This is a genomic window from Bacillus sp. RC51 (assembly GCF_044908115.1).
Classification (GTDB): domain Bacteria; phylum Bacillota; class Bacilli; order Bacillales; family Bacillaceae_G; genus Bacillus_A; species Bacillus_A mycoides.
In genome coordinates this window covers 1-201,600 of the sequence record NZ_JBIYCW010000011.1, presented here as the reverse complement: position 1 = coordinate 201,600, position 201,600 = coordinate 1, and the positions used below count along the sequence as shown (strand labels likewise).

Here is a 201,600-nt window from a genome sequence, read left to right as displayed (position 1 = left end):
CCAGGATCAAACTCTCCAATAAAGTTAGTTTGTCTAGCATCTAAAAATAAAAATTGACGTTCACGTTGTTTGTTTCGTTCAGTTTTCAAAGAACTTGTCTGCCGCTTCAAAAGCGACTTCATCATATTAACATCTTCATTTTTCGATGTCAACTATGTTTTTAATTTTCTTTTTTGTCGTTTTCTGCGTTTCCGCATCAGCGACGTTTATTAATATACCATCATGGTTTTTAAATAACAAGTATTTTTTATAAAAAAATACAAAAAGTTATCTATCCTACTTTCTTCTATAGAAAGAACCCTTATCCTTTCTACTAAAAACATTCATTTTGATTGTATACAAGTTACTATACACTATCATCAACCAGGCAGTATTTCACAATAACTTCCTAACCTTTAGTCTTCTCTTTTTTAAATTTTATAATTACCATAGTTCTACTTAAGAAGGACAAATAATTATTTAAATGTAGAGTAACAAAAAACGAGGCCACTATACTAGAGCAAAACTTTAATTCCTGATTTTTCTCTCCAATCAGGAATTTCGCTTCCACAAATAACAAACTTCCCCTCGAAATATTAACTTAAGGTTATTGTTAGAATTTTTTTACATTTAATTAATGAAAGATATCCAATTTTTGTTATATAGTAAGAAAGTGCCCACAAAACTATAAATAAACTAATGGAGGAATTATTTTATGGATAGGTTAACAAAATTTTCATTAAAAAACCGAGCCGCTATTATTATCATGGTTTTTCTCATTTCCATACTCGGTGTTTATTCCGGCTCTAAATTGCCTATGGAATTTTTACCAAGCATCGATAACCCTGCAATAACTGTTACGACATTATCTCAAGGGCTCGATGCTGAAACGATGACCAAGGACGTAACTGATCCCCTTGAAAAACAATTTCGTAATTTAGAACATATCGATGGCATCACTTCTTCCACACATGAGGGATTATCACGCATCGACATTGCATATACATCCAAGGCAAATATGAAAGACGCGGCACGCGAAGTCGAAAAAACAATTAATACGATTAAATTACCTAAAGATGTAACTAAACCTGTTGTTAGCCAATTAAACACTTCTATGATTCCACTCGCTCAAATTACCATCCAGAAGCAAAACGGATTTTCAAAAGCTGACGAAAAACAAATTGAGAAAGAAATCGTACCACAACTCGAAAGCATTGATGGTGTTGCCAATGTTATGTTTTTCGGAAAATCAACTTCCGAATTATCCATCGTACTTGATCCTAACCAACTAAAAGATAAAAACGTAACATCACAGCAAGTATTAACAGTTTTACAAGGAAAAGAAACTTCCACTCCAGCCGGAGCAATTACCGTTAATAAGGCAGAATACAATCTTCGTGTCATCGGGGATATAAAAAATGTAAATGACATAAAAAACATCACCGTTACACCTCAAGTAAAATTACAAGATGTTGCTCAAATTGAATTAAAACAACATTACGATACAATCTCGCACATAAACGGGGAAGAAGGAACAGGATTAATCATCATGAAAGAGCCGAGTAAAAATGCGGTTGCAATCGGAAAAGAGATTGATAAAAAGATTAAAGATATAAGCAAGCAATATAAAGATCAATTCTCTATTAAACTTTTAGCTTCAACTCATGAGCAAGTTGAAAATGCTGTTACTAGTATGGGAAAAGAAGTAATCCTTGGGGCAATTGCTGCAACTCTCATTATCTTAATCTTTTTACGCAGCTTCCGAACAACACTCATCGCTGTCGTTAGTATTCCATTATCTATTTTATTAACACTATTTTTACTCCATCAATCTAACATCACACTTAACATTCTAACTCTTGGTGGCTTAGCCGTTGCAGTCGGACGTCTCGTCGATGATAGTATCGTTGTCATCGAGAATATTTTCCGTCGTTTACAAAAAGAATCTTTCTCTAAAGATATTATTCTCGATGCAACAAAAGAGGTCGCCGTCGCAATTACCTCTTCTACTTTAACGACAGTCGCCGTTTTTTTACCTATCGGTCTCGTATCGGGAGTAATCGGAAAACTAATGTTACCTATGGTGTTAGCAGTTGTGTATTCTATACTTTCTTCCTTAATTGTGGCATTAACAGTCGTTCCACTTATGGCTTTTTTACTGCTCAAAAAAACAAAACGTCGCAATTCACATTCTTCACCGCGATATGTCGCTACATTAAAGTGGGCTCTTTCTCATAAGTTTATCATTCTACTCACTTCTTTTTTATTATTTGCAGGATCAATTGCAGCCTACATACTACTTCCGAAAGCGAACATAAAGTCTGAGGACGATACAATGCTTTCCGTTAACATGACATTTCCAGGTGATTATGATTCTGAAGCTAAAAAACAAAAAGCCTTTGATTTCGAAAAGAAACTCCTCTCTAATTCTGATGTAACAGATGTTATTTTGCGAATGGGATCTAGCGCAGAAGATGCACAATGGGGACAGACAACTCAAAACAATCTTGCAACTATATTTGTAGTCTTTAAAAAAGGATCTAATATCGACCAATATATTAAAGAATTAAAAAAGGATCATAATACTTTTGAACCAGCTGAACTTGATTATATAAAAACGAGTTACTCTGACTCTGGAGGCGGAAACAACTTACAATTTAACGTAACCGCTACTAACGAAGCAAATTTAAAAAAGGCCGCTAACATCGTCGAAACAAAACTAAAAGGTATGGACGATCTCTCTAAAGTAAAAACAAATATGGAAGACTCTAAAAAAGAATGGCAAATTCATATCGATCAAACAAAAGCGGAACAACTCGGTTTAACACCGGAATTAGTAGCACAACAAGTATCATTCCTTATGAAGAAATCTCCTATTGGGGAAATTTCAATCAATAATGAAAAAACAACTATTATGATAGAACATAAAAAGGCATCCATTAACAAACAAGAAGATATTTTAAACACAAACATACTATCACCTATTCACGGACCTATTCCTTTAAAAGACATTGCAACTATTTCAGAAAAGCAACTTCAAACAGAAATCTTCCATAAAGATGGGAAAGAAACGATACAAATTACTGCAGAAGCTTCAAGTGAAGATTTAAGTAAAGTAAGCGCAGAAGTAAATAAGGCTATAACCGACTTAGATTTACCTAACGGAGCAAAAGTAAATATCGCAGGCGCTACCGAGTCTATGCAAGAGAACTTCACAGATTTATTCAAAATTATGGGAATTGCAATTGGGATTGTATATTTAATTATGGTTATCACCTTCGGGCAAGCACGTGCTCCTTTCGCGATTTTATTCTCTTTACCATTAGCTGCTGTCGGCGGTATTTTAGGATTAATCATTTCAAAAACACCTGTTGACGTAAATTCATTAATCGGCGCATTAATGCTAATCGGGATTGTCGTTACAAATGCTATTGTATTAATAGAAAGAGTGCAACAAAATCGGGAAAACGGTATGGAAACAAGAGAAGCCTTACTAGAAGCAGGATCTACTAGATTACGCCCAATTATTATGACAGCTATAACAACAATCGTCGCTATGCTACCGCTCCTCTTCGGGCAATCTCAAGCAGGAAGTATGGTATCGAAAAGTCTGGCCGTCGTTGTAATCGGTGGTTTGGCAGTCTCAACCGTTCTTACATTAGTAGTCGTTCCCGTTATGTATGAACTATTAGATAAAATCGGGAGAAAAAGACGCTCCCGCAGAAAAATAAGCACTTCTACAGAAACACCTGATATTTAAACTAAAAGGCGTTATCTTCAATTATGAAGATAACGCCTTTTTTATCCCTCTATCTATCCATAATATAATCCATCACTTTTTTACCATACTTCTCTAGCGGCTCTCCAGAATCCACAATAAGATATTCACCATGTAAAGGCCTTTTACTGCCAGCCAGACATTTTTTAAATGCTACCTCTGATTCTACTTTTGTAATTTGACTTATCTTACGTTCACGCGTTTGTAACCTACGATTAATTTCTTCTATATTATTAAGATAACATTCAATATATTTATATGTAGCACCATGTTTCTGACATAAATCTATTCCTTTTTTAACCATCCCTTCATAGAGACATGGACTATCTAATATCACACTGCGCTCTTGTTCCAACAAAAAAACTATCAGTTTCCACTCAATATCATAGGAGATTCCCCCAACCACTTTTGGTTCAACACCTTTTTCCTTTAATGATTTTAATAAAGCTGATTTCACGACGTCATGATCTACAATAACAGCACCTGTTAATTTAGCGATATACTTAGAAAGTGTCGATTTCCCAGATCCAGGAAACCCCGACATTTGCAGAAAAAACACTTCCAAACCCCTCCCTATTTTCAGCCGAATTTCTATATATTAAGTTACCTATTCGGTCACTCTTCTTCTTTTCCTGCCAACAACAAAATGTCCGTAAAAAAACTCCCTGTTTATAAACAGAGAGCTCTTACCTTCAATTTATGCCGCTTTTACCTTCTTCGTCGTTTTACTTTTTCTTTTCGCTCCTGTAAAACGTTTGTGTAATACAGATGCTACAAAGCGTGAAATGATATTGAATAATAAAACCATAATAATTAATACAGCTGCAGATTTTGTTGCAATTAACTTCGCATCCGGGATAATCCCTTCAGAGTTTAATTTCCAAATGTGAACAGCTAACGTTTCAGCTGGTCTAAATGGATTTAAAGGATGCGAGGGGCTCGAGAAGTCCGCTGCTGAATTTAAAATAGGTGATGTTAAACCCGCTGTATAAATTAACGCCGCAGCTTCACCGAATATACGGCCTGCCGCTAAAATAATACCTGTAATGATTTGTGGTAACGAAGACGGGATAATGATGCGGGCAATTGTTTGCCATTTCGTTGCACCTAGTCCAAGACTCGCCTCTTTTACATTATGAGGAACTTCAGAAATCGCATTTTCACAAACACGTGTTAAACCAGGCAAATTCAAAATAGTTAAAGCAAGAGCTCCACCCATTACTGTATATCCCCAGCCTGTCATGGTAACAAATACTAATAAGCCAAATAATCCAACAACAATAGAAGGTAAAGACGCCATTGTTTCAATACATAAACGAACAAAACTTAAAAAACGACCTTGTTTTGCATACTCCGCTAAATATATTCCAGCCCCTAGTCCAAGAGGAATAGATATAATAAGTGTTATAACAAGCATGTAGAAAGAATTGAATAACTGTGGACCAATTCCCCCACCAGCTCTTGTATTGCTTGGTTCTCCGAATAAGAAACTAGGATCCCAAAATCCCCATCCCTTTTGCAGAATTTCGTACATTAAAAAAGCCAGCAAAGCTACAACTAAAGCTGCAACCCCATAAAAGATACCTGTCCAAACTTTATTTACCGTTCTTGCATTCATTATTATCGCTCACCTCTTTGACCAATCGCTCGAATTACTAAAATAAACAGGAATGAAATAACAAGTAAAATCATTGCTAATGTCCATAGCGCATTGTTCCAAGCTGTTCCGTTCAATGTATTCGTCATATCCATTGTCAGAATACCTGTTAACGTTGCTGTTGGACTATATATTCCTTCCGGTAATTTAATCGTGTTCCCGATTACCATTTGAACCGCTAACGCTTCACCAAAAGCACGCGCTAACCCTAAAACTATACCTGTTAAAATTCCTTGTTTTGCAGCAGGAACAATAACTCGGCTAATCGCTTGCCATTTCGTCGATCCTAGACCGTAAGAAGCTTCCAAGTAATCAAACGGAACAGAGCGTATTGCATCAGAGGCAATACTAGCAATAGTAGGTAAAATCATAATACTCAGGACAATAATACCCGCAATTAAACTAAATCCCACTCCACCGAACGAATCCCGTAATAGAGGAACCAAGATCGTAACCCCTAATAATCCGTATACAACTGATGGAATACCAACTAATAATTCTAAAACAGGCTTTAATACTTTATTCCCAAACTTCGGCGAAATTAAATTCATGAATATAGCAAGAGCTATAGCAATTGGTGCACTAATGACAACAGCACCTAACGACACAAGCGTCGAACCGACAATAAAGATGACAGCACCATACGTACCTTGATCAGCATTTGGATTCCATTTTGTCGAAGTTAACACCTCAGAAAACGAGATACCACTTTGCGTGAAAGATTGAATTCCTTTGCCGCAAATAAACGCAATAATAGCTAATGTAATAAAAACAATAAAGATACCGCAAAACGTAACAAGTGATCTACCTATATATTCACTCTTTACGTAATTAATTTGTTTTTTCCCCTTCATCACAGGACAGACCCCACTTCATAGATTGAAATGAACAGGACTGGCCTTGCAGCCAGCCCCATAAAATTTTATTACTTATTTAATTTAGACATTGGGATGTAACCCATATCTTCTACTTGTTTTTCGAAATCTTTACCTTTTACATAGTCAATGTAAGCTTTTGTCGCTTCTTTCGCCTCACCTTTAGTTACCATGTACTCATAAGACCAGAATGGATATTTACCAGCAGAGATGTTTTCAACTTTCGGTTCAGCACCATCAATTTTCACAGTTTGCAATGCACCTTTTTTATCGCCAACCATGTAAGACATTGCTAAATAGCTGATTGAACCTGGAGTAGAGTTAATCGCTTGCTCTACTGCACCGTTAGAATCTTGTGTTGTACCAGTTCCATCATTAATTTTAGCTTCTTTCATAACTGTTTTTTCAAATGTAGCACGTGTACCAGATGAAGCTGGACGATTAATTACATTGATTTTTTCATCTTTTCCGCCTAACTCTTTCCAGTTTGTCACTTTTCCAGTGAAGATATCTTGTACTTGTTTTGCTGTTAAGTTATCAACTTTTACATCTTTATTTACGACAAGTGCGAATGCGATACCCGCTACCTTGTTATCTACTAATTCTTTCGCTTTTTCAGCATCTTTTATTTTATCTGAAGCCGGAACATCCGAATTACCAATTTGTACTGCACCAGATGCTACTTGGTTAATCCCAGTTCCACTACCGCCACCTTGAACTTGAATAGAAACTTTTGAATTTCCCTCCATGAATTTCTTTCCAGCTTCTTCCGCAAGAGGTTGAAGAGCTGTAGAGCCAGCCGCTGCAATCGTACCTGATAATTCTTGTTTTGCATCGCTACCTTTAGCAGCTTCCTTATTATCCGTACTTTCTGTTTTTCCACATCCAACTAATGCACCTGCAACAACTAAAGCCGCTAAAGAAAATTTAATACCCTTTTTCATAATCATGTCTTGTACCCCCATTTGGATTATCACTTTTCGAATTCATCTTCTTTCGAACACAAATTCATTGTAGGACAACAATATTATGTGAGTGTTAAGCAATTTTTAAGTTTAAGTAAATGGAGGTAACATCCCATAAAAGCTAGACATTCCAACATTTACAGTTAAAAAAGCCAACAAAACCCACACTAAACACGCAGTATTGTAAATTTAATCTTAACAATGTAAATTCAATGTAAATATTTTTCTTTATTTTGCCCTTTAGATTAAAACTATATTTACAATTCCTTTATATTTTTTAACTTTCACACTCTTACTTCATTTACATTAAGAAGAATTCCAGTAATATTTTTCGGTACAACTAAATAAATTGGAACAATTCTAAAAATATTTGAATATTTTTAAAGTACTAATTGACAGCATCATTAAATGTAGTCTACTATATTAGTATCAAAAAGTTTACCTAAGGAAACTTTTTAAACTAAAACTAAAAATATAGAGATGAGGTAACTTTTATGGTATCGGCTAATACTAAACCCCTTTCCGAATTCAGAACAGGGGAATTTGTACAAATTGAGAAGATACAATTAGAAGGAACTATGAAACGACGCTTATTAGATTTAGGCTTTTTTCCTGGAGCGACAATTAAAGTATTACAACGCAGCCCACTTGGAGACCCAGTCGCTTATCAAGTAAGCAACACAACTATTGCACTGCGTAGTGAAGAAAGCTCCCTTATTTTCGGGGTATTAATAGGAGATGATTTCAGATGAGTAACCATCGCATTGCGTTAGCTGGTAACCCGAATACCGGGAAAAGTACATTATTTAATACTTTAACAGGCTTAAAACAACATACTGGAAACTGGACGGGGAAAACTGTTTTAAAGGCTGAAGGGGAATATAAGCATGGCGGAAATATATATACAATAATAGATTTACCTGGAACTTACTCACTGTATTCAAATTCGGCAGATGAAGAAGTAGCACGAGATTATATTATATTTGAAAAACCAGAAGTAACTGTAGTTGTTATAGATGCAACTGCAATGGAGAGAAATTTAAATTTAGCACTCCAAGTGATGGAAATGACAAACGATGTGGTCATTTGTATTAACTTAATTGATGAAGCGGAGAAAAAAGGAATCATTATTGACGAAAAGAAATTAGCAAAATCACTCGGTGTACCTGTAGTGAAGATTTCTGCTCGCAACCGAGTAGGCATTGGTCATTTGCTAAATGTCATCGCTAAAGTAGCAAATAAAAAACTAATTCCAACACCAATTAAAATTACTTATAACGATAAAATCGAAAATATGATTCAGGAATTAGAACCACAAATTTATAAAGTATTCGGTGATACGTATCCAGCACGTTGGATTGCATTACGTATATTAGATGGAGATAAAAATTTCTTAACTACACTTCAAAAACACCATAACGAACCACTTGTAAGGGAGGTTATAATCAATGGAATCTCACTCAGCCAGTAAAGCTCTTCCACTGGACTATATTGTTCAACATGCACAAACACTTTCAAAAGAAGATATACGAGATGATATTGTCGGAGATATTTATCGAACCTCCGCAAGTATATGTAAAGAAGCTGTTCAATATACAAATACCGATAAATTGTATCGTTCTGAAAAACTAGATAAAATTTTCACATCTCCAATCTGGGGATTCCCAATTATGCTCGGTATTTTATCTATTATTTTTTATCTTACAATTGCAGGCGCTAACGTACCTTCTGATATGATCGCTAAGTTCTTTGGCTGGGTAGAAGGATATTTAACATCTTGGTTCCAAGCAATGCATGCACCAGAATGGCTACATGGCATTTTAATACTTGGTTTATTCCGCGGTATCGGTGCTGTTATTAGCGTTATGTTACCACCTATGGCAATCTTTTTCCCTATGTTCGCGCTATTAGAAAACTACGGATATTTACCACGTGTCGCATTTAACATGGACCGCTTATTCAAACGATCTGGTGCACATGGCAAGCAATCTTTAACAATGGCAATGGGATTCGGTTGTAATGCAGCTGCCATCATGTCAACACGTATTATTGAATCACCACGTGAACGTATGCTTGCAATCTTAACAAACAACTTCGTTCCTTGTAACGGTCGCTGGCCTATGTTAATTTTAATGGCTTCATTATTTATGGCTGCTGGTTATACAGGTAGTATGCAAACACTTGTTACTGCTGGCGTTGTAGTTGGAATGGTTGTAATTGGTGTCATTATGACATTAACCGTTTCTTGGGTACTATCAAAAACAGCTTTAAAAGGTGTTCCGACTCACTACACACTTGAGTTACCACCGTACCGTAAGCCAAAAGTTTGGAATACAATTGTACGTGCAACACTCGATAAATCAATATATGTTTTAAAACGAGCTGTAGTTGTAGCTGCCCCTGCAGCTGCATTAACTTGGTTACTTGCTAATATTTTCATCGGTGACACAAGCTTACTTATGTATTTTGTAAACTTCCTAGATCCATTTGCTAAAATGTTAGGACTTGACGGATTTATTCTAGCAGCGTTTATTCTTGGACTACCAGCTAATGAAATTGTTATTCCGATTTTATTAATGTCTTACTTATCAACTGGTGCTTTAACTGAAATAGATGATTTTAATCAAATTAAAAATCTATTCTTAGAACACGGTTGGACTTGGTTAACCGCGTTAAACACAATGTTGTTCTCTCTTCTTCATTTCCCATGTGGAACAACACTAGTTAACATATATAAAGAAACAAAAAGTGCAAAATGGACATTCTTATCGTTCGCAATCCCTACTGTCATTGCCATTGTTGTTACATTCCTCTCTACACAATTGGTACATTGGTTAGGACTTGTATAAAAAACAAAGCATACATAGAAGGTATCCCCCTTCACATATGCTTTGCGCAAAAGAAACCTGAAATTATTCAGGTTTCTTTTTTTCTTTCCACGGCTGCGCTCCATACGTTGTAATTTTTTTATGAATGAAGTATATGGCTCCCGGAAGAACCGCCATTAATATCGTGCAACTAATTCCCAATCCAGTAAACAACTTACATCACCTTATTTCACTCTCTTCGGTAAAGCTGAACCTGAATGTGCAATCGTTGGATGAACATGAACAGTAATTTCAGCATTACTAAAGTATTTTTCACCTTGATCCCAATTCTTATCTATCTTCTTCCACTCTTTATAATTATGTCGCTTATATACTTCCCCTAATGCTAATACATCTACCTTATATTTTTTTTGAACAAGCTTAATCGATTTTTGGATGCGTTTCTCCATTTCCTCCGAAATATCCTTCTCTAAACGCTTTTCATTCAAAACCTTTTTATGATCACTGAAGTGCAACTCGGCCAATGTACCTTCCAGAGATAAGTGAATATTAAACTTTGGTTTTGTAGCATCCGTTGTAGATACTTTAATTTTTCGATGCAGCTTATGAATTTCATATGTAATAAGTTGATTCTTTTTACGGATAGTAAAAAAACCTCCAATTTTTTTACCTATTATATAATTCATTCCTAACGTTTCTTCCCCATTCAAAATGCCTACACACTTATTATCCTTCCCGCGAAACAACGCCGCTCCGTTCATTTGTACCCCTTGTTTTGTTAGTTCGAGAATAGGTAATACGAAACTCTGGTTAGAAATCATCTTTTCCTGTACTTCACCAATTCTTGCAGCCTCAATCATTTGGGCATTTTTCGGAGGATGTTCAGCTAACATATCGATATACTGCGCTGGCAAATTTTCAGGCTTGGCACTCTGCTTTAAAATAGCTTCTGCATTTTTCTTAGAAACGAACAAACGAATATTTCTTCTCATTTCATGATCGCGAATATATACATCTAACGTATTTTGTAAAACATATGGATTCGCTAGTAAATCTTTAGAAAAAATTATCACTTGTATATGCGGAAAGAATAATGAGCGACTAATTTTTTTAGCGATAATTCGTATTTGCTCAAAGACACTATCTGCTTTCGCACTAACATTAATATAATTTTCGCTATCTCCATCCCCTTGTCCACCTTGTTGCGACAATTTACTTGGGAGCACCATCTGATACGTCCCTTTCATAATTGGATTCGATTGTTTTTCCTTCACGATATCGTAAGCCGCCCCTACTACAAATCCCCTTTCTTCTATCTCCTCCAGCTCAGAGCACCCACTAATAGATCCAGCTAAAAACATAATTATTATAATTTTAAGAAGGTGTTTCATTGCCACCATTCCTTCTTTTTATTTTATATACAATAAAAACTAGCAAAGGTGCTGACACAACAAACCCCATATCTATCCAAGCTAAATAAGTCCCATAACTTGATAAATCATTCGAATTGCCAGGTATCATATTCACCATAAAAATAATAGGAGCACTCACAAAAATAAATACGTGTTTCTTCACTTTTGGAAACATAGCACAAAACAATAAAGATGCGACGTCATAATACATTGCTGTAGTGTTATAAATAGTAATAATCCAAGTGGTAAAAAAAATCGCATCAAATCTCTCTAAAAATCCTCCACCAATTTCAATTTCTTTCCCTAGTTCAATTGTTGGAAATGTCAATCCACGTGTTGTCATATACGAAAAAACACTAATACAAGTTACATAAATTAAAATGTATGACAAAACGTTTACTATCACCGCTTTTGCAACTGCCATTGGCGCTTTTTTCGCTGTCTTATCGTTCAACATCACGGCATAAAACAGAGCTACCTCAAATCCGATAAATGTGAAAATAGAATTTTTAACTCCTACAGCATATTGACTGACGTCCGTTTGAAAAGCCGGTAGTAAATTATCTATTTCCATTAAGTTCACATTCAATAAAGAAAGCAGTACGATTGCAATTAAAACGATAGGTAAGAATAAAACGTTTAACCTTAATAGAGCCGCTCTCGACCCCGCTATTCCATAAATAACAACTAATAGGAAAAAGAACGACAATAGTTGTACTGGTGTATCACTAAACAAATACGTTTGTGAAATAATTGCAATCATTCGCGATTCATATGCTGTCAAAGCAGCAAACGTTAATACTAAAATGCTACTAATTGTGTATGCAACAGGCTTCGTCAAATGTGCACTCGTATATTGAACAAAGTTTTGTTTTGGGAATAAAATAGCTACCCTCGTTACAAACCAACCTAAAATTGCACATATTAATCCACCCAAAAGCAAAATAATCCAACCGTCCGAAAATAAAGTTTGCGTAGCAATATCTCGCGGCATAGATAATGCACCTATACCGATAATTGTTGACGATACCGCAAAACCAAGTTCCCGAGATCCAATTTCTTCATCCCCATATTCAAATGGCTTCAATTACTCTCGCTCCTTTGGACGTAGTGTAGAGTCTTTCGTTTGTAAATATTCTGGTCTCTCTTTTAACATTGATTTTGGTAGACGAACCAATTCTTCTTCCCAATCTTTATAAAAAGCAGGAGCAATAGGTGTTGTATACGGTACCCCAACACTCTTTAAATTTGTAATATGGATTGCAAGTGCAATAAGAGCTAAAATGATTCCGTATAACCCAAAAGCAGTTGCAGCTAACACGAAGACGAAAAGTAAAATTCGAAATGTAATCGTAATGCTATATACAGGAAGTGAAAATGTAGCAATTGCGGTAACCGCAATAATAATTACTAAAAACGGATTTACAATCCCCGCATTTACTGCCGCTTCTCCAATTACAAGACCGCCTACGATGCCAATTGTTTGTCCCATCGGTTTCGGAAGCCTAATCCCGGCTTCTCGTATTAATTCCATCGTTAATGCCATCATTAACGTTTCTATATAAGCAGGAAACGGTACCCCTTCTCTCGCTCCCGCAATGGAATAAGCTAGTTTAGATGGAATAAGCCCTTGATGATACGATACAAGCGCTACGTACATGGCAGGTAATAAAACAGCAGCAATACCTGATCCCATACGTAACATTCTTAATAACGTTCCAATTATCCAACGCTCATAATGATCTTCTACAGATTGAAAAATATCAACAAATACTAGTGGAGCTATAAGAGCAAATGGTGACCCATCTACTAAAATGGCCGCTTTCCCTTTCGCCAATGCAGCCACTATATTATCTGGTCTTTCTGTATTTAAAAACTGCGGAAACGGCGATAAATTATTATCTTGAATTAATTGCTCAATCGTTCCTGTCTCAAAAATGACATCTGTCACTATTGATTGAAGACGCCGATCTAGCTCGTTTACGATGTAAGGGTTAATAATATCCTCTATATATACTAGGGTTACTTCTTTCTGCGATCGCTTCCCCATAATATAAGATTGAAACCGTAACTTCGGATCACGTAAACCACGGCGAATTAACATTTTATTCACATTAATATCTTCATTTAACCCAACCCTCGGTCCACGAATTAAATCTTCTGTCACTGGCGGTTCTAGACTTCTTTTCTCCCAAGCCCTACTGTTAACAACAATAGCCGTTTGAATATTATCAATTAATATGACTGTATCTCCTGCTAAAACCGCATTTATAATATCTGGAAAAGTCGTCTTCATACCGACTTCTGCAATAGAAATAAAACGATCCAATAATGTCTGAACCACAGCTGCTTCATTTGGTATTTCTTCATATTGAAGTGTACGAACTACATATTTATAAACATTATCCTTATCTGTCAATCCACATAAGAAAACAACCGCACAACGTGTAAAACTACCAGCAAGAGCAACTTCTCTAATTGTTAAATCATTAGGTGAACCTAACTCATCTCTAATTTCCTTCATAACTTCAAACAAGTTACCTTTTAGCTCTAACAATTTCCCCACCTAACTTCCTTTTCAACAAGTTTTTAGTTAGATTCCGCTAATAGAAGAAAATATATACAAAAAAGAGCTATCTCTTTTCGAAGATAGCTCTAACATACGAATTACTTTTCTACTATTATATTATCGGTCTTTACAGATACATTTCTTGTGAATCCACTAACTACAAGCATCACAATAATGTTAACTAACAACGCGACTATACCTACATTCAAATCTTTCATATACTGCGGGACACCCGGGAACATCGTAGCTATAGTAGAACCAGATAAGGTGATATATGCGACAATTAACAACCCAATTCCCATCCCCGCAATCGCACCTTGTTTCGTAATAATTTGACGAGGAAACAAACTACATACAAGCGCAGGGAAAAGTTGCGTAACTATACTGTATCCCATTAAAAGAAGAGCACCTATCGTCTCTCCACCTTTAAAGGTAAATAATACGGCAATAAGCGTCACGACAGGTACAAATAGCTTAGCTGCTTTTGCAACTTGTTTATCAGAGGCGGATGGTACCATCGTTCCATAAATATTTTTTGCTAATAATGTAGAAGCGGCCATAACAAGCATGGAACCGGGAACTAATGCCGTTAACACCCCCGCACTACCAATAATCCCAATAAACCAAGGATCAAACGTTTGAAGAGCCAGACGGAATAATGAAAGATCTACATCCGCTCCCTTTAACCCTGGAACTTGCAAGATAGCAGCAAAACCTGCAAAGAACACAAAAAGCAAAACTAAAGAATAGAGAGGCATAATTGCTGCATTTTTCCTAAATACTTTTTCACTTTTCGCTGAGAAAGCTGAGGCAAATGTATGAGGCCACATATAAAAACCGAGAGCCGTTAATATAATAGTAGAAACAAACCAAGAAATACTCATTCCCTTTTCAGGTAAAGATAAAAAACCTGGTTTTGCAGCTTCTACAGCTTCAAACATCGGTTGAAATCCTCCGTAATAGTGATACGGTAAATATATACCTAAAAACATAACGATGAATAGTATCATAATGTCCTTCAAAGCAGCTGTCCAAGCCGATCCATGTATACCTGAAACCATTACATAAATAGTTATAACAATAGCACCAATCCATACCGCAATAACAGGTGTCACTCTTCCATAGGAAGCTTCCGAAACGATAATTCCTAATCCCTTTAATTGCAAAACAAGATACGGGATAATCGAAATAACACCAATAATTGAAACAATTACCCCAAGCGTCTTACTCCTGTATTTCTTCGCAAAGAAATCTGATTGTGAAATGAGGTTATGTTCTTTTGCATACTTCCAAATTGGAGGCAATAAGAAATACGATAAAATATAAGCTAATGCACCATACCCTAAAATATAAAATGTAGGAGCTCCTTTACTATAAGCCCAGCCACTTCCTCCTAAAAATGTGAACGTCGTATAAATTTCCCCTGCCATAAGGAGAAAAACGAAAATAGTTCCAAATCCTCTTCCTCCAACTGACCATTGTTCTAAATTCATATCTTTTCCATGTTGTGCCCGAATTCCTAAAAATAGTGCGAGAAACAAAAATATAATAATGATAAATAATGCAGTCATTTTACGTCCCCCTTATTAGCAGGATCGAATACGTACACAAGACCCATACAAAGAGACGTAATGAGCACTGATAATAGTACCCAAAATAATAAAAATGGCATCCCCCATACGTAAGGAGTGACCGAATTTGCAAATACTGGTCCAACTACTAAACAAAGAACTGGAATAAGTGCTAGCACGTGTATTTTCTTCATCTTATTCTCCTTTACTTATAAAATTCATAATGGATGATACAAAGACTTCCACTCCAATTGGTAATGCGTCTTCGTCAATTGTAAAACGAGGGTGATGATGCGGATATACAATTCCCTTCTCTTCATTTCCTGCCCCTATAAAAAAGAACGTCCCTGGTGCCTTTTGTAAAAATGCTGAAAAATCTTCTCCTGCCATCGTTGGTTGTAAACGAACAACCCTTTCTCTTCCATAAAGCTGTAATGCTGTATGTTCAATAAGCTCTGTAACTTCATAATCGTTCACAACTGGGCGATATCCATATTCATAAGAAAATGTATACTTAGCACCGTAGGATTCTGTAATATGTTTTACAATCCTTTCAAGCTTCTTCTTTGTTTCTTCTCTTAATTCATGCCTTAAACTTCTCACTGTCCCTTCAATCTCCGCTTGTTCCGGGATAACATTATGAGTTGTCCCAGAATGAAATTGTGTAACAGATACTACGAGAGAATCTAACGGATTCGTGAGGCGAGATACAATTTGCTGAATTTGCGAAACTACTTGCGCACCAATGGCGATACTATCAACTGTTTCATGCGGAATTCCAGCATGCCCACCTTTTCCCTCTATCGTAATTTTAAAAACGTCCGGCGCCGCCATCGCAGGACCATAAATTACACCTACTTTTCCAACCTCTAATGACGCCCAAAGATGAGCACCAATAATGTAATCCACACCTGTCATCACTCCCGCTGCGACCATTTCCTCTGCACCGCCCGGAAAGTTTTCTTCTGCATGTTGAAATAAAAAGCGAATCTCTCCTTTAACTTTCTCTCTTTCCTCTACCAACTTATGTACTACACCAAGCAATATTGCCATGTGACCATCGTGACCACACGCATGCATCACACCTGGATATATAGAAATAAAATCAAACTTATTTTCTTCATGAATAGGAAGAGCATCCATATCAGCACGAACCGCGATAGTTTTACCAGGCTGCCTACCAATTAACCTTGCCATTACACTATATTTAGTAGGCCTTGAGACTTCTAAATACGGGATTTCCCGAAGTATGTCGAATACAAATTGAGATGTTTTTTCCTCTTGAAAAGATAACTCTGGATACTTATGAAAATGCCTTCTCCACTCAATCAACTGATTCTTTGATAAAACAAGTTCCTTTGCGACATCCATTTCTCTTCTCCCCTTCTTTACCAAGTTAAATGTTATTATAGCGTGAATTGTTAACTTCTAAAAGAATTTTCAGAATTTTCTATAATAAATATTCAAAAAGAAAAAGCCATCGCAAGATGACTTTTCATTTTATAAAATAGTAATTGCTTGTTTCCCCATTTGCTCCCATGCCTTTTCAAATTCAGCACGAGGAACAGCGAAACGTGGATTGTTTTTTAGAGGATCATTTACATATACAAAGTTTTGATCGTATCCAACCACTACTACACTATGCTCAAAATATGTAATTTTCACTTCACCAGAACTTGTATTCCATGTTTCAAAACTACTTTCAGCTAGCGGCTTAAACGTTGTATTAATAATAACCCATACTGGAGAGCCAGAACTAATTACTTTATATAGATCTTGCACGTCTCTACCCGTTAAATTAATTACTTTTTCAGGAACATACTTTTCTGCTAAATTAAAAATCGGTTGATTATATACACCGTATCCCGGCTCAGCTTTCGTGTAAATATTTCCAACGAATCCCTCATAAGGATTTCCACGCAAACCATTTTGTTCAAATGGAACACGATGAATTTCGCTAGCGAGTTGCATCTTATCTACTTGTACACCTTTATGTTGTAGTAGCATAGCTAAACCTGTCACTTCACATCCACGAGGTAATTCTGGTAATTGTTTTATAAATGGAACATCTTCAATCATAGCCGCTTCTTTCATTTCAGATAGAAAATCTAAGCGTAGCACTTGCGCCTTTTGTATAATTTTATCTTTCCCTATAAAAAACGCGGCAGCTAGTATAATTCCAAAAACAAAAAGATATTTTAGCTTTTTCATTATAAACAAAACTCCATTAATTATTATTTTACAGACACAACTCTTATCATTGTACCTTTCTTCTTACTAGTTTGCTAGAAAGATTCTGTGAATTATTATTCACACTTATATCGTTGTAAAATTCTAATTATTTTTAATAAAAAGAAAAAACGATATACTTTTTCAGAATTTTTTGCTAAAATAAAAATCATTAACCTAGTGAAGTAATTGATTTTATTTCACTAGGTTAATAAACATTCTAAGGTATTTAGTCATAGTTATCTTTTACATACTCAGTTCACAACAAAATAAGCCGAGTATGTTTTTCATCCCCCACTAATGATTAAAAACCCAGAATGAAATCAAGTTAACACATACAAGAAAATATGGGGTGAGGGGCATATGAATCAACAAGTAGAACAAACAGATCTAAAACGAACAATGAAAAGTAGACACCTATTCATGATCGCACTTGGCGGAGTCATTGGAACGGGATTATTTATGGGTTCTGGACAAATCGTCCATAATGCAGGACCAGGCGGAGCTATTCTCGCATTTTTAGTCGGTGGTTTCGTTATGTATTTAACGATGTTATGTCTTGGTGAATTGTCAGTGGCTATGCCAGAAGCAGGTTCATTCCAAAGCTATGCAAGCAAATTTATTTCACCTGGTTTTGGATTTGTTGTCGGTTGGATGTATTGGTTAAATTGGGCTGTTACAGTTGGAGTAGAGTTAACGACTGTTAGCATTTTAATGAAACGCTGGTTTCCAGACGTTTCTTCTTGGATTTGGTGTGTTACATTTGCAGCAGCACTCTTCCTTGTGAACGCTTTATCAGCAAAAGCATATGCAGAAACGGAATTTTGGTTCGCAAGTGTAAAAGTCGCAACAATTGTTATTTTCATCGTACTCGGTGGTGCAGTTATGTTCGGTCTACTCGACTTTAACGGAAAACCAGCTCCGATGCTTCACAATTTCACTGAAAATGGCGGGCTATTTCCAAACGGTGCATTAGCTGTTCTTCTTACGATGATTACAGTCAATTACTCCTTCCAAGGAACAGAACTAATCGGAATCGCTTCAGGAGAAAGTGAAAATCCTGAAAAAACAATTCCAAAAGCAATCAAAAATACAATTTGGCGAACTCTATTCTTCTTCGTCCTAGCAATTTCAGTTGTTGTCGGTTTACTCCCGTGGCAAGAGGCTAATCTAGTTGAAAGTCCATTTGTACTTGTATTTGATGTGGCTGGTATCCCTTATGCAGCGGACATTATGAACTTTGTTATTATTACAGCTGTATTATCCGTAGCTAACTCTGGCCTATACGCAAATTCTCGTATGCTTTGGGCAATGGCAAAACAAGGAATGGCTAGTCCAGCTTTTACGAAGTTAACTAAAAGAGGTGTACCACTAAATGCGTTAATTTTCAGTCTAATTTTCGCAAGCCTTTCTTTATTAACAAGTATATTTGCAGCAGATACTGTCTTTTTAATTTTAACTTCTATTGCAGCAATGGCTGCTGTTGTTGTTTGGATGTCGATTGCAGCTTCACAGTTTTTCTTCCGTAGAAATTTCGTGAAAAATGGCGGCGACATAAATGATTTAAAATACCGCACACCACTTTATCCAATAGTTCCAATCGTAGCTTTCTCACTCAATTTCCTTACATTTGTTAGTTTAGCTTTCATTCCAGATCAGAGAATTGCTCTTTATTGCGGGATTCCATTTATGATCATTTGTTACATTTTATACCAAGTAAAATATAAAAAAGTTGTCACATTTGAACAGAAAAAAAATATAACTCAGGAAATAAACTAAATATACAAAACATTCAGCTATCTTCCTTATAATAAGATAGCTTTTTTCTATTTCTTGGATATCTTGGTATAACTTTATTTATCTTAAAATTTCCACAATCATGTTTTTATCTGGAAAATAGTTTACAATGTTATCAAGTTACAAATGATATTCACCTTAAAAAGTGTGCATTTGTGTCTATTTTTTAACAATATGACAAAAACTATTGCCTTCTATAAATTAATAGGTTTATATTGTTTTATTGGCATAGTTTCAATCCAAGGAGAAAGGAGATTTTCAATCGTGCAACTAAAGAAAACGTTTTGGAAGTTGGCTTCGCTTCTTCCGTTATCATTACTTCTGTTCCTCGGTGGCTGTGATAAAAAACTCGCAGTATTAAATCCGCAAGGACCTGTTGCAAAAGCACAGTATGATTTAATTGTTTGGTCATTCTTGCTTATGTCATTAATTATCGCAATTGTATTCATCTTGTTTACAGTCATCTTGATTCGTTATCGTGAAAAACCAGAGAATATGGACTATGAGCCACCTGATCAACATGGTAACACATTATTAGAAATCATTTGGACAATTATTCCTGTTATTATCGTTATCGCATTATCGATTCCAACAGTTAAAGCAACTTATGCTTCGGAAGAGGTTCCGCAAGAGTCCAAACATATTAAACCAGTTGAAATTTATGTTACATCTGCAAACTGGAAATGGTTATTTAGTTACCCGGAGGAAAAAATTGAAACCGTTAACTATTTAAACATCCCAGCTGGTGTACCAATTCAATTTAAGCTGACTTCTGTCGGTCCAATGAATGCTTTCTGGGTACCAGAACTTGGTGGTATGAAGTATACAATGGATGGCATGATCATGGACTTATATTTACAAGCTGACAAGCCAGGTTCTTACCTAGGTCGTAGTTCGAACTTCTCTGGTGAAGGATTCACTCACATGGAGTTCGAAGTTGAAGCAAAAACTAAAGAGAAATATGATAAGTGGGTAAAAGAAGTACAAGAAACTGCCCCTAAATTATCAGAAAAGAAATACAACGAAATTATTAAACCTGGTGTAGTGGGGCGTATGACGTTCTCTAGTCACCACTTAAGTTATGTAGATCCAAAATCACTTGAATATTGTGATTACAACTACTACAAAAACAAAAAATAATAGCTATTATTCCAACAGATTGGAGTGAACACAGTGAAGCTTGATGAATTTTTTGTCACAGGTGACCCAATTATTTACGGAGCTGACGCTTCTATCGTTCTTGTGACATTAGCGATTCTTTTCGTACTAACAAAGTACAAAAAATGGAGATGGCTTTGGGATGAATGGTTGACAACTGTTGACCATAAAAAAATAGGGACCATGTATATTATCTCTGCCGTTATAATGTTATTCCGTGGTGGTATGGATGGTTTAATGATCCGTGCACAGTTAACATTCCCAGAAACAACTTATTTAAACGCTGAACACTATAACGGAATCTTTACAACACATGGTACAGTAATGATTCTTTTCATGGCAATGCCATTCGTTATGGGATTAATGAACCTTGTAGTACCATTACAAATTGGTGCTCGTGACGTTGCATATCCGTTCTTAAATGCTTTAAGTTTCTGGTTATTCTTTGTCGGAGCAATGTTATTCAACATCGCTTTCGTAATCGGTGGTTCTCCAGACGCTGGGTGGACTTCTTACTTCCCAATGGCAGGTACAGAGTTTACTTCTGGTGTAGGAAATAACTACTACGCAATTGCATTACAGATTTCAGGTCTCGGTACGTTAATGACAGGTATTAACTTCCTAGTTACTATTTTAAAAATGCGTACACCTGGCATGAAATTAATGAGAATGCCAATGTTTACTTGGTCAATCTTAATTACAACAATTATCATTATTTTCGCTTTCCCAGTATTAACAGTTGCTCTTGCATTAATGACATTTGACCGTCTATTCGATGCTCACTTCTTTACGATGGCGAGCGGCGGTATGCCGATGTTATGGGCCAACCTATTCTGGGTATGGGGTCACCCTGAAGTATATATCGTTATTTTACCGGCATTCGGTATTTTCTCTGAAATCATTAGTACATTCTCACGTAAACGTCTATTCGGTTACAGTGCGATGGTGTACTCGATGGTTGCAATTTCTTTACTAAGTTTCGTCGTATGGCTTCACCATTTCTTCACTATGGGTGCAGGTCCAGCGGTTAACTCATTCTTCTCGATTTCGACAATGGCGATTTCGATTCCAACCGGTGTTAAGATCTTTAACTGGTTGTTTACACTGTATAAAGGACGTATTCGTTTTACAGTTCCAATGCTTTGGTCATTGGCATTTATTCCAAACTTCGTAGTTGGTGGAGTTACAGGGGTTATGCTTGGAATGGCAGCAGCTGATTATCAATACCATAACAGCTACTTCCTAATTGCTCACTTCCACTACGTATTAATCGCAGGTACAGTATTCGCTATGCTTGCTGGATTCACATACTGGTATCCAAAAATGACAGGTCATATGTTAAATGAACGCCTAGGTAAATGGACATTCTGGATCTTTATGAGCGGATTTAACATCTGTTTCTTCCCAATGTACTTCTTAGGTTTAGACGGTATGACTCGTCGTATGTACACTTACTCTGAAAGTCTTGGATGGGGCTGGCTAAACCAAATCGCATCTGTTGGTGCTGTAATGATGGCTATTGGCTTCCTAATCCTTTGCTATAACGTAATTTGGAGTGCACGTCACGGTGAGCGTGACACAACTGGAGATCCATGGGACGGCCGTACACTTGAATGGGCAACTCAATCTCCTGTACAACATTACAACTTCGCGAAACTTCCTGAAATTAAAGAAGCTGATGCTTTCTGGTTCATGAAAAAACGTGGAGAAACAATTACACCAACAGCAGATGAATTAAAACCAATTCACATGCCAAGTAATTCTGGTGTGCCTATTATTGCGTCTTTATTCTTCGGTCTTGCAGGTTTTGCATTAGTATTTAGCTGGTTCTGGATTGCAGCAATCGGTGGTATTGGTATTTTAGGTTGCTTAATCTATCGTTCATTCGATTATGATGATGGCTACTACGTAAGCGTTGATGAAATTAAAGAAACAGAACATATAGCATGAGAGGTGAAATGACATGGCGGCTTTAGATAAAAGCTTACCTTTGGAATATCAATCCGAGCAAAGCAGGTTGAATATCCTAGGATTCTGGATTTTTCTTGGGGCTGAAATTATGCTGTTCGCAACACTTTTCGCCTCTTATCTAGTCCTTGCTGGTCGTACGGCAGATGGCCCAACACCAGCGCAACTGTTTGAACTTAAAACGCTTTTAATTCAAACACTACTACTTTTAACAAGTAGTTTCACATGTGGTATCGCAATTCATGAAATGCGTAAACACAATCAAAAAGGAATGTTAGCCTGGTTTATACTAACTTTACTTTTAGGTGCAGGTTTCCTATTCTTCGAGATCGAAGAGTTCATTATGTACATTGGTGAAGGTGCAACGATTCAAACAAGTGCTTTCTTATCGGCATTCTTCGTTCTTCTTGGAACGCATGGTGCCCACGTAACAGGTGGTATCATCTGGGCAACTTGTGTTATTATCCAAATTTTAAAACGAGGTTTAACACCAGTTACAGCTCGTAAAGTATTTATTATCAGCTTATACTGGCATTTCCTTGATCTTGTTTGGGTCTTTATTTACACACTAGTTTACTTGAACGGGATGGTGGCGTAAATGGGTCAAAATAACAACCAAGCAAACGGACATGGGCATAGCGGATTCCCATGGTCACACGTTTTCGGATTTATTTTATCGCTTGCACTAACGTTTCTAGCTTTATACGTGGCACTTTATACAACCCTGCCACTTTCAACGATATTAACAACTATTATCATAATGGCTGTTGCGCAAGCTTTATTACAATTAATTATGTTCATGCATTTAAAAGAAGGAGAAGGAAGAATTCAAATTCTTACAATGATATACAGTTTCTTCGTTGCAGCTGCAACAGTTGGTCTTACTGTATGGATCTTCTTCTCAATGTAATTTGCATGAAAAGACTGCTGGGATTCCTCAGCAGTCTTTTTTTATCCCGCATTAACGAGCAGTAAGACCCCCACTGATTAAAGTTTCACTTTATCCCCTCCCCCTATTACATCCACATTACGGAATTAACAACAAAATCATGAAAGATATACTTATTATGACAAATGTTAAGAAAACTCTTTCTTTATGAAATCGAAACCATATCCGTTGCTTTTCTTCCTATTATATGGCTAAATAGTTACTATATTTATTTGAAGGGAGAGAACGCAATGGAACATCATTCTTCTGTTCTATCACTTATGGTTGTCGTCGCAATCGCGTTTTTCGTTCCCCTTTTGTTACAGCGCTTTAAATTAAAAGCACTTCCTGTCGTTGTTGCAGAAATTATCGCAGGAATCTTTGTAGGTAAAAGTGGATTTAACATCATTGAGCCCGATATGTGGCTTCAAGTCTTATCAACACTAGGGTTTATCTTCCTAATGTTTTTAAGTGGTTTAGAAATTGACTTTTCGATCTTTAAACAAAAAGGGAAAAAGAATACGACAAACGAACCGAACACATTCCAAGCAGCAAGCATTATCTTCTTGTTTATTTTCATTTTATCTTATGCCCTATCATTAATATTCGTATGGCTAGGATTCGTAGACAATGCAATGTTCATGACTTTAATTATTTCAACTATTTCTTTAGGTGTTGTCGTACCAACATTGAAAGAAAATAACTTAGGAAAAACCGCAATCGGGCAAATCATTTTATTAGTCGCTGTTATTGCAGACTTAGTTACAATGATTTTACTCGCTATATTCGTCGGATTAAATTCCGAAAGTGGCCAAAGCATGTGGCTTCTACTTCTTCTATTCGGTGCTGGTATTGTAATTTACTTTGTCGCAAGACGGTTTAAAAATATTCCATACCTAGAAAGCTTAAAAGCCGGTAGTGTACAAATTGATACACGAGCTGTTTTTGCACTCATCTTAATATTAGTTGGATTATCTGAATCTGTTGGGGCAGAAAATATTTTGGGAGCCTTTTTAGCAGGTGTACTCGTATCTTTATTATCACCAAATGAAGATATGGTTGAAAAACTTGATTCCATCGGATATGGCTTCTTCATTCCTATTTTCTTCGTAATGGTTGGTGTAAATCTAGAAGTATGGTCTATTTTTAACGAGCCTTCTAGTATGCTAATGATCCCAATTCTAATTGTGGGACTCTTTATTTCAAAACTGTTGCCATCACTCGTCTTACGAAAATGGTACCCACGCAATATCGTACTCGGAAGTGCTATTTTGTTAACATCAACACTTTCTTTAGTTATTGCGGCTGCACAAATCGGTGAAAAGCTAGGCATCATTAGCCCAAGTTTATCAGCATCTCTTATTTTAAGTGCAGTTATTACTTGTATTTTTGCACCTATATTATTTAAAAAGATGTTTCCAAAAGTGGAAACACCAAAACCGAAAGTATCTATTATTGGTGCAAGCAGAATTACCCTTCCGTTATCACTTGATTTAAAACGTGAAGATTATGACGTAACACTATATATGATACGTCAAAATAAAATAAATGATGAGGAAGCGAAATCTCATGACTTCCCTATTGTAAAATTAGATGATATTACTATTCAATCTTTAATGGAGCAACAAGCTTTCGAAGCAGACCGTGTTGTTGTTGCGACAAGTGATGATGAACAAAACTTATTATTAGCAGAACACGCAAAAGAATTAGGTGTTGAACACGTCATCGCAAGTGTAGAAGATCCCCTTCTACAAGAAAAAGCGACTCAAGAACATATCGCTGTATTCTCGACTATTAACTCTACACGTATTTTATTACGTGCACTTATTGATAAACCGAGTCTCGTTCGCTTGATTACAACAGCAAATGAAACGGTGCGTGAGGTTGAACTACGGAGTAATAAATATAACGGCTTAGCACTTCGTCGCCTTCCGTTTCTAGGTGATGTACTTGTCATTCAAATTTACCGTGGTAATAAAGCATTAATACCACATGGTGATACGAAGTTACAGCATGGCGATACTTTACTTGTAACGGGTTCAAAAGAACATATTGATACAATGAAAAACATATTAGAATAGAAAATGCCCCTCACATAAATGAGGGGCATTTTTTCAATTTTATATGGTAAAATGTTACTATCACATATTATGGGGATGAATCACATTATGTCTATTTCAACTTTAGCTCTCTTATTATTAGCAGAAGTACTCGTCGCCATTATTCTCATCGGTATTAGCATTGAAATTTGTAGTTATGGATGGAAAAAACCGAATGGAATTAAGTACTTTTGTCTCTTAATTTCACTCCTTCTCGGAACAGCTAGCATACTAGGACTTCTCGTTGCACCCGCATATTTCTTCTTACAACTTATAGAAAAAGGCTTATAAGAAAGGGTGATATTATGATTACAGTGAAACATATTGATGCATCTGAAACATACTTATTACGCCAAAAGGTTTTGCGTCCCAATCAATCATTAGAAGATTGTAAATACGATTCAGATTACGAAACAGACGCCTTTCATTTAGGTGCATTTCTACATGATGAACTTGTTAGCATCGCCTCTTTCTCTAAAGAAATACATCCTGATTTAAAAGCTGGTAACCACTATCGTCTACGAGGAATGGCAACATTACCTAATTTCCGAAACCAGCATGCTGGCAGCTCCTTAATCCGTAAAGCTGAACAAGTCCTCCAAGAACGCGAAGCAAATATTCTATGGTGTAATGCCCGAATTACCGTAGCGGATTATTACAAACGATTAGACTTCCATGAGCATGGTGAAATCTTCGAGATTGATCCAATAGGACTACATAAAGTAATGTATAAAGAAATATAAGAAAAGCTTTCTGCATATTGCAGAAAGCTTTTCTTATATTTCTTTTTCACTTTTTATTTTTTTCATATATATGTATATAAACAAACTAGGAATTAAAAAGCAAACAAACATAATAAGTCCTGTTATACTAATTTCCTTTATCGAAATATCCGGTGTTACAATGATACAAATAGCTAAAATCCCAATAACAATCCCTACTGGAATTAATAATAGTTTCATGAAATAACTACGAGATACTCCCCCTGTATGCTCATACACTTCCACCGAATTTTTTAAGTTTAAAAAGTTAATAACTATTATCCCGCCCATAAATACCATTAATAAATCCGAAACACTTTCATACCCTGCCCCTTGCAAGACGTAACGGTAAAAAACAATGCCTAGTATGACGACATTTTGTAAGATGAAAGCCAATCTAATATGTTTTAATCCCTCAATCATTAAACGTTCATCTTTCACGATTTTCACCCTATCACTCCTTTTCCTCCCAAAACAAATCATTCAATGTTTTATCTACTGCATAACAAATTTTCAAACATAAATCTAAAGATGGATTGTATTTCCCCTTCTCAATTAAACTAATTGTTTGCCTTGTGACGCCTACGTTTTCTGCTAATTGTTGTTGTGTTAAATCTAACTGAACACGTGCGACTTTTATTTTACTTACAGCCATTCATGTTCCTCCTCTGCCTTTATTGTAACATATATATTCCATTAAGTAATTTATATTTTACGTAATTGATTTGTTTTTTTCACTTTATTATACACAAAAAAGGAGCCTCTCATAAGAAGACCCCTTTCCTATCTCTATACTATAAGAATAAATGACATCCAAATAAAATTGTAAATAAATATAGTAACGGATGTACTTCCATCCCTTTCCCCTTCACAATTTTTAATACTGGATACACTAAAAATCCAATTGCAATTCCATTTGCAATACTAGACGTTAACGGAATACCAACGAAAATCAAAAATGCTGGTAATGCATCTTCAAATTCATTCCAATTAATATCACGAATGCTTTGTGCCATTAAACTACCTACAATAATTAATGAAGGAGCTGTAATAGCAGCTACACTTGATAAAGACGCGATAACAGGGCTGAAAAATGCCGTTATAATCGTTAGACCAACAACTACAATACCTGTTAATCCAGTTTTACCACCTGCAGCAATACCAGCTGACGATTCAATCGTTGCTGCTGTTGGGCTTGTTCCGAAGATAGAACCTGTCGTTCCGCCAATCGCATCTGCAATAAACGCTTTGCCAAAACGTTTCTCTGTATTATCTGTAATTAAACCAGCTTGTTTAATTAAACCGAGTAATGCACCTGTCGTATCAAATAAAAGTACAAGTAAAAATGAAAATACAACACCATATAATCCATACTGAATTACATCTGAAAAAGCATTGATTGGATTTGAAACGATAATACCCTCTGGTAAATGAGGCATCGCTACAATTTTATCCTCAAACTTCAGTTGCCCCGTAAAGAAGGCGATAATTCCTGTCACAATCATACTAATAAATAATGCACCACTCACACGTAATACCATTAATACTGCCGCTAAAATTAAACCAATTAAAGTTAAAATAACGGCTGGAGAATGAAAATCACCAATCGTAACTAAGTTAGATGGATGATCCACGATAATTCCAGATAGACGTAATCCAATAAAAGCAATAAATAGTCCAATTCCACCTGCAATTGCATGTTTTAAACTGTCAGGAATTGCGATAATTAGCTTTTGCCTAAATGAAGTGAAAGATAATAAAAGAAAAATGATACCTGTTACAAATACTGCCGAAAACGCAATGACATACGTAATCCCCTCTGCCTGTTGAACGACAGAATAAGCAAAATATGCATTCATCCCCATAGCTGGAGCAATAACAATTGGATAATTAGCTAAAAACGCCATACATAGCGTCCCAATAACTGTCGCAATAATAGTTGCCGTAAACGCTTGATCAAATGGTACACCTGCATCAGATAATATTTTCGGATTGATGACAAGAATATACGCAAATGTAAAAAAAGTTGTGATGCCCGCTAAAAGCTCTTGCTTCACAGAAGTGTTATATTTTTGTAATTGAAACATGGCTATGTACCCTTCCTACACCTGAATTATTATCACACATTCTTTTCTTACTAGTATGTGAGAAAATATAATACTTAATCTTAACAATCAATAAAAAGAAGAGTCAATATATTCTCTAATAGTGAGAATTTTAAGTTTAAGTCTGACAAGTTCAGATGTAGTACAGTTCATTTTGATTATTTTTGTAGCATAACAGATATAAATGTTTTATAATTTGAAATAGTTAAATATTTAGGCAACTCATTCTACAAGGGGGATTCTTCTTATGCAGCACACAAACAAATCTGGAACTTTAAATCGAGGTTTAAAAGAACGACATATTACTTTAATGTCACTCGGTTCGGCTATTGGCGTTGGGCTATTTTTAGGATCTGCTTCTGCTATTAAACTAGCTGGTCCTTCCATCTTACTAGGTTATATGATCGCTGGACTCGTTATTTTTTTCATTATGCGAGCGCTCGGAGAAATGGCAATTGAACAACCGGTTGCCGGCTCTTTTAGTAAATATGCTAATGATTATATCGGCCCACTTGCTGGCTATATTACTGGTTGGAACTACTGGTTCTTATGGGTTGTTACTTGTATGGCTGAAATTACGGCGGCTGGAATTTACATGCAGTACTGGTTCCCAGATATCCCGCGCTGGACTTGGGCACTACTCGCTCTATTATTAATGAGCGCTTTCAACTTCTTATCAGTAAAAGTATTTGGAGAACTTGAGTTTTGGTTTGCTCTCATTAAAATTGTCACAATTATCTGTATGATAGTGATTGGCTTTGGTATTATTCTATTCGGATTTGGAAATGGCGGCGTTGCAACTGGTATTTCAAATCTTTGGGAACATGGGGGCTGGTTCCCAAATGGCTTCTCTGGATTATTGCTTTCCTTACAAATGGTATTATTCGCTTATCTAGGCGTTGAACTAATTGGTGTTACAGCTGGTGAAGCTCAAAACCCGAAGAAAACACTCGCAAAAGCTATCGATAACGTATTTTGGAGAATCCTAATCTTTTACGTCGGGGCATTATTCGTTATGATGGCAATTTATCCATGGAACGAACTTGGCGAGAAAGGAAGTCCATTCGTATTAACATTCCAACAAATCGGCATTGCAAAAGCAGCAGGTATTATTAACTTTGTTGTATTAACAGCTGCACTTTCTTCTTGTAACGGTGGTTTATTTAGTACAGGGCGTATGCTATTTACACTAGCACAACAAAAGAAAGCACCTGAACGATTTGGACGTTTAAATAAAAATGGCATTCCAAGTCAAGGTATTATAGCAACTGCGATTGTTTTACTCGTTGGCGTTATATTAAACTATCTTGTTCCTGCAAAAGTGTTTACATGGCTAACTAGTATTTCAACTTTCGGGGCAATTTGGACTTGGGGTATAATATTAGTCGCTCAAATTAAATTCCGTAAAGGATTACCAACTGAGAAAAAAGACAAGCTAACGTATAAAATGCCTTTACATCCATTAAGCTCTTACTTCTCACTTGGCTTCCTCGCACTTGTACTAGGTATTATGGCGTATTCAGAAGATACACGAATTGCATTAATCATTGGCCCAATTTGGCTTATCGGCTTAGCTATCGTGTATTACATGAAAGGGTTTCATAAGATCGATGAAACACCTAATTCAAAAATTAGTTAAACAAGCTATCCCTTCCTTATTAATTGGAAGGGATTTTTTATTGCCTATATAAATATTTCTCAACAAAATTCACGTTATTTTTACAATTTTTTAATATTTTTTACGTTTTCTGTCTTTATTTTTTCAGAAAAATAAATTACATTATTAAAGCACATATATTTATTATTAGGGGGATTCTTCTATGAAGAATAAAAAATGGATTACATTTTCTTTAGCAACAGCAATTACACTTAGTATGGGGAGTTCGTTCATACCGTCTACTTATGCCGAAAGCTCTGTAGACCCAGCTCCTGAAATTGCTGCAAAGGTTGTAAATCAAAACAATGGGAAGAAAGTATTATTCGATAATACGCACGGTCAAACTGCCGGGACAGCTGACTGGGTTATTGATGGCGGCTTTTCTGATTTCGGAAACGGCATTGCCCAAAACGGATATCATGTAAAAGAACTTCGTAAATCAACACCTATTACATACGACGACTTAAAAAATCACAACGTGTTTATCGTTCCAGAGGCAAATATTCCTTACAAAAAATCTGAACAAGACGCAATGTTACAATACGTGAAAAATGGCGGCAGTATTTTCTTCATTGCCGATCATTATAATGCAGATCGTAATAAAAACCGCTGGGACTCCTCAGAAGTGTTCAATGGATATAGACGCGGGGCATGGGATAATCCAGCAAAGGGAATGTCTAATGAAGAAACAACTTCACAAGCTATGCAAGGAGTAGAAAGCTCTGATTGGCTATCCGATAATTTCGGTATTCGCTTCCGTTACAATGCACTTGGTGATGTTTCAGCTAAAAATATTGTCTCACCTGTGCAATCATTCGGAATTACAACTGGCGTTTCATCTGTAGCAATGCATGCCGGCTCTACCCTTGCGATTACAAATCCAAAACTAGCGAAAGGCCTTGTATATCTTCCAGAAAATCCATCAAAATGGAATAACGCTGTTGATAGCGGCGTTTATAACGGTGGTGGCGTTGCAGAGGGGCCTTATGCTGCTATTTCGAAAGTTGGCCTTGGAAAAGCAGCCTTTATTGGTGATTCTTCTCCTGTTGAAGATGCTACGCCAAAATATGTTCGCGAAGATTCAGGTCAATCAAAGAAAACTTATGATGGTTATAAAGAAGAAAACGATGCTGTTCTATTAGAAAACATCGTGAATTGGTTAGCGAAGCAAGAAACATTTACAAGCTTAGATCAAGTGAGTGGTTTACAGCTTGATGCCCCTACAGCTCTACAAACATTTGAACAACCAAGTTTATCAACAGAACCACAACCAGAACCTTGGAGTGCACCAAGTCAAGGTTACCAGTGGTTCAATACAAATACTTTCAAACCAGGTTCATACGGCTATAACGGTGCAGTGACAACGAGTGATTACGTAATTACTCACCCTAGCATTCTACCAAACAATGAAGTGTTCCAAATGACGATTCAAGTAAATAACTTATTACCAAATACAACGTACAATAATTATTCTTTAGGTATTTTCACAACTGGCGGAACACAGGTAGCAAAAGTTCAAAATACAAATGGCACTTGGCCGTCTTCTTTCGGATATAGCAGTACATTCTCTTTCATAACAAATAACCAAGGATCTGCTGAAAAAATTGTGAACGTACAACTTGCCCCAAATACAACTGGACAAGCAACACTTCGCCTAAGACAAAACACAACAGCTAAATATAATGAGGCTGTAACGATTGGTAAGAATTAAAGTAAAGTAAAAGAAAAGGCAATCCGTAAAGGGATTGCCTTCTTCTCACTTCTCTTCTTTTGAGAAAAACATTCTTGAAATAACGATACCTATACTACCTACGATTAAGAATAACACCGCCCTAATCATCATCGACACCTCTGGTAGGTCGAGAAGGAATAACTTCCCTACTGTTACTACTAATACGACTAATCCAGCATATAATATTTCGTTCATCTGTCTATAACGGCCAAACCAAACTGCAAATAAAGCATATACCATCCATAATAATGATACAGATACGCTAATTATACTTCCATCTGTAGAAAGAACTTCACCGATCCTAGTAATTGTAATAAACACAATAACCATTAACGAGTAGAGCGCTATAGAGTACACATATTTACCAAAACTCGCTAACACTTCTTTCGCTTGTCTCATGCAATAATAGAACGTTCCTATCAAAATAATATGAGCGACAAATCCTGCCGAAATGAAATGATCAAACGGGCTAAAAATCGTCTGCACCATTCCAATCGCATAAATCGTTGCACTTACATACAATTTAATATTTTGCTTTACTTTAATAGCAGTAACCATACCGAGGAAACCTTGTAACAATAATACGATTGCTGCATTCACCAAACTGTACTCGTATAAAATTGCTAAACTAAATGACCCCATTGCAAATCCAAATATTAGATTTGAAAATACAGAATGTTTATTCTTCCTATATTCAAGTACAAACATAGCAGCATGCACAAATGCACTTATAACTAATCCCCACGTTGTAAATTCAGGAATTTGGGAGATAGCTAAAATAAAGAAAACTGCATTCGCACTAAATATCGCCAATCGTGCTTCTTGTATAAAACTTCTCTCCGAAAACATATGCCAAAATAATAGTAAATGAATTGCACCGTATACAACTGTTAACTGTACTTGCACATTCTCTACTAATATTGACATAACAACAAAGAAGACAAATAGGACAATTGCCGCAACAACATAAGAAATCATATACAAGTACTTATAACGGTTTCTCAATGCATACCATAATAGGCTAATTGTTAATATCGTCTCATAACTAAAGAAAATATACGTATTAGGAGTCGTACTATTTAACAAGAAAGGAACAAAAAATGCTCCCACCGCCACGAAAATAGCGAGATATTCCGATCTATATCTTTTCGCTAAATAAATCCCTAAAATAACCCATACAATATTACAGATAAACGCAATACTTGCAGGAATAAACTCATATAAATAATGTGCCGCAAACGTTGTTAAAACAATACCTGTAATACTTCCTCCAGCTAATACTAATCCTAACGATTGCCGCTCTCGTTTAATTTGAATATCCCCTATATAATACAAACCGATAGATAAGGCGATACCAAACACAATTCGTATCGCTGGTGTTAATAAACCAGCATCTACCCCTGCTTTAAATAACCAAATAACGCCAAGTAGCATAATACCGACAAATATACGCGGCAACCATGTTTGGCAAAACTTAATAATATTGAATGGTTCCGGTTTAAAAACAGATATATTTACTTGTTTTTCCTCAACTTTTTGAACAGGCTCTTTGATTTTCACTACATCTTCTTGTAACTTTTCATTACTTACCGCTTCAATATATTCTTTCTTTTCCTTATTAACATTTTGTTGAACTTTATCTACTTCTATTTTTCTTTGTTTCGCTTTCAATTCATAAAGTGTCTCTTGCATCGTTTCAATTGCCGTTTCGAGTGCTTCTATTTTCTTATTCAAATCCTCCTTCATACGCTCCCCCCTCATCACTCATGTAAAAGCTATATATTACCAATTACCCTTATCATACTATTAGTCTATTCATGTTCGATACTATTTTTCAAAAAAAAGAAAGGTGTTTTCCGAAATAGGAAAACACCTCTTACTTATTTATTCTTATTTATAGCAATACTAGCAATCATACCGAGGCAGGCACCTACAAATGCCGGAACAATCCAACCTACACCTTCTGTATAAAACGGAAGAACTTTTAGTAGTGGTGTCCATTTATTCATCAGTACACTTTTGTTTAAAATATCAATCGCACTAAATAACGCTACGATTCCAATCGTGACCGAATATACGTATACATACTTTCCAATATACTTATGGAATAACCCTAAAATAATAAGCGTTAGTGCAACTGGATAAATAAATCCCAGAATCGGTACCGATACTTTTAAAATTTGCGTTAATCCTAAATTAGCTAAAACCATACTAACAAAACTTAATATAAATGCCCAAACTTTATAAGATACTTTCGGAAATACACTTGCAAAAAACTGACTACAAGACGTAACCAGCCCAATTGAAACACATAAACATGCGATAGTAAAAATAAGGCCTAATAATACTACTCCGCCTTGTCCAAATAATGTCGTCATAACTTGTGCTAACACTTTCGCACCGTTATCAAATGTACCCAATGAACCACTAATTGAACCAACATATCCAAGAATGACATAAATAATAGTTAGTAATAGTCCTGCTCCAATACCAGCAATACTCATATATTTCGCTAAACCTTTATCATCCGCTACACCTTTTGCACGCAGAGCATTTGCAATAACAATCCCAAATATTAAAGCTGCTAACGCATCCATCGTTAAATATCCATCTAAAAATCCTTGGAACATAGGAGCTTGTCCATAATTTCCTGCAGGCTCTTTCACACTGCCTACTGATGTAAACATACTTTTTATAAATATAATAGCAATCATACATAATAATAAAGGCGTTAACACCTTTCCAAACAAGCCCATTAATTTAGACGGTGATAAACTTAACCAGTAAACAATACTAAAGAAAATAGCCGTGTACAATAACAAAACTACGCTACCCGCTTCTGGGAACAACTGACCTGGCCCCATTTCAAAAGCTAAACTTCCTGCACGTGGTATACCAAGACCTGGTCCAATAAATAAGTACACAATACACGGAAAAATAATTGCAAATGAAGAATGAACCCTGCCCGCTAACGTTTGAAAACTCCCTGCTTTCGCAATAGCGATAACACCTAATATAGGAAGCCCTGTTGCTGATATAATAAAACCTAACAATGCAATCCATACATGTTCTCCTGCTTCATATCCAAGGAAAGGTGGAAATATAAGATTTCCGGCCCCAAAGAACATAGAGAATAACATAAGACTAATAAGCAAAATTTCTTTTTTCTGTAACAATTTCATTTCTTTCTCCTTCTTCAATTTCACCTTACATGAAATCAATTCCACAAATAAAAAAATGCGGTAATCCGCTTCCTTACAAAGAAAACATAGTCCATAGTCTATCACAAAAGAAACACCCATTCTATAGCTATTTCCCTTTTCAAATTTCTTCTGAAAAATCAACCTTTATTGACTTATAATAGTTAATAAGGTAAAATATTAATCATGCAATACTATTAACTTTGTTTTTTGCTTGTGTCAGGAGGAAAATATTATGGAATCAGCGATACAACTAGAAAGAGAACAACAAAGAAAAAAGAAACATCCTCCAGGTTTATACTTACTCTTCTTTACAGAAATGTGGGAAAGATTTAGTTACTATGGATTACGAGGATTATTAACATTATATTTAACAACAGCTTTAGTAAGTGGTGGTCTTGGGTTTAGTCCCGCTTGGGCACTCTCTATTTACGGATTTTATACTGGTGCTTGTTATTTCACACCATTGATCGGTGGATACTTAACGGACCGTTTTCTAGGCAAACGAAAAGCCATCACAATTGGTGGTATAACAATGGCAATCGGTAACCTTACACTATTTGCCTTGCAAAACCAAGTCGGTCTATACCTCGGATTAGCGCTTATTATTATCGGTAATGGATTCTTCAAACCGAATATCTCTACACTTGTTGGAGAATTATACGAAGAAAATGATCCAAAACGTGATAGTGCATTTACAATATTCTACATGGGTATTAACGTCGGTTCATTTTTAGCTCCACTCGTTTGCGGGTTTTTATCAGAAAATTTATTCAAAACAACAGTAGATGGCGTTGCTCATTTCGGATTCCGTTACGGTTTCTTAGCCGCTTCAATCGGAATGATCATTGGACAAATTTTATTTACAACACTATCAAATCGCTTCCTTGGTGATATCGGTAAAAAACCAACTCGCGATTTGCAAACGGATGCTGGACAACAAACAATAGGAAATACACCGTTAACAAAAAAAGAAAAACAACGTACAACAGTTATCGTCATTTTAACATGCTTTGTTGTCTTCTTCTGGGCTGGATTTGAACAAGCTGGTAGTTCGTTAACATTATATACAAACAAATTTGTAGACCGCTCTGTATTCGGATGGGAAGTTCCAACATCTTGGTTCCAATCGGTCAATCCGTTATTTATTATTTTACTTGCACCAGCTATTTCAGCATTATGGGCGAAACTGGCAACTAGAAAAAATGGTGACATGAAAATCCCAACAAAAATGGGACTTGGTATGATCTTACTCGGTATCGGTTATATTGTTCTTGTTATCGCTACGTTAAAAACAGGCAGTGACGAACATAACATTACAGAAAAAGCAAACTTACTATTTATCGTCTTTACGTATCTTTTCCATACGTTAGGTGAGCTATTCTTATCACCTGTCGGGCTATCAATGGTTAGTGCTCTTGCTCCAGTAAAACTTGCTTCTTTATTAATGGGAGTATGGTTAGCAAGCTCAGGTATTGCTAATATTTTAGGCGGACAGCTTGCAAGCTTCACAACTTCACTTGGATATGCTGAAGTATTCACAGTTATTGGCGCTGTGGCGATCGTTTTAGGTTGTGTTTTATTATCAATTTCTAAGAAATTAGTGAAATGGATGGATTAAAAAAAGATGAGGAATTTTCCTCATCTTTTTTTACGCTTTCTTTCCCTTTTCTATTGCTTGTTCATACAAGCCTTTATGTTCTTTATATTCACTTGGCACGAAACTCTTATAGAAGAACGAAAGCCAGCTGTCTCCTTTTTTATATCCTTCTTCTCGAATTTCCGCTGCCTTTTTATTTGATTTAAATCCTTCAGTAAACCATTTCTTTAATGTTTCATTCTTTTCATACTTAGCAGGAACTTTTAAGTCGTAGTTTTCAAATGCATATGTATATCCAGCTTTTTCCGCTGCCTTTTTAGCAGCCTTATATCCCTTTTCATACGCGGTTTCATATACTTTCACATATGTATCCTTTTCAGTATTTCCAGGTTTCTTTTCAGCTAATTCTTTACCAGCCTTTTCACCAAGTTCCGCTTGTTCTTTTTCAATCTTTTCGGTTCTCTCTTTATTACCTACTTGGAAACCTTCTGTAAAGTTCACCTTAAACTCAGGAGTAATTTGACTATCGTCCATTGCTTCTTGTGTTAACCCTTGCTCTTTTCCTTTTTCAAAATGCGTTTTCTTCTGCTCTTCTAAAGACCAAGATGCAGCATAAACGGTTTTGAATGCTTCTTTATATGTATCTGATTTTCCAGCTAAATGTGCTTCCGTATCATTTTTCCCTGCTTTAAAATCAGTCTCTCCACTTTTTTGTCCCTCAAGCTGCCCTTTTTCCATATCAGCTTGACGCTGTGCTTCCTCTCGCTTACGTGCCTCTTCAGCTTTTCTTTGTTCTTCAGCTACACGTTGTCTCTCTTCCTCTGCTTTTCTTTGTTCCTCCGCTACACGTTGTCGCTCTTCTTCTGCTTTACGCTGTGCCTCTGCGGCACGTTGTTTTTCAGCCTCAGCATTGCGCTGCGCTTCTGCTTGTCTTTCAGCTTCTACAGCACCATTGTTATTAGAGCTTGGAGCTGGACTCGTTGCACCGCTACTAGAAGCTGGTTTATTGTGATAATGATATTCCCCGTACTGTAATCCCCATTTCTCACAATTTGTACGACACGTATGTCCCCCATTAGCATCTGTACGCCCTGGATGCGCATAGGTTGAAATTGGAGCTACCAATAACGCTACACTTGTTGTTAAAAGAAGTTTCTTCACCTGTTGTTTCACTCTTGTTCCTCCCAAAATCTTAAATTCTAACTTTATTATACATAAATAGAAAAATACTTAAATACCAACTAAAATATTCTATTATTTCTCAACATTAGTAAAAAAGAAGGTCAACTCTTTAAAGAGTTGACCTTCTTTTTTACTTCTTCGCCTTCGTTCCTACTAAATCACCAGCAACAACGTAACGCTTAGAATTATCTTTCACAGATACACATGTAATAAGCGTTATCTCATCTTTCCCATGATCCTCTACAACTTCCCATTTATCAGGAGTTACTTCAGATACACCAGTAACCGCATATTCATATTCGTTTTCATTATCATACAAATACATTTTATCGCCTTTTTTCAAAGTTGCTACATCACTAAATAAAACACCTTTTTTAGACATGTTATGTCCTGCTAATGCATAATTTCCTTTTCCCATTACTTGATTTTCTTTTACTGTTGCTGCACCTGATAATAGGTTTTTCTCAGTAGAAGATTTTAAAACAGGAAGTTCTAATGAAACACTCGGGATCGAAATACGACCAATTACTTGTTTCTTATCTAATGATGCATTCGCTACTTCTGCCAAGTCTGGTTGATCAATTTTCGAAGCATCTACAAATTCCGTCTCATGTTTTTCATAATCCATCTTTTGAACAGCCTGTACATTTTTAGTCTGTTTTTTTTCAGCCTGATATCCATCATAAAATGGCTTTCCGATTAACACACCACCTACAACAAATAGAAGGATTGCTACTATACTATAAATTCTTTGCTTATTCATATACAATTCCTTTCCCTTACAAAATCTTACTCTATATAAAATGATAAGATAATATTGCTATATGTACAAGTGTAAGCTGAAAAGAAACCTTCTTGCCGATGCAAGAAGGTTTCTTTTTAAGCGATTTTATTTCGATATAAGGATACGTGAAAAATCGTCATTTGAATAAAGAAAATACTAAATGCAATATATATCGGATATGCAGGAACATATAGATTAGCAATTGGAGAAAGAGTTAAAAAACCAACCGCACAAGGCAACACGTACCATAGTGACATAAATGTAGTACGACAAGCCTTTTCTGTAATTGCCTTTTCTCTCTCATCCTCTTGAGGAAATAATAGTGGAAACATCCAATACGAGAGCTCTTTATATTTTTTCTTTTGAATTTTATAAAGAACAGTCGATACAATACCAAATATTAAAAGTAATCCTAGCGGCATTAAACTCAGTGAAATTTCAGATGGTACTCTCTCCGTTTGAATAAAATTAGCGACTTCAATAGTAAAATAATACAACTCAATAAACGCCCAACCTGCTAATACCATTAAAAGTACATTTAGCATATAAGAAAATACGAGTCTATTCATCCTCTTCCCCCTCCTTATTTAAAACAAACACATCTTCCATCTTTAACTCGAATACATCACAAATCGTCAATGCTAGTAACAATGAAGGAACGTAATCCCCCTTTTCAATTGCTGCGATCGTTTGTCTCGTCACTCCGACTTTTTCCGCTAATACACTTTGTGTAAAATTAAAACGCGCTCTTAATTCCTTCACTCTATTTAAAATGGTCAAATTTACCACCTCTCACCATTATTGTATGATACTCTTAACAAAATGTAAACTCAACTTAACATTATTTTTACAAAAAAAATCCAACTTTACGTTTTGTAAAGTTGGATTACGTTTTAGTTTAAAATTGTAACTTTAACATTTTTTCTGCCCCAATTACTAGACGAAGCTTTATCTGGCATTAAAACATCGATTTTGTGACCTTTAATCGCGCCACCAGTATCTGCTGCAATTGCAATTCCATAGCCTTCAACATTTACAGTAGATCCTAATGGAATAACAGATGGATCCACCGCAATTAATTTCATTCCTGGGTTTGCAGTTAGATTATAATGGCCCCATGCAGAATACACTTGTTGACCTGCTGCATAACCATTTTCAGATGGATCTGCTGTATAAGCTGTTGCGTGTACATACATTTCTTTTCCGCCAGCAGTTACTTTAGGCTGTTCAGGCTCTACTTTCGAACTATTATTAGCAACTGGTTCAGCTGGTTTATTAGCTTTTTCTTGCTTTTGCTTTTCAGCAACTTCCGCTTGCGCTTTCGCTAAAGCTTCTTGCTCAGCCTTTGCAGCTGCTTCCGCTTTTGCACGCTCTTCCGCTGCAATTCTTGCTGCTTCTTGTTCACGAGCGATTGTTTCTTGTACTGCCTTCATATTTGATTCAATTTTAGCCTTTTCTTCTGCTGCTAAATTAAGTTGGCTTGCAACCTGATTATATTTAGCTTGAACTGTTTGTAAGTTATCTTGACGTTTTTTCAAGTTATCTTGCAAATCAGCTTGTGCTTTTGCTAATTTTTGTTTATCTACTACTAAAGATGCTTCTTTTTCATCAATCTCTTTTTTATCTTCTTCAATTTGACGAAGATCTTGTTCTTGTAGACGTAAAATTTCTTTATCTGCTTCTAGAATAGTCGTAACTGCGTTCATACGTTGTATGAAATCTGCAAAGTTTTTTGATTCTACAACAACTTCTACTACTAAACTCGTATTTGAGCTATTTTGAACAGAAACCATACGTTTTTTCATAATATCCTTACGAGCAAGGACTTTATCTTCTAAAACGACAATTTCGTTCTTTTTTTGTTCAATCTGCTTATGTGTTTCATCGATTTTACGTTGAATAGCAGCTTGATCCTCTTTATTTTTTGCAATTGTATTATTTAAATTATGTAGTTCATTTTCGATACCTTGAATTTCTTTACTAACAGCTTGCTTCTCTTGCTCTTTCTTCTGCATATCTGCATCGTTTTGCTGCAATTGCTGTTGCATGTTGTTAAGTTTCTCGTCGTTTGACTCTGCTTTTACAGCGACTGTACTAGAAAGAACGATAATTCCTGCTAATACTAGACTACTGATTCGCTTAAAATAGTTCATAATCCGACTCCCTTCTTATACAGTTATACATGATTTATTTTACAGTTTGTTTACAGGACCATTAAATACAGTTTATTTTTCATGACAAAAAAAGAGAATTGTGAACAAAATGTAATAGATTCTTAAATATTTAACAATTCCTATATTTAAAAATTATAAAAAATGCTAAAATCCAAATATAGAGAAATTAAAAATCCCAAAGGCGGTTGAATTAAATAAAATGTTTACTCAAAAGAAATCACTCCAACATAAAATTGATCAACTAGAAACTCATATACATGAACTAGAAGCAGAATTAAAACAAAAAGATGTGGAAAAACAAGAAATTATATCTTCTATCCATAATCGTGTAAAAAGCGTTATGCAAGAGCACGAACTTGTAAATAGCCAACATCATACACTCCAAAACTTAATTCAACAATTGAACGCATGCTTTGAAAATGTTTCTATGCGTACTACACATTCCAACGAATTAAATAACGAAATGCTACAAAAAGAGCAAAACTTAATTCAATCTATTGAAGAAATTATCGATTGCTCTAATGAAGGAAAAGAATCCGTTCATCGCTTACTCATTGTAATTAATAGATTAGGTGAACAATCTCAACGTACTTCTAATAGTATGAATCATTTAAGCGAACGCTCTAAAGAAATTGAACAAATTGTAGAAGTGATTCAAAACATTGCAGCACAAACAAATTTACTAGCGTTAAATGCAAGTATTGAAGCTGCACGTGCTGGAGAACACGGTAAAGGATTTGCTGTTGTTGCTAATGAAGTAAGAAAACTAGCTGAAAGTACAGCTGAAAGTACAAAAAACATCGGTAACTTAACGAAAAAAATTCAAGAAGAAATTGAAAAAGCATATGAAAATACAAAAGATAATTTACATTTAGTTGATGAAGGTGTAGAAATGAGCGCTGATACTAACGCTAGAATTGAAAATATTTTAATGATGATTCAAACATTACAAAGTGGCGCTACAAATGTTATTAAAGCTATCGAAAACCAAAAATCTTGTAATGATGATATATTAAGAGAATTTGCAAACACTCAACAAATGTTCCAAAAATTAAATACTACTATTATGAGCCATATTCATGATGCTGAAAAAGTCGATGTTCAATTGACTAAAGGTCTTCAAGAAACAGTATCTTCTCATTAACAATAAAAACCCCTTATATCGCTATAAGGGGTTTTTATTATATTTCGAATATTTATTCCTTCTCAATATTCATCTATATCTTTGTTATAATGGAAAAGTTATTTCTTTCGACTAATACACAAGGAGGATGTTATGGAACAATTTTATTACATTTTAAAATATTTAATTCTTGGTCTATTCCAAGGACTAACAGAACCAATTCCGATTTCTTCAAGCGGTCACCTCGTTTTAGCACAGCATTTGCTAGGACTAAAAATAGAAGGATTTAGCTTTGAGCTACTTGTTAATTCAGCTTCATTATTAGCTGTATTACTTATTTATAGAAATGACTTAATTCGTCTAACAAAGAATGGTCTATCTTATATATTCACAAGAGCAGAAGATGCAAAATCAGATTTTTTCTTTATTATTTACCTTGTTATTGCAACCATTCCAGCAGGTGTAATTGGAGTTTTATTTAAAGATTATATCGACCACTATTTAAAAGGTGTTAAAATGGTTGGGGTTTCCCTTCTTATTACTGCTATCGGCCTTTGGATTATTCGAAACTTGCGTGGACGTAAAAGTGATGGCGACCTTTCTATGAAAGATGCAATCATTATTGGTCTAGCACAAGCTTGCGCACTAATTCCTGGTATAAGCAGGTCAGGTGCTACAATCGTAGCAGCAATGTTACTTGGTATGAAGCAAGAAACCGCTCTTCGTTTCTCATTCTTACTATACATCCCTGTTAGCTTAGGTGGTTTATTGTTAAGTATTACAGACATTGCAAACGATCCAAATTTAGATACATTATTTGTACCTTATATTGTTGCTTTCATCGCAACATTTGTCATGACATATATTTCATTAAAATGGTTTATGAACATTATGGCGAAAGGAAATTTAAAATATTTCTCTTTCTACTGTATTATCGTAGGTGTGCTAACTATCATTTTCTTATAAAGTGAAACTTTAATCAGTGGGGGTTTTGTTCATCCCCCCTGATTATTAGCCCTCACCAATCGGGATTTTACGGGCAGCAGGGCTCCCACCTAACTTCTTTGCTCCGGCCGAATTTTGAGGTGGAAGTTTTACTGCCCACAAATAGCGGGATAAAAAAAGCCTCTTACTGCCCTCATACAGTAAGAGGTTTTTCCTTATGCATAAACTTTCTTTTCCTGACAATACAAGCGAATAACATGTGTATTTTTTTGAAACAAATCATGTGTTAAGCGAATAATAATAAAATTTCGTTTTGTATTATCATCATGAACAAAAATCTGTTCTCCCTCTTGAAAACGCCACGCGCTTTCAAAAGTTGTAATATGATCCCCACTTACAGAAAAAAGCTCATATCGCATGTCTTGTACCCTCTCTCAACTTATAATAATCATAATATCCTTATATTAAATTTAGTATAACTTAATTTCGATAAAATTTGTAATTCTTTCTATTTCGAAATATTTTAACTTTGTTTTAAACTCCTTTTAGCGCTATAATGATAAACGAATTTTCATTGAAAGGAGTTTCATTTTGACTGCATATTTATTTCCAGTAAAAACAGCATTTATTTTATTTCCTATTTTAGCAATGTTTCTCTTAATCCCTTTTTTAATATTTAATTATCGAAAATACGGTTATTTAAATAAATGGCGTTCATTTATTTTGTATTCATTACTACTCTATTTATTAAATGCCTATTTTCTTGTTATTTTGCCGTTACCACAAACGTATGATACTTGTAGCCTACAACCCGCTAATACACAGCATATGCAACTCTCACCATTTTATTTCATACAAGAGATTAGTAATCATACATCGGCAATTTTAACGAAACCTACTACTTATTTCTTGTTATTAAAAGAATCTGCATTTTTACAAGTTGCTTTTAACGTTCTATTAACCGTTCCATTCGGTATTTACTTACGTTATTATTTCCGACGTAGTTTCTTCCAAACAGTGTGCATTTCTTTTTTCCTTTCACTGTTCTTTGAATTAACACAAGTAACTGGATTATATGGTATTTATAATTGTGCATATCGCTTATTCGATATCGACGATCTGTTTTTAAACACACTAGGCGGCGTAATCGGTTTTATCATTGCACCAATATTTACGCACTTCCTGCCAAAAACAAGCGAATTAGATAGTCATATTGATTTGGAAACGAAACCAGTCGGATTCGTTCGTCGTCTCCTCGCTATGCAAATTGATTGGATTTTCTTATCTATCGTTGTACCTTTCATTAAAAACAAAGGAAACTCACTATTTATTTCTAACATCCAATCTTATACAAATGTATACGAACTCCTTTTCATTACATGTTCAATCTTAATTTACTTTATTATCATCCCATATTTTACAAATGGAAGAACAATAGGGAAAGCGTTGCTTCGTATTTACATTAAAGGACAAGCAGAGCGTATTACACTAAAAGAATTATTCATTCGTTACGGTATATTCTATTTCATTTTAGGTGGAATCAATTACATTCTTTCTAGTAGCTCTATTTTAAATCATACAGAGCCTTTAGTATTACTAGTTATACTGTTATTCCAATTTGTAATTAACGGGCTATTTATTATTCATGTTTTATTACATGTATTTAGCAGTGATAAATTACTATTTTATGAGCGTATTAGTCATACAAGAAATGCAATTACACTTAAAAAAGCTGACAAATACTAATTTGTCAGCTTTTTTTCATAATCGTAAATAACTTTTCTGTATAAGGGCTTAAAAATATTCCTGTTTCATCTAGTGACTTCCTCACTTTTAGAAACGAATGCAATTCTGGATATATATTTTGCAATTTTCCGTACGTTAACGTATGCATTTTCCCCCAATGTGGGCGCCCTTCATACTTTAGAAAAATTTTCTCCACTTCACCAAAATAAGCGGCATACTTCATACCTTTATACATATGAACAGCTATATACGCTGAATCTCTTCCATATGCTGGACTGAGCCATATATCATCACCTCTCACGTAGCGGCATTCAATCGGGAAGTGCACCTTATACTTTTTCTTTTCAATAAGATTTGAAATTTCTTCTACAACAGCCCTCATATACTTTGAAGGGACACTGTACTCCATTTCATAAAATGGAACTGTACGTGATGTAGCGAACACTTCATAGCTTGGTCCAATTATTTTCATGTTCGGTACAGCCTTAGCTGATAATCGGCTTACTCCTTTACTTATAGAAGGAAACCATTTACACCCTTTAGATAATAAAGAGAACATCTTATTTTCAAGTAACTCCACCTTTAGTTTATGCCATTTCAAATCACTTTCTTTACTCGTTGTTTCGTTTGTAAATTTCACTTGCACTTCATCTGAATAAGGAAAAACGAAAAATTCAAAATGACGATTCTTCTTATATTCTTCTATTTTGTTCATTACAGTAGACAATGATTGTTTTTCACTTTCATAAACGAGAGAATACGCTGGGATAACCTTCAATTTTATCTTTACAATGATACCTAGCATTCCAAGTGACAACTGAAATGCTTTCCAATATTCGGCGTTCTCGGTTTCTGAACAAACTATACTCTCACCTGTTGATAAAACTGCCGTGATCTCTATAACTTGTGTTGATAAACTCCCAAATGTAACACCCGTCCCATGAGTCCCCGTACTAATCGCTCCTGCAATAGATTGTGAATCAATATCCCCTAAATTTTCTTGCGCATAACCTTTTTCCTGAAGTAACTTCCCTAAATCATGTAGCTTTGTTCCCGCCCATACTTCGACAACCATCTTCTCTGCATCAATATTCCCAATGCCCTTCAATTCATCTAAAGAAACTAAAATTTCTTCCGTTTGCACAAGAGGTGTAAACGAATGCCCTGAACCGACAACACGAATTTTCTTTCCTTTTTTTCGTGCAAGCCCTACAACTTCTACTACATCTTGTATACTTTTTGGATACATCGTATAATGTGGCGTTCCTTCTACATTCCCTGTCCAATTTCTCCATTTTTGTCCCTTTATAGAAAGCATCGTCCATCCCCCCGATATGTTGAATACTCTCCAACAATTTCCCCTTGTTTAATGCGATACAAAATAGGAAAGCGTTCACATAACTCTCCAGCTTTACTATGGCGAAACAAGATAGAATCTCCTATATCCACTCGTTCCTCACCGTTATAAAAAATTGGCGTTTGCACTTCACCAGCACCTTCTAAAGCTAATAGTTTTGCACCATGCGGCATCCAAACCTCAGGCTCTTTATCTTTACCAACTGCACCTGAGGCAATATATCCGCCACCGAGGCAAGTATAAATAAAAGGATCCGGTTTACGTACAACTGGTAAAGCAAATCCGACAGCTGGCTGAAATTTTACTTCTTTATAATAATCAAATAGTTTCGGGGAATAAAAAGCAGAACCTATTGTAATCTCTGAAACTGAGTTATCTTGCTCAGTTGTTTTTATACTTCCTGTTCCTCCCCCATTTACAAATCTTAGTTTAATACCAAGGTTTTGTATTTCTTTTACGATACGTCCCCTTCTTTCTTTAACCTCTAATACTGATTTCTTCTTTAAATACGAAACCACTTTACTTTTCATCCATTGATTCGGTATATGATCCCCCACCCCGGCAATTTGAGCTTCATATCCCATTACACCATCTAGTATTAAATATGATGAGCCCTTCACCTTTTCTACTATTTTCAAAGCGCTCTGCACATCTTTTACCGGGGATCTTTTTACACCAAAATGAATTTTTAAAAAACGACTACTCATATCAATATCCAAACAAACGCGAAAACACCCTTTAGACTTCTCAGCAATCTTTTCTAAATAAGTAATATGGTCTTCACAATCCACCATACAAGTTATAATGTGCCCTTGCTTTGTTAGCAAACTAATTTCATGTAAAGCTCTTTCATCATAAACAGGATATCCGAGCAATAAATCATTAAATCCTTGTTCAATTAAAAACAAAGCTTCTCTAGGAGAAAAACACATAATACCTTGAAACCGATTATTTGCAGCTAAAATCTTTTTCATAACTGGAACAGAGCGTAATGATTTACTCGCTATACGAATTTTCTTATCTCCACTTAACTCTATAATCGATTGAATATTCCTCTCTAAAGCCACTTCATCTAAAAATGCACACGGTAATGGAACTTCCTTAAAAATTCCTCTATCCACATTTTTCTCTCCTCTTCTATATATGTCTTATACATATTGGAAAGAAAAAATGATTTTCCTGTTTTCAAATAAAAAAAGTTTCTTCTTCACGAAGAAACTTTTTTAAGACTACTCTATTTCATAGAAATAGTCGCCTCTACTGGATAATGATCAGAGTAATCATTATATGTATATTCTTTGAGCCATGACGTAACAGTCCATTGTGGCGATTTCGACTGTAACACCTTATTCTCTATATACGATGGATTAGCATGGTCCTTACTTGTAATAATATAATCTAAATACTCGGCAGGGCTATCGGGGAAGTTATATTTCGCAATACTGTTTGTCGTCGCATCCCAAGTTGCAGTATATCCAGTATAAGATGGAATAGAGGCGTGCAATGTTTTGAACATGGATGCGTACTCTGAGTCACTATTATTCTCAGCATTTATTTTATTTACATTCATATCACCACCAATTAACACATACTCGTTATTTGGTATATTTTTATTTTTAATAAACTCTTGAATTTCTTGTAGCTGTTTTGTACGTACAGATGCTGGCGAAGTATTTCCACACATACTATCTTCAGCTTGTAAATGAGTCCCAATCACATGTACAAAACGATCATTTTTCTTAACTTTTGTGTATACAAATCCTTTATTTGATAAGTTATCTGGTCCACAGCCTTTTTCAAATACATATTGAATCTTTTCAACAATTGGCCATTTACTCACAATCGCTACACCTCCATCTTCAGGAGTCGAAGATGAATAGTTTCCTAACGTCTTATCCCACTCGCTTCCACTACTACGACCTAATACTGCCGTTTGATTTGGATATTCTTTCTTCAAATTTCCTAATAAGCGATTTGAAGCACTATTATCAAACACTTCATTTAATATAACAACATCTTGATTCTTTATATAATCTGCTGCTCCAATTAAATCAGCACGCTCATTTTGTCCCCAGTTGGGATATAGGTTTGTTGATAGCATGTATACATTATGCGTCATAACTTTTAACGTATCATTTTGATTTGTGGACATTTCTGCTTGAACGGAAGATCCGCTATATAAAGCTGCTAGACCAATCCCAAAGCTTAGTACACCTTTTAGCAATTCACTTTTCACAATTCATATCCTCCGTTTACTGTATAGTGATAAAAAGGCCAAATACTCTATTCTGAGATTTGACCTTTCTCCAATACTTAACGATTTCCGTACGTATCAAACCAAAGCTGAATGTATCCAGCAGTTACACGTTGCGCTTCCATTAATCGCTTACCAGTCATTGGTGTAACTTCAGCGCGCCATTTGTCGGCATAACTTTGTGATACAGCAGCTTGCACGAACCAACTTTTCGTATTACTATTTACGATACCAGGGAAATCTTGTTTCGCAGCTACCGCAGCACCATGAATCCAATCTTCAGGGTTTATACCTTTCCAATTCCAATATCCATTTCCGTCCGTTACTTTGTAATTATCTTTAATCGTATCTACAAAGTTTTCATATTTAGAATGGAATCCTTGTGGATAAGAAATATTCGTAAAGTTTGCTGCATGCATCGGTTGATTTACATCACCTAAATAATGAAGAGATAACCCTAAATAGAAGAATGCTTGTTTCATATCTTTATTTTTATAAGATTCACCAGCTAATTTAAAATACTTAGCTCCAGTTTCCTTCGCTTGCTTTGCAAGTGGAATGTATGTACTTCCATCGTCTGGATCATAGAAATGTGACGCAAATGTACTATTGTCATAATAAGGATTTTCATAATCAGCAGAATAAATGCCATTTTCTAAATCTGTGCGCCATTCATTTAATAGTGCAACTTGATCTTGTTTTACAATTGTCGTATTACGGGACATAATATCAATAGCACGGTTTACAATCCATAAATGAGAATTTACACCTTCTGAGTGTTTATCTTCCGCAGACCAATACTGAGTAATAATCGCTCTACTTTCTTCATTCTTTTCATGTGCAAAAGCTACATTTTGTAATGGCGCTACTAACGTAATAGCTGCTGCTAAAGCAAGTACTTTCTTTTTCATCTGAAATCCTCCATTTTATAATAGAATTATTGTAAAGATTTTTGTTAGGATCCTACGATGTCTTACGGTTAACCTATGACTAGAATATCCCACCTTTCGTGAAAATTCTATCAATAAATTAAAATATGCAAATGTTCATATCACTATAACTTTATACATAGCGAACGTAATGAATGAATGCACTTACATTGTAATACAGTATTGTTAAGCTACTGCAAATACTTGTCTAAACTAATGTAAAAAAAGAGTAAAGCGATTAACCGCTTTACTCTTTTTTTCTTTTCGATAATACACTTGGCAGTTGCACATTAACTGCCAATTTATGAATAAATCCAAACACTAATCCAATCCCGATAAATATGTATAAGATCGTAAATACCTTTCCGAAATCAGTTTGCGGACTAAAATTCCCATCACCGACAGTCGTCAACGTAACCACACTAAAATATAGGGCGTCAAGAGGACGTAATCCTTCAACTGTACTATAAAAAATCGTACCAGATGTTAATGTTAAAAATGTTAATACGAATAATACTTGAAATTCTTTATCTTTCCACGCTCGTAAACAAGCTTTTAGCATCCGTTTCAATGTCAACATAAATGAAAGCATTAGACTTCCCCTTCCAAACAAAATACCTGTAGTTAAAGGAAAGTCTATCACCTTTCTGTATAGAAAAAAAGTAGCCCTCTTCTATTTCTAGAAAAGGGCTACTTTTTACTATTCTCTATTATTTAGGTGAAACAAGAATTTTCACTTGTGTTTTATCTTTTACAAGTGCTTCAAATCCTTCTTCAACAACTTGATCCACTGTGATTTTTTTCGTAATTAATTTCTCTGCTTGAATTTGGCCAGAGCTAATTAATTTAATAACAGCTGGGAAGATATGACGGTATCCAAGAATACCGATAACTTCTTTTTCTTTTAGTACAAGGTTGTTTGGCGTAATTGTCGCATCTTTTTCCCACACACTAACAATTACAGTTTGTCCTTCAAAACTTGTACTTTCAATCGCTTGACGAAGTACTACTTCGACACCTGTTACTTCAAAGCTCACATTTACACCTAAACCATTTGTTAAGTTACGAATTTCTGCTAGTACATCTTGAGTTGCTGGATTTAATACGTAATCAGCACCTGCTAATTTAGCTAGCTCTTGACGTTCTTTAGAAAGTTCCACTGCGATAACAGGAGTTGCTCCTGCTGCTTTTGCTGCTTGGATTACAAGAAGCCCAATCGGACCACAACCAAATACCGCTACAGCTTCTCCCTCTTTTAATTTACTTTGACGTACTGCATGAACTGCTACTGCTGCTGGTTCTACAAGCGCACCTTGCTCATACGTCATTTCGTCTGGAATATGATGAACCATATCTTCTGGTACTACTGTATATTCAGAGAAACCGCCGCCTTCTCCGCCAAGACCGTGGAAAACAAGTTGTTCACAAACATTGTAATGTCCGTGTTTACAAGCTTCACATTTACCACAAGAATAAATTGGTTCTACAACGACGCGATCTCCCACTTTATGAGAAGTAACGCCTTCACCGATTTCAACTACCTCACCACTAAACTCATGACCTAAAATAACCGGTGCTTTTACGTGTGTTAATGGGTGCTCTTCTGTTGGAATAAAAATAGGTCCTGCTAAATATTCATGCAAGTCTGTTCCGCAGATACCACACCATTTAACTTTAATCTTAACTGCTCCTGGTCTTACAGTTGGTTCTGGTACTTCTTCTACTCGTACATCACGTTGATTATGCCAAAGTAGTGCTTTCATTTTATACATCCCTCTCTACGTATATACTTAACCTGGTGAAGTTTGCAAATCTATTATAATACTTCCATCCATATATTTCAAAAAAACAATCTCATTTTCACTAATTTTTAACAAATAACGTTCAATATTTTGTCACTTTGTACTTTTTTCCACATCTGTTAATGCTAATTTCATTGCGGTTGAAATTAGCATTATGCCATAATAGCATAGGAGAGGTGAATATCGCTTGAAATATTTTATTTACTTTATTGTTATCGTAGCGTTTTTAGATACATTTTCACAATTACCTATTATGAGTACTTTCGCTCAAAGTCTTGGAGGAACCCCTCTTGTTATCGGGCTAGTTATCGGTATGTACTCATTCGCTAATATGATCGGTAATATTATCGCTGGAGCCGCTGTCGATAAATTTGGTGCAAAAAAAATCCTTTATATAAGCATGGGAATTACGAGTTTCATAGTCTTGTTATACACCGTTGTTCAAAGTGGTGAACAACTATTAGTTGTGCGCTTTATACACGGTTTTAGTGACGGATTTTTAATTCCTGCTGCCTTTACGTTTTTATCAAAGCAAACGAATTCAGCAAGGCAAGGTAAAGCAATGGCTCTATCTGGTGCCGCTGTTGGAACAGCTGCAATCGTAGGACCTGCTTTCAGCGGCATTATGAAAGCAACAGCTGGTATAGAGTGGGTGTTCATTACTATTTCTATTTTAATGGTCCTTGGTACAATCGTATCTCTATTCTTCTTACCAAATAACGTATCAAGAAAAGATACATCAAGAACACAAATGATGAACAAAGAAGATATGATTGAACTATTGAAATCAGAACCGTTATTACAAGCATATATTGGTGCTTTCACACTAATGTTTTCACAAGGGATTGTCACTTATATGTTACCAGTAAAAGTTGAGGCATTAGCACTTAAAGCATCTACAACAGGCATGATGTTAAGTGTATTCGGAATTACCGCTATCCTCTTCTTCTTACTGCCAACAAATCGCATTTACGATCGATTTAATCGTTCCAAACTAATGCTAATCGGGATTGCAGTAATGGCACTAGCGTTATCTTTACTCGGATTATTTGCAACAAAAGGCATGCTCTTTATCGTTATGATAATTTATGGAATTGGATTCGCTATCCTCTTCCCAGCAATTAATGCTTTACTTGTTGAAAATACAACAGATAGTAACCGAGGGAAAGCATTCGGATTGTTTTATGCATTCTTCTCGTTAGGAGTTGTTGCTGGCTCCTTTACAGTCGGAGCAATCGGGGCATCGCCTAGCGTCAGCTTCGTTATCGGAACTGCATTCTTGTTAACATTTGCTGGAATGATTTTTGTAAGAAGCAAAGTAAAAAAGACAATGATGGGTTAATTCCATCATTGTCTTTTTTTAAAATGCATATTGATATAATCCGTAATATAACGGAAAAGTTGGGATAATGCCAATTAATTTAAATACAAAAGGTAATGGCTCATCTTTCTCTTCATATAATCGTAAAACAAAAACTGCAGTTAAAGTCCAAATGATGCTAAATACGAAGATGCATTGCCAAACGATCGGCTTCAATATTTGTACATCAAAAACAAATCCAAATAGTCCTATCCATGTAATAATAGACACTACAAAATCAAACTTTTGAATCGGTGTTTGAAACATCCCTCTCACTAGCGAAGTAATAGCTAATATCGCTACAATTACCAAATAAATTTTCCACAACATAATGATAATCTCCTATTCAATTCAACTTTTAACTTTTAACTTTCAATAAACCATATTTAATGAATAATATGGCATTATATTTTTCATAGAAATAATACAACGGATAACAAAATAAGAAGAAAATAAGTACGGTTGGTACATTGTCTATAATAGAAAAATGTTTTACTAGCAATTCTTTAATACTCTCTCCAATAATAATAAACAGTGGGATAACACAGATTGCCGCTAATATTAAACATGGTGTTATCCTCATTTCTTTCAGCTTCACCTTACAATGCGGACACCTTAATGAAAAAGGATGTGGGATGTCGATAATATGTTGTGCAGTAATATTCTCTTCACATTGTGGACATGCAATTGTTTCTTTCATTTGTCCCCCCTCCTTTCTACTCATCAAAAAAGAGTTCTATTAAATAGAACTCTTTTTATTGCCTAATATATATTACTTTTGTATATAACCAAATATCAATGTAAATAAACTTACATATAAATGCAATACTACTTGCTCCTTTTAAAAAAGAAAATGAATAAATATCGACGATACTTCGACAATTTCCTCGGAAATATTTCTTTTCCACACATAATTTGATACACTACATATGGATAAACACTTGTATTACATAAGCTAAAATAATAACTTAATGTACAAATAAAAGAGCACACTCTTCATATGAAGAATGTGCTTTTATTTTATCCCGCATTAACGTCTAATCCAAACAGCACCTGCAGACTTATCATCTGCTTGTCCAACAACTTGGAATTTAAGGCCAAGGTTTGGAACTTTGCGTCCTGCGTCAGCAATTTGCTTATTACTGTATACCTTTGAATCATCAAACGTTGTAACACCTTGTAATCCAGTATAATTAAACTGTCCTCGTGTAAATGAATTTACACTCCATGAAGGTGTTTGATCAAATGAAAATGCAGCATCTGCAATTTGAATTCCAGTATTACCGTATGCTGGTTTCCCACCTAAATTTCCAACAATCGCTTCTGGATGAGAATCTACAACACCAAGGAAGCCTTCACCTGGATGTAACCCAACCCAGTTATCTTTGAAACTATCATCTGCATACCAAACGACAAGACCTGTATTATATACCGGACCTTTTCCCGCTTTTAATCCATTATCTGATCCAGCATAGTTTCTCCACTCTAGATAATAATAATGGGGTTTCTGTTCTGTCCCATCAGAAACAACGAATCCATTTAACTTCATTTTAGACTGTCCTTCTGCGTCATCTGAAAATACTACTTGTCCATCAACTGTTACATTTACATTATCCATTGCGAAACCTTTATATGTTAAAGCTGGATCTGTAATATAGTCGAATTGTAGTTTAACTTTCTTCCCTTTAAATTGACTTAAATCGTATGATTTATCAATCCATTTTCCATCTGTTGTATCTTTATCTTCTTGGACTATGTTTTCTCCCAATCTATCAATTAATGTTTTCGTTCCATCTTCAGTTACAGCATGTACTTCGATGAAATCACACTCTGCTTCTAGTTCATAATTCGCTTTATAATCAAATTTTGCATTTGTTCCTTTTGTTAAATCGAAGAATGGTGTTTCTAATGTCGTATGAATATCATCGCCTCTTGTACTATAGTATGCACGCTTTCCAAATCCAGGCTTAATTGTTTCAATACTCTTACCTGGTAAGTTGACACGTACGACACCTGGACGATTTGATTTTGTAACACTTTGATCAATATATGTAGGAACGCCTACACCACTCTTAATTTTATCGTAATCTACTTCTAAAATTTTCGCCCAGTTTCCACCCATATTCTTTTGTAAGAAATCTTTATTTTGTGGTGAAAAACTAGTTGGCTCTGTTCCTGCGATTTTTCCTGTCCAGCTACCTCCACTCATTAATGACCAAGCTTCGACAGGTGATCCCATTCCAGTATAATTCGTATCATACTCATCTGGTAAACCAAGGTCATGTCCAAATTCATGTGCAAACACACCTACTGCACCGTCTTCTGGTTCAATTGTGTAATCATGAGCCGCTACTTTTCCATCCCAATAAGGTACTTTAGCTGTTGTTCCTTCAATCGCTACTGGATCCCTTGCTAATTTAGATCGATGTGACCAAATTGCATCATCTCCTAATTTACCACCGCCAGCTTCTTGACCAACACCGGCATGAATTACCATTAAATGATCAATTACACCGTCCGGTTCATTAAGATTGCCATCGCCATTTGTATCATAACGGTCGAACTGATCGAATTGTGATAAATCTAATCCTTTATCCGCTGCAGCTTTTAATGCTTCTTTCACTAAATCACGCGCACCTTTTGGTCCTTTATTATCGTGACCGCTACTACCATCAGCACCGTAATCAGCAGCTTTTCCTGGCACAGTTAGCCACTCCGTTACATATCCGTCTGTCGTATAACTACCACCAGACTGCTCTTCATAATATTGTTTAAACGTTTTTACTTTCGAACCATCAAATAATGTGTACGGTTCATTACCAAATAACATTTTTTGATAATGCTCTCTACTAAAGTCATTCGAATACATATATCCTGGTGTTTGATCAATATTATTATGTTTATAATCACTAAATTCAACGAGTAATACTAATACTTTATCAGTTCGAACAGACCCTTTATACGGCGCTTGCTTTGCTTTAGAAGTTGGGACTTGTCCATTCAGTTGTTTTTTATTTGGTTCTGGCTTTTGCTCAGGACTCACATTTTTTTCAGGTTTCTTTACTTTCTCCTTTTCCTCCATTTTCTTCTCTTTTACTTTTTTCACGAAATCAGATGCCTCTTTAGCAGTATCCGCTGGAAGAATTTCTTTATTTGCCTGACCCCCTTGCTTCTTTTCAATATATTGCTCTACGGCCTTTTTTGTCTCTTCTTTAGACGATGCTGGATTAATTGTTCCTCTTTCTTTCAGCGCTTCCGCTAAACGATCTTCTTGAATTAAGTTATGATCAATTGGCGTTGTAGACACACTTTCTTTTGCTGGCGTTTCTGCATATGCTAACGGAGCACTCATTACAGCTGAGCATCCGATGAGTGTTGCGATCGTTAATGATGACAACACTTTAAATGGCGCTTTTTTTCTCATTTTAATCATCCCCTTGTATCAATCTTAAACTTCAGATAAAAATATGTAATCTATCCTCCCTTGTATAATAAAAGACATGATTCTATAAGAAATAAGCTTTCTGTTATAGAATCATGCCCTCCAGTTTTCTGGTCAGACCCTCTATCTTTTTATGTCGAAATGTGAAAAATAAAGAGTGATTTGTATATATTAAATAGCTTATATTAAAAATTTAAAAGACAATATGCACAATTGCATGAAAATTCTTTCAAACAAAAAAAGAACCCAAGTTAATTAAACTTGGGTTCTCCATTTCGTATTATTTCTCTTGTGTTTTTTCCCAATCAGCTAAGAATTTCTCAATTCCTTGATCTGTTAATGGATGCTTCACTAATGAAGCGATTACGTTTGCTGGGATTGTTGCAATATGTGAACCGTTTAATGCTGCTTCTGTTACATGAACACTGTGACGGACAGATGCTGCAATGATTTCTGTTTCAATGCCGTGAATTGCAAAGATTTCTGCGATTTGGCGAATTAAGTCCATACCGTTATGACCGATATCATCTAGGCGACCTAAGAACGGTGAAACGTATGTCGCACCAGCGCGAGCTGCAAGTAATGCTTGCACTGCTGAGAATACTAATGTAACGTTTGTACGAATTCCTAAATCTGAGAATGCTTTTACTGCTTTTAAGCCTTCTGTTGTCATTGGAACTTTTACAACAACGTTTGGAGCGATTTTTGCTAACTCTTTTCCTTCTTCAATCATTTTATCAGCTTCTAAGCTAATTACTTCTGCGCTTACAGGTCCTTCAATAAAGCTGCAAATTTCACGAATACGCTCATGGAAATCTACGCCTTCTTTTGCTACAAGTGATGGATTTGTCGTTACTCCAGCTACTACACCTAATGCATTTGCCTCTTTAATTTCGTTAATGTTTGCTGTATCAATAAAAAATTTCATTTGTTATTCTTCCTTCCTAATTTTCATTTTATATTTATTTATTTTTTCTTAATAAGCTCTAATTCAATCGGAATAAATTTGTCCACTTTTTTACCTTGTGTTATCTCTTTCGCTGTTTCCATCGCCTTCTCTCCGATTAATTCTGGTTTTTGAGCGACTGTTGCTGCCATACGCCCATCTTTAACCGCTTTTACAGCATCATCTGTTGCATCAAATCCAACAACAACCACATCTGTTTTACCAGCAGATTTCAATGCCTCAATTGCGCCTAATGCCATTTCATCGTTATGAGCAAACACTGCTTTTATATCGCTATTTGCTTGCAAAATATTTTCCATAACGGATAATCCTTTTGCACGATCGAAATCAGCTGCTTGTTTTGCTACTACTTTTAAAGACTTATCAGCTACGTTATGGAATCCTTTCCCACGCTCACGAGCAGCAGACGATCCAGGGATTCCTTCTAACTCAGCAACATTTGTTCCTTCACCAACTAACTCCCGAATGTAATCACTAGCCATTTGACCACCTTCTATATTGTTGGAAGCAATATGAGAAACAACTTTACCTGAATTCGCAACCCGGTCTACTGTAATAACAGGAACATTGGCTGCATTAGCTGCACTTACCGCTGAAGCAACAGCATCTGAATCGGTTGGATTAATAACAATTACATCGACACCTTTTTGAATTAAATCTTCAACATCATTTGTTTGCTTCGCCGCATCATTTTGTGCATCAACAGCAATTAATTCAATGCCGCTATCTTTTGCCTTCTTTTCTGCACCTTTTTTCAACGTGACGAAAAATGGATTATTTAAAGTTGAAACAGAAAATCCAACTTTAATAGTTTTATTTCGACCTTTATCGCTAGAATCCTTTGCCCATTCTGGTGGTTCCATTGAACAACCAGCAGTAACTACCATGATGCATGCAACGAGTATCAGTAACCATTTTTTCATGAATTGCCCCTCCATTACGCTTCTTTTCGACGATCAATTAGTACAGCTAGTAAGATTACAAGTCCTTTTACAACTTGTTGGAAGAAAGAAGATACACCTAATAAATTTAAACCGTTATTTAGTACACCAATAATAAGCACACCGATGAATGTACCAACAATCCATCCTCTTCCACCTGAAAGACTCGTTCCTCCTAACACAACTGCAGCAATTGCATCCAATTCGTAAGAAGTACCAGCAGTCGGCTGTGCAGAATCTAACCTTGATGTTAAGACAATACCTGCAAGCGCTGCCAAAATTCCGGAAAGACCGTAAATCATTACTTTAATTCTCGTAACATTAATACCTGATAAAGCTGCCGCTTCTTCATTTCCACCAATCGCAAACGTACGGCGACCAAACGTTGTTTTCTTTAAAATAAAGTACAGTACTGCAAAAGCGATCATCATTGTAACGGCTGGCACAGGAATACCAAGGAAATAACCACGGCCAAACATTTGGAACATTAAATGATCACCAAGACCGGTGATCGGACGTCCGTCCATATAAACAAGCGTCAACCCGCGAAAAATAGTCATTGTTGCTAAAGTTGCAATAAACGGAGCTACTTTTCCCTTCGCAATAATAATACCGTTTACAATCCCCATTGCAAGACCTGCTAATAATCCAACTACCATTGCAAGGAACGGATCCATGCCACTTGCCATCATTCCGGCAACAAGTGCACTTGATAATGCTAAAATAGAACCTACCGATAAGTCAATACCCCCTGTTAAAATAACGAAGGTCATTCCAAATGCAATGAGTGCATTAATCGATACTTGGCGCAGTATATTAAATAAATTTGGAATTTCAATAAATGCTGGATTTAAAGCTGTAATTACCACGATAATTAATACTAACCCAATTAAAGAACCAAGTTGTTGTAATACATTCCCCTTCTTAGCCATATCTTACTCTCCCCCTGTAGCTAGTGCCATAATAGACTCTTGCGATGCCTGATCTTTCTCTAAAATACCACCGATTTTCCCTTCATGAATAACGAGAACACGATCACTCATTCCTAAAACTTCTGGAAGCTCAGACGATACCATAATAACGGCATCACCCTGCTCAGTAAGCTTATTCATAATAGAGTAAATTTCCTTTTTAGCCCCAACATCTACACCTCTCGTTGGCTCATCTAAAATGAGTAACTGCGGATGAATCCCTAGCCATTTTGCAATTACAATCTTTTGCTGATTTCCACCAGAAAGAGATTTTACAGCTTGCTCTCCGTTTGCTGCTTTCACATTAAGAAGCTTCATCATATCCTCTGTAAATTGCTGTTCTAAAGCTTTATTAACAACGCTTCCCTTTGAAAGACTTTCTAAATTTGGTAAAGCTAAATTTTCACGAATCGAAAAATCTAACACAAGCCCTTCAGATTTTCTATCCTCTGTAATAAAGGCAATTTGTTGTCTAATCGCATCAATTGGACTATCAATTTTTACTTCTTGTCCATTCATGAAAATTTTTCCTGAATCGAGCGGTTCATATCCAAATATTGCTTTCATAATATCCGTGCGACCAGCTCCCATCAAGCCCGCAACACCAAGGATTTCACCTTTTCTAACTTGAAACGAAACATTTTCAAATTTCCCCTTTTTCGTTCCGTTACGCATTTCAAAAATCACTTCGCCAATTTGACTATTTCGCTCTGGATAACGTTGACCAATACTGCGCCCCACCATCATGCTAACTACTTCATCAAATGATGTTTCTGGAATTAATCTCTTCCCTACATATTCTCCATCACGCAAAATCGTAATGGCATCACATATTGAAAAAATTTCTTCCATCCGGTGTGAAATATAAACGAATGAAACGCCCTCTTTACGTAATTTATTAATAACAATAAACAGCGTTTCAATTTCGCGATCTGTTAATGCTGCTGTAGGTTCATCCATAATAATAACGCTCGCCTTTGTCATTAATGCTTTAGCAATTTCAATAATTTGCTGTTGTCCAACTGATAATTCACCTGCTAGCATAGCACCTCTCACATGTAGACCAAGATCTGCTAATTGTTGCTGGGCAATCGCATTCATTTGACGCGTACGTAAAATGCCCGTTTTCCCATACATTAACTCTTTTCCAAGAAACATATTTTCAGCTACCGTTAAATTCGGTAATATGTTCAACTCTTGATGGATAAATGCAATACCATACTCTTCAGCTTCTTTCGCATTTTTAAAAGTTCGTTCTTTCCCATCAATCATGACTGTTCCACTGTCTTTTTTATATACACCTGTTAAAATCTTCATGAGCGTCGATTTCCCCGCTCCATTTTCCCCCATCAATGCATGGACTTCTCCTGTTTCAATCATAAACTGTGCGTTTTTTAGAACAGGATTACCACTGAACGCTTTTGAAATGTTCTTCATTTCAATATGCATTCTCATCACATCCCTCTATTAAAAAATCACGCCTGCATGTAAAATAACATTCGCATAAGGCGTTGCTTCTCCTGTACGAATAATCGCCTTCGCTCTCTTTGTATGCTCTTTAAATTCCTTATGAGACACATATTCAAATGCTGGCTCTATTAAACGCATCTCAACTTCTTTATTTACCACGTCATTATTCATAATGACTTCTTCTGCCAGCGTCACTTTTTCAATTGCCATATCATCAGCAACTACTTGTAATACGTCTAAAAAGCTAGGCTTTCCAATTTCAACTGCTAAATCAATTCGTTTTACTCCATCAGGAATCGGCAACCCGCAGTCTGCGATTACAATCGTATCTGTATGCCCAAGTGAAGCAAGGACTGCCGCGATTTCACTATTTAATACACCGTGTTTTTTCATCCAACAATCACCTGCACTTCACGTACTCTATCTCTCGTCGGCATACCGCCCTGTGCCCCAAGTTTCGTTACAGAAAGACCACCAGCAATATTAGCAAAACGAATAGCCTTTTGAAGTGTTTCTCCTTCAGAAAGCGCAACTGCTAACGCGCCGTTAAATGTATCACCAGCTCCAGTCGTATCTACTACATCTACAGCAATACTTGGAACTTGAACAACTTCCGTTCCATTATGGAAACGAACACCATTAGACCCTTCTGTCATCAATAGCTTATTTGGATATTTAGCCAGTAACTCTTCAATTGGTGATGTGAAATCATTTAATACGATGCGACATTCATGTTCATTCGGCGTAATATAAGTCGCTTTTTCTAAAATATCTTCTGATAAAAATTGTGCTGGAGCTGGATTCAACATAACTGGAATTTTATGCTCCTCACAAATAGCTAGAACGTATTTTACTGTTTCAAGCGGAATCTCTAGTTGAAGAACAACCATATCTGCTTTTACAAGAAGGTCTTTTGAACGATCTACAATCGACTCATTTACAAGAGCATTTGCTCCTTGTACGACAACAATACTGTTATCCTCTTCTGCTAAAACGATATGAGCGATTCCTGTCGTCCTATCTGTAACCGGTACCACATAGTCGATAAAAATGCGTTCGTTCTCCAAATTTTTTCTAACTACTGTTCCGTAATCATCATTTCCTACTGCACCAACCATCGCTACATTTGCTCCTAATCTAGCTGCAGCAACTGCTTGGTTGGCCCCTTTTCCTCCTGGTATCGTATGAAACGCTTCACCAATTACTGTTTCTCCTGCTTTCGGCCGTATTTTTGAAACAGCCACTAAGTCCATTGAAATGCTACCTACTACTGCAATATTTGGCATCTGTCTCATCTCCTTACTTCGTTGTATTTCGTTCTATAATTTCAATCGGTAAACGATAATGTTTCTCTTCTAATGGATTTCCTTCCATCTGCTCTAACAACAATTCTGTTGCAATTTTCCCCATTTCATAAATTGGCTGTGCAACAGTCGTAATAGATGGATACATCATTTCAGTTAAAGAAATCCCATCGAATCCAATAATTTGTAAATCGTCTGGAATAGAAATTCCCTTTTGAAGTGCAGCCTTTACAACGCCGATTGCAATTAAATCATTCCCAGCAACAATTCCATCAATATGCGGATATTCTTCTAATAATTCCACCGCGACCTGTTCACTATTAGCTGGATCGAATGTACTCTCTGCAATCATATAAGAAAGATTATTTTGCGTAATAACGTCTACAAAACCTTCAAAACGTTCATTAGCTGTGCTCACATCACGCGGTCCGCGAATATGTGCAATATGTTTACACCCTTTGTCTATTAATAACTTTGTCGCCGCCTGGCTCCCTGCATAGTTATCTGCATATACAGTAGGAATGCGCTCATTAAACATACGGTCAATCGCAACAACTGGAATAGACAAATTCATGTAATTAACACTATTTTGTGGATTCGTTGCTACAATAAATCCGTCCACATTATTTTGTCTAAGCACATCAATGTATTGCTTCTCTTTTTCTAAATTTTCATCAGAGTTACAAAGTACAACTGTGTAACCTTGCTTATGTGCTACATCTTCTACAGCACGTGCAACTTCCGGAAAGAATGGATTCACGATATTTGGAACAACTAAGCCAATTAAACGAGACTTTTTATTATATAAAGAACGCGCTACTGTACTAGGTTTATAATCTAGCATTTCAATTGCTCGCTCTACTTTTTTTAATGTATCCTCATGAACATATCCATTTTTATTTAACACTCTGGAAACGGTCGCAACAGATACCCCTGCTAATTTTGCAACGTCTTTAATCGTACTCATTCTCTTTTCTCCTCACTTCATGTAACCGTTTACAGAAAATAATATAACGCATTTATAAAAATACGTCAATCATTTCTAACTAAAAAGCTTTTAAGGTTATACTCAAAAAAAGCATCGCCTTATGGCGATGCTTTTTTATTACGAATATGATACAGTTTTTTCCTTTTCTTCTACAGCAGGCTCTTCAGCACCTTTTTTACGATCAGACAGTTTAATTTTCTGTAAGAAAATCGTAAAGATAGCACCTACTACGATAAATACCAATCCTGTTAAGAATACAGTATGAAGTGAGTCCACTAAAGAGCTTTTCAAAATTGGTACGATGCTATTAGAAAATGCTTCTGGCATTTGTTTTAATGCCTCTGGACTAAATAGCATAGAATATAAACTTTGTGGATCTGTATGAATCATATCTTTAAATTTTGTTACCATTTGTCCCGCTTCTTTTGGGAATGTGTCTAATACAGGTACTAATTTATTTGTTAACGTTGTGCCTGAAGTGTTATTCATAATTGATCCTAAAATTGTAATCCCAAACGTTCCACCGATTTGACGGAAGAATTGACTTGATGATGTTACAACGCCAAGATCTTTTTTCGGGAAGCTTTCTTGTAATGCTAATGTTAATATCGGCATAACAAGACCCATTCCTAAACCGATAACCATCATATAAGAAGTAGCGGTAAGCTTAGTTGTGTGCATATCCATCGTTGTTAATAACCAGAAACCACTAGCCATAATAAGCATCCCTGTAATAATTTGTGGTTTCACACCAATTTTTAATACAAGCTGACCACCAATAATACTCATAACGATCATTGTAATCATCATCGGTGTCATAATCGTTCCTGATTCAGCAGCACTTACGCCTACAATTCCTTGCATAAAGAACGGTACGAACATAATTGCTCCAAACATTCCGATACTCATAAAGAAACCGATCGCATTCAGTAGTGTAAATGTGCGGTTTTTAAAGAAGTGCATCGGTAAAATTGGTTCTTCAGCCTTCGTTTCAACGATAATAAAGCTAACAATACCAATGGCAGCTAGTGCAAATAACCCGATAATTTGCCAAGAACCCCATGCATAATCTTTCCCGCCAAACGTTAACGCAAGTAATAAACTTACAACACCGAGAATCATCGTGAAGATTCCAGCGATATCAATTTTAATTGGTCCTGTTTGTTTATGTGCTTTTAATCCCATTGCAATAAAGATTGTCGCTAAAATACCAACTGGTAAGTTAATATAGAATACCCATCTCCAGTTCACTGCGTCTACAATCCAACCACCAACTTGTGGTCCAATTACAGAAGCAAGACCGTATAAAGCACCAAAAATCCCTTGCCATTTAGCACGTTCTTTTCCCGTGAACATATCTCCGATAATAATCATAGCCATTGGCATCATAATACCGCCACCAAGACCTTGAATACCACGGAAAATAATTAATTCTGTCATACCGTTGGCCATACCACATAACGCTGAACCAACCATAAAGATAATTAATCCTGCTATATATACGTTACGACGCCCAAGTAAATCCGCTAATTTACCTGCAATCGGTACAACCGTTGTTGATGTTAACATGTAAGCTGTTGTTAACCATGTCATTAAACTTAATCCACCTAGTTCACCGACGATACGCGGCATTGCTGTACCAACGATTGTTCCGTCCAATGCAGCAAATAGCATTGCGATTACTAAACCGATTAACAACAACTTTCTATTCTGATTTTCTTGTTGCTCCATGTAATCTCCTCAATTCCTCTTAGTTTTTCTCTTTTTTCTCTTTTTTCTCTTTTTTCTCTGGTTTCCCGCAAATAATTGTTTCTAGCTTTTCAAAGAGGCGCAACAAATCTTCCCTCTCTTGTAATTCTAAGTGTGAGAAGTATTTTGCAATATGCTCATTACGAGCCGCCATCGCTTCTTCTACTGTAGCTTTCCCCTTCTTCGTTAGCTCAATGACAACAACGCGGCGATCATTATCGTCGTGATAGCGCTCTACTAACCCATGATCAATTAAACGATCAGTCATTACTGTAATCGCGCTCGGTTTCACGTACATTTTCTCCGCCAATTGTGTCGCTCTTGAAGCTCCGTAATGATCTAAAATCTTTAAAATATAAAACTGCGGTGGTGTAAGTCCTGATGCTTGCATTTGTTCTAATAGCTCTGTTTGCATTTTCTTTCCTATAGCGAATGTAAGAGCTTGAATCTTATCAATATGAGTCATATCATTTGGCATGTTATCCACCTCTTATTTAAGCAATAAAATATTTAACGTATTTAAATATTAATCCCACAAACAAAATACGTCAACAACTTTCTTTATAAAAACGTTTACATTCTTGTCACAAAGTTGTATAATTTTCGTCGAAGTTAATATTGACAGTCACGGAGAATCGGAGTATATGGCTATGAATCATAAAGAAGGGAACTTTTTTATATTTCATAGCCTTTTTGTATTCTCTCTGTCTTAAAACGCTTCCAATTAATTAGGGGAGGATTTTCATTTTATGTTTTTCACACAATTATTTAAACCTGCGCCCCACGCAGAACGCTTACCAGCTGATCGCACTGATAGCGAATACCGCAAATTGCGTTTGCAAGTATTCTTAGGCATCTTCATCGGTTATGCGGGTTACTACTTTGTTCGAAAAAACTTTTCACTCGCAATGCCATACTTAATCGAACAAGGCTTTAGTAAAGGGGAACTTGGGGTTATCCTTTCAGCAGTATCTATCGCTTACGGATTAAGTAAATTTCTTATGGGTATCGTATCCGATCGTTGTAATCCTCGCTACTTTTTAGCAGCTGGGCTATTTTTATCCGGTATCATTAATATTATTTTCGGCTCATTTTCTTTCATTACAACGAGCATTATACTTATGTTTGTACTTCAGTTTTTAAATGGATGGGTACAAGGTATGGGATGGCCTCCTTGTGGTCGTACGATGGTTCACTGGTTCTCCATTAGTGAACGTGGTACAAAAATGTCTATTTGGAACGTCGCTCATAATGTCGGCGGCGCGCTTATGCCTTCTCTCGTTACATTAGGCTTATATTTCTTTGCAAATGACTGGAAAAGTATATTTTACTTCCCAGGTATTCTTTCAATTTTGGTGGGGATTTATGTATTAATTACGATGAGAGATACACCTCAATCTTGCGGATTACCTTCTATTGAAGAACATACTGGGGAATATCCATCAGATGAAAAAGTAGCGGACCGTGAACGCGAACTTTCGGTAAAGGAAATTTTATTTACATACATATTAAACAATAAGTTTTTATGGTACATCGCTATCGCTAATGTCTTTGTTTATTTCGTTCGTTACGGCGTTGTAGACTGGGCTCCTACTTATTTAGTAGAAGAAAAAAGCTTTACTCACAGTAGCTCACGTACAGCTTATGCTCTATACGAATGGGCTGGTATTCCAGGTACACTTCTTTGCGGATGGATGAGTGATAAACTATTTAAAGGGCGCCGCGCACCTGCTGGCATTCTATTTATGGTCGGTGTATTCATTGCCGTTCTTGTTTACTGGCTAAATCCTGCTGGGCATCCAATCATTGATAGTATCGCACTTGTTTCCATTGGATTTTTAATTTACGGACCTGTTATGCTAATTGGTCTTCACGCGCTTGACTTAGCACCCAAAAAAGCTGCTGGAACTGCCGCTGGGTTAACTGGGTTCTTCGGTTACCTAGGGGGAGCTACTTTTGCTAGCGCAGCTATGGGCTTTATTGTAGATGGATTCGGATGGAACGGCGGATTCATTTTGCTCCTTGCTTCTTGTGTGCTTGCAATGTTCTTCCTTGCTCTTACTTTAAATACAGGATCTGCTAAATCAAAAGAAGTTTAAACAAAATATAATGTGTAGAAAAATAAACATAAAAATAGCTCTTAGCATGTAAGTAAATGCTAAGAGCTATTTTTTATTTATCGTTCTTCTCTTGCTATTTATATTAATCATTTCCCTTCTATTCATGCGATTAAAACATTTGCTGAAACATCTTTATTAAAACAGCTAACATAACAGATCCAGCAAATCCACCTAAACAAATTAAACTTACCCCTTGGCTATAAGACAAATTTTGAAATGATTTCATACCTTCCATCCTCCCTATATCCCCATTGATATTCTTATTGTATCAATGGGAAAAATTTCATAACATCGATTTCGCTGACAGGTAACTTACAAATTTGTAAGTTAACATTTTTTTAAACTTATATATATTCTGTCCACATTCTCCCTCTTAATACATCAAAAAAGACCTCGAATTATATCAAGGTCCTGCTTACACTACAGAATATCTCACTTTATTTTATAATCATAACCGGGCATTTCACACGCTTTGCTATTTTATGACTTACACTACCAAGCACCATCTCTTGCAGTGTATTTAGCCCTCTACTCCCAGCAATAATAAGATCTATATCTCCTGTATTTACATATTGAACAATCGTATCTCCTGGATCGCCATGTAGAATCGTAATTTTGTAGGAAATGTTCTCTTTCTTTAATAAACCCTCAATCTCTTTTAATTTATCTTTTCGACTAGCTGATATTGTTTCTAAATCCGTTTGTCCTTGTATAATATCTGACTTTGCCGTTCTATTATCTACTACGTACACAACTTCAACATGTGTTTCTTCGTTAAATTTCGCAATATATGTTGCATGCTCGGCTGCTCGAAGTGCATGTTCAGAACCATCGCATGCTAATAAAATTTGTTTGTACATATGCTGAATCCCCTTTTCGTTATCCTACCCGTATTATATAATAAAGCCCCCTAAAAAGGAGGCTTCTAACTAGCAATTCTCTTATTATAAGTAGCTAAATTCGCAACGAGCTTCGAGCTACGTTCATTTAACCCTGTGATCCTTACTTTCACACCGTTCTGTTCATACTTCATTATAACTTTATCAATTGCCGCTACTGCTGAATCATCCCATACGTGTGCGTTAGTAAAGTTCATCTCAATTTCTTTCACATCTTCATTGTATGAAAAAGCATTTATATACTCTGCCGTAGATGCGAAGAATAGTTGGCCGTGAATTTCGTATATTTTCTTATTTTCAATATACAAATGTTTCACGTGAATCTTTGCCATATTGAATGCAAATAAAACTGCACTAATTATCGTTCCGATAATTACACCTAATCCTAAATTATGTGTAATTAGGACAATCACAACTGTTACGATCATAACAAATGCGTTTCCTTTTGGTACTTTATGAATCGTCGCTACAGAGTTCCAATCAAACGTCCCAATCGAAACCATAATCATAACTGCAACTAAAGCTGCCATCGGAATATGAACAACGTAATCACCTAAAACAAATAGCAATACGATTAAAAAACCACCGGCTACAAACGTCGATAATCTCCCGCGACCACCTGATTTAATGTTAATAACAGATTGTCCAATCATTGCACATCCTGCCATTCCTCCGAAGAAACCAGCAACAACGTTCGCAATCCCTTGTCCACGTGCCTCTTTATGCTTATTACTTTCCGTATGTGTCATATCGTCTAAAACCGACGCCGTTAATAATGACTCTAGTAAACCTATAACCGCTAGCATAACTGAATACGGTAAAATAATTGCTAATGTCTCAAGTGTAAATGGAACATCAGGAATACTAAAGAACGGTAATTCTTTCGGTAAGCTTCCCATATCCCCTACTGTTTTTAACTGTAATCCGCTCATAAGTGCAATGCTTGTCACAATAATAATTGAAATAAGTGTAGACGGAACAGCCGTCGTAATAAGTGGAAATAAATATATAATTGCAAGTCCTAATGCGACAAGTGCATACATTTGCCAAGTTACATTTTTAAAATGTGGCAGTTGTGCTGTAAAAACTAAAATTCCAAGTGCGTTTAAAAAACCACTCATAACAGATTTAGGAACAAACTTCATAAATGAGCTAAGTTTGAACACTCCGAAAATAATTTGAACAATACCTGTTAATATTGTCGTAGCAAATAAATATTGCAAACCATGATCCTTTACAAGAGTGACCATTAATAACGCCATCGCACCCGTTGCCGCCGAGATCATCCCTGGTCTTCCGCCGACAAACGAAATTGTAACCGCAATACAAAAAGCGGCGTATAACCCAACGGTCGGATCTACACCTGCAATAACAGAAAAAGCTATCGCTTCAGGAATTAATGCTAAAGCAACAACAACCCCCGATAGCACGTCCCCTCTCATATTTGAGAACCATTCATTTTTTATAGTTTGAAACAAAGTAACACTCCTCTACTCTTTTATCATTTGATTTTCTCCATAAGAAAATCAGGGCCGACTGCACGAAGGCTATTATATAACGAGCAAAGGATGTTGTGCTATGTAAAAGTTTCCTAAAGAAAAGACGCTACCTTAGCAGCGTCTTTTCTCATTTCATTAATGTCCACCGTGACCTTGACCACTTTCCTGAACAATTTCTAACCTCTCATCCAATATACCTTGTGTTTCAAATGAAATATCACTACTACTTCCTAATAGGAAACCATGGTTATATGGTCCAAGTGTTGGATCATCTTTAAACTTCGGCTGAATAGTAGCAAGGAAGTCATAAACTGGTTGTGAAGCTTTTCCTTCCTCAAGCAAAACAACAGGGGCATGTTTACCCATATGTGAAAACGGTGCTCCCGCAATTGCTAAGTCTGGTGTTTTGCTTGAAACAAATGACAAACCGTGACCTGGTTTTGTGAATCCCCAGCCAAATTTCGTTTTTTCATCTTTAAATTTCGCAAATGCAACCGAATTTTCTGTTGGAGTCTCCCCACTAATACGGGTCACTTTTCCGTATTTATTTAACTCTTTTTCTACTTCTTTCGAAACGATTTTTTCTGGTCCTAACACATATATATTTGCTTTATCTTTTCTCATCTTTAATGCCTCTATTGTCGCTTCTGGCACTTTATTTTTTTCAGTATATAGAAGAGGTTCTGGCATATGAGAAATCCAATTTACAGCTGGTGTTGTATATAAACGTCCTTCTTCTTCAGACGAACCGATAATAACGCTATTTGGATAATTCCCTGTTATATCGGCATATTCTTTATCAACATCTTTAGCAAATTTAGCTGGGTCCGTTTCTTTTATTTGCTTTACTTTATATTCTTTTAATTGCTCTAGGCTAGATGCCCCTATATCCCCCATCACCATAATTTGCGTTCCATCTTTCGTTCCGAGCGGATTTAATCGTTTTATTTCTTTTAACGTCATTTCGGGTACCTTTTCTTTTTCTATAAATAAAATCGGTCCGTTATTCGGGTGATGAATAAGATCCGCACTTGCAATACCTAATTGCCACTCGTTCACTGGCACTAAAATAATAGCGCCTGGCTGATTCTCTTTATGCGTTGCTGGCCATATCGTTTGCGAAGTTAATACTGCCATTTGCAGAGGATCATTTGTATTTAATCTCGTTACATTTTTTAAACTTGTCGTTAATAAATCATTCGATGCACCTTGATTCATTTCTTTCGGCGCAGTTACCTCCTGATTCATTTTCATTTCCTTTTGCTCTGTTTTCTTCTCTTCTGTAGATTCATGATTTTTATGATCTGTACTCGTTTGTCCGCATGCCGCAAGACCGACTGCTGCAATTATTGTTATCCCCAAAATTCGGATCATCTTTTTCACTATATCGCCTCCGTATTATTCGTTTTCGAGCCAATATTATTACCTAAAATGGAATTTCAACTTTACAATAACAAGCAATTCTGAAGAAATTATGCAGATGCATTATAATCTGCACCATTTCTTCATGATTTTGACTTACAATTTAAGTAATAACTACAAATGCGGAGGTACTCTATGATCGATATACTACTCGTAGATGATGAACCGAGAATGCTTGAATTATTAACGCTTTATCTTACTCCAATCGGATATAACTGCGTATGTGCAGTATCCGGAGAAGAAGCTATTTCACATATAGAAAATCGAAACTTCAAATTTGTTTTACTCGATATTATGATGCCAAAGATGGATGGGTGGGAAACTTGCAAAAGAATTCGATCATTTAGTAACGTTCCTATCATTATGGTAACTGCTCGTGATCAAACGGTAGATGTCGTTCAAGGGTTAAAACTTGGAGCAGATGATTACGTGACGAAACCATTCCACGAAGAGGAGCTCTTCGCAAGAATTGAAGCTGTTTTACGCCGAACCAATCAACATGCACAAATCCAATATCACGGCATTTTATGGGATGAGGCCAAGCATTTCATTTCTGTCCATAATGAAGAACTTCTTCTCACCCCAATCGAATTCTCTTTACTCGGATTATTTTTACGTCATGTGAACTACGTATTAAGCCGTGATCAGCTCATTGAACGAATTTGGGGATTAAATACAAATACAGAAGATAGAACAGTCGATTCACATATTCGTAATTTACGTGATAAATTACGAAAAGTAAATTTCCCCATTGATCACCATTTAAAAACTGTTTACGGAGTAGGATATCGATGGATTGATATTGAAAACTAAGGAGCAAAACGATGAAGCGAATTTCTATTCAACTCGGATTTTATTTTCTAATTGTTACACTTTTAATCGAAAGTGTTCTATTTGTCTTGCTCTATTATAGCCTTGTAAACAATAGAGTGAATGAAGAAATGACTGCTTTATTAAAGCGTGGAAATAGTCACCGAGATGTCCTTGAAAAATATTTTGACAGGCAAACAATCTCCCATGTTGCTTTAATGGAATCCGAAGCTGAAACAACTGTTATTATTACAAATGCAAATAAGGAAATACTAGCTAAATCCAATGAAATAAATACTACTATAAAAAAACATATTGAAGGAATGCAAACACGAACAGATCATGATGGAGCAATTATAGAGAATCATTGGAAAACATCTAATTATATATGTACAGTTAGCCCAATTGTAGTGGCAGGAAAAACGGAAGGCTATGTATATATGTTTCTCGGGACGGAATCAATCGAAGAAATGGTTAACGGGCTCACACGGCAATTCATTATCGCTGGAGTCATTACTTTCCTATTAACAGCCATCACCATTTTTCTATTATCACGTTTGTTAACAAAACCATTGTTACACATGAAACAAGCGACTGAAAAAATGAGTAAGGGCGATTTATCCGTTTCATTAACAACTACTCGAAATGACGAAATTGGTGAACTAGCACAATCTATCCAAACTCTCGCAAATGATTTACATTATATGAAAACGGAGCGAAGTGAATTTCTAGCAAGTGTTGCTCACGAATTACGAACACCATTAACGTACGTAAGAGGTTATGCTGACATTGCATTAAAAGAAAACACACCCCCAGAGCAACGTTTACGATACTTATCCATTATAAAAGACGAGTCTGATTATATTACAAACTTAGTCCAAGATTTATTTTCACTCGCTCAAATGGAAAAGCATAACTTTTTCATTCAAGTACAGGAAGTGCATTTACACACCTTCCTTACTCGCATCACTGAAAAAATAAATGTGATGTACGGAGAAAAACAAATTAAAGTTGTTTTCACATGTCCTTCCTCACTCTTAGTAAAGCTAGATGAGCAACGCTTTGAACAAGTTATGGCTAACATTTTAAATAACGCGTATAGACATTCAAAAGAACATTCTCATATAAATATTTCTGTTACAGAAGAACATAAACGTATTTCCATTACAATTGAAGATGAAGGCGAAGGTATTCCGCCTGAAGACCTCCCTCACATTTTCGATCGCTTTTACCGTGTTGATAAGGCGCGCTCTAGAGCTACAGGAGGCACTGGTTTAGGGCTCTCCATCGTAAAAGAAATCGTAGAACTACACGGCGGGAATATTACTGTCACAAGTGAAATTGATCACGGATCTTGCTTTACAATTTCATTGCCATCTATATAGAAACACGACTATCATCAATAGTCGTGTTTTCTTATCCTTTAGGACTTTACTTTATAATATAAATTTACGAATTGGCCAAAACGTTTCGTATCCGTTAAAGTTAAATTAATTTCTGGATTCATTTCTTTAAATAACGGAACTCCAGAACCTAATATGTGAGGTGTAATCGTAACAACATATTCATCAATTAAATTATTCTTAAAGAACTCTCTCAGTAGACTCCCTCCACCGACCATCCATATTTTAGATCCTTCCTGCTCTTTCAACCTTTTTGTAAACTCTAATACATCTTCATTTACAAACTCTACATGTTCGTTTGAACCTTTTTCTGAATTAGAAAAAACATAACATTTTTTATCTAGGTACGGGAATGTTTCCGTATGCTCTACCACATAATCGTACGTTCTCTTTCCCATAATTATCGTATCAATTGTTTCGTACATTTCTGTATAACCGTTGTCTCCCTCACCTGCTGTTTCCATTAACCACTCTAAATCATCATCTTCTTTCGCGATAAATCCATCTAAGCTCGCTGCAATAAATAAAACAATTTCACGTGACATATCTTTTCCTCCTTACAGCTTCTATTGATAAAATCATCTTATAAGCACTATACTAACCATAAAACATGACAACTTATGTCATGTTAAAAAAGAAAAAGGTGATATCCTTGTCAAAAGCAAAACGTTTACTAGACATTCTTATATTTGCTTCTACGAAAAAAACATTTACAGCTCAAGAAATAGCTGATGAATTTAATATTTCCGTTCGTACGGTCCATAGATATATTTTAGATTTAAGTGATATGGGATTACCCATTTACGCTGAACAAGGTCGTAATGGAGGATATAAAGTATTAACAAGCAGCATGCTTCCCCCCATTTTATTTACCGAAGAAGAAGCGGTCTCCATCTTTTTTGCTTTCCAATCTTTAAGCTACTATCGTAACTTGCCTTTTAATACAGAAATCAATTCTGTTACTCATAAACTGTATAGCTCTCTACAAAATGATGCGAAAGCTAAAGTTGATAAAATACGTTCTTATATCGCTTTTTGGAATCCGAAGAGAACAATTGAGACAACTTTTTTAAACGAAGTATTAACAGCGGCTATTGAAAATAAAAACTTACACTTTCAATACGAGTCTAAATCGGGGATTAAAACAAAACATGTTCATCCTATCGGTGTATATGCTCACGACGGTTTATGGTATTTGCCATCCTATGACTTTAGTAGAAAAAAGGTATTACTGTATCGCGTCGATCGTATTCTTTCTATATTATCAACGGAAGAAAATGAAGATACATTCATAAATTTAGAAGAATGGTTTGCCTCTAACTCTGACGTAATAAACATTCCTACTCCGTTACATGTTTTATTAACGACAGAAGGCGTGCGCCAATGTAAAAGCGTTCCCTACCTTGAAGAGTTCGTTATAGTAAACGAAGATGGGACAGGATATATAAATACAACAATTGATAAAGGAGAAATCAACTTTATTACGCCTTTATTTTATAGACTTGGAAAAGATGCACAAGTTTTAGAACCGAAAGAATTAATAGATGGTTTACGTATACGTGCGAAAGAAGTTTTACATATGTATGAAGACTGAAAAAGCTGCTAAATATAAGCAGCTTTTTTCGTCGATTTGTTTCTATTATTTTGACTGTTGACGAATATCGAACCACCAACGATTTTTCTCATTCATATTCTCAGTGCCACTAGACCCACTGTAACGGAAAGCATCAAGGAAGATTGAATCTAACTTATCCTCATCTACAAAATAACCTAAGTTAACTTTTACCGTTTGTCCCGGTCGGATACTACCAATATTGTAAAAACTTTTCCCGTCTCCGTGAGGTTCTAAATAATCAACTTCGCCCGTCATAATATTTTTTTCCGCAATTCCAGCTCTTTCAGCGTAATTCCATACATTCCCCTTACTTTTAAGCACTTGTATGGATGGATGCATATAGATTTCTTTTGTCGCCTGTTTGCCTATATTCTTCACTGTTGTTGTCAAGTAGACAAATTTAGGCTGAATTAATTTTGACTCTACTAATTGATCAATTGAATCTTTACCATTTCCAAATTTATATTCATCCCGTCTGTATGGTATCAATTGTCCTACTTGATCCAAAGCTTGATTCTCGCTTAGTCTCTCTAATCCCGTTTCATTAAAGTTTTCTTGCTTAAAATCTTTGATTGAATCAAAAACTTCAACTTTTTCTATCACATATTCAATTTGGCTGTTATCCATAGATATCGTTACTGGGACCTTTTGCCCTATATGAAATAGTCGTTTACTATCTTTTTTCAAAGGAATCACTTTATTTTTTTTAGGCTTACTTTCTTCGCTAAAATACTTTTTATCATAATCTGTTATATGTGATGCCTTTTCTTTTGACGTAGGCTCAAGGGAAATGTTCCCTAACACATCCACCATTTGTTCTTCGTTTATATCGTTTCCAATATAACTTTGTAACATGATCCCCTCTTTCTCAAAAAAGAGAAAGACCTCTCTGTTAAATGCTAAATTGTTATTTCCATTTTCTTTATTGACGATCACTGCTTTCTTGCCATTTATCTCTTTCTCTTCGTAGCTTTTTGAGTACAGTGTTTTAAAATTCGAATCTTTTCCTACTCTCCAAAGAATGAATGAAAATCCACCCTTTGCGTAGTTATCTTTAAATGAATATTTCATAGCAGAGTCATCAATTGCTTCCATATTTTCTGGCAATTTACCAACCTTCAACTTATACCACTGATCACTCTTTTTCGAATCCTTATTTGTTAAGGAAACATTTACTTCATAATTTTGTTTTTGGACAATCATATTATAGACTTTCACTGCACCAAAAACAGTTGTCGGCATACCAATTAATAAACAGGCAGCAGCAATTAACATACGATGTCTTTTACGCTTTTTCTGTGGTCGCTCGCCCTTCAGCTTCATTTCTTCCATAAACAATTTCTTTTTGCGCGTATATGTATGTGAAAATTCATGTTGTTCTTCGAGTTTATCAAAATCATCTAAAGCAATTTTTTCAGCAAGTTCATATATTTCTTTGGAGTTCTTTGAATTCGTCATGTTGTATACCTCCTATCATATTTTGGACTCGTTTTCGAGCGCGTTCAAATTGCTTGCGGACATTTGCCTCCGTTATCCCCATTACACTTGAAATTTCTTGATACGTTAAGTTATAGAAGACTTTGTACTTAAACACCTGTCTATTAGACTCATTTAACTCTTTTAGCAATGCATCAATTTGAACCTCGGACATTACACGTTTTTCCCACTCTTCAATATTTTCATCTACTGCTTCTGTTGATTCTCTTTCATATTCTTCTAAAAATGTTTCATGTCGTTTATTTTTCCGGTAGCTATCAATCGCCTTGTTTTTCGCGACCCTCAAAATGTAGCGTTTAAGCTCTTCGGTGCTCAAGCTATCGAGCTTTTCCAAGTTCTTATAAAGAGTAATAAACGTCTCTTGAACCGCATCTTCAGCCTGCTGAATATTATTTAAAATAGAATAAGCTACATAATAAATTTTTTGTTCGTACAACTCATATAGCTCTTCCATCTTTTCATAATCGTTGTTTGTAACTTTCATATAATTCCTCCTCTCATTCTATATAACGAATGAGCGATATACTTTGTGACACTGCAGAATTCTTTAATAGATAAAATTAAAAAATAGAATAAAGAAAAGCCCAATTTCTCTATTTTAACTGAGAAATTGGGCTTTTCTTTATTAATATTTTCCTAACTGTCCCCCTAAGAAAACTCCTCTTACGCCTTTTCGCTATGTATTATTTTCTCTATTGCTTCTTTTAATAAATTCTTTGTCTCTTCAAAGTTATGATTCTGCTGTTCTCCTGGCTGCACCGTATAAAACTCAGCAAATGAGCGCTCTTTATATCTCGGTACGACATGCATATGGTAATGTGTTAACTCGTTAAAAATTCCACCATTTTGGCAAATTGTAATTCCGTCTGGTTTATATAATGCCTTAATCGCTTTTGCAATAAGCTTAGAAGCATCCATAATCGATTTCGCTACAACATCATCTAATTCGTCCACTTCTAAAACATGCTTCTTTGGCACAATTAAAGTATGTCCTGGGTAGAAAGGCGCATGGTCTAAAAAACAAGTTACATAATCATCTTCATACACTTTATATATAATTTCTTCTTCATTTGCTAATTTACAACCTAAACATTCCATCATGCTTCCCCCTCTGCCAAAAACATAAAAACGTGAGCGCCCTATTCTCACGTTTTTATGTTTCACTTTACTAATTCAATTGTTTCTGTAACTTTTATACTATCCTTTACCGATTGAACAATCGTGCAATTTTTCACTGCAAGTTGTAGCGCCTTGTCCAATTGTTCTTCTGTAATGTTTTGCGCTTTAATTTTATAGTGCAAATGAACACTTTCAACTGGTTTTGATAAAGCTTCACTTCTACCAATTTCAGTTTCAATTGTAAACGTATCGTATGTAATACGTTTCTTTTCTAAAATTGTTCGGAAGACAATTGCACTACATCCTGCGATAGAAGACACGAGTAATTGTAACGGTGAATATCCGTTTTCTTTTCCAATCGCTAATTGACCATACGATAAATCCACCTGTATATCATCGTGTTTGATTGTTAGTTTCATTTGGTGTCTCCATCTCCACTTTCATCGGTTTCTGCCGTTTCTTATTTATATAATAATATATGTAGCAGAAAATGATAAATGGAATACCACAATATAACGCCATTCGTTGTTCTGGAATAAACGCTAAACTAATAACAACGATGCTATTTGTAATTAAAGCTAAAATTGGAACAAGCGGGTATAGTGGTGTTCTATACTTTAAGTCCTCTAATTTTCCTCCGCCTTTTAAATACTGACTTCTAAAGCGAAGTTGTGATAAAGCAATAATGATCCAACTTGAAACAGCCGATAAACCAGCTATAGATAATAAATACATATATACTGTATCTTCTGCAAGGAAACTTGTTAATAAAGATAACGCCGCTACAGCAATCGTTACGACTAACGCTGTAATCGGAATACCACGTTTATTTACTTTCTTGAAAGAAGCTGGTGCCATTCCTTCATTTGCAAGTGACCATAGTATACGCGTTGCTGCATATAACCCTGAGTTCGCTACAGATAGAAGAGCTGTAATAATAACGAAGTTCATAATATCAGCTGCATATGGAATACCGATTTTATCAAATACAACTACGAATGGGCTTTCAATTATCCCTGCTTCTTTCCAAGAAATTAACCCTACTAAAATTGTCATTGTTAAAATGAAGAATAACATAATGCGCCATACTGTATTACGAATCGCACGTGGAATTGTTTTTTCAGGATTCTGACTCTCTCCTGCTGCAATCCCGATTAACTCTGTTCCTTGGAAGGAAAAGTTAACTGTAATCATCGTAAGAAGCACTGCAGCTAGTCCATTTGGGAATAGCCCACCATCACTTACAAAGTTAGAGAAAAGAGGCGCTGCTTCTTTTCCATCGTATGGTAAGAATCCTAGTAATGCGCTACCACCAAGTAAAATGAATGCAATAATTGTAACTACTTTAATACTAGAGAACCAAAACTCTAATTCAGCATAACTCTTCGCTGATATTGCATTTGAAGCATATAAAATAACTCCGAATACGAGACACCATACCCAAACATCAACATTCGGAAACCATCTTTTCATCATTAAACCGATCGATGTTAATTCTAATCCTACTGTTACTGCCCATCCAATCCAGTATAGCCAACCGATCATAAATCCAGTTCCTGGTCCAATAAACTTCGTCGCATACTTTTGGAAAGATCCTGAAACTGGCATTGCTACCGTTAGCTCTCCAAGACAAAGCATTGTTAAATACATAATAAATCCGCCCACTAAATATGAAAGGATGGCTCCCCCTGGTCCAGCCTGATTAATGGTGTAACCTGAACCTAGAAAAAAACCAGTTCCGATTACACCACCTAGTGCGATCATAAATAAATGTCTACTCTTCATCGTACGATGTAATTGCTCATTCGTTGTTTGCTGCATCTTAATCCTCCCCCTACAAGTACCCCTATCTCTTTTTAAAATTTTCTGATAATAAAAATATACACGAAAGCGATTACAATTTCTATATAAAATTAAAACTTTTCTGATAAAACAATATAAAAATTCAAATATTAAGAGCTCGCAATACTAATTTGAGGAAAAAAAGGATTTATAAGGAAAAAACTCTTACATTTTTTTGTAAGAGTTAACGTATTTCTAATCTTCTAGATAAAATTGATAAACCGTAGTTTACAACAAAATACATACAGGCTGCTAGTATAAATGTCGGAATCATATAATTTACATTCTGCCCGCTAATAATTTGAGCATTATGCATAAGCTCTGGCAATGATATAACAACCGCTAATGACGTATCTTTTAACAATGAAATAAATTGACTAACAAGCGGGGGGACCATTCTTCTTAATGCTTGCGGCAAAATAATATGCCAAAGCGCTTGCACATACGTTAATCCAGAAGACCTTGCAGCCTCAATCTGCCCTTTTTCGATAGATAATAGACCGCTTCGAACAATTTCAGATATCATTGCCGCTTCAAATATTGTTAAAGCAACAATTGCAGCTGTTATAATTTCTAACTTCAATCCCGCTTCCGGAAGTGCAAAATACGTAAAAAATATAATTAAAAGTAGCGGTAAATTTCGAATGACTTCCACGATAAAGCCTAATGTTTGTGAGACGACAGGTATTTTCGTATAGCGCAATATTCCTATTACACTACCAATAATAAAGCTAAGTACAATTGCTATGAGCGCTACCTCTAACGTTATGAGTAATCCTTTTAATAAAAAGAGGATATGATCACCTGTTATCGCTCCTTTAAAATCCATTTATACCGCCTCCTTTGCCAAGCGTTTTTCTAAATAACGCACTAGCATACTTAGCGGAATTGTTAATACTAAATAAAACATCCCGACAAATATATATACATCAAACGTAACGAACGTCTTCGTTGAAATTAAGTCTCCTTGATACATTAAATCCGTTCCAGCAATAATTCCGAGTATTGAAGAGTTTTTTACTAAATTGAGAAATTGATTTCCTAGAGGAGGAATGACGATTTTCATCGCTTGAGGTAAGACGACATGATACATCGCTTGCGTATAAGTTAATCCTGAAGAACGTGCTGCTTCCATTTGACCTTTCGCGACTGATAAAATACCAGCACGAATTACTTCCGCAATAAAGGCCGCTGTATAAACTGTAAGCGCAACTGTCCCTGCTACAAAACCGTTGAAAGTAATTCCTATTACAGGCAAAGCAAAATAGAAAATGAATGCAATTAATACGAGTGGAATATTTCTAACAAACTCTACATAGGCAGAGCCAATCCAATTCAAAATACGAATAGGTGAAATTCGCATCACTGCCATAACAATTCCTAAAACAAAACTTCCTATTAGTGCAACTACACTGGACATAACCGTATATTTAAATCCTTCTAAATACATATCAATGTTATTCGTTAATATAGAAAAATCAGGCACATATTCTCCCCTCTTTCTTTACAAGAAGAGGATGAGTACTCTCATCCTCTCACTCTTACTATTTATCATGAGAAATAAAGTTTCATTTTACTTCTCTTGTTTTTGACCAATCCATTTTTCATACAATTTATCGTATTCTCCATTCGCTTTCATATCTTTTAATAAACTATTAATCTCTTTCGTTAAATCGTCTGCACCTTTTTGTACTGCAATTCCATACGGTTCATCCGTGAAAATTTTCCCTACAACTTCATAATTAGAATCTTGTTTTGCCATTCCGTAAAGAATCGCATTATCTGTAGTTAAAACATCGCCTTTACCTGCTTTTAACGCTGTAAATGCCTCACTATAATTCTCAAACTCTAATACTGTTGCTTCTGGTGATTTTTGGCGAATGTTATTTGTAGATGTTGATCCTTTTACAGCTAATACTTTAACGCCTTGTTTTATATCATCAATGCTCTTAATATTGCTTCCTTTTTTCACAAGTAACGATTGTCCTGCTTTAAAATATACATCTGAGAAATCTACTTCTTTTTTGCGTTCTTCCGTAATTGTCATTGTCGCAATAATTGCATCAATATCACCATTTTTCAGCATCGGAATACGTGTTTTAGACGTTACTTCTTTCAGCTCTAGTTTCTTTTCATCACCAAGAATTTTTTTCGCAAGTGCCTTCGCGATATCAATATCGAATCCCTCTACTTGCCCTGTTGAAGGGTTTTTCAATCCAAATAAATTCGTATCATTCTTCACTCCAACTACTAACTTCCCGCGCTTCTTAATTTGCTCAACAGCTCCGCCTTGCTTCGTATTCGTTTCTTTCGCCTCGTCTTTTTTCCCCCCGCACCCAGCAACAATAAACACGAATAAACATGAGAATACGATTAGGGTAAACAACTTTTTCATCTTAAGCATGAAATTCCTCCTTTAATGATTTAATACCCGGCTTAAAAATAGACGTGCTCTTTCTTGTTCAGGATTTGCAAAAAATTGTGATGGTGTTGTATCTTCGATAATTTGACCGTCATCCATAAATAAAATTCTATCTGCTACCTCATGTGCAAATCCCATCTCATGTGTGACGACGACCATCGTCATTCCTTCTTTAGCCAGCGCTTTCATAACATCAAGCACCTCTCCGATCATCTCTGGATCAAGAGCGGACGTAGGCTCATCAAATAGCATAATTTTCGGTTGCATCGCGAGCCCTCTAGCAATAGCTACCCTTTGCTGTTGACCTCCGGATAATTGATGAGGGTATACACCTGCCTTCTCCGAGATTCCTACTTTCTCTAAATAAACCATCGCTGTTTTTTCTGCTTCTTCTTTTGAAGTTTTATTTACTTTAATTGGTGCTAGTGTAATATTTTGCAGAACTGTTTTATGTGGGTATAAGTAAAAATGCTGGAAGACCATACCAATATTTCGGCGTAATTCATTCATATCTGCTTTTTTATTGTGTACATCTGTATTTTGTACGATTAACTCTCCATCAGTAATCGCCTCTAACTGATTTATACACCGAAGCAATGTACTTTTTCCTGATCCTGAAGGACCAACAACTACTACCACTTCACCTTTTTTCACTTGCACATTAATATTTTTCAAAACTTGGAAGTTACCATAATATTTATTTACATTACGAAACTCTATCACCATACTCCCCCCTCTCCTAAACAAAGCATGTACATTCTTTTTATATTCAAAAATAGGCAAAAAAATAACTTTCATCTTCATTTTGTCCATAAAAAAGAGCAAAGGGATTTCCCTTTGCTCCTTCATTTCTATTCTCTTAAGATACTTCTTCTTTCTTGTCTTTCCCGTATTCATGCTCCCAGAAATCAGCATTTTTAATTCCTAATTTCTGCGGATCGAATACTGGATCTTTTCCTTCTTTTTTCTGCTTTTCATAATCCTTTAATGCGATCAATGCCGGTTTTTGTAATAATAGAATCGCAATAATGTTAACCCATGCCATAATTCCTACACCAATATCTCCTAAAGCCCATGCTGTTTCTGCTGTTTTTACACAACCGTAGAATACAACTCCTAAGAATACAAACTTTAGTACGATAGACATCCAAGGACGGTCTTTATCACGATTTAAGTAAGCTATATTCGTTTCTGCAATGTAGTAATAAGCCATAATTGTTGTAAATGCGAAGAATAGTAAAGAGATTGCTACGAAACCGTTTCCAAATCCAGGGAAAACAGATTCTACTGCTGCCTGTGTATAACCAGGACCTGGCTGTGCACCATTTAATTTATTGACGATAAAGTTTTTTCCGCTTGCATCAAATACGTTATACATGCCTGTAATAATCATCATAAATGCTGTTGCTGAACAAACAAATAATGTATCAATGTAAACGGAAAATGCTTGTACTAACCCTTGTTTAGCTGGATGCGATACTTCAGCTGCTGCTGCTGCATGGGCCCCAGTTCCTTGCCCTGCTTCGTTTGAATAAATACCACGTTTTACACCCCAAGAAATTGCTAAACCAATAATCCCGCCAAAAGCTGCTTCTAATGCAAATGCACTTTTTAAAATTAACATGAAAGCGTCTGGTAATTTTTCAATATTCATAGCTACAATTACACAAGCTACTAAAATATAGCCAAGTGCCATAAACGGTACTACAACTTGCGCTACGTTAACAATTCGCTTAACTCCACCAAAAATAATAAGTGCTAATGCCGCTACTAATACCGCCCCGGATACAGAAGTATTAATACCAAAAGCTGTTTCTAGACTTACAGCAATACTATTCGCTTGAACACCTGGAAGCAGCATTCCTGTTGCAAGAATTGTCGCTGCAACGAATACTAAAGCGTACCATTTAACACCTAGTCCTTTTTCAATGTAATAAGCAGGTCCACCGCGGAATTGTCCTTGATGTTTCGTCTTATATATTTGTGCTAATGTAGATTCTACATAAGCCGATCCTGCTCCTAAAAAGGCCACCGCCCACATCCAAAAGACAGCTCCTGGACCACCAAAGGCAACAGCCGTTGCAACACCTGCAATATTTCCTGTTCCAACGCGCCCTGATAATGAAAGTGCTAAAGCTTGGAACGAAGAAACACCCGCATCCGATTTTTCCCCTTGAAATGTAAGTTTCACCATTTCTCCTACATGTCTTACTTGTAAAAATCTTGTTCGAATGGAGAAATATAGACCTACTCCTAAACATAAATAGACAAGTGCTGGACTCCAAACAATATTATTTATCCAACTTACGATAGCTTCCAACTTTCCCCCTCCTTCTTTATAAAGAATATTCAGAATATATATAAAATTATAAGTGTATACCGAATCTATAACAATATTATTTTAATAAAATAAACATATTTTTGTATAAAAAAACAAAGTATATATTTATTTTATATACTTTGTTCCCTTATCTCTGTATTATATATTCACTATTGCCTCTTGCTTTATAATTCTTTCATACAACTCATCTGATAACTTTTGAAAATCCTCTGGCATATCTTTCCCCTTAAATTTCTTTTGAATCGTACCGTATAGGCCTATATCACGTAACCGTAAAAATAACGGTAACGATTCATACCAACTATCCGCCAGCCTGTGCTCATATTCGTACCCCTTTCTTAACACTTGTAACTGTTTACGAGCAAATTTCGTCTTTTTCTCCAATGTCCACGGTGTAAAAAGAACAGAGTAATAAAGAACCATTGCCAAATCATGAATGAAGTAATTATAGGCAGCGTCATCAAAATCAAAGATTGTTAGCCCTTTTCCATCATAATGAAAGTTACCTGGATGAATATCACCATGCATAAGCCCGAATGTTTCTCTTTTAACCGGAAGAGCCTTTATTTCCTCCATTAATACAGTGGCAATCCCTTTCACCTTCTCATCTTCTAATCTATTAACAATGCTACTTTCATCCTCTTCCCACGTATCACGGTAGTCTGTTTTAGGATAATCCATTGTAAGGCGGTGCAGCTGTCCAATCGCTTTTCCCCACGCTTCAAAGTAAGCATCTCCCCAATAAGGCGATTCTTCTCCTTTTACTTGCTCACCTTGTGCATATGTAAATAAAGACGCAAAAAAGAAAGTGCCATCTTCCGCTCCAATTTCTTCTACAAGGTTTTGAGATATTGAATTACGAGGTCCCGCCACTTTTGCCCCATGCTCCGCAACATACCGTAAAAAATCTAGTTCGGCCTCTACCTCTTTTTTAGAACGATGAGAAGAATGGGTTAAGCGTAATACGTAACCTTCATTATTTTTACCCTTCGCCTTAAAAATATAATTTTCAAAATCACCAAGTGGCTTTTCTTCCACCGTTACATGATATACCTTTGCTGCTCTTGTTAAAATCTCTTTTGTAAAAACACGTTCTACCGCTATTTCCATTTGTATCCCTCCTATATATCTTCTTAATTCGACATAAATGTAAGAAGTACTGCTATGAAATTAAATAGTGCGTGTGCAATCATAGCCGATAAAATAGAATTTGTTTTTTCATATAACCACGCGAATACTACACCGCTTAAAAAATTCACCGGTAATGTGTTATATGTTGGAATATGAACAACGGTAAATATTATTGAACTTATAATCACCCCGCCCAATATGCCATATCTATCACGAAAAAACGTATAAAAAACACCTCGATATAAAATTTCTTCATAGATTGGTGATATAACTGCTGCTCCAATTACCGCGATACAGAACGCATATATTGATTTATCATTTTGGATCGTCTCCGTTTTACTATTTTCGAAAGAAATCCCCAGTTTCTCCATTATCATTAATACTCCAACACTCACTACAATCAAACAAATAACCGCTACAAATGTCCACCATAAATCTTTCCATGAAAGCTTCCGAATTCCAATATCTTTCCACGACAGTTTATATCTTTTTATGCAAAAAAGATAAACTACAAATGTAAATATCACTGCCATTATAAGTCCCATTAATACTCCAGCATATAATGAGTTCCCTAGTATTTTTAAAGCATAATCGTAAAAAAGAGATTCAATCATTACTGGTACAATCAGAAATACGAAAACAAATAAATATAAAATTTCTTTCCATCCCCACATACATTTTAAAGTCATCTACACCATCCCCCTATATCCTATTTTCTTTAGTATAAAAGATGACGTAACGTAACTTTCAAGCTACTTTTTTTAAAAGAATATAAGCATAATTTTTTCATAAAAAGCAAAAATTAACAGTGATAATTCAATTCTAAAAGGGTGGGCCTTATGACAGAGCAAAGCAATAACCAACAAAAAAATAAAACGAAGCATATGTTTCCATCACTTCCGGAAAATATTAATTACATTGAAAATAAGCTCTGTCATTCAGATGATATAAAAAAATTAGATGTCCCTTTCCAAAATGGAAAAGGAACAATTATATATATCGAATCTTTAGCAGACCCAAATTTAATTCATCAATTAGCTCTTGAACCATTATTAACTCGATCGGATCTGTCTTTAGATAAAGCTTTTGCCACATTAAATATGAAAAAAGAAACAAATTTAAATTATGGTGTGCAGCTTTTATTACAAGGTAAATCTTTATATTTTCATGAACACGTCGACAGTTTTTGTATTTTCGAAACAGCTCTATCTTTAAAGAGAGATATAACAGAACCTGATAATGAAGGGATTGTCCGTGGACCGCATACTGGTTTAGTAGAAGATTTAGCAACCAATTTAGCTTCTATTCGTAAACTCATAAAAAGTCCACATGTCGTCGTTAAATATTTCACACTCGGTGAAGAAATGCATACGAAAGTGGCAATTGCTTATATGCAAAACATAGCTAATGACGATCTAGTTACAGAAGTAAAAAGAAGGTTAGAAACGATTAAGACAGATGCACTTATGCCTCCAGGATATATACAAGAATTTATAGAGGATACGTCTTTCTCACCCTTTCCGCAACAATTAAATACAGAGCGCCCAGATAGAGTCGCAGCAAATTTAATGGAAGGACGAGTTGCTATTTTATCTGATGGAGATCCAACTGCACTTATCGTTCCTGTTACGTTATTTGCTTTCTATCAATCACCAGATGATTATAATAACCGCTGGATTGTCGGTTCTTTCATCCGAATGATTCGCTTAGTCAGTTTCTTGATTGCCTTTCTCTTGCCCGCTATATATATCGCAACAGTTGCTTTTCATCCTGATGTGTTGCCGCTCGAACTTGTTTATACGATTAAAGCTTCATTAGAAAAAGTGCCACTTCCTCCTATTTTTGAAGCTCTCTTAATGGAATTAATCTTTGAATTATTACGGGAAGCTGGTATTCGCTTGCCAAGCCGAGTTGGACAAACAATCGGTATTGTAGGTGGTTTAGTAATTGGTGATGCAATTGTAAAAGCCGGTCTCGTTTCTTATACAATGATTATCGTTGTAGCTTTAACTGCAATCTCATCTTTTCTTGTTCCATCAAATGATATGAGTTCCGCAGTTCGGATTCTTCGTTTTCCGTTAATGCTCCTTGCTGCCATATTCGGCTATGTAGGAATATCATTCGGTCTCATTATAACTTTCGTTCATTTATGCCAGTTACATTCATTTCATACCCCCTATCTTTCTCCTGTTGCTCCGATGCGGATAAAAGATATGAAAGACTCTTTTGTACGACTACCAATTTGGTCATTTTGGGAACGACCACATGATTCAAAACCGAAAAAAATGCAACGACAACATGTAACGAGAGAGGATGAGAACGGTGACAAACACGCAAAGTAAAATTTCACTTGTTCAATTTACCTTTTTCGTTATTCAATGCCAAATCGGAGTTGGTATACTTTCTCTACCAAACCGTCTTCACCCAATAGCGAAAGGTGGCGGATGGATTTCTGCTCTCATCGCTGGTCTTGCAATTCAACTTATTATTTTACTTATGTGGCTTTTCTTAAAACGATTTCCTGATGCAGATATGTATGAAAGTGTTTGTATGCTATTTGGGAATAAGTTTGGAAAACTATTAGGTTTTGCTTATGTTTTTTATTTTACCCTTATCGGTATGACGGTTATGTTAAATGCTTGTAATGTCATTAAAGTTTGGATATTACAAGCAACTCCTTGGTATGCCACCCTCATGCTATTTACAATAGCTTGTTGTTACATAGCTTATAATACGTTCAAAGTCATCGTACGGTTTTACGTCATGGCTTCTATTCTCATTTTACCAATGGCTCTTTTAATTGCCCTAGGGCTTACACGAGCTGATTTTTCTTACATTTTTCCAATTACAGAAGCCGGATGGTGGAATATTATTCAAGCATCAAAAGAAACCATTACAGCTATGTATGGTTTTGAGATTATTCTTATCGCTTTCCCAAAAGTAAACGGGAGTTCTGTGGCAAAACTGAAAGCAATTTCTATCGCTAATGGATTTGTAACTCTTTTTTATACTTTTACTGTTTGGATTTGCTTTATCGTATTTAGTCCAAAACAAGTTGAACTTATTCCAGAGCCAGTTGCTTACTTATTGCGTTCTCTGCATATTGGGATTATAGACCGAACCGATTTACTATTCATCCCAATATGGATGATAACTGTTGTAGCTTCTATTGCTAGTTATTACTGTGCCGCTTCTATAGGAATTGGACATATCTTCAATCTGGCTAATCATAAAAAGGCTGTTCCAATCGTTGGTATTATTGCTTTTAGTGTAGCCCTATTTATAGATACACCTGAAGAATTAAAAGTAATTGCAACTTTTACTGATAAGTTCACGTATATTTTCATAGTTGTCCTCCCTCTTTTATTTCTACTTTATTCAGTAATAAGGAATAAGAAAGGAGAACAGTATGTTCCAAAAAAGAGTTAAATTACTTTTTATATTATGTACTAGTGCATTCCTTTCTGGCTGTTGGGATCAAGAACCATTAAGAGAAGCGAGATTAGCTTATAGCATTGGATATGATATTACGGAAGAAAATAAACTTCAGCAAACGCTTGAACTCGTAAAAAGTTCAAGCGGAGAGCAATCTTCATTCGAGAATGAAATACATTCAGCAAACGGGCATAACATAAGGGATACAAGCGATGCCCTAAAAAAAAATGTGACTGGGAATATTCGCTATTTTAAATATGGTGTTCAATTACTAGGAACCAAAATTCTAAAAAAAGGTATACTCCCCTATTTAGATGTCAGCTTTCGGGACCCAACAAACCCAACTGCTTTAGTAAAACTTATTGCAGTAGATGGTGAAACATCCGAGGTACTAGAAAAAAAGAAGGTAGGAAATTTACTAATTGGAGATTTTCTAAAGAAAAAAGTGAAAAGCTTAGAAGATATGAGTGTATTTCCAAAAGAAACTTTAGAAACAGCTGCTACAAAAATGTTAGATCCCGGTAAAGACTTTACCCTCCCTTCTATAAAAATAAAAGGAAAAGAAGTAATTACAAACGGGTTAGCTTTATTTAACAACGATAAATTAACTGGGCATTTACCTTTGAAACAATCTGTTCTATTCGTGTTATTAACCGGAAAAATGGGAACAAGTGCCCGTATAACCCAAAAACTTACTAGCGATGAATCAGAGAAGACATCTGATTATTTAACAATGGAAGTGAGCAATCGGAAACTAAAAAGAGACTTGAATATAACGACTGACAAAAAAGGAAATGTTTACGCTCATCTAAAACTAAAGCTACAAGTAATCGCTCTTGAAGCACCGAGAGATAATCTTTATAAAATGGGAGAAAGAAAAAAACTAAACAAAGAATTATCTAAGCAGCTCACAAAAGAAGCAAAACAAATAACGAAAAAGCTACAAAAAGCAAATTGTGACGCTTTCGGTATAGGTAGAAATCTTATCGCTTATCATCCAGAGTTATGGAAGAAAAAGAATTGGAATAAAGATTATGCAAAGGTAAAATTTAAACCGGAAGTAGAAGTAAAGATTTTATATAGTGGCGTCTTAAAATAAAAAGGTTGGACGCCCGCCGGCATCCAACCTTTTATTTCATATAACGATATACAATTGACTCATACGGTCTTAAGTTAAGATTGGTAATATCTTTACTTGAATCTTTGTAATTTGATAATAATACTTCTTGTTTCATACCATCTAATTGAACATGAACTGGTACAGAATACGTTATTTCTTCTCCATAGAAGTTATTTATAACAAGTAATACTTCATTATTTACAGTACGTGTATACGCCCAAATGCTAGGATGATTTCCATCTAAAATAGCATATTTCCCTTCTGTAAGGACATCGTATTTTTTTCTAAGTTCAATTAGCTTTTTATAATGATAAAATACAGATTCTCTATCTTCTAATGCCTTCTCTACGTTTATTTCTTTAAAATTTTCAGCCACAGAAATCCAAGGTGTACTTGTTGTAAAACCACTGTTCACCTCTTCATTCCACTGCATCGGAGTACGGGAATTGTCACGAGATTTTTGTTTTAAAATCCCGATAATCTCTTTTTTTGATAATCCTTCTTCTAGCTTTATATCATATATATTTAACGACTCTACATCACGATATTGCTCGATGGACTCGAATTTAGGATTCGTCATACCGATTTCTTCACCTTGGTAAATGTAAGGCGTTCCTTGCAACATATGCATAGCTGTCGCTAACATTTTCGCAGATTCATTTCGGTACTTCTCATCATCACCAAACCGTGAAACGATACGAGGCTGGTCATGATTACACCAGAATAACGCATTCCATCCTCCGCCCTTTTGCATTTCAATTTGCCAATTAGACATAATTTCTTTTAATTTAATGAAATCAAAATCAGCTTTCGTCCACTTATCACCATTCGGATAATCTACTTTTAAATGATGGAAACTAAACGTCATGCTTAGTTCATTGCGCTCAGGATTCGAATATTTAATACAATTATCAATTGTCGTAGATGACATTTCTCCAACTGTAATTACATCTTTCCCTTCAAAAACATTTTGGCTCATCTCTTGTAAATATTCATGGACGCGTGGACCATCTGTGTAATATTTACGCCCATCACTTGTAGCAGTGGTGCCTTCATCACTTAAAAATCTTTGATCTTTTGAAATTAAGTTAATAACATCAAGGCGGAATCCTTTTACACCTTTATCGAGCCAAAAGCGCATCATATCGTACACTTCTTCACGAAGCTTTTCATTTTCCCAGTTTAAATCAGCTTGCGTCTCATCAAATAGATGTAAAAAATATTGCCCTGTTTTCTCATCATATTTCCAAGCAGATCCTCCAAATTTAGACTGCCAATTATTCTTTTCATCACGCCAAATATAATAATTTCGATACGGACTATTCTTATCTTCTTTTGCTTCTTTAAACCACTTATGCTCCGTTGAACTATGATTTACAACGATATCAAGCATGATTTCAATGTCACGTACTTTCGCTTCTTTTAAAAGCTCTTCAAACTCTTCCATCGTCCCGTAAGATGGATCAATGCTGTAATAATCACTTACATCGTATCCATTGTCATTTTGTGGTGATCGGTATATCGGTGTTAACCAAATATAATCCACTCCAAGTTCCTTTAAATAATCTAATTTCTCTGTAACTCCCTTTATATCACCGGTTTCTTTATTATAGTAACTATTAAAGCTCTTCGGATAAATTTGATAGACTACACTTTTATGCCAATCTTTCATGCTTAATTTCCTCCTACTTCTGTTTTACTCGTTTCGCAAATAACCATGTTAATGTAAATGGAATTACTACTGCGATTATCATCCCTACAATAAACATTGGAATCGATTTCGGAATGATAGAAATAAATGCTGGCAATCCGCCAATTCCGATTGCTGGTGCTAATACACCATTTAATGTAATAAATATCGCTGCTATAGCAGACCCAATAATCGCTGCATAGAACGGGAATTTATTTCTTAAATTCACACCGAACATCGCTGGCTCTGTAATACCGAAGTACGCTGAGATTGCTGATGTTGATGCCATACTTTTATCATTTTGATTTTTAGAAATCCAGAACATCGCTAGTGCCGCACTACCTTGTGCAATGTTAGAAAGAGCAATCATCGGCCAAATAAATGTACCGCCGTGCTGTGCAATTAGCTGCAAATCAATTGCAATAAACATATGATGCATTCCTGTAATTACGAGCGGTGCATATAATGCTCCAAATAATACTGCTCCAAGTACTGGTACCGTTTCATATACGCCAACTAATCCAGCCGTTAATAAATCGCCAATATGACGTGTAACTGGACCGATAATTCCTAACGCTAATACACCTGTTACAACGATTGTTGTAATTGGTACAACTAATAATTGAATTGCGTTTGGCACATGTTTCTTTAAGAAGATTTCAACTTTACTTAATACGAATGCTGCTACTAAAATGGGTAAAATTTGACCTTGATACCCTACCTTTTCAATTTGGAATAGCCCTAAAATATCGAAGTACTCAATCTTTTGTCCCTCTAAACCAGTCGCTGCTTTTCCATAATCCCACGCGTTTAATAAGGCCGGATGCACAAGCATTAATCCCATAACAATCCCTAGTATTGGACTACCACCAAAGCGCTTCGTTGCTGACCAACCAACAAGTGCCGGTAAGAATACGAATGCTGTATTGGCCATCATATTAATTAAATCCCAAAGCCCACCTAAGTTCGGATATACTTCTAATAAATTTTTCCCATCAAAAAATAAGTCCTTTGCCCCTAACAGATTATTAATCCCCATTAGTAAACCTGCCGTAATAATTGCTGGCAAAATCGGCATAAATACATCTGAAAATACTTTTACAAACTTTTGAACTGGATTTAATTTTTTATCCCCTGAACCTTTTACGTCAGCTACTGTCGATTCTTCCATACCTGCAAGCGTTATCAATTCAGCGTATACTCGATCGACATCACCTGGACCAATTACAATTTGAAATACCCCAGCGTTATGAAACGCTCCCTTTACTAATGAAACAGACTGTAATTTATCATTATCTATTTTATTTTCATCTTTTAAAGCGATACGTAGCCTCGTTACACAGTGCGCAGCTTGTTCAATATTGTCTTTCCCACCAATATACTGCAACACTTCTTCTGCTGTTTTACGATAGTCTTTCCCCATATTCCCGTCCCTCTTTTCTTTTTTTGATACCGTTTACACTTACATATTAACTCGTATATATAAGTTAGTCAACACTCATATATATAAGTTGATGATTTTTTTATAAATAAAGAGATGGAACGATTATTTCGCTCCATCTCTTTATTTTCTTCGCGCCACATCCGAAAAGTGAAAAATATCTAAGCGGTGACGTGATTCCGTATATTCGAACTGACTCCCATCGTATAAATGAGTAAAGTTTTTTACAACGACAACATAGTCTGTTCCATTTAAATCTAAATACTTTCGGTCATCATCTGTACATGGCTGTACTTCAATTACCCTCTGTGAATAGCTAATATGTAGTCCTAATTCTTTTTCGATGTATTTATAAATCGATGCAGTTGCAATTTCTCTCGTTAATCCTGGAATATATTCCGATACAAAATGGTTTATATCTAAAATTACTTTTTCTCCATCAATATTTCGTACGCGTTTAATATGATCTATTTCCGTTTTTTCTTTCACATTTAATAACTTTGCTACATCTTTCGTCGCTTTCATTTTCTCTATTTCCACGACTTCTGTAATACAGTAACGTCCTAAACGTTCATTTTCTTCTTGAAAACTTACAATACCACCAAAGTTAAATTCAATGTTTTTGCGCTTTAATACAAAAACACCTTTTCCGTGTATTTTTTGAACATATCCACGCTCTTGCAATAAATCTACAGCTTTTCTTACAGTACCCCGGCTTGCCTCGTACTGCTTCATTAATTCCGTTTCTGATGGAATTTTGCATCCTTCTTTTAATTGTTTATTATCAATAGACTTGCTGATTTCTGTATAAATTTGTTCATACTTACTCATCATCTACAATAGCCCCTTGTCACCTTCTAATTCTATATGTATTATACCACGCTATACTCTTCTGCCAATCTCTCACTTATTTTCCAGTACAAGAAAACTATAGGTAAATATTTAGTCCCTAAAACGTATTTTTATAAATTTTTTAATATTTTTCTTTTCATTCAAAAAAACATATAGTATACTAACTTCAAAATCAGAGGAGAAAGGGAGCAAAGAACTATGCTTACTTATACAACTGTAGTTACATTTGCACAAAAACATCATCATCATACTTAACCCTTGAAACCTAGCGGAAAAATTACGCGTAGGTACAAGGGTTATTCCCGTTGTACCTACGCTTTGGCAAAGAGCCATGTAGGTATTTTTTATCTACATGGCTCTTTTTTTATTGCCAAAAATGCTAGTAAAAAATGATGTTTAAGCAAAACTTACTACAAAGGAGTTAACAAAAATGGAAACGAAAAAATGGGGATTATGGATTTTAATAGCTTTTGTTATCGGGAATATGGTTGGTGGCGGTGTATTTATGCTTCCAGCAAACTTAGCGCAAGTATCAGGTCCAATGGGATCTACACTTGCATGGAGCATTACAGGACTGGGTGTATTTATGATCGCTCTCGTATTTGGTAATTTAGCAATTCGTAAACCAGAATTAACAGCAGGACCACAAAGTTACGCCCAAGCAATGTTTACTTCCCAAAAAGCAGGTAAAGTTGCAGGATATAGTATGGCTTGGGGGTACTGGGCTGCTAATTGGGCTGCTACAGCATCTGTAATTATTTCCTTTGCAGGATATTTATCAACCTTCTTTCCTGTTTTACAAAGTAAGCAAATTCTCTTTTCAATAAATGGATTTTCACTAGAGCTCGGAAAAGGATTAACTTTCATGGTATGTAGCCTTATGTTATGGGGGATTCAATATATTCTGTCTCAAAATATTGATAGAGCCGGAAATATGAACCTTCTTGCTACCATTGCAAAGATTATCGGATTTACAATGTTTATTGTTATTACATTATTTATTTTTAATGCCTCTAATTTCGGGGACGGTCAAACATTTATGAATGAAGCTGGACAACCTATTTCGTTGGGGGGACAAATAAATTCAGCAGCTATCGCAACACTTTGGGCATTTATCGGTATTGAGTCAGCAGTTATGCTCTCTAACCGCGCAAAATCTCAGCGCGATGTTAAGAAAGCTACGATTTTCGGATTAATTATCGCTCTTCTTATTTACATGGCAATTACTCTACTCACAATGGGCGCTCTCTCGCAAGATGCTTTAAAAGAGTCTCAAAAGCCATTAGTAGATGCTTTAAATTTAGCAATTGGTACTAAAGGTGCTTATATAATGGCACTACTTGCGCTCGTATCTTTATTTGGATCTACTGTAGGCTGGATCGTTGTTAGCTCAGAAGTACCTTACCAAGCAGCAAAAAAAGGACTTTTCCCTAAGGTTTTCGGAAAAACGAATAAAAAAGGAAGTCCTTCAAAATCATTATTTATTACAAATGTGATGACACAAATTTTCTTATTTTCGACGATTTCTGGTACTGTTTCAGAAGCATATAATTTCGCTATTGTTGTAGCAACATTAGCATTTTTAATCCCGTACCTTGTTTCTACCTTGTACCAGTTAAAATTAGTTATTACGGGGGAAACGTATGATATAATGCCTGGATCTCGAGTAAAAGATGGGATCATTACTGCATTAGCATTTTTATATTCCTTATGGGTTATTAAAACGGGAACTGCTGATTTAAAAACATTCTTCTTAGGCATTGGTTTGTTTGTATTAGGTCTTCTTCTTTATCCAGTTTTAATGAAAGATTCACAAAGAAAACAATAAAAAAGAGAAGCTTTTCGCTTCTCTTTTTTTATTAAAAATCAGTTAATAATTTTTCTTTTAGTTCCCCTATATCTAACGGTTTCGCATAATAAAAACCTTGTACAAAGTCGCAACTCATTGATTTTAATAAACTTTCTTGTTCTACCGTTTCTACCCCTTCAGCTACCACTAATAAATTTAAACTATGGGCGATTTCAATAACCGATTTTACAATCGTTCGCTCTGGTTGTGCATGATCATAATGAAACTCACGAATAAAATTACGATCAATTTTCACAATATCAAGTGGTAGTTGTTTTAAATAATATAATGAGGAATACCCTGTTCCGAAATCGTCTAAAGCGATTAAAATTCCCATACTTCTTAATTCTTGTAATGTAGCAATAATATAATCAAAATGACGTACAGCTATACTTTCTGTTATTTCTAATATTAAACGATTTGGCGGAAACCCTGTTCGCTTCAATATACTACGAACAGATAAAATAAATCGCTTTTGCATCAATTGTTGTATTGATAAATTAACAGATAACTTCAGTCCCTCTTGATAATCTGGTAAAGTTTTAAACAGTCGACATGACTTTTCTAGTACCCAGTCTCCTAGTTTTATAATAAGTCCACACTCTTCAGCTACAGGGATAAATTCACTTGGCGAAATAGGACCTTCTTCTGTCTTACAGCGTACTAAAGCCTCAATACCAGTACATTTCTTTGTTTTCAAATCAATAATGGGTTGTAATGCCACTTTTAATTCTTCGTCACGAATCGCTTTTTGCAAAGCAAATTCTATTTTCATTCTACGGTTTATTTTCGCACGTAATTCATCTGTAAAGAAGCACGCCACATTTCTTCCTTGCTCTTTCGCACTATACATGGCTAAATCCGAATTTTTTAATAACGTTTCAACGTCTTTTCCATCTTGCGGATAGGAACAAAGTCCTAGACTAGCTGAAATATATACTTCATGACCTTCAAGCATAAATGGCGCTTGAAAGCATGACAACACGGATGTCGCTAACTGCCTCATCTCATCATGTGTATGAGTTTTTGTTAACAGTACAAATTCGTCGCCACCAAGCCTAGCTAGAACATCTTTCTCTCCTAGCACATAATGCAACCGTGAAGCAACTTCGCTTAAAAGTAAATCTCCTATCATATGACCTAACGTATCATTCACTAATTTAAAACGATCTAAATCAAAGTAAATCATGCCAAACTCTATTTTCTCTGCAATCATCTTATTTACAGTCGTAATTAACTGTAAACGGTTCGGTAAACTTGTTAACGCATCATGATAAGCAAGTTCCCTATAACGACTTTCGCTTAATCGTAATCTTTGTTCTGCTTCTTTCCTACTACTTATATCATTTCGAATTGCAATAAATTGATAAGGTTCTCCCTTTTCATTTAAAAATGGAACAATTGTTGTTTTAACCCAATAATACGAACCATCTTTTGCTTGATTTCGAATTTCCCCCGTCCAAACTTTTCCACTCAAAATACGCTTCCATAGGATTTGAAAAAATGCTTTCGGATGATATCCGGAATTTAAAATACGGTGATCTTTTCCTATTAACTCTTCTCTTTTATATTTTGAGATTTTACAAAATTTATCATTCACATATGTAATAAGACCATTTCGGTCTGTAATAGCAACAATTGAAGACTCATCTAATGCTAATTTTAAATCTTGCAATGAAGAGTCATATAATGCATGACCTCTTTGTTCTAGCATGCGCACCTCTCCTTGCTTCCTATCTGACTAAAACACAACTCGTTTCTCTTCATAGAAATAGAGATATTTCATTTTCTAACAATACGCCTTTACATAAAATGAAACTTTAATCAGTGGGGGGGTGTTCATCCCCCACTGATTATTAGCCTTCACCAATTGGGCTTTTATCTCCCACCTAACTTCCTCACATTCACCGAATTTTGAGGTGGGAGTCTTACTGCCCGTTAATGCGGGATAAATCACAATTTTTTTCTAAATAGGCCGATTAAAATAACATAATATTATTTATAAAAAAAAGCAATATGGTGCTGTTTTAATTATAGTAGAAGCTTCTCATCTCTCTACTTATCTAAGCTTATTATACAGTATTCTCTTACATTCTTTGAATTTGTAAAGTGACAATTTCATCACTATTAGCCTCTGCTCCCTACTAATACGACCTCACACCTAACCTCTTTTATTTCATTAAATGTTAAGATGTAAATCTAACTGCCGATACATAATGAAATAGAGATTAATATACAAAATGCAACGATTCACGAATACTAATATAAAGTGAAACTTTAATCAGTGGGGGTTTTACTACCCACAAATAGCGGGATAAAGCCAAAATTTGCATTTAACATATTGAATTATAATAACAAAATATTAACATATTTTCACCTTGTTTTTGGAAATATTTTATAAATAAAATATTAAACTAAAAAAGAGGATATCCTCTTTTTTAGTTTAATACTGATATGGTATTTGCTGATAACCCGGGTATGGCATTGGATATGGTGCTGGATATGTTACTGGGTACGGTGCTGGATAGTAGCCTCCACCTGCTGCACCCGTTAATGCGCCAGCTGTAAGCCCACCTAACATGCCTCCAGCAAAACTTCCTGGGAAAAATCCTCCGCCCCACGAGCCGCCACCCCAGCCCCATCCACCACCGTGATGATGATGATGATCATAATGATTGTGCCCACCATGGTGATTATGTCCGCCATTATGATGGTGCCCTCCATGATTATGACGATAATACAATCCGTTATTTTCTATATAATTCATTATTTCCCTCTCCTTTCCATTTCCTCACCTTAATAAGAAGAATTCGCGTAATATGGATAACCATATCCTGGGCTTCATAATGCACCTGCTACAAATCCAGGAAAGAAACCTCATTCCCTTTCCTATATAAGAGGCAAGGGTTTTGTCCCTCCTACACTGATCATTAACCAGCAAATAGCGGGATAACAACGTAACAATATACTGTATGTAGGACAAATGCGGAAAGTATAGGACAAATGTCTATATTTTGTAAAAAAAACAAAACACTTTATAATAAGGATGTCAGATTATATCTTCTATTTAAGAAGTCTATATTTAAGAAAGATTAGAGGAATTATATAGAAATGAAGAAACCTATCGTTCAATTATTATTAATATTTACAATCGTATCTATCGTTCTTTTCCTATTAAATACATCGGTTATTTCGTTATATACGTTTGTTGGTGCTCTATGGTCCATCACAATCGTAGGAATTTCATTCGTTATTTTTATCGAAAATAGATCACCCCAAAGCACCTTAGCGTGGTTTTTAGTATTAGCACTTCTTCCTGTTGTAGGTGTACTTTTATACTCTATTTTCGGGCGTAGCCGTTGGAGAAGAAAAAAACATCTTCATCGTTCAGAAGAACAAAGAAAATTATTCCGCGAAATATTAGAAGGAAGACGACTAGAATTATCACTCACAGTCCCATTACATGAACGTTCTATACATTTAACAGAAGTCGTACAAAAATTCGGAGGCGGGCCTGCCGCGGATAGAACGACAACAAAACTTTTAACAAACGGTGATCAAACCTTTTCAGAAATTTTGAACGCAATCGAGAATGCAAAACATCACATACATATTCAATACTATATTTATAAATCTGATGAGATTGGTAAAAAAGTACGCGATGCTTTAATACAAAAAGCAAAAGATGGTGTTATTGTACGCTTCCTTTATGATGGACTCGGAAGTAATACGTTAAGACGACGATTTTTACAACCTATGAAAAAAGTTGGAATTGAAATTGTCGAATTTGACCCTATTTTTTCAGCTTGGTTACTCGAGACAGTTAATTATCGTAATCACCGTAAAATCGTCATTGTAGATGGAGAAATTGGTTTTACCGGAGGGCTCAACGTCGGTGATGAATATCTTGGTCGCTCAAAAAAATTCCCTGTTTGGCGTGATAGTCATTTAAAAATAGAAGGAAAAGCATTGTATAAATTACAAGCCATCTTTCTAGAAGATTGGCTTTATGCGTCTAGTGGATTGAATACTTATTCTTGGGATCAATTTATGAATAGACAATACTTCCCAGGAAAAGAAATTCCGGATGCAGAAGGTGCGGTGCAAATTGTAGCAAGTGGACCAAGCTCAGATGATAAAAGTATTCGTAATACATTACTAGCTATTATGGGCTCAGCCAAAAAATCTATTTGGATCGCTACACCATACTTTATTCCGGATCAAGAAACTTTAACATTATTACGCCTAAGTGCAATATCTGGCATAGATGTACGTATTTTATATCCTGGTAAGAGTGATAGTATTATTAGCGATCAAGCATCTCAATCCTATTTCACTCCACTTTTAAAAGCTGGTGCTTCTATTTACAGTTATAAAGATGGATTTATGCATGCAAAAATTGTACTCGTTGATGATACAATCGCAACAATTGGAACAGCAAATATGGATGTACGTAGCTTTGAATTGAATTATGAAATTATTAGCGTACTATATGAATCAGAAACCGTTCATGATATTAAACATGATTTTGAAGAAGACTTTAAACACTCCAATGAAATTAAATGGAACTCGTTCCAAAAAAGAAGTATCAAAAAAAGAATATTAGAGTCCTTTATGCGACTCATTTCTCCTTTACTATAAGCAATCAATGTGATATTGATTGCTTTTTCTTTTATATTTCCCCCTTCTCCTTTTCTTTGCATACCATATTAAAACAAGTTATCATAAGATGTATTACTTTATGAAAATAATGTTAGGTGGGAAATACATGTTAGAACAATTTCATATACATTCTGATTTAAAACAGCAGCTTTCTACAATTCATGAAAAGAATAAACAAGAAGCTGGTGAAAATGCACATTTAATTGGCAAGAAAATATATAAAGCATCTGATAACAGCATTATTGAAGATGCCATTACAGCACTTTTACTTGGTAAAAACATTCTATTAAAAGGGCCAACTGGTAGTGGTAAAACCGTACTAGCAGAAACTCTTTCTTCTTTATTCCAAAAACCAATGCATAGCATTAACTGTTCTGTCGATTTAGATGTGGAAGGTATTTTAGGATACAACACATTACAAACGAAAGACGGAGCATCTGAAGTTACGTTCGTTAACGGTCCTCTTATGAAAGCAATGAAGAACGGTCATTTCTTATATATTGATGAAATCAATATGGCAAAACCTGAAACGTTACCACTTCTTCACGGCGCATTAGATTACCGTAAAATGATTACAAACCCATTTACACAAGAAGTTGTATACGGTGATGACGAATATCGCGTAATTGCTGCGATTAACGAAGGTTATGTTGGGACAAGTGAACTAAACGAAGCGTTAAAAAACCGTTTCGTTATTATTGAAGTTCCTTACATTCAAGGTGATACATTAAAAGAGCTATTACTATCTGAATCAAAATTAAATGATGTTGCAACAATTGAAAAGTTCGTTGCATTCGCAAGCGATCTTATGCCTTTAGCTCGTGATGGGCGCGTAAGTGAAGAAGCCGCTAGTATTCGTGGCATTATCGATGCATGTGATTTAGGTGTATATATTCCTGTTATGCGTGCAATTGAACGTAGTATTATCGCAAAATTAAACGATGAAACAGAACAAATGACTGTCCGTGAATTAGCAGAAAGTTATTTCTTTGAGGGATAATTCATGAGACAAATTTTTAGTGACAAAAAAATTGATGCGTCGCTGTTTCTACAAATGGAAAACTTAATGTATGCTCTTCTAAAAGAAGACGATGCCTATCTTGAGTATGGCTATAAAGCATACTACGACGAAATTGAAAAAAAGGTTGTCATTAGTCACTTTTGGGATGATCGAAAAGAAGAGGATACAGTAATCGGATTAAAAAGCGAAGTGTTCTTAAAGGCACTTGGTAATAAACATTACTCGGACATGACTTTAATTCGTTCTTATGCGATTGAGTTACAAGAATCGCCTCTAAAAAAGTTTTTAACACAATTATTTGTTCTATTAGAAGATTTACGTGTTGAGGAAATCGTCAAAAATTTACGTCCTGGCACAAAGCATATTTTTAAACGCCGAAAAGAAATGTATCGCAATTACTTTGGCTCACAAAATGAAATAAATCGTGTTCGTAATTATCACGGTGATCGTCTATTTTGTCTATGCTATCTTTCATTAACGAGTGATAAATATGAAATGTTTAATAATGAATATTTCGAGCAAATTGAATCAATTTTGCATGAAACATTCCAAGCTCGTAATACGGAAGATATTATGTATATTGTTGAGAAAATTCGCTATCGTTTAGAAGGACTTCTTGAAAGTGATATGCTTAATAATTATTTCGGACATGCACCGCTTTATTTATCTGTTATTACAGATGAGAAAGACAGTCGCGCTGAAAAATTAGCAAATGATGATACGCAGCTCCTAGATGACGATGATAACAAAAACAAAATGGATGAAAGCTTCTCGACATGGCACCGTGAAAATAAAAACAATGAAAACGAGAACTTTTTACGCTTTGATTTAGAAAGCGGAACAAAAACAAATATGATGGGTGATACTGCTCGTGAATCAGAAGATGGTGACCAAGCACTTGGTTCTGTACAAGGTACTTCCCAAAAAAGTACACAATCTAACTTTGATGGTGCTGATACAGAGGAAGCAAGAGCGTCTCATACTTCTAGCCAAAACGACGGTGCATACGGCAAGTATAATGTGGGAGCTTCTCATACATTTAAAGAAGCTCGCAAATCGAATACTGATGAGAAAAAAGATTACCAAGCTATCAAATCAGTCGTTAATAAAGATGTAAAAGAATTAAAGAAAATTATCGAAAAAACAATTGAAAACAAAACGAATGCAAACAGTGATAAATATTACGGAAGGCTTCGTAAGAAATTCCTTCGTATTTATACTGAAAAGCAGCCGCGTATGTTTTATAAAAAAGGACAAGAATCACAAGAGCTCGACGTTGCATTCCAACTATTAGTGGACTGCTCTGGTTCTATGTATAACAAAATGGAAGAAACGAAGAAGAGTGTGGTCCTATTCCATGAAGCTTTAAAATCTTTAAAAATTCCGCACGCTATTAGTGGATTTTGGGAAGATGCTTCTAGTGCTAAGCCTGAAGATAAACCGAACGTTATCCATGAAGTTGTTACGTATAAAAACTCAACGTTACCAAACGTCGGTCCAGAAATTATGCAACTTCGCGAAGAAGAAGATAACCGCGACGGGTATATTATTCGTATCGTTTCCGAAAAGCTTGCGAAAAGACCAGAAAAACATAAATTCTTACTTGTCTTTACAGACGGTGAGCCTTCTGCGCTAGACTATCAACAAGACGGTATTTTAGATACGCATGAAGCTGTCAAACTTGCTCGTAAAAGTGGTATGGAAGTAATCGGAATCTTCATCGAAGAAGGCGAAGCGAAAGAAGCAACTTATCAATTAATGAAGAACATTTATAACCATCACTTCTTAGTTGCAAATCATGCTGAAGATTTACGCCTGAAGATTAAACCATTGTTGAAGAAACTATTACTGAAGACGATTGAATAGAAAACAGGAGCCTTGTGGCTCCTGTTTTTTCGTTCACTCACTTTGTTTCTGGTTGAAACTTGTATGGAATGGAAACTTCTAATAATAATTCGAACCCTCCATCATAGTATGGGAATCGCTCATTCGCGATTTTTCTATCTACCCACTCGATTGCGGAAATTTCTCCTTCATCTTCTGCACGAAGTTCACCTGTTACTACATTTGCTCGGAATGTAAAAAATAATGCATGATGTCCTTTCTCTTCAAAAAACTTCTCATTTATTGCAACAAGCCCACCTGCTGTAGCAGTTAAACCTGTCTCTTCTTTCACTTCTCTTACTAGTGCTTGCTCTAACGTTTCTCCTTTTTCAACAGCCCCGCCTGGCAATGACCAAACGTTTTGTTCTATATTATGTACCATTAATATTTTATCTTTTTCGCTATCGTGTATTAGTGCATATACGACATCAACTCTTTGCATGTTGCTTTTCTCCCTTCCTAAAATAATTAAGAGCCAATTCCTAAGAATCGGCTCTTCCTATTAATTCATTACTAACTCAGATGCGAGCTTTTTTTTTAACTTAGCCAGCATATCAGTTGTCATTCTGTCTAAATCATATTCTGCCTTAAAGCCCCACTCTTTCATTGCTGCTGTTGCATCAATAGAGTTCGGCCAGCTATCAGCGATTGTTTGACGAGCTGGATCTACTGCGTAATCCATTGTAAAGTTCGGAATGTGTTTACGGATTGATGCTGCAATTTTCTCTGGTTCAAAGCTCATTGCTGTAATGTTAAACGCATTTCTATGAACTAGTTTATTTGGATCAGCTTCCATTAATGAGATGATTGCTTGTAAAGCATCTGGCATATACATCATGTCCATGTATGTTCCTTCTGCAATGTATGAGGTGTATGTACCTTTTTTAATCGCCTCATAATAAATTTCAACTGCATAGTCAGTTGTTCCGCCTCCTGGAGGAGCTACGTAAGAAATTAAGCCTGGGAAACGTACACCGCGCGTATCAACGCCAAACTTTTGATGATAATAATCACATAATAATTCTCCTGCTACTTTGTTTACCCCATACATCGTAGTAGGACGCTGAATTGTATCTTGTGGTGTATTATCTTTTGGCGTTGATGGACCAAATGCACCGATAGAACTTGGCGTGAAAAACTTACAGTTTAATTCACGTGCTGCTTCTAATGCATTTACAAGTCCGCCCATATTTAAATTCCAAGCAAATAATGGATTTTTTTCTGCAGTTGCTGAAAGTAAAGCCGCTAAATGAATAATTGTATCTACTTCATTACGCTTTGCAATATCATGTAATTTTTGTCCATCTGTTACATCTAACGTTTCAAATGGACCAGACGTTACTACTTCACTATCTGTTTCACGAATATCAGTTGCAATAACGTTCGATGCGCCGTATACATCACGAAGTTTCATTACTAGTTCAGAACCAATTTGCCCTAAAGAACCGGTTACTAGAATTTTTTTCATTTTCCCCACTCCTCATTTGCAAGCTATTCAAAAGATGTCGTTACTTAAATGATACCCATTTCTTTCCCTACTTTTTCATACTTACGAATTGCTTCATCTAACAGTTCTTTCGTATGAGCTGCTGTAGGCATATTACGAACGCGTCCCATTCCTTTTGCTACAGTTGGGAATACGATAGATTTTGCGTATACGCCTTCTTCATTTAGACGTTTACTAAATTCTTGTGTTAATACTTCATCACCAATAATACAAGGCGTAATTGGTGTCTCACTTTCTCCAATGTTAAAGCCAAGTTCTTTTAACCCTTGTTTTAAATAGCGACCATTTTCCCATAAACGATCGTGTAACTCTGTGCTTTCCATTAGAATTTCAATTGATCTCATACAAGCAGCTGCATCAGCTGGTGTTAAAGCTGTTGAGAATAAGAATGGACGTGAACGCACTTTTAACCAATCGATTAAGTTTTGTTTCCCAGCTACATATCCACCAATTACCCCAATTGCTTTTGATAATGTACCGATTTGGAAATCAACTTTATCAGAAAGACCGAAATGTTTTACAGTGCCTGCACCTTTGCCAAGTACACCTGAACCGTGTGCATCATCTACATATGTCATTAAATCCAGCTCTTCTGCAATTTCAACAATCTCTGGTAATTTTGCAATATCTCCATCCATTGAGAAAACACCGTCTGTAATAACCATTAATTTATTATAAAGACCTGATTCTTTTGCCTCGATTGCTTTTTTGCGTAAATCTTCCATATCAGAATGCTTATAAACGATGATTTTCGCTCTTGATAGACGACTACCATCAATAATAGATGCATGGTTTAATTCATCTGAAAGAATCGCATCATTTTTATCCATAACAGCTGAAATCGCTGCCATATTACAGTTAAATCCTGATTGATAAGCAATTGCTGCTTCTGTATGTTTAAACTTTGCAATTGTTTCTTCTAATTTAATATGCAAATCTAAAGTACCGTTAATTGTACGAACAGCTCCTGCTCCAACGCCGTACTTATGAATTGCACCAATTGCTGCTTCTTGTAAGCGATTATCAGTCGCTAATCCAAGATAGTTGTTTGAAGATAAGTTAATATATTCTTTTCCGCCAATTGTAATAATCGGTCCATTTGGACTTTCAAGCGGATCAATTACGTTATAAAGCCCCTTTGATTTTAAATCCTCTAAATTTTCTTCTAAAAAGTTTGCAAGTGTTTTACTAGACATCGTGAAGCCTCCCATCGTTCATGTAAGCGGATTATTATCTTAATAGTTCTAATAATCCCTCTACTAGCTTAACACGTTTTCAGAATTTATTATAGAAAAATAGCTTAGAGAAACCGCTTACAATTTTAGATTATATATGATTCATTACGAGAAATCTATCATTTACTTTTCATATTTGATAGAATTAAAAAAATATTTAGGGGGCTTTTAAAATGGCATTTACTGAATCTGATGTATATAATAACGAATCATTTTTAGAGCAATATATGCAGCGAAGATATCGAGAAAATAGTCCAAACGAATCCCTTGAAAAACCAGCATTCTTTCAGCTCATTGGCAATGTAACAGGAAAACAAATCCTCGATTTAGGTTGTGGTGATGCTAAATTCGGCGAAGAATTATTAGAACATGGATGCCACTCTTACACTGGTATTGAAGGCTCCGAGCTTATGTATGAAAAAGCTAAAAAACAACTAGAAAATAAAAATGGCACCGTTCATTTTTTAAACCTCAAAGACTACACATACCCTCCTTCTACTTTTGATTTAGTAACATCTAGACTTGCCTTACATTATATTGAACACCTTGATATCATTTTTCAAAATGTGTTTCAAACTTTAAAAACAAACGGAACCTTCACCTTTAGCGTTCAACATCCCGTTATTACCTCTTCATTTGAAAGCTTGCAAACGAGTGGTAAAAGAACTAGTTGGCTCGTCGATGATTATTTCAAAACAGGAAAACGAGTTGAGCCATGGATTGATCAAGAAGTTATTAAATATCACCGGACTACGGAAGAATATTTTACATTATTACAACAAGCCGGATTTACGATTACAAACTTAAACGAAGCTACACCAAATCGAAACTGTTTTCAAGATGAAGAAGAATATGAACGACGTTTACGTATTCCCCTTTTTCTATTATTTTCTTGCCGAAAATAAAGTGAAACTTTAATCAGTGGGGGATGTTCATCCCCCACTGATTATTAGCCCTCACCAATCGGGCTTTTACAGGCAGTTGATCCCCCAACCAGCTTCTTTGCTTTCGCTGAATTTTGAGATGGGGATCTTACTGTCCTCAAATAGCGGGGTAAAAAAGACGATGAATCCTCATCGTCTTTTTTCGTTATCTCATCGCTTGAACAGCCTCTTTAAATACACGTCTTCCTCTTCCATGTGGGATACAGAGCGGTGTCCCGAATAACGGATCAGCGCTTATTTGACACTCCATACGGAATACATCCCGAACTAACTTCTGGTCAATAACTTCTTCTGGTTTACCTTGCGCATATATTTGTTTATCTTGAATAGCTACAATATTGTCTGCATAACGACATGCCAAATTTAAATCGTGCAATACCATAACAATCGTTCTTTGCTCTGTTTCATTTAATTCGAATAATAAATCTAACACTTCAATTTGGTGCGTCATATCTAAATATGTAGTCGGCTCATCAAGCAAAATAATATCTGTATCTTGTGCAAGGGTCATTGCAATCCAAGCACGTTGACGTTGTCCACCTGAAAGGGCATGAACATCACGCTCAGCAAATTCTGTCATACCCGTTGCAGCAAGCGCTTTTTGTACCATTTCCTCATCTTTTTCGGACCATTGCTTCAGCCATGTTTGATATGGATAACGTCCTTGCTTTACAAGTTGCAATACTGTAAGTCCTTCTGGAGCTTGTGGCCCTTGCGGTAAAATTGCCATTTGGCGAGCAATTTGCTTCGTTTGCATACTTTGAATTGCTTGATTATCTAACAAAATGTCACCGGTTGTTGGCTTTAATAATCTAGCTAGTGAACGTAATAAAGTTGATTTCCCACAACCGTTAGAACCGATGAAGATTGTAATTTTCCCTTTTGGAATTTCTAAATTCAGCTCATCAATAATAATCGTTTCACCATACGACAGCGTCAAGCGTTTCGTCTCCAATGCTTTTTGCATATTAATCTCCCTTTATGAATTCCGACTTTTATAAAGTAAATAAATAAAATAAGGTGCACCAATTGCTGATGTAAATACCCCTGCTGGAATTTCAAGTGGTGTGAAAACTGTACGCCCAATTAAATCTGCAGCGAGTACTAGAATTGCACCGATAATCGCCGCAACTGGGAGCAATGCACCGTAGAAAGAGCCAACTAATCTTCGCGAAATATGAGGTGCCATTAAACCAACAAATCCAATTCCTCCTGCAAAGGCAACTGCCCCGCCAATTAAAGCTGTACTAAGTAACAACATAAATACACGCGACTTCGTTAAAGGAACACCAAGTCCCACTGCTATATCATCCCCTAGCTCTTGTGCATTTAAATGTCTCGCAGCGATAAATGATATTGTCGTTAAAATGAGAACCCACGGCGCAAGTACCATAACATTTTGCCATGAAGAACCGTAAACAGTACCTGTGATCCATACATTCGCTTGACTTGCTTGATAAATTGGTGCTAACAACATAAATAAAGTTGTTGCTGCTTTCGTTAATGCCCAAAATCCAACACCAATTAAAACAAGACTAATCGGTGATAACCCGTCATTTCTCCATGCAAATAAATATACAAACAACGCTACAATCGTTGCACCAGCAAAAGCTGCTAATGGCATATAATGAATGCTTACTGTTAGCGCATTATTTTTATCACTAAATATAGCTAAAAATAGTACAACTGCAACACTTGCCCCGCCCGTAATCCCAATGATATCAGGAGAAGCCAGTGGATTTCGAACGAGCCCTTGTAAAATACAGCCCGCTACAGCAAGTGCGATTCCTACAAGGATGGCAATTAAAATACGCGGCATACGAAATTTATTTACAACCATATTTGACATCGCATCGCCATTTCCCGTAATCGCTTGCCATACATCATAAGGAGCAATTTTCATATCTCCCATACCTGCACTCGCAAAAAATAATCCTATTAAAACAACTAGTAAACTAAACAAGACTAGAACAGCTCGTTTATACATTAAAAACGAGAGCCCACCTTTTCCTATACGAAACGGAATATACTTCTTCATTTGCTAAGCCCTCTCTTACGTGCAATATAAATAAAGAATGGGGCCCCGATAAATGCTGTCATAACCCCTACTGGTACTTCTTGTGGCATAATGACATATCTAGCTGCTATATCAGCTAAGAGTAATAGTATTGCACCTAACAAGCCGCTATACGGTACTCTCCACCTGTGATCTACTCCAACAAGGAATCTGGCAAAATACGGAGTAACAATACCAATAAATCCAATTGGACCAGCGACCGCAACTGAACCACCAGACAGCAATACAATAATAAGTAGTACGAATGATTTCATTAAAATTGTTCGTTGTCCAAGTCCTTTTGCAACGTCTTCCCCCATCATTAATGTGTTTACTTTCCCTGCCATCATAAGAGATGCGATCCAGCCTATTAATAAATATGGGAATACAGATTGTAAAATTTCTAACTTTCTTCCTTGCACAGATCCGGCAAGCCAAAATAACACTTCTTCAAATGCTTTTTCATTTAAAACAAGTAACCCTTGTGTTAATGATGAAAATAACGCACTGATTGCAACACCTGCTAACGTTAACTTAAGAGGTGTTGTCCCTTCTTTTCCTAAAGAACTAGAGGCGAATACAAGTACTGCTGCAACTGCCGCTCCTAAAAAGGCAATCCAAGTGAAAGCCGATAAAGACGTAACGGAAAAAAGTACAATTGCTACAACTATAAAGAACGCAGCGCCTGAATTTAATCCAATAAAATCTGGAGAAGCAAGCGGATTCTTTGTTAAAGTTTGCATTAAACAACCCGCAATGGCTAAACTAGCACCAACACTAGCTGCAATTAATGCCCTTGGTAGACGCACATTTTGAATAATAATATGTTCATTGGAACCATTAAAATGAAAAAAAGCATCTATCGCTAATTTCCAACTCGTATTTGTATACCCGAAAATAATACTTCCCCAAATACAAATAACGACTGCAATGATTCCAACAAATAATCCAATCCATTTTGCTTGATTTGTTTTTAATAACATGCAGCGTTTCCCCTTCAATGTATAATGATACGTTGTAAGTGTATTTCAACTTAATTCTCATTGTCAATGATAATGAGAATTATTTTCATTGACAAATGGACCATGAAGTATTACTATCATGCTTGCTATTGAAAAAACTTCTCAGTATGTAGGGGGTACATAATGAAATTTATGCGAAAGAACTCGTTTACAGTATTTGTATTTTTACTAGCCTTTTCATTACTTTTAAGTGCTTGTGGAAAATCAAATACTAAAGAGGAAACAAAAGAAGATACGAAAAAAGAAATGATTAAGGTTGAACATGCAATGGGTAAAACAGAAGTTCCTGCTAATCCAAAACGTGTAGTTATTTTAACAAATGAAGGAACTGAAGCTTTACTTGAGTTAGGGGTAAAACCAGTTGGTGCTGTAAAATCTTGGACTGGTGATCCGTGGTATCCACATATTAAAGACAAAATGAAAGATGTAAAAGTTGTTGGTGATGAAGGACAAGTTAACGTTGAAACAATTGCTTCTTTAAAACCTGACTTAATTATCGGTAACAAAATGCGCCACGAAAAAGTGTACGAGCAACTAAAAGCAATCGCACCTACTGTGTTCTCTGAAACATTACGCGGTGAATGGAAAGATAACTTCACATTTTATGCAAAGGCTTTAAATAAAGAAAAAGAAGGTCAAAAGGTTTTAGCTGATTACGAAAAACGTATGAAAGATTTGAAAGGCCAACTTGGCGATAAAGTAAATCAAGAAATTTCTATGGTACGTTTTATGCCTGGTGATGTTCGTATTTATCATGGCGATACATTCTCTGGTGTTATTTTAAAAGAACTTGGATTTAAACGTCCTGGAGATCAAAACAAAGATGATTTCGCCGAACGTAACGTATCTAAAGAGCGTATTTCGGCAATGGATGGCGATGTATTATTCTACTTCACATTCGATAAAGGCAATGAGAAAAAAGGTTCTGAACTAGAAAAAGAATATATAAACGATCCTCTCTTTAAAAACTTAAATGTAGTAAAGAGCGGAAAAGCATACAAAGTTGACGACGTTATTTGGAATACAGCTGGTGGTGTAATGGCCGCTAACTTACTACTAGATGATATTGAAAAACGCTTTGTTAAATAATTTTATTCTAACCAGCTCCCTCTTTTATGGAGCTGGTTTTTTCATTTCACTGAAGTGTCACATTATTTCATTTTGTATTTTTATTACCGATATGTTATATTATAAAAGTAAATATAGTTTTTTTTCTCTATATCAGAATAAATATTCTAATCTAAATTTTCTGATTTATCACTATTTTACTTTCTTTTAGAATTCAATTACTACATTTGAAAACGCTTATTATCTTGTTTTCAGGGAAAAATACAATAACGGTTGAAGAAAAATAGATTTTTTCAGAAATTTTCTTGCTATTTCCATATAATTCTATTGACTTCTAAATATTTTGTGAATTAAAATAATTACATAAATATCCGTTATACAGGATTAGGGGGAAACAAACATGGATGCAGCTTTAAAATTAGACAAAGCTGGAGAGCAACAATCACCAAAAAAACATCCACCAGGATTATATTTGTTGTTCTTTACAGAAGCATGGGAAAGATTTAGTTATTACGGAATGCGTGGCTTATTAGTTCTTTATTTAACAACGAGCTTAGTAAGTGGCGGTTTAGGATTTGATAAAGCAGTTGCAGTTCAAATTTACGGTATTTTCACAATGCTTGTATATTTCACACCGATTATTGGTGGCTGGTTAACTGACCATTTCATTACGAAACGACATGCCATTACCATCGGCGGTATCATTATGGCGATTGGTAACTTCGTACTATTTTCAATGAACACGAAAACTGGACTATTTTTAGGATTAGGATTATTAGTTATCGGTAACGGATTCTTCAAACCAAATATCTCGACTTTACTAGGTCAATTATATAGCGACAACGATTCTCGTCGTGATAGTGCCTTCACTATCTTCTACATGGGAATTAACTTAGGAGCTCTTATCGCTCCATTCATTTGTGGTTACTTCACAGATTATAGATACGGTTTCTTAACAGCTTGTATCGGTATGATTATTGGACAGATTGCCTTTAATTTCTTAGCACCTCGTTACTTAGGGTCTATCGGAACAACTGTTGTCGGTAAAAAATCTAAAGAACAAAATGCAAAACCTATTGAGAAAAAACCTTTAACAACACAAGAGAAAAAGCGTACAACTGCAATTTTAATTTTAACTTGTTTCGTTGTATTCTTCTGGGCAGGATTTGAACAAGCTGGTAGTTCTTTAACACTTTACACAGATAAGTTCGTGGATCGTACAATTGGTGGATTTACAATTCCAACACCTTGGTTCCAATCTGTAAACCCACTATTCATTATCTTACTAGCATTACCAGTTTCTGCATTATGGATTAAACTTTCAAAAACAAAAAATGGTGATTTAAAAATCCCTACAAAAATGGCTTTTGGTATGATTTTACTAGGAATCGGGTACTTAGTTTTAACTTTAGCTGTTCTAAAAACTGGTAGCGATGAAGGTAACATTACAATGAAAGCAAACTTACTATTCATTGTATTCACTTACATGTTCCACACAATCGGTGAATTATTCTTATCACCAATCGGATTATCTATGGTAAGTGCAATCGCACCTCTTAAATTAGCATCTTTATTAATGGGTGTATGGTTAGCTGGTACTGGCTTTGCAAACTTATTAGCAGGACAATTAGCTGCTTTCACTCAATCTTTAGGATATTTAGAAGTATTCGCAAGCATCGGTGTTATCGTAATCGTGCTAGGATTAGTACTTCTTATGTTCTCTAAGAAAATTGCACATATGATGGAATAGTGAATAAAAAAGACGCTTCTACAATTAGAAGCGTCTTTTCTATTACATCTCTTCTAAAGCCGTCACATCCACGTGAACGCTCTCTCCTGGGTTGGATACGTCATACACTTGAGCACTACCCTTCTGCTCATCACAGCTCTCAATCCATACGGGGACTCCCTCGTATGTAACATCAATTCTACTTGAAGAAGATAATATCTGTTTCACACGTTTTACATCCATTATATTATTCCTCCTTTGGCTTACAACACTCCTTTCTATCTTTTCATATCCCTTCAGAATATATTCCGTCAATTTAGTACTTCAACCGATAGTTTGTTTCTTTCTAACGCGCTAATATATACGCTCTCAAATCTTCCTATTATTAGATCCTTTCCAAATAAAAAAAGACGTATATTTCACACGTCTTCTTTCCGTAATATTCAAAAATTAAGAAAATAATGTTTTTACTACTTCACTTACTTTATCGTTATGAATTTGATAGTACACTTCTAACCCGCGTCTCTCAAAGCGTACTACTTTATTTTGTTTTAATTTCGTTAAATGCTGCGAAACAGTTGATTGCGGAATTTCTAATACCTCTTGTAATTGTGTTACATTACATGTTCCACGCTGCATCAGTTCCATTACTAAACGTAGACGAAGTGGATGAGCTAATGCTCTTAACATCTGTACGTCTTCTTCTGAAATACGACAGTCAAATTGGTTTTGGTTCATAAAATTCCCCTCATTTTCATTTTTTATTTTCTTTTTATTTATTTATATATCTGTTCTTATATTTCCTGTTACGACATAACTTTATCAACCTATAATGCTGAGAAAATTTTCCGACTTTTATCAGCACACAGTTCAAGAAAAAATCCCACCTGATTTTGAATATTATACTATATGATACAATAAAAAAGCAAAACAAAGGGCTAGCAATACTTTGCTTACAAACGTTGTTTTATCAGGCTTTTTGTTATATTTTCACCTTACTGAAATGTACAGTAATGATATTGTAAAATATCGTCCATAATTGATAACCTATCGTAAAGTAATTTGACCATATTTAACCACTTTGTTACGATAAAAAGGAAATTTAAGTAAGGAGGATGATGTAATATTAAAAAATGGTTTATTATTGCGTTAATTAGCATTGCGGTTGGCTGGACTATTATCGATCACTTCCTATTAGACAACAAAGAAGATATAGCTTCAAAATCAAACACCCCCATTGGAACTGAAGTTGGCAATGTTGCCCGCAATTTCCTTCTAGAAACAACCACTGGTCAAGAAGTTCGTCTTACAGACTATAAAGGAAAAAAAGTAATATTGAATTTTTGGGCAAGCTGGTGTGGTCCATGCAAAATAGAAATGCCTGATATGGAGAAGTTTTATCACGATACTAAAGATATGGGGATTGAAATTGTCGCTGTAAATGCGACAGCTACTGAAAAAGACCCGAACAATGTAAAACAATTTCTTGAAGAAAACAAATATACCTTTCCCGTCCTATTAGATCAGAAAGGACAGGCAAGTGCCGCATATCAAATTATCAGTATTCCAACATCTTTTGTCATCGATTCAAACGGTGTCATTCAATATAAGCATGTAGGACCAATGACATATGAAAAAATGAAAGAATATGTAAATAATTTATAAAAGCGTAATCAAATCAATTTGATTACGCTTTTTGTCTACTTTATGAACAAAATGTTACTTTTAATACTATTATGGAATAATTATACTTTTTCACGTTGACAATAGTGTTGAAGGAGAATATACTAAGCATGTAAGTTGATTGTGAATAGTTTCACAAATAATGTGAATTTCTTCACATATAATAGATAGGAGTTGTCATTATTATGAGTACTTGGACACAAATTTATGACCCATTAAACAATATTTGGTTATCTGCACTAATCGCAGCACTCCCAATTTTTTGCTTCATTATTTGTTTAGTGGGATTCAAAATGAAAGGTTACATGGCTGGGCTTTATAGTGTGATCGTCGCTATTATTCTTGCTATATTTGTTTATAAAATGCCCGCAACTGTAGCTGTAGCATCTGCCGGATTCGGTGTTTTATCTGGATTTTATCCAATTTGTACTATCGTTATCGCAGCTATCTTCCTTTACAAATTAACTGTTAAAACAGAACAATTCAATGTCATTCGTGATAGCATTTCAAGTATTACAAATGATCAGCGTTTACAAGTATTATTAATCGCTTATTCTTTCGGTGCTTTCTTAGAAGGCGCAGCTGGTTTCGGTGTTCCAGTTGCTATTACAGCTGCATTACTTGTAGGTATGGGCTTTAATCCATTAAAAGCAGCAGGTATTTGCTTAGTAGCTAATATCGCTGGTGGCGCTATGGGTGCTATGGGTATTCCAGTTACAGTACCTGCACAATTAACTGGGCTAGATGCATTAACTGTCGGTCGTCAAGCTGTTTACATTTTGCCATTCATTAGCATTGTTTTACCGTTCTTACTTGTTTCAATGGTAGATGGATTTAAAGGCATTAAAGAAACTTGGCAAGGTATTCTTGTAAGTGGTGTTTCTTTCGCAATTACTCAGTTCCTTGTGACTTATTTCTTAGGCGCTGAACTTACTAATATTTTCGCAGCAGTCGTAAGTATGGTCGCTCTTACATTATTCTTACGTGTTTGGCAACCAAAATCTTCTGCTAAAGAAGAAAAACAAGAAGAAAAAGAATCTCATACATTCAATCAAATTTTATATGCTTGGTCCCCATTCGTATTCTTAACTGCATTTGTAACAATCTTTAATTTAAAACCAATTAAAGCTTTATTTGCTCCGGATGGTCCATTGGCAAACTTAGTATTTAACATTCAATTCCCTGGTCTTCATAATGCGGTTATGAAAACTGCACCAATTACAAAGGCTGATACACCTTTCGCAGCGATTTTCAAACTAGATGTATTCTCTTCTACAACTACTGCGATTGTATTAGCAATCATCGTTTCACTTATCGTCTACCGTGTAAACGGCAAAATGATTAAAGAATTAATGATCGAAACAATAAAAGAACTAAAAGTTCCAGTATATACAATTTGTAGCGTTATCGCTTTAGCTTACGTAGAAAACTACTCTGGTATGTCATCTACACTTGGACTTGCATTCTCTTCTACAGGAAATGCATTCCCAGTTCTTTCTCCAATCTTAGGATGGATTGGCGTATTCATTACAGGTTCAGTCGTATCAAGTGGTTCATTATTCGCACCACTTCAAGCAGTAACTGCCGATCAGTTAAACATCGTACCATCTACTCTCGTTTCATTAAACGTAGTTGGTGGTACAATCGCAAAAATGGTTTCACCACAATCTGTAGCAGTTGCTTGTGCAGCAGTTGGACTAGTTGGTCAAGAATCTGCTCTATTTAAAATAGTAATGAAATATAGTTTAATCTTCTTAGCTATTATTAGCTTACTTCAATTAAACGCTGTATTTAATATCTTCTAAAAAAAAGCACCGATCCAAATGGATCGGTGCTTTTTACATTACATTTTTTTAGTCTTTAATAAAGAAGCACCAGCAATTTCAGGATGCGTCATTTCGTATGGATCCAAAATAATATCAAGCTCTTCTGCTGTAAGTACACCATGTTCTAAACATAGCTCCCTAACAGATTTTCCTGTCGCAATTGCTTCACGTGCAATGCGAGAAGCTGCTTCATAACCAATATGAGGATTCACTGCTGTAATAACTCCAACACTTTTTTCAACATATTGCTTAAGCAACTCTTCATTCGCTGTAATTCCCTTTATACAGTATTCACGGAATACACGGAAACCGTTATTCATAATACTGATGGATTGAATTAAATTAAATACTAATACCGGCTCCATTACATTTAACTCTAATTGTCCAGCTTCTGACGCTAAGCAAATTGTATGGTCATTTCCAATTACTTGGAAAGCAACTTGGTTAATTACTTCTGCCATAACTGGATTTACTTTCCCCGGCATAATAGATGAACCTGGTTGACGAGCTGGTAATTGAATTTCCGCCAACCCAACACGTGGACCAGACGCCATAATACGAAGGTCATTTGCAATTTTAGACATATTCATCATACATACTTTTAGTGCTGCAGATACTTCTGTATATGCATCTGTGTTTTGCGTCGCATCAACTAAGTGCTCTGCACCAACAAGAGGGAAACCACTAAAAGTTCGTAAATGCTTCACAACTTGTTCTATATAAGTAGGGTTTGCATTTAATCCCGTACCGACAGCTGTCGCACCCATATTAACTTCGTATAAATGTTGACGAGACTGTTTAATTCTTTTTATATCACGCTCTAGCACTCTGCTATATGCTTCAAATTCTTGTCCAAGGCGAATTGGAACTGCATCTTGCAAATGCGTACGCCCCATTTTAATAACGTGATCAAATTCTTTTGCTTTATCATGAAAAGCAGAGTGAAGTTCTTCCATTGTAACAAGAAGTTCTTCCAGCATCATAAGAGTTGCTATATGAATCCCAGTTGGGAACGCATCATTTGTTGATTGGGCCATGTTCACATGAGTGTTTGGACTAATTTTCGCATATTCACCTTTTTCGTATCCCATACGTTCTAGCGCTCTATTAGCAATTACTTCATTAGTATTCATATTAATTGAAGTCCCTGCTCCGCCTTGAATCGGGTCTACGATAAATTGATCATGGAACTTTCCATCAACAATCTCTTGTGCCGCTTCTGCAATTTCTTGTCCGATATCTTTAGCTAAGTAACCTGTATCTATATTCGCAAGCGCTGCCGCTTTTTTTACAATTGCCATTGCCGTAATGAGTGACGGATGAATGCGGTATCCTGTAATAGGAAAGTTTTCTACGGCACGTAATGTTTGTACACCATAATAAGCTACACTCGGTACTTCCTTTTCACCTAAAAAATCTTTTTCTATACGTATATCCTTCGTTGCTATCATTTTTCATCACCTATACTTTTCATTCTAAATCCTTATCTAAAGAATTCGCCCTATAAAATACGAGTATCATTAAATGAATTCTTCAGTATCCACTTTCACTATATAGCACCTTTTTTGAAAGCGCAAACATTTATTTTTCTATATATACTTTTTATTAAAGTTTATATAATAGAAAATCCATTCATTCTTCTACTTTCTTTATTTCAACTCGCTTAATTTGATGCATATCCTTTTCAAGAACTTTAAAAGAAAAGCCGTGTTTTTCAATAATATCTCCTTCAGCAACGATTTGCTTTTGTACCATAATCCAACCACCAATTGTATCAACATCATCAGCGACCAAATGTATGCCAAATAAATCATTTACTTCGCTAATAAGCACTTTCCCCTCTACAATTTTACACACTTCACTTATATGTTCTATAGGTGGATGCTCATCTTCATCGTATTCATCTCGGATTTCTCCAACAATTTCTTCTAAAATATCTTCCAATGTAACAATCCCTGCTGTGCCACCATATTCATCATATAATACAGCTAATGGAATGTGCCTTCTCTGCATTTGCAATAGTAAATCATGGATTGGGATATTTTCTAACACTTCAATAACTGGACGTGTATATGGTGTAATCGAACACTCTTCATCTCGATTACCATCCATATAACGAATAAATAAGTCCTTTACATTAACCATCCCAATAATTTCATCTTTATCTTCACCAAATACTGGATATCTCGTATATTTTTCTTGTGCGATTACTTTAATATGTGTCTCAAACGGCTCATCTTCATATAAGCCAACAACTTCAGTACGAGGTACCATAATTTCCTTTGCTACCCTGTTATCAAATTCAAAGATGTTATTCACATATTTAAATTCAGTTTGATTAATCTCGCCACTCTCATAACTCTCAGACAAGATTAATCTTAGTTCCTCCTCAGAATGCGCAACTTCATGTTCAGAAGCAGGATGTAAACCAAATAAGCCTGTCACAAATCGTGCAGAGCCATTTAAAGCCCAAATAAATGGATACATAACTCGGTAAAAATAAATAAGGGGCTTTGATAATAATAAGCTAACTTGCTCTGCTTTTTGGATTGCAAAAGTCTTTGGAGCGAGTTCACCAATTACAACATGTAAAAACGTAATAACTGCAAATGCAATAATAAATGAAACTGTACTTGTAATTGCAGGAGATAAATCCAATTTTAAAAACAGCGGTTCGAGTAAATGTTTAATCGTCGGTTCTCCTAACCACCCGAGCCCTAAAGCAGTAATCGTAATTCCTAACTGACATGCCGATAAATACTCATCTAAATTTGAAGTTACTTTTTTAGCTGCCAATGCGCCTCGTCTTTTTTCACTAACGAGTTGATCGATACGACTGCTACGCACCTTTATGATTGCAAACTCTACAGCTACAAAGAAACCTGTTAGCGCAATAAGAACAGCTACCATCAATAATTTTAAAATATCCACATATGTCCTTTAGCTTTTCTTAGCTAAAGTTACACCTCCTTTAAATAAAGAAGTTTCACTTTAGTTTCTTCATTTGCTTGAAAGCAACCCTATATAAAATTCACCAATTTTTAGCCCTCATACAATTCTAATGGCAAACCGTCAGGATCTTGGAAAAAGACGAATTTTTTTCCCGTTATCTCATCAACACGTATCAATTCCGTCTCAACATCGCATTGGTTTAAATGTTTAACAGCATCTTCTATATCAGTAACCGCAAAAGCTAAATGTCTAAGTCCAGCAGCCTCAGGAAAGCTTGCGCGGTCAGGCGGACTTGGAAATGAAAATAATTCAATTTGATACTCTCCTCCTACACATAAATCTAACTTATACGAATTTCGTTCCTTTCTATATACTTCATTCTTCACTTTGAAACCTAATATTCGTGTATAAAAATCCTTTGACACTTCATAATTTGAACAAATAATTGCAACGTGATGTACTCTACATATATTCATGATTCCTCTATTCCTCTCTTTACCAAACATGCATATTCTCACTTTAAATGAAAAACATATATATCAGAATATCTCTTTTAGGGGGCTTATTATGAAATTTATCACTTTTTTCGTTGGACTTATCGTTGTTTTTCTCCTTGCCTACATCGCTAGTAACAATAAAAAACATATTAAATTCAAGCCAATTTTCATCATGCTTATTATACAGTTAATTTTAACCTATTTATTATTAAATACAGAAATTGGCCTCATCCTTATTACGATAATTTCCAACTTGTTTACAAAGTTACTCGACTATGCTGCATCTGGTATAAATTTTGTATTTGGAGGTCTTGCAAACAAAGGTGAAATGCCATTTTTCCTTAATGTATTATTACCGATTGTGTTTATTTCCGTCTTAATTGGTATATTACAACATTTCAAAATACTACCATTATTTATTCATTGGATTGGTTTCTTTCTTAGCAAAATAAATGGTCTTGGGAAATTAGAATCTTACAATGCCATCGCTTCCGCTATTGTCGGCCAATCAGAAGTTTTTATTACGGTAAAAAAACAATTAGCTCAAATCCCAAAACATCGCCTTTATACACTTTGCGCCTCTGCTATGTCTACCGTATCTATGTCCATTGTTGGTGCCTATATGACGATGATCGAACCAAAATATGTAGTAACCGCACTCGTTCTGAACTTATTTAGCGGTTTTATTATCGTACTCATTATTAATCCTTACGACGTTAACGACGACGAAGATATTTTAGAAATAAAAGGTGAAAAGCAAAGTTTTTTTGAAATGCTCGGAGAATACATCCTTGATGGTTTTCGCGTAGCAATTGTCGTCGGCGCTATGCTCATTGGATTCGTCGCATTAATGAGTTGTATTAATGACCTATTCCTCATTATATTCGGCATTACTTTCCAACAACTAATAGGCTATGTATTCGCCCCTATTGCATTTCTTATCGGCGTACCAAGTTCTGAGATTGTCACAGCTGGTAGCATTATGGCAACAAAGCTTGTAACAAATGAATTTGTAGCAATGATGGATCTTAGTAAAATTTCCAGCACTCTCTCTATCCGTACAGTTGGTATTATTTCTGTCTTCCTCGTTTCTTTTGCCAACTTTTCTTCCATTGGAATTATTTCCGGTGCTGTAAAAGGGTTAAACGAAGAACAAGGAAATGTTGTTGCCCGGTTCGGCTTAAAATTACTATACGGAGCTACTCTCGTTAGTATTCTATCTGCAATTATTGTAAGTATTATGTTGTAATTAGGTAAAATTTTATCATTTTCTTATCCTTATCTTTTGTATACAATAACGAATAGATGTCTCATAAATAATCGAGACATCTATTTTTTATACATGTACAATCCATTTTATTTAGCGTAAAATATTTTTTATGTGTTTTAATACGCTTCTAGATATATACACTTTGATAGTTTTAAAGGAGAACAAATGATGAAATCCGACGTTAACAAAAATAATCGAACCACAAAAAAACAATTAAAGAAAAAACGCCTACTTTGGTTCATTCTCATTCCATTACTTATTGTAGCAATGGGAGCAGGAGGCTATTCCTTCCATATATACAGTAAAGCAAAATCTGTCTTAAGCAATGCCTATTCTGAACTCGGCCGGGGAGATAAATCCAGCAAACGTGAAAAAGCTGTTAAACCTATGACTGACAACATTTCTGTCCTTATTATGGGTGTTGATGAAAGTGATATCAGGGAAAAAGGTTACGGAAAAGCAACTCGTACGGATGCATTATTACTTGCAACAATTAATAAAAATGATAAATCAGTTAAACTTGTCAGCATTCCACGTGACTCACGCGTCTACATTAAATCACGTGATAAATATGATAAAATCACACACGCACACGTATTTGGTGGTGTAGACAGCACAATTGATACAGTAGAAAACTTTTTAGATGTCCCAGTTGATTACTATGTAAAATTTAATTTCAAATCCTTTATCAAGATCGTTGATTCTCTAGGTGGTATAACTGTCGACGTTCCCGTTGAGTTCACAGAACAAAATAGTAGCGACGAAGCAGATGCAATTCACCTCAAAAAAGGACGTCAACATTTAAATGGAGAAGAAGCACTTGCACTAGCTAGAACTCGCCATATTGACAGTGATTATATGCGCGGTCAACGACAACAACTTGTTTTAGAAGCTATTGCTGAGAAAGCACTATCTCTCAATTCCATTAATAAAATCGGAAGCCTATTAGATGCTGTCGATACAGACTTAAAAACAAATTTAACTTTTGATGATATGATGACTATTGCAAAAAATTCAATGGATTCAAATTTAAAAATGGATAAATTGCAAGTGGAAGGTACTGATAAATATATAGGTGGTATTTATTATTACGTTCCAAACGAAAAGAGTGTTAATGATATATCGACAACACTTCAAGAACATCTCGGTGTTACGAATAAAAATGAGCATAAAAAATTATAATAAAAAGGCTGCTAGATTTTTCTAAGCAGCCTTTTTATTATAATTTTCAACATATTTCTCATTCATATTGTGACAAAAAGAGACAATTATTACAGCAGTGTAACATTTTTTATGAAAACATTACACACGTAGTGAAAATAATAGTATACTAGGACGTACATAATGTTATTTTCATCATTTTTATACAAAAAATGTAATACATATATTTATACAAATTTTTCTGGGGGGAAATAAATGAAGCTAAGCAAAATCCTGATCGGTTCCGCTATCGCTGGTGGCATATTACTTTGCGTTGGTGGTGTTGGTGGATATCAATATGTATCCAAATTAAATAATCAACTAAATACAACTGCACTACCAAACACTACATTTGAAGGTATTTCTCTTGATGGAAAAAATAAAGCAGCTATTCAAGCCCTTGTTAATCAAAAGGTGAATGAATTAAATCAAAAACCTCTTAACTACGTATTCCAAAATGATAAGCAAAATTACACGTGGAAAGATTTAGGAGTAGATTATAAAGAGAAGGATATTGTCGACAATATCTTTAAAGAACAAGAAGGGAACGTAATGAATCGTTACAACATGCGTAAGCAAGCTGAAAACGGTGAAGTAAAACGTGACTATAAATTAACACCACAATTAAATACAACAACTTATGAAACCTTTATAAAGGATAAATATAATGAAACATTAAAAAATCCTGTCAACGCCGAATTAAGTGTTGAAGGCTCTACAGTAAATATTAGCCAAAGTCAAACTGGGGAAAAAATTGATAAAGGAAAATTAACCGATTTAACAAGCGCAGCTATTACTTCTGGCACATCCGATGTTGTATTACCAGTTACACTAATAAAACCTGAACGTTCTACAGAAGATATACAACAAATGGGGATTAAAGAAGTGATTGCTGAATACTCTACCCCAATGGCTGGCCGTAATGGAAATCAGTCCTATAATGTAAATAAGTCAGCTAATACTTTAAGTGGAGTTATTGTAGCACCTGATGAAACGTTTAGTTTTAATGGCCGTGTTGGCGTAACTGATGCTGCACATGGTTATAAATCCGCAGCAGTATATTCACAAGGTAAAGTTATACAAAGTGCAGGCGGAGGTGTTTGCCAAGTAAGTAGTACTTTATACAGCGCAGCTTTAAGGGCAGATTTAGGAATTGTTTCTCGAAGCAATCATTCTATGCCCGTAAATTATTTACCACTTGGGCAAGATGCAGCAGTAGCAGATTATGGTCCGGATTTAAAATTTAAAAACAATACAGGTAAGCATATTTACATTCAAGCATTTTCAAATGGCGGTAGTATTACTACACGTATTTTCGGTACAAATACTGGTAAAAATGTTGAAGTTTCTTCTCAAGTAGTTAGTAATACTGGTGATAAAATAACAGCGGTTACGTATAAAAAAGTAACACAAAACGGTGAAGTACTCTCAAATGGACAAATTTCAAAAAGCGTATATAAAAGTGCCCCAAAACAATGAGATAATATCAAACGGACAAATTTCAAAAAGCGTATACAAAAAGGCGTGATCTACTCACGCCTTTTTCTTTTGCAATAATAGTAAAAAATTTTCCAGATGATCTTTCGTTTCTTCTAAAGACCACACACGATTGCCTTGCTTCGCAGCTAATACGCACGCTTCTTCCCACGCGTTCTTTTTCTTCATATTTACTAATTCATCGCGTAATTTCAAAACAATCTCTTCGTCCTCTTGCTCTATAAACTCTTCCATCACGCTTACTATTTCATCCTCATGAATACTTAACGTACAGTACGATTTAAGAAAGTATTGTAATGTTGGATACATATATACTCCCCCCCTTTATTTATCTGATGGATAAGAAGTAATAATCTTAAATCCTAGATTTCCTGATTTATCTCTCGCTAAAACAGTAACAGTCTTTACTAGCTTGTCTTTTACATTCATATTTTTCTTTATTACTGTTTTTCCAACTGGGAATGAATGAGTTGTATTCAATACAAGACGAGCCTCTTTAGAGTTTTTCAACCAATCCTGAATTTCTTTATCATGTTGTTTTAAACTATCTTTCACAGCCTTTGTCGCTGTTTCCTTATCATAGTATGTACTTGCCGCTGAAACTTTATCTGTCTTCAAACGATTCTTCAAATCCTCTTCCGATTTGCCTACATGCCTTTCAATCGTATGACCATTTTTAGGTGGCCCTTCCATTTCATCTAAAATATTATCACTAATTTTTTCTACTGATGTAGAATGATCCTCTTTTGGTTTTTCTGTTTTTTGTTCTTTTCCTGCACATCCACTTAAAATCAGCATTAGTGCCAATAAACTACTCAAGAAAAGACTACTTAATCGTTTCATCGTATCACCTCTTCCATGATTATTATCGTAACTCCACTAAAAGTCAATTTCACAAAGAAAAAATGTATACGGTTTTAAAATCCTCATTCATTTTGCTATATTTTCCACCCCCCCCTTTCATCAAATCACTGTTTTTCGCCCTTCTTAAAATATACCCCCATGTTTTTATAATTATTTCCCGGATGAAAACACCAATCAAAACACTCCACGAGCCCTTTAAATATAGGATTTTCGGAGTGTTTTTCAAATAAGTTAAATATACCCCTGTTTTTATATACCCAATACCTACATAAGGTATATAAACAGCTTTCTATCAACTGTTTTCTACATTATGTAAATTTGCACTTGCCTATACAATAGAAATATGGTGTAATGCAAAAAAAGATAAAGGATTTTATAAAATGGTTGAAACAATTCAAAACTTCTTAACAGATTATTATTCAATCGCAATTCCACTTAGTATCTTAATCAACATCATCATCAGTCTTTTAGGTTTTATCCCTAGTATTTTTTTGACCGCTATTAATATACAACTCTTCGGTGTAACAAATGGTACAATCATTTCGATCACAGGCGAGGCATTAGGGGCTATTATCTCGTTTTATATTTATCGTATAGGCCTTCAAAGGTTCACTCACGATAAAGTAAATAAGTATCCAAAGGTAGAGCGCCTTCTTTACGTAGAAGGCAGGGAGGCATTTCTACTCGTCCTATCTTTTCGTTTTATTCCTTTCATTCCATCCAGTATCGTTACTTTATTTGCAGCTCTAGGCAAGATGTCATTACTCTCTTTCAGTATTGCCAGCACAATAGGGAAAATACCGGCCTTATTGATTGAAGTATATTCTGCATATCATGTCATAAACGGAACAAATGAAGCGAAGTGGATTATAACAATCGCGGGTTGTGTTGGATTATTTTATTTGTGGAAAAAATGGAGAAAAAAATAAAGAAGGAGCCTATGCTCCTTCTTTATTTTTGAGGTATTTTATTAATAACTATCCCTTAAAGCCTTAGTTTACACCAACAGCACTAAATGATTGCTTAACTGCTGCTACTTCTGCAGAGCTAGCACCATATAAATCAGCTGCAGCTTGTACTGCACCAGCACGAGCTTGACTAAATGTAGTAGATTGCGTGAAATACTGTGTATTTGCACGGTAGTAAATCGCACCTAATTTATCTTTACCGATACCAGTTACAGTTACACCAGAATGCGTACCACCATTTGCTAATAAATAAGCTTGTTTGTTAATAATACCACTGTTTGTATGAACGCCACCGTTATCACTTGAACCAGTGTAACGCTTAGAATAATGGTCTGGATCACCATATTTCGTTGGATCACTCATAGAACGCAGTGCATCTCCTGCTTTACCAGGCGTGTAAATATCTTCACCAATCTCCCAATCCGGGTTACGGTTATCATAGAATTCTACTAACGTACCAAAGATATCAGAAATTGCTTCATTTAATGCTCCTGATTCATTTTGATAAATTAAATTCGAGCTATTTTCCGTAACTGCATGCGTTAATTCGTGACCAATTACGTCAATACCACCAGATAATGAAGTGAATGTTACACCATCACCATCTCCGTATACCATTTGTGAACCGTTCCAGAATGCATTATTATACTTACTTCCGTAATGAACAGTTGATTTTAATGGTGCTCCTGCATCATTAATAGAATTTCGGTTAAATGTATCTTTATAGTAATCATATGTTTTACCTGCATAGTAATGAGCATCTACTGCTGCTGCATCATACGCTGCATTGAAAACATTATCTGCATCTGCCCATAATGTTCCTGGTAATGTTGAGCGATTTTTCGCATCATATGTGAAAATTGTTGCTCCGCGCGTATTATCTTGCAAGTAGTAAGATGACCCAGATAACGTTGTATTAAGCGATTTCGTATCTCCTAATACACCTTTACCAGTTCCCACTTTATTCGTTCCTGTTACAGGCTTTACAACCGCTTTAGCATCCTGTTTAGGAGCATCTTGTTTAACAGGTGACTTATCATCATTCGTCACATGATCAATTGTATTAAACTTATTTAATACTTTACCGCTTTCCGCCTCAATGAAATAGTAGTAATTTCCTGGGCTTGGATCTAAGAAGTTTAGATTTACAACGTATGCATATGTCGTTTCTTCACCGTTTTGATATACATATAAGTCCGCTTTTGGTTCTACCTCATATTTAGGTGTTACTCCTAAATCTTGCTGCGCGATTTCAATTGCTTTTGCGCCTTCAATCTTATTTTTGTTTTTTAACTTTTCCTTTTTGTCTAAATCAGGCGCAACTGTTCCAGACAATACCTTTAAAGAACCATCTTTACTTACGTGAGCTACTTGAGTAGATCCCCATACAGGTACTCCCTCGTAAACTTGTTGCATACGTACTACTGTTGAATCAGTTACAGCGTCTTTTTTCACTTGTTTCACTTTGAAAGAATCTTGCGCACTCTTTTCCCCTAACTTATAATCACCTTTTGCCGCGTTTAAGTAATCAAACACAACAGATTCCGCTTTCTTACCAGTCGCTCCAGTTAGATCACCAGAAATAAACTCAGGTGACTGTACCGTCTCATTGTACTTCTTAGTAGAGAGTACATTTTTAGAATCCGCAAATGCAGAGCCTGTCCCTCCGAACGTAGTAACTGCCATTCCTGCCGCTAACACTAACGCTAAACTCTTCTTTTTCATCTAACATTCCCCCTAATAAAAAATTTTTGAAAAAGAGTAGTTTCATATTATCATTATGTTTCCACTATTAATATACTAAAAATTCAAATAATTGTTTTCTCAAGTTTTGTAGAATTTTCGGGAGCAAATATTGAGAAACCCCTTTCCGTTTGGAAAGGGGTTTTTTGGTTATGAATTAATTTGTTGAACCGTTTTAGCTTGTTGACCAACGATATCAGGTTTACTACTATACTGATGTATTCCTCCAGCAACTGTAAGAGTTACTATAAACGCCAATACTCCAAATACCATCTTTTTCATTTTCACTCCTCCTTATTATCATTCATCAAATCAATAACTAACCTATAATATCGATTACTTTCCTCAAATCTCGATAAACTAGCGAAATGTTCTGCGAGTTCAACGTATACTTTCTTTAATTCTATTTTATTTCCCGCAGATTTATACAAAGGAATAGCCTCATTTTCCAAAAATACTTTATAATCTTTTGCTTCTTCAAAATGTTTATATCTAAGAATTAAAAGCAAATATAACTTTGCATTAAATCTCTCTTCTTGTTTTGCTGCAACAATTCCCTTATCAATCCATTCTTTTGCCTCTTCTAATTCTTCTAATTTAATGCATACTAATGCCAGTTCATATATTGTATCTAGATAGTTTAAATCTACTTGTTTTTGAAGTTGCAGACTATCCAAATAATATTTCTTCGCCTGCTGATATTTGCTTTTTTTATAATATATACTTCCCATATTGCTTAAAGTAATAGCTAAAAGTACATCCTTATCCGCAAAAGATGTGGCCTCCCTCAATATACTCTCATACATTCTTAAGGCCTCTTCATACTGACCTTTTTCTGTGTAACTTACTGCAATAAGTATCTGGCAATTAATTATATTTCTAAACTTATATTCACTACGAAATCCTTCTAATGCTATATTCACAAAATGAATTGCAAGGTGATGAATATCTAAATGAGTATATGCAAGCGCTATATTATAGTACATACCCGTTTCATGATACCCTTGTTCCTTGGCCATTACTTCTGTTTTTAATAAGTGGTCTAGTCCATCCTTCCATCTATACTGCAAACAGCACAATAACCCTCTACTGTACGTATATAATAACTTCTGAAATGGAGAATACTTTTTGTAGACTTTCTTTAATCTCTCTAATTCTTCTTCAATTGCAGATATATCCCTTTTCATAATTAAATAACGTGTATACAGCAGTTTATAATAATTTATAATTTCAAAATCCAACACATGCTTCATTTCACCTTGCAACTCTTCGTATATGCGCTCTACTTGTTGCTTGTCCAAATGAACTAATGCATTCAACCACTCGTCCAACTTCACCTTCACATCTTCTTCTACATCTCTCAAATCCGTCACAGCAATTTCTAGTCTTGTGCAGAGCAATTGTAGAATTTCTTCTGATGCTTCAATCTTTCCATTTTCGATCTTACTTAAGTATGAGACAGAACAAATGCCCTGACATAATTCTTCTTGTGTCATTTTTTGCTGTAGCCGTTTATAAAAAACTTGCTTGCCTATTTTTTCTAATGTTTGTTGCATTGTCCTCCTCCATTCTCATTACCCCCATTACTCTAATAATACATAAAATCTTGAGAAATATAAATTGATAAATGTAAATTTTCTAAAAAATATGCATTATTTCATTTTTTTCTCCCTTGACTTCAATCCCCTATTACTTCTTTGCTACGGAAGGGGGAAAATTGGTATACTATAACCAAATTGCGGAGGTGTTTTCACAATGAATCATTATAAAGACGATAGTTACGCCTTACATACAGATTTATATCAAATCAACATGGCTTATACATATTGGAAAGATGGTATTCATACTCGCCGTTCTGTTTTTGATCTATACTTTCGAAAGCTTCCATTCGAAAACGGCTATGCTGTTTTTGCTGGTCTTGAAAAAATTGTAGAGTACATAGAAAATTTCAGCTTTACCGAAAGTGACATCGCTTATTTAGCAGAGCTGCAATTTGAAGAAGACTTCCTTCATTATTTACAAAACATGAAATTTACTGGCACGATTCGTAGTATGCAAGAAGGCGAAGTTGTTTTTAATAACGAACCATTATTACGTGTTGATGCACCGCTTGGCGAGGCACAAATAATTGAAACCGCCCTCTTAAATATTGTAAATTACCAAACATTAATTGCTACAAAAGCTGCACGTATGAAGCACGCTGCAAATAATGATGAGCTTTTAGAGTTCGGTACAAGACGCGCTCATGAGTTTGATGCTGCCCTTTGGGGAACACGAGCTGCCTTTATTGGTGGGTTTTCATCTACAAGTAACGTTCGCGCAGGGAAACGCTTTGGCATCCCTGTAGCTGGCACACATGCCCATTCTTTCGTTCAAGCATATCGCGATGAATATGTTGCATTTAAAAAATATGCTGAAACACATAAAAAATGTGTATTTCTTGTCGATACATACGACACATTAAAATCTGGTGTTCCAAATGCGATTCGTGTTGCAAAAGAGTTCGGGGATCGTATCGATTTTTATGGCATTCGCCTTGATAGTGGTGATATGGCATATTTATCAAAGGAGGCCAGAAAACAACTTGATGCAGCTGGATTTACAAACACAAAAATTATCGCTTCTAGCGATTTAGATGAATATACGATTATGCACTTGAAATCTCAAGGGGCAAAAATTGATGTATGGGGTGTTGGTACAAAGCTGATTACATCCTTTGAGCAGCCAGCATTAGGGGCCGTTTATAAACTAGTCGCTATTGAAGATACTGACGGAAAATTAAATGATACGATTAAGATTTCATCTAATCCTGAAAAAATTACAACCCCAGGACTTAAACGAATTTATCGTATTATTAACCGTGTTAACGATCATGCAGAGGGCGATTATATTGCTTTAGAGTCAGAAGAACCCGGAAAAGAAGAGCGTTTAAAAATGTTTCATCCAGTTCATACATATATAAGTAAATTCGTAACAAGCTTTGAAGCACGCGAACTGCATCAAGATATTTTCATTAACGGTAACAGAGCGTATGAATTACCTAATATATTAGAGATTCAAAAGTATAATGAACGCAGCCTCTCACTATTTTGGGAAGAGTATATGCGAACTTTAAACCCAGAAGAGTACCCTGTCGATTTAAGCCAAGAATGTTGGGATCATAAAATGAATTATATTCAAACTGTTCGAGAACAAGTTGAAAAAAACATACAAAAATAAAGTGAAGCTTTAATTAGTGGGGTTTTGTCCCTCCCCCACTTCTCCATTTTTCAATACTATATAGATATTTGTAAAAAATATATTAAAATAATAAGAAGAATATTGTTTTTTATAATTTAATATATTACATTATTTAAAAACAAAATAATATTTGATGTTATTTTCTTGAGTCAATTTCAACAAAATAACCAATAAAAAAGAGGACGCAATTGCGTCCTCTTTTTTATAAATCTTTTACTCGTAGTACACGCATTGCATTTAATACTGCAAGTAACGTCACACCAACATCTGAGAAGACTGCTTCCCACATTGTTGCAATACCAAAGGCGCCGAGTAATAACACTAACCCTTTTACCCCTAATGCAAATATAATATTTTGCCAGACAATACTACGTGTACGTTTTGCAATTTTTACAGCTGTCGCAATTTTTGAAGGCTCATCAGTCATAATAACGATGTCAGCAGCTTCAATTGCTGCATCTGATCCTAAACCGCCCATCGCAATACCAACGTCTGCCCTTGCTAGTACTGGCGTATCATTAATACCATCACCGACAAATGCAATCTTTTCTTTACCGCGTTTTGCTGCATCAATTTTTTCGATTTCTTCTACTTTTTGGTGTGGTAATAATTCGGCATGGACTTCATCTAAACCTAATTCTTTACCAACAGCTTCACCAACTGATTTTGCATCACCAGTTAACATGACTGTCTTCTTAATACCTAGTTCTTTTAACTTTTGAATTGCTTGTTTTGAATCCTCTTTTACCTCATCAGAGATAACAATATAACCTGCATATTTACCATCTACAGCAACATGAACTAGTGTACCTACTGTATTTGGTTGCTTAAATGTAATGTTTTCTTTTTTCATTAATTTAGCATTACCTGCGAAAATTTCTTTTCCTTGTACCTTTACAACCGTACCAAGACCTGAAATTTCACTATAGTCTTCAATACTATTTTCATCGATTGATTTTCCATATGCGTTTCGAATAGATTGTGCAATCGGATGATTTGAATATACTTCTGCAAATGCTGCATATTCTAATAGCTCTTCAGCTGTGATACCTTCACTAGGCTCCATCTTCGTAACTTTAAAGACACCTTTTGTTAATGTTCCTGTTTTATCAAAAACGATATATTTCACATCATTCAATGCTTCTAAATAGTTACTTCCTTTTACTAAAATACCACTTTTAGATGCCCCACCAATACCTCCAAAGAACCCAAGAGGAATCGATACAACGAGTGCACATGGACAAGAGATTACTAAGAACACTAAAGCTCTATAAATCCAATCGGAGAATGTAGCACCCTCTAAAATAAGTGGTGGAATAAATGCCATTATTGCTGCTGTTATAACTACAACAGGAGTATAATAACGTGCAAACTTCGTAATAAAGTTTTCTGTTGGCGCTTTTTTGCTACTTGCATTTTGTACTAAGTCTAAAATTTTCGATACAGTGGATTCACCGAACTCTTTTGTAACTTCGACAATTAATACACCATTTTGGTTTACAAAACCACTTAATACGTCATTACCAACTTCTACTTCCCTCGGTACAGACTCACCTGTTAACGCTGAAGTATCCATCATTGATGTTCCCTCAACTACTTTCCCGTCTAACGGTACTTTTTCACCTGGTTTTACGATAATATACTCACCAATTTGCACATCTTCTGGTGACACTTGTTTCGTTTCGTTTCCAACTTTCACATTCGCATAGTCAGGACGAATATCCATTAATGACGTAATTGATTTTCGAGAACGATTTACTGCAATACTTTGGAACAGTTCCCCTACTTGGTAAAATAGCATAACTGCTACCGCTTCTGGATATTGTTGAATCGCGAAAGCTCCTAAAGTTGCAATTGCCATTAAAAAGTTTTCATCGAACACTTGGCCGCGAGTTATGTTTCTTACCGCTCTCCAAACGATATCTCCACCTATTAATAAATAAGCAAGGACGAATAATGGAATTGTTATCATTTGCGGTAATCCGGCTAACGCAGCAATTCCTGTCAAAATTCCACCGACTACTAATCGTCCTATCATCTTTTTCACATTTCCATCACCATGATCATGGTCGTGTCCTTTTTCCTCTTCACGAACAACTTTTACATCAGGCTCTAACTTTTGAACAACATTTTTTATATTTTGTACAGTCGATTCAAGTTCTCGTTTATTTGCAACTTCTACTCGTAATTTCTTTGATACGAAATCAACAGTCGCTTCTGAAATTGTTGGCATTTCCTTTACCTTATTTTCAATCTTCATTGCACAATTTGCACAGTCTAAGCCTTCTAATACAAATACTTCTTTTACTGATTTTGTTTTTTGCTCTTCTTGCACTTTAATATGTGGCTCTAATTTTGTAACAAGTTGCTTCGCTTCCGTAACAACTTGATTTTCTTTATTTCGCGGTGTTTCTAAAAGCATCGTTTTTGTTGCAAAGTTTACGGAACAAGATGTTACCCCTTCTATATTCCCAACACCTTTTTCAATTTTCATTGCACAATTTGCACAATCTAAACCTTCTAGCATAAGTTTCTTTTTCACTAATGCTTCTGCCATCGTTCTCCCTCCTCGCTTTTTTATTCTTCCTCGTTTACGTGTTCAAACGCTTGCTCGAAGATATGAATTACGTGTTGATCAGCTAATGAGTAATAAACTACCTTTCCTTCTTTACGGTTCTTTACAAGCTTTGCTTGCTTTAATACACGAAGCTGATGTGAGATTGAAGATTGCGTCATTCCTAATAAATAAGCTAAATCACAAACACACATTTCAGCTTCAAATAATGCATGTAATATTCTCGTACGTGTACGGTCACCTAATACTTTAAATAATTCTGCTACTTTACTTAAACTTTCATCAGTCGGAATTGTTTGTTTTACTTGATCCACGATTTCCTCGTGAATTACCGTTTGAGAACATGCTTCCTGTTGCGTTTCTACTTTATTTTCAGCCATCACAGCTCACCTCTTCATTTGAACATATGAACAATTATTCATATGTATTATACCTTTATTATATGAGCGTCCATTCATATGTGTCAACGAATTCTCATACATTTTTTAAAACATTTCGTTCACATTTCAAAATAAACATATAAATATTCTCCGCATCTATCATGCTCTTCATACAAAAAGGATGCACGAAAACTACCGTGCATCCCTTCTTATTTATTAACTTTTACTGCATCCACAATTAACGAAGCAAATCCTAATTTACCATCTTGATTTCTATGATCAAAACGTTTCGATCGATAAATAAATCCACCATTCTCTTCCCAATCACTATAATGAAACTGGCCATTCTCATCACAGTATTCTAAAAGCTTTACTTGAAAACCTGCTGCTTCAAACATAGATATAATCGTTTTGTAGTTATGTACAATTTTATGACTTGCAGCTGGATGATCTAACGGGCCAGGTCCTCCCACTTGCACACCACGCTGATACTCTTCATTTTGAAAAAATGCATCCGGCACTGCACAGCGAATATATCCACTATCTTCTAAAAACTCATAACAAACTTTAGCTGCTTCTATACCTTCTTCATACGATAAATGCTCCCATACGTGCTCAGCCAAAATTACTGATAAAGAATTAGGCTGAAATTTATTAAGCCACGTTTCTCTTTTTAATAAATGTAATTCTTTTTCATTCGTATGTAACCACCCTGGGTTATTATTATATCCCTCTGCTCCAACGACAACTTTCGTCTCCATCTTTCCACCCCTTCTTATATTCCGACATAAAAATTCGACAACATAACATTGGTCTCCTTTATTTCCCCAAAAGAAAAAGCCTTGCGCGCTCCCTAGACGCACAAGGCTTACTAACTTTATATCCCTTTAATTAGCTTTTTCTAAACTATCTTGCGAACTTCCATCGTCTTTTAAATGACTATGTTTTTTCGAATAAACAAAGTATACAACCACTCCGATTGCTAACCAAACACCGAAGTATATCCATGTTTTTAACGGTAGATTTACCATTAAGAATAGACAGCTTGCAACTGAAATAATCGGTAAGATTGGTACAAGTGGTACCATAAATCCACGTTGTAATTTCGGGTGCGTTTTACGAAGAATGATGACAGTTACACCAACCATCGCAAATGTTAATAACGCTCCAATATTCGCTAAATTCGACAATTCTTTTAAATCGATAAATCCGGCAATTAAAGCACTACCAATTCCTGTTAACCAAACTGAAAATGTTGGTGCTTCTGTCTTCTTGTTAATTTTCGCAAAAGATTTTGGCAATAAACCGTCACGGCTCATAGCGAAGAATACACGTGTCGTAGCGTAGATGTATGCGAAAATTACAGCCATAATACCAATTACAGCTCCAATAGCGATTACACCAGCCACTTTATCTTGTCCTACAACTTCTAATACATAGGCCATCGCTTCAGGTACATCTAATTCCTTATAAGAAACCATACCTGTCATAACGAGACAAACTACAACATAAATGATTGTACAAATGACTAATGAAGCAATAATACCAATCGGCAAATCACGTTGTGGATTTTTCACTTCTTCAGCAGAAGTTGCTAATGCATCAAATCCTAAGAAAGCGAAGAATACTGCTGCTCCTCCGGCAAAGACTCCACTTAAGCCGTACGGTGCAAATGGTATCCAGTTTTCTGGTTTCACGTAGAATACACCAACTGCAATGAATAAAACAACAATACCAATTTTAATTAATACCATTATGTTATTCACACGCTTACTTTCTTTTGTACCTCGTGATAATAACCAAGTTATCACCAACGTAACGATAACTGCGGGTAAGTTCACCATACCACCTTGCGATGGAATCGTTAACAACGCTTTTGGAATTTCAAGTCCCAATCCACTCACTAAATTATTGAAATAACCTGTCCATCCGCCAGCTACTGCGGCAGTCGTTACGACATATACGGATAGCAATGTCCATCCCATTAAATGGGCAACAAACTCACCAATTGTTGCATATGAATATGTGTACACACTACCTGAAACAGGAAGTGCAGATGCAACCTCTGCATAACATAAAGCTGCAAATCCACAAACAATTGCTGCAATCATAAATGAAAAAATAACTGCTGGACCAGCATCTCTTGCTGCTACTAATCCAGTTAATACTAGAACTCCTGTACCAATTATCGCACCAATCCCTAGCATTGTTAGGTCAAATGCCCCTAGCGTTTTCGTCAAAGTTTTACTTTTACTTTCCCCTAACAATTGCGTAACGGATTTCTTTTTAAATAGGTTGGCCACGATGAATGCCCCCTTTTACCAAGAAGAGCTAAGAGGTATTATCTCTTAGCTCTTATCATGTTGTTTTATATATTGTTCGATTTTGTTTTGTATAATGCTTCTATTAGCAAGATACTGTTTCTGCTTCTAATAATTCTTTAGCACCCTTGTACTCTACACCGTGAGCTTCTGCAACTGCTTCGAATGTTACATAGCCTTCTAATGTATTAATACCTTTTAATAATGCAGTGTTGCCTAGGCAAGCTTCTTTGTAGCCTTTGTTAGCAATTTGTACTGCATATGGTACTGTTACGTTTGTTAATGCAAGAGTTGATGTACGTGGAACCGCACCTGGCATGTTTGCAACTGCATAATGAACAACGCCGTGTTTTTCATAAGTTGGGTTATCATGAGTTGTAATACGGTCAGTTGTTTCGAAAATACCACCTTGGTCAATCGCGATATCTACAACAACAGAACCTTGTTCCATTGATTTAATCATTTCTTCTGTTACAAGTTTTGGCGCTTTTGCACCTGGGATTAATACTGCACCGATTACAAGATCAGATTCTTTTACAGCTTCTGCAATATTGTAAGGATTAGACATTAAAGTTTTTACTTGGTTTCCGAAAATGTCATCTAATTGACGAAGACGTTCTGCACTTAAGTCGATGATTGTTACATCCGCACCTAGTCCAACTGCAATTTTAGCAGCATTTGTACCAGCTTGTCCACCACCGATAATTGTTACTTTACCACGTTTAACTCCTGGAACACCTGCAAGTAAGATACCTTTACCGCCTTTGTTTTTCTCAAGGAATTGCGCACCGATTTGTGCAGCCATACGACCAGCTACTTCACTCATAGGTGCAAGTAATGGTAATGAACGGTTTTCTAATTGTACTGTTTCATATGCGATAGCAACAACTTTCTTTTCAATTAACGCTTTTGTTAATTCTGGTTCTGGAGCTAAGTGTAAGTATGTGAATAAGATTAAACCTTCGCTGAAGTGTTTGTATTCGCTTTCAACTGGTTCCTTAACTTTCATAACCATTTCCATGTTCCAAGCTTCTTCAGCCGTATCAACAATTTTCGCTCCCGCTTCAACATACTGAGCATCTGTGAAACCAGATCCTACACCTGCGTCCTTTTGAATGAATACTTCGTGATTGTTACGAACTAAATGTACAACACCTGCTGGTGTCATTGCCACACGGTTTTCGTTGTTTTTAATTTCTGCTGGTACCCCAATACGCATAATGAAATGCCCCCTTATAATTAACAGAAAAAAGGAATTCTTTTTTCTTTTTCAAATAATTAATAACTTATGTCCTTATTCTAGCATAACTTAAAAGTTATGAAAACGCTAACATACCATTTTTTTAAAGTTTATATATTTAGAATAGTGTAAATATATAAAACATTGATTTTATTGGGTTCTCCGTACCACTCCATCATCTATTACTCTATTTCTATTATATCCATTCAAAATGCATAGTAATTATTTATTATTTGACAATAATGTAACAATGTAAAAAAACTAAGCAATGACGTATACATATACACTTATTACTTTGTTCAATACTTTAGAAATATATTCTTTTCACAAAAAAACAGCTACTGGCATTTAGCCAGCAGCTGGATAACTTATAAATAACTTTGAAAATAGATCTTCTGTCGTCTCACTAATTTTATCAAATATATCACTTTCACGATCTTCTTGCTCTTTTAACATCTTAATTGTTTCACGTGCATCTTCAGGATAATCGGTAATGATACCATCTACGTTTAACTTATAATATCCCTTTAAACTTTCCATATCATTTACCGTCCATACGTAAATTGGCTTGTTTAACTTCCTTGCTTCTTTTACTAATTTCTTATTTAACATGTATTCTTCTGCTACATAAAAATCAGCCTTCACATTCTTTAAGTTAGCTCTACTCGCATACAGTATATATCCTACTTTTATATTTGGATTTGCACGTTTAAACTCTTTAATAAGCGGATAGTGTAACGTTTGAATGACACATTGCTTCTCAAATTCATTATCTTTAATCGCTTTTAATACTTTGTTTACGAAATCTTTTTCGCCACCATGAAGCTTCACTTCAATATTAAGTTTGATTTTTCCTTTTGCCAGCTTAATGATCTCATCAAGTGTACTTATTTGTCCTGAAAAACCATCTTGACTAAGGGTAAGCTGTCTTAACTCCTCCATCGTTAAATCTGACACATGAACATTAACATTAGCAAGACGTTTTAGCTTCAAATCATGTATAACTGCTAGTTCACCGTCTTTTGTTTGCAGTACATCAATTTCAGCGTAGTCTGCTTTGGCATCAATAGCCCCCTGCACAGCTTCTTTCGTATTCTCTACACCTTTTGAAATATAACCACGATGAGCCATAATAACTGGTTCTTTATATGAATTTGAAATAAACGTTACAATGAAGGCAACGACCATTCCGGCGGTAATAATTCCTACAATATATACACCAATAAATTTCCAACGATGTTTTTGGAAGAAACATTTATCTGCTTTTGTTTTCGAATAATCTAATCCTTCTTCTAATAAAACATCTTCAACCGGAACCTTTTGTAAATACAATCGTGTTATTCCCATAATATAAAATGGCGTCACGATAAAACTAAATAAATACAATGTACTCGTTAAAAATACAGACATTGTTGATTCCGCTAATAATGCAAATGTTCCCTGTGGATTTGTAAATTCATACATGCCCCATAGACACAATAAATACATTCCAAAAAATACACCGTACACAATCCCTATTGAAATAAAAAATCCTACTAAAAAGAATAGTACTTTAAAAAAACTTTCTTTTACTAACGTTGCACTTTTACGTGCTGCTGTGCGAAACGGCTTTTGCTCTAAAACAACAATAGGTAGAACAAAAATCCAGCGAAGGTTCAAATACGCAACTACAGCAAAGAACGTGTAATAACCAACTTGTCCCATCGTTGTCTTAAACAGTTCTCCTGTAATAAAGTTAGGAATTTGAATTTGTGGAATTAATGCCGTTTCATATCCAATATTTAAAAGAGGTAACAATACGACCGCATATAAAATAAATCCTGGTAAGCAATATGTGAAAAGAGTAGGTAAATACGTTACGGTTTTATATAAAATCGGACGTAATTTCACCTTTTGTCTTTTATGAGCGAAGTACGAAATGATAATAAGCACCGCAAATTCCGTAAAGATAAGAAACAGTGCTAACAATGATAAAATGACGATTGCCAAAATGCCGTATGATGTCTTTAAAAACGCTAATAATTCATCATTCGTCGCATTTGCATAACCACCAAAATACAATAACTTATTAAAAATGATCCCAAATAGCGGGACAAATACAATCGCTGCTAATAATTTATAAGCAAGTTGAAAGGTTAATACATTCCAAAAAGCAAATCTAACTGTTTGAAAGGAATGTCCCATTACTCCTGGTATAGATAGTCTTTTACGGTGTTGCATATATTCCTCCACATTCTAAAACGATATTTGAGATGGATTCCACATTTCCAATTTCAATCCATCTTTTTAATAATAATATATTCCGCTTAACATGAACACTCTTATACATATAATGAAAAAAGTGATGGCTAATCCCATCACTTTTTTCACTCACTCTATTTTTTCTCTAATCCTTGTCCAAATGCTTTTAAGAAACTAAAACCGAATGTAATCGCCCTGTTGATATCTGGATCTTTTAATACTTTAAAGAAATCCATCACTTTTGTTTTCTTTCCGTTTTTCAGCTCATCTGTTGCAAATTGTAATCCAGTGACTAAACTAGATGTTATTTGTTTCGTTATTTCTGGGTCCACTGAAGATAATGCCTCTCCTGCCCCCATCATATTGTTTAATGCGTTTTTTACTGGTTCACGATTCAATTGTTCAACAGCTATTTTGGAAACATCTTCTTTTGCAGCAAGTAAACTAATTGCTGCATCTAAAATTCCAGCTTTTTGCAACTGTCCTAATAGCTGCATCGTCTCTTCTACTGCTTCTCTATTTTCAGCTAGCTCATTTAGCAGTTCATCTGTTACTTGCTGTTTTTTTTCTTCTTCTGTTACAATCTTCTTTTTAATTAAAGTAATCTCTTTTGCCATTATCTCCGCCCCCTAATTCTGGTCCACAAGTGATACGTATTGTTTTCTTTGCCACTTTCGCTCGATTTCAACACCATTTTGCGGATGACGTTTTTTATCTCTCGGGTTTGAAGATGGTAACGGACGATTTCCTTTTTCACGTAATACGCGCAGTTTCACCATTGTTTGTTTATAAGCTGGTGTACACGTATAAATGTCTGTTGCTGTTCCTGTTAAAATATTGATTGCCTCTTCATTTACTGTCGCATGCATCGGCAAATATAACTCATTTCCAGTCACACGATCTGTAACAAGCGCTTGTACTTTGATTTTTCCAAATGGTGATGCTAACTCTACAAGACCACCATCTTTCACATTGCGTTCTTTAGCAAGTTCAGGTGAAATTTCAACAAATACTTCAGACACTTTAGATAAAATACCAGCCGACTTATTCGTCATATTCCCTTCATGGAAATGCTCTAGCATACGGCCATTATTTAATAGTAAATCATACTCATCTGGTGCTATAACTGGCGGAACCCATTCATCTAGTGATAAACGTGCTAGTTTGTCTGGGAAGTTAAATCCATCTACATATAATAATGGTGTATCACTACCATCATGGCTACCCCAACATAAACTATTCCAGCCTTCTAGACGGTCGTACGTCGCTTGAGAGTATAACGGTGCAAGCGATGCAATTTCGTCCATAATTTCACTTGGACTTCCATAATTCCAGTCTCCGCCCAGTGCACGAGCTACTTTTTGTAAAATCCACCAATCTGGTTTTGAATCACCAAGCGGTTTCAATACTTCGTATAATCTTTGAATACGGCGCTCTGTATTCGTAAACGTTCCTTCTTTTTCTAAGCTTGGTGCTGCTGGTAAAATAACATCGGCGAAACGAGCTGTTTTCGATAAGAACATATCTTGAACAACAAGGAAGTCTAAATTCGCTAAAATATGTTGTACATGGTTGGCATTTGAATCTACTAAAGCCATTTCTTCTCCCATAACATACATACCACGCAGTTTTCCTTCTTCGGCCGCAAGTAACATTGCGATATTATTTAATCCCGGTTCTTTCGGAATGGTAGTACCGTATGCTTTTTCAAATTTCGCACGATGTACATCATCTGAAACTGCTTGGTAACCCGGAAGCCAGTTCGGTAATGTCGCCATATCACAAGCACCTTGTACGTTATTATGCCCGCGTAACGGATACGCACCGGCACCAGGACGACGGTAGTTACCTGTAACGAGAAGTAAATTTGAAATTGCTGCTGACGTTGTACTTCCTCCTGTATTTTGAGTTACACCCATTCCCCAAAGTACACAAGTACCATCTGCTTCATATACCATACGAGCCATTTCTTTTAACTGATCTTTAGAAATCCCTGTAATTCCCTCAGTATAATCAAGCGTATATTTTTCTAGCATTTTGCTATATTCATCAAAATTCTTTACATTTTCAGCTATGAACTTTTTATCGTGCCAATCTTGATCGATAATGTATTTCGTTATCCCAGCAAGCCATACATAATCTGTCCCTTGACTCGGGTGAACAAATATATCAGCACGCTCCGCCATTTCATGTTTACGAAGGTCTGCGACAATTAGTTTTTGTTCATATAATTTATGAGCACGCTTCACTCTAGTTGCAAGTACAGGATGTCCTTCTGTTGGATTTGCCCCAACAATAATAACAAGACCTGCCTCAGCAATATCTTTCACTGTTCCAGCATCTCCGCCCATACCGACAGTTTTAAATAAACCGTCTGTTGCTGGAGATTGGCAATAACGGGAACAGTTATCTACATTATTTGTTCCATATATTTGACGAGCTAGTTTTTGCATAAGATAGTTTTCTTCATTTGTTACTTTCGAAGAAGAAATAAACCCAAACGCATCGCTACCATACTCTGATTTAATATGTTGCATATTAGATGCAACAACTTCAAGAGCCTCTTCCCATGAAGCCTCAACAAACATATCCCCTTGGCGAATTAACGGCTTTGTAATACGCTCTTCACTGTTCACAAAGTCCCATCCGAATTTTCCTTTTACACATGTGGAAATACCATTAACCGGTGCATCTGAAACAGGTTGCACTTTTAAAATTTGACGATCTTTCGTCCATACCTCAAATGAACAACCTACACCACAAAATGTACAAACTGTTTTTGTCTTATTAATTTTCGTCTTACGCATCGCGGACTCTACTTCTGAAACTGCTAAAATACTGCTATATCCAGGCTCTACATCTTTTACAAAATCAATCATTGGATTTAGCACATCTGGTTTTAAACCAGTCATAAATCCAGCTTCTCCTAGCATCGTTTTTTCCATTAATGCATTACAAGGACAAACTGTTACACATTGCCCACAGCTAACACAAGACGAGTCATTTATACTCACACCATTGTCCCAAATAACACGTGGACGGTCTAAACTCCAATCAATCGATAAAGTTTCATTTACTTGTAAATTTTGGCATACTTCTACACACTGCCCACAAGCAATACATTGATTTGGATCGTATCGATAGAATGGATGCGACGTATCCACTTCGCATGCACTTACTTTCGGTTCATATGGATATTTCTGTTCTTCAATCTCCATCATATGTACTGTATTATGGACTTTACAGTTACCATTATTGTTATCACATACTGTACAATACAATAAATGATTCTCTAATATTCGATCCATCGCTTCAGTTTGTGCTTCCTTTGCACGTTCCGATTGCCTCTCAATATGCATGCCATCTTCCAACTTCGTCGAACAGGCACGTAGTAAACTTCCATTCACTTCTACAATACATGTATCACAAGTTTGAATAGGATCTACCTCTGGTACATGACAAATTTGAGGATGTTCTAAATTACTTTCGTTAAACAATTGGAGTATCGTCTTTTCACCTGATACGAAAAATTCTTTACCATCAACGGTTACACGGACTGTCTGTTCTGTCATAGTTTCCCCTCTCCTTACAACTAACTGTACAACACAATTATGAATCCGTTTTCATAATTGTGTTGTACATATTTTTGAAGCGCCCTGTTGAAATACTTTCCTTTGGAAGTCGATTCTAGATGTTATAAGGTATAACTACGAAAGCTTGAAAATGTCGCTATTCTACAAATCTATTATATCGTACATATACAATAATAACCAAAATAATCTGCCATCTTCTTGTTAGTAGATGCTTTTGTTTTTTCGATGTTTTATGATAAATATGGAGAAAAATACATATAAAGGGGAATTTAATATGGGGCCTATTCAAGAAACATATACAATTGTACGTTATCAATCTGGTACATTTTCAAAACAAACCGATGAGGTTGTTACGGAATCTCCTATTACAATTAAATTAAATAGCGAAGAATACGTAACAATTGTATGCACTCCTAATTACATTGAAGATATGGTAACCGGTTTTTTAATTTCTGAAGGAATTATTTCTTCTTATAAAGATATTGAAGAATTATGGATCCAAAAAGAAAACGGAATTGTCCATGTAAAATCATCAAAAATTAATCCGCTCTATCAAACTTTATATAATAAACGGTACGTAACTTCTTGTTGCGGGAAAAGTAGACAAGGTTTTGTTTTCGTCAACGATGCAGCAAAAGCAAAAAAGTTACATGATATACATATAACTATTACTCCGGAAGAATGTTTTCACCTAATGACTTCCTTACAACAATCTTCAACTACATTTCGCCAAACGGGTGGTGTGCATAATACCGCTTTATGTGATCGAAATAACATTCTTTTATCAAGAATGGATATCGGAAGACATAATGCGCTAGATAAAATATACGGTCATTGTTTACGAAACAATATCTCTGTTCAAGGGAAAATCATTGCGTTTAGCGGACGCATCTCATCTGAAATTTTGTTGAAGGTTTCAAAAATAGGTTGCGAAATTGTTCTATCTAAATCAGCTCCAACTAAACTAGCTCTGCAACTCGCCCACGATTTAGGTATTACCGTAGTAGGATTTATTCGAAATGGATCTTGCAATATTTATACACATCCGGAACGAATCGATGGCTACAAAATAAACGATTGAATACGTAAAAGAAAGTGAAAATTTAATCAGTGGAGGGTTTTTCCCTCCTCACTGATTATTAGCCCAACCAATCGGGCTTTTACGGGCAATCCGACTCCTACGAATAGTTGGATAAAAATGACTCCTTTACAAAGCTGGAATTTTAGTTATAAAAATGTAACATATTAAAACCTTGAATAGTTAATAAAGTTAATATATAATTTCATTACATAAATAAAATGAAAACATAGTAGCATAATCTTTTCATTCTTTTACAAATTAAGAAAGAATAGTCACAGAATACATTTAACTAAACTTAATCTTACAAAGTTAATGAATTAAATTTGAATCAATCTAGGAGGTTACAACTATGGAAATTCGCTTATTAACAACAGAGGACGCAGAAATTTATTTGAAAGTTTGTATGGAAGGTTTAACGAAAAACCCTGAGGCTTTTAGCTCCTCTTATGAAGATGTTCTTAAACATGAAAACCCTGTCGCTGCTATGGCAAAGCGATTAAGCAATCCGGATAAGTATACTCTAGGTGTCTTCAAAGATAATGATTTAGTCGGTATTGCTACTCTAGAAACAAAGCCATTTATTAAGCAAGAGCATAAGGCAAAAATCGGCTCAGTTTTTGTTTCTCCAAAAGCGCGTGGCCTCGGTGCAGGACGAGCTTTAATTAAAGCGATTATTGAAAATGCCGATAAATTACATGTAGAACAGCTTATGCTTGATGTTGTCGCTGATAACACTGCTGCAAAAAAATTATATGAGTCCCTCGGCTTCCAAACTTACGGTGTGCAAGAACGGTCCTTAAAACATAATGGCCAATATTGGGACGAAGAGCATATGGTTTTATTCTTAAATAATTAACATTTTAATATAATTTTTCAAAAGCATCTTCTTATTAATTAAGATGCTTTTTTCATTACAACAATGTAATCTTCATGTCACCTTTATCGATCGTTCCAATCCTTTCCATTCGTTATACTAAAAATATAAAGTGAAACTTCACTCAGCGAGGAGGATCCGTCTCCCGCTAATTATTAAATGAACGTATAGCATGCAATTGATATGTAGAGGAGAATGTAACATGAAACAAAACAAACAAGCTATCTTTTTAATATTTGCTACAGCAATTGTAACTTCTGGACTGGCAATTCTACCCTGGTTTATTATATAGAACACATTAAAAAAGCTTATTGCTTCTTAAGAAGCAATAAGCTTTTTTTCTATTATAAAATCCCGAAAAATTTATTTACACAACTTATCATAATAAGCATAGATACCGCAACACACATTACAATCGCATTACGATCTTGCTTTTCTTTTTGTAAACGTTCTACTTTTTTACTCATGTGTACAATCCCCTTTATATTAAAAAAAGTGTGAGATAGGAAATTTTTCTTATCCGATGCGAGGTGAATACGAAAACCCTCTCTATCTCACATACACAATAGAATGGAATTGTCATTTTATAAATAAAATGACATGACGTTATGTCGCAACATAGGGTATTTGTGTCGCTACGTTTTCTATTATAAAAAATAGTTGTGCAAAACTAGTGCATTTTTTATGTCAATTGCCCTGATTGAAAAAATCAGCCATCCATTCAATCACATAAAAAGAGTTTTTTATTATTTTCATGTAAACTATACAAGTAGAATGAATAGTTTGGGGTGCACAAGATTATGGTGAAAATTTTATTAGTAGACGATGAAGAACGTATGTTACGATTGTTAGATCTGTTCTTAAGCCCTCGTGGCTATTTTTGTATGAAAGCTACTTCTGGCCTTGAAGCGCTAGAATTAATCGAACAAAAGGACTTCGATATTATTTTATTAGATGTTATGATGCCGAATATGGATGGGTGGGATACTTGCTATCAAATCCGTCAAATTTCCAACGTTCCAATTATTATGCTAACAGCTCGCAACCAAAATTATGATATGGTCAAAGGTCTGACTATGGGAGCAGATGACTACATTACAAAACCATTTGATGAGCATGTATTAGTCGCGCGAATCGAGGCTATATTACGCCGTACGAAGAAAGATGGCTTTGTTAGCTTCAATGGTATTGAGTGGGATAAAACGAAACATACTGTTACAGTTTATGGTGAAAGAATCTCACTAACTCCTATTGAATTCTCGTTACTTGGACTCTTTTTACAAAATACAAACCGTGCTTACAGCCGTGATGATTTAATTGAAAAAATTTGGGGCTATCAAACAGACATCGAATACAGAACTATCGATTCACATATTCGTAATATCCGTGATAAATTACGCAAAAAAGAATTTCCAGTTGAAGATTACTTAGAAACCGTCTATAAAGTCGGATATAAATGGAAAAGTGAATAATTACTTCGGTCAGTGGGGATTGATAAAACCCCACTGATTAAAGTTTCACTTTATATGAAATAAGGTATGGTGAGAAAATGAGCAAACTTTCCCTTAAAGTTGGGACATACTTTTTAATATTAGCTTTATGTATTGAGACAATTGCTTTCGTATCTTTTTATAAAAGTCTTTCAAAAATGCGGGTTGAAGAGGAAACCGTTGCTCTATTAGAGAAAGGCAATCGGTATCGTGACAAAATTGTAAACCGAGCAAAATGGAATGAACATTCTAAACAAACTCCAAACACCGAACGTCCTAAACGCCCTTGGTATCAAGAGTTCACTATCGAGCATGCAGCTGAAGAATTAATTGGATCAGAATTAATTGCTAATACCGATATCACTATCATTATAACTGACAATAACGGCAAAATCATTTCCACCTCAGAACCCGTAACGAAAGAAATGCAAAAACAACTTACTTGTAAAACGGAAACTATTCCTAAAAGCGGGTTGATTGTAGAAAAAAACTGGAAAAAATCGAAATTCATCTCAACAGTAAGCCCACTTGAAATAAATGGATTTCAAGGTAACTTACATATGTTATTAAAAACATCCTTCTTAGAAAATATGCTACTTAAACTCATGGATCAATTCATTATCGTGAGTATTTTAACACTTATTTTAACAACTATTTCTGTCTTTGTTTTTTCTCGTGTTATTACAGAACCGCTTATAAAAATGAAGCGGGCGACAGAAAAAATGTCGAAATTAAATAAGCCGATTCAATTAGGAATTAAACGAAATGATGAACTTGGAAGTTTAGCAAAAACGATTGAAGATTTATCTAGTGAACTTACGTATATGAAAAAAGAACGAAACGAATTTCTCGCTAGTGTAGCGCATGAATTACTAACTCCATTAACCTATATGAAAGGTTATGCAAAGGTAGCAAAAAGAGATTCTCTAACGAAAGAAGAACGTGAAGAATACTTACAAATCATTGAAGACGAAACGGATAGTGTAACTGATCTCGTACAAGATTTATTTATGCTCGTACAATTAGAGCAACATCAATTCGTTATTAAAAAACAAAAAATGCTCCTGAGGCCATTTTTAGAACGCATGGTTGAAAAAACAAAAACAACATTAACGAACAAACAAATGCAAATTCATGTATACTGTAAAAATGATTTAGAAGTTTGTATAGATGAAAGGCGTATGGAACAAGTGATGTTAAATTTATTGCATAATGCTTATCAACATTCGCTAGAAAACACTTCTATAACAATACGTGTACTAGTAGCCAGTGCGAATACTTTTACAATAAGTATACAAGATGAAGGTGAAGGTATTCCTGAAGAAGATATCCCACACATTTTCGATCGCTTTTATCGTGTCGATAAATCTAGAACACGAGCTACAGGTGGAAAAGGTATCGGACTGGCTGTTGCAAAAGAAATTGTAGAACTTCATAATGGTTCTATTGAAGTTAAAAGTGAAGTAGAAGTCGGAACAGAATTTATAATTGAATTACCATTTGAATAATATATGCGTGAAATCACCAGTAGTAGTCAACACTACTGGTGCTATTTTATTTATAAAACCAGCTCATATAAGCTAAGCTTTTGAAATTATTCTTATTTCAATATAAAATATAGGTATAACTGTCAAAGATTTGGAGGGTGATACAATTGGATATCCATGTATTAACAAAAGACGAAGCAGAAATTTACTTAGAACTTCGAGTAGAAGGATTAAAACAAAATCCGGAAGCTTTCAGCTCTTCTTATGAAGATATTATTAATAAAGAGTGTGCTATTGAATATAAAGCCCAAAAATTAGCACAAGATGAGAACTATACACTAGGTGCATTTAAAGATGGCACTTTAATCGGAGTTGCAACACTGGAAACGAAACCATATGTAAAACAAGAACATAAAGCAAAAATCGGTTCAGTATACGTGTCTCCAAAAGCACGCGGACTTGGAGCGGGAAAAGCACTTATTAAAGAATGTCTTGAGCTTGCTAAATCTTTAGAAGTAGAGCAAGTTATGCTTGATGTTGTTGTCGGAAACGATGGTGCAAAAAAACTTTATGAGTCATTAGGCTTTAAGACATTTGGTGTGCAAGAACGTTCATTAAAATATAACGGACAATATTGGGATGAAGAGCATATGGTTCTTTTCCTAGATGAAGAAAAATAATAAAAAAACATCCTCCATTTATGAGGATGTTTTTTACTTTCTTGTAAACCATGCTGTATATAATAATTGAATGGCCTCTTCAATTTCTTCCTCTAATAAAGTCGCAAATCCGAGCAATACTGTACTTTTGGGAGAAGTCCCTTCCTTATAATATATCGAAGCAGGATACACTTTAATACTCCTTTCAGCTGCAGCTTCCATTAATTCTTTCTCTTCCATCCCATTATGCACTTTTAATAAAATATGTAGGCCGGAATCTTCCCCTATTACTTCAATGCGATTAGAAAAATATTTTTCTAATACAGAAATAAGACGGTCTCTCTTCTTTCGGTACACAACACGCATTTTATGAATATGTTTTTCCCAATGCCCGTCATTTAAAAATTTCCTAATGATCTCTTGATCCATTCTTGAAACGCTTTGTGTGTAAAATAAATATTGCTCTTGATACTGCTTAATGAGGGATTTTGGTAACACCATATAACTCATCCGTAATGATGGCAATAGCGCTTTAGAGAGCGTCCCCATATAAATTACTTTCCCATCTCTATCTAACCCTTGCAGTGCCGGTATAGGTTTTCCCGAATAACGAAATTCACTATCGTAATCATCTTCAACAATATACCTACCTTCTTCTTTCTTCGCCCATTGTAAAAGCTGCATCCTTCTCGTGATAGGCATAATCATCCCATATGGAAACTGATGAGAAGGTGTAACAAACACAATATTAGCTGAACTATTTTCTAACTCTGAAATACAAATACCATCTTTATCTAAAGATAACATTTGGACATTTTGTTCCCCTTGCTCAAAAACAACCATTTTCCGGTGGTAGCCTGGATTTTCAACTGCATAACCACTTCCTTTTAACAATTGAAATAACAACTTCACTAATATTTGCGTACCAGCTCCGATTACAATTTGACTAGCCGAACATCGCACACCTCTAGATTCATACAAATAGCTCGCGATTGCTTCTCGTAAACTTACCTCCCCTTGCGGATGTCCAATAAAAAGTAAATCTTTATTTTCAAATTGCCATACCTCGTTCGTAATTTTTCGATATACATGAAACGGAAAAGTACTAGTATCCACACCCGTTTGAGTGAAGTCAAATTTATACACCTGCTCTTGAAAAGGTACTTCCTCTATTACCTCTTCGCTACCTTCCGCATGAATCATTTGCTCGATTTCACATACAAAATAACCTTTTCTAGAAATCGACTCAATATATCCTTCGGCAAGAAGTTGCTCATAAGCCGCCTCTACTGTATTTTTACTTACTTGTAAATATGTTGCTAGCTTCCTCTTAGCCGGTAATTTCGTAAAAGATAGAATCGTTCCATCTTTAATTTCTTTTTTTATATACTCATACAACTGCACATACAATGCCTTCTTACTATTCATATTTAAATTAGGCGTTAATTCTAACATAATATCTGACCCCTTAATAAAACTAAAATCTGATACTTTTTACAGTACCAGATTTTATATATAATTCCTTTTATCATGTCACACATAAAAAATCAAATACTAAAGAGGAGATGCATGATCATGAACAAAAGTAGACGTATCGGACTCATTATGATTATTACAGGAGCCACATTATGGGGATTATCTGGACCGATGATTCAATGGCTATTTCAACATACGAACGTATCATCAATTGATTTTTTAACAATTCGCTTGTTGCTTGCAGGAGTATTTATTTTGTCTTTCTTACTAATAAAGAAACAAAACATATTTCAAATTTGGAGACACCCTAGACATTCTATACAGCTTATTATTTTCTCTATTCTTGGCATGCTTGGTGCGCAGTACGCTTTTATCGAAACAGTTCATATTAGTAATGCCGTAACGGCAACGCTATTTCAATTTCTAGGCCCTGTTCTTATTACCATTTACGTTGCGTTTGAGCAAAAGAAATTCCCTGCTTCTATGCAAATACTCGCAATTATAACTGCTCTAACAGGGACATACTTTATTATTACAAACGGATCAATTGAAAATATTGTTTTATCTAAAGCAGCTATTACTTTCGGTCTATTAACAGCGATTGGTTTTGCGTTTTATACCCTTCATCCGGCTTCCCTTATTAAAGAATGCGGAACAACTATAGTAATTGGCTGGGGGATGTTAATTGGAGGGATTGCACTGCTTATTTGTAATCGTTCTTTTGGGTGGAATCAGATTTCGCAAACTTTCACACTTCAAACTTTTTCTATGCTTATTCTTATCATTATAAGTGGCACTCTTTCTTTCCTTCTTTATATCGGGAGTCTTAAATATTTAGCAGCAACAGAAACAAGTATTTTATCTAGCATTGAACCACTTGTAGCTGCCATCGTTTCAATCACCTGGCTTAATGAATCTTTTGGAGCATATCAATTATTAGGCGGAGTATGTATCGTTCTTTCTGTTATTTTCTTAACAATGCCTCAAAAAGAGAGAGAACCAACCTTTTCAACTGAGCAAATATAAAGTGAAACTTTAATCAGTGGAGGGTTTTTTCATCCCCACTGATTATTAGCCCGCACCAATCGGGCGTTTACGGGCAGTTAATGCGGGATAGAAAATGTCAAAAAAGGTCGTACAAAACTTACGACCTCTTTTTATGATTTAAAGGAATTGTCTCGTCTTCTAGCAAATACAATTACACTAACAATAAAATTTAGGAGTGTGGCACCATGAAAAAAATCGGAACTATGCTACTTTTCTCCTTCCTCATTACTGGCTGCGCGCAATCGCAACCCGATTCAACAGCACCTAAAAAAGAAGTAATAGAAACGTCATCCTCTCAAATTAACGCACCTTCCTTTTTTCACCTTAGTGTCTTAAAAGATGTAAATTGGGAAGAAGCACCATCATTCGTAGAAGGAAAAATACCATTAAAAGGCATTGAAAGAAAAATTGCAATGGCTGATAGCTCTATTATCGCAAATGAGCAAAATGAAATAATGTGGTTCTTCCTGGATCCTGAAATGCCAACTGGAAAACTATCTATTATCGCGTTAAAACAAGGAACTACAACTCCAACACCAGTACTCTTTCAAAAAGAAACCTCCAAACAAACTTGGACTACTTCAAATACAGTCGATACAACCGTAAAGGAACTCCCTCTCGTAATGTCACTACCTTCATCTGGATTATGGGTATTAAACATATATGTGAATGAAAGATATTATGATCAATTTGTAATCAATGCCGAATAAAGTGACAAAACTGAAACACTTCCTTACAACAATGTAATTTCTACGTCACGTACTTCGATAGGTGGATTATCTCTCTTCTCTTATACTTAAAGTAAGAAATGACGCGAGGAGAGATGAGAGATGAAAAAAATGATAGAAGTGATCGTAGCAGTAACTAAGGTTTTAATAAATGGTAAACAAGTTGCAATGGAATTAAATAAAGTGAAACTTTATTCAGTGGGGGTTTTCCCCATCCCCCGCTGAATATTAGTTGAACCAATCGGGCTTTTACGGGCAGTGGATCTCCCAACTAACTTCCTTGCATCCACTGAATTTCGAGTTGGGAGTCTTACTGCCCCTTAATGCGGGATAAATAATGAACGGGGCTTGAATAAATTTACACTTCTTCATTGTTTTGATTTCTTATCTCAAAAAAAGCAGTGCCTTTTTAAGGCACTGCTTTTGACTATTTATAACTTGGCATTTTCGTAATTTGTGCCACCCCTGAATCAATGGCTGCTTTCGCTACTACTTCTGCAACACTTGGAACAACTCTTTTATCTAATGGATTTGGAATTACATAATTCGCATTACGCTCTTCGTCCGTAATTATGTTAGCGATCCCATATGCTGCCGCTAATTTCATCTCTTCTGTAATATCAGTCGCGCGCACGTCTAATGCACCACGGAATATACCAGGGAACGCTAATACATTATTTACTTGATTTGAATAATCAGAACGACCAGTTCCAACTACAGCAGCTCCAGCTTCTAATGCATCTTCTGGGAATATTTCTGGGATTGGATTCGCCATTGCAAACACAATTTGTTTCTCGTTCATCGTCTGTATAAGTTCTTTCGTTAATACGTTTGGAGCAGATACACCGATGAAAATATCAGCTTGATGAATTGCTTCTTTTAATGTTCCACGTACGTATTCTCGATTTGTCTTCTTTGAAACTTCGATTTGCGCTTCGTTCATCCATGTTTCACCTTCACAAACAATACCTTCTAAACTAACTAACGTAATGTGTTTTGCGCCAGCTTTTAATAATAATTTTCCAATTGCAATTCCTGCCGAGCCCGCACCGTTAATAACAATTTTCACATCATTCATTTGTTTACTTACAACTTTTAGTGCATTAATAACAGCTGCTAAAACGACAATAGCCGTCCCATGCTGATCATCATGAAATACAGGAATATTCGTTTCTTCTTTTAATCGTCTTTCAATTTCAAAACAGCGTGGTGCTGCAATATCCTCTAAATTAATTCCTGCAAATGTAGGCTCTAAATTTTTAACAAGGGTAACGATTTCATCCACATCAGTCGTCCCTAAACATAACGGGAAAGCATCTACATTCGCAAATGTCTTAAATAAAATACTTTTCCCTTCCATAACAGGCATAGCCGCTTTTGGCCCAATATTCCCTAAACCAAGTACTGCTGTTCCATCTGAAACAACTGCAACCATATTCCCTCTTGCTGTATAGTCATACGCTGTTTCTTCATCTGCCGCAATTGCTTTGCAAGACTCCGCTACACCTGGTGTATAAGTCAGGCTTAAATCATCCGCTGTATTTACTTCTACCTTACTTGTAATCTCAATTTTCCCTACTAACTCTTTATGCAATAACAATGATCTTTCATTAATTTGATTTTCTAACATACTTATAATCTCCCCTTAATTTGACAAGCTAGCTATATGAATATAGCTAGCTTGTTTGATCATGAAAACATTGTTAATAAGATTGTCGCTGTTACAACCATTGCTGCCCCGCCTAAACGCGTCGAAATTTGCGCAAATGGCATTAATTCCATACGATTTGAAGCTGATAAAATAGCAACATCTCCAGTTCCACCTAAACCGCTATGACATCCAGTTACAATCGCTGATTCAACTGGATACATTTTCATCACTTTCCCTACAAGAAAACCTGACGCTACCATTGTAAGAACAACCGATGCGCACACAACAACATATCCTACAGAAAGAACTGCTGCTACGTCTTTTAACGGAATATATAGCAATCCTAATCCGACCATTAATGGCCAAGTTAAATTCTTTGAAATAAATTTATATAAATGGAATGCTCCTTGTTCCATTTTTGCTGGCATTAATTTAAAGTATTTCACAAGTGCCGCTGAGAAAATCATAATGATTGCTCCTGGAATACCGATGAACTTAGAAGCAAATCCTCCAAAGATGAAGAACGTACACGCAATTAATAGACCTGCTCCCATTAATGAGAAGTCAATTGGCTTCTCTGTATTTTGTTCTTTTAATAACTCTGCTTGATTATCTGTTTTCACTAATACACCGTTACCACTAAGCTCAGGTCTCTTCTCACCTAAACGCTTCATATACCCTGCACTCACGATTGCAAACATATTCCCAATAATAGCTGCCGGAATAAGCTGTGATACAAACGTTGCTGATGATTCGTTTAAAATATCGCTGTAAGCTAGTGACAATGGTAAAATCCCTTCTCCAATACCACCACTCACAATAGGTACAATGATAAAGAAGAATGTCTGCTTCATTTCAAATCCAAATAGTGAGCCGACTAATAAGCCTACTGCTACAGAAGCTAACGTTCCTACTACTAAAGGAATAAACATGCGAACGAAACCTTGTACTAACACTTTCCGGTTCATTCCTAAAATACTTCCAACTACTAAACAAGAAATATATAAATATAAAAAGTTCGATTTTTTCATTAACATAGTGGCAGCTTCCATTGAAGCTGGATTCATCCAGTTAAAAAATACAAGTAACGATGGAATAAATAATGAGAGAATTGCTGGACCACCGATATTTTTTAAAATTGGAATTCTCATCCCAATGTCACCTAAGAAAATACCCATGATCATAATAACTGCAAAACCACCAATCATATCTGCTGGTAATTTATTATATACAGATGCTCCATAAATAATAGCAGCCAATACTACATATAACGGTAAAGGTATAACACCGATTTTAACGTTCATAATTTTAGAAGCGAAAGATTCACTTTTCAATTCATTGCCTTCAGAAAATGATACCGCTTCCACATTCTTTTGAATTCCCATATGGCACCCCCTTGTTTTCTTAATAACAATATTAAAACGCTTTCAATAGTAAAAATAGTTTTTGTAAGTTTTGTAATTGGTTTTGTAATTAAAAAAAGTATAAGCGACTTATAATAAGTCGCTTATACGTAAAAACTTATTTTATTTTGGTCAATACATCTTAATTTACTCACAGGTCTTCCTACATGTTGATACACCATTTCATTCTCTAATACTCCAATTTCAGTCAAAAACATTACATACTTTCGAATAGAAACTCTTGAGACCCCTACTAATTGCGCCATCTCATCTGTTGTGAACGCTTGTCCATGAAGCGATTCGATTTTCTGCCAAATTAGTTGCAATGTTTGCTTTGTTAACCCTTTTGGAAGCTCTTTAGTAACAAGAGCCTCTCTTTTGTCTTTTTGTAAAATTAGTGAATCTAGTTCCGATTGACTAATTTTTTGTTGTTCTTTCATGAAAGTAAATTTTTCTCGATACACCGTTAATGCTTCCTTAAAGCGTTCAAATGTAAATGGTTTAATTAGATAGTCTACAACTCCATATTGTAATGCTTTTTTAATACTTCCCATATCATGTACAGCTGAAATCATCATAATATCAATTTCTTTTTCTTGATTTCGAATATACATTAAAAGCTCAAATCCAGTCTCCTCAGGCATAAAAATATCAAGTAATATGAAGTCTACTCGTGACTTCTCTAACACTTCTATCGCTTCTTTAACTGAGTTAACTGCATGGACAAGTTCAAACCCTCCCACTTGCTCTAAATAATGCGTATTTAACATCGCAACCATCGGATCATCTTCTACAATCAAAACTTTGATCATTTTATCTCTCATCCCTACTTTTAGGTATTTCAATCGTTATTGTTGTTCCCGTTCCTAACAATGACTGCACATAAATTTCCCCATTTATTCGCTGTATACTTTCTTTTACAAGATACAAACCATAACCGCGATTATCCCCTTTTGTGGAATAACCTTTTGTAAATAATGCATCCACTGCGTCTTCTTCTATACCTTTCCCCGTATCTTGCACTGTAATAGTTAATGCATTCTGATATTGTATCCCAACTTCAACTTGTTTCTTTTTGCAATGTATCACTGCCTCTAATGCATTATCTATTAAGTTCCCTACAATCGTAATAAGTTCATGAGTAATACTTTCATCATATATTTCCGGCAAGTAAGAATCTTCACTTATAATTAACTTTATATTTTTCTCCCTAGCATAACTAAGTTTACCTAGTAAAAATCCAGCAAATACTGGACTTTTTATTCTTTTCATAACCCCACCAATTTCATATTGATGCTCTGATACCATGCCGCTTATATACTTTTGTAATTCTTCATATTGTTTCATATGTGTAAGCCCTAATACGACATGCATCTTATTCATAAACTCATGAGATTGTGCCCGTAATGCTTCCGCATATAGCCTAATACCAGTTAGTTCCTCGGCTAATTTTCTAATCTCTGTTTTATCACGAAATGTTGCAATTGCGCCAACTATTTCTCCTTTTACATATAAAGGAACACGATTCGTCACAATCGTAATTCCATAAATATTTTGTTCTTCGTTTAATTGTACCTCTCCCGTTTGCAACACTTCTTTTATACGCGAATTTGGCATATACAACTCAACATCTTTACCAATAAAATCTTCTTCCAGTCCACTTTTTTTAAATAGCCGTTTCGCTTCATTATTAATTAATGTTACTCTCGCCTCTTTATCTACAGCAATAATGCCTTCTTTTACAGATTGTAACATTGTATTTCTTTCTTCAAGAATTTTCGCTATCCTGTGCGGCTCAAGACCGAATAAACTTTTCTTTATATGCCTAGCTAGCAATATTGCTCCTATAAGTCCGACTAATACTCCAACTCCGACACCGATATAAATAATATGTCTACTTTCCTTAACTCTCTCTTTTACATTATCTGCCGAGATACCAACGGCCACCGCGCCAAGTTGTTCACCTGTTTCAGAAAATATAGGTACAAACACTCGCATTGAAATACCTAAAGTTCCTTCTGCTAGCGATACATGTTCCTTTCCTTTCAATGCAGGCCCTTCATCTCCCCCAATAAAATGATGACCTATTTTTTGAGGATCTGGATGTGATTTTCTTATTCCATTCATGTCCATAACTACAATAAATTGAACACCTGTGTTTTTTAATATTCTATTTGTATACGTTTGAATTGCAGAAGTATCTGCTTTCCCAATCAAACCATCGATTACAATCGAATCATTCGCCACAATATGTGCAATTGTTTTCGCTTTCTCTGCCTGGCTATCCTCCGTTGTCCGCTCTACATTATGACTAATTAATATATCTGTAACAAGTAAAGAAAAAATTACAACTGTACAAACTAACAATGTAATCGTTTTCCATAAATTCCATAGTCTTTTTCTTTTTTTCATCCCGTTAATGACTCCCCTAATTACTGAATATAAAAATAAGTAAGGTGATATTATTTTCACCTTACTTATTTGCTGTTATTATACTTTAAATTTACTAGTCATTGCTTGTAGTTCTTCTGTAGCCTTTGCAATTTCATCAATAGCATTCGTTACTTCATTTTCATCGCAGCTAAACCTTTCATTGTTTCTGCTGCTCGATTAATTTCGGAAACAAAATATAATAATAACACGTATTTTTTTTTGCTGATTATGCATTTTTACATATGTAATTATTCTTAAAAGTTTAAATTACAAAATAAGAGAACTTCCATACATAGAAGTTCTCTTTCTTCTTATCAATTTTTCTTCTTTAAAACACTTCTCACAAAACCTTCTTTATAATTCGTATACTCTTATTCCCTTACTTCACTTTGAACTTTTCACATAACTAATTGCTTGGCTCCCCATCTGTATCCAAGCCTTTTCAAAATTCTCCCTCGGTACGCTTATATTCGGACTATCATTAAGTGGATCTCGAATATATACAGATTCCTTATCATACCCAATAAGTACAACACAATGTTCATTATAAGTAATAGAAACATCTCCACCATTTGTTTCCCATATAGTGAATTCCTCCTCATCTAGTGGGGCATATGTTGCATTTGTAATCATGACTACCGGTTGTCCTGATTTTACACTCTTATAAATTTCTTCTATACTTTTTCCTGTTAAATCTATAGCTTCATTCGGTAAATATTTTTTTGCTAATTGAAAAAGCGGTCCATGATATACACCGTATCCCGATTCAGAAAACGTATAAATGTTCCCCACAAATCCTTCATTCGGATTTCCTCTTACACCATCGTCTAAAAAATCTACCTTTTTGATGTCACTCGCTAATTTCATCTTATCTATAGAAACACCCGCATATTGTAACATCATCGCTAAACTTGTTACTTCGCAGCCTCTATCTAACTCTGGTAACTGCTGAATTAAAGGCACATTTGATAACATGACTTTTTCATCGTTATTACTAAACTCTATTCGTTTTTGACTTTGTATACTTGATAATAGTAATCCCTTTACTTTCTCCACATACTCTGTAATCCCATTTGTATATGCACCCCATACCCCTATACATAGTACGGACATACATATATACCACTTCCATTTTCGTATCACTCTCACGCCCTTTTTAATTCGTTAAATACGAATAAAACGCATCAGCATCTGTTTGAATCATAGGAACAAACTTAAGCTCTTTTCCCTTTTCAGGTTGTTCAAGATTTATCTTCTCCGCTAAATCTTGAATATTCAAATTCGCTCTATCCATACCCAGCTCATCTGCCATTTCTACTACTTTTTGTTCATTAATTTCTCTTAATACTTGATATATATCTTTGCCGTATAAATCAATATGATATTTTTTTGCTTCTCCCTGCACTTTTTGTTCGTACACTTCTTGTGCTAAATCTTCCATCTCTTTTCCTTTTTGAGAAATACCTAACTTTCCTGCTTCTTCTCTTACTTTCGTTCCATAGATTTCTTCCGCAATGTCTTCTATTTCTTTTCCATTTGTCGAAATACCTAATTTATCCGCTTCATCATTAATTTTAATCGTATTAATTTGAGTAATCAAATTCACAATCGATGTATTATCTATAGATATGCCTAGTTTTGACGCTTCTTGCTTCACTTTTGTTTCATAGATTTCTTCTGAAAGAGTTCCGACATCTTTTCCTTCTGCCGAAATACCTAATTGTTCTGCTTCTCTTCCTACCTCAGTCTCATGAATTTCTTTTTCTAACGTAATTTGTTCTTTCCCATCCGTTTCAATGCCTAACTTTTCCGCTTTTTCTTCCGTATGCATTGCATGTATTTTCCCATCATTTAATTGTTCTTTACTACGCTGCGTGTAATCTGTCTTTCCTTTTTTCATTCCAGAAGGAGAGGCACCCCCTAATATACTTAAACTCATTACTCCAATAGTGAATACCGTCATCATTTTCTTTTTCAAGACTTCTTCCTCCCTCTCACGCTTTCTTTTCCCAGCTTTCCCATAATTTTTTTTATACTATACATAAACTTCATCTCTGTTAGAAATAACCTTATGATTTATCCAGTTCATTCAAAAAAACTTACAATTTTTCTTTCCATCACAAGTTTCCATTATGTAATACATGATACAAGTCGTTTCTTAACTTTCCCTTAAAAAAAAGACGACCTTGTAAAAACAAGATCGTCTTCTCACTTATATTCTTTGGTTTTTAGGGAAAATCACTTCAAAACAAGTTCCTTCTCCCCATTTGCTCTCTACCGATATTTTTCCATAATGCTTTTCTACAATCCAATTAGCGATTGAAAGACCTAACCCCGCTCCTTCTGATGGACTTCTTGCTTTATCTCCTTGATAAAAACGATCAAATAACTTTGGAATATCCACTTCTTTAACTCCTATCCCGTTATCCTTCACTTGTATGCGAATCGAACTACTCGTTTGCATACAAGTAATTTGAATATGTCCACCTTCATTCGTATACTTCATTGCATTATCTAGCAATATGACCATCAATTGATGAATTCTCTCTCTATCGCCAATAAACGATATGTCACGTTCTACTTTTAATATCATCTCTTTTTCTTGATAAGAAGCAATCTCTTTATATGGATCTACTATTTCTTCTAACAATTTATCCACTTCAAATGTTTTCTTATCCATCTCGATTTGATTAGAATCCGAACGTGCTAACAATAATAAATTGTTAACTAGTTTTGATAGCCGTCTACATTCCTTTGAAATTGTAGAAATATCCATCGCCTTTTCTTCTATCGTCGCAGATGGTGACTGGAATAATACATCTGTTTTTGATTGAATAACCGCAAGTGGTGTTCTTAATTCATGCGATGCGTCCGAAACGAACTGCTGCTGTTTCTCCCATGAATTTTGAATCGGTATGAGTGCTCTACCCGCTAGGAAAAAGCCGATTCCTATTGCACATAGACTTCCTATGCTGCAACCTATAACGAGAATTAAAAATAAAGTATTTATCATTTCTTTTTCGGCTGTTGTATCACGTACGATTTGCACAATTTGTCCGTCATCCTGAAACGCTAATGTTCTGAAATAATGCCCCTTTACTTCTATATCCTGAAGAACTCCTAATTTCTTTGGCGCAAAAGCTGGAATATTCTCTGTAAAAATAGAGAAAAATCTAGGGTTTTTCTCATCCATTGAGATTGTATTTCCCTTCCAGAACAACTTCATGACTCTTGGATCCCCAATTTGAATATTTTTCATGCCTCCCTTTGGAGGATTCTTAGATTTAACCCCATCTTTATATTCAATTATTTTTTCAAATGATTTATCTACTGCACCATAAATTCGATTATATGTGTATAAATAAATTATACTGCCTAATACCCCAATTAATACGATAAAAACTAATGAATTTACTATAGTCAAACGAATGCGTGTTTTTTGAAACATGCTTCCCTTTCTCATTGTTCTTTTAATATATATCCAATACCACGAACGGTTTGAATATCTTTCTGATAACCGAATGGTTCTAATTTTTTACGTAAATGATGTACATACACTTCTACAATTGCTACTGTCGTATCTGAATCAAATCCCCAAACACGATCGAAAATTTGTTCACGCATTAAAATCTTCCCGCTATTTTGAATGAGATACTCTAGTAGCTCGTATTGTTTTAATGTCAGTTTAATACCTTGTCCATCTACTTGAATGTCTTTATCTTTTCCGAACAATTCAATTCCTTTATAGCGAATGGTCTGCTGTGTTGTTAAACTACCACTTCTGCGTAGTAATGCACGAATTCTCGCTTTTAATTCAGGGGCCTGAAACGGTTTAACAATATAATCATCTCCACCAAAGTCCAATCCTTTCACTCGATCTTCTAAAGAATCTCTCGCTGTCAAAAACAGGACTGGCGTTTCAATCTTTTCATCACGTATTTTTTGAATCACTTCAAATCCGTCCATTTCTGGCATCATCACATCAAGCAAAATTGCATCATAAATGTTTTGCAGCGCCAAAAACAAGCCGTCTTCCCCATTCATTGCCGTATCCACTTCAAATTCATCACGTAAAATTTGTACGATAGACTCTAATAACGAGGCATTATCTTCTACTACAAGTAAGCGCATATTCTCACCTTCCACAATCTATTTCAACTCTCTTTATTATTGCATCTCTTCTCTTCATAACGAAATAATGTAATCATATTATGTAATTTCATTTTCAACTATTTCCTTCTAAAGTTTTGCTCGATATAAAATTTTGAACCTTTATTATAAAGGCTCTTTCTTAAATTTTGCTTAATAAAAAATTGAAAGAAATAAGATTACCCTTATCTCTTTCAATTTTTTACTACATACACCTTTTTACTCGGCAATTCTAAACAATTTAACTGACCACCATAAACCGCACCGCCATCAATTCCAATAATACGATTACTACCAAAATACACTCCGCAATTCTCACTACCATGAAGCGTTTTTGTTTCCGTATGGCCAAATACAACAACCTTTTCGCCGCTATATCCATTATGAAATTCATTACGGATCCACATTAACGTATATGGTTCAGATTCAGAAACTCGGTTCATCGGCTCAACACCAGCATGTACAAAGATATACTCTTCTGTTTCAATGTAATGATCTAATTCTTGAATAAACGTTACATGTTCCTCTAATATATGAGATTGTAAAATCGGTTTTTGGAAGTTTTCCTCATTAACCGCAATGTCTTCTTCTACAAATCCATAGCTATATAACGTTTTATCTCCACCATTCCTTTTTACCCAATGGTTCCATGAACGTTCCTCATCAGTCGTTAACGCCTTGATCATCATATCTTCATGATTGCCCTTTAGAACGAGGGCTCCCGCTTCTTTTAACTCTTTTACCTTTTCAATTACTGCACGCGCATTTGGACCACGATCTACATAATCCCCTAATAAAATCAATTGATCCTGTCTTGCATCGTATTGAGCTTCTTCCAATAACTGTTCGAACTTTTCTATTTCTCCATGAATATCACTAATAACAAGTATTCTCTTCATTTCTTCCCCTTCTTTCTAAACCATTCTCTTTCTAATTATAGATTAAAACGACAGAAATTTCTGAATCACAATCCGAAATAGCATTTATTACAAATAAAACTATTATCCTTACAACAATGTAAGTCTCTTGTCATCCAATTCGATGGTTGCAATTACTGCATTTCCTTATACTAAAAGTAAGAAATGAAACAAAAAACAAGGAGAGATGAGATATGAAAAAAGTGATGGAAGTTGTAGTAGCGGTGGCAGAGGTTTTCGTAAATGGGAAACAAGTTGCAATGGAGTTAAACAAATAATGAAAAAGACAAAATTCATTCTAGACCCTTTACTCATATAAACGAGATAAGACTTCATCATTTCTTTGATCCCTTATCTCCCAATAAAGAAAGCCGCATCCTGAAAAAGGATGCGGCTTTCTCTTATTTTTGACTCGTACGAGCTGAAATACTAATTGCTCTATCTGTTGCTTTTGCAGCTTCATCTAAAACTTCTTTACTATTCTTTCCGTCATACATTGCTTCTAATGCTTTTACAACTGCATCTCTTGATTCTGGGAATACACTAATTAATGCACCTTGAGTTGCTGGAGATTGCTTCGTTGCTTGTAATTGCTCTACCGTTACTTTTAACTGCGGATACTTTTCATACTGCTCTTTTACTAACGGCTCATTATATGCATCTGGATTAATTGAGAAATATCCTGTTGCAGTATGCCATTTTGCTTGTACATCTGGCTTCGTTAAATATTTCATAAAGTCCCAAGCACCTTGCTGCGTTTCTTCTGAAACCATATTCGTCATCCATAATGATGCACCGCCAATAACAACACCATTTTGTTTCGAATCTTCTGGATACGGAATATACGAAACGCCTACATTAAACTTAGATGCATCAATTAAATCACGAACACCAGCTGAAGAATCTAAATACATAGCAACTTGTCCAGACTGGAACGCAGCACGAATATCATCCCAACTTGCTCCATACTTTCCAAGTGTACCAGCTTTATTTAATTCATCTAACATCCCAAATACTTTTTGACCTTCTTTTCCGTTAAATACCGCTTTCTTTGCAGCATCTTTACGGCCGTTTTCGTTGTCTACATATAAAGCACCTTGTGTCGCTAACAACTCTTCAAAGAACCAACCATAATTCAGCATTGAAAATCCATACTGCTTTACATTTCCGCCTTCTTTAATCGTTAACTTTTCCGCCGCTTCTTTTAACTCATCATATGTTTGCGGAGCTTTCTCTGGATCTAATCCAGCCTTCGCGAAAGCATCCTTATTATAAATTAATACTGGTGTAGATGAATTAAACGGCATAGAATACATTTTTTCATCAACTGAATAATAGTTCGTAATTGCTTTTTCTAATTTTGATGTATCGTACTTATCTTTTTTAATCCAGCTATCGATAGGCGTAATCTTTTTGCTATCAATCATATACTTCGTTGTAATTTCACTCGATTGAACAAGAGCTGGCGCTTCTTTCGTTGCAGACATCGTTTTAAATTTCGTTAAAGACTCTTCGTATGTTCCTTGGAACTCTGCCTTTATCTCGTATTTATTCTGCGACTTATTATAGTCTGCAACAAGCCCATCTAGTACACCTTGTGTTTTTCCACCCATTGCATGCCAGAAACGAATTACAGTTTTATCACCATTCTTTTCAACTGGAGCTACTTTTGCCTGTGCTTCAGGTTTCCCCTCTGTTTTACTATTTGAACAAGCTGCGCCGGTTAATGCCATTGTGGCTGCCATTAAAAGAGCAGCACTTTTTTTCAATAAACTCATCTCAATCCCACCTTTTCCTATGTATGCTTATTTAATTGCACCTTTTGTTAATCCTTTTTGTAATTGCTTTTGCCCTAAAAATAATAAAATCAATGTTGGAATGACGATAACCGTAACACCAGCCATTACACTGCCCCAATCAGTTGCAACTTCTTGAGATTGAAGCTGCTTTACACCAATTTGAACCGTTCTTACTTTTTCATCAGTGGTTACTAAAAGCGGCCACAAATACATATTCCACGTTGTTAAAAAGCTATATACTCCAAGAGTAATAAAACTCGTTTTACAATACGGCATTACTACGCTGAATAAAAACCTTACATTTCCAATACCTTCAATAAAAGCAGCTTCTTTCAGTTCATTCGGAAGCGTCATAAAATGTTGACGTAGTAAGAAAATACCGAAAGCTGTTGCAAAAAACGGCACCGTCATCCCAGCAAAACTATTAATCCATCCGAAGTTTTGAATCGTTAAAAAGTTCGGTACCATCGTTGCTTCCCACGGAATAAGCATTGTTGAAATAAACAAGAAGAAAATTAAGTTTCTACCTTTAAACTGAAGAAAAACAAAAGCATAAGCTGCTAAACTGGATACGATCAGTTGTCCAAGCATAACAACTGTCGATACAATTAAACTGTTATATAAGTATGTAAAAAGAGGTACTTTTTGAAAAATATTAATGAAATTATCGAAAGTGAATTGGGTCGGAAATAACCTTCTCATTTGAATATCATCTGGTGTCATAAAGCTTATTAAAAACGCATAGAGTACAGGAAAAAACACCATTACTGCACTAATAATGAGCAGCATGTATAATAGGAAATTTTGTTTCCACTGTTTAACGATCATTTATAATGCACCTTTCTCTCAGCAAACTTGAATTGAATCAATGTAGCAATAAAAATGAAAACGAATAATACCATCGCTTGTGCACTTGCTGTTCCAAATTGATGATTCACAAATGCCTCTTTATAAATCGAATACACAATTAAATTCGTTGCATCATTTGGTCCACCGTGCGTTAAAATATCAATTTGTCCAAAGCTTTGGAACGCACTAATTAACGTTACTGTCACGATAAAGAATAAAGTTGGTGATAGCATCGGTAATGTGACGCGGCGAAGCTTATATAAATAACTAGCACCATCTATAGATGCACTCTCATATAAAGACGTATCAATATTTTGTAAACCACCTAATATAACTAAAAATGCAAATCCTGTATTCACCCAAACCGTTGTAACCGATACAGAAAACAGTGCCCATTCTGGACTCGTTAACCATGCGATTGCAGGAAGATTCATAGAGGCTAATATATTATTAAATAACCCTACACTTGGATGAAATAAAAATAGCCAAATCACTGCACTAGCAGCTACTGATATTCCCATCGTTGAAGAAAACAGTACTCGGAATAACCCGATCCCTCTTACTTTTTCATTTGCAATTAATGCAAGAAATAAGGCGAATACAATGCTAGTAGGCACTGTATATAAAACAAATAATAAAGTTGACTTTATACTTTTGTAGAAAGCAGGATCCGAAAATAAATATTGATAATTTTCTAAGCCAACGAAAAGATTAGCTTCTCCGTGTATATCTGTTAAATAAAAGCTATAGTAGATCGTCCTAAACAATGGATAGAAAAGAAAAATTGAAAATAACAAAATAGATGGCGCCAAAAACAATAATCCTATTCTTAAATCTTTCGTTCTGCCCCATAAACTCTTCTTTTTTGACACTGTTGTTTGAACTGGTAACTTACCTACTTCAATCATTATTTCGCCACCACTTTCAACTCTTCTTCAGCTACCACTTTTAATCTTTCATTCGTATTTTGGTGAAAGAAGCATAGTTTTTCTTGCGAGAATAATAATTTTACTTTGTCACCTTTGTTCAGGAGTAACTGTCCGATGACTTTCGCACTCCAAGTTGTTCCATTTACCGCGAAGTTTAATATAGATTCATTCCCTAATACTTCTACAGATTGCAGCGTAACTTCTTGTCCTTCCTCAGACAATGCAATATGCTCAGGACGCATGCCGATTCGAATTATTCCTTCTGGTAATTGCTTTAACTGTCCAATAGATAATGGAATTTGCAATTGCCCTATATGTAATATGCCTTTTTCTTTATCCACTTCCCCATCATTTATATTCATAGAAGGAGAACCTATAAAACTTGCAACAAATTCGTTTGCTGGTTCGTTATATATATCAAGCGGTGTTCCAACTTGTTGTATACTTCCTTTATTTAAAACCATAATACGATCTCCCATAGTCATTGCTTCTATTTGATCGTGAGTAACGTAAATCATCGTAATTCCTAATCGTTGCTGAATTTCTCTAATTTCAATCCTCATCTGTGCACGTAATTTCGCATCTAAATTCGAAAGTGGTTCATCCATTAAACAAATCGGTGCTTGACTCACGATTGCCCTGGCAAGCGCAACACGCTGTCTTTGTCCGCCTGATAATTGTCCCGGTTTCATTTTCACATACTCTTTCAGTCCTACCATTTCAATAGCTTCCATTAATCGCTTTTGTCGCTCTTCTTTTTGTACCTTCCTTACCTTAAGTCCAAATAAAATATTTTCTTCTACAGTTAGGTGTGGATATAATGCATAATTTTGAAATACCATTGATAGATTACGGTCTTTCGACTCTAAATCATTTGCAACACGTTCATTAATCATTAAATCTCCCGAAGAGATTTCTTCTAAGCCAGCGATCATTCGTAGTAATGTACTTTTTCCACATCCCGAAGGCCCAACTAAAACAAAAAATTCTCCCTTCTTAATATGAACTGATACGTCTTTAACCGCTGTCTCTTCCGCATTTTTATATACCTTTGAAACATCTTTCAATTCGATCACAAGGTTGCACTCCTTTTTTCTTCTTGTATCCATACTTCATAATGACTCGTTGAAATCGCACTTGCTCCTGCACGAATGGCAATTTCCGCATCTTCCCGCGTTTGAATCAATCCGCCTGCAATAATAGGAAATTCTATTTCCACTGCTAGCTGCTTAATAATTGAAGGCATAATACCAGGCATAATCTCTACTGCATTCGGTTTAGTCGTTTTACAATTTTCAATTGATTTTGTAAGAGATAAAGTATCGACAATAAAAATACGTTGAATCGTTTTTAATCCAATTTTATTGGCATTTCGAATTGTCGAACCTTTTGTTGAAATAATGCCTTGTGCTCCGATAACATCTTGAATATATAAAAGTGCTTCCTCTGTGTTCGTATTTAAGCCTTGTATAAAATCACAATGAAGAAATACATCGTGTCCATGTTTCTGTAGTTCATATACACGCTCTGGTAACTCCAGCATTGAACCAGTCATAAGAAAAACTGTTTTCGGTAATTTTTTGTATGTTTTGTACCCTTTCCAATCCTTTATCATCGCAATATAAGGTTCTTTAAACATTTATTCCACCTAGCTTTTCTATTTTTATCCAAACTAAAAACACCTACTTACATAGAACACCTTTCTCCTTATTTGAACTCTAGGGAATAGAGCACACTTAAGAAAGCGGCACGTTATATGTAAGCGGGTGTTCTCAAATGTTCTCTACCCTAGTTATTTTGTTACCTTTACTATATTACGCATTTATTAAGTCAGTTTTGATAAATTGTTAATTAGATGTTAATCGAATGTTAATATTCACCATATCACTTTTACAATAATCTAGATATACGAATAAACTCCAACAGCAAACAACTGTGTTTAAAATTTAAGTGATATGCAAATTCATTCCATAATTAATCAATTCTAGTTTTCTCGCCACTGCTTGCGAAGCAAAGTTATCCCAAGAAGTACTATAAAGCGGAATGCGCTTTTCCTCTTGTATTGATAGTGCCCAGGCTGTAACGACATCAGCACCATATCCATTCCCTTGAAACTCCACTAAAGTTTCCACACTTGCCTCAGCAGCTACGGGCGTACTTCTGGCACTGCAACATATAGAAACTACCTTTTCATTTTTTACAATTGCAAAATAAGGTTGCCTCCATTCCATCTGTTCTATTAGATTAGAAAAATTTTCTCGCAAAAGCTCTTTATTCTTCTCTGTTATTTGTATTGTTCTAGTTGGCTTATGTAAATTATTAGGGAACATGAAAGCAGGACCCACCCAAATATTCTCCACCGTTCTCTCTTCATTTAATACTTTAATGATCTTTGCTATCTCAATGTGATTTGAGCATTCTCGAATTAATTTCTCAATCTTACTTATCATTTCACCATGCAGTTTATAATGATACCTCGTTATATTCCCTTCACGAGTTCTGCTAAGAAAAAAACGTGGTGCTTTCAGATTTCTATTTTCATTTACACACTTTATTCTTCCTACTTGATTATGAACAAATAAAACTTCTGCCTGAATTGCTATTAACTCAAGTTCTGAAAATCGCATTTATACCCTCCTTAACTACTATTTGTAGCCTTCTCGATATAGCATCCATCCATTTTTTCAAAACAAAAATCCCATTTAAATACACATTACTGAATCCATCATACTAAAATGACTTCTTCATTCTGTCTATCTAAATGGGATTATCTCGTGCTTTTTATTTCTTCAGCTTGTTATTCTGCCAGTTGTGGTTGCGGCTGTACTACTTCATTCGCTCCAGCTATCCTCAACATATTCGCAATATCTTTAAAACCTCTTTTTTCAGCATATTGCAGCGGCGTAATATTTTCCTTATTGGCCATATTTACATCTGCCCCGTGGTCAATAAGCATTTGAATTACTTTCTTATGACTTTCACTACCATTTCCTAATACAATTGCTTCTAATAAAGCTGTTCCACCACGTTCATTCTTATAATTCACATCAATATCTGTATGCTCTAATAATTCTTTAACAACCTCTACATGGCCACGCTCAGATGCAGAAATAAGTGCTGTTCCACCTGACTTAGTCATTTCCTTCGTATTAACTCCTGCATTAATTAATACTTTTACAATATCCGTATATCCTTCTCTACTTGCATAAAGAAATGGATTGCTTTGTTTTTCGTCTTGAATTTCAATATCAGCACCCGCATCAATTAATGCTTTAACTGTCTCTACATGATTTTGATACGTCGCTGCAAGGACAGGCGTTTCTCCGTTGTCACCTTCTACATTGATATTCGCTCCATCTTGGATCAGCTTCATAGCTGTTTCTGTGTCTCCAAGCGTCGCAGAAAGTAGCAACTGTTTGTCCATTAAATTTATACTTTTTTCTTCTTTAGATTCTTCCTGTTCTTTATGCTTTTCTTTTTTCTTTTCGTTTTTCACATGAACCGGTTTTGATTCTGGCTCTTCTTGCTTATCGCAAGCCACTACCGTCATTAAAAGTCCTAATAACATACATAATAAAATTTTTTGTTTTCTCACAACTACAGCTCCTATGAAAGATAATGTTTTCTTAACCATTCCTCCATCACATACAATAACTCTTCTTGAGTACATTTATCCATAAGCCCTTTAGATTCCTTCTTTAATCGGATTATCTTAAACTTATACTATGTTTCTCAACCTATTGGAATGATACGCCTGATGGCCTCATCATTAACATTATGAAGCAATTAGTTTAGCACGTTTTTACCGCATTTGTATACATTTCTAAAAAGTACATAAAGTGAAACTTTAATCAGTGGGGGTTGTTCATCCCCCACTGATTATTAGTTGAACCAATCGGGCATTTACGGGCAGTTGATCTCCCACCTAACTTCTTCGCTCCAGCCACATTTTGAGGTGGGAGTTTTACTGCCCGTTAATGCGGGGTAAATGATTGCTTTAGTTTACTATATTCCATTGTAACCGTTCTTCTAAAATTTTTACACCTTTTCTATATTTGCACCTGAGTAATAATAGAAAAAGACAACTATATAGTTGTCTTTTTCTATTATTAATGATGCCCACCGTGATTCCCTGTTTTCGGTTTTCCCATCATCTCTTTATTCATTTCCCATTTATGCTCTGATAGCTCTTTATACGAAAGAACTTTCCCCTTATAGTTAGATACAAAACTCTCTGCATCTTTTTTATTTTTAAATGAAATGACATTATAAGCCATCGGTGTCGTTATTGTTTTATCATATACGTAAGTAGCATCTTCCAACGAAACCCAATCTTTCGAATCATAATCTCGAACAAATTTTTCTTTCGTCTTTTCACCTGAATTGATCTCCATCCATTTATACATGCAACCAATATCATCAAACTTTAATGCTTTTCCATTTTCTAAAATAATTTCGGTTGCGAATTGATTATCGATTACCCCAATTTGGCAAATGTCACACTTATCATTTTTCTCATTAATCGCAACAGCTGTTAGTTCTTTTTTCCCACATCCTACTATCGTAAATATGAAACATAAACATATAGCAAGTACGACATATTTTACTTTCATCAATATTCCTCCCTAGAAACCGTATACTCCACGAAAAGAATACCAAAAGGTTGTGTGAGATTTGTGAAAAAACAATGTTCTTTTTGTAATATATGGAACAAAAAAGAGATGTGCAGTTACTTCTACACATCTCTCATCATTCACAACCAGTAATTAATAAATCATCTTCTAACTTAACTAATAATGTGTCCGTATCAATGTTTTGTCCAACTTCTACATTTACTAACCTTATATTCCCACTGATCCCTACCCCGATTTTCTCAAGCTCACCATCGTGCTTTCGAATCATCATTAATTTTTCCCATTCATATACGTAAGAGGATTCATTAATAAAAATCTCCTCTACTTTTCCTTTACACGAACTATAAATTTCTTCTATTCTTGTTTGCATTCAAAATCTACTCCCTACTTCACGCTTCGCTATTTCCATCTTATTCTACCATTCTTGCATACAGGCATTTATCTTTTTAAAAATTCAAAATTACCCTGTGAACAAAATGATCAAAATAAAGATTATGCTTCTAATGATGTTATTTTTCAAATTATTTACCATTCCAATTGAACCTTTTATTATAAACAAAAAACCTTTTATCTGAATTTTTATTTTATTTTGAAAGCGTAATCATTTTTTTGGAGGGGGAGATTACATGTTAGCATTACTCGGATTTACAATGGTATTTGTCTTTATGTTTTTGATTATGACGAAACGTATGTCTGCATTAGTAGCATTAATATTAGTTCCAATTATTTTCGCATTAATTGGTGGCTTTTATGCCAATATGGGCCCGATGATGTTAGAAGGAATTCAAAAGCTAGCACCTACTGGTATTATGCTTATGTTCGCCATTTTATATTTCGGAATTATGATTGATAGCGGTTTATTCGATCCTGTTATTAGTAAAATTTTAAAATTTGTAAAAGGTGATCCTTTAAAAATTGTTGTTGGTACAGCTATTCTTACTATTATCGTTTCATTAGATGGTGACGGAACAACAACATATATGATTACAGTTTCCGCAATGTATCCACTATATAAACGTCTTGGGATGAATCCACTTATATTAGCTGGGGTTGTTATGTTAGGGGCAGGTGTTACCAATCTTACACCTTGGGGTGGACCAACTGCTCGGGTTATGAGTGCTCTTGGACTTGATGCATCAGAGCTCTTCACACCACTTATACCAGGAATGATTGCTGGTGCAATTTGGGTAGTTTTCGTTGCCTACTATCTTGGAAAAAAAGAAAGAAAACGTTTAGGAATTATGGATGTCCAATATTTAAAACACATGCAAACAATGGATGAGCAAGCTGCGACAGTCGAAGCTGAAATACATAAACGCCCGAAACTGCTATGGATTAACTTTTTATTAACTGTTGCCCTACTCGTCTGTCTCATACTAGAAATTATGCCGTTACCTGTGTTATTTACAGTCGCTTTTGCTATTGCGGTGATGATTAATTATCCAAGCTTGGAACAACAAAAAGAACGTATTGCTTCTCACGCTGGAAACGTATTAGCGGTTGTTTCTCTCGTATTTGCCGCTGGAATTTTCACTGGTATTCTATCAGGGACAAAAATGGTAGATGCAATGGCTCAAAGTGTAGTGACTCTTATACCAGATGCTCTTGGACCACAACTACCAATTATTACAGCTCTTCTTAGTATGCCGTTCACATTTTTCATGTCCAATGATGCTTTTTACTTCGGTGTACTACCTATTTTAACAAAAGCTGCCGCTGCTTACGGAATTAGTGCAGCAGAAATGGGACGTGCTTCGTTACTCGGTCAACCTGTTCACTTACTGAGTCCCCTCGTTGCTTCCACTTATTTATTAGTCGGAATGGCCAAGGTTGATTTTGGTGAACACCAACGATTCACTTTACTTTGGGCTGTTGGAACGACAATGGTTATGTTGATTACTGGAATTGTAATTGGAATTATTCCAATATAAGATGAAACTAGGAAAAACAGTAGAGGAAATGTAATAATCCTCTACTGTTTTTATTGTTGTAAGAATCCCCTATGAAGAAACGCGGAAATACCTTCTTTCTGGTCTTCCCACACTTCCATATATAAGCTCCGCATGCACTTTCTTTCCAGAGATCAAATACTCTAAATAGCGCCTCGCAGTTGATCGGCTTACACCTACCATTGAACTTAGTATCTCTGCAGTAATTCCCTCTTCATTAATAGTTAGCATATGCTTTTTTATTTTTGCTAACGTTAAAGGGTCGATTCCTTTTGGCGCATATTCTATTGGATTTGCCTGTACCCCTCTTTGGGACCATAGGTGTTCAATCTGTTCTGAAGATAATTGAGCATTTTTCTTTAACTTCGTAATCTTCTTTTGATAACTTTCTAAACTTGTTTTAAACCGATCAAATGTAAGTGGCTTTACGATATAATCTGTTACCCCGCCTCGTAAAGCATGCCGCACTACATCCGTCTCTGATGCGGCTGTGATCATAATAATATCTGTATCATGCAAATTATGCCTAATATATGTGACGAGTTCTGTCCCTTGCATGTCAGGTAAATATACATCTAATAAAACGAGTTGTGGCTTTACAAATTCTAACCATTCCTTCGCCTGTTCTCCAGTCGTTGCTGTTCCAATTACTTTAAACCCCTCAATTTTTTCAGTAAAACGACGATGAATTTCCGCAATCCGAATATCATCTTCTACAATCAATACTTCAATCCCCTCATTCATTACAATTCGCCTCTCTCTTTCGGTAATGCAATGATAAATAAAGCACCACCTAAATCCCCTTTTTCAATCGCAATACTCCCGTTTAAATCTTCTACTAACTCTTTCACTTTTGCTAATCCATATCCACGTTTTTCGCCCACTTTCGTCGAAAAACCTTTATAGAATATACTTGTAATTATTTCATCATGAACACCTTGTCCTGAATCTTCTACTTCAATTAATATTTCTTCCCCAATGTCTGTTACAAACATTCTTACTTTCTTATCATGATCTTGATTTCTTTCAATTGCTTCAAATGCATTCGTGATCAAATTCCCTAAAATAGAAACAACGTAATTACTCTCAATATGCGGACTTAACTCTTCTAAACTACTTTCCCGATCTAACATAAAATCAATCTTCAACTCTCGTGCCCTATTATAAAATCCAATTAAAATCCCACCTAACCATGGATTTTGAATTCGTTTCATAATAAATTGAACGAACTCTTGATATACTGCCGTTTCCTTATGAATAAGCTCTAAAGCATCTTCATAAGACTCTAATTGAATAAGACCTGAAAGCGTATACAATAAGTTGTTATATTCGTGCGTTTGCGCCCGCAATGCCTCTGTATACTGCCGTGTTTGAGATAATTCCGCTGTTAATTGATCCATCTCAGATTTCAAGCGCAAGCTGGATACTACACCAGTTACTTTATTATTAACTTTAATAGGTAGGCGATTGGCAATAACATCCTGCCCTTTTATATTTAATTGGCGATCAAATTGTTCTTCTCCGGTTTGAAGCACATCCAGTATCGATGAATTAGGAATAACATCTAAAATAAATTCTCCCATTATATTTTGTTGTTTATCTAAAGAAAGGATATCGTATGCCGCTTGATTTACTAAACTAACCTTTCCATTTTTATCGATTACTACAATCCCTTCACGTACAGATTGAATAACTGTACTATGCTCCTCATATAAAGATGAAATTTCTTCTGGCTCCATTCCAAACATCATCCGCTTAATACTTTTTGCTAAATATACAGAGCCCATTATCCCAATTAACAGACCTGTTATTGTAATCCAAAACACACGCTTTCCATACACTTCTATCGCTCCATGAATATCATCCATTGAAAAACCAACAGATACTACACCAATAATTTCATTATCCTGATTACGAATCGGGACTTTTCCGCGTAGTGAAGGCCCTAATGATCCCGTTGCTTTCGAAACATAAGATTTCCCTTCTAATAGAACCCCTTTGTTATCTCCGCCCACCATAGCTTCTCCTATTTTATCTCGCTTAGGATGTGCATAACGAATACCATCTTTATTTCCAACTACAATAAAGTCAGCATCTGTTTCGATTCGAATTTTTTCTGCAATTGGCTGAATAATAGAAGCTGGATTTTCTTTTTGAAAAGCTTCCTGGATTTCCGGTATAGCAGCAACTGTTTTCGCAACATGCAACGCTCTTTTTCCGATTTGGTCTTCTACCGTTTCAGATAATATGTAGTAAAATAAATAACTCGTTAACAAAAGCACAGCAAGAATAAGTGTACTAATAGTTAATGTAATTCTCGGTTGTAGTTTCAATTTCTTCAATTTCAAAATCATTCCCCTAACATGGCTAAAGATAGAATTTAAAGAAAATACAGTCTTTTTAATTATCACCTTTTATCATAACACGGTTACTATATATTTCTTTATCTTTATCTTCATAAAGTGAAACTTTAATCAGTGGGGGTTTTGTTCATCCCCCACTGATTATTAGCCTTCACCAATCGGGCATCTACGGGCCGCCCGACTCCCACCTAACTTCTTTGCTCCAGCCGAATTATGAGGTGGGAGTTTTACTGCCCACAAATAGCGGGATAAAAAAAGAAACGAAGTAAAATTACTACCTCGTTTCTTAATGCTTGTTATTACACTTTAAATTTACCAATCATCTCTTGTAATTCTTCAGCCATTCGCGATAAGTGAACTGCTGCTGAATTTATTTCTTCTACTGAAGCTACTTGTTCTTCAGAGGAGCCAGCAATATTTTGAACGCTTGCTGCATTTTCTTCAATCGTTGCTGCAATTTCATTAATAGATGCACTTACTTGTTTTGTATCTATCGTCATTCGCTTCGCTACATCTACCATACTATCAATTTGTACAACTGTATCATTTGTAGATTTCAATATTTCTACAAAGCTTTGCTTCGCCTCATTTGCAACTACAAGCCCTGATTGTACCTCTGTCCCAACTTGATTCATAGAACTTACAGTTTCTTTTATATCAAATTGTATCTCTTTCACTAACTTTCCAATTTCCGTAGAAGACTGTCCCGATTGTTCCGCTAGTTTACGTACTTCATCTGCTACAATTGCAAAACCTCTTCCTTGCTCTCCAGCTCTTGCAGCCTCAATTGCAGCATTTAATGCTAATAAGTTTGTCTGCTGTGCAATATGTTGAATCACTTCTAGAATAGCTCCAATTTGCTTCGACTTATCATCTAATAAAGAAATGACTTTGTCTGACTGTGACACAGATTCATGAATTAATTGCATTTGATTCACAGTTTGTTCAACTAACTTTCCACCATCTTCAGCTTTTTGCTTCGTATACATAGATGCTGTGGACACTAATGAAGAGCTATCCGCAACACGCTGAATTCCTTCTGTAACTTCTTCTAACAAAGTCGCTCCTTCTTCAACTTCCCGCGTTTGTATTTCTGCCCCACTCGATACTTGTTCCATCGCCCTTGTAATTTGTTCCGTCGCTTCACTTGCTTGCTTCATACTAGCTGTTAATTCTTCCGAAGAAGCTGCTACATGACCAGCTGAAGTATTAATATTTGAAATTACATCATGTAATGATGCCGCCATCTCATTAAAGCTTTCACCTAACTGACCAATTTCATCTCTTGAACGAACAGTAATTGACTCCGTTAAGTCACCTTCGCTAATTTTCCTCGCTGATATAACAAGTTGTTTTAACGGTTTAATAATAGATGCGATTATGAAGTAAATTACAATCCCACCAATTATTAATGAGATACCAATAACAGTTAATGTTTTATAGAAAATAGGTTCAGCCGCTTCAATTATTTCTTTTGAAGGCATAATTCCTGCTATTTTCCATCCGGTTTGCTTATTTGTTTTAAAAGTGATATTGCGATCCTCGCCATCTAATGAAAATTGAAAATCACCTGTTTCTTGTTTATACAGTTCCTTTTCAAGTTTCTCTTCTACCTTTTCCCCTGGCTTCAGCATTGGATGTGCTACTACATTTTTATCCTGATCAAAAATTGCAACATACCCTTCTTTACCGATATTAACCATTTTCGAAGTATTTACAATATCATTTATAATTAAATCAATACCGAGAACACCACTTTTATCCTCATTTTGTTTTGCTATTGTAACAACAATATTTCCTGTCGTTTTTGATTTATATGGAGCCGTAATAATTACTTCTCCACTTTTTTTCACTGCCTCTTTATACCAATCTCTTTCTGCCGGATTATACCCTTCTGGCATTTGAATTGCCGGTGATTGAATAAATTGCCCATTACTAGATCCAGTATATATTGCTTCCATTTCTGGATGTAATTTATTATATTCTTCTAATTTATTTTGCACGTTTTGAAGCTGATCTGCTTGATAACTCGCTCCAGTGAATAATTTTGTAAAATATGCTGCGTCTACTTTCTTACTATCTAACTCTTTATTAATTACATTATTTAAAACCTTCACGTTATCTTTTGCTGATTGCAAAATTGTTTCATTAAAATTTGTCTTCGCCTGCTGATAAGACGTCCAACCAATTACAATACTTGGAAGAATTAAAATAATAATAAATGATACAAGTAACTTTGTTTTTAAGCTTCTACTCCTTAATTTTCCTTGAAACATATTCCTACCCCTCCATACCGTTTTAAATGCAATTACTTTACATTTAATCTTTTTATACAAATCATACGATTTAAATGTATTGATGAGACCCTCTTTCTCTTTTCCCTCATCTTTCTCTACATTTAAAGTATTGTTACATACCTTTTTCATTCTATAGAATTTAAATAATTAAAACAATATATAAAAATGTACATTATTCGAAATATTACATTTCACGAAAGAACCTCTAGTATCCCATTTACTAGAGGTTCTTTTCATCTTGCTATTCTTTATCTTTGTTTATTTCTTTCTTCTCATCTTCTACTACAGATACGACAGGTTTATCGTTTGATAGTTGCTGCACGGCACCTTTTCCAGCGAATCCTTCTAGTAATTCTTTTAAATCAATACCAGAAGAGGCTTTTAAAGTTTCTTGCATTGTTGCCATTAAATCTGTCGCATACCCTGCAACTTTTCCGGCGCCGCTATTCTTTCCACCACCGCCTGTATCAACGACTGTAATTTTATCAATGTTGCTAAGCGGACTCGCAATTTCTTTCGCATAACTTGGAAGCATTTTAAGAACCATATCCATAATCGCGGCTTGCCCATATAATTCAAATGCTTCTGCAATTTTTTGTTTTGCTTCTGCTTCTGCTAAACCTTTTAACCTAATAACATCTGCTTCCGCTGTACCTTGCGCCTTTTGTACTTCTGCCTTTGCCTGACCTTGTGCTTTTTCAATTTCTGCTTTTGCTAAACCTTCTACACGAACTTCTTCTGCACGTGCTCTTGCTTCTGCTTCAATTTTATATTGATCCGCATCTGCTTTTTTCATTTGTTTTACCTTTTCCGCTTCAGCTGATTGTTCAACAGCATAGCGATCTGCATCTGCCTTTTTCTTTACTTCTGCATCGTATTGCTTTTCACGACGCGCAATCTCTTTTTCTTCTAACTCAATTTGCTTTTCACGCTCAATGATTTTAACTCGCATTTGCTCTTCTGTAACACCTTGTTGCGCTTTCGCTTGTTGTAATTCGTAAGAAAGATCTGCATCTGCACGAGCTTGTTCTTGGTCCCTCTTATAAGATTGTACTTTTAATTCCTTATGTTTTTCAGCTTCAGCGATTTGTGCATCACGTTGATATTCTGCTTCTTTTGCTTCTTTCTCAGCACGAGCTTTTTCAATTCGTGCCTCTTTTTCACGCTCTGCATTTGCAACTGTCGCATCACGCTTAACCATTGCAATTTGCGGCTGACCAAGTGCATCTAAGTAACCGTTTTTATCCATTATTTCTTTAATTGTAAAGGAAACGATGCGAAGTCCCATCTTCTTCAAATCAGTAGAAGCCACTTCATGCACCTTTTGTGCGAATTGCTCTCTATTACTATAAGCATCTTCTACTGTCATAGAAGATAAAATAGCACGTAGATGCCCTTCTAAAACTTCTTTTGCTTCTACTTTTAACTCTTCCGTTTCTTTTCCTAAATATTGTTCAGCCGCTGTAGAAACTTCTTCAATTGTCGATCCTACTTTAATAATAGAAACACCGTTTACTGTAATCGGTACACCTTGTTTCGTATACGTATCACGTGTTCCAACTTCTAATTTGTAGTTTAATAAGCTAAGAAGTTCTGCCCGTTGCATAATTGGAACAACGAAAGTACCACCACCGCGGATAATCTTAATCTTCTTTCCATCATCAGTGGTAACGACATTCTTTCCACCACCAAGCCAGTTCCCTGTTACAATTAATGCTTCGTCCGGGCCAACTGTACGATACTTCGTAATAAATACTAAAATGAGTAAAAGTAAAATTGCGAGTAAAACTCCACCGATAATTAATGGAATCGTCATATAAATTCCCCCTTATAATTTTGGTTTCTTTAAAGAATAAGCGATGTTTTGTACAAGCAAAACACCATCTTGAACTCCTTCAATAATGACCTCGGTTCCTTGTGAAATATCTTTTTTTCCAATTGTTTTCGCTGGTATTGCATTACTTCCAAATTGGGATGAGATTAATACTTCTCCAAATCCTTCTGTAGGAATTGTCGTAATGACTTCCCCCTTGCAACCAATGAATTCATCCATACGTTGCACAGTATTTTGTTCCGCTTCTGCAATTGGTTTTAAAATTAGTATTTTCATTATGAAAACACCGATAAAAGATATAGCAAATGAGGACCCGAAAATAACGAGACTATTATAAGAATATAAATATTCTCCTATATAACTAAGTCCACATAACATGGCGAAAAAACTAAGTAGCAACGTTACAACGGATACAGATCCTCCACCAAAGCTAAATATTGATTCAAATATATCTCCAAAGAAGATATAAATGACAGTAAGTATAGTTGCAATTATAAATCCGTATAAATAAATTGTTTCAAGTGGATAACCAAACAAGACCATTTCTTATCCCCCTTTCTTAAACAATCCCTTTTTTGTTATGTGTATGCCCCACCTCTTTCAAAAAATATTAATCTTAATTTTCAGTTATTTAATTTTTAAAGAAAAACCTGTAAGACAGGTCTCTAAAAAAGAACAGGAGAAACCTATTGTGACAGGCTCCTCCTAGTAAATAACCGATATATTGTATATCTATATAATATACTGTTTTCCACAAAAAGTAAAGTTAAACATACATTGGAAAAGCACTTATTTTACTGATAATGCGTACGTTCCATCGCCATTATCATATTTATATACATACAAGTAATACTTACCTGGTTTTGCATTAAATTTTGCTTCTATATGATTTCCATTAGCTTGACCGTAAGCTGCGTAATTTTGCATATCTGATTCATGGTGAAGTACCCATGTCATCCCGATTCCATACTCATTTAAAACAGAAATATCGATATCTTTCGCTGATGCGACATTAAATGTATAAACATCGGTATGATCCCCACCGATAAGGCTACCTTTTATAGTAGTGTTTAACCCAATACGATTTGCTTCCTCTGAACGATTATTTGGTTCAGATTCTGTTAAACTCCCATCTTTAATCGTAACAGTTGTTTCATTTCTGCTCTCTTTACCTTTATCATCTTTTACTCTTAACGCTACTTTATAAGTTCCTTCTCTTTCATATGCATGTACTGGATTAACTTCTGTACTTGTACTTCCATCCCCGAAGTCCCATAAATAAGAAACGATTTTTCCATCTTCATCGTTTGACCCATCACTTTTGAATTGAATTCCTTCTTTTACAAGCCCGTTATAAGGTCCGTTTACATTAACCGTCGGAGCTTTATTTTCTCCGTCATCTTTTGCGATACCGTGGAAGACTACATCATATTCAAATTGATTAGAGCTATTCACACGGTAATTGACGAAATATGCTGTAACCGTTTTGTAGCCACTCCATTCTTTTTGCGTCAATTGTTCTAAAGCCTCATTTACTCTTTTACTCATTGCTTTCCAGTCTTCTGACTCACCTTTTGTTACACTACCTGTAAATGTGCCTTCTAATGTAAATGTATTAAAGAATTGAGATGTATGCTTTGTCATTTTTGTATCTTTCATAGACAACGTTTCACTAATTTCTTTCTTCACTTCTGTTAGTGCTTTTGGTGCATGTTCAGCTAAATAATCATCTGCTACTTCCGGCACATTGTACTTATCTTGATTATCAATTAACTGCTGCATATACTCTTGATACTCTTTATTTAACTTAGAATCTTTACTTAAAGTCTCACGATACGTATCATAATTTCCCACATCATTCGCACGAATTAAATCTTGAATTTTATCAAACGTTTCAAATTGATGAGTATATAAGTAAGACTGCAATGCGAACGAGTAGTTATAGAAATCCCAAGAACCATATTTAGCAAATAGTGTACGCTCTGCTGTATAACGACTTGCAGGATCAGATGATAATCCACTAATGATGCTCTTTCTTGGTACAACGTTATTTGTACGAGTAGATCCTGCGAAAAATTCTGCATTCCCTTCTTGGAACCAAGTTAATCTTTCATTTTGATACATATCTCCTCTTCCAAATAAACCGGGAACTTCATATCTCCCTTGAAGATAATGAGTAAACTCATGACGGAATAACTCTTCTAAACTATAAATACTTTGCTCTGGCGTACGCTCATATGTAAAGAATGTCCCTGTCTCTTCAATATAAATTCCACCGTTGTTTGTTTCATATCCATACAATTGTCTATTTAACTGGTATTCGTCTGGAGTGTTATAGATTACTATCGTTAATACGTCGTCTGCATTACCTTGTTCTAAAGCTTTGTCATTTCCGATCACACGGTGATATTGCGCTTTTACTTCCTTCGCAGCCCAATATAATCTCTTGATTTTTTCTTCTGACACTTTATCCCCAGTTTTAAATACAATAGATCCATCATCGAATGTATACGTTTTTGGTAAGTATTGCTCTTTTCCTTCTTTACGTATCTTCTCTAAATCTACCGTATTCCCGCTATAATCTTTCCCATTATAGTTTGTTGTAATTTGTTCTACTGCAACAAAATACGGCTCACTTAAACGTGGGTACATATGCATTGCCTGTGTAACAACCTCTAATCCTTTATTTGGATTACTATGAAACTTACCTAAACGACTAGCAAAATAAATTCCATTATTAACGAGCCATTTATTCTCTGGCGTTACTTCATTTAGAAGAGCAATACGATTTATTTCATTAATAAACCCATCTACTTTTCCATACCACATCGTTTCATTCGCTTCTTTACGAGCCTCATTTAAGTAAGATTGTATATCATAATCAATGCCTTGCATCATATCGTATACAGCTTGTCCTTTCATACGATCGTCTACATATGCATTAAAATTATCATTATATTGTTTTAAAATATTCGATGCGTATTGCACCGTTTCAACATCACTTGATGCATTACTAATTAATTTTCCATATGCAGATACGACTGTATCTTGCTCATTTGTTCCAAGCTTAAAGTTGGGATTTTTCGCAATAGCTTTTAACGCTGGTAAACATTTGTCCTGGAAGCTTCTTTCATTTAAGTCGCTTAATTCATTATTATAAAATGCAAGATAAAAAGCTGAACGTAACACCTCAGTAAACGTTTGAATTCCTTTTGAATCATCTTTCGTAAATGTACTACCTCTATGAGCTAATTCGTCTATAATTACTTGCATTTTTCCGTTATCTTTATAAAAGGCTTTTGCATCTTCATTAAACTGGAATAAGTCTGTAATTTGGTGCCACTTAATACTGCCTAACGTTTCAATTAATTCTTGATCATTCATTTTGTTTAAATCAGCCATTGAATAGCTTTCTTTAGCTTGCTTTACTGCCGAGTTCTTCGTAATAGATGCTGGTCGCTGTGAAAAATCTCCTACTTTTAAACGTTCTTGAAATGATAATGTTTCCTCAGCTTTAGAAGCGTGTCCGATCTCATCTACTGGTTTTTCAATTCCAACTGGTTTCGAATGCAATACATTATACGGTACCTTTTCTTCTGCTGATACATTCGTTTGAATTGCTCCGAGCGATAGCGCCATTGTACTAATACTAAGCAACACTTTATTGATCTTTGATTGCTTGTTCATATTATTGCCCCCTATTTATATATTCCATTCAAGAAATTAACATATTATCTGGATGAAATGATATAAAATGCAATATTTCATATTATTTCTTCATACATTTTGAACATATAGTGAACGAAAGGGACTTACAGTTGCCACTACAGTTGCTCCATTATTTAAGCAATCGAAACATCCTCGTATTAATATCCTTCCCCTATTCAAAAAGCCCTTATCATAAGCATATTTCAACATGAAATTGTTATAATAAGGGCTTCTCAAAAACTTATATAATTATTTTATATAATAATAAGATAAAACGTTATTTATTTCTTAAATAATCTCTTTCTAAATACAAACATACTTAATGCTGAAAGAACAAGTGCTAATCCAGAAAGTAAGGTCGGTGTGTTAGCTTGACCACCAGTTGCTGCTAAAGACTTCTGATTTTCCTCTTGCTTATTAGCATGTTGTTTATTTGAATCTTTTTCTTTCGCACTCTCTTGTCCTACCACTTTTACTGGACCAACTTGATTATTCCCTTTTGGCTCTTGATCCAATCCAGTTGCTGATTCTTTTACCTCTTCTTTTGTACCTGCAACTTCTTTCGCCGGCTCTTTTACTTCTTCTTTTGTTTCTTCAACTTCTTTTATCGGCTCTTTTACTTCTTCTTTTGTTTCTTCAATTTCTTTTACCGGCTCTTTTACTTCTTCTTTTGTTTCTTCAATTTCTTTTACCGGCTCTTTTACTTCTTCTTTTGTTTCTTCAACTTCTTTTACTTCTTCTTTTGTTTCTTCAATTTCTTTTACCGGCTCTTTTACTTCTTCTTTTGTTTCTTCAACTTCTTTTATCGGCTCTTTTACTTCTTCTTTTATTTCTTCAACTTCTTTTACCGGCTCTTTTACTTCTTCTTTTATTTCTTCAACTTCTTTTGTTGGTTCTGTCACTTCTTCTTTTTCAACTATATTCTGGATAACTGTTCCATTAAAGCTTATACTAGTTTCATCCGAATCTAAATCAAATTTATATACCTTTTCACCTGGAGTACTCCATTTCATTACTCCGTTATTAAACGTTCCACCCTCACTTGTTAGTTTAATATTCTCAATAGTTTCTCCTTCTAAGTCATATACCGGAACTTGAATTTCTTCATTTACTTTCGCTTCATTTAAAATGATTTTTTGTCTTCCGGCATCAATTGAAAACCATTGACCTAATTGTATTAACGGCCTTACATCACGAATCTCATTTCCAGCTAATTTTAAACTTAGTAGGTCTAACATTGAACCAAGAACTGATACATCTTTAATATGATTATCCGCAAGGTTTAACCACTGTAAATTTTCCAGTGAAGATAACGGCGTTATATCTTCAATTTTATTATGAGATACATTCACGTCTTTCAATTGTTTCAAGTTTGAAATGAACTCAATATTTTTCAACCCTACTCCTTCTAAAGTGAGGTTTTCTAAGTTCGTCATGTATTCTAAACCAGTTAGATCTTTTATCTCTTTTCCTTTTTCTTTAAGTATCTCTAATGTTTTAATCTGTAATAAATCTTCTTTTGTTATAGGGGCATTTAGATTCTCTCTACCAAAATTCTTTTTATTAATATGTTGTTGTAAATTTTTATCAAGAATTACATTTTTATTTTCTGTTTGTTTTTCAACTATACTTTGTATAACCGTCCCATTAAATCTTATTTTACTTTCAGCAGGATTCGTATCTAGTTTAAATTCATATATTTTTTCTCCAGGACTATTCCATTTTATAAATCCGTTACTCAGCGTAGCCCCCTCACTTTTCAATTTAATATTTTGAAGTGGCTCTCCTTTAAAATTGTATACTGGAATTTTTATTTCTTCATCTACGCTTGCTTCATCTAAAAAGATTTTTTGTCTTTGAATATCTATTGAAGTTCGCTTACCCAATTCCTCAACAGACTTTATGTCAGAAATTTCATTCGCTCCAAGATTTATCTCATGTAAATTTGTTAAATTACTCAGTGGCGATATATCAGAGATATAATTCTCTTCTAAATTCAATACTTGTATTTTTACTAATTTAGATAATGATGATATATCTTTTATTTCACTATCAGCAATTTCTAGTTCAATAAGATTACTCATTTTACTAATAGGCTCAACATCACTAATTTTATTATTTCCTATCCATAATAGATTCACATTCTTTAACTTCTCAATACCCGAAAGATTACTAATTTGATTATTTGCTAAGTATACTTCTTCTAACGATAACACTGTAAATAATGGTGTAAGATCCTTTATATTATTACCAATTAAATCTAATATTTTAATCTTTTTCATTTGACTTAACGGTGTAAGATCTGCAATTTTGTTATCTCTTAAAAAGAGCATGTCAAGATTCTCTAGCTTAGAAACGGGTTGAATGCTTTCAATTGGATTAGAGGATAAATCTAAATATTTCAAATGTCTCAATCCCGAGATAACAGATATGTCTGTTACATTAGACTCTCTTAATGTCAACTTCTCTAAGTTTGTCATATATTCTAAACCAGCTATTTCATTTATCCCCTCACCTGAGTATATGGATAATGTTTTAATTTGTAATAAATCTTCCTTCGTTATAGGTTCATTTATATTTTTTCTCTCTAAATTATTTTTATTAATATGCTGTTGTAATTTCTTATCAACTATTACATTTGCACTTTCATCTTGTTGATCCACTTTATCCTCTTTATTTTCCTTTTGTTCTTCTGGAACATTGCCTTCTAAACTCAATGTATTTACTTCAAATTGCACTTGATACTTATTATCATAGGCCATTGTTGGAATATAAATATGCATTTGCATATTATACCTCTTTCCTAATTCCCCTACTTCAAACTGAATCACTTTCGTTCCATTTTTCTTTTTATCTTCTGATATTACTTTTACATCATGAAACACACCAGGAGTATGAATATCTTCTGTTTTCAAGTATTTGAAGAAATCACTATCACTTAACGTTGCCGTTACAATTTTCTTCCCATTCTCAATTGTTAATTTCGGATTTTTTATATAAACAGCTGCCATAGACTCTTCATTCGTTTTATCTTTATACGCTTTAATAACAGCATCATATGTACCATCTTCTAAAGCATATCCCGTTTTATTAGCCTCAATTGCTACCGCTGCTAAAGCAGGTGTTGAATACGCAGCAAACGGTAGCGATAACGCCGCAGCGATAATCATCGCATTTATATGTTTTCTTTTAGTTTTTTTCAACTTTACATCTCCTCCAAAATATATAAATCGAAATGTAATCATTTCTCGAATAAATGATAATGATTTTCATTATCATTGTCAACTAAAAAAATAAAAAGTTTACAAAAAAATAACCCCTTTACAAGGGGTTATGCCATTTTTTCTCCTGATTCTTCTTTAAAAAAGCTTTTCATCGCATGGAATACATCTGCTTTTTGCTTTAAAATATAATATCTGAAATTCTCGTCTTTAATATTTTTATATGCTGACATAAGCGTACTGTGGCGGTTGTACTGATTCACTTCCCCATACCCAAACATATTACACTTCTTCATCAACTCTTCCACAAGCTTTACGCATCTAGCATTATCCGAAGTTAAATTATCACCGTCTGAAAAATGGAATGGATAAATATTATAACGGTCTGGTGAATATTTATTATCGATTAACTCAAGTGCTTTTTTGTATACAGAAGAACAGATCGTTCCGCCACTTTCCCCTTTTGAGAAAAACTCTTCTTCTGTGACGACCTTTGCTTCCGTATGGTGAGCAATAAACTCAATGTCTACGGTTTCATACTTTGTGCGTAAAAATCTTGTCATCCAGAAAAAGAAGCTACGTGCCATATACTTCTCCCATATCCCCATCGATCCACTCGTATCCATCATCGCTAATACAACGGCTTTTGAATCTGGCTTTAACACTTCATTCCAAGTACGGAACTTTAAATCTTCTTGGTGAATTGGATGGAAAGATGCTTTACCACGCATTGCATTTCGTTTATATGCAGATATCATCGTCCGTTTCTTATCAATATTTCCCCATAATCCTGTTTTTCTAATATCATTAAATTCAATATGTTCAATCCGGTTTTCATCCATTTCTTTTCTCTTTAAATTAGGCAGCTCTAACTCTTTGAAAAACGCTTGCTCCAATTCTAAAATTGAGACTTCTGCTTCATAATAATCTTCTCCAGCTGCATCTCCTGCCCCTTGCCCTTTTCCTGGTCCCTTCTGCTTTTGACCACCGGATCCATCTCTTGCAACAACATCACCAACTTTGCTGTCACCGTTTCCTTGCCCAACGTGTTTGTTTTTATCATAATTGTATCTAATCTTATATTCATCTAAAGAACGAATCGGTATTTTCACAACATCCTTGCCATTAGACATAACTATACTTTCTTCTGTTACAAGGTCTGGTAAATTATTTTTGATTGCCTCCTGCACTTTTTCTTGATGGCGTTGTTGGTCGTCATATCCTTTGCGATGGAGGGACCAGTTTTCCTGTGAAATCGTATAATTTGGTTGGTTTTCTTCGCCCATTCCTTTCCCTCCTTACTGTAATTGTCTTCCTCTATGAACAGCAATCTATAAATTTTGTTCTGTAATATGCCAAGCTAGAATATTTGAAAGGTAACTGTCCATCGAAAATCATCCCATAAACATATATAGCGTTTTTCATACAATACTCCGAGCATCCTAAACAAAATTTTGCCACTCACATACTAGGAAGAAATATTCAGCCGTTGATAAGAAAGAAACACAATGCATTGTTGCACACATTTTCACTTTGCAACATATTGTATTGTGTTGGCTTTTTTCGTATGAATGGTTGGTTACTCTATCATATGCATATTGTAAAAATAATTGACAATAAATTCATGAAATTGCATCTTAATTTATTATATTCGGACAAGGTATGACACTTTTTACAAGTATCAATAGATAACAAAACGCCGTCCCAAGAACAAGAGACAGCGTTTTGTTATCAAACTATCGATTTAACAAACTACCTACATATCGTAACAATTCATTCGCAGATGAAGAATTATATCCATGCTCATCAATTAAGCGTGCAACAACATCATTAATTTTCTTAAGCTGATTTTCATCTGGCGTTTTCGTTGATGTTGTAATTTTCACTATATCTTTTAAATCAGCAAATAGTTTTTTCTGAATCGCTTCACGAAGACGTTCATGTGAATTATAATCAAAGCGCTTTCCTTTACGGGCATAAGCAGAAATTCGAATTAAAATTTCTTCACGGAATGCTTTCTTAGCATTTTCTGAAATTCCAATTTGCTCTTCAATCGAACGCATAAGTTTTTCATCTGGGCTCATTTCTTCACCTGTTAAAGGATCACGTAATTTTGATTTATTGCAGTACGCTTCGACGTTATCTAAGTAATTATCCATAAGTGTCTTAGCTGATTCTTCGTATGAATAAACAAACGCTTTTTGTACTTCTTTCTTAGCAATTTCATCGTATTCTTTTCTCGCTAATGAGATGAAATTCATATAGCGCTCTCGATCTTCATTACTAATTGATGGATGCTGATCCAACCCGTCTTTTAGCGATCTAAGTACATCTAGTGCATTAATAGATGGTACCTCTTTTCGAATAATTGTAGAAGAAATTCGGTTAATGACATAACGAGGATCAATCCCCTTCATACCTTCATCTTGATATTCGCGTTGCAATTCTTCTACATCAATCGCATTATATCCTTCTACCGTTTCTCCATCATATAAACGCATCTTTTTAATTGAATCAATATCCGGACGCTTCGGATCTTTTAAACGAGTTAAAATAGTGAACATTGCCGCAACGCGAAGTGTATGCGGTGCAATATGAACATTAGACACATCACTTTCACGAATCATTTTTTCATAAATATGTTCTTCTTCACTAACCCGTAAATTATATGGAACCGGCATTACAATAATTCGTGAATGCAATGCTTCATTTTTCTTATTTGCTATGAAGGAACGATACTCCGTTTCATTTGTATGCGCTACAATTAATTCATCTGCTGAAATAAGCGCAAATCTTCCTGCTTTAAAATTCCCTTCTTGTGTAAGCGATAGTAAATGCCATAAAAATTTCTCATCACATTTTAACATCTCTTGGAATTCCATCATGCCGCGGTTCGCCTTATTTAATTCTCCATCAAATCGATATGCACGAGGATCTGATTCCGAACCGTATTCTGCAATTGTAGAAAAGTCTAGACTACCTGTTAAATCGGCAATATCTTGTGATTTTGGATCAGAAGGACTAAATGTACCAATTCCTGTACGGCGATCTTCAGAGAAGAAAATACGCTCTACAACTACATCCTCAATTCTTGATCCATATTCTTGCTCTAAACGCATAACATTTAATGGTGATAAATTCCCTTCAATCCTTACTCCATATTCATCAAAGAAATCATTCCGTAAATGCTGTGGAATTAAATGAAGTGGATCTTCATGCATTGGGCATCCTTTTATTGCAAAAATCGCTCCACGATCTGTTCGTGAATATGTTTCTAATCCTCGTTTCAACATCGTAACTAATGTTGATTTCCCCCCACTAACAGGCCCCATTAATAACAAAATACGTTTCCTAACATCTAATCGTTTTGCAGATGGATGAAAATATTCTTCCACAAGGCGTTCTAAAGCATCCTCTAATCCAAATAGCTGATTACTAAAGAAGTTATATTTTCTTCTACCATCAACTTCTTCAATTCCAGCATCTTTTATCATATTGTAAATGCGAGAGTGTGCTGTTTGAGCCACCCATGGTCTTTCTTTCACAAGCTCCAAATACTCCGCAAACGTACCTTCCCATTGTAAACGTTCTTCTGCTTCCCGATATTGTTCAATTTTCTTTAAAATATCCATTATAGCTCCTCCCCCATCTCCTTGTTCAATCGGATTATTATAAAAGGTATGCTAGGATGTCCTTAAACATTCTTTAAATCAAAACGAAATATATAATAGCGCTATAAAATTCTCTCCAAAATTCAAAGAAAATTCTGTATAATAAAGGTATTAAAGTTTTCACGCTGCTATTCATTGTAAATAAATTCTTTTCTTCTAGGAACCTTACATACATTTCGATTCACAAATAGGATTCGTAAACCGAAAAAGTAAGGAGGAAATTAGTATGAAGTTATTATTAATTTTAGGTGTATCGCTCACATTTCTTACAGCTATTTTCACATCTGGTTATAACGATAAACCAGGTACACAAAAAAAGTGATGTGCTTTTCAGCACATCACTTTTTTTCTTGTTTTTTATACACTATTTAAAATAAATATTTTCCACATCGTATATCGATAAAGGGCGATTATAAAAATAACCTTGCGCTATTTTTACATTTTTCTCCTTTAAAAACTGTATTTGTTCCGCCTTTTCTACTCCTTCTGCAATTACATTTAACCCTAGAGTATGTGCTAAATTAATAATTGCAGCCGTAATATTCGTATCTCTTTCATCTTTATATATACCTTCCATAAAAGAACGATCAATTTTTAACGTATCAATCGGATATGTTTTTAAATAACTTAAAGATGAATATCCCGTTCCAAAGTCATCTAAATGAATCTTTAAATTTTGTTCCTTTAACTGCAATAACACTCTTTTTGATACATCTTTATGTATAAGAGCCCCTTCTGTAACTTCTATTGCTAATAAATGAGGGGGAACGTTGTACTTATTTAAAGCACGTGTAATCATCTCTATTAATGTAATAGAGCGAAAATGTTTAGCTGAAATATTAACTGCGATTGGTACAACCACATATCCTTTATTTAACCATTCACGTATCTGTTCACAAACTTGATGTACTACCCATTCATCAAGTTTAATAATAAACCCTGTTCTTTCAGCAAGTGGGATAAATTGATTGGGCGAGACAAAACCTAGCTCCTTATTCTCCCACCTTATTAAGGCTTCCATACTGGCTATCTTCCCCGTTTCAATATTGATTTGAGGTTGATAATATAGGGAAAATTCATTTTTTTCTATAGCACGATGTAACTGATTTTCTATTATAAATCTTTGTTCACGTTCACAATCTAATCCACTACAATAAAAATGATAATACCCTTTTCCTTTTTCCTTTGCATTTTCCAAAGCTGCGTCGACTCTTTGGAAAAGTATTTTTTCATCCATTCCATCTTCTGGGGCCATTACAATCCCAATTGATGCACTCAAATAAACATCCTCTTCTTCTATTACAAAATGCCCACTAATTTTTTTTAATATTGTTTGTGCAACTTCCTCTACGTATTCTCTCGTTATATTTTCTATTAACATAACAAATTGATCATCATGTTCTCTAAATAAATGCATATCTTCTATTTTTAGGTCCCGTAAGCATTCAGTAACTTTTTTTAAGACTTGATCCCCTTCTTTATGACCAAATGTATCATTAATAAGGTGAAATTCATCCAAATCTATAAAAACCAATGCGAATTCTTTATTCTCAGCTAAAAATTCATTTAGCTTATTTGTACATGATATTCTATTCATTAACCCCGTTAACTGATCAAAGTAAGCCAAATATTCTGTTTTCATCTCATTTAATACTTGCTTCGTAACATCCCTCGTAACAATGTACACCCCGACGATTTCACTATTCACAATAATGGGGATTGTCCTCACGGAAATATAAAGTTCATATCCTTCTTTATGAATATATTTCTTTGCAACAATTTGTTTTGCTCTTCCCTGTAAAGCATTTTTAAATATAATTTGAAAAGTTTTTTCATATTCTTTATTTATAAACTGAAAAATAAATTGGTCCTTTAACTCTTCATATCGATACCCAAAAATTTCATAAGTCGCTGGATTTGCATATGTAATTCTTCCCATAGAGTCTACAGATATAATGGAATCATTATTATATTCTAGTAATGACTTAAATAACATTTGTTTTTCTTCTATTTCCACTTTTTTCTTAACCTGTGCTGTAATATCTCTAGTAATACAAATAATAAACTGACATGTTCCATTTACATCGCATACTGGATTAAGTGAAGATTCATAATGTATATCACCAGTTGGCAAACTAATTACATCACAAAATGTAATTGCTCTCGCTTCTCTCATTACTTTTGCATATTGTCCTTGCAATAACCTTGCCGTATCTTCTGGTAATACTTCTGCAAAAGTTTTCCCATAACATTCTTTCCCTAGCCTGGCGTGATTCATTCCTATTTTATTCACATAAATATATTTAAAAGTTTCATCATCAATAACTTTCACAATAAACACTAAATCTTGAATAGCATGTAACAATCCCTGTCTTACTAAATCCATATCTATCATACTTAAAAAGGTATTTTGATTATTATATTGTTCCTTCATATTTATCTCAACCCGTCTTATCTATTTTTATTCATATATCTCATTCTATATGAATATGTACCTTTTTTAAAATGTATGATTACATATTTTTTTAAAAAATAAAAAAGCCGCCAAATGGCGACTTTTAATAAACGATTTCTAAATCTAATCCTGGATAATTTTGTTGACGGAACGCTTCATAAATTAAAATTGCTGCTGTATTAGATAAATTTAATGAACGTACTTTATCCGTCATTGGAATACGTAAACAATGATCGAAGTTTTCTTCAATTACATTAGCTGGTAATCCATTTGTTTCTCTTCCAAATACGAAATAGTAATCCTTCTCACGTTTGCTATAATCAAATGCTGTATGAGCTTTCTCGCCATACTTTGTTAAATAAAAGAATTCACCATCTTTATTTTTCTCATAAAATTCTTCGATTGAATCATAATACGTAACTTTTACGTGCTGCCAATAATCTAATCCTGCACGCTTTAACATTTTGTCATCCGTTGAAAATCCAAGCGGTCTAATCAAATGCAATTCTGTTCCAGTTGCTGCACAAGTACGTGCAATATTTCCTGTATTTGCTGGAATTTCTGGTTGATATAAAACAACATGTACTCCCACGCGATATTCACCTCTATTTTTTATCTACTACGTATTATACCACTTGAACGAAAAATCTCTACCCATTAATAATATGAAAGAATTTATATTTCATTTGTGGTGTATATTTACTAGAATCTTCATAGTTCCAATAACGCCTGCGGCTATTCGCTGAATGTGCATTTACAAGCGGCATACCATCAGCGTCTTTTGCTACTACAATTGTCGTATGATTCCACCTACCATCATCCTCAAAATCATACGCAATTACATCGCCAAGAATAAGGTCTTCTGGCCTTTCTACTGCTTCTGCTCGAAGCCCTGTTGTAGCACCTGACAAATACCAATAAAAAGAGTGTGCTACAGCCCAGCTCCAACTCCACTGGTTTCCCCTTTGCCACCACCCTTTACGAATGTTAGGATGTCCATTCATTGGTACTTCTCCAGTGTGCAGACATTGTGAAATGAAATTTGTACAATTATCCGGAAAATTACGGTATGCAGAATTACGATCATCCCACCAACGCTCTGCATATTTCACTGCCTCTAAACGATTATATTGATATGAACCGTATTTTTCTTTCGTGACTTCCCGTTCTAACGTTTCACCTATTCCTATTTCTTCTGACACTTCAAGAGCATAATCATCTATTATACAACTATTTTTTAAATAAACTCGTCGTTTTAATTGTTCCTCTTCGATATAAAATAATTCTTTATGCTTAATTAAATATTTCAAGTGTATTTGATAATCAATTTCTTGATGCTCATTACTATTTAATTGTCTAATGAAAGAAATATCTGCAGTTGCTTTCACTATATGTGCACTACGCTTTTGAAACAATTGTTTCTTTCTCTGTACCATTTGTAACAAATCTACTGCAATACCATCTACATCTGTTCGTTTCTCTGTTATATATGCTAAAAACTGTTGCACTTGCTTTTCAATATTCGCTTTTACAACCATTTCGTCTCCCTCCCATATTACAATATGAAAAAGGGAGATATTATCTACTCTTTTTTCTGTGCTAACAATTCAAGTCCACGATTCATTTCATGAAGAACCTCTTCATCTTTCTCACGTTCCATCGCTTTTTCAATCGCTTCTCCTACTCCATCTCCACCAATTTTCCCAAGTGCCCATGCTGCTGTTCCTCGAAGTACTGGTCTTGGATCATCTTTCATAACACCGATTAAATCAGGAATTGCTGCTGTTTCTTTAAAATGTGCAAGTGCTAAAATAGCATTTCGTTGCAATGGTTTTTTACCTCTCCATGAACCAGACATAATTCCATACTTCTCTTTAAAATCACGATTACTAATTGTTAAAAGTGGTGTTAATAACGGTTTAACTAACTCAGGGTCAGGCTCCATTTCAGGATGGTTATGAAAATCCATTCCTTTATTTTTCGGACAAACAGTCTGACACGTATCACATCCATATATACGGTTTCCTATTTTATCGCGATATTCTTCAGGCAGAAACCCTTTTGTCTGTGTTAAAAATGCAATACATTTCTTCGAGTCCAACTGCCCCCCTTGTACTAAAGCACCTGTAGGACAAATATCAATACATTTCGTACAACTTCCACATTGATCTTCTATTGGCCGATCAGGAGGGAATGGAACATTCGTAATCATTTCTCCTAAGTATACATACGAACCAAATTCCGGCGTAATAATAGCGCAGTTCTTACCACTCCATCCAATACCGGCACGCTCTGAAACAGCTCGATCACTTAGCTCCCCTGTATCAACCATTGATTTCACTTCTATATCCGGCAGCTTTTCGATTAAATACGCCTCTAACTTTTGCAAACGATCTCGTAGAACAAGGTGATAATCTTGGCCCCAAGAAGCACGGCAAAAAATCCCACGTCGTTCCCCTCGTTTACTTAATGGTGCATTTTTTAATTTTGAAGGGTATGCTAAAGCAATCGCAATAATTGATTTCGCACCAGGTAACAATAGCTGTGGATTCGTTCTCTTCTCTATATCAGGCTCTTCGAATCCAGACTGATAATTCAATTGTTGTTGCTGGATTAGACGCTGCTTTAATTCCTCAAATGGTGAAGCACTGGCAAAACCTATTTTATCTATACCAATCGTTTTACTATACGCAATTACATCTTGCTTTAATTGTTCAAAGTCCATTTTCAATCGCCTCCACCGATGAATTCATCCCTTATGTAACGACTATATTGGTTATCAATTCACTTTTGGAATAATATTCTTCACTTCTATTTTCGCATACAATTATGATTTTCAAACATTAAAAAACGCAATGCTTCGTTTATCTTAGAAACGAAACACTGCGTTGATCACAATTTATTAGAAAAACATTAAATAAAATTTGGAGCGGGTGAAGAGAATCGAACTCTCGACCAGAGCTTGGAAGGCTCTTGTTTTACCACTAAACTACACCCGCAAATATGAAAAAAATATAAGATATTGAAATAACTTATGTAAAGTAGTATAGCATGTAAAAAAAATCGAAGCAAGAAATTTATCGAAAAAAGTCGAAAAAGTGATGAGATACCTCATCACTTTTTCAATTCTTTATCAATCGCCTTCTTCATACTATCGAAATCAGGGTTTGCAAGATTCCCATTTATATATACTGAAGGAGCACCTTGAACTTTTAATTTTTGAGCACGATCTGAATCTTTACGTACTTTGTCTTTCATTTCTTTACTGTGTAAATCTTTTTTAAACTGTTCTACATTAATTTTCGGAAGCTTTTCTTTCACAATATTAAGAAGTAATTCTTCTGTAATCCATTCTTCCGTATCTTTCTTTTGATTTTGATAAATCTCATCATAGAAAATCCAGAATGAATCTTGATCTTGTTTATAAATTGCTTCACCAGCAGCTGCACCTAAATCAGAGTCTTTTCCGATAAACGGGAAGTTAATAAAATATAACTGCACTTTACCTTTATCAATATACTCTTCTTTTAATCGTGGTAATACTGTTACATCCCAAGTACGACAAGCTGGACATTTAAAGTCTCCAAATTCAACTACCTTAACTGGAGCATCATCTTTCCCTAAAGATTGTTGCGTAGAATAAGCAAACATCTCATTCCCTTTATCTTTCTTGTCATTTATGATGCTATACACAATCGTCCCGATTACAATCAATACTGCGATAGAAAAAACTATACCAAGAGCCATGAGTTTGTTTGATGATTTCATATACATTCCTCTTTAATTTCATATTCTGTATACATCATTGTACACAATACACATAATATCAATACTTACATAGGTCACGCAATGAACACGCTCACATAAATTACAAAAATACAACGTTTGTGACAATATTGTGTCGCCTTTTGTCACAAATTATTAAAAAAGAAGCTCCTATGTAGGAACTTCTTTTAACTTACTGCTTTTTCACGGGCATTTTTTAACATGGATTGCTCTGTTTTTATATCATGGCGAATTACTAATTTCTCACTAACTGCTTGCACATATTCATCATGATTTATATACCCTTCTTTCTCCATTAGCCTTAAAACTACATTCCGTCTCTCAACTGCTTTATCATAATTTTGTGCAGGTGAGTAATAAGCCGGTGCTTTTACTATAGCAGCCATCATTGCACTTTCAGCCAGTGTTAATTGATCCACCTTTTTACCGAAGTAAAGGTTTGCTGCTTTTTCAATCCCCCATGCGCCTTCTCCGTAGTAAATATTACTTACATACAATTTTAATATCTCATCCTTTGTGAATGTACGTTCAATCTTTTTCGTATAAAAAATTTCTTTCCACTTACGGGAAAATGTACGTTCATTAGATAAGAAAGCATTTTTAGATAACTGCTGTGTAATCGTGCTTCCTCCTTGCACAACACCACCAGCTTTTATATTTTCAATAGACGCCCTGATAATCGCTATATAGTCTAAACCGTTATGATGATAAAACCTTTTATCTTCCGTCGCAATAAATGCGTTTGTTAATGATTCTGGCACCTCTAACTTAGCGGGTACATGTAATTTACTAATATCACTTCGCTCAATCATTACATTTCCAGCGAATAATAATGCAAAACTTAACAATAATAATAATATAATGGCTTTATAAAGAAATTTAGTTAATGGATTTAATGCAACTTTTTGATGATAATTCACTCTAGATAATACTCGTTCTTTCATCTCGAACACCTCTTTTCCACACAGCATATAACTCTTAATTTAAGAATACCTTGTTATAAAAGAATATCCCATCGATTTCTCTTACACCTACCTTACAACATTGTAAGGTGTAAAAATGTATTGTATCACAGTCCCTTTTTATCTACTATTCATATGAAATGTTGAATATACATTTGTTTATCACACTATTTATAGGCAGTAGGACTCTCCTTAATTTCACTTTATTCTTTTATTATATCAGTTTATACATTTATACTTTTAAACATCTAGCAATCTAATTATATACGATATATCACCATTGTACAGAACAAACGTTCCGTAAATCAATACTAATCTCGCTATTTGTGAGCAGTAAGTCTTCTCCCTCAAAACTTGGCTAAAGCTAGGAAATTAGGTGGTAGTCCTGCTTCCTCCACCAATTATTAGCCTACACTTTATTATTGTGACCTTTTTCTGAAACAGTATACATAAAGAAAAGGTTAGCAATTTGAGCTGTCCTCAAATAACTAACCTTTTCTTTACAACCTTCCTATAAGATTATATGGCTGAACTTCCCATGTTTCGTATGGAATAAAATGCATTGCTTTCATCGCATCAAGTGTCCTTGATTTCATATGAGGACGCGTTATATACTCATCAATGTTCTCTTCGTTTAAAGCAACAAATTTAGCCTCTTGTATTTCTTCAGGTTGAATTTTTATTTCACCACTAACATATGCTACTTTAAAAACAACAGCTACAATATGCATAGAAGCATTATAATAAATCCCTGTAACTCCGATAGGCTTCACAGTTAATCCTGTTTCCTCCATTATTTCTCTGCAAACAGCTTGATCGAGCGCTTCCCCTTCTTCTACCTGTCCTCCAGGCATTTCCCACGTATCAGCTCGCCAGTGCACTTTCGTTAAAAGCACCTCATTCTTTTCATTTGTTAAATAACCTGCTACGGCTACAATATGCTTTGGTGTTTTATGCTCCACAGAAATACCTCCTAGAAATCCAGTTATTTCATGTACAATCTATAACCATATTCCCTACCTACAACAAAACACCTTTAATAATTCATCATCTTAATTAACTTCACAAAAAAAGACCTATTCGTTAAACGAAAGGATCTTCTGTCTTATTATTCTCCTAAGTCTACGTTGTGGTAAACTTGTTGTACATCTTCTAAATCTATAGATGAATAATTAATATATCAACGTTATTTAATTTTCCATCCCATATTTATACAAAGGGATATTACTTAATTGAGGTATATCATTTTTATCCATTCAAGCTACATATTAATAAATCTAAATATTAATTTGCGCTATGCTGAAACATTTTTTGCGGGTAATTCATTTTCTCTTCCTTTATTATATCTAGTTATTAGAAATCCTTGTATAGGTTTCTCAACACCAAAAGTAATAACTGTTGCTAAAGCTATTGATATTAATATTGGAACAAGGATAAATATCTCATTTATTAAGCCAAATTGTTCTATAAAATCAATAATGATATATCCAATACTTTGATGTATCAAATATAGACTGTAAGATATTGTTCCTAAGAATGTAAATATTCTAGTACCTAAGAAGCTCAATTTATTATTAATTAGTAAATAAAAGACTCCAACGAAACAACAGATTATTAAACCTGACAATACACCATGAAAGCAAAATTGAAACACTAATGCAAAAACAATAATCAAATAGTTGACTATCAATTTACTTTGTTTCAATTGATAAAACATGATACCAACAATGAATAAATTCGAATAATTTATTATACCTAAATCACCAATAATAGGAGTTATAAGGCTATTTACATAAAGTATTTTAATTGTAAATAGCCCCAGCAACCATAAACTTGTAATTAATACAGGTCGTTTAGCTAGTCCCATTGATAACAAGATTACACAAAAGATATAAAAAGTTACTTCTATACCTAAACTCCAATATGAACCATCCACCAAATCAATTCCTGTGCCTGGAATAACCCCTTGAAACATGGTTAAGTTAAACAAATAATCCCTTAAACTAACCCCCATCCCCTCTAAACCCATTAAAACTATAGTCATGAAAGTTAATGTTACTGCTACCAAATAAGCAGGATAAAGTCTAACCGCCCTCTTAAAGATGAAATCTTTTGTATTATTAGTTTTTAAAAGTGTCATGTATATAACAAAACCACTAATCATAAAAAATAAGTGTACCCCATAACTACCGTACTTAAAATTTAATAAATACTCTTCTTTTACGTGACCATAGGATTGATTATAAAAATAAGTGTAATGAAATAGTAGTACAGACAGTGCTGCTAAACCACGTAAAGCATCTAGTTCAGTTAACCTTTTCTCCTTCAAAAAGAACGCCTCCAAACAAATTGCGCTTTATTAAGAACATAAAATATATTATTCCCCATAAATTATTTAACTTCTACACTTTCATTTCGTGGCTAACTAAAGCTAATCCTTTTTGTTATTATATTTACCTTATTTAATTAACTAACCAATTGTATTACTTTATAGTAGTTATAGGTTTTAATTGTTCGGTTGGAGTAGTTCTTAATTTGCAAATCAAAAAGAAATCCCTTATAAATATATTCCAACAACGAAAAAACTCACCTCTTATATGAATGGTTTTCATACAAAAAGTGAGTTTTTATGTGTTTTGTTTCCCAAAATGAAAATGGTAAATTTATCACAGTATTTTTAAGAAATCTTCAAAATGGATATCGTAACCCTAAAAAATACTGTTTATATTTTACGGCTCTTTACCACTTTAAAATACTTACACTTTGATTATATACGTTGATTTAATAAGACTGGCAGACCTTTCCTACAAACAAAGGATCTTCTGTCTTATTATTCCCCTAAGTCTACGTTGTGGTAAACTTGCTGTACATCTTCTAAATCTTCTAATGCATCAACCATTTTTTCAAATTGTACTTGAGCATCTTCAGGAAGTTCTACATCACTTTGTGCAAGCATTGTTAATTCTGCAACTGTAAATTCTTCAACACCAGCACCTTTAAGTGCAGATTGTACTGAATGGAACTGATCAGGTTCAGCATAAACGATAACAGAATCTTCTTCTTCTAGAATGTCACGTGCATCTACATCTGCTTCCATTAAGATTTCAAGAACTTCATCTAATGTTTTACCTTCAAGACCGATAACAGCTGTCGCATCAAACATGTAAGCGACAGAACCGTTTACACCCATGTTACCACTGTTTTTGCTAAATGCAGCTCGTACATCTGCTGCAGTACGGTTTACGTTATTTGTCAGTGTATCTACAATTACCATAGATCCGTTTGGTCCAAAGCCTTCATAACGAAGCTCGTCATAGTTTTCTTCTGAACCGCCTTTTGCCTTTTCAATCGCACGGTCAATAATTGTTCTTGGCACGTTGTATGTTTTCGCACGTTCTAATACAACTCTTAACGTTTGGTTTGATTCTGGATCTGGCTCGCCTTGTTTTGCTGCCACATAAATTTCACGTCCAAATTTCGCGTATATACGGCTTGTATTTGCATCTTTTGATGCTTTTTTTTCTTTAATATTGTTCCATTTACGGCCCATACTTTCCACTCTCTTTCCCATTTTAAATCTACATAAAAATATTAATATGAAATATAATGTGTATTCAACACATTTTTAAAAGAAATATAAAAAGTTCATTTTTGATTCATATTACAGACATAATATAAATCATTATCATTTTGTTCTTTCAACAAGTTATATTATACATGAATTCCTAAGTTTATTACGAATTTTAGAATCACATAGCATAATTTAACAAAAAAGACCCTAACATTTCTGTTAGGGTCTTTTTAGGTGACATTTATATAGAGTGCTACCCTTAAAATCCTTTATTTTAAAGCATTTTAAAAATTTTGAGCTTCTTTAAACATGATAAATTAAAATGAAACGGAGCCAAAATGGAATCATATTAAATAACTGACACCTTTTACTTTCATTTCTCTCCCTTGATTAAATTTATCATATTTCATTTATTACTGTGATGATTTATTTTATTATTTCTCGCTAAACAATAAGAAACAGGGCAAAGCTGCCATGTCCTTTTAAAGATTTGTTATGTAGTATGTTATGAACTATTCATTATTAAACTAAAGCTATTCCTTTTCATCCCTCTATTAATCCCCTAATATTACCATAATTACTTTCTATTGCTGTATAATTAAAATAGGAAAAAATTTGAAGAAAAAGATAGGGGAGAATTATGACACATTCAAATGAGAAAAAAGCGCATGGTCTTAAAGGGATAGGATAGGAGAAAAGCTAAACCCAACTATCTATCAAGTGAGATTCATAAAATTGGATGGTCCAATTCAATTTTAGCCGTTCCCTAAATTAAAGGAATTAGGGGACTGGTTGAGTACTTCAACGCAAATATGGTCGTGTCACTCAACTATGTACAAGTACAACAGAGAAGAGTTTGAAAAGAAGTTTTTCGAAATTACCAGCTGATAATGTGGTAATTTCAACTGGTGGTATCGGATTTAACTTCATGTCACCAGGGTGGAGAGATTCTCTCTAGAGTGCTCGAAAAAATTCTTGTATATGTAATATTCTACTGAAATTTTATCCTTTTAATACTCATAGTTTCTTCCAACTGTATCTAAAGTTCGTCACTTACTCACCGCACACTACCCCAACGCACTATTAGTGCTTATTTTGTAGTGTGAAGAAAACACAAAAAAACTCTACACAATTAGTGTAGAGCCTTAATGTTACGCCGTTCGTGATACCGATGGTCGGGGTCGAACCGACACTCCCGAAGGAACACGATTTTGAGTCGTGCGCGTCTGCCAATTCCGCCACATCGGCATAAAAGAAAGGCGGCAACCGGATTTGAACCGGTGGTAAAGGTTTTGCAGACCTCTGCCTTACCACTTGGCTATGCCGCCATATGAAGTTAAAATGGAGCGGAAGACGGGATTCGAACCCGCGACCCCAACCTTGGCAAGGTTGTATTCTACCACTGAACTACTTCCGCAAAAATGGCTGGGCTAGCTGGATTCGAACCAGCGCATGACGGAGTCAAAGTCCGTTGCCTTACCGCTTGGCTATAGCCCACCGAAGTTTTACTTAATTATATGTAAGTATCCATTAATTTATTTGTAATTTTAAAAAATAAAAATGGGGCGACTGATGGGAATTGAACCCACGAATGCCGGAGCCACAATCCGGTGCGTTAACCACTTCGCCACAACCGCCATGTTGTGTTTATATATTTGGCAGGGGCAGTAGGAATTGAACCCACACTGGAGGTTTTGGAGACCTCAGTTCTACCTTTAAACTATGCCCCTATGTAAAATGGTGGAGGGGGGCAGATTCGAACTGCCGAACCCGAAGGAGCGGATTTACAGTCCGCCGCGTTTAGCCACTTCGCTACCCCTCCGAAACTTACATGGTGCCGGCTAGAGGACTTGAACCCCCAACCTACTGATTACAAGTCAGTTGCTCTACCAATTGAGCTAAGCCGGCATATTTTATTAAAATGGTGGCTCGGGACGGAATCGAACCGCCGACACGAGGATTTTCAGTCCTCTGCTCTACCGACTGAGCTACCGAGCCTTATTAAAATGGCGGTCCCGACCGGGGTCGAACCGGCGATCTCCTGCGTGACAGGCAGGCATGTTAACCACTACACCACGGGACCATTTGGTTGCGGG

The 201,600-nt window shown here is 35.3% G+C and carries 173 protein-coding genes, 11 tRNA genes and 3 pseudogenes; 50 read left to right on the top strand and 137 right to left on the bottom strand.

Annotation, left to right across the window (positions count from 1 at the left end; all coding sequences use genetic code 11):
• Positions 1–694: 694 nt before the first annotated feature.
• Positions 695–3,739 (top strand): efflux RND transporter permease subunit, encoded by a 3,045-nt coding sequence (locus ABH959_RS21010; protein ID WP_113937944.1) that lies wholly within the window; start codon positions 695–697, stop codon positions 3,737–3,739.
• A gap of 49 nt (positions 3,740–3,788) precedes the next feature.
• On the opposite strand, the gene ABH959_RS21005 is transcribed toward ABH959_RS21010, so the two are convergent.
• The 4 genes from ABH959_RS21005 to ABH959_RS20990 all read right to left on the bottom strand — a co-directional run bounded on the left by ABH959_RS21005 (position 3,789) and on the right by ABH959_RS20990 (position 7,239).
• The gene (locus tag ABH959_RS21005; RefSeq protein ID WP_404493117.1) at positions 3,789–4,316 is read right to left on the bottom strand and encodes a P-loop nucleotide/nucleoside kinase family protein; all 528 of its coding nucleotides are present in this window, start codon (positions 4,314–4,316) and stop codon (positions 3,789–3,791) included.
• A 138-nt stretch (positions 4,317–4,454) separates the two neighbouring features.
• Positions 4,455–5,375, bottom strand: a complete 921-nt coding sequence (gene pstA / locus ABH959_RS21000) for a phosphate ABC transporter permease PstA (RefSeq protein ID WP_113937942.1) — start codon at positions 5,373–5,375, stop codon at positions 4,455–4,457.
• 2 nt (positions 5,376–5,377) lie between these two features.
• Entirely contained in the window at positions 5,378–6,268 is an 891-nt protein-coding gene (pstC, locus tag ABH959_RS20995) for a phosphate ABC transporter permease subunit PstC (protein ID WP_002090872.1), read from the bottom strand.
• A 71-nt stretch (positions 6,269–6,339) separates the two neighbouring features.
• The gene (locus tag ABH959_RS20990) at positions 6,340–7,239 is read right to left on the bottom strand and encodes a phosphate ABC transporter substrate-binding protein PstS family protein (RefSeq protein WP_139367925.1); all 900 of its coding nucleotides are present in this window, start codon (positions 7,237–7,239) and stop codon (positions 6,340–6,342) included.
• Positions 7,240–7,748: 509 nt separating this feature from the next.
• Between ABH959_RS20990 and ABH959_RS20985 the strand changes: the two genes are divergently transcribed.
• Genes ABH959_RS20985 through ABH959_RS20975 form a run of 3 tightly spaced genes read left to right on the top strand, consistent with a single transcriptional unit; the run spans position 7,749 to position 10,103 of the window.
• Complete coding sequence (locus ABH959_RS20985) at positions 7,749–8,006, top strand: FeoA family protein (protein ID WP_002090873.1); 258 nt, start codon at positions 7,749–7,751, stop codon at positions 8,004–8,006.
• Positions 8,003–8,725, top strand: a complete 723-nt coding sequence (locus tag ABH959_RS20980; protein WP_002010621.1) for a FeoB small GTPase domain-containing protein — start codon at positions 8,003–8,005, stop codon at positions 8,723–8,725. The genes ABH959_RS20985 and ABH959_RS20980 overlap by 4 nt, the downstream gene beginning before the upstream one ends.
• The gene (locus ABH959_RS20975; RefSeq protein WP_002125307.1) at positions 8,703–10,103 is read left to right on the top strand and encodes a nucleoside recognition domain-containing protein; all 1,401 of its coding nucleotides are present in this window, start codon (positions 8,703–8,705) and stop codon (positions 10,101–10,103) included. Before ABH959_RS20980 ends, ABH959_RS20975 begins: the two co-directional genes overlap by 23 nt.
• Before the next feature lie 63 nt (positions 10,104–10,166).
• Here ABH959_RS20975 and ABH959_RS20970 read toward each other — a convergent pair whose 3' ends face one another.
• The 8 genes from ABH959_RS20970 to ABH959_RS20935 form a co-directional block, all read right to left on the bottom strand.
• A complete protein-coding gene (locus ABH959_RS20970) occupies positions 10,167–10,295 on the bottom strand; it encodes a hypothetical protein (protein ID WP_002029830.1) in 129 nt (42 codons plus the stop codon).
• Between the two features lie 11 nt (positions 10,296–10,306).
• A complete protein-coding gene (locus tag ABH959_RS20965) occupies positions 10,307–11,473 on the bottom strand; it encodes a Ger(x)C family spore germination protein (RefSeq protein WP_002186981.1) in 1,167 nt (388 codons plus the stop codon).
• Positions 11,457–12,581 (bottom strand): endospore germination permease, encoded by a 1,125-nt coding sequence (locus ABH959_RS20960; protein ID WP_002169135.1) that lies wholly within the window; start codon positions 12,579–12,581, stop codon positions 11,457–11,459. The genes ABH959_RS20965 and ABH959_RS20960 overlap by 17 nt, the downstream gene beginning before the upstream one ends.
• Entirely contained in the window at positions 12,582–14,060 is a 1,479-nt protein-coding gene (gerLA, locus tag ABH959_RS20955) for a spore germination protein GerLA (RefSeq protein ID WP_113937938.1), read from the bottom strand.
• A gap of 101 nt (positions 14,061–14,161) precedes the next feature.
• Positions 14,162–15,634 (bottom strand): sodium:solute symporter family protein, encoded by a 1,473-nt coding sequence (locus ABH959_RS20950; RefSeq protein ID WP_113937937.1) that lies wholly within the window; start codon positions 15,632–15,634, stop codon positions 14,162–14,164.
• A complete protein-coding gene (locus ABH959_RS20945; RefSeq protein WP_002029838.1) occupies positions 15,631–15,828 on the bottom strand; it encodes a DUF3311 domain-containing protein in 198 nt (65 codons plus the stop codon). The genes ABH959_RS20950 and ABH959_RS20945 overlap by 4 nt, the downstream gene beginning before the upstream one ends.
• Before the next feature lies 1 nt (position 15,829).
• A complete protein-coding gene (locus ABH959_RS20940) occupies positions 15,830–17,005 on the bottom strand; it encodes an amidohydrolase (protein ID WP_113937935.1) in 1,176 nt (391 codons plus the stop codon).
• Between the two features lie 129 nt (positions 17,006–17,134).
• Entirely contained in the window at positions 17,135–17,845 is a 711-nt protein-coding gene (locus ABH959_RS20935) for a C39 family peptidase (protein ID WP_404493116.1), read from the bottom strand.
• Positions 17,846–18,226: 381 nt separating this feature from the next.
• Between ABH959_RS20935 and ABH959_RS20930 the strand changes: the two genes are divergently transcribed.
• The 8 genes from ABH959_RS20930 (at position 18,227) to ABH959_RS20895 (ending at position 26,556) form a co-directional block, all read left to right on the top strand.
• The gene (locus tag ABH959_RS20930; RefSeq protein ID WP_404493115.1) at positions 18,227–19,642 is read left to right on the top strand and encodes an amino acid permease; all 1,416 of its coding nucleotides are present in this window, start codon (positions 18,227–18,229) and stop codon (positions 19,640–19,642) included.
• A 282-nt stretch (positions 19,643–19,924) separates the two neighbouring features.
• Complete coding sequence (locus ABH959_RS20925; RefSeq protein WP_002134440.1) at positions 19,925–20,800, top strand: cytochrome aa3 quinol oxidase subunit II; 876 nt, start codon at positions 19,925–19,927, stop codon at positions 20,798–20,800.
• Between the two features lie 33 nt (positions 20,801–20,833).
• The gene (gene qoxB / locus ABH959_RS20920) at positions 20,834–22,768 is read left to right on the top strand and encodes a cytochrome aa3 quinol oxidase subunit I (protein WP_002063826.1); all 1,935 of its coding nucleotides are present in this window, start codon (positions 20,834–20,836) and stop codon (positions 22,766–22,768) included.
• Between the two features lie 13 nt (positions 22,769–22,781).
• On the top strand, positions 22,782–23,384 hold the full coding sequence (gene qoxC / locus ABH959_RS20915; protein WP_002010602.1) for a cytochrome aa3 quinol oxidase subunit III: 603 nt from the start codon (positions 22,782–22,784) through the stop codon (positions 23,382–23,384).
• Positions 23,385–23,696, top strand: a complete 312-nt coding sequence (qoxD, locus tag ABH959_RS20910) for a cytochrome aa3 quinol oxidase subunit IV (protein WP_002063824.1) — start codon at positions 23,385–23,387, stop codon at positions 23,694–23,696.
• Between the two features lie 269 nt (positions 23,697–23,965).
• A complete protein-coding gene (locus ABH959_RS20905) occupies positions 23,966–25,795 on the top strand; it encodes a monovalent cation:proton antiporter family protein (protein ID WP_113937932.1) in 1,830 nt (609 codons plus the stop codon).
• 18 nt (positions 25,796–25,813) lie between these two features.
• Entirely contained in the window at positions 25,814–26,104 is a 291-nt protein-coding gene (locus ABH959_RS20900; protein WP_113937931.1) for a DUF4022 family protein, read from the top strand.
• Between the two features lie 14 nt (positions 26,105–26,118).
• Complete coding sequence (locus tag ABH959_RS20895) at positions 26,119–26,556, top strand: GNAT family N-acetyltransferase (protein WP_113937930.1); 438 nt, start codon at positions 26,119–26,121, stop codon at positions 26,554–26,556.
• Positions 26,557–26,589: 33 nt separating this feature from the next.
• Here ABH959_RS20895 and ABH959_RS20890 read toward each other — a convergent pair whose 3' ends face one another.
• The 3 genes from ABH959_RS20890 to ABH959_RS20880 form a co-directional block, all read right to left on the bottom strand.
• Positions 26,590–27,024: a hypothetical protein gene (locus tag ABH959_RS20890; RefSeq protein WP_113937929.1), complete on the bottom strand. Its 435-nt coding sequence runs from the start codon at positions 27,022–27,024 to the stop codon at positions 26,590–26,592.
• A gap of 4 nt (positions 27,025–27,028) precedes the next feature.
• Positions 27,029–27,229 (bottom strand): helix-turn-helix transcriptional regulator, encoded by a 201-nt coding sequence (locus tag ABH959_RS20885; protein ID WP_113937928.1) that lies wholly within the window; start codon positions 27,227–27,229, stop codon positions 27,029–27,031.
• A gap of 139 nt (positions 27,230–27,368) precedes the next feature.
• Positions 27,369–28,661: an NCS2 family permease gene (locus tag ABH959_RS20880; protein ID WP_002029772.1), complete on the bottom strand. Its 1,293-nt coding sequence runs from the start codon at positions 28,659–28,661 to the stop codon at positions 27,369–27,371.
• A gap of 265 nt (positions 28,662–28,926) precedes the next feature.
• Between ABH959_RS20880 and ABH959_RS20875 the strand changes: the two genes are divergently transcribed.
• Together ABH959_RS20875 and ABH959_RS20870 are read left to right on the top strand one after the other, a co-directional pair.
• Positions 28,927–30,318 (top strand): amino acid permease, encoded by a 1,392-nt coding sequence (locus ABH959_RS20875; protein WP_002125290.1) that lies wholly within the window; start codon positions 28,927–28,929, stop codon positions 30,316–30,318.
• A gap of 181 nt (positions 30,319–30,499) precedes the next feature.
• Complete coding sequence (locus tag ABH959_RS20870) at positions 30,500–32,047, top strand: DNA-binding protein (RefSeq protein ID WP_404493114.1); 1,548 nt, start codon at positions 30,500–30,502, stop codon at positions 32,045–32,047.
• 45 nt (positions 32,048–32,092) lie between these two features.
• Here the strand turns inward: ABH959_RS20870 and ABH959_RS20865 are convergent, their stop codons facing one another.
• Together ABH959_RS20865 and brnQ1 are read right to left on the bottom strand one after the other, a co-directional pair.
• Positions 32,093–33,814 carry a DUF2339 domain-containing protein gene (locus ABH959_RS20865; protein ID WP_404493113.1) on the bottom strand — a complete coding sequence of 574 codons (1,722 nt, stop codon included), beginning with the start codon at positions 33,812–33,814 and terminating at the stop codon, positions 32,093–32,095.
• A 134-nt stretch (positions 33,815–33,948) separates the two neighbouring features.
• Positions 33,949–35,250, bottom strand: a complete 1,302-nt coding sequence (brnQ1, locus tag ABH959_RS20860) for a branched-chain amino acid transport system II carrier protein BrnQ1 (RefSeq protein WP_395923019.1) — start codon at positions 35,248–35,250, stop codon at positions 33,949–33,951.
• A gap of 253 nt (positions 35,251–35,503) precedes the next feature.
• Between brnQ1 and ABH959_RS20855 the strand changes: the two genes are divergently transcribed.
• The gene (locus tag ABH959_RS20855; RefSeq protein WP_002090906.1) at positions 35,504–36,889 is read left to right on the top strand and encodes a peptide MFS transporter; all 1,386 of its coding nucleotides are present in this window, start codon (positions 35,504–35,506) and stop codon (positions 36,887–36,889) included.
• A gap of 30 nt (positions 36,890–36,919) precedes the next feature.
• Here the strand turns inward: ABH959_RS20855 and ABH959_RS20850 are convergent, their stop codons facing one another.
• The 5 genes from ABH959_RS20850 to ABH959_RS20830 all read right to left on the bottom strand — a co-directional run bounded on the left by ABH959_RS20850 (position 36,920) and on the right by ABH959_RS20830 (position 40,987).
• Positions 36,920–38,041: a YHYH domain-containing protein gene (locus tag ABH959_RS20850; RefSeq protein WP_404493112.1), complete on the bottom strand. Its 1,122-nt coding sequence runs from the start codon at positions 38,039–38,041 to the stop codon at positions 36,920–36,922.
• Positions 38,042–38,180: 139 nt separating this feature from the next.
• Positions 38,181–38,813, bottom strand: a complete 633-nt coding sequence (locus ABH959_RS20845) for a class A sortase (protein ID WP_078206595.1) — start codon at positions 38,811–38,813, stop codon at positions 38,181–38,183.
• A 116-nt stretch (positions 38,814–38,929) separates the two neighbouring features.
• Positions 38,930–39,403: a hypothetical protein gene (locus ABH959_RS20840; protein ID WP_061675087.1), complete on the bottom strand. Its 474-nt coding sequence runs from the start codon at positions 39,401–39,403 to the stop codon at positions 38,930–38,932.
• Positions 39,396–39,614, bottom strand: a complete 219-nt coding sequence (locus tag ABH959_RS20835) for a helix-turn-helix transcriptional regulator (protein WP_002167109.1) — start codon at positions 39,612–39,614, stop codon at positions 39,396–39,398. The genes ABH959_RS20840 and ABH959_RS20835 overlap by 8 nt, the downstream gene beginning before the upstream one ends.
• A 113-nt stretch (positions 39,615–39,727) precedes the next feature.
• Positions 39,728–40,987 carry a 3D domain-containing protein gene (locus ABH959_RS20830; RefSeq protein ID WP_404457195.1) on the bottom strand — a complete coding sequence of 420 codons (1,260 nt, stop codon included), beginning with the start codon at positions 40,985–40,987 and terminating at the stop codon, positions 39,728–39,730.
• 661 nt (positions 40,988–41,648) lie between these two features.
• On the opposite strand from ABH959_RS20830, the pseudogene ABH959_RS20825 reads away from it, so the two are divergent.
• Positions 41,649–42,152, top strand: a pseudogene (locus ABH959_RS20825) (methyl-accepting chemotaxis protein); the annotation flags it as partial.
• Positions 42,153–42,284: 132 nt separating this feature from the next.
• Positions 42,285–43,097, top strand: coding sequence for an undecaprenyl-diphosphate phosphatase (locus tag ABH959_RS20820; RefSeq protein WP_113937922.1), 813 nt, complete (start codon positions 42,285–42,287; stop codon positions 43,095–43,097).
• 194 nt (positions 43,098–43,291) lie between these two features.
• Here the strand turns inward: ABH959_RS20820 and ABH959_RS20815 are convergent, their stop codons facing one another.
• A complete protein-coding gene (locus ABH959_RS20815) occupies positions 43,292–43,495 on the bottom strand; it encodes a hypothetical protein (protein ID WP_002134416.1) in 204 nt (67 codons plus the stop codon).
• A gap of 172 nt (positions 43,496–43,667) precedes the next feature.
• Here ABH959_RS20815 and ABH959_RS20810 point away from each other — a divergent pair, with 172 nt between their 5' ends.
• Entirely contained in the window at positions 43,668–44,822 is a 1,155-nt protein-coding gene (locus tag ABH959_RS20810) for a VanZ family protein (protein WP_404457193.1), read from the top strand.
• Positions 44,823–44,826: 4 nt separating this feature from the next.
• On the opposite strand, the gene ABH959_RS20805 is transcribed toward ABH959_RS20810, so the two are convergent.
• The 6 genes from ABH959_RS20805 to bdhA form a co-directional block, all read right to left on the bottom strand.
• Positions 44,827–46,140, bottom strand: coding sequence for a D-arabinono-1,4-lactone oxidase (locus ABH959_RS20805; RefSeq protein WP_404457191.1), 1,314 nt, complete (start codon positions 46,138–46,140; stop codon positions 44,827–44,829).
• Positions 46,128–47,300 (bottom strand): amino acid deaminase/aldolase, encoded by a 1,173-nt coding sequence (locus tag ABH959_RS20800; protein ID WP_404457189.1) that lies wholly within the window; start codon positions 47,298–47,300, stop codon positions 46,128–46,130. Before ABH959_RS20800 ends, ABH959_RS20805 begins: the two co-directional genes overlap by 13 nt.
• Before the next feature lie 113 nt (positions 47,301–47,413).
• Positions 47,414–48,415 carry a sphingomyelinase C gene (gene sph, locus ABH959_RS20795; RefSeq protein ID WP_404457187.1) on the bottom strand — a complete coding sequence of 334 codons (1,002 nt, stop codon included), beginning with the start codon at positions 48,413–48,415 and terminating at the stop codon, positions 47,414–47,416.
• 77 nt (positions 48,416–48,492) lie between these two features.
• Positions 48,493–49,344 (bottom strand): phospholipase CerA, encoded by an 852-nt coding sequence (gene cerA / locus ABH959_RS20790; RefSeq protein ID WP_404448994.1) that lies wholly within the window; start codon positions 49,342–49,344, stop codon positions 48,493–48,495.
• Positions 49,345–49,609: 265 nt separating this feature from the next.
• Positions 49,610–49,954: a potassium channel family protein gene (locus ABH959_RS20785; protein WP_002090921.1), complete on the bottom strand. Its 345-nt coding sequence runs from the start codon at positions 49,952–49,954 to the stop codon at positions 49,610–49,612.
• Positions 49,955–50,072: 118 nt separating this feature from the next.
• Positions 50,073–51,125: a (R,R)-butanediol dehydrogenase gene (gene bdhA, locus ABH959_RS20780; protein ID WP_000645834.1), complete on the bottom strand. Its 1,053-nt coding sequence runs from the start codon at positions 51,123–51,125 to the stop codon at positions 50,073–50,075.
• A gap of 226 nt (positions 51,126–51,351) precedes the next feature.
• On the opposite strand from bdhA, the gene ABH959_RS20775 reads away from it, so the two are divergent.
• Complete coding sequence (locus ABH959_RS20775) at positions 51,352–52,506, top strand: MFS transporter (RefSeq protein ID WP_404457185.1); 1,155 nt, start codon at positions 51,352–51,354, stop codon at positions 52,504–52,506.
• A gap of 18 nt (positions 52,507–52,524) precedes the next feature.
• On the opposite strand, the gene ABH959_RS20770 is transcribed toward ABH959_RS20775, so the two are convergent.
• The 12 genes from ABH959_RS20770 to ABH959_RS20715 form a co-directional block, all read right to left on the bottom strand.
• Positions 52,525–52,854: a hypothetical protein gene (locus tag ABH959_RS20770; protein WP_404449001.1), complete on the bottom strand. Its 330-nt coding sequence runs from the start codon at positions 52,852–52,854 to the stop codon at positions 52,525–52,527.
• A gap of 28 nt (positions 52,855–52,882) precedes the next feature.
• A complete protein-coding gene (locus tag ABH959_RS20765; protein WP_002029794.1) occupies positions 52,883–53,224 on the bottom strand; it encodes a hypothetical protein in 342 nt (113 codons plus the stop codon).
• Positions 53,225–53,554: 330 nt separating this feature from the next.
• On the bottom strand, positions 53,555–55,948 hold the full coding sequence (gene inhA2 / locus ABH959_RS20760) for a M6 family metalloprotease immune inhibitor InhA2 (RefSeq protein WP_404493111.1): 2,394 nt from the start codon (positions 55,946–55,948) through the stop codon (positions 53,555–53,557).
• Between the two features lie 298 nt (positions 55,949–56,246).
• Positions 56,247–56,894, bottom strand: a complete 648-nt coding sequence (fsa, locus tag ABH959_RS20755) for a fructose-6-phosphate aldolase (RefSeq protein ID WP_000667669.1) — start codon at positions 56,892–56,894, stop codon at positions 56,247–56,249.
• Positions 56,895–56,932: 38 nt separating this feature from the next.
• Entirely contained in the window at positions 56,933–57,856 is a 924-nt protein-coding gene (gene rbsB, locus ABH959_RS20750) for a ribose ABC transporter substrate-binding protein RbsB (RefSeq protein ID WP_002125255.1), read from the bottom strand.
• 14 nt (positions 57,857–57,870) lie between these two features.
• A complete protein-coding gene (locus ABH959_RS20745) occupies positions 57,871–58,806 on the bottom strand; it encodes an ABC transporter permease subunit (protein WP_002029798.1) in 936 nt (311 codons plus the stop codon).
• Positions 58,807–58,809: 3 nt separating this feature from the next.
• Complete coding sequence (gene rbsA, locus ABH959_RS20740; RefSeq protein ID WP_113937946.1) at positions 58,810–60,294, bottom strand: ribose ABC transporter ATP-binding protein RbsA; 1,485 nt, start codon at positions 60,292–60,294, stop codon at positions 58,810–58,812.
• 18 nt (positions 60,295–60,312) lie between these two features.
• Positions 60,313–60,708 carry a D-ribose pyranase gene (rbsD, locus tag ABH959_RS20735; RefSeq protein WP_113937914.1) on the bottom strand — a complete coding sequence of 132 codons (396 nt, stop codon included), beginning with the start codon at positions 60,706–60,708 and terminating at the stop codon, positions 60,313–60,315.
• The gene (gene rbsK, locus ABH959_RS20730) at positions 60,705–61,601 is read right to left on the bottom strand and encodes a ribokinase (protein WP_113937913.1); all 897 of its coding nucleotides are present in this window, start codon (positions 61,599–61,601) and stop codon (positions 60,705–60,707) included. Before rbsK ends, rbsD begins: the two co-directional genes overlap by 4 nt.
• Positions 61,602–61,614: 13 nt before the next feature.
• A complete protein-coding gene (gene rbsR / locus ABH959_RS20725; RefSeq protein ID WP_113937912.1) occupies positions 61,615–62,586 on the bottom strand; it encodes a ribose operon transcriptional repressor RbsR in 972 nt (323 codons plus the stop codon).
• Between the two features lie 138 nt (positions 62,587–62,724).
• Positions 62,725–64,338, bottom strand: coding sequence for an MDR family MFS transporter (locus ABH959_RS20720; protein WP_113937911.1), 1,614 nt, complete (start codon positions 64,336–64,338; stop codon positions 62,725–62,727).
• Positions 64,339–64,357: 19 nt separating this feature from the next.
• Positions 64,358–64,834, bottom strand: a complete 477-nt coding sequence (locus tag ABH959_RS20715; RefSeq protein ID WP_078176722.1) for a MarR family winged helix-turn-helix transcriptional regulator — start codon at positions 64,832–64,834, stop codon at positions 64,358–64,360.
• A 271-nt stretch (positions 64,835–65,105) separates the two neighbouring features.
• Here ABH959_RS20715 and glpT point away from each other — a divergent pair, with 271 nt between their 5' ends.
• A complete protein-coding gene (gene glpT, locus ABH959_RS20710; RefSeq protein ID WP_404449012.1) occupies positions 65,106–66,455 on the top strand; it encodes a glycerol-3-phosphate transporter in 1,350 nt (449 codons plus the stop codon).
• A 130-nt stretch (positions 66,456–66,585) separates the two neighbouring features.
• Here the strand turns inward: glpT and ABH959_RS20705 are convergent, their stop codons facing one another.
• From ABH959_RS20705 to ABH959_RS20690, 4 genes are all read right to left on the bottom strand, one after another.
• Positions 66,586–66,702, bottom strand: coding sequence for a DUF4027 family protein (locus ABH959_RS20705; RefSeq protein WP_002125236.1), 117 nt, complete (start codon positions 66,700–66,702; stop codon positions 66,586–66,588).
• Positions 66,703–66,913: 211 nt separating this feature from the next.
• Positions 66,914–67,336, bottom strand: a complete 423-nt coding sequence (locus ABH959_RS20700) for a universal stress protein (protein ID WP_002010593.1) — start codon at positions 67,334–67,336, stop codon at positions 66,914–66,916.
• Positions 67,337–67,401: 65 nt separating this feature from the next.
• Positions 67,402–68,853, bottom strand: a complete 1,452-nt coding sequence (locus ABH959_RS20695; RefSeq protein ID WP_113937909.1) for a SulP family inorganic anion transporter — start codon at positions 68,851–68,853, stop codon at positions 67,402–67,404.
• Between the two features lie 156 nt (positions 68,854–69,009).
• On the bottom strand, positions 69,010–70,257 hold the full coding sequence (locus ABH959_RS20690; RefSeq protein WP_113937908.1) for a cell wall-binding repeat-containing protein: 1,248 nt from the start codon (positions 70,255–70,257) through the stop codon (positions 69,010–69,012).
• Positions 70,258–70,431: 174 nt separating this feature from the next.
• Between ABH959_RS20690 and ABH959_RS20685 the strand changes: the two genes are divergently transcribed.
• The gene (locus ABH959_RS20685) at positions 70,432–71,109 is read left to right on the top strand and encodes a response regulator transcription factor (RefSeq protein WP_002029819.1); all 678 of its coding nucleotides are present in this window, start codon (positions 70,432–70,434) and stop codon (positions 71,107–71,109) included.
• Positions 71,110–71,120: 11 nt separating this feature from the next.
• Positions 71,121–72,491, top strand: coding sequence for a sensor histidine kinase (locus tag ABH959_RS20680; protein ID WP_098167713.1), 1,371 nt, complete (start codon positions 71,121–71,123; stop codon positions 72,489–72,491).
• Positions 72,492–72,529: 38 nt separating this feature from the next.
• Here the strand turns inward: ABH959_RS20680 and ABH959_RS20675 are convergent, their stop codons facing one another.
• Positions 72,530–73,054: a dihydrofolate reductase family protein gene (locus ABH959_RS20675; RefSeq protein ID WP_404493110.1), complete on the bottom strand. Its 525-nt coding sequence runs from the start codon at positions 73,052–73,054 to the stop codon at positions 72,530–72,532.
• A gap of 65 nt (positions 73,055–73,119) precedes the next feature.
• On the opposite strand from ABH959_RS20675, the gene ABH959_RS20670 reads away from it, so the two are divergent.
• Positions 73,120–74,103, top strand: a complete 984-nt coding sequence (locus tag ABH959_RS20670; protein WP_404493109.1) for a helix-turn-helix transcriptional regulator — start codon at positions 73,120–73,122, stop codon at positions 74,101–74,103.
• Between the two features lie 45 nt (positions 74,104–74,148).
• Here the strand turns inward: ABH959_RS20670 and ABH959_RS20665 are convergent, their stop codons facing one another.
• The 12 genes from ABH959_RS20665 to ABH959_RS20610 all read right to left on the bottom strand — a co-directional run bounded on the left by ABH959_RS20665 (position 74,149) and on the right by ABH959_RS20610 (position 85,165).
• Positions 74,149–75,582: a DUF4367 domain-containing protein gene (locus ABH959_RS20665; RefSeq protein ID WP_404493108.1), complete on the bottom strand. Its 1,434-nt coding sequence runs from the start codon at positions 75,580–75,582 to the stop codon at positions 74,149–74,151.
• Entirely contained in the window at positions 75,548–76,105 is a 558-nt protein-coding gene (locus ABH959_RS20660; RefSeq protein WP_404493107.1) for an RNA polymerase sigma factor, read from the bottom strand. Before ABH959_RS20660 ends, ABH959_RS20665 begins: the two co-directional genes overlap by 35 nt.
• Before the next feature lie 179 nt (positions 76,106–76,284).
• Positions 76,285–76,719, bottom strand: coding sequence for an HIT family protein (locus ABH959_RS20655; protein WP_256487002.1), 435 nt, complete (start codon positions 76,717–76,719; stop codon positions 76,285–76,287).
• 62 nt (positions 76,720–76,781) lie between these two features.
• Positions 76,782–77,159, bottom strand: a complete 378-nt coding sequence (locus ABH959_RS20650; protein WP_404493106.1) for an OsmC family protein — start codon at positions 77,157–77,159, stop codon at positions 76,782–76,784.
• The gene (locus tag ABH959_RS20645) at positions 77,134–78,561 is read right to left on the bottom strand and encodes an amino acid permease (protein ID WP_002010506.1); all 1,428 of its coding nucleotides are present in this window, start codon (positions 78,559–78,561) and stop codon (positions 77,134–77,136) included. Before ABH959_RS20645 ends, ABH959_RS20650 begins: the two co-directional genes overlap by 26 nt.
• 205 nt (positions 78,562–78,766) lie before the next feature.
• On the bottom strand, positions 78,767–79,411 hold the full coding sequence (locus ABH959_RS20640; protein WP_113937904.1) for an amino acid ABC transporter permease: 645 nt from the start codon (positions 79,409–79,411) through the stop codon (positions 78,767–78,769).
• A complete protein-coding gene (locus ABH959_RS20635) occupies positions 79,412–80,068 on the bottom strand; it encodes an amino acid ABC transporter permease (RefSeq protein WP_002090963.1) in 657 nt (218 codons plus the stop codon). It lies immediately after the preceding gene.
• 87 nt (positions 80,069–80,155) lie between these two features.
• Complete coding sequence (gene glnH, locus ABH959_RS20630) at positions 80,156–80,986, bottom strand: glutamine ABC transporter substrate-binding protein GlnH (protein WP_002125212.1); 831 nt, start codon at positions 80,984–80,986, stop codon at positions 80,156–80,158.
• 12 nt (positions 80,987–80,998) lie between these two features.
• Positions 80,999–81,853 carry an amino acid ABC transporter ATP-binding protein gene (locus ABH959_RS20625; RefSeq protein ID WP_309473018.1) on the bottom strand — a complete coding sequence of 285 codons (855 nt, stop codon included), beginning with the start codon at positions 81,851–81,853 and terminating at the stop codon, positions 80,999–81,001.
• Between the two features lie 10 nt (positions 81,854–81,863).
• A complete protein-coding gene (locus tag ABH959_RS20620) occupies positions 81,864–83,324 on the bottom strand; it encodes an alanine/glycine:cation symporter family protein (RefSeq protein WP_002010512.1) in 1,461 nt (486 codons plus the stop codon).
• Between the two features lie 159 nt (positions 83,325–83,483).
• On the bottom strand, positions 83,484–84,455 hold the full coding sequence (locus ABH959_RS20615; RefSeq protein ID WP_113937902.1) for a phosphotransferase enzyme family protein: 972 nt from the start codon (positions 84,453–84,455) through the stop codon (positions 83,484–83,486).
• Positions 84,456–84,478: 23 nt separating this feature from the next.
• The gene (locus tag ABH959_RS20610) at positions 84,479–85,165 is read right to left on the bottom strand and encodes a CPBP family intramembrane glutamic endopeptidase (protein WP_113937901.1); all 687 of its coding nucleotides are present in this window, start codon (positions 85,163–85,165) and stop codon (positions 84,479–84,481) included.
• Between the two features lie 150 nt (positions 85,166–85,315).
• Here ABH959_RS20610 and gerKA point away from each other — a divergent pair, with 150 nt between their 5' ends.
• Genes gerKA through gerKC form a run of 3 tightly spaced genes read left to right on the top strand, consistent with a single transcriptional unit; the run spans position 85,316 to position 89,010 of the window.
• Positions 85,316–86,818 (top strand): spore germination protein GerKA, encoded by a 1,503-nt coding sequence (gene gerKA, locus ABH959_RS20605; protein WP_113937900.1) that lies wholly within the window; start codon positions 85,316–85,318, stop codon positions 86,816–86,818.
• The gene (locus tag ABH959_RS20600) at positions 86,799–87,905 is read left to right on the top strand and encodes a GerAB/ArcD/ProY family transporter (protein ID WP_000185782.1); all 1,107 of its coding nucleotides are present in this window, start codon (positions 86,799–86,801) and stop codon (positions 87,903–87,905) included. The genes gerKA and ABH959_RS20600 overlap by 20 nt, the downstream gene beginning before the upstream one ends.
• Positions 87,886–89,010 (top strand): spore germination protein GerKC, encoded by a 1,125-nt coding sequence (gene gerKC / locus ABH959_RS20595; RefSeq protein WP_113937899.1) that lies wholly within the window; start codon positions 87,886–87,888, stop codon positions 89,008–89,010. Before ABH959_RS20600 ends, gerKC begins: the two co-directional genes overlap by 20 nt.
• A gap of 31 nt (positions 89,011–89,041) precedes the next feature.
• Here the strand turns inward: gerKC and treC are convergent, their stop codons facing one another.
• The 3 genes from treC to treR form a co-directional block, all read right to left on the bottom strand.
• Positions 89,042–90,703 carry an alpha,alpha-phosphotrehalase gene (gene treC, locus ABH959_RS20590; protein WP_113937898.1) on the bottom strand — a complete coding sequence of 554 codons (1,662 nt, stop codon included), beginning with the start codon at positions 90,701–90,703 and terminating at the stop codon, positions 89,042–89,044.
• A gap of 13 nt (positions 90,704–90,716) precedes the next feature.
• Positions 90,717–92,144, bottom strand: a complete 1,428-nt coding sequence (treP, locus tag ABH959_RS20585) for a PTS system trehalose-specific EIIBC component (protein WP_002063769.1) — start codon at positions 92,142–92,144, stop codon at positions 90,717–90,719.
• Positions 92,145–92,285: 141 nt separating this feature from the next.
• Entirely contained in the window at positions 92,286–92,996 is a 711-nt protein-coding gene (gene treR, locus ABH959_RS20580) for a trehalose operon repressor (protein WP_002063767.1), read from the bottom strand.
• 448 nt (positions 92,997–93,444) lie between these two features.
• Between treR and ABH959_RS20575 the strand changes: the two genes are divergently transcribed.
• Positions 93,445–94,842, top strand: coding sequence for an amino acid permease (locus ABH959_RS20575; RefSeq protein ID WP_113937897.1), 1,398 nt, complete (start codon positions 93,445–93,447; stop codon positions 94,840–94,842).
• Positions 94,843–94,873: 31 nt separating this feature from the next.
• Here ABH959_RS20575 and ABH959_RS20570 read toward each other — a convergent pair whose 3' ends face one another.
• Positions 94,874–96,577, bottom strand: a complete 1,704-nt coding sequence (locus tag ABH959_RS20570) for a putative bifunctional diguanylate cyclase/phosphodiesterase (RefSeq protein WP_113937896.1) — start codon at positions 96,575–96,577, stop codon at positions 94,874–94,876.
• A 729-nt stretch (positions 96,578–97,306) separates the two neighbouring features.
• The gene (locus ABH959_RS20565) at positions 97,307–97,630 is read right to left on the bottom strand and encodes a hypothetical protein (protein ID WP_016097214.1); all 324 of its coding nucleotides are present in this window, start codon (positions 97,628–97,630) and stop codon (positions 97,307–97,309) included.
• Between the two features lie 344 nt (positions 97,631–97,974).
• On the opposite strand from ABH959_RS20565, the gene ABH959_RS20560 reads away from it, so the two are divergent.
• From ABH959_RS20560 to ABH959_RS20550, 3 genes are all read left to right on the top strand, one after another.
• Complete coding sequence (locus tag ABH959_RS20560; RefSeq protein ID WP_113937895.1) at positions 97,975–99,504, top strand: cardiolipin synthase; 1,530 nt, start codon at positions 97,975–97,977, stop codon at positions 99,502–99,504.
• A gap of 127 nt (positions 99,505–99,631) precedes the next feature.
• On the top strand, positions 99,632–100,525 hold the full coding sequence (locus tag ABH959_RS20555) for an ATP-binding protein (protein ID WP_000892986.1): 894 nt from the start codon (positions 99,632–99,634) through the stop codon (positions 100,523–100,525).
• Positions 100,526–100,528: 3 nt separating this feature from the next.
• Positions 100,529–102,412, top strand: coding sequence for a vWA domain-containing protein (locus ABH959_RS20550; RefSeq protein ID WP_404448599.1), 1,884 nt, complete (start codon positions 100,529–100,531; stop codon positions 102,410–102,412).
• Positions 102,413–102,449: 37 nt separating this feature from the next.
• On the opposite strand, the gene ABH959_RS20545 is transcribed toward ABH959_RS20550, so the two are convergent.
• The 3 genes from ABH959_RS20545 to ABH959_RS20535 are packed head-to-tail and all read right to left on the bottom strand — an operon-like array spanning position 102,450 to position 105,133.
• Positions 102,450–102,872, bottom strand: coding sequence for an NUDIX hydrolase (locus tag ABH959_RS20545; protein WP_113937893.1), 423 nt, complete (start codon positions 102,870–102,872; stop codon positions 102,450–102,452).
• A gap of 60 nt (positions 102,873–102,932) precedes the next feature.
• The gene (locus tag ABH959_RS20540) at positions 102,933–103,898 is read right to left on the bottom strand and encodes an L-threonine 3-dehydrogenase (RefSeq protein WP_113937892.1); all 966 of its coding nucleotides are present in this window, start codon (positions 103,896–103,898) and stop codon (positions 102,933–102,935) included.
• A gap of 44 nt (positions 103,899–103,942) precedes the next feature.
• Positions 103,943–105,133, bottom strand: coding sequence for a glycine C-acetyltransferase (locus ABH959_RS20535; protein WP_113937891.1), 1,191 nt, complete (start codon positions 105,131–105,133; stop codon positions 103,943–103,945).
• A gap of 212 nt (positions 105,134–105,345) precedes the next feature.
• On the opposite strand from ABH959_RS20535, the gene ABH959_RS20530 reads away from it, so the two are divergent.
• The gene (locus ABH959_RS20530; RefSeq protein WP_113937890.1) at positions 105,346–106,077 is read left to right on the top strand and encodes a class I SAM-dependent methyltransferase; all 732 of its coding nucleotides are present in this window, start codon (positions 105,346–105,348) and stop codon (positions 106,075–106,077) included.
• A gap of 184 nt (positions 106,078–106,261) precedes the next feature.
• Here ABH959_RS20530 and ABH959_RS20525 read toward each other — a convergent pair whose 3' ends face one another.
• From ABH959_RS20525 to ABH959_RS20515, 3 genes are read right to left on the bottom strand one after another with little or no spacing between them, the layout of a single operon-like run.
• Positions 106,262–107,083 (bottom strand): ABC transporter ATP-binding protein, encoded by an 822-nt coding sequence (locus ABH959_RS20525; protein ID WP_404493105.1) that lies wholly within the window; start codon positions 107,081–107,083, stop codon positions 106,262–106,264.
• A 12-nt stretch (positions 107,084–107,095) separates the two neighbouring features.
• Positions 107,096–108,154 (bottom strand): FecCD family ABC transporter permease, encoded by a 1,059-nt coding sequence (locus ABH959_RS20520; protein WP_113937889.1) that lies wholly within the window; start codon positions 108,152–108,154, stop codon positions 107,096–107,098.
• Positions 108,151–109,155, bottom strand: a complete 1,005-nt coding sequence (locus tag ABH959_RS20515; RefSeq protein ID WP_404448603.1) for a FecCD family ABC transporter permease — start codon at positions 109,153–109,155, stop codon at positions 108,151–108,153. The genes ABH959_RS20520 and ABH959_RS20515 overlap by 4 nt, the downstream gene beginning before the upstream one ends.
• A gap of 162 nt (positions 109,156–109,317) precedes the next feature.
• Here ABH959_RS20515 and ABH959_RS20510 point away from each other — a divergent pair, with 162 nt between their 5' ends.
• Positions 109,318–110,283, top strand: coding sequence for an ABC transporter substrate-binding protein (locus ABH959_RS20510; protein ID WP_404457165.1), 966 nt, complete (start codon positions 109,318–109,320; stop codon positions 110,281–110,283).
• Between the two features lie 379 nt (positions 110,284–110,662).
• A complete protein-coding gene (locus tag ABH959_RS20505) occupies positions 110,663–112,012 on the top strand; it encodes a peptide MFS transporter (RefSeq protein WP_061674012.1) in 1,350 nt (449 codons plus the stop codon).
• Positions 112,013–112,054: 42 nt separating this feature from the next.
• On the opposite strand, the gene ABH959_RS20500 is transcribed toward ABH959_RS20505, so the two are convergent.
• Positions 112,055–112,234 carry an acid-soluble spore protein H gene (locus tag ABH959_RS20500; protein WP_002010492.1) on the bottom strand — a complete coding sequence of 60 codons (180 nt, stop codon included), beginning with the start codon at positions 112,232–112,234 and terminating at the stop codon, positions 112,055–112,057.
• A 207-nt stretch (positions 112,235–112,441) separates the two neighbouring features.
• Positions 112,442–112,729, bottom strand: coding sequence for an ArsR/SmtB family transcription factor (locus ABH959_RS20495; protein ID WP_001075217.1), 288 nt, complete (start codon positions 112,727–112,729; stop codon positions 112,442–112,444).
• Positions 112,730–113,116: 387 nt separating this feature from the next.
• Between ABH959_RS20495 and ABH959_RS20490 the strand changes: the two genes are divergently transcribed.
• Both ABH959_RS20490 and ABH959_RS20485 read left to right on the top strand, forming a co-directional pair.
• The gene (locus ABH959_RS20490; protein ID WP_321146562.1) at positions 113,117–113,656 is read left to right on the top strand and encodes a redoxin domain-containing protein; all 540 of its coding nucleotides are present in this window, start codon (positions 113,117–113,119) and stop codon (positions 113,654–113,656) included.
• Between the two features lie 203 nt (positions 113,657–113,859).
• On the top strand, positions 113,860–115,479 hold the full coding sequence (locus tag ABH959_RS20485; RefSeq protein WP_113937886.1) for a lactate permease LctP family transporter: 1,620 nt from the start codon (positions 113,860–113,862) through the stop codon (positions 115,477–115,479).
• A gap of 38 nt (positions 115,480–115,517) precedes the next feature.
• Here the strand turns inward: ABH959_RS20485 and aspA are convergent, their stop codons facing one another.
• From aspA to gloA2, 3 genes are all read right to left on the bottom strand, one after another.
• Positions 115,518–116,951 (bottom strand): aspartate ammonia-lyase, encoded by a 1,434-nt coding sequence (aspA, locus tag ABH959_RS20480; RefSeq protein WP_002029742.1) that lies wholly within the window; start codon positions 116,949–116,951, stop codon positions 115,518–115,520.
• Positions 116,952–117,132: 181 nt separating this feature from the next.
• Positions 117,133–118,431, bottom strand: a complete 1,299-nt coding sequence (locus ABH959_RS20475; protein ID WP_404448609.1) for a hemolysin family protein — start codon at positions 118,429–118,431, stop codon at positions 117,133–117,135.
• A 110-nt stretch (positions 118,432–118,541) separates the two neighbouring features.
• Positions 118,542–118,928 (bottom strand): SMU1112c/YaeR family gloxylase I-like metalloprotein, encoded by a 387-nt coding sequence (gene gloA2 / locus ABH959_RS20470; protein WP_404448611.1) that lies wholly within the window; start codon positions 118,926–118,928, stop codon positions 118,542–118,544.
• A gap of 91 nt (positions 118,929–119,019) precedes the next feature.
• Here gloA2 and ABH959_RS20465 point away from each other — a divergent pair, with 91 nt between their 5' ends.
• From ABH959_RS20465 to ABH959_RS20455, 3 genes are all read left to right on the top strand, one after another.
• Positions 119,020–120,198, top strand: coding sequence for a NupC/NupG family nucleoside CNT transporter (locus tag ABH959_RS20465; protein WP_113937884.1), 1,179 nt, complete (start codon positions 119,020–119,022; stop codon positions 120,196–120,198).
• 186 nt (positions 120,199–120,384) lie between these two features.
• A complete protein-coding gene (locus ABH959_RS20460; protein ID WP_242310844.1) occupies positions 120,385–121,401 on the top strand; it encodes an LCP family protein in 1,017 nt (338 codons plus the stop codon).
• 234 nt (positions 121,402–121,635) lie between these two features.
• Positions 121,636–122,898, top strand: coding sequence for a VanW family protein (locus ABH959_RS20455; RefSeq protein ID WP_404493104.1), 1,263 nt, complete (start codon positions 121,636–121,638; stop codon positions 122,896–122,898).
• A 54-nt stretch (positions 122,899–122,952) separates the two neighbouring features.
• On the opposite strand, the gene ABH959_RS20450 is transcribed toward ABH959_RS20455, so the two are convergent.
• Both ABH959_RS20450 and ABH959_RS20445 read right to left on the bottom strand, forming a co-directional pair.
• Positions 122,953–123,225 carry a hypothetical protein gene (locus ABH959_RS20450; protein WP_016097207.1) on the bottom strand — a complete coding sequence of 91 codons (273 nt, stop codon included), beginning with the start codon at positions 123,223–123,225 and terminating at the stop codon, positions 122,953–122,955.
• Between the two features lie 15 nt (positions 123,226–123,240).
• Complete coding sequence (locus ABH959_RS20445; protein ID WP_002125157.1) at positions 123,241–123,759, bottom strand: RNase A-like domain-containing lipoprotein; 519 nt, start codon at positions 123,757–123,759, stop codon at positions 123,241–123,243.
• A gap of 401 nt (positions 123,760–124,160) precedes the next feature.
• Here ABH959_RS20445 and ABH959_RS20440 point away from each other — a divergent pair, with 401 nt between their 5' ends.
• Entirely contained in the window at positions 124,161–124,709 is a 549-nt protein-coding gene (locus ABH959_RS20440) for a TVP38/TMEM64 family protein (protein ID WP_113937881.1), read from the top strand.
• A 63-nt stretch (positions 124,710–124,772) separates the two neighbouring features.
• Here the strand turns inward: ABH959_RS20440 and ABH959_RS20435 are convergent, their stop codons facing one another.
• The 3 genes from ABH959_RS20435 to ABH959_RS20425 form a co-directional block, all read right to left on the bottom strand.
• A complete protein-coding gene (locus tag ABH959_RS20435) occupies positions 124,773–126,473 on the bottom strand; it encodes a M4 family metallopeptidase (RefSeq protein ID WP_404493103.1) in 1,701 nt (566 codons plus the stop codon).
• Between the two features lie 168 nt (positions 126,474–126,641).
• The gene (gene nprX, locus ABH959_RS20430) at positions 126,642–126,773 is read right to left on the bottom strand and encodes a quorum-signaling peptide NprX (RefSeq protein ID WP_002174820.1); all 132 of its coding nucleotides are present in this window, start codon (positions 126,771–126,773) and stop codon (positions 126,642–126,644) included.
• A 2-nt stretch (positions 126,774–126,775) separates the two neighbouring features.
• Positions 126,776–128,047 (bottom strand): tetratricopeptide repeat protein, encoded by a 1,272-nt coding sequence (locus tag ABH959_RS20425; protein ID WP_016101848.1) that lies wholly within the window; start codon positions 128,045–128,047, stop codon positions 126,776–126,778.
• A gap of 199 nt (positions 128,048–128,246) precedes the next feature.
• On the opposite strand from ABH959_RS20425, the gene ABH959_RS20420 reads away from it, so the two are divergent.
• Positions 128,247–129,710, top strand: coding sequence for a nicotinate phosphoribosyltransferase (locus ABH959_RS20420; protein WP_078178067.1), 1,464 nt, complete (start codon positions 128,247–128,249; stop codon positions 129,708–129,710).
• 223 nt (positions 129,711–129,933) lie between these two features.
• On the opposite strand, the gene ABH959_RS20415 is transcribed toward ABH959_RS20420, so the two are convergent.
• From ABH959_RS20415 to fdhF, 8 genes are all read right to left on the bottom strand, one after another.
• Positions 129,934–132,288 carry a heavy metal translocating P-type ATPase gene (locus ABH959_RS20415; RefSeq protein ID WP_404493102.1) on the bottom strand — a complete coding sequence of 785 codons (2,355 nt, stop codon included), beginning with the start codon at positions 132,286–132,288 and terminating at the stop codon, positions 129,934–129,936.
• 20 nt (positions 132,289–132,308) lie between these two features.
• Positions 132,309–132,686 carry an ArsR/SmtB family transcription factor gene (locus ABH959_RS20410; protein WP_002010461.1) on the bottom strand — a complete coding sequence of 126 codons (378 nt, stop codon included), beginning with the start codon at positions 132,684–132,686 and terminating at the stop codon, positions 132,309–132,311.
• A gap of 209 nt (positions 132,687–132,895) precedes the next feature.
• On the bottom strand, positions 132,896–133,447 hold the full coding sequence (locus ABH959_RS20405; protein ID WP_002134328.1) for a class I SAM-dependent methyltransferase: 552 nt from the start codon (positions 133,445–133,447) through the stop codon (positions 132,896–132,898).
• 126 nt (positions 133,448–133,573) lie between these two features.
• Positions 133,574–134,989: an amino acid permease gene (locus ABH959_RS20400; RefSeq protein WP_002063741.1), complete on the bottom strand. Its 1,416-nt coding sequence runs from the start codon at positions 134,987–134,989 to the stop codon at positions 133,574–133,576.
• A 103-nt stretch (positions 134,990–135,092) separates the two neighbouring features.
• Entirely contained in the window at positions 135,093–136,226 is a 1,134-nt protein-coding gene (ald, locus tag ABH959_RS20395; RefSeq protein WP_002010453.1) for an alanine dehydrogenase, read from the bottom strand.
• Between the two features lie 369 nt (positions 136,227–136,595).
• Positions 136,596–138,467: a glycerophosphoryl diester phosphodiesterase membrane domain-containing protein gene (locus tag ABH959_RS20390; RefSeq protein WP_404493101.1), complete on the bottom strand. Its 1,872-nt coding sequence runs from the start codon at positions 138,465–138,467 to the stop codon at positions 136,596–136,598.
• A 155-nt stretch (positions 138,468–138,622) separates the two neighbouring features.
• The gene (locus ABH959_RS20385; RefSeq protein ID WP_242310849.1) at positions 138,623–139,105 is read right to left on the bottom strand and encodes a helical membrane plugin domain-containing protein; all 483 of its coding nucleotides are present in this window, start codon (positions 139,103–139,105) and stop codon (positions 138,623–138,625) included.
• Between the two features lie 12 nt (positions 139,106–139,117).
• The gene (fdhF, locus tag ABH959_RS20380) at positions 139,118–142,060 is read right to left on the bottom strand and encodes a formate dehydrogenase subunit alpha (protein ID WP_404493100.1); all 2,943 of its coding nucleotides are present in this window, start codon (positions 142,058–142,060) and stop codon (positions 139,118–139,120) included.
• A gap of 295 nt (positions 142,061–142,355) precedes the next feature.
• Here fdhF and fdhD point away from each other — a divergent pair, with 295 nt between their 5' ends.
• Positions 142,356–143,162: a formate dehydrogenase accessory sulfurtransferase FdhD gene (gene fdhD, locus ABH959_RS20375; RefSeq protein WP_033727980.1), complete on the top strand. Its 807-nt coding sequence runs from the start codon at positions 142,356–142,358 to the stop codon at positions 143,160–143,162.
• A gap of 349 nt (positions 143,163–143,511) precedes the next feature.
• On the top strand, positions 143,512–144,018 hold the full coding sequence (locus ABH959_RS20370; protein ID WP_000405886.1) for a GNAT family N-acetyltransferase: 507 nt from the start codon (positions 143,512–143,514) through the stop codon (positions 144,016–144,018).
• A gap of 362 nt (positions 144,019–144,380) precedes the next feature.
• Here the strand turns inward: ABH959_RS20370 and ABH959_RS20365 are convergent, their stop codons facing one another.
• The gene (locus ABH959_RS20365) at positions 144,381–144,503 is read right to left on the bottom strand and encodes a hypothetical protein (RefSeq protein WP_002029704.1); all 123 of its coding nucleotides are present in this window, start codon (positions 144,501–144,503) and stop codon (positions 144,381–144,383) included.
• Between the two features lie 333 nt (positions 144,504–144,836).
• On the opposite strand from ABH959_RS20365, the gene ABH959_RS20360 reads away from it, so the two are divergent.
• The 3 genes from ABH959_RS20360 (at position 144,837) to ABH959_RS20350 (ending at position 147,693) form a co-directional block, all read left to right on the top strand.
• A complete protein-coding gene (locus ABH959_RS20360; RefSeq protein WP_002010439.1) occupies positions 144,837–145,508 on the top strand; it encodes a response regulator transcription factor in 672 nt (223 codons plus the stop codon).
• A 77-nt stretch (positions 145,509–145,585) separates the two neighbouring features.
• Positions 145,586–147,034 (top strand): sensor histidine kinase, encoded by a 1,449-nt coding sequence (locus ABH959_RS20355; protein ID WP_016093368.1) that lies wholly within the window; start codon positions 145,586–145,588, stop codon positions 147,032–147,034.
• 146 nt (positions 147,035–147,180) lie between these two features.
• Positions 147,181–147,693, top strand: a complete 513-nt coding sequence (locus tag ABH959_RS20350; protein WP_002029700.1) for a GNAT family N-acetyltransferase — start codon at positions 147,181–147,183, stop codon at positions 147,691–147,693.
• Between the two features lie 33 nt (positions 147,694–147,726).
• Here the strand turns inward: ABH959_RS20350 and pdxR are convergent, their stop codons facing one another.
• On the bottom strand, positions 147,727–149,127 hold the full coding sequence (pdxR, locus tag ABH959_RS20345) for a MocR-like pyridoxine biosynthesis transcription factor PdxR (protein WP_404493099.1): 1,401 nt from the start codon (positions 149,125–149,127) through the stop codon (positions 147,727–147,729).
• Positions 149,128–149,247: 120 nt separating this feature from the next.
• Between pdxR and ABH959_RS20340 the strand changes: the two genes are divergently transcribed.
• The 3 genes from ABH959_RS20340 (at position 149,248) to ABH959_RS20330 (ending at position 151,148) form a co-directional block, all read left to right on the top strand.
• Positions 149,248–150,174, top strand: coding sequence for a DMT family transporter (locus ABH959_RS20340; RefSeq protein ID WP_404493098.1), 927 nt, complete (start codon positions 149,248–149,250; stop codon positions 150,172–150,174).
• A 206-nt stretch (positions 150,175–150,380) separates the two neighbouring features.
• Entirely contained in the window at positions 150,381–150,905 is a 525-nt protein-coding gene (locus ABH959_RS20335) for a DUF4871 domain-containing protein (protein WP_002029695.1), read from the top strand.
• Positions 150,906–151,025: 120 nt separating this feature from the next.
• On the top strand, positions 151,026–151,148 hold the full coding sequence (locus ABH959_RS20330) for a hypothetical protein (protein WP_404493097.1): 123 nt from the start codon (positions 151,026–151,028) through the stop codon (positions 151,146–151,148).
• Positions 151,149–151,350: 202 nt separating this feature from the next.
• Here the strand turns inward: ABH959_RS20330 and ABH959_RS20325 are convergent, their stop codons facing one another.
• The 18 genes from ABH959_RS20325 to ABH959_RS20240 form a co-directional block, all read right to left on the bottom strand.
• Complete coding sequence (locus tag ABH959_RS20325) at positions 151,351–152,553, bottom strand: NAD(P)-dependent malic enzyme (protein WP_404493096.1); 1,203 nt, start codon at positions 152,551–152,553, stop codon at positions 151,351–151,353.
• 59 nt (positions 152,554–152,612) lie between these two features.
• Complete coding sequence (locus tag ABH959_RS20320) at positions 152,613–153,959, bottom strand: 2-hydroxycarboxylate transporter family protein (protein WP_404493095.1); 1,347 nt, start codon at positions 153,957–153,959, stop codon at positions 152,613–152,615.
• A gap of 122 nt (positions 153,960–154,081) precedes the next feature.
• Complete coding sequence (locus tag ABH959_RS20315) at positions 154,082–154,789, bottom strand: response regulator (RefSeq protein WP_404493094.1); 708 nt, start codon at positions 154,787–154,789, stop codon at positions 154,082–154,084.
• A 1-nt stretch (position 154,790) separates the two neighbouring features.
• Positions 154,791–156,389 (bottom strand): sensor histidine kinase, encoded by a 1,599-nt coding sequence (locus ABH959_RS20310; protein ID WP_404493093.1) that lies wholly within the window; start codon positions 156,387–156,389, stop codon positions 154,791–154,793.
• Positions 156,390–156,794: 405 nt separating this feature from the next.
• Positions 156,795–157,523, bottom strand: coding sequence for a C39 family peptidase (locus tag ABH959_RS20305; protein WP_404493092.1), 729 nt, complete (start codon positions 157,521–157,523; stop codon positions 156,795–156,797).
• Between the two features lie 43 nt (positions 157,524–157,566).
• Positions 157,567–158,388 carry a transporter gene (locus tag ABH959_RS20300; protein ID WP_404493091.1) on the bottom strand — a complete coding sequence of 274 codons (822 nt, stop codon included), beginning with the start codon at positions 158,386–158,388 and terminating at the stop codon, positions 157,567–157,569.
• Between the two features lie 234 nt (positions 158,389–158,622).
• Positions 158,623–159,858, bottom strand: coding sequence for a sensor histidine kinase (locus ABH959_RS20295; protein ID WP_404448651.1), 1,236 nt, complete (start codon positions 159,856–159,858; stop codon positions 158,623–158,625).
• Between the two features lie 11 nt (positions 159,859–159,869).
• Positions 159,870–160,541, bottom strand: a complete 672-nt coding sequence (locus ABH959_RS20290) for a response regulator transcription factor (RefSeq protein ID WP_002091066.1) — start codon at positions 160,539–160,541, stop codon at positions 159,870–159,872.
• 212 nt (positions 160,542–160,753) lie between these two features.
• Complete coding sequence (locus ABH959_RS20285; RefSeq protein ID WP_002029682.1) at positions 160,754–161,458, bottom strand: metallophosphoesterase family protein; 705 nt, start codon at positions 161,456–161,458, stop codon at positions 160,754–160,756.
• A 419-nt stretch (positions 161,459–161,877) separates the two neighbouring features.
• Entirely contained in the window at positions 161,878–163,254 is a 1,377-nt protein-coding gene (locus ABH959_RS20280) for an ABC transporter substrate-binding protein (protein WP_404493090.1), read from the bottom strand.
• A 27-nt stretch (positions 163,255–163,281) separates the two neighbouring features.
• Positions 163,282–164,103, bottom strand: a complete 822-nt coding sequence (locus tag ABH959_RS20275; protein ID WP_113937864.1) for a carbohydrate ABC transporter permease — start codon at positions 164,101–164,103, stop codon at positions 163,282–163,284.
• Entirely contained in the window at positions 164,100–165,032 is a 933-nt protein-coding gene (locus ABH959_RS20270; RefSeq protein WP_000573577.1) for a carbohydrate ABC transporter permease, read from the bottom strand. Before ABH959_RS20270 ends, ABH959_RS20275 begins: the two co-directional genes overlap by 4 nt.
• Positions 165,032–166,129 carry an ABC transporter ATP-binding protein gene (locus ABH959_RS20265; protein WP_404493089.1) on the bottom strand — a complete coding sequence of 366 codons (1,098 nt, stop codon included), beginning with the start codon at positions 166,127–166,129 and terminating at the stop codon, positions 165,032–165,034. Before ABH959_RS20265 ends, ABH959_RS20270 begins: the two co-directional genes overlap by 1 nt.
• Positions 166,126–166,692, bottom strand: a complete 567-nt coding sequence (locus ABH959_RS20260) for a glycerol-3-phosphate responsive antiterminator (RefSeq protein ID WP_098666044.1) — start codon at positions 166,690–166,692, stop codon at positions 166,126–166,128. Before ABH959_RS20260 ends, ABH959_RS20265 begins: the two co-directional genes overlap by 4 nt.
• A 307-nt stretch (positions 166,693–166,999) precedes the next feature.
• Positions 167,000–167,680, bottom strand: coding sequence for a GNAT family N-acetyltransferase (locus tag ABH959_RS20255; protein ID WP_404493088.1), 681 nt, complete (start codon positions 167,678–167,680; stop codon positions 167,000–167,002).
• A gap of 170 nt (positions 167,681–167,850) precedes the next feature.
• Complete coding sequence (locus ABH959_RS20250; protein ID WP_404493087.1) at positions 167,851–168,723, bottom strand: ankyrin repeat domain-containing protein; 873 nt, start codon at positions 168,721–168,723, stop codon at positions 167,851–167,853.
• Between the two features lie 439 nt (positions 168,724–169,162).
• Complete coding sequence (locus ABH959_RS20245; RefSeq protein ID WP_044444442.1) at positions 169,163–169,666, bottom strand: nitrous oxide reductase accessory protein NosL; 504 nt, start codon at positions 169,664–169,666, stop codon at positions 169,163–169,165.
• A 136-nt stretch (positions 169,667–169,802) separates the two neighbouring features.
• Positions 169,803–170,057 carry a hypothetical protein gene (locus ABH959_RS20240; protein ID WP_113937859.1) on the bottom strand — a complete coding sequence of 85 codons (255 nt, stop codon included), beginning with the start codon at positions 170,055–170,057 and terminating at the stop codon, positions 169,803–169,805.
• A 256-nt stretch (positions 170,058–170,313) separates the two neighbouring features.
• Here ABH959_RS20240 and ABH959_RS20235 point away from each other — a divergent pair, with 256 nt between their 5' ends.
• A complete protein-coding gene (locus ABH959_RS20235; RefSeq protein ID WP_113937858.1) occupies positions 170,314–171,618 on the top strand; it encodes a CitMHS family transporter in 1,305 nt (434 codons plus the stop codon).
• 69 nt (positions 171,619–171,687) lie between these two features.
• Here the strand turns inward: ABH959_RS20235 and ABH959_RS20230 are convergent, their stop codons facing one another.
• The 20 genes and pseudogenes from ABH959_RS20230 to ABH959_RS20135 all read right to left on the bottom strand — a co-directional run bounded on the left by ABH959_RS20230 (position 171,688) and on the right by ABH959_RS20135 (position 199,483).
• Positions 171,688–172,380 (bottom strand): response regulator, encoded by a 693-nt coding sequence (locus ABH959_RS20230; RefSeq protein WP_044444439.1) that lies wholly within the window; start codon positions 172,378–172,380, stop codon positions 171,688–171,690.
• Entirely contained in the window at positions 172,380–173,990 is a 1,611-nt protein-coding gene (locus ABH959_RS20225) for an ATP-binding protein (protein ID WP_404493086.1), read from the bottom strand. The genes ABH959_RS20230 and ABH959_RS20225 overlap by 1 nt, the downstream gene beginning before the upstream one ends.
• A gap of 308 nt (positions 173,991–174,298) precedes the next feature.
• Positions 174,299–175,117 (bottom strand): methyl-accepting chemotaxis protein, encoded by an 819-nt coding sequence (locus ABH959_RS20220; protein WP_369811976.1) that lies wholly within the window; start codon positions 175,115–175,117, stop codon positions 174,299–174,301.
• 120 nt (positions 175,118–175,237) lie between these two features.
• Positions 175,238–176,275 (bottom strand): annotated as a pseudogene (locus ABH959_RS20215) (HAMP domain-containing protein); the annotation flags it as partial.
• 262 nt (positions 176,276–176,537) lie between these two features.
• Complete coding sequence (locus ABH959_RS20210) at positions 176,538–178,112, bottom strand: flotillin lipid rafts scaffold protein FloT (protein ID WP_044444436.1); 1,575 nt, start codon at positions 178,110–178,112, stop codon at positions 176,538–176,540.
• Between the two features lie 12 nt (positions 178,113–178,124).
• Positions 178,125–178,673: an NfeD family protein gene (locus tag ABH959_RS20205; protein ID WP_016121430.1), complete on the bottom strand. Its 549-nt coding sequence runs from the start codon at positions 178,671–178,673 to the stop codon at positions 178,125–178,127.
• Positions 178,674–178,919: 246 nt separating this feature from the next.
• Positions 178,920–181,817: a collagenase ColA gene (gene colA, locus ABH959_RS20200; protein ID WP_061689358.1), complete on the bottom strand. Its 2,898-nt coding sequence runs from the start codon at positions 181,815–181,817 to the stop codon at positions 178,920–178,922.
• A 302-nt stretch (positions 181,818–182,119) separates the two neighbouring features.
• Positions 182,120–185,041 carry a leucine-rich repeat domain-containing protein gene (locus tag ABH959_RS20195; RefSeq protein ID WP_404493085.1) on the bottom strand — a complete coding sequence of 974 codons (2,922 nt, stop codon included), beginning with the start codon at positions 185,039–185,041 and terminating at the stop codon, positions 182,120–182,122.
• Positions 185,042–185,169: 128 nt separating this feature from the next.
• Positions 185,170–186,345 carry a sporulation protein YhbH gene (yhbH, locus tag ABH959_RS20190; protein WP_016089393.1) on the bottom strand — a complete coding sequence of 392 codons (1,176 nt, stop codon included), beginning with the start codon at positions 186,343–186,345 and terminating at the stop codon, positions 185,170–185,172.
• 450 nt (positions 186,346–186,795) lie between these two features.
• The gene (locus tag ABH959_RS20185) at positions 186,796–188,691 is read right to left on the bottom strand and encodes a PrkA family serine protein kinase (protein ID WP_113937853.1); all 1,896 of its coding nucleotides are present in this window, start codon (positions 188,689–188,691) and stop codon (positions 186,796–186,798) included.
• A gap of 403 nt (positions 188,692–189,094) precedes the next feature.
• Positions 189,095–191,164: a sensor domain-containing protein gene (locus tag ABH959_RS20180; protein WP_113937852.1), complete on the bottom strand. Its 2,070-nt coding sequence runs from the start codon at positions 191,162–191,164 to the stop codon at positions 189,095–189,097.
• 124 nt (positions 191,165–191,288) lie between these two features.
• A complete protein-coding gene (trmL, locus tag ABH959_RS20175) occupies positions 191,289–191,777 on the bottom strand; it encodes a tRNA (uridine(34)/cytosine(34)/5-carboxymethylaminomethyluridine(34)-2'-O)-methyltransferase TrmL (protein WP_000538149.1) in 489 nt (162 codons plus the stop codon).
• A 58-nt stretch (positions 191,778–191,835) separates the two neighbouring features.
• The gene (locus tag ABH959_RS20170; RefSeq protein WP_113937851.1) at positions 191,836–192,723 is read right to left on the bottom strand and encodes an amidase domain-containing protein; all 888 of its coding nucleotides are present in this window, start codon (positions 192,721–192,723) and stop codon (positions 191,836–191,838) included.
• Positions 192,724–192,767: 44 nt separating this feature from the next.
• Positions 192,768–193,910, bottom strand: a complete 1,143-nt coding sequence (gene queG, locus ABH959_RS20165) for a tRNA epoxyqueuosine(34) reductase QueG (protein ID WP_002115986.1) — start codon at positions 193,908–193,910, stop codon at positions 192,768–192,770.
• 200 nt (positions 193,911–194,110) lie between these two features.
• Positions 194,111–194,184 (bottom strand) — tRNA-Gly (locus ABH959_RS20160).
• A gap of 115 nt (positions 194,185–194,299) precedes the next feature.
• Positions 194,300–194,953 (bottom strand): DsbA family protein, encoded by a 654-nt coding sequence (locus ABH959_RS20155; protein WP_002091101.1) that lies wholly within the window; start codon positions 194,951–194,953, stop codon positions 194,300–194,302.
• A 185-nt stretch (positions 194,954–195,138) separates the two neighbouring features.
• Positions 195,139–195,915: a transglycosylase domain-containing protein gene (locus ABH959_RS20150; RefSeq protein WP_113937850.1), complete on the bottom strand. Its 777-nt coding sequence runs from the start codon at positions 195,913–195,915 to the stop codon at positions 195,139–195,141.
• A 518-nt stretch (positions 195,916–196,433) separates the two neighbouring features.
• Positions 196,434–196,895: an NUDIX hydrolase gene (locus tag ABH959_RS20145; protein ID WP_002063701.1), complete on the bottom strand. Its 462-nt coding sequence runs from the start codon at positions 196,893–196,895 to the stop codon at positions 196,434–196,436.
• 332 nt (positions 196,896–197,227) lie between these two features.
• Positions 197,228–198,262 carry an acyltransferase family protein gene (locus tag ABH959_RS20140; protein WP_181777948.1) on the bottom strand — a complete coding sequence of 345 codons (1,035 nt, stop codon included), beginning with the start codon at positions 198,260–198,262 and terminating at the stop codon, positions 197,228–197,230.
• 501 nt (positions 198,263–198,763) lie between these two features.
• Positions 198,764–199,483 carry a YebC/PmpR family DNA-binding transcriptional regulator gene (locus ABH959_RS20135; protein WP_002091105.1) on the bottom strand — a complete coding sequence of 240 codons (720 nt, stop codon included), beginning with the start codon at positions 199,481–199,483 and terminating at the stop codon, positions 198,764–198,766.
• 661 nt (positions 199,484–200,144) lie between these two features.
• On the opposite strand from ABH959_RS20135, the pseudogene ABH959_RS20130 reads away from it, so the two are divergent.
• A pseudogene (locus ABH959_RS20130) lies at positions 200,145–200,462 on the top strand (DUF3884 family protein).
• 208 nt (positions 200,463–200,670) lie between these two features.
• Here the strand turns inward: ABH959_RS20130 and ABH959_RS20125 are convergent.
• The 10 genes from ABH959_RS20125 to ABH959_RS20080 form a co-directional block, all read right to left on the bottom strand.
• Positions 200,671–200,752, bottom strand: a tRNA-Leu gene (locus tag ABH959_RS20125).
• 9 nt (positions 200,753–200,761) lie between these two features.
• Positions 200,762–200,832: transfer RNA gene (locus ABH959_RS20120), tRNA-Cys, on the bottom strand.
• Positions 200,833–200,846: 14 nt separating this feature from the next.
• Positions 200,847–200,921: transfer RNA gene (locus ABH959_RS20115), tRNA-Gly, on the bottom strand.
• A gap of 5 nt (positions 200,922–200,926) precedes the next feature.
• Positions 200,927–201,001 (bottom strand) — tRNA-Gln (locus ABH959_RS20110).
• A 64-nt stretch (positions 201,002–201,065) separates the two neighbouring features.
• Positions 201,066–201,141 (bottom strand) — tRNA-His (locus ABH959_RS20105).
• 19 nt (positions 201,142–201,160) lie between these two features.
• Positions 201,161–201,234: transfer RNA gene (locus tag ABH959_RS20100), tRNA-Trp, on the bottom strand.
• An 8-nt stretch (positions 201,235–201,242) separates the two neighbouring features.
• Positions 201,243–201,326 (bottom strand) — tRNA-Tyr (locus ABH959_RS20095).
• Positions 201,327–201,336: 10 nt separating this feature from the next.
• Positions 201,337–201,412, bottom strand: a tRNA-Thr gene (locus ABH959_RS20090).
• A 14-nt stretch (positions 201,413–201,426) separates the two neighbouring features.
• Positions 201,427–201,502: transfer RNA gene (locus tag ABH959_RS20085), tRNA-Phe, on the bottom strand.
• A gap of 9 nt (positions 201,503–201,511) precedes the next feature.
• A tRNA-Asp gene (locus ABH959_RS20080) sits at positions 201,512–201,587 on the bottom strand.
• Positions 201,588–201,600 lie beyond the last annotated feature (13 nt).

Excerpts from the sequence above, each read along its gene's own strand:
- ABH959_RS21010 (WP_113937944.1), top strand. The coding sequence starts at position 695 with ATGGATAGGTTAACAAAATTTTCATTAAAAAACCGAGCCGCTATTATT.
- pstA (WP_113937942.1), bottom strand. The coding sequence starts at position 5,375 with ATGAATGCAAGAACGGTAAATAAAGTTTGGACAGGTATCTTTTATGGG.
- pstC (WP_002090872.1), bottom strand. The coding sequence starts at position 6,268 with ATGAAGGGGAAAAAACAAATTAATTACGTAAAGAGTGAATATATAGGT.
- ABH959_RS20990 (WP_139367925.1), bottom strand. The coding sequence starts at position 7,239 with ATGATTATGAAAAAGGGTATTAAATTTTCTTTAGCGGCTTTAGTTGTT.
- ABH959_RS20985 (WP_002090873.1), top strand. The coding sequence starts at position 7,749 with ATGGTATCGGCTAATACTAAACCCCTTTCCGAATTCAGAACAGGGGAA.
- ABH959_RS20980 (WP_002010621.1), top strand. The coding sequence starts at position 8,003 with ATGAGTAACCATCGCATTGCGTTAGCTGGTAACCCGAATACCGGGAAA.
- ABH959_RS20975 (WP_002125307.1), top strand. The coding sequence starts at position 8,703 with ATGGAATCTCACTCAGCCAGTAAAGCTCTTCCACTGGACTATATTGTT.
- ABH959_RS20965 (WP_002186981.1), bottom strand. The coding sequence starts at position 11,473 with ATGAAACACCTTCTTAAAATTATAATAATTATGTTTTTAGCTGGATCT.
- ABH959_RS20950 (WP_113937937.1), bottom strand. The coding sequence starts at position 15,634 with ATGACTGCATTATTTATCATTATTATATTTTTGTTTCTCGCACTATTT.
- ABH959_RS20945 (WP_002029838.1), bottom strand. The coding sequence starts at position 15,828 with ATGAAGAAAATACACGTGCTAGCACTTATTCCAGTTCTTTGTTTAGTA.
- ABH959_RS20940 (WP_113937935.1), bottom strand. The coding sequence starts at position 17,005 with ATGGATGTCGCAAAGGAACTTGTTTTATCAAAGAATCAGTTGATTGAG.
- ABH959_RS20935 (WP_404493116.1), bottom strand. The coding sequence starts at position 17,845 with ATGAAAAAGCTAAAATATCTTTTTGTTTTTGGAATTATACTAGCTGCC.
- ABH959_RS20930 (WP_404493115.1), top strand. The coding sequence starts at position 18,227 with ATGAATCAACAAGTAGAACAAACAGATCTAAAACGAACAATGAAAAGT.
- qoxC (WP_002010602.1), top strand. The coding sequence starts at position 22,782 with ATGGCGGCTTTAGATAAAAGCTTACCTTTGGAATATCAATCCGAGCAA.
- qoxD (WP_002063824.1), top strand. The coding sequence starts at position 23,385 with ATGGGTCAAAATAACAACCAAGCAAACGGACATGGGCATAGCGGATTC.
- ABH959_RS20905 (WP_113937932.1), top strand. The coding sequence starts at position 23,966 with ATGGAACATCATTCTTCTGTTCTATCACTTATGGTTGTCGTCGCAATC.
- ABH959_RS20900 (WP_113937931.1), top strand. The coding sequence starts at position 25,814 with ATGAGGGGCATTTTTTCAATTTTATATGGTAAAATGTTACTATCACAT.
- ABH959_RS20895 (WP_113937930.1), top strand. The coding sequence starts at position 26,119 with ATGATTACAGTGAAACATATTGATGCATCTGAAACATACTTATTACGC.
- ABH959_RS20885 (WP_113937928.1), bottom strand. The coding sequence starts at position 27,229 with ATGGCTGTAAGTAAAATAAAAGTCGCACGTGTTCAGTTAGATTTAACA.
- ABH959_RS20880 (WP_002029772.1), bottom strand. The coding sequence starts at position 28,661 with ATGTTTCAATTACAAAAATATAACACTTCTGTGAAGCAAGAGCTTTTA.
- ABH959_RS20875 (WP_002125290.1), top strand. The coding sequence starts at position 28,927 with ATGCAGCACACAAACAAATCTGGAACTTTAAATCGAGGTTTAAAAGAA.
- ABH959_RS20870 (WP_404493114.1), top strand. The coding sequence starts at position 30,500 with ATGAAGAATAAAAAATGGATTACATTTTCTTTAGCAACAGCAATTACA.
- ABH959_RS20865 (WP_404493113.1), bottom strand. The coding sequence starts at position 33,814 with ATGAAGGAGGATTTGAATAAGAAAATAGAAGCACTCGAAACGGCAATT.
- brnQ1 (WP_395923019.1), bottom strand. The coding sequence starts at position 35,250 with ATGAAATTGTTACAGAAAAAAGAAATTTTGCTTATTAGTCTTATGTTA.
- ABH959_RS20855 (WP_002090906.1), top strand. The coding sequence starts at position 35,504 with ATGGAATCAGCGATACAACTAGAAAGAGAACAACAAAGAAAAAAGAAA.
- ABH959_RS20845 (WP_078206595.1), bottom strand. The coding sequence starts at position 38,813 with ATGAATAAGCAAAGAATTTATAGTATAGTAGCAATCCTTCTATTTGTT.
- ABH959_RS20840 (WP_061675087.1), bottom strand. The coding sequence starts at position 39,403 with ATGAATAGACTCGTATTTTCTTATATGCTAAATGTACTTTTAATGGTA.
- ABH959_RS20830 (WP_404457195.1), bottom strand. The coding sequence starts at position 40,987 with ATGAACTATTTTAAGCGAATCAGTAGTCTAGTATTAGCAGGAATTATC.
- ABH959_RS20820 (WP_113937922.1), top strand. The coding sequence starts at position 42,285 with ATGGAACAATTTTATTACATTTTAAAATATTTAATTCTTGGTCTATTC.
- ABH959_RS20815 (WP_002134416.1), bottom strand. The coding sequence starts at position 43,495 with ATGCGATATGAGCTTTTTTCTGTAAGTGGGGATCATATTACAACTTTT.
- ABH959_RS20805 (WP_404457191.1), bottom strand. The coding sequence starts at position 46,140 with ATGCTTTCTATAAAGGGACAAAAATGGAGAAATTGGACAGGGAATGTA.
- cerA (WP_404448994.1), bottom strand. The coding sequence starts at position 49,344 with ATGAAAAAGAAAGTACTTGCTTTAGCAGCAGCTATTACGTTAGTAGCG.
- ABH959_RS20785 (WP_002090921.1), bottom strand. The coding sequence starts at position 49,954 with ATGCTTTCATTTATGTTGACATTGAAACGGATGCTAAAAGCTTGTTTA.
- bdhA (WP_000645834.1), bottom strand. The coding sequence starts at position 51,125 with ATGAAAGCACTACTTTGGCATAATCAACGTGATGTACGAGTAGAAGAA.
- ABH959_RS20770 (WP_404449001.1), bottom strand. The coding sequence starts at position 52,854 with ATGTTGTGGAAAATTTATTTGGTAATTGTAGCGATATTAGCTATTACT.
- ABH959_RS20765 (WP_002029794.1), bottom strand. The coding sequence starts at position 53,224 with ATGAAAGAAACAATTGCATGTCCACAATGTGAAGAGAATATTACTGCA.
- inhA2 (WP_404493111.1), bottom strand. The coding sequence starts at position 55,948 with ATGAGAAAAAAAGCGCCATTTAAAGTGTTGTCATCATTAACGATCGCA.
- fsa (WP_000667669.1), bottom strand. The coding sequence starts at position 56,894 with ATGAAATTTTTTATTGATACAGCAAACATTAACGAAATTAAAGAGGCA.
- rbsB (WP_002125255.1), bottom strand. The coding sequence starts at position 57,856 with ATGAAAAAATGGTTACTGATACTCGTTGCATGCATCATGGTAGTTACT.
- ABH959_RS20745 (WP_002029798.1), bottom strand. The coding sequence starts at position 58,806 with ATGGCTAAGAAGGGGAATGTATTACAACAACTTGGTTCTTTAATTGGG.
- rbsA (WP_113937946.1), bottom strand. The coding sequence starts at position 60,294 with ATGCATATTGAAATGAAGAACATTTCAAAAGCGTTCAGTGGTAATCCT.
- rbsD (WP_113937914.1), bottom strand. The coding sequence starts at position 60,708 with ATGAAAAAACACGGTGTATTAAATAGTGAAATCGCGGCAGTCCTTGCT.
- rbsK (WP_113937913.1), bottom strand. The coding sequence starts at position 61,601 with ATGCCAAATATTGCAGTAGTAGGTAGCATTTCAATGGACTTAGTGGCT.
- rbsR (WP_113937912.1), bottom strand. The coding sequence starts at position 62,586 with ATGAGTACGATTAAAGACGTTGCAAAATTAGCAGGGGTATCTGTTGCG.
- ABH959_RS20720 (WP_113937911.1), bottom strand. The coding sequence starts at position 64,338 with ATGGAGCAACAAGAAAATCAGAATAGAAAGTTGTTGTTAATCGGTTTA.
- ABH959_RS20715 (WP_078176722.1), bottom strand. The coding sequence starts at position 64,834 with ATGCCAAATGATATGACTCATATTGATAAGATTCAAGCTCTTACATTC.
- glpT (WP_404449012.1), top strand. The coding sequence starts at position 65,106 with ATGTTTTTCACACAATTATTTAAACCTGCGCCCCACGCAGAACGCTTA.
- ABH959_RS20705 (WP_002125236.1), bottom strand. The coding sequence starts at position 66,702 with ATGAAATCATTTCAAAATTTGTCTTATAGCCAAGGGGTAAGTTTAATT.
- ABH959_RS20700 (WP_002010593.1), bottom strand. The coding sequence starts at position 67,336 with ATGTACAAACAAATTTTATTAGCATGCGATGGTTCTGAACATGCACTT.
- ABH959_RS20685 (WP_002029819.1), top strand. The coding sequence starts at position 70,432 with ATGATCGATATACTACTCGTAGATGATGAACCGAGAATGCTTGAATTA.
- ABH959_RS20680 (WP_098167713.1), top strand. The coding sequence starts at position 71,121 with ATGAAGCGAATTTCTATTCAACTCGGATTTTATTTTCTAATTGTTACA.
- ABH959_RS20675 (WP_404493110.1), bottom strand. The coding sequence starts at position 73,054 with ATGTCACGTGAAATTGTTTTATTTATTGCAGCGAGCTTAGATGGATTT.
- ABH959_RS20670 (WP_404493109.1), top strand. The coding sequence starts at position 73,120 with ATGACAACTTATGTCATGTTAAAAAAGAAAAAGGTGATATCCTTGTCA.
- ABH959_RS20665 (WP_404493108.1), bottom strand. The coding sequence starts at position 75,582 with ATGACGAATTCAAAGAACTCCAAAGAAATATATGAACTTGCTGAAAAA.
- ABH959_RS20660 (WP_404493107.1), bottom strand. The coding sequence starts at position 76,105 with ATGAAAGTTACAAACAACGATTATGAAAAGATGGAAGAGCTATATGAG.
- ABH959_RS20655 (WP_256487002.1), bottom strand. The coding sequence starts at position 76,719 with ATGGAATGTTTAGGTTGTAAATTAGCAAATGAAGAAGAAATTATATAT.
- ABH959_RS20650 (WP_404493106.1), bottom strand. The coding sequence starts at position 77,159 with ATGAAACTAACAATCAAACACGATGATATACAGGTGGATTTATCGTAT.
- ABH959_RS20645 (WP_002010506.1), bottom strand. The coding sequence starts at position 78,561 with ATGCAGCAAACAACGAATGAGCAATTACATCGTACGATGAAGAGTAGA.
- ABH959_RS20640 (WP_113937904.1), bottom strand. The coding sequence starts at position 79,411 with ATGGATTTTAAAGGAGCGATAACAGGTGATCATATCCTCTTTTTATTA.
- glnH (WP_002125212.1), bottom strand. The coding sequence starts at position 80,986 with ATGCTTAAGATGAAAAAGTTGTTTACCCTAATCGTATTCTCATGTTTA.
- ABH959_RS20625 (WP_309473018.1), bottom strand. The coding sequence starts at position 81,853 with ATGAAGGAGCAAAGGGAAATCCCTTTGCTCTTTTTTATGGACAAAATG.
- ABH959_RS20615 (WP_113937902.1), bottom strand. The coding sequence starts at position 84,455 with ATGGAAATAGCGGTAGAACGTGTTTTTACAAAAGAGATTTTAACAAGA.
- ABH959_RS20610 (WP_113937901.1), bottom strand. The coding sequence starts at position 85,165 with ATGACTTTAAAATGTATGTGGGGATGGAAAGAAATTTTATATTTATTT.
- gerKA (WP_113937900.1), top strand. The coding sequence starts at position 85,316 with ATGACAGAGCAAAGCAATAACCAACAAAAAAATAAAACGAAGCATATG.
- gerKC (WP_113937899.1), top strand. The coding sequence starts at position 87,886 with ATGTTCCAAAAAAGAGTTAAATTACTTTTTATATTATGTACTAGTGCA.
- treC (WP_113937898.1), bottom strand. The coding sequence starts at position 90,703 with ATGAAAGATTGGCATAAAAGTGTAGTCTATCAAATTTATCCGAAGAGC.
- treP (WP_002063769.1), bottom strand. The coding sequence starts at position 92,144 with ATGGGGAAAGACTATCGTAAAACAGCAGAAGAAGTGTTGCAGTATATT.
- treR (WP_002063767.1), bottom strand. The coding sequence starts at position 92,996 with ATGATGAGTAAGTATGAACAAATTTATACAGAAATCAGCAAGTCTATT.
- ABH959_RS20575 (WP_113937897.1), top strand. The coding sequence starts at position 93,445 with ATGGAAACGAAAAAATGGGGATTATGGATTTTAATAGCTTTTGTTATC.
- ABH959_RS20570 (WP_113937896.1), bottom strand. The coding sequence starts at position 96,577 with ATGCTAGAACAAAGAGGTCATGCATTATATGACTCTTCATTGCAAGAT.
- ABH959_RS20565 (WP_016097214.1), bottom strand. The coding sequence starts at position 97,630 with ATGAATTATATAGAAAATAACGGATTGTATTATCGTCATAATCATGGA.
- ABH959_RS20560 (WP_113937895.1), top strand. The coding sequence starts at position 97,975 with ATGAAGAAACCTATCGTTCAATTATTATTAATATTTACAATCGTATCT.
- ABH959_RS20555 (WP_000892986.1), top strand. The coding sequence starts at position 99,632 with ATGTTAGAACAATTTCATATACATTCTGATTTAAAACAGCAGCTTTCT.
- ABH959_RS20550 (WP_404448599.1), top strand. The coding sequence starts at position 100,529 with ATGAGACAAATTTTTAGTGACAAAAAAATTGATGCGTCGCTGTTTCTA.
- ABH959_RS20545 (WP_113937893.1), bottom strand. The coding sequence starts at position 102,872 with ATGCAAAGAGTTGATGTCGTATATGCACTAATACACGATAGCGAAAAA.
- ABH959_RS20540 (WP_113937892.1), bottom strand. The coding sequence starts at position 103,898 with ATGAAAAAAATTCTAGTAACCGGTTCTTTAGGGCAAATTGGTTCTGAA.
- ABH959_RS20535 (WP_113937891.1), bottom strand. The coding sequence starts at position 105,133 with ATGTCTAGTAAAACACTTGCAAACTTTTTAGAAGAAAATTTAGAGGAT.
- ABH959_RS20530 (WP_113937890.1), top strand. The coding sequence starts at position 105,346 with ATGGCATTTACTGAATCTGATGTATATAATAACGAATCATTTTTAGAG.
- ABH959_RS20525 (WP_404493105.1), bottom strand. The coding sequence starts at position 107,083 with ATGCAAAAAGCATTGGAGACGAAACGCTTGACGCTGTCGTATGGTGAA.
- ABH959_RS20520 (WP_113937889.1), bottom strand. The coding sequence starts at position 108,154 with ATGAAGAAGTATATTCCGTTTCGTATAGGAAAAGGTGGGCTCTCGTTT.
- ABH959_RS20515 (WP_404448603.1), bottom strand. The coding sequence starts at position 109,155 with ATGTTATTAAAAACAAATCAAGCAAAATGGATTGGATTATTTGTTGGA.
- ABH959_RS20510 (WP_404457165.1), top strand. The coding sequence starts at position 109,318 with ATGAAATTTATGCGAAAGAACTCGTTTACAGTATTTGTATTTTTACTA.
- ABH959_RS20505 (WP_061674012.1), top strand. The coding sequence starts at position 110,663 with ATGGATGCAGCTTTAAAATTAGACAAAGCTGGAGAGCAACAATCACCA.
- ABH959_RS20500 (WP_002010492.1), bottom strand. The coding sequence starts at position 112,234 with ATGGATGTAAAACGTGTGAAACAGATATTATCTTCTTCAAGTAGAATT.
- ABH959_RS20495 (WP_001075217.1), bottom strand. The coding sequence starts at position 112,729 with ATGAACCAAAACCAATTTGACTGTCGTATTTCAGAAGAAGACGTACAG.
- ABH959_RS20485 (WP_113937886.1), top strand. The coding sequence starts at position 113,860 with ATGAGTACTTGGACACAAATTTATGACCCATTAAACAATATTTGGTTA.
- aspA (WP_002029742.1), bottom strand. The coding sequence starts at position 116,951 with ATGATAGCAACGAAGGATATACGTATAGAAAAAGATTTTTTAGGTGAA.
- gloA2 (WP_404448611.1), bottom strand. The coding sequence starts at position 118,928 with ATGAATATATGTAGAGTACATCACGTTGCAATTATTTGTTCAAATTAT.
- ABH959_RS20465 (WP_113937884.1), top strand. The coding sequence starts at position 119,020 with ATGAAATTTATCACTTTTTTCGTTGGACTTATCGTTGTTTTTCTCCTT.
- ABH959_RS20460 (WP_242310844.1), top strand. The coding sequence starts at position 120,385 with ATGATGAAATCCGACGTTAACAAAAATAATCGAACCACAAAAAAACAA.
- ABH959_RS20455 (WP_404493104.1), top strand. The coding sequence starts at position 121,636 with ATGAAGCTAAGCAAAATCCTGATCGGTTCCGCTATCGCTGGTGGCATA.
- ABH959_RS20450 (WP_016097207.1), bottom strand. The coding sequence starts at position 123,225 with ATGTATCCAACATTACAATACTTTCTTAAATCGTACTGTACGTTAAGT.
- ABH959_RS20445 (WP_002125157.1), bottom strand. The coding sequence starts at position 123,759 with ATGAAACGATTAAGTAGTCTTTTCTTGAGTAGTTTATTGGCACTAATG.
- ABH959_RS20440 (WP_113937881.1), top strand. The coding sequence starts at position 124,161 with ATGGTTGAAACAATTCAAAACTTCTTAACAGATTATTATTCAATCGCA.
- ABH959_RS20435 (WP_404493103.1), bottom strand. The coding sequence starts at position 126,473 with ATGAAAAAGAAGAGTTTAGCGTTAGTGTTAGCGGCAGGAATGGCAGTT.
- nprX (WP_002174820.1), bottom strand. The coding sequence starts at position 126,773 with ATGAAAAAGATGGTATTTGGAGTATTGGCGTTTATAGTAACTCTTACA.
- ABH959_RS20425 (WP_016101848.1), bottom strand. The coding sequence starts at position 128,047 with ATGCAACAAACATTAGAAAAAATAGGCAAGCAAGTTTTTTATAAACGG.
- ABH959_RS20420 (WP_078178067.1), top strand. The coding sequence starts at position 128,247 with ATGAATCATTATAAAGACGATAGTTACGCCTTACATACAGATTTATAT.
- ABH959_RS20415 (WP_404493102.1), bottom strand. The coding sequence starts at position 132,288 with ATGGCAGAAGCATTAGTGAAAAAGAAACTTATGCTAGAAGGTTTAGAT.
- ABH959_RS20410 (WP_002010461.1), bottom strand. The coding sequence starts at position 132,686 with ATGGCTGAAAATAAAGTAGAAACGCAACAGGAAGCATGTTCTCAAACG.
- ABH959_RS20405 (WP_002134328.1), bottom strand. The coding sequence starts at position 133,447 with ATGGAGACGAAAGTTGTCGTTGGAGCAGAGGGATATAATAATAACCCA.
- ald (WP_002010453.1), bottom strand. The coding sequence starts at position 136,226 with ATGCGTATTGGGGTACCAGCAGAAATTAAAAACAACGAAAACCGTGTG.
- ABH959_RS20390 (WP_404493101.1), bottom strand. The coding sequence starts at position 138,467 with ATGCAACACCGTAAAAGACTATCTATACCAGGAGTAATGGGACATTCC.
- ABH959_RS20385 (WP_242310849.1), bottom strand. The coding sequence starts at position 139,105 with ATGGCAAAAGAGATTACTTTAATTAAAAAGAAGATTGTAACAGAAGAA.
- fdhF (WP_404493100.1), bottom strand. The coding sequence starts at position 142,060 with ATGACAGAACAGACAGTCCGTGTAACCGTTGATGGTAAAGAATTTTTC.
- fdhD (WP_033727980.1), top strand. The coding sequence starts at position 142,356 with ATGGGGCCTATTCAAGAAACATATACAATTGTACGTTATCAATCTGGT.
- ABH959_RS20370 (WP_000405886.1), top strand. The coding sequence starts at position 143,512 with ATGGAAATTCGCTTATTAACAACAGAGGACGCAGAAATTTATTTGAAA.
- ABH959_RS20365 (WP_002029704.1), bottom strand. The coding sequence starts at position 144,503 with ATGAGTAAAAAAGTAGAACGTTTACAAAAAGAAAAGCAAGATCGTAAT.
- ABH959_RS20360 (WP_002010439.1), top strand. The coding sequence starts at position 144,837 with ATGGTGAAAATTTTATTAGTAGACGATGAAGAACGTATGTTACGATTG.
- ABH959_RS20355 (WP_016093368.1), top strand. The coding sequence starts at position 145,586 with ATGAGCAAACTTTCCCTTAAAGTTGGGACATACTTTTTAATATTAGCT.
- pdxR (WP_404493099.1), bottom strand. The coding sequence starts at position 149,127 with ATGTTAGAATTAACGCCTAATTTAAATATGAATAGTAAGAAGGCATTG.
- ABH959_RS20340 (WP_404493098.1), top strand. The coding sequence starts at position 149,248 with ATGAACAAAAGTAGACGTATCGGACTCATTATGATTATTACAGGAGCC.
- ABH959_RS20335 (WP_002029695.1), top strand. The coding sequence starts at position 150,381 with ATGAAAAAAATCGGAACTATGCTACTTTTCTCCTTCCTCATTACTGGC.
- ABH959_RS20330 (WP_404493097.1), top strand. The coding sequence starts at position 151,026 with ATGAAAAAAATGATAGAAGTGATCGTAGCAGTAACTAAGGTTTTAATA.
- ABH959_RS20325 (WP_404493096.1), bottom strand. The coding sequence starts at position 152,553 with ATGTTAGAAAATCAAATTAATGAAAGATCATTGTTATTGCATAAAGAG.
- ABH959_RS20320 (WP_404493095.1), bottom strand. The coding sequence starts at position 153,959 with ATGGGAATTCAAAAGAATGTGGAAGCGGTATCATTTTCTGAAGGCAAT.
- ABH959_RS20315 (WP_404493094.1), bottom strand. The coding sequence starts at position 154,789 with ATGATCAAAGTTTTGATTGTAGAAGATGATCCGATGGTTGCGATGTTA.
- ABH959_RS20310 (WP_404493093.1), bottom strand. The coding sequence starts at position 156,389 with ATGAAAAAAAGAAAAAGACTATGGAATTTATGGAAAACGATTACATTG.
- ABH959_RS20305 (WP_404493092.1), bottom strand. The coding sequence starts at position 157,523 with ATGTCCGTACTATGTATAGGGGTATGGGGTGCATATACAAATGGGATT.
- ABH959_RS20295 (WP_404448651.1), bottom strand. The coding sequence starts at position 159,858 with ATGTTTCAAAAAACACGCATTCGTTTGACTATAGTAAATTCATTAGTT.
- ABH959_RS20290 (WP_002091066.1), bottom strand. The coding sequence starts at position 160,541 with ATGCGCTTACTTGTAGTAGAAGATAATGCCTCGTTATTAGAGTCTATC.
- ABH959_RS20285 (WP_002029682.1), bottom strand. The coding sequence starts at position 161,458 with ATGAAGAGAATACTTGTTATTAGTGATATTCATGGAGAAATAGAAAAG.
- ABH959_RS20280 (WP_404493090.1), bottom strand. The coding sequence starts at position 163,254 with ATGAGTTTATTGAAAAAAAGTGCTGCTCTTTTAATGGCAGCCACAATG.
- ABH959_RS20275 (WP_113937864.1), bottom strand. The coding sequence starts at position 164,103 with ATGATCGTTAAACAGTGGAAACAAAATTTCCTATTATACATGCTGCTC.
- ABH959_RS20270 (WP_000573577.1), bottom strand. The coding sequence starts at position 165,032 with ATGATTGAAGTAGGTAAGTTACCAGTTCAAACAACAGTGTCAAAAAAG.
- ABH959_RS20260 (WP_098666044.1), bottom strand. The coding sequence starts at position 166,692 with ATGTTTAAAGAACCTTATATTGCGATGATAAAGGATTGGAAAGGGTAC.
- ABH959_RS20255 (WP_404493088.1), bottom strand. The coding sequence starts at position 167,680 with ATGCGATTTTCAGAACTTGAGTTAATAGCAATTCAGGCAGAAGTTTTA.
- ABH959_RS20250 (WP_404493087.1), bottom strand. The coding sequence starts at position 168,723 with ATGTACTCAAGAAGAGTTATTGTATGTGATGGAGGAATGGTTAAGAAA.
- ABH959_RS20245 (WP_044444442.1), bottom strand. The coding sequence starts at position 169,666 with ATGAAAGTAAAATATGTCGTACTTGCTATATGTTTATGTTTCATATTT.
- ABH959_RS20240 (WP_113937859.1), bottom strand. The coding sequence starts at position 170,057 with ATGCAAACAAGAATAGAAGAAATTTATAGTTCGTGTAAAGGAAAAGTA.
- ABH959_RS20235 (WP_113937858.1), top strand. The coding sequence starts at position 170,314 with ATGTTAGCATTACTCGGATTTACAATGGTATTTGTCTTTATGTTTTTG.
- ABH959_RS20230 (WP_044444439.1), bottom strand. The coding sequence starts at position 172,380 with ATGAATGAGGGGATTGAAGTATTGATTGTAGAAGATGATATTCGGATT.
- ABH959_RS20225 (WP_404493086.1), bottom strand. The coding sequence starts at position 173,990 with ATGATTTTGAAATTGAAGAAATTGAAACTACAACCGAGAATTACATTA.
- ABH959_RS20220 (WP_369811976.1), bottom strand. The coding sequence starts at position 175,117 with ATGGAACAAGTATCGAGTGGGGCAGAAATACAAACGCGGGAAGTTGAA.
- ABH959_RS20210 (WP_044444436.1), bottom strand. The coding sequence starts at position 178,112 with ATGACGATTCCATTAATTATCGGTGGAGTTTTACTCGCAATTTTACTT.
- ABH959_RS20205 (WP_016121430.1), bottom strand. The coding sequence starts at position 178,673 with ATGGTCTTGTTTGGTTATCCACTTGAAACAATTTATTTATACGGATTT.
- colA (WP_061689358.1), bottom strand. The coding sequence starts at position 181,817 with ATGAACAAGCAATCAAAGATCAATAAAGTGTTGCTTAGTATTAGTACA.
- yhbH (WP_016089393.1), bottom strand. The coding sequence starts at position 186,345 with ATGGGCGAAGAAAACCAACCAAATTATACGATTTCACAGGAAAACTGG.
- ABH959_RS20185 (WP_113937853.1), bottom strand. The coding sequence starts at position 188,691 with ATGGATATTTTAAAGAAAATTGAACAATATCGGGAAGCAGAAGAACGT.
- ABH959_RS20180 (WP_113937852.1), bottom strand. The coding sequence starts at position 191,164 with ATGAAGGAACAATATAATAATCAAAATACCTTTTTAAGTATGATAGAT.
- ABH959_RS20170 (WP_113937851.1), bottom strand. The coding sequence starts at position 192,723 with ATGGTTGTAAAAGCGAATATTGAAAAGCAAGTGCAACAGTTTTTAGCA.
- queG (WP_002115986.1), bottom strand. The coding sequence starts at position 193,910 with ATGGACTTTGAACAATTAAAGCAAGATGTAATTGCGTATAGTAAAACG.
- ABH959_RS20155 (WP_002091101.1), bottom strand. The coding sequence starts at position 194,953 with ATGAAATCATCAAACAAACTCATGGCTCTTGGTATAGTTTTTTCTATC.
- ABH959_RS20150 (WP_113937850.1), bottom strand. The coding sequence starts at position 195,915 with ATGAAAGAACGAGTATTATCTAGAGTGAATTATCATCAAAAAGTTGCA.
- ABH959_RS20135 (WP_002091105.1), bottom strand. The coding sequence starts at position 199,483 with ATGGGCCGTAAATGGAACAATATTAAAGAAAAAAAAGCATCAAAAGAT.